The following is a 225,705-nucleotide window of genomic DNA, read 5'->3' on the forward strand; positions in this document are numbered from 1 at the left end:
GGCAAGGACACCGATCAGTAACCAGACCAGCACAACGATCGAAGCGATGCGCGGTGTATTCGTCATGACGTGTCCTTTCCGATGGCAGGCCCAGCTCAGTAGTAGTGCCTGCGACCGGCGACCGGACGCCCGATGCTGCCCGCGATGAGTAGCGCGAGGCCGATGACGAGCACGATCACACCAACGGTGTTGAGAATCGGGATGCCGAAGACGAGGCCGGCGATGAGAAGAATTGCACCGAGAAGAATCATGTGAAGCTCACCTGTTCGGGTAACGATCGGACGCACCGGGTGGCGCGTCTCGTGGGGCGTATGCCCGGTTCGGTGAAGAGGAAACAGCTTCGGTTGCCCCGGAACGGATTCGCAGCGCGATCGGTGCCGTTCCGAGTGCGGCGCGTCACCTCTCCGAGATGACGCGCCGCGTGAATCAGCCTGCGGAGCCCGGCATTACGGCCGAACCCGAGGGCGGGGGCGGAGTGGGCGCGCTCGAGCCGAAGTCGGCGTCGACCGAACCGGTCGGCAGACCGATGTCGACCGAGCCCGCGCTGCCGGTGGGCGGGCCGATCACCACCGAGCCGGACGGGAGCAGATCCCAATCGGCGCTGCCGACGGCGTTGGCGGTGCCGCCCGCGGTGAGCAAGGCGGTGGCGGCCAGCGCGGTCAGCACGCCCGCGCGGGTGAGGGTGGGGGACAGGGACACGGTGATACCTCCGAGCACTTCACTGTGATAGCGCCCATACGGTATCTGAAATACGAGTGTTTCAGGAGCTTCTTCCGACTTCCATCTGCACCCGGTACCGATCGGAGCGATACCAGCTGTGGGTGTGCTCGATCGGCACGTCGGCGCTGAACGACACCCGGTCGAAATGCAGAACGGGTGCGCCCTTGCGGACGCCGAGCAGCGCGGCGATCCCCGTGTCGGCGGCTTGCGCGTCGACCGTCTGCTCGGCGCGTTCGATCGGCCTGTTGTAGCGGTCGGCGGCCAGGCGATACAGCGAGCCGGTGAGATCGTGAGCGATGAGATCGGGCACGAGCTCCGGGTTGAACCACGCGTCGTCGACGCTCACCGCGTCGTCGTCGGCCAGGCGCAACCGGCGCACGTGGTAGGCGCGCGCGCCCTGTGGCAGCCGTAGCGCACGGGCTGTCGGCTCGGGCGCGGTGGCCTCCTCGGCGACCAGCACCAGGGTGCTCGGCTGATGGCCGAGGGCGCGCATCTCCTCGGTGAAAGAGGCCAGATGCAACCGCGACTGCACCGGCCGGTGGGCGACGAAGGTGCCCTTGCCGCGGACCCGGACCAGATAGCCTTCGTTCACCAGCTGACCGACCGCCTCGCGCACGGTGATCCGGCTGACGCCGTAGTCCTGCATCAGGTTTCGCTCGCTGGTGAGCAGATCGCCGGGCTGGAGTTCGCGCGTGCATTTCTGCAGCAGGATCGCGCGCAACTGTTCATGCTTGGGCACTGCGCTGTCTCGCAGCGGTGCTGGCATGGGGCTGGCTCCTCTCGACGAACCGGTCCCTACTGGTCCTGTCCGGTCGTTGTCGAGGATACGCCAGCCGTCAGCGGATGCCGGGAGTGCGCGGGTCGGGGCCGACGCAGCCGAGCACCACGCACCCCGGCGGGGTGTCGGCGAACGGGGCTTTCGGTGTCTCGCCGAGACATTCGACGAAACCGCAGCCCGGATAGGCGTAGGGGCCGAGGCCGAAGGTGCCGAACACCGGATCGGGCCGAGCGATCATCGGATCGGTGACACTCACGTCCGGCTTCTCCCGATACGGTCCCGGATCCGGCACCGCGACATCGCGGAACGACGAGACCAGCCTGCGCATCACGTCATGGGTGTAGGTCGTCGAGATGCCGGGGGTGGCGACGCCGGTCCAGTTCAGCACCAGCCCGAGGCTCGGCACGATGTAACTGTCGTTGCGCAGCATTCCCGACATCTTCACGGCATCGTCGGGCAGGCCGGGAAATTCGAGGCGGCAGGGCGCGCCGTTGACGACGAAGAGGAAGCCGTAACAGGGCATGGCCCGCGACGGCGACAACGCCTCGCGCAGGTAGGCGTCCGAGATCACCTGCTGCTCGTTCCATCGGCCCCGGTTGCCCACGAGCAGACCGAGTTTCGCGAAGTCGTCCGGCGGGAGCAGCAGATGCGCGTGACCGTAGGTGTTTCCGGCGCGATCGCGGGCCCAGTAGTAGTCGGTGCGTTCGATGCCCAACGGGTCGAACAGCTTTCGCTGGGCGAAGTCCTGGAAGTCCTCGCCGACGGCCTGCGCGATGACGTAGACGAGCAGGTCGACAGCGCGCTGGCTGTAGCGGAACTGGGTGCCCTGTGGGCGTTCGATCGGCATCGCGAGCGCCTGGGCGACGACGTTCGGGTCCAGCTGGGCCAGCCCGGTCGCGCCCTCGGCGGCGATCGCCACCTCCATCCCGGAGGATTCGGTGAGCAGATTGCGCACGGTGATCGCCCGGTGCCCCTCGTCGCCGAGTTCCTCGGGCAGGTAGCGGCCGATGGGCGCGTCGACGTCGAGCCTGCCCTCGTCGACCGCCGCGCCCGCGATCAGCGCGACGACGCTCTTGGTCCCGCTCCACAGATTCCACGGCACCCCACCGGATTCGGCGTTGCGTGGGCCTGCGGCCACCAGGCAGTTGTTGCGGTAGAGCTGGATGTTGAAGCGGGTGGGGTCGACGGCCAGGCGCATGGCCTCGGCGACCCGATCGGGGTCGAGGGCGACCTCGGCGGGAGAGGCCGCCTGCGGTGTGCGTCCGGTGCTGACCTCGCAGTGCCGCGCGGCCGGTGGGTCGGCCGCCGCGACGGGCAGCAGTGCCGCCGAGGTCAGCGACAATGCGGTAACCGCAATCGACGCACCGTATTTCAGGAACCCACGCACGCAATCCTCCGATGGCTGGTCTCGGAGTGGCAATCGCGAACGGTGATGTTCCTGTTACGTGCCTAGCGACCGTAGGGCTTGCAGACCTCGATCGCCGCATCCTTGGACGCGTTGAACTGATCGATCACACCGTTGAGTTCGTCGGTGGGCGCCCGGCGCTCGAGGGTGTCGGCGAGCAGGTTGGTCTTGTCGCGGTAGGTGCGCAGCGGGTCGGCCAGCTCGGCGATGACATCCGTTGTGACCTTGCGATCGACGTCCTTGGCATTGTTGCGCAGCACCGGAACCGCCTCGTTGGCCTTGGTGTCGGTGTCGGGGGCCCGGTTGTTGCTCGCCTCGATATAGGCATTGAACGAGGCGACCGAGCTCTTGTTGGCCGCGCGCAGTCCGTCGCAGGCCGAGTCGTTGGCCGCCTTCACCTTCGCGGTGGAGGAGGCCGCGACTTCGGAGGTGTAGGAGGCGAGATCGGTGAGGTTGGCCTCGGCGGTACCGGGTACCTGATTGGTGCAGGCGGCCAGCGTGAGCGCGCCCGCTACGACAACCAGCGCGGTGCCGAGCCCCATTCGTTCCCGTACCAGCACCTGTCTCTCCTCCCTCGCCGGAGCGTCGGTCACCGTCGCGGTGGCCGAACACATCGACCGTACTGGCTTCGGGACGATCAGGTGGCGCCACGCCGGTCCGGCGCGGCGCCACCTCGGGTCAGCCCTGTCCGAGCATGCCGCGCATGGTCGCGATCTCACCCTCCTGATCGGCGACGATCTTGGTGGCGAGCTGCTTTGCCTCCGGGTTGGTTCCCTCTGCCAGCTCGGTCTGGGCCATGGCGACCGCGCCCTGGTGGTGCTCGATCATCATCTGCAGCCACTGCCGGTCGAACTCGGCGCCGTTCGCCGCTTCCAGCGCGCTCATCTGTTCCTCGGTCATCATGCCCGGCATGCCGTGGCCGCCGTGGCCCTCGGCGCTCGGTGCGGGCTTGCCGAAGCTGGTCAGCAGGTCGGTGATCTGGCGCATCTCCGGTGCCTGCGCCTGCTCGATCTGGGCGGCCAGCGCGATGAGCTGCTGGTTCTGGGTCCGGCTCGGCACCATCTTCGACATCTCGACCGCCTGCGCGTGATGCGGGTACATCATCTGCAGGAACGTCACATCGGCGTCGTCGAAGTCGGTGCGGGCCGTGGCGCTCGTCGTGCTCGCCGTCGTCGTCGAGGAGTGCTCGGTGGTGTGCGTGGTCGAGTCGTCGCCGCACCCGGCGGCGACCACCGCGACAGCGGCGAGGGCGAGAACGGTACGGGTGATGGACATGGGTGATCCTCCTGGGATTCGGGTGTGGGGTGTCGGACAGGGGCCGCGTGGGCGGACCTGTCAGATCCGCAGAATCGCCAGTTGGGATAGGGAGAGGACGGTCCAGGGAGGTGGCCGTTCGCGTCTGCCGCGCCAAGTTCTGCGGGCCCGGCGAATGGCGTCGGCGTCCTCGGTGAGCCTGGTCAGCAGCATCCAGCCGAGCACGATGGCCAAGGCGACGAGGATGAACACGCAACCGTGGACGGCCGCGTGTTCGGTGCATCCGCCGCTGCCGCAGCCGTGGTCCTTCGTCGAGTCGCTCTGCGCCGGTACCGCTTCGACAGCCGGACCGACGGCTGTGTGGGCGGCGTTTCCGTGCGCGTGAGCGGAGGTGTCGTGTGCGGAGGTGACGAATACCGCCGAGTGCATGGCGACGATTCCGGCCAGCAGCAGCACGACGGCGAAGGCCCTCGCGAGGCGCGCGTACGACAGCTGGACGGTCACGGCGACGAGTCTAACCAGTGCTCAGGGGCTCCACGCAATACCCGCACGCGGTAGGGGTAGAACTAGTCGTTCGCGACGTCGACGACGAGGCGCGGTGGATCGGAGAGGGTGCTTACGGTGAAACCGGGACGGTCGGCGTCGAGCCCGATGAACGACTGGGTGACGCCTTCATAGACCACCGACTTGTAGACGCCGGTGATGCGCGGCGTACTTGGATCGGTGACCGGGTCGGGCCCGGCGAACGGGGGAACGGGGGAGTCGAACGGGTAGGCCGAACCGAGGATGCGCACTTCCAGGATCGAGCTGCCCGCCACGTTCACGGCCTTGCCGCTGGCATCCTGCACGGCGTTGTCGGTGTAGGCCACCTGCCAGCCGGGGGTACCGGTGCCGCCGAGGGTGTAGACGACGCGGTCGTAGCCGGGGTGGTGGCCGAGGCGCACGTCGGTGACGGTGAGTGCGGCGCCGTCGCTCGCCTCGCCCGACTTCGCGTCGTTGTCGCGCGGACCGGTGGCGTCGGCGAATGTGCTCGCGGTGCTCGTTGTCGTCGTCGGGGGCGTCGCGGCGGGCGCGTCGTCGGAACCGCAGCTCGGCAGGACCAGAGCCGCGGCGGCGATCAGCACGAACACGGGGGCGTTGCGCATGTGACCGATGGTACTCAGGTGAACTCGAGGGGTGCGGGAATCACCCGGGCGCGTGTCCAGGCTGTGAGTTTGCTGGGCGCGTGCACCGCGGGATCAGCGCGGTCGGCCCGCATCGCTGTAACCCGTTCGCCGTCAGTCTTTTCCATGCTCGGTACGCATATGTGGGCGTCGGTTCCGATGTGCGGCAGGGGCGGATGTGACGATGGGGCAACGATCTAGCACACTTGTCGCGTGGACAGTGTCGAGGACGTATTCACCCGGCTGCGCCGGTATCCGGACGTGGAGGCGCCGAACCTCTATGCCGTCGACGCCGCGGATCGGTTGATTCTCGATACCGCCGCCGACGCGCTCGCGGCTGCGGGCAGCGGCGAGGTGGCGGTGATCGGCGACGCCTACGGCGCGCTGACCCTCGGGGCCGCGGTAAGGCACGGACACACCGGCATCCGGGTGCACCAGGACCTGCTCACCGGCGAACTCGCGCTGGCAGGCAACGCCAAGAACCTCGGCCTCGCCGACCGTTTCACCGTGCACGGCCTCGACGCGGACCTGCTCACCGGTGCCCGCGTGGTCGTGATGCGGTTGCCGAAAATGCTCGCCGGGCTCGCCGAGATCGCCGAGGCCATCGCCCGCTACGCCGCCGACGACGTCGTCGTCTACGCCGGTGGCCGCGACAAATACCTCACCCCGACCATGAACGAGGTGTTCGCCGAAACGTTCCGTCAGGTGCGGGCGGGCCGGGGCAGGCAGAAGTCGCGGGTGCTCGTCGTCAGCGAACCGCTACCCGTCGGCGAACCACGATTCCCGGTGCGCGAGAACATCATCGAGATCGACGGTGACGTGGTCGCCTACGGTGCCGCGTTCTCCGGCCCACGCCTCGACATCGGTACCCGGTTCCTGCTCGAACACCTGGACCGGATGAAGCCCGACGCCCGCGAGGCCATCGACCTCGGTTGCGGCACCGGCATTCTCGCGGTGGCCCTGGCCAAGTCGCGCCCACGTATCCGGGTGGTCGGCACCGATCAGTCCTGTGCCGCCGTCGCCTCGGCCCGGGCGACCGCCGCCGCCAACGGGGTCGACGACCGCGTCACGGTGGTGCGCGACGACGCCATGTCCTCGGCCGCCGACAACAGTGCCGATCTGGTGCTGTGCAATCCGCCGTTCCATGTGGGCGCGGCCGTGCACACCGGTTCGGCCATCAAGATGTTCGCCGAGACCGGCCGGGTGCTCCGCCCGGGGGGCGAGCTGTGGACCGTGTACAACTCGCACCTGAACTATCGGGGTGTGGTGGAACGGATGGTCGGGCGGACCGACGTGATCGACCGGAACCAGAAATTCACGGTGACGCGGTCTGTCCGTGGCCTGCGCGACGTACAACGATAGGGGCGCTCCGACGGGGTAGAGTCCGATTTGTCCGAACGGACGGTGGTGCGATCAGTGCTTGCGCCGCCGGGAACTTTGTCCGTTCGCGACACGTTGAACAGGGCAGTTGGAGCTGTACGACGTTTCATCACTCCAGGAAAGGCGCACGGTGCGTACCTCATCGAATCCGGTGTTCAAGAACTTACCTCGCCAAGAGGGAGTCGGCGGTTACGCGAACTTCGGTTCGGGCGTGACCGGCGCAGGCCAGCTGGGCAACCAGTACGGCGAATACGGTCAGCAGTACGGGCAGCAGTACCAGCAGGCGCCCGCCACCCGTGCCATGACCATCGACGACGTGGTCACCAAGACCGGTATCACCCTCGCGGTGCTCACCGTCTCGGCGATCATCTCCTTCGCGCTGTCGTCGGCGAACCCGTCGCTGGCGCCGCTGTTCGTCATCGGCGGCGGCCTGATCGGCTTCGTGCTGGTCATGATCGCCAGCTTTGGCAACAAGATGGACAACCCGGCGCTCGTACTGTCGTACGCGGCGTTCGAGGGTCTGTTCCTCGGCGCGCTGTCGCTGATGTTCACCGATGTCACCTTCGGCGGTGTGGGCGGTAGCGCCCTGATCGGTCAGGCGGTGCTCGGCACGTTCGGCGTGTTCTTCGGCATGCTCGTGGTCTACAAGACCGGCGCGATCCGGGTCACCCCGCGATTCACCCGCATGCTGCTCGGCGCCATGGTCGGTGTGCTGGTCCTGATGCTCGGCAACCTGATCGCCAGCTTCTTCACCGACGGCGGCTTCGGCCTGCGCGACGGCGGCCCGCTGGCCATCGTCTTCAGCCTGGTCTGCATCGCCATCGCCGCGTTCAGCTTCCTGCTGGACTTCGACTCCGCCGACCAGCTGATCCGCGCCCAGGCCCCCGAGAAGGCCGCCTGGGGCGTCGCCCTCGGCCTGACCGTCACCCTGGTCTGGCTCTACGTCGAGATCCTCCGCCTGCTGAGCTACTTCCAGCGGGACTGAGACAAGCGATAGACCCAAAAGCGGCTCCCCACCGATCCGGTGGGGAGCCGCTTTGTCGTGGGGGACCGCTCAGATTGCGTGCACGACAACTCGTGGGTCGACCAACCGCTCGAGATCGTCGACATCGGAGGTGTACACGGTGACCTCTCCCGCCTGAGCGTTGGCCACGACCGCGAGTACCGCGTCGATCGCGTATTTGTGCCCATGCAAACCGGTCGCCGCCAGCAATGTGCGGGCGGCACGCGCCTGGTCTTTGCCGAGCTCGGGGACCGTCATCCGGGACAGCACCCAGTCCCATCGGGAGTCCGAAGTCCGGCCGTCGTGCGCCTCGACCAGTGTCATCGGTGACGTCACAACCGCTGAGGCGAGCTCGGCGGCCACGACTATGCGAGCGATCATCTCTCGGTCACCGCGCACCGCTCTCGACAAGGCCTCCGAGTCGAACGCCTGAACCCGCAGGCGCGTGGCCGGTATTCGCTTCTTGCTCATGCCGAACGACGTTGCGAAGCGCGACGCCGGGTGTGCTCGGCGTCCACTTCCGCTACCTCGGCCATCGCCGCCGCGCGTTCCGCCTCCGTCAGCGGTCCGTGCTCGTCCTGCAGCCACTGCGCCAGCTCGACCAAACGATCCCGCTCGCGTTGGGCACGCAACGCGTCGGCGATATAGGCGGACAGGCTTCGATCGGGCACCTCGGCCCGAATCTCGTCCAGGAGATCTTCGGGAACCGTGACAGTGATCTTCCTGGTGGCCATATAACGAACCATACTCGCAATACTTTCGACACGCCAAGGATGGTGCACCGTGGCCGGCCATGGAACGGCGACGGCCCCGAGCCGAAGCTCGAGGCCGTCGCGCGATGTCAACGGATCAGCTGAGGCGTTCGATGACCATGGCCATGCCCTGGCCACCGCCGACGCACATGGTTTCCACGCCGAACTGCTTGTCGTAGGTCTGCAGGTTGTTCAGCAGGGTGGCGGTGATGCGAGCGCCGGTCATGCCGAACGGGTGGCCGAGGGCGATGGCGCCGCCGGAGACGTTGAGCTTGTCCTCGTCGATCTTCAGCTCACGCGCCGAGCCGAGCACCTGCACGGCGAAGGCCTCGTTGATCTCGAACAGGTCGATGTCGGCGACCGACTTGCCCGCCAAGGCCAGGGCCTTCTTGACGGCCTCGATCGGGCCGAGGCCCATGATCTCCGGGGACAGGCCCGAGACACCGGTGGACACGATGCGCGCCAGCGGGGTGAGACCGAGCTCCTTGGCCTTGGTGTCGCTCATGATGACCAGCGCGGCGGCGCCGTCGTTGAGCGGACAACAGTTGCCCGCGGTGACGGTGCCGTCGGGGCGGAACACCGGCTTGAGCTGGCTGACGGCCTCGTAGGTGACGCCGGCGCGCGGGCCGTCGTCCTTGCTGACGACGGTGCCGTCGGGCAGGGTCACCGGGGTGATCTCACGCTCGAAGAAGCCGTTCTTGATGGCTTCCTCGGCGCGGTTCTGCGAGCGCACGCCCCAGTGGTCCTGGTCCTCGCGGCTGATGCCGGTGAGGGAGGCGACGTTCTCGGCGGTCTGACCCATCGCGATGTAGGCGTCGGGCAGCAGGCCGTCCTCGCGCGGGTCGTGCCACGCGCCCGCGCCGCCCTCGGCGGTCTTGGCGGTGCGGGCCTCGGCCTCGGCGAACTCGGGGTTCTTGGTGTCGGGCGAGCTGTCGGCCGAACCCTTGGCGTAGCGGGAAACGGTCTCCACACCGGCGGAGATGAACACGTCACCCTCGCCTGCCTTGATCGCGTGGAAGGCCATCCGGGTGGTCTGCAGCGACGAGGCGCAGTAGCGGTGCACGGTGGTGCCGGGGACCACGTCGAGGCCGAGCTTCACCGCGACGATGCGCCCCTGGTTGAAGCCACCCTCACCGGCGGGGGAGCCGGTGCCGAGGATGATGTCGTCGACCTGGGTGGGGTCGAGGGCGGGGACCTTGGCCAGCGCGGCCTGGACCATCTGCGCGGTCAGGTCGTCCGGGCGCATCCCGGCCAGGGACCCCTTGACGGCACGGCCGATCGGGGAGCGGGCGATGGAAACGATGACGGCCTCGGGCATGAGGACTCCTTTTCGGAAGGCTGGCGCGAACGGCTGTTGTACATACCGCTCATTCGTGAATGTACGTCTCGCTCTGCGCGACAGGAAGACCAGGGCGGCCACGCACCGCGGAGACGAGCACCGGCAACAACTGGGCGGCCGCGAGTTCGTAACCGGCTGCCGAAGGATGGAAGCCGTCGGTCGCGAAGAGGATCTCGGGAGCCGCCCGGAACTCCGAGGCCACCAGCGGCGAGCCCATCGGCACCGCGATTCCCCCGGCCAGCGTGGTCGCCACCGTCTGCGCCTTGCCGAGCCGCACACTCCAGTTCGCCACCACCGTGCGCAACGGCTGCGGGATGGCGGTGACGGTGCCGAGGTTGGGACACGTGCCGACGACGACCAGCGCGTCGGCCTCGCGCAACCGCGATACCGCCTGCGCGAGCCTGCGAGCCGAGGCACGGATCGAATGCTTCTTGGTGATGTCGTTGGCGCCGACCAGAATCACCGCCGCGTCCGGCGGCGGGCCCGCGACGAACATCGCGTCGACCTGTCCGGCCAGGCCCTTGGAGGTGGCGCCGGAGATCGCCTTGGTGCTCAACCGGATCCGCATGCCGGTGGCCTCGGCCAGCCCGCGGGCCAGACGCACACCCGGCACATCGGCAGCGCCGAGGCAGCCGAGACCGGCGGCGGTGGAGTCGCCGAAGATCATCAGGTGCAGGTCGAACGGCACGTTCTTGCGCCACGGCTCGGGCCGGTTCGCACCGGGGGCGTACACCCCGTCGGCCTCTGGCGGCTTGGAGGTGTCGCGACCGATCACCGCGCGTGCGGCGCCCGCCTGGGTCATCAGCAACCGGTAGGTCGCCCAGGAGACGGTGCCCGCGCCCGACCCGGCGAGGACGGTCGTGGCGCCGGTGACCGCGGCCGTGCGCCAGCTGATTCGAGGTGCGCTCACATCCGAAAATTCTACGGCGGACTATGGTGCGGGAGTGGGGAAGGCGCCCGAGCTGTTGCGACTCGGCCAACCGGCCGGGCGGCGGCTGCTCGCCGCCACCGTGCTCGGCTCGGGGATGGGGTTTCTCGACGGCACCATCGTCAACGTCGCGCTCCCCCGGATCGGCTCCGAACTGCACGCCGATCTGGCCGCGCTGCAATGGGTGATCAACGGCTACACCCTCGCACTCGCCTCGCTGATCCTCGTCGGTGGCGCGTTCGGCGACCGGTTCGGCCGCAAACGGATGTTCGCCTGGGGTGTGGCCGCGTTCGCGGTCACCTCCGCGCTGTGCGCGCTGGCGCCGACGATCGAGACCTTGATCGCGGCGCGACTGCTGCAGGGTGTCGCCGCCGCGCTGCTGACCCCGGGCAGCTTGGCGCTGGTCGAGTCGTCGTTCGTTCGTGACGACCGGATGCGGGCCATCGGCGCCTGGACCGGCATGCTCGGCGTCGCCACGGCGGGCGGTCCGGTGCTCGGTGGCTGGCTGGTCGGGCTGTCGTGGCGGTGGGCGTTCGCGATCAATCTTCCGTTGGCCGTACTCACCCTGCTGCTGTTGCGCGGCGCGCCCGAATCCCGCGACGAGCGCGCCGACGGCAAGCACTTCGACCTCCCCGGTATCGCGCTCGCGCCGGTGGCGCTGGCCGGGGTCACCTGGGCGCTGACCAAGTGGCCCGATACCGGCGCCACCCCCGCGACGGTCGGCGCCGCGGTGACGGGTGTGGTCGCCGCGGCGGCCTTCGTCGTCGTCGAACGGCGGGCGCGGTACCCGATGGTGCCGCCCGAGATGTTCGCCGACCGGGTCTTCACCCTCATCAATGTGGTGACGCTGCTCGTCTACGCCGCCCTGTCCGGGTCGATGGTGTTCATCGCCCTGTTCCTCCAGATCGGCGCCGGCTGGTCGCCGTTGGCGGCCGGGGCGGCGAGCGTGCCGATCAGTGTGCTGATGTTCCTGCTCTCGGCGCGATTCGGTGCCGTCGCCACCCGGTTCGGGCCACGCAGGCCGATGGTGATCGGCGCATTGATCCTGGCCGGTGGGCTGGCGCTGCTGGCGGGTGCGCCGCGCGACCCCGGCTTCGTGACCGACATCCTGCCCGGGATGCTTGCCATGGGCCTCGGTCTCTCGATGCTCGTCGCCCCGCTGACCGGCACCGTCCTCGCCGCCGCACCGGCTGGTCGGGCGGGGGTCGCCAGCGGCATCAACAACGCGGTCTCGCGCACGGCCGGGTTGCTCGCGGTCGCCGCGTTGCCGCTGCTGGTCGGGCTTTCCGGGCACGCCTACGCCGACGCCGACGCCGTCACCGCGGCCTATCGCGGCGCCCTGTGGTGGTGCGTGGGGTTGGTGCTCGCCGGGGCAGCCGTCACCGCTGTCGGCCTGTCGGGGCGCCGCGCGGCCGGGTGATGGACCGGTGTGCTGGCACACACTGTCGGACCAGGTCGCGACCTGCGCGCGAGGTTCTGCAACTATGGAGCTCATGCGCATCGCGGATCATGTCGTCGACCTCATCGGCAACACCCCACTGGTTCGGCTGAACTCGGTGGTCGGCTCGAACGCGGGCCTGGTCGCCGCCAAGATCGAATACCTCAACCCGGGCGGCAGCTCCAAGGACCGCATCGCGGTCAAGATGATCGATGCCGCCGAGGAAGAGGGCCTGCTGAAGCCGGGCGGCACGATCGTCGAGCCCACCTCGGGCAACACCGGTGTCGGCCTGGCCCTGGTCGCCCAGCAGCGCGGCTACAAGTGCGTGTTCGTCTGCCCCGACAAGGTGAGCGAGGACAAGCGCAACGTGCTGCGTGCCTACGGCGCCGAGGTCGTGGTCTGCCCGACCGCCGTGCCGCCGGAGCACCCCGACAGCTACTACAACGTCTCCGATCGCCTGGTCCGCGAGATCGACGGCGCCTGGAAGCCCAACCAGTACTCCAACCCGGGCGGCCCGGAAAGCCACTACGAGACCACCGGCCCCGAGATCTGGGCCGACACCGAAGGCAAGGTCACCCACTTCGTCGCGGGCGTGGGCACCGGCGGCACCATCACCGGCACCGGCCGCTACCTCAAGGAGGTCTCGGGCGGGAAGGTGAAGATCATCGGCGCCGACCCCGAGGGCTCGGTGTACTCCGGTGGCACCGGCCGCCCCTACCTCGTCGAGGGTGTCGGTGAGGACTTCTGGCCCACCGCCTACGACCCGGCCGTGCCCGACGAGATCATCGCCGTCTCCGACGCCGACTCCTTCGAGATGACCCGTCGCCTGGCCCGCGAAGAGGGCCTGCTCGTCGGCGGCTCGTGCGGCATGGCCGTGGTCGCCGCGATCGAGGTCGCCCGGCGCGACCCCGACGCCGTCGTCGTGGTGCTGCTGCCCGACGGTGGCCGCGGCTACCTGTCGAAGATCTTCAACGACAAGTGGATGAGCTCCTACGGCTTCCTCACCACCCCGCTCGAGTCGGGCCCGGAACCGCTGGTCGGTGACGTGCTGCGCGGCAAGTCGGGCGAGCTGCCCGACCTGGTGCACACCCACCCGTCGGAGACCCTGCGCGACGCCATCGAGATCCTGCGCGAATACGGTGTCTCGCAGATGCCGGTCGTCGGCGCGGAACCGCCGGTGATGGCGGGCGAGGTGGCAGGCAGCGTCACCGAACGCGACCTGCTCTCGGCCGTCTTCGAGGGCCGCGCCCAGCTCACCGACTCGGTGGCCCAGCACATGAGCCCGTCCTTCCCCCTGATCGGCTCGGGCGAACCTCTCTCGACCGCCACCAAGGCCCTGTCCGACACCGACGCCCTGATGGTCGTCGAAGACGGCAAGCCCGTCGGCGTAATCACCCGCCACGATCTGCTCGGCTTCCTCAGCACCGGCTCGATCTGAGGTCAGACCGCATGTGAGGCCGTGCGCAGACTTCGGCCAGCTGGAGTGCGTGTCGCCAGCTGGCGGCCCGCTGTCCCGATTCGCTCGACGTCAATCATCCATGCCTACGCCTGCCGCGTAGGTAGCGAGCGCGTTCATGTCCTTGTCGGCCTCTGCCCGCAAGCCTGCCAGGATTTCGGCATCGCGTTCGGCTGCCCGCCGCAGTCGATCCCGTTCCAGGGCCTGCTCGATGACAGCAGCGCGGCTGGGCGCCAGCCCGGCGGAAACCGTGCGGTCGAGGTAACTCACTGTGGCGTCGTCGAGGCGAACCCTGATTTGCCTGCGCATCCCACGGGCGCCGGTTATGTGTACCGACCGTCGCGGAAACGCTGCGTATCAAGGCCTTCCTGATCGTGCGACGGAACCAAACCCGTGACTATCTCGATGTTGCCGCACTGACCGAAGCGATGGGGACCGCCGAGGCGGTCGAGGTGCTTGCGCATATCGATGAGTACTACGCCGACCAGCGGATCGACGGCGTGCCCGTGTCCTCTCAGGTGGTGCGTCAGCTTGCTGATCCACGACCCGCTGATTCGTCGGTCACTCAGCAGCTGACCGCGTACCGCAACCTCGAGCACAAGTGGCACGATTGGAATCGGGTACGGGATCGGTGCAGGGAAGTGGCGATAGCGCTCGCGGAAGGTGGGGATGATGGTCCAGTTTCGTAACCTGAATATCTCGCCGGACGCGCCGGTTTCGGAATGGCCGACCGAGGCGGTGCAGACCGCGTTGGAGCGTGGCGACCTTCGTGATTGGCGGCGGATCGGTGCGGAGTTGCGTCGCGATCCGTGGGGGCGGATCGCGCGTCGGTTGGAAGAGGTCCTTTCGCACAGTCGTCCCTACGGGGTCGCCGAGTTGATGGAGGGCCTACTCGAGCGGGCACGCGAGCGCGCCGAGGCCGACGAGCGAAGAGAAGTTGCCGACGAAGTGCGTCGGGCGGTCGCCGATTCTGGGTTGACCAGCGCCGAATTCGCCGCCAGCGTGGGAACTTCCGGCTCACGACTGTCCACCTACATGAGCGGCAAGGTTGTCCCCTCCTCGACGATGATGGTGCGAATTCGTCGCGTGGCGGACCGCCACCGATCGGTCGCGTGACCCGCTCGGGACGCGGATGGTCGGTTGATGTGGGCGCAACGGGATCGGTTGATCGAGGCGGGGCGTGTGGCGACGATGGCTGAGCCGACGGGAGTGGACGCCGAGCATGCCCGGCGTCGTGCTGCGCAACATCGTCTGGGGTGCGCAGGAAGCGAAACGGCGGCGCGATCAGAGTGACGATGAAGTCCCGCAGGGCGGTCGCTGTGGACAGTCCTGCGGGATGCCGGTCAAGCCAACGCGGAGTGTAGTTCCACCCACTGCTCCGGGTGGACATAGGCGACCACCGTGTCGTGGGCGATGCCTGCGCTGTGCAGGGCCGTGTCCACTCCCTGGTAGCGGGTGTGCAGTGCGGTGCGGACCGAGCCGCCGATTCCGGAGTATGCGGTGCGGACCAGTTCGATGTAGGAGTCGTGGTGGGGGACAAGGGGTGTCGGGCGGCGGTCCAGTCGCAGGATGGCGGCGTCGACCGCCGGGATCGGGCGGAAACTGGTGCGGGGGATGTGGCCGCGTAGTTGCCAGTCGAACCAGGGCCAGGTCAGGGCGGTTGTCAGGCTCCATCTTCCGTAGTCGCCGGTGTGTTTGCGGGCGTATTCGCGTTGGGTGAGCAGGGTCGCCGAGGTGAGGGCCGGTGCGCTCAGGCACCAGTCCACGATCCGTGCGGTGGCCGAGAACGGGATGTTGCCGACCACCGCGAACTCGGTGCGTGGTGCCTTGGCATTGGTGAAATCGCCTCGGATCACCCGGATTCCGTGTTCGCCTCTGGTCTGGGCCGAGAGTTTGGCCGCCAGCAGCGGATCGATCTCGTAGGCGGTGACCTCGGCCCCGCGCCGGGCAAGTGCTCGGGTGAGGACGCCTTCGCCGGCACCGGGTTCGAGCACGGTACCGGCTGGATCGGCGACGGTCATCAGCAGTTCGACCGCGTGTGGATCCACCAGGAAGTTCTGTGACAGCGTCCTTCTGTTCGAGTCACGCGACGTACGGTGGCCCCCACGCGCGGCGATCTTGCGCTGGGTGTGTGAATAGTTCTTGTGTGAATGGTCCTGCGCCACGGCAGTTGCCCCTTCGGGTCATCGAGTCGGAAGAGTCTCGATGGGCCCTGGGCGCGCCGGTGGACGCGAAGAGGAGATCCGCGTCCGCTAGCGGGCCAGAGCCCGGGCGTGGCGGATGCGGATGAATACGGTGCACGACATGCGGATCACGCTAGAAGCCGGTCTGTTCGGTTCGCAACCGAATTTCGGCGGTCACGCCCCGCTGACCGTTCGGGTGCGCAGGGCAGCGACCGCCGACTCGGCGGCGATCAGCGCACTGTTGATGGAGATCTCCCCGCGCATGCCGGGTGCGGCGACCATGTCACCGGCCAGATACACCCCGTTGCCCCGGTCGACGGCCGGACGGTCGCGCCATGTGGTGCCCGGGAGGTCGAGGGCCCCGGTGCGGTTCTTCGCGGTGGCCTTGCGGTGAAAGGTCTTGCGGGAGCGCCAGTCCGGGATGCTGGCATCGGCCAAGGCTTCGAGGCGGTGGTGAGCGGCGTCGCGGGATTCGCCCGGGCGGATGGGCATCTGGAGTTGGTAGAGGGATTCGCCAGCGGGAGCGATGGAGTCGTCCTGCATCGTGTAGGACTCGTGGAAGCCGCCTTCGTCCAGGTCGAAGACGATGCTGCGGTCGCGCCGGTCCCGCGTGACGGCGATGTCGAGCAGGGCTGCGAAACCACCGGTGGCATGAAGGGTTTCGTCGCCGAGCAGCCGTCGAGCCGCTTCGAGTTCGGTGGCGACGATGACGGGGCCGTCGGTGGGCAATGTGTCCACGCGCGTACCGGTTTCGACGGCCACACCGAGTTCGCCCGCGCGCACGACCATCCGGTCGACCGTGCGCTGCCAGCCGCCACGCACCCACCGCACCGCCGGAACCTTGGGTCCGAGGGCGCGCTGGAAGAGATCCCAGACGAAGGCCGCGGAGAGGCGGCCGGTGTCGGCGTCGTAGGTGAGCACGCTGATCGCGTTGGCCAGCTGGGTGGCGGTGTGCTCGCCCCAGCGCTGCGCGGCCCAGGTGTGGAAGTCGACGTCGACCGGTGCCTTCAGCCATTTGCGTGACTGCGCCCGCAGCATCCCTGTCGGTGGCACCCGGCGCAGCTTGCCGTCCGCACGGAAGCCGAGCTTCGCGGCGCTGATCGGCGACGGCCGACCGAGCCCGGTGACGAAGCCGCGCTTCTTCAGCCAGGCGTAATGCGGTCCGTCGGCATAGAAGACGTGTGCCCCGTCGTGCGCGACGTACGGTCCGGCGATGGCGCGGGCGCGGCCGCCGAGCGTGGCATGTGCCTCGTAGAGGCGAACGGTCGCTCCTGCTTCGGCGGCGGAGATCGCCGCGGTGAGTCCGGCGAGTCCGCCGCCGATGACTGTGATGGGTGTGTTCATCCTCGGTCCTGTTCCTCGTGGTCCGCGCGGTCGAGCCGGGCGGCGATCATCTCTGCGGTTGCTCGCAGATAGCGTTCGGGGTCGACATCGGCGGGGTGGGCGCCGTCGAAGATGTCGCGAATGAGCCAGTAGTGGGCGATTGCCCCGGCGACCACGGCGGCCGTGGCCTCCCAATCCTGTTCGCGCCGTGTGGAACCGGCCGCTTCGGTGAGTACGCCGGTGATCACCCGCATCACCGTCGCGTACTCCTGCTGCCGGAACACTTCGAGCAAACCTTCGGGAATCGAGTTGTCCCGCATCAGGATCCGGCTCACGTCGCGGTCGTGGTCCATACGCGCCAAGCCGATCCGGCACAGCGCTGTCAGCTTGTCGACGGTGCTGCCCGACGGCGCGAGGGCCGCCGCGATCGAGGCATTCGGCGCGAGCAGCGGTTCCCACGCTCCACGCTCGGACAGCCGCGCCGACACCGCCTCGACCAGCAGTTCGTCCTTGGACCGGAAGTGCCGGTACAGCCCACCGGCCCCGCTGGACAACCCCGCGGCCTGCTCGATCTGAGCCACCGAGGTCTTGGCGAACCCCTGCTCACCGAACAGCCGCAGCGCCTCGGTCATGATCCGCTCGCGCGTCGACGGCGTCACCGGCACCTCCTGCTGTAAGTAACCACTTACTTACAGACTGGGCCGCGACGGCTCCGAGCGCAAGAGCCGGATCGTGTGGCTCATCCCACGTGCGAGAAAGTAGGCAACTTTCTCGCAACCGACTGGTTCGGACCGATTCAGGGGGGTAAGCCTCCGATGACACTCTCGGCAAATCGGGCGGGAAGAGCGAAAGGAAGTGCTGTGGACAACTCCGTCGTCGCGATCGACTTCCAGCAAGGCTTCAATGACGCTTGGAGTTCGGTAGCGCAATTCGTGCCGAAATTGGTTGCCTTCATCGCCATCCTGCTGATCGGCTGGATCATCGCGAAAGTAGTGGCGAAGGTGGTGAACGCGGTGCTCGAGCGGGTCGGTTTCGACCGGCTGGTCGAGCGCGGCCAGATCAAGAAGATGATGGCCAAGAGCAAGTACGACGCCTCTGATCTGCTGGCCAAGCTGGCCTACTACGCGATCCTGCTGATCGCGCTGCAGATCGGTTTCGGTGTGTTCGGCCCCAACCCGGTCAGTGACCTGCTCACCGGCATCGTGGCCTGGCTGCCCAAGGCGGCGGTGGCGATCGTGATCGTCGTGATCGCGGGTGCGGTCGCGCACGCGGTCGGCGAACTGGTCACCAACGCGCTCGGCGGGCTGTCCTACGGTTCGCTGCTCGGCAAGATCGCCTCGGTCTTCATCTGGGCGATCGGCATCATCGCTGCCCTGAACCAGATCGGTGTCGCCACCACGGTGACCACCCCGATCCTGATCGCCGTGCTCGCCACGATCGGCGGCATCCTCGTCGTCGGCGTGGGCGGTGGCCTGGTTCGTCCCATGGAGCAGCGCTGGAGCAGCTGGCTCGGCAACATCGAATCGGAGATGCCCGCACTCAAGGGTGAGGCGCAGGCCTACCAGCGCGGTCGTGAGGACGTGACGCGTGAGGGTCAGCGGGTGCCGGGTTCGCACACCCAGCAGACCCAGCAGGAATGGGCGACTCCCGGTGCGGGCGGCAGCCCGCAGGCCGGTGGCTACCCGCAGACGGGCCAGCAGCCCGGCTGGGGCGGGGAAACCGCGAGGTAGGAACCAACCGGCGCCGGCGTTCCGTCACCGCATCGGTGGCGGGGCGCCGATTCCGGTTTCAGGCGGCGGCGTGCCGGCAGACGGCGGCCAGCCGGTACTGCAACCAATCGGCGTCGTGCCAGGTCTGCGGTGCCACTCCGGCGAACACCCCGGCCCGCTCGGCGACGACCTGATCGAGCAGCCCGCGCACGTAGCCGGCCAGCAGGATGGCGAGCGGAAGCCGCGCCGCCTCCTCGACCCCGTACTCGAGAATGTCGCGGACGGCGGCGGCGTGCTGGTCCAGCTGCGCCAGCACCCCGGGGTGCTGCGCCGCGGCGGCGGCCGCAGGGACGCCGTATTCGATGTTCAACTGTCGCAGATGTCGCCGTGCCGAAATTTCGAGCAGTGCGGGGCCGAGCGAAAACACCACCAGATGGTAGCGAATCCGGCATAGAGCGGCGAACGCGGCGCAACTTTACGATCCTGTGCACAGACTTGCGTGAAGCGCCGCCCCGATGGATTCTGGGCGGGTATAACCGATTCGGGAGAACTTTCGGCAAACCAGCTCGGCGAGCGAAAGGATCTACGGTGCACGTCACCGATTCGGCGGTTCAGCTGCTGTGGGCGAATCCTGTCGTCGCCGCGGGCGCCGGTTACACGGCTCGCTCCGGTGTTACGGGGTTGCTGCGCCACCGGCCTTATGCGCGGGTGCTCGGCCGATTCGTCGCGGCTTTCATCTGGGGTAGCGGCGGAGTCGCCGCGCTCACGGCCCTCGGGGTTCCGCTGAGCGCCACCCTCCCGCTCGCACTCACGGTGTTCACCGTGGTCGCTCTCACGCTCACCCTCGTCTTCGCCGGCGGAATGATCCGCCCCGCGACCGCTGACTCGACGGACTGATCCGCCCGTCGAGTCCGGCAGATCCGCTACCGGAAAGCGTTCGCGTCGGTGAGCGCCTTGCCCAGCACCAGCTGATGCACCTCGGCCGTGCCCTCGTAGGTCAGCACCGACTCCAGGTTGTTCGCGTGCCGCAGCACCGGGTAGTCGAGGGTGATCCCGTTGGCACCGAGAATCGTGCGGCATTCGCGGGCGATGCGGATCGCCTCACGCGTGCTGTTGAGCTTGCCCGCGCTGATCTGCTCGCTCGTGATCTCGTTCCGGTCCTTCAACCGGCCGAGGTGCAGGGCCAACAGCTGTCCCTTGCCGAGCTCGAGCGCCATATCGGCCAGCTTGGCCTGGGTGAGCTGGTAGCCGGCCAGCGGCTTGTCGAACACCTCGCGGGTGCGGGCGTAGTCGACGGCGGCGGCGAGGCAGTCGCGGGCGGCGCCGAGCGCACCGAAGACGATGCCGAAGCGCGCCTCGCTCAAGCACGCCAGCGGCGAACTCAACCCGCGTGATTCGGGAAGCGCCGCGTCGGCGGGCAGGCGCACGTCATCGAAATCCAGTGCGGCGGTGAGCGATGCGCGCAGCGACAATTTCCGGTGGATCTCCCGGGCGGTGAATCCAGGGGTGCCCGCCGCTACGAGGAACCCACGCACCCGAGGTTTGTCGTCGCCGGGCTCCTCGGCATAGGCCCACACCACGGCGATATCGGCGACCGAGCCGTTGGTGATCCACATCTTCGACCCGTTGAGCACCCAGTCGTCACCGTCGCGCCGCGCGCGGGTGCGCATGCCGCCGGGGTTGGAGCCGTAATCGGGTTCGGTGAGCCCGAAGCAGCCGATCAGCTCACCGGCGGCCATGGCGGGCAGGTACTGCTGCTTCTGCTCCTCGGACCCGAAGAAGTGGATGGCTGTCATGGCGAGTGAGCCCTGCACCGACACCATGCTGCGCACACCGGAGTCCACAGCCTCGAGTTCCTGGCAGGCCAGGCCGTAGGCGGTGGCCGACGCGCCGGCGCAGCCGTACCCCTCGAGGTGCATGCCGAGCAGCCCGAGCTTGCCGAGTTCGGGTGCGATCTCGCGGGCGGGGAAGGTGCCCGCCTCGAACCACTCCGCGATGTGCGGGCGAAGGCGTTTCTCGCCGAATCGGGCGACGGTATCCCGGATCTCGCGCTCCTCCGGGGACAGCAACGCATCGATCGCGAACAACTCTTCCACGGTCACCATGGCGTCAGCTTAACCGCGGCACCGTCACCGAATCGGGCACTTCGTGCAGGCGTGATACCCGTGCGCGAACGGCCGGATCCGGGCATCTAGTCTGAGTCCATGAGTGAGCTGGGATTCTCGACCAGGGCCGTGCACGCCGGATATGAACCCGATCCTCAGACCGGTGCGGTGAACGTCCCCATCTACGCGAGCTCCACCTTTGCCCAGGACGGCGTCGGCGGCATGCGTGGAGGCTACGAGTACGCGCGCACCGGCAACCCGACCCGCACGGCACTGGAAGCCAACCTCGCCGCCCTCGAATCGGGCAGCTACGGTCGCGCCTTCGCCTCGGGCATGGCCGCGACCGACTGTGCGCTGCGCGCGGTGCTCCGTCCCGGCGACCACATCGTCATCCCCGACGACGCCTACGGCGGCACCTTCCGGCTCATCGACAAGGTGTTCAGCCAGTGGGGCATCGAGCACTCGCCCGCCCACATCGCGAACCTCGACGAGGTCCGCGCGGCGATCCGCCCCAACACCAAACTGGTGTGGGTCGAGACGCCGACCAACCCGCTGCTGAGCATCGGTGACATCCCCGCGCTGGCCGACATCGCGCACGCGGCGGGCGCCAAGCTCGTCGTCGACAACACTTTCGCCACCCCGTACCTGCAGCAGCCGCTGCTGCTCGGCGCCGACATCGTCGTGCACTCGACCACCAAGTACCTCGGCGGTCACTCCGATGTCGTCGGCGGTGCGCTCATCACCAACGACCAGGAACTCGACAAGGCCTTCGCGTTCCTGCAGAACGGCGCGGGCGCGGTGCCCGGCCCGTTCGACGCCTTCCTCACCCTGCGCGGCATCAAGACCCTCGCCGTGCGGATGGAGAAGCACTGCGACAACGCCGAGGTGATCGCGGAGTTCCTGTCGAACCACCCGGCCATCTCGAAGGTGATCTACCCGGGCATGCCGACGCATCCCGGCTACGAGGTCGCCCAGAAGCAGATGCGCCGCAGCGGCGGCATGATCTCGGTTCGCCTCGCCGGCGGCCGGGAGGCGGCGCTGAAGTTCTGCTCGCGCACCACGATCTTCACCCTCGCCGAATCGCTGGGCGGCATCGAGTCGCTCATCGAGCACCCGGGCGCCATGACTCACGCCAGCACCGAGGGCTCGGCTCTGGAGGTGCCCGCGGATCTGGTGCGGCTCTCGGTGGGTATCGAGGACATCAGCGACCTGCTCGCCGACATCGAACAAGCGTTGAGCTGAGCGGGGAACAGGAAATGACGAAGCGGCCGCATCCGGTATCCGGGTGCGGCCGCTTGCGTTCGGGTTCTATTTCACGGGGCTCGAGGCGGCCGTGTTCAGCCGTGGTAGGGCTCCGCGCTGACCAGGGTCACCTTCATGGTGTTGCCGTTGGGCAGCGTGTATTCGCGGGTCTCGCCCACCTTGGCGTCGATCAGCGCGCCGCCGAGCGGGGAGTTCGGCGAGTAGGTCTCGAGATCGGTGGCGCCGAGGCCCTCTTCGCGGGTGGCGATCAGGAAGGTCTCGGTATCGCTCTCGTCGCCGTCGTAGTAGACGGTGACAACCGAACCGGGCAGTGCCACACCGGACTTGGTGGGTGCCACGCCGACCTTGGCGTTGTTGAGCAGTTCCTGCAGCTGGCGGATACGCGCCTCCTGCTGGCCCTGCTCCTCACGCGCGGCGTGGTAGCCACCGTTCTCCTTGAGGTCGCCTTCTTCGCGACGCTCGTTGATCTCGGCGGCAATGACCGGACGATTGGCAATGAGCGAGTCCAACTCACTCTTGAGCCTGTCGTGCGACTCCTGGGTAAGCCAGGTCACATTCTCGGTCATCTCGATCACTCCCTAGTAGTTGTTCCCGGCGCACCGGGATTCCCTGAAACCGGTGCCACGCCCCCGGTAGGAGGGCATGCACCAGCCCGACGGCTGGAGCGATCCTGGGGGTGAACCCGTAACCCGGAAACAGCATCGCTGGCCGCCAATGCAGCAAACACGGCTCCGAGCCCCGGAACCGTGTATCAAGCTATTTTAGCATGTCTCACAAAGATGCAGGTCAGGGCCGATCGTGGGGCGTCAGCGCAGCCGCAGGTAGCTGGGCACGTCCTCGGTGCAGCCGTAGATGTCGCCCGCCGAGGGGCGGCTGGATGCCTTGACCGTGGTGCTCACCTGCACGCTGGTCGCCTCCGAGCCGGGCACGAGAATCTCGCGCCTGCCCACTTCGGCGCCGTCACGGTCCATCGCCCGCACGAAGCACACCACGGCGTTGCGCGGCTCGTCGCGGGTCACCTTCACCCGCATCTCCAGCGTCGAGTCGTCGACGACCACGTAACCGAGCTGCTCGGTCTCGATCGCCTTCGGGCCGTATTTCTGGAAACCGAGATAGGCGACGACGAACCCGGCGAGCACCACGCCGACACCGAGCAAAGCGAGCACCCAGGGGCGACGCACCGGCGGTTTTGTGCCATACCGTTCGGCGTGTCGCGCTGCTGAGTCGGCCGGGCTCGCGGCGGAGTGCGGTGCGGGCTCGGTCATCGGTTCTCGCTCCCGGGGGTGGTCGGAACAAAAGCGGGGTCGGATGGAACTATAGGGACTGTAGTTCTGACACCCGCGAGCGAGAGCGATGGTGAACGAGACGTGAGTGGCCTTCGCCTCATGGCGGTGCACGCCCACCCCGACGACGAATCGAGCAAGGGCGCCGCGACCACGGCCAGGTACGCGGCCGAGGGCGTCGACGTCCTGGTCGTCACCCTGACCGGTGGCGAACGCGGCAGCATCCTCAACCCGGCCATGGACACCCCGGGTGTCCTCGACCGGATCGAGGAGGTCCGGCGCGAGGAGATGGCCGCGGCCGCCCATGCGCTCGGCGTGCGCCAGCAGTGGCTCGGTTTCGTCGACTCCGGTCTGCCCGAGGGCGACCCGCTGCCGCCGCTGCCCGAGGGTTGCTTCGCGCTGGTCCCGCTCGAGGAGGCCACCGAGGCGCTGGTCAAGGTGGTGCGCGAGTTCAAACCGCACGTGATCACCACCTACGACGAGACCGGCGGCTACCCGCACCCCGACCACATCCGCTGCCACGAGGTCTCGGTCGCCGCGTTCGACGCGGCGGGCGACCCGGAGGCGTTCCCCGATGCGGGCGAGCCGTGGACCCCGCTGAAGCTGTACTACGACCACGGCTTCAGCCAGAAGCGGCTCGAGACCTTCGCCGCCGAGTTCGAGCGTGAGGGCAAGCCGTTCCCGCTGCAGGAGTGGCTGGACCGGATGCGTCAGTACGCGGCGGCGCGCGGCGACATCATGGCCCGGGTCACCACGCAGATCGAGTGCTCGAAATACTTCCCCCAGCGTGACGACGCCCTGCGCGCGCACGCGACCCAGATCGATCCCAACGGCGCGTTCTTCGCGATCCCGTTGGAGATGCAGCAGCGGCTGTGGCCGACCGAGGAGTTCGAATTGGCCAAGACCAGAGTATCCACCGCCATCCCGGAGACCGACCTGTTCGCCGGTATCGAGGACGCCGACCGGTGATTCTGGCTCTCCTCGCACAAGACCCCGGCACCCCGACCGGCCCGGAGTTCGGCAAGGCCTCCCCGCTCGGCCTGCTGATCGTGTTGATCCTGCTGGCCGGCACCGTCCTGCTGGTTCGTTCGATGAACAAGCACCTCAAGGGCCTGCCGGAGACGTTCGAACCCGAACACCCCGAACCGGATCAGAAGGCCGACGACGGCACCGACCCGGGCGCGATTCCGGACACCGGCGACGGCACCGAACCACCGAAACCGGCGGCGACCTAACGGGCCAGATCGGCCACCAGTTCACCGATCAGATCGCGAGCGGCCTCGGCGTGTTCGGCGACCTGCCGTGGCGCGCCCCTGGCACTGAGTTCGATGGTCTTGTTGATCAAGCCGAACGCGATGATCAGCTGCCGCAGAGCAGCCCGGCGCTCGGACGGTGTCATGTCGGAAGCCGTCGGCTGGGTCATCGTCACAGCTAAGGGATCGCCGCAGGTGGTGGGTTCGTTTCGCCTGAGACGCAATCGTTGCCGCCGCGATCACCAGTCGATGAGGTCGAGTTCGTGCAGGCGGCGGAACACCATCATCGAACCGGGCGCCACCTGGGTCATGCCCGCGTATTCACTGACCGTGAAGTACCGGAATTCGGCGATTTCCCCGGTGGCCTGCGGTTCGCCGGTGAGGTCGGCGAGGAAACACGTCATGTGCAGCGGGGTGTTGCGGCCGTGACCGAACGCCTCGGCCTCGAAGATCCCCAGCTCGGACACACCGTCCAGACCAACGCCGAGCTCCTCCTCGATCTCGCGATGCAGAGCTTGTAAAGGGGTCTCGCCGGGATCGATCTTGCCGCCCGCCATGTAGAAGACATCCTTGCCTTCCGGGCGCGTCTGAATCAGCCTGCGGTCGCGAACATGGGCGAGGGCGGCGGTGCGGATCATGGGTTCACTCTATTGAGCGAACGGCTTCGAATCATGTCGAACGGTCAGGTGTCTGGGTCAGCGACCGTGAGACTGGTCTCGCCGGATCCGATGAGGGCACGTGAGGTGTCCTTGAGGTCGACTCCGGAGCGGCCGAGTGCGCGGGCGCCCGCGACGAGCCCGGCCACCACCCGTGCCGCGTCGGTATAGGCCAGACCGTCCGGCGGGTGGATATTGGACACACAGTTGCGTTCGGCGTCGGCACGGCCGGGGCGCGGCGCGTGGGTGAGATAGATGCCGAGACTGTCGGCCACGGACAGACCGGGCCGTTCCCCGATCACGACGAGCAGGGTTCGCACGCCCATGGCCTCGGCGATGTGGTCGCCCAGCGCCACCCGCGCCTGGGTGGCGATCACAGGTGGGGCGATGGTGTAGCCGCCGAGTTCGCCTGCCAGCGCGGACAGCAGGCCCGCGCCGTGGTCGGTGAGTGCGCGGGGAGACAGGCCGTCAGCGAGGACGATGCCGATATCGAAGTCGCCGTGGGTGATCGGCGACAGGTCGGCGGGGAGCCTGCCGAGATCGGGTCGGCGCAGGTACTCCGAGCGGGAGGCGGCCTTACTCGTCACCGTCACCGGCTTGCCGAGCCCGACTTCCGCTATGCGGTTGACGAATTCGTCGACAGCCAGCGGTTCGTGCACGGCGTCCCGGGCGGCGGCGTGGGCGGCGCGCAGGGCGAGAACCTCGCTGGTCGGCAGGGCGTTGCCGGTGCGGCCGAGTCCGATCCTGGACTGGGTGGTGCTGCGCAACTGAGCCCAGAAGTCTTGGGAAACATCAGTTTCCGAACCATTACTTGTCTCCGGTGCGGCCACCGTATCGCGCACGATCTCGGCTTCGCGTGGCGAGTTCGAGCCGCTCATCGAGTGCCCGCCAGTGCGCGCAGGGGAGAGGACAGCGGTTCCACTTGTCGCAGTCTGCCTTTCGCGTCGAGCATGCCGAGTCCTGACAACCACGCCTCGAATTCCGGTGCGGGGCGCAGGTCCAGGACCTTGCGGGCATAGAGGGCGTCGTGGAAGCTCAGACTCTGGTAGCCGAGCATCACGTCGTCGGCACCGGGCACCGCGATGACGAACGCGCAGCCCGCCGCGCCGAGCAGGGTGAGCAGGGTGTCCATGTCGTCCGCGTCGGCCTCGGCGTGGTTGGTGTAGCAGACATCGACGCCCATCGGCAGGCCGAGCAGCTTCCCGCAGAAGTGGTCCTCGAGCCCGGCGCGGATGATCTGCTTGCCGTCGTAGAGGTACTCGGGCCCGATGAAGCCGACCACCGTGTTGACCAGCAGCGGCTCGAGGTCGCGGGCCACGGCGTAGGCGCGGGCTTCCAGCGTCTGCTGGTCGACCGGTCGATTCCCCACGCCCAGATGGGCATTCGCGCTCAGCGCCGAACCCTGCCCGGTCTCCAGGTACATCACGTTGTCGCCGACCGTGCCGCGCCGCAGCGATCGACCCGCCTCGTTCCCCTCGCGCAACAGCGAGATGTTCACGCCGAAACCGGAATTGGCGCCCTCGGTGCCCGCGATGGACTGGAAGACCAGGTCCACCGGCGCACCCGCCTCGATCAGGCCGATGGTGGTGGTGACGTGGGACAGCACACACGACTGGGTAGGGATGTCGAATCGCAGGCGCACCTCGTCGAGCAGGTGCAGCAGGTCGGCGGTGGCCTGCGGTGAATCGGTGGCCGGGTTGATGCCGATCACCGCGTCACCGCAGCCGAGCAGCAGGCCGTCGAGGGTAGCGGCGGCGATCCCGCGCGGGTCGTCGGTGGGGTGGTTGGGTTGCAGGCGGGTGCTCAACCGGCCGGGTAGGCCGATGGTCGTGCGGAACGCCGATGTCACCGTGGCGGCCCTGGCCACCGCGATCAGGTCCTGGTTGCGCATGATCTTGCTGACCGCGGCGACCATCTCGGGGGTGAGCCCGGGCGAGACGGCGGTCAGGGTCGCGGCCGCGTCGTCGGTCGCGGCGACCGCGAGCAGCCAGTCGCGCAGGCCGCCGACGGTGAGGTGCGCGATCGGCGCGAAGGCCGCGCGATCGTGGCTGTCGATGATCAGCCGGGTGACCTCGTCGGACTCGTAGGGCACGACCACCTCGGTGAGGAAGGTCCGCAGCGGCACCTCCGCCAGCGCCCACTGCGCGGCCGCGCGCTCGGCGTCCGTGTCGGCCGCACAGCCGGCGAGCTGGTCACCGCTGCGCAGCGGGGTGGCCTTGGCCAGCAGGTCGACCAGCCCGTCGAAGGTGTAGGTGGTGACGTCGATGGTGCTGCGGTACTTCGTCATCCGAAGTGCGGCGCCGGTCGGCGCCGTCCTCCTCTCGCGAGTGCGTGGTTGACGCTCGGCAGACACGGCCGAGCGAGGGACAACGGTCAGCGGATCACTCGAGTTCCTCTTCGGCTTTGGCCAGCGCGGCGAATTCCTCGTCGGGCGACTTGGCGACCAAGTGGTGGCGACTGTAGAGGCCGAAGTACGCCATGAAGGCGCAGAACACGCCGAGGGTGAACAGCGCCGCCTTCGGGTCGACCAGGAAGGTCGCCGCCACCGAGGCGGCCGCGATCACCAGCGCGAACGACGTGGTGGCGATGCCGCCGGGGGTCCGGTAAGGGCGGGGCATGTTCGGCTCACGAACGCGAAGCACGATGTGGCTCACCATCATCAGCACGTAGCTCACGGCCGCGCCGAACACGGCCATGTTGAGCAGCATCGCTCCCTCACCGGTGAGCGAGAGGGCGAAGCCGATGATGCCGGGCACGACCAGCGCGAGCACCGGCGCCTTACGGGAGTTGGTCACCGACAGGCTGGTCGGCAGGTACCCGGCGCGGGAGAGCGCGAAGGTCTGGCGCGAGTACGCGTAGACGATGGAGAAGAAGCTGGCAACGAGTCCGGCCAGGCCGATGTAGTTGACGACCTTGGCCGCCGGGCTGTCGCCGAGCGCCTCGACCAGCGGGTTGCCCGAGGCGGAGGCGTCCTGGGCGCCGAGCGCACCGGTCACCAGGAACAACACCACCGCGCCGGTGACCATCAGCATCAGCATCGCCACGATGATGCCCTTCGGCACGTTCTTCTCCGGTTCACGCGCCTCCTCGGCGGCCAGCGGCACGCCTTCGACGGCGAGGAAGAACCAGATGGCGAACGGGATCGCCGCCCAGATGCCCAGGTAGCCGAACGGGAGGAACGCCGAGGAGCCGGTGGCCGCCGCATCTGGCGCGATGTTCGTCAGGTTCGCGGCATCGAACCGGCCGACCGCCGCGATCGCGAACACGACCAGGCCGACCAGCGCGATCGCGGTGATCACGAACATCGCCTTGAGCGCCTCACCCGCGCCACCGAGATGGATGCCGATGAACAACGCGTACACCGCCAGATACACCCACCAGCCGTCGGTGATCCCGAACAGGTTGAGCGATTCCACATAAGCGCCGATGAAGGTGGCGATGGCGGCGGGCGCGATCGCGTACTCGATGAGAACCGCTGTGCCCGTGGCAAATCCGCCCCAGGGCCCGAGAGCGCGCCGGGCGAAGGTGTAGCCACCGCCCGCGGCAGGCAGCGCCGAGGACAGTTCGGCCATGCCGAGGACCATGGCCAGATACATGCCGGCGATGATCACCGAGGCGATCAACAGGCCACCGAATCCGCCTTCGGCCAGGCCGAAATTCCAGCCGGAATAGTCGCCGGAGATCACGTAACTCACGCCGAGACCGGCCAGCAGCACCCAGCCGGCGGTGCCGGAGCGCAGGGTGCGTTTGGCGAGATAGTCGTCGGCGGGTGGTTGGGCGGTGCGTTTGGCGAGGTAACCGTCGGCGGGTGGGTCGGCGGTGGGCGCGGGAACGGCGTCGGTACTCACAGGTAAAGCTCCTCATCAACAAGCAAGCGCGTAGCGACGGCAACGGTGATCGTCGAGGGTTGAAGAATGGTTGACGACTGTTACGGCCGTGGATCCCACAGGTCAGCGGCGCGTATCGCGCGCCGCCGACCTGCGGAAACAGTGTGATAGTTGGTGTTTCACATCACGGTGAAACGGTGTCACCGGTGGGTGGCGGCGGCTGGGAATCCAGCTCGGCCACCTCCTCGTCGGTGAGCAGGCGTGAACGGATCAGGAACCGCACGCCCTCGGGGGCTTCCAGCGAGAAACCACTGCCCCGGCCCGGCACCACGTCGACGGTGAGATGGGTGTGCTTCCAGTATTCGAACTGGTCCGCACTCATCCAGAACGGGATGTCGCCGGGCAGATATCCCAGCAGCACGTCCGAGCGACCCACGCGGAATTCACCGCGTGGATAGCACATGGGGGAGCTGCCGTCGCAGCAGCCGCCGGACTGGTGGAACATGACCGGGCCGTGCAGCCCGGTCAGGTCCCGGAGCAGCGTCGCCGCCTTGTCGGTGAGGTCTACTCGTCGGACCATCAGCGGCGCACCATCAGAAGAAGCCGAGCTTCTGCGGCGAGTAGCTGACCAGCAGGTTCTTGGTCTGCTGGTAGTGCTCGAGCATCATCTTGTGGTTCTCGCGGCCGATGCCGGACTTCTTGTAGCCGCCGAACGCCGCGTGCGCCGGGTAGGCGTGGTAGCAGTTCGTCCACACCCGGCCCGCCTTGATGCCGCGGCCGAGGCGGTAGGCGGTGTTCATGTCCCGCGTCCACACGCCCGCGCCGAGACCGTAGAGGGTGTCGTTGGCGATCTTCAGTGCCTCGTCGGTGGAGTCGAAGGTGGTCACCGCGACGACCGGGCCGAAGATCTCCTCCTGGAACACGCGCATGTCGTTGCTGCCCTTGAAGATCGTCGGCTCGATGTAGAAGCCGCCGTCCAGGCCGTCGACAGCGCGGACCGCGCCGCCCGTGAGTACCTCGGCGCCTTCCTTCTTGCCGATGTCGATGTAGGACAGGATCTTCTCGAACTGGTCGTTGCTGGCCTGTGCGCCGATCATGGTCGCCTCGTCGAGCGGGTTGCCGCTGACGATCGCCTTGGTGCGCTGCACGCAGCGGTCCATGAACTCGTCGTAGATCGACGACGCGATCAGCGCCCGCGACGGACAGGTGCACACCTCGCCCTGGTTCAGCGCGAACATCACGAAACCCTCGACGGCCTTGTCGAGGTAGTCGTCGTCGGCGGCCATCACATCGGGCAGGAAGATGTTGGGGCTCTTGCCGCCCAGCTCCAGGGTGACCGGGATGATGTTCTCGCTGGCGTACTGCATGATGAGCCGGCCGGTGGTGGTCTCACCGGTGAAGGCGACCTTGGCCACGCGCGGGCTGGACGCGAGCGGCTTGCCCGCCTCCACCCCGAACCCGTTGACCACGTTGAGAACTCCCGGCGGGAGCAGATCCGCGATCAGCTCCACGACCTTCATGATCGAGGCCGGTGTCTGCTCGGCGGGCTTCAGCACCACCGCGTTACCGGCGGCCAGCGCTGGCGCCAGCTTCCAGGTGGCCATCAGGATCGGGAAGTTCCACGGAATGATCTGGGCGACAACGCCGAGCGGCTCGTGGAAGTGGTAGGCGATGGTGTCGCCGTCGACCTCGCTGATCCCGCCCTCCTGCGCGCGCAGCGCACCGGCGAAGTAGCGGAAGTGGTCCACCGCCAAGGGCAGGTCGGCGGCGAGGGTTTCGCGAACCGGCTTGCCGTTGTCCCAGGTCTCGGCGACAGCGAGGGCCTCGAGATTCGACTCGATACGGTCGGCGATCTTGTTGAGGATATTGGCGCGCTCGGCGGCGGAGGCGGCGCCCCAGGCGTCGGCGGCGCGGTGCGCGGCATCGAGAGCCAACTCGATGTCGGCTGCGGTGGAACGGGCGATCTCGCAGAACGGCTGACCGTCCACCGGCGAGGTGTTCTCGAAGTACCGGCCTTCGACCGGCGGAACCCACTTGCCGTCGATGAAGTTGTCATACCTGGGGGCGTAGCTGACGATGCTGCCCTCGGCGCCCGGCTTGGCGTAGATCATGTGCGGAAACTCCTCGCTGGTTCCGGTGATGCGTGACGCCCATCACTATCCACCCCGAGGGTTGATGAAACGTTGAGAGCGGATCTCGTGGCGCCCGATATCGGTGATCACGGCCCGGGAAACGGCTCTTGCGCTGCGGCGGCGCCTATGCCCTCTGCGCGCTGTGCAGGCGGGCGGTGGCTACGGCTCGGCGGGGGTCGCGGGCGGGGAGCAGCATGAGGGCGTGTTCGTGGACGGCGATGTCGTCGGGGGTGGCTTCGCCGTAGGTGAGGGCGTGGTGGGGATCGGGGCTGGCCAGGACCGCGTTGCGCATGGCGACGGCGAGATAGTCGCGCCATTCGGTGAGGCCGGGAGTCTCCGAATCCGGAAGCAGGGGACCGTGATACAGCCGGACGGCGGTGTCGAGGTCGCCGGATTCCAGGGCGCGCAGTACGTCGAGCGCGTCACAGGACAGGGGAGTGGTGAAGCGGTAGACGCGGTTGGTGATGTCGCCGCCGGTGGCGCGGCGCAGGTACGACATCTCCGATTTCAGGGTGCTCGCGCCGACCGCGCGGTCACCGTATACGGCGTAGTGCAGGCGTTCGTGGCTGTAGCCGTCGTCGCTGAGGGCGAGCAGGGTGAGGATCTCGAGCTGACGTGGGCGCAACCGGATCGGGGTGCCGTCGCGCATCAACCGGCCGGTGCCGAGGCAGGTCAGTCGCATGCCCGCCGGTGCGGGTGTCGACGTGTGCAGTTTGGCTTCGATGGCACTGGTCATGGTGCGCACCGTGGCCATGGCCAGCGGGTGCGAACGCTTCCAGGTGGTCGACAGGTCGAGCACACCGAGCAGGGTGCCGTCGGCCGCGCGGATCGGCGCGCAATAGCAGACCCAGCCGTGCAGGGCGGCGACGAGATGTTCGGCCGAGAACACGGTGTGTGGTCGATCGGTGCGCAACGCCAGCGACAGCGCGTTCGTCCCCATGTGCGCCTCGTCCCACCGCCCACCCGGCGCGAAGTTCACCTGCTCGGCCCGCCGCCGCATGACCGGCCCGCCGTAGGTCCACAGAATCGTCCCCGAAGCATCGGTCACCGCCGCCACGTACCCCGCGTCGTCGGCCACACTGTGCAACTGGTCCTTCAACTCGCTCACCGGCCCACGCAGCGGCGACTCGGCCCACTTCGGCCCGATATCGGTCTCGCTCTCGGGCGCGCAATCCCGCCCCGGATCAACCGTCCGCAACGACCGCAACCACGACTGCGCCACCTCGGCCCGCACCCCGGAACTCCGCCCGAGCGCCGATTCCCCCGCAGGCACCCACTGCGCCCACTCCCGCTCCAGCGCAGCCCGCTGCGCCGAGAGCGTCAGCTGCGATGCCATGGGGGTTCCTGTCCGGTCGCTATCAGGGACTTCGCCCCCAATGATGCCCCACCTATGCCCCGCCCAACAGCCGTTTCGGTGGTGGGTCCAGGGATCGGCGCAACCGCTGTCCGTCGGTCGCGCCGAGCTTCGGCGGCAGCCGAGTAGGCCGCGCGGCAGCCGAGCGGCAGAATGATCGCGTCAGAATCATCGACCTGCCGGGGGGCATTCACAATGGAACGGACATTCCAGGTAGATCTGCGTGGCATCGTCGATCTGCTCAGCCATCACCTTTATTCGAGTCCTCAGGTGTTCCTACGGGAGGTGCTGCAGAACGGTGTCGATGCGATCGCGGCTCGGCAGGGGCTCCACCCGCAGTGGTCGGGCGGGATCGATATCGAGACGATCGAGCACACCGGCGACGGCACCTTGCGGATCCACGACAACGGCATCGGCCTGACCGAAGACGAGGTGCACACCTTCCTCGCCACCATCGGCAACAGCTCCAAGCGCGACGAGCTCGGGTTCACTCGTCAGGAGTTCCTCGGCCAGTTCGGTATCGGACTGCTGTCGTGCTTCCTGGTCTCCGATCACGTGCGGGTGCTGACCAGGTCGGCACGCGGTGGACCGACGCTCGAATGGCTCGGCCGGTCCTCGGGCCAGTACTCAGTCACCCGCGCGGCGGTCGAACGCCCGGAACCCGGTACCACCGTGGTGCTTTCACCGCGGCCCGACCACAGCCGGTGGTTCGAGTACGCGACGGTGCTGGAGCTCGCGCGGAAATTCGGTGGGCTGCTGCCTGTTCCGGTGTCGGTCGCCGATACGCCGGTGACGGTGGGGACGCTCCCGTGGCAGGTGCCGTACCGGACGGCCGCTGAGCGAACGGCGGCGCTGTACGCCTACGCCGAACAGACCTTCGGCTTCCGGCCGCTGGACTGCCTCGACCTCTCGGTGGCCGAGGCCGGGCTGACCGGCGTCGCGTTCATCCTGCCGGTGCCCGCCAACCCCGCTGTGCGCGGCGGACATCGGGTATACCTGCGCCGGATGCTGCTGGGCGACGAGGTGACCGACCTGCTGCCGGAGTGGGCCTTCTTCGCACGCTGCGTGGTCGACACCACCGAACTCCGCCCGACCGCGAGCCGTGAATCCCTGTACTCCGACGATCTGCTCGTCGCCACCCGCCGCGCGCTCGGCAGCCGTATCCGCGATTGGCTCGTCACGATGTCGGTGACCGATCCGTCGACGCTGCACGCGTTCCTCGCTGTCCACCATCTCGGTGTGAAAGCGCTTGCCCTCCATGATGACGCGATGCTGCGGCTGGTCTTCGACTGGTGGCCGATGGAAACCGGCTGGGGGCCGATGACACTCGCGGAGTTCTGTCGCCGCAGCCCCATCGTCCGCTACACCACCACCGCCGACGAGTTCCGCGAGTTGGCCGCTGTCGCCGCCGCCCAGGGCATCGGCCTGATCAACGGCGGCTACACCTACGACGTGGCGATCATGAACCGCCTGACCACCCTCGACCCCGCCCTCGTCGTCCGCGGACTCGATCCCACCGAACTCGCCACCCGATTCGACGCGGCACCCGAGGACGATCCGCGCGTGGCGTACATCCTCGGCCACGCGCGGCAAACCCTGGCATCGCTGGACTGCGTTCCGGTCGCCAAATCCTTCGATCCGGCGCAGCTACCCGCGCTGTTCCTCGCCGACCGGGATGTCTACCGGTCGCGAGAGCGCAGCGAGACCAAGGCGCGCACCGATGGCCTGTGGGCCGACGTGCTGGCGGCCGTCGAACCGGCCGACCAGCCCGAGGGCACACACCAACTGGTTCTGAACCTGCGCAATCCGATCGTGGTCACCATGCTCGACCTGACGGACCCGCACCTGATCGGCCTGGCGATCGAGTCGTTGTTCGCACAGGCCTTGCTGCAGGGTAGACATCCGCTCGGTGCCACCGAGAGCGCGCTGATGAACCGCTCGTTCAGCGGCCTGCTGCAGTGGGCGATGCGCGGTCAGGACGCGATCCGATGAGCTACAGCGAAGCCGAGCTCCAAACCCGCTATCGCACACTGGATTCCGGTTGGCACGAAGCAGCCTTGGATGAATTGGCGGAGATCATCGCGCACGCCGAAGCGGGTGGTTACCACCGGCTGGCCTTCCGCGCACGACGTGATCTGGCGGATCGGCACTGCGTCTCGGGCCAGTGGGAGAAGGGCTTTCCGCTGTTCGCGCGGTGTCTGGCCGAGTTCGACAGCCGCCCGGAGGATTTCGGTCCGCACGAGGAGTACTCACTGCGCTCGTGGTATGTGCGCACGGTGACGACCATGGCGGAGTATCCCGAGATCAGCGTCGAACAGATCACCGGCCTGCACGCCGATATTCGCCGCCGGTTCGCCGCGCACCGGCACAGCCTCGCCGGATTGCACACGGCCGAGCGCTGGTTGGCGTATGTGCGCGGCGATTGGGCTGCGGAGGAGGTCGCCTATCGGCAATGGCACCTGGCCGGTGGGCCGCGACCGAACTATATGTGGGACTTCGAGAACGAGATCGAGCGCCTGGTTCATCGCGGGGATCGTGCCTCCGTCGATCGCGCCCTCGCACTCGCCGAGCCGGTGCTCGACGGCCGGTTGACCTTCGCCGAGTCGACCGCGCCGATCGAAGCACACATGCTGCCGTTCTGGGCGACCAGACTTCCCCCGGAGCGGGTGGCAGAGGTATTCCAGCGGATGGATCGCGGGTTCGACGACGGTGGCCCGTGGCGTTACGAGTATCCGAGCAAGGTCATCGAATTCCTGGCGCTGACGGGGAACGAAGCCGAAGCATTCGAGCGATACCGGCGACGCATGTGCCACTTCACGACGTTGAGCCGCCCGTACGGCCGCATGGAATTCGCTACGAGCTGCGCTGTCGCCCTCGGACGTCTGGTCCGGCTCGGCCGCGGTCCCGAGGCGGTGCCGTGCCGTGGTTGCTCGGGCAAGCATCCGACGAAGACGCTGTCCGAACGGCACAACGAGTTGCGGGCAGAGGCCCTGGCGCTGGCCGCGACGTTCGACGCGCGCAACGGCACGACCTGGCAGACCGAGCAGGTCACACGCAGATTGTCCGCCGATCCGTTGCTCGAGTTCCTGCCGTTGCGGCCCGGCGCACGACCGGTCCTGCACCGTGTCTCACCGATCGGGTGCACACCCGACGTCGCGGTACACGCCGCGCGCTGGCTGCTCGACCGAGGACTCGGCATCGCGGCGGGTCAGTATCTCGGATTGGTCGGGGAGCCGACAGACCCGGCTGTTGCCGCGGGAGTACTCGAACTGAAGGCTCGCCGCGCCGATGATGACACCACGCTCCCCCGGCTGCGCGAAGCAGCAGCGGCTTTCGCGGCAGCGGGCGAACCCGTGCGCGGGGACCTGTGCCTGGTTGCGGCGGCGGGTTGGTTGCGGTTCGAGAAGCGTTGGGCCGAGGCATTGGAGGAGCTGTCGGCACCGTTGGAAAGGCTTCGCGCCGAAGCGGACCCGGAATCGGTCGGCCACGCGGAGGTGACGTTGGCCGCTCTCCAGTATGCCCTCGAGCGCGATGGCAACGGTTATCCGCTGATCGAGGAAGTCGTTCGCCGCGCGGAGATGATCGGCGACCCACGACTGCTCGGGGAGGCTCGCTATCAATACGGGTGGATGCGGCAAGGGCGCGGTGATGACGTGAAGCTGATCGCCGTCGACTACACCGCCGCGGTCTGCGCGCTGGCCGCAGGCGGTGCTGATTTCCGGGCCAGGCAGGTGCTGAATCAGCTGGGCACACTCTTCGGGAAAACCAAGGACTGGCCCGCCTTGCTCGACAGTCTCGACCGATGCCAGAGCGCGTTGCCGCCGCACACGGGACGCCTGGTGATCGCGGCATTGCGGTGGCTGCGCGGTGAGACGTTGCATAGTGCTGGGCGCAACGAGGAGGCCCTCGTCGAATTGTCCTTTGCCGCACACGAATATGACGCGATCGATATTCTCAACACCTCGAAACGGGCCCACTGGGTGAAGCTTGCCGAAGTGTGCGCCGCGCTGAGCGACTGGGAACAAGCCCTTCGGCACAGCGAATACGCCTGTGCGTGGGCGGATCGTGCCCGCCGAAACGGTGCGCTAGGTGATGCCGTCACGATGGTCACCGGCCGTAGCGTCCTGGCTGATTCGTTGCGCGAACTCGGCCGCCTCGATCGCGCCGTCAGCGAATATCACACCCTCGTCGACGAGGCGCTGGCTGCCGATCGACACCACACCGCCCTGTACGCGCACAGCCAGGCGGGCGACCTCCTCCTGCGGCTCAACCGTCCGGCCGCGGCGGCCACCGACTTCCATGTGGCGGCTGACCTGAGTGCGCAGGCGCCCCAGACACCGCGCGTGCTGCGAACCCTTCGGATGAAGGAGGTGATAGCCCACGTGCGCGCTGGTGCGGTGGACGCGGCGGAGACGGCGCTGGAGCAGGCGCGGGCGATCGAGGCGACCGCCTCCGACCATGCCGCACGTCTGGATCTCGCTATCGCGCACGTGTTGTTCGCGCGTGGGAAAACCGCTGCGGCGCTGGAACATACGGTGCGTGCGCAGGACACGCTGCAGGCCACCGGCTACTACTCCACAGCGGGTATGGCGGCCCTGTTCCTGGCTCAGCAACATCTGGCTGCCGCACGACCGGATCTCGCGGTGACGGTGTTGCGGTCGTCGATCCCCCGTTATCCGAAGGATGAGCCCGTCGTCGACGAGTTGTCCGCATTGCTCGGCAGCCTCGAAGCTCAGCACCACCCGCTACCGAGCCGGCGGTGACCGCCACTACGCCGTAACCGGTGTAGCACGGAGGGCTACGCTTGACGTAGGGGCTGGAGAGCATGCTCGAGGTTGTCCCGCTCTGAGGTGCTGAGCCGCAGTAGGAACTTGTCAATACCGCTGCGGTACAACAACTGAATCGGACTGCGGAGTGATGTGTCGCCGGGTGGGGACCGTCAAGGTGGTCACGTGCGTATCGCCGACATCTCCCCGAGTCCCGCCGATGTGGAGCGAACGGCGGGTGGGGTGAAAATTTGGGGTGCGATCGGTGCCTATGTTGTGACAACCCTTGCCGCTTCGGTGTTTTTCCTTGCGGTGCAGCCTTTTTCGGGGATAGATCCGGCCGTGCTGTCACTGGTTCAATTCGCCCCGGCGGTCGGTGCCCTCACCACATGGCTGGTGTTCCGCAAGACCGTCGCCGCGGTGCTCCCCGCTGCGGTTTCCGGTCGGCGGGCGGCCAGGAATGTCGCGGCAATCGTCGCGGTGTGTGTCGGGTACTGGTTGCTGCTCATGGGGGTGGCGGTTGCGTCGGGGACGGCCACCGTGGGGCCTGCCGCGATCGGGAGTGTGCCCTTCGTCGTGTTTCTCGTGGTGCAACTGGTCGGGGCCGGTGGGGAGGAGATCGGGTGGCGGGGGTTGATGCAGCCGATGCTCGAAGCGCGGATGGCCAGGTTCGGGGCCGTGGCGGTGACCGGGGCGGTGTGGGCGCTGTGGCATGTCCAGGCCTTCACGGCCGGGCCGGTGGTCGCGATGTGCTTCTTCGTGGCGACGACGGCGTTCGCGATGGTGCTCGGCTATCTGGGCACGGGGAGTTTCGGTCAGCGTGTGATCGTCGCCTCGATCGGGCACTGGTTGATCAATATCGCGGGATATCTGCTGGCCGGAGACGCCACGACGGACCGGCCGCAGATCGTTTTCGTCGCGGTGGCCGCCGTGCTGGTCGCCGTGGCCACGATGACGGTTCGCGCGGTGGGAACCCGCCGCTGATGGTTGTCGGCACTGTCTCGGCACGTGTGGCACGCTGGCAGCGTGAACCGGTTGGGTAGCGCGACTTCGCCGTATCTGCGTCAGCACGCCGACAACCCGGTGCATTGGCGGGAGTGGGATGCCGATGCACTGGCCGAGGCGGCCGAGCGGGATGTGCCGATCCTGCTCTCGGTCGGGTACGCGTCGTGTCACTGGTGCCATGTGATGGCGCACGAGTCGTTCGAGGACGTAGCGACGGCCGAGCAGATGAACGCCGACTTCGTGTGCGTGAAGGTCGACCGGGAGGAACGCCCCGACCTGGACGCGGTGTACATGACCGCGACCGTCGCCATGACCGGACAGGGCGGGTGGCCGATGACCTGCTTCCTCACCCCCGACGGTGCGCCGTTCTACTGCGGCACCTACTACCCCAAGCAACCGCGCGGCGGGATGCCCTCGTTCACCCAGCTGCTCACGGCCATCACCGAGACGTGGCGCAACCGCCGCGACGAGGTGGACAAGGCCGCCGACCAGGTCACCGAGGCCCTGCGCGCGCAGGCGACCGGCCTGCCCGACGGTGAGATCGCCCTCACCGCAGAACTTCTCGACAAAGCGGTCCTCGCCGTCGCCGCCGACGAGGACCGGGTACACGGCGGATTCGGTGGGGCACCGAAGTTTCCGCCGTCGGCGATGCTCGAGGGCCTGCTGCGGCATTGGGAACGCACCGGCGACCAGGCCGTGTTCGACCTGGTAGAGCGCGCGGCCGAGGCGATGGCGCGCGGCGGCATCTACGACCAGTTGCGTGGCGGGTTCGCCAGATACGCGGTCGACGCGAATTGGCTTGTGCCGCACTTCGAGAAGATGCTCTACGACAACGCCCTGTTGTTGCGCGCCTACGCTCATCTGGCCAGACGAGCACCGGCGACCCCATTGGAATCGTTGCCGCACAGGGTTTCCCGCGAGACGGTCGAATTCCTGCTCGCGGATCTCGGTACCGCCGAAGGCGGTTTCGCCTCCGCCCTCGACGCCGACACCCACCTCGAGCCGGGCGGTCCGGGTGTGGAGGGCGCCACCTATGTGTGGACGCCCGCCGAGCTGGTCGGCGAACTCGGCCCGCTCGACGGCATGTGGGCCGCCGACGCATTCGGTGTCACCACGGCGGGCAACTTCGAACAGGGCACCTCCGTGCTCACCCGCCACAGCGACCCGGTCGACGCCGAACAGTCGGCCCGGTTCGATCGGTTGCGCGCCGAGCTGTTCCGGATTCGCACCGAGCGCCCGCAACCGGCGCGCGACGACAAAGTGGTCACCGCCTGGAACGGGATGGCCATCACCGCGCTCGCGGAAGCCGGTGCGGCGCTGGAGGAACCGTCCTGGGTGGCTGCTGCCGTGCGGTGCGCGCGTTTCCTGCTCGACGTGCACCTCGTCGACGGACGCCTGCGCCGCGCCTCCCTCGACGGTGTCGCGGGCGCCCCACCCGCCGTGCTCGAGGACTACGCCTGGCTCACCACCGGCCTGCTCGCCCTGTACCAGGCCACCGGCGAACCCGATTGGCTCGCCGCCGCCCAGGTGATCCTCGACGCGGCGATCGAGCATTTCGCCGACCCCGACCGTCCCGGCAGCTGGTTCGACACCGCCGACGACGCCGAAACCCTGGTGACCCGCCCCCGAGACCCCATCGACGGCGCCACCCCCTCGGGCACCTCCGCCCTCGCCGAGGCCCTGCTCACCGCCTCGGCCGTCGCCGACCCCGACCGCGCCGTCCGCTACCGCGAGCTGGCCGATCACACCCTCGCCCGCGGCGCACTCCTGCTCGACCGCGCACCGCGCACCGCGGGCCATTGGCTCGCCGTCGCCGAAGCCGCCGTCCGCGGCCCGTTCCAGGTGGCCATCGCCGCAACCGAAAAGACCTCGGCCACCATGGAACTCCTCGCAGCCGCCCGCACGGCCGCACCGGGCGGCTCGATCGTGCTCGCCGCGCCCCCGGACGCCGCCCCACTGCTCACCGACCGCCCCCTCGTCGACGGCCACCCCGCCGCCTACGTCTGCCGAGGTTCGATCTGCGACCTCCCCGTCACCGACCCCGCGGACCTGACTCTGGCTCTGCGCACCTGACAGAGGGTCTCGGTCGGGGCGGCCTGGTCTTGTCGGCAATTAGGCGCAACCTACGCCCTTGTGGGGCAAGCGGATTCGATTCGGCCGCTCGGCAGGTGCCGCCGATCAGCGGTTCGGTGGGATATCGGTCCAGGTCCGGGTGCGCCCGGGGATGCCGCGCAGGCGAATGTCCTTGTGCCGCTTCCATTTAGCGCGTTCAGCGGGTGCGGACGCCTGCACGACGTCATCGCTGACCAGCACCCGCCGCGTCACTTCTTTGGCGACGGTGGTGAGCCGAGCCGCTTCGTTGACGGCGTCGCCGATGACGGTGAACTCGAGGCGGGTATCGGAGCCGACGTCGCCCGCGAACACCTTGCCCCTTGCCACGCCGATACCGATGTCGAGTTCCCCGGTGGCCACCACTTCGTCGCGGATGCGGCGTGCGGCGCGCAGAGCCGGGGTGGCGTTGTCGCGCAGTGCCGAGGGCGCACCGAAGATGCACAGGGCGGCGTCGCCCTGGAATTTGTTGACCAGCCCGCCGTTGTCCTCGGTGGCCGCGACGACGGTGGCCAGCAGCCGATTGAGCTTGTGTACGAATTCCACCGGCTCCATCTCGGCCGACAGCCGCACCGAACCGGTGACGTCGATGAACAGTGCCGACACCGTGCGCACGTCACCGGTGAGGTCGGCGCTGCCTGCCAGCGCGCGCTCGGCGACCGTCGAGCCGACGTGTTTGCCGAACATGTCCTCCATGTGCGCCTGTTCGCGCAGGGTGGTAGCCAGTTCGTTGACGGAGTGTTCGAGCCGCCCGATCTCACTCGCGCTGCCGACGGGCACCCGCACGTCGAGTTCCCCGCGGGTGATCCGGTCCAGCGCCCGGTACATGGCCCGCATCGGGGTCGCGACCGAGCGCGCGAGCAGCGCGGTGGCCAGCATCCCGACGCCGAGGGCGACGATCGAGAACATCCAGGCCGCGCGCACCCGGTCGCTCGCGGGCGTGGTGCGGTCGCTGAGCACCACGATGACGATGAGCCCCGGGAGCGCACCCGACACCGCCCAGGTGACGAGCACGCGCACCAGCACCGTGGCACTCGGATGCACGGTCGGCCCGAGGACGGCGGCGACGATGGGTACGGTCGGGCGGATCAGCCGGTCCAGGATCAGATAGATCACACCGGCCGATTCGAGGGCGCCGAGAATGAACCCCGCCCCGATCACGATGGTGTTGTGGTAGTCGGTGAACCGGTCGACCAGCCACACGGTGAGGATGATGCCGGGCAGCCAGATCAGCACGGCGCGCACGGTGATCGCGGCGGGCAGCTGGATCAGCTGGCGAGCTTCGTCCGGTGTCGGTTTGCGTCCCTCGTCCAGCCAGCGCAGGTGTTTTCGGCGGTCGTAGATCGCGAGGCCGATGCCGAGGGCGAATCCGAAGGCCGGGTAGATGGCGATGAGCCAGGCCGCGTCGTGCCAGTCGTCGCCCACCCGGCTGAACACGCCACCGGCCCAGGAGATGAGGAAGATGGCGCCGACGCCGACGAAGTTCGCGGTGATGACCACGAGGGCGAGCCCCCAGTGCGACCGCAGTAGCCAGCGGACCAGCCGGTTCACCGCGCACACCCGTCTACCGCACCCCGTGACGGGGCCGGGGCGGGGCGAGCCGCGCGAATGATCGACACAACTGTCCAGCATAGAAGGCGCGGCCGAGGACGCCGCGCACGCACGCCGCTCAGCCGAGCACGACGAGCCAGATCGCGATGTAGTGGCACAGCGCCGCGACGACGGTCGCGGCGTGGAAGAACTCGTGGTGCCCGAAGTCCGGCCACGGGTTGGGCCACTTCGTCGCGTACAGCACGGCCCCCACGCTGTAGATCACCCCGCCGATGGCGAGCAGCACCAGCGGCAGCACCCCCACGTTGTGCAGGAGGGTCGGTGCGACCGGGACCACGGCCCATCCGAGCAGCAGATACAACGGCACGCCGACCCACCTGGGCGCGGTAGGCCACAGCACCTTGAGGGCGACTCCCGCGAGTGCCCCGACCCAGACCACGATCAGCAAGGTGCGCCCGGTGCTGTCGGGAAGGCCGAGCACCGCGAACGGGGTGTAACTGCCCGCGATGAACACGAAGATCATCGAGTGGTCCAGCCGCTTCATCCGCACCCGGGTCCGCACGCTCGCCCAGGTCACCCGGTGGTACACCGCGCTCACGCCGAACAGCCCGCACACCGCGACCCCGTAGACCACGGTCGCCCACCCGGCCGTGGCCGAGCGCGCGAACCCGGCCACCGCGAGCGCCGCCACCGCGACCACGGCCACACCGAACGCCCACGTATGAATCCACCCGCGAAACCGCGGCTTCACCAGCGCGACAGGCACACCCGAATCGCTACCGATCGCCTCCACGACCACCTCCAGTCAAACCTACGGAACCGTAAGTTACGCCCCCAACGGTACGTGAGACCCCCGCCGACTACCGTCGAAGGTGCCGACAACCACACAAACGGAATCCACCCACGGCCCCGCCGGAGAGGCTGTCGGCCTGCAGTCCTCGAAGGGGTGCGGTCAGGCGAAGTGGACCTCGGGAATGGTGGCCATCAGTGCGGCCCACTCCGGGTACATGGCGGCCTTGCGCTCGTGCATGGCCATGATCTCGGCGCCGAGTTCGGGGTTCATGTCGTCGGACAGGTCGGGGCCGATGACGAGTTCGGCGAAGTGTGGCGCGATGAGCGGATCGCCGGCCAGGTGGATCGGATCGTGCATGTAGCGCTCCAAGGCGTCGAGGTCCTCGATGCCGACGCAATAGCCATGGGTGAGGCCTTCGGCGGGATTGCCGAGGTTCTGGCCGACGGTCGCGAAGCTCACCGAATCGATGGCAGCGGTGCGGCGCATGGTGGCGAGCACTTCGGCGCGTTGCTCCTCGGTGGTCTCGTCGCGGAACCGGAATCTGAGCACGTGGACAAGCATGAAATCTCCTCGAATTGAACTGGCGAGTTCAATTTAGAGTACTAACTGGTAAGGCCGCAAGACTGAACCGCCGAGCCAACCAGTGGCGGTAGGCTTGCCGAGTGGCAGCACCGGCGCGGGGTCGTATCGACAAGCGACAGCAGATTCTGGCGGCCGCGTTCGCGGTCTTCGCGCGGCGCGGATACGCGCAGACCTGCGTACAGGAGATCGCCGACGAGGCCGGTGTCGCGAAACCGACCGTGTACAACCACCTCACCGACAAGGGCACCCTGTTCCGGGAAGCCTTGTTGACGGCGGCCGAGGTGGTGAGCGCGGAAACCCTTGCGGCCGTGGACACCCTGCGCGACGTCGGTGACGATCCGCGGCCAGCGTTCCTCGACTCGGCGTACCGGTTGCTGCAGGTGTGCGCCGGTGAGCGCGGCCGATCCCTGCACCGACTGGCCTACGCCCAAGCCGAGGACTTCGCCGACCTGGCCCTGCAGGTGCAGCAGCGCACCTCGGTCCGGCTGCGCGAAGCACTGGCCGACCGACTGGCCCGGCTGGCGCTGGCAGGTCGATTGCGTGCCTGCGACCCGGACACAGCCGCCGAGCAGTACCTGGCCCTGCTCACCGGCCCCCTCGAGGCACGCTCACACCTGGGCGCCCGCAAGATCCCGGCCACCGAACTACGCGCCGTAGCCGAAGCCGCGACCGACACCTTCCTCCGCGCCTACCTCACCCCCGGCTCCGAGAAAGCCACCCCCTGATCTCGCAAGAACATGGGTAACTCCCCAGCCATCCCAAAACCCGAGCACCTCCACAACCGCCGGCCCGGCACGCCCCTCACCCCGTACCCACGACCGGCAAAAGTCACGGGGAGGCGGCCCAGGCGTAGGGTGCGGGCGTGGAGTTTTTCGGTCGGGTGCGAGGGTTGCCGTACCGCGTCTATGAAGCCAGGCTGTCCAAGCAGCTGGCCGACAAGCAGCACCCCCGCCACGTGGCGGTGATGTGCGACGGGAATCGACGCTGGGCGCGTGAGAACGGGTTCACCGATGTCAGCCACGGTCATCGGGTCGGTGCGCTGAAGATCGCCGAGCTGGTCGGCTGGTGTGCCGCCGAGGGCATCGAGATGGTGACCGTCTACCTGCTGTCGACGGAGAACCTGCGCCGCGATCCCGAGGAGCTCGAGACGCTGTTCGAGGTGATCACCGATGTGGTCGAGGAGTTGTCGGCGCCGGAGCAGAACTGGAGTGTGCGGATCGTCGGTTCGCTCGCCGGTTTCCCCGAGTTGATCGCCAAGCGGCTGCGGGTGGCGGCCGAGCGCACGAGCGGGCGCGACGGTGTGCACGTGAATGTGGCTGTGGGGTACGGGGGTCGGCAGGAGATCACCGACGCGGTGCGCTCGCTGGTGCGTCAGGAGATCGCGGCGGGGGAGTCGGGTGAGGATCTGGTGCAGTCGATCACGGTCGACGCGATCGGCCAGCATCTGTACACCTCGGGCCAGCCGGATCCGGATCTGGTGATCAGAACCTCTGGGGAGCAGCGGCTTTCGGGTTTCCTGTTGTGGCAGAGCGCGTATTCGGAGATCTGGTTCACCGAGGCGTACTGGCCGGAGTTCCGGCGGGTCGATTTTCTTCGCGCGCTGCGGGATTACGCGGCGCGGCACCGTCGCTTCGGGGTGTGATGTCGTAGTCCTCGCGTACTGTCGCGTTCGTGGAACCTGATGAGGCGTCTTACATCAGCTATGAGGAGTTCGGCAGGCGTTTTCTCGAGTACGCCGTGTCCGAGCAGCGCATCGCGGACGCGTTCGGTGAGCTCACCGGTGCCGCTTTCGATTTCGGCCCGATCGGGGTGGGGCCGGGCCGGTTGGCGAAGGTCACCGCGCAGGTCGAGCTCGGACAGCCGCGCATTCTGCGTTTCGTCGACGCCTTCATCTCCTTCGAACTGACGATCCCGTTGCATGTGGATCTGGTGGTCGATCTCGCGGTCGACAGGTCGCGGTTCCGGGTGGACGGCACCGTGCACCTGCATCTGACGGCACGCACGGCCGACCCGCTGCGGGTGGTCATCGACGTCGCCGAGCCACGTCCGGGTGATGTGCGGGTGAACGTGGCCAGTTCCACCAAGCGCGGGCAACTGCTGCGGGTGCTCGCCAGTGTCGATCACGAGATCCGCCGGTTCGTGGCCCGGTACATGTCCGAGGAGATCCGCAAGCCCGAGATCGCCGCGGTGCGCAACATCGATGTGGCGACCAGGTTGGACGCGGCCTGGAAGTTGTGACGAGTCGCCCCGGTTCCGGTGGTGCGCGGGCTAGGCTGCTGCCCGGAACGGACCCGTCGACACAGGTAGGGGACAGCGGTGGGAGTTGCGCGTGCTGCAGGTGCGTGGATCGCGGCGCTCGGTGCGGTCGGTCTGGTAGCCGGGTGCGGGGTCGAGGGCACGCCCGCACCGGTCATCACCCCGAACCAGCAGCCGGATCGTTCCGGGGTGTTCGCGTATCGAACCGAAGGTGAGCTGGTTGTCGTTCGCGGCGCCGAAACACTGCGTGCGTCGGGCAATTTCGGCTATTCGGCGGCGCCGGTGAATTTCACCCGCGACGGTGCGTTCGCGTTCGCGGTGGAGACGGCGTCCAAGACGCTCGTCGCGCTGAGCGTGGACAACGGTTCCGTGACGCGCACCGAATGCGACTGCACCGACGCGGTCGCCCTGCGTGACGCGGTGGTCGGCTGGTGGCGTGAGCCCGGCCAGATCATGAGTCAGGACCTGGCGGGCACCACCCCCGCCGAGCCCGAACGCGACATCGTGCTCCCGGATTCGCCGAGTCCGCTCTCGGGTGGCAACTGGGACGGCGCCCGCCTGGTGGCGGCCACCGACGAGTACGTGCTGCTGGCACGGTCGGAGTCGCGCGGGCTGTGGTGGGAGAAGAACCACCTCTACGCGATCGGTTCGGATGCCATCCTGCCGCTGGGCCGGGTGCCCGGCATCGACTCCGAGCTCTCGGCCGCCGCCGGGCCCGACGGGCACACGTTCGTGCTCGCGGGCGCCACCGCGCGCAGTTCCTCCTGCGGCATCGGTTTCGTCGCGACCATCGACGTGCGAAGCAACGCCGTCTCGGACCTGCCCTCGGTCCCCGGCGAGTGCTCGACGGTCTACAACCCGCGCTGGGGCGGCGACAACGTCATCAGCGTCGCGGTGCGCAAGTGGGCCGATGTGGCCGGGGCGACCAGCACGGTCGACCGATTGCGTTCGGCCGCCCAGGGCTGGGCGCCGGTCGCCGAGCAACCGGTGATCGACATGCTCGCCCGCTCCGAGCAGACCGTCATCCAGGTGGTCGGCGGTGAGCCGCTCGCGGCGCGGGACACCCCGCACGGCGTGCTCGTCGTCGAAAAGGGCGGTGCGCGTTCGGAACTGGCGACCGAAGTGGTGTCGCTGGGGTCGCCGATCTAGAGCTTGCGCAGGCGCAGCCGGTTGATGGTGTGGTCGGAGTCCTTGCGCAGCACCAGGGTCGCGCGCGGGCGGGTCGGCAGGATGTTGTCGACGAGGTTGGGCCGGTTGGTGGAGTTCCAGATGTCGCGCGCGGCCGCGGTGGCCTGCTCGTCGCCCAAGCCCGCGTAGTGGTGGAAGTGGGCGTTGGGGTCGGCGAAGCCGGTCTTGCGCAGAGCGAGAAAGCGCTGCACGTACCAGTTCTCGATGTCCTCGATGCGCGCGTCGACGTAGATGGAGAAGTCGAACAGGTCCGACACCATCAGGCGCGGACCTGTCTGCAGCACGTTGAGGCCCTCGACGATGAGGATGTCGGGCTGGCGCACACAGTGCTTCTCGTCGGGCACGATGTCGTAGGAGATGTGCGAATACACCGGCGCGCACACCTCTTCGGCGCCCGATTTCACCTCGGTGACGAAGCGCAGCAGTTTGCGCCGGTCGTAGCTCTCCGGGAAACCCTTGCGGTGCATGATGCCGCGGCGAGTGAGTTCGGCTGTGGGATAGAGGAATCCGTCGGTGGTCACCAGGTCGACGCGCGGGTGGTGATCCCAGCGCGACAGCAGTGCCTGCAGCACGCGCGCGGTGGTCGACTTACCGACCGCCACGCTGCCGGCGACCCCGATCACGAACGGCACCTGCTTGTCGGGGTGCTTCTCGCCGAGGAATGTCGCGGTGGCGGCGAACAGCCGCTGACGTGCGGCGACCTGCAAATGGATCAGGCGGGCGAGCGGCAGGTACACCTCGGCGACTTCCTCGAGGTCGATCTGCTCGCCGAGGCCGCGTAGTCCGGTCAATTCCTCCTCGGTCAAGACCAGGGGAGTCGACTTGCGCAGGGTGCGCCACTGCTTCCGGTCGAACTCCACGTACGGGCTCGGCTCGCTCATCCGTGCCACTTACCCGACGCTCCGTTCGGGCAAACACGCACAGCTGGGCTGCCCGTTCGGTGAGATCCGGGATAACTCTGACCGCATGCGGCGATTGTGCTCCGTGTCGGTCGTCCGTGCGCAACGGGGGGTTTGGCTACCCGTCGGTAACTAGTAACAACCACGAGGTAGGGCCCGCTTTTCGAATTCACCACGTAAGGTCGGGCGCATGGGGTCTCATCCGTTCGTCACCGAATACCTGCGGCTCGGACTGGCTTTCGATCGGCTCGAATCCGGCTTCGTCGACGCCTACACCGGCGATCCGGCGCTGCGCCGTGAGATCGACAACGCCGCCGCGCCCGCACCCGCCGACCTGGTCCGGCGCGCGATCGACCTGCGCGCCGCCCTGCCCGATGCCGGGCTCTCGCCCCAGCGCACCGAGTTCCTCGACGCCCACCTGGTGGCGATGGAATGTTCGGCGCGCAAGTTCGCGGGCGAGGAGATCGGTTTCGTCGACGAGGTCCGCGCGTACTTCGACGTCGACATCACCCCTGGCGACCCCGACGACTACCGCGAGGCGCACCGGCTGATGGACGAGGTGCTCGGCGGCGACGGACCGCTGGCCGAACGGGTCGCCTCCCACCGGCGCGGCGACGAGATCCCGCCCGAACGGCTGCCCGAATGCGTGGAAGCGTTCTCCAGCGCCCTGCGCGAACGGGTCCGCGCGCGGTACCCGCTGCCCGACCACGAACACGTCACCTACGAGGTGGTCGGCGACAAACCGTGGTCCGGTTTCAACTACTACCTCGGCAACTACCGCTCGACGGTGGCCATCAACTCCGACCTCAAACAGCACATGGCGCACCTGCCCGCCCTCATCGCCCACGAGTCCTACCCCGGGCATCACACCGAGCACTGCCGCAAGGAGGCCGGGCTGGTCGCGGCGGGCGAGGACGAGCAGACGCTGTTCCTGGTCAACACACCGCAGTGCCTGATGGCCGAGGGCTTGGCCGACCTCGCCCTGCAGTCGATCGTCGGGCCCGGCTGGGGTGTGTGGGCGCAGGAGATCTACGCCGACCTGGGGCTGCGTTTCGACGGCGAACGCGCCGAACGGTTCTCGGCCGCGTCGGCGAAACTGCTCAGCGTGCGCCAGGACGCGGCGCTGCTGCTGCACGACAAGCACCGCAGTCACGACGAGGTGGCGCAGTTCCTGCAGCGCTGGAGTCTTGCGACGCCGGAGCGGGCCCGTCAATCGCTGCGGTTCCTGTCCTCGCCGCTGTGGCGTGCCTACATCAGCACCTATGTGGAGGGCTACCGCCTGCTGGGCGGCTGGCTCGACGGCGCGGCCGACGCCCAGGACCGCGTCGAACGGTTCGGGCGCTTGCTGGACGAACCACTCACACCGGGGGCGATCCGGCGCCTACTGGATGACGGCGCAACCGCCGGGATTCATCAGTGAGCAGATGAGGTAGCCCAGGTGCACCAGGAGGGCCTCGGCCGGGTTCGACGGCGCGACGGCCGGGGTGACGGGCAGAGTGTTCATGGCTGGCCTCTCTAGGTGTAGATCACGCAGTTCGTGCCGCCGGTCAGGGTGCAGACCAGCTGGTGGACCGCGAGCAGCAGTGCCTCGATCGGGCCTACAGGTGCGAAGTTCATACCTGTGTCATCGGTCACCCGAACCGCGTGCGTTACGGGCGAAAAGCCTGTTCGACGGCTATCGAACCTGGTCAGGACGGTGTGAGCCGCGTCTCCCGGGTGGCGGGCGCGGCGCCGTTGCGCTATCCCCGTGCCGGGACGTCCATACCCGGCCCATAGACTGAGGGTCGTGACGCAGACGACCGCTTCGGTGAATACCCAGTCTCTCGGTGAGCTCGATCCCGAGTTGGCCGCCGCGATGGCGGGCGAGCTCGCCCGCGAACGCGACACCCTCGAGATGATCGCCTCGGAGAACTTCGTGCCGCGCGCGGTCCTGCAGGCGCAGGGTTCCGTGCTCACCAACAAGTACGCCGAGGGCTACCCGGGCCGCCGCTACTACGGTGGCTGCGAGGCCGTCGACGTGGTGGAGACCCTGGCCCGCGACCGTGCCAAGGAACTGTTCGGCGCCGAGTTCGCCAATGTGCAGCCGCATTCCGGCGCGCAGGCCAACGCCGCGGTGCTGATGGCGCTGATGAACCCGGGCGAGACCCTGCTCGGCCTGGACCTCGCGCACGGCGGTCACCTCACCCACGGCATGCGCCTGAACTTCTCGGGCAAGCTCTACGACGTCCACTCCTACGGTGTGTCGAAGGAAGACCACCGCATCGACATGGACGAGGTCCGCGACATCGCCAAGGCCGCCAAGCCGAAGGTGATCGTCGCCGGCTGGTCGGCCTACCCGCGTCACCAGGACTTCGCGAAGTTCCGCGAGATCGCCGACGAGGTCGGCGCCTACCTGTGGGTCGACATGGCGCACTTCGCCGGTCTGGTCGCCGCCGGTCTGCACCCCTCGCCGGTGCCGTACGCCGACGTGGTGTCCTCCACCGTGCACAAGACCCTGGGCGGCCCCCGCTCCGGTCTGATCCTGGCCAAGCAGGAATTCGCCAAGAAGCTGAACTCGGCGGTGTTCCCCGGTCAGCAGGGCGGCCCGCTCATGCACGTGATCGCCGCCAAGGCCGCCGCGTTCAAGATCGCCGCCACCGAGGAGTTCAAGGACCGCCAGGTGCGCACCCTGTCGGGTTCGCGCATCCTGGCCGAGCGTCTGACCGGCGCCGATGTCAAGGACAAGGGCATCTCGGTCCTCACCGGCGGCACCGACGTGCACCTGGTCCTGGTCGACCTGCGCAACTCCGAACTCGACGGCCAGCAGGCCGAGGACCTCCTGCACGAGGTCGGCATCACCGTCAACCGCAACGCGGTCCCCTTCGACCCGCGCCCCCCGATGGTCACCTCCGGCCTGCGCATCGGCACCGCCGCCCTGGCCACCCGCGGCTTCGGCGACACCGAGTTCACCGAGGTAGCCGACATCATCGCGGCCGCCCTCGCCGGCACCTCCGACACCGAGACCCTGCGTGGTCGCGTCTCGAAGCTCGCCCAGAGCGTCCCGCTCTACCAGGGCCTGGAAGACTGGCGCCTCCTCGGCTGATCCTCCGACCAGCCGAAACGCCCTCGCAGACCCCCGGTCTGCGAGGGCGTTCGTCTTTCACGACGAAACGATATGGCTGGCATGGAACCGATGCGACCGGGTGTGCGTCCAATCTGAGTGAGAGGCAACTGGAGACGCCATTGGCAGCGGAGTTTCGAAGGCGTGGAATGCGATCTTCTAACTATCGTAAAGAACCGGATCCATGGGTTTTGTCGGCTGCGCAAGCTCGTCGATCGATCGTGTCGATCATGGGGATGGTCGTTCTCGTGGTGGGTCCCGCAGTGCTCGGTGTGGTGATGTGGCGTAGCGGTGATCCGACAGCGGTGTCCGTGGCGAAATATGTGGTGATTTTCGCCGCTGCCATGTTCTGTCTGCTGATTATGGCATCAGCTCCTTACCTGTCCATTGTGTTCCGGAACAAGCCACAACTGCGGCAGAGTGGTGGCGTGGTGGTAACTGTGCTGCCCGGGTCGAAAATATACTTCTGGGCGTTCCAGGCGACTTGGCTGTGCTTTGCGCTGCTCTTCCTTCCTGCTGCTTATCAGGTGGCGGATGCCGGATTCGGGCAATACTGGCATCTGGTCGTAATTTTCGGCGGAATCGGCGCGTTTGCCACGATCCCTGTCGTGTTGTCCCTCATCGGGGCGATGCGACCTGATGATGTATTGCTGACCCCCGAGGTGATTATTCACGAGGGTTGGAATTCCCGGACACAGTTGCTTTGGGACGACGTCAACAGAGTTCGTACATCTTTTGAGCGGTTGCCTATCATAGATATCGCCGGGATGGTCGGCGCGCGATGGCTGCACAGGTACAGAATTCCCTATTCGACCATTATGGGGCGGTCGAATCCGGCTTGGAACCTGGATCGACCTCCGCACACAGGTTGGATTGTTCTCGAGTGTCCCCGGTTTGCGTTGGAGAAGTCCTCGCTCTATAGATACTTGCAGTTCTATGCCGAGAACCCGGAGTCACGAACCGAGCTCGGTACACCCACCTCGCTGGCTCGTTGGGCGACGCTTGCGGACGACGTATCTGCCTGACTGTCGTCATCACCGCGACCGTGACCAGCGACCGGCCGTGGATCTCAACGGCTGCCAGACGGGCAAGGTCTTGATCATGGCCTAGCGCCGGGCTACCTGCCGGGTGCGCTGATCGGACAACCGGTCGTCGGTTCTGTTGTCACCACTCACAGAAAAAGTTCCGAACGGTACACATTGGGGTGGGGATGGGGCATCGTCGAGTCGTATGGACTGTCGAGCTGAGTTGGCGCGCGAGGTAGGTGGGGTGGTGCCTGCCTTCGAGTTGCTCACGGAGGCCGAGGCCAGGGAGTTGTTGCGGCTGTTTCGGGGGGCTCGGGAGAACGAGCATCGGGCGTTGCATCGGGCTATCGATGCCGCGTTGTCGGCGATGCCCGCGCCGTTGCGTGGGGCTTCGCGGCGGATCATTTTCGGTGAGCGATGATCGAGACCGAGCTCGAAGCGCAGACCCAGTTGGTGGTGCTGGCACGCACTTTGGGGGTATCGCCGCAGCATCTGGCGCCGTTGACGCGGCTCGGTGCGGCGCACCTGTCGGCGATCCAGCAGCAGATGCTGTACGCGTTGCACGCCGAGCACGCGGACACCTTCCGCCGGGTCACCCCGGTGGTGCCGATTTTCCCGGTCGGTCTCGGGGTGGCGCTGTTCGAGCGGGTGGTGCCGCCGGTGCTCGCGGCCAGGTTTCTCGGTGCGGTCGGCATCCACTATCCGGAGAAATGCGCGCAGGCACTGTGCATGGTCGACGCCGTCTACGCGGCCGACGGTGCGCCGTATCTGGATCCGAACGTCTTCGAGCAGTTGATGCGGTACGGCAGGCCGGAGCCGATCACCCTGATCATCAACGAATTGCTGCGCCGCCGTGACTATGTGACCGCCGCCCGGTTCCTGTCCGTGGTGAACGAACCGTTGATCGCGGCGCTGGAGGAGACCGTCCTCGACGACGCGGGCCTGGTCTACACCGCCGCCTACGCCTATCCCGCGCACACGCTCAGCCGGATCGTGCGGCAACTGCTCGCCGGGCCACGCGGCCGGGTGCCCGGCATGCTCCAGACGGTGCTGGCCGGCCCACCCCCGCTGCACCATGCGATGCTCGCGCTGTTCTGCAAGGTCGAGCCCGAGGTCGCGGCGAAGTTGGGTGACATCTTCTTCGGGCGCGGCGCGGCGCACGAGATCGGCCGATTCCTGCTGACCGCGGTCGACCGCAGCGCCTCGATCGCGTTGCTCACCCTGATCGGCCGCCTCAATCCCGTTGCGCTGTGGGCATTGTCGACCAACCCGCAACTGGCCGACCCCGGCGTGCTGACCCGCTTGGTGCGCGCACTCGACGGCCGCACCGAAGCCGACCCGTGGCGCGGGCTGTTCGCGCTGTCGGCCCGGCTCAGCGAACCGGCCCGCCGCCGGATCGCCGCCACGCTGGCCGAACTCAGCCCCGCCTCCATCGCGGCGCTGCCCGCCCACGCCACCGACGCCACCTACTGGCCCGCCCTGCTGCAACTGCTCGCCGAGTCCGAGCCCGCGGCTCAGGCGCGGGTGGCCGGTATCTGGTCTCGCCTGCCACCGGAATGGCAGGCGGGCATCGACCGTCACATCCGCACCAACCGCTACGACACCCGCCTCGGCACCATCACGAACGCCTTGACCGAGTCGAGCGCCGAAGAGGTCTTCTTCCGTCGTCGTCAGCAGATCCGGCAGCGCGGCGAAGGCGAGTTCGCCGCCTGGTGACGGCTCACTTCACCAGCGGAAGCAGGGCGCGACCGACTGCCTCGACCATGCCGGGCTCATGGCCGTTGGCGACCATGTTCACGATGACTCCGTCGATGCCCTGATCGAGCACCCGGTCCTTGATCTGCTCGGCGACATCGTCCGGTGTGCCGACGAACTGGCGGTCGACGACGCCCTCGCGGCGCTCCGCCTCGCTCATCGAGGCGACGTCGATCCCGACGCGCGACATCATGTCGGCCTGGATCTTGCGGGCCCGGTCGCCGTCCTCGTCGGCGATGACGAACGCGAGGAAACTGGTGTCGAGAGTGGCGGGGTCGCGATCGACCTCCGCGCATCGCTGTCGCAACGCGGCCACCTTGCGCGGCAGCTCCGAGGCGTTGCAGATGATGTTGAGGTGGTCGCCGAAGCGCGCGGCCATGCCGAAGGTCTTCTTCTCACCGCCGCCGCCGAGCAGGATCGGCAGGTCGTCGCGCAGGCGTGGCTCGTTGATCGCGTTCTCGGTGCGGTACCACTTGCCGTCGAAGGTGGGTCGCTGCCCGCGCAGCATCGGCGTGATGATCTGCAACGCCTCCTCGAGGCGTTCGAAACGTTCGGTGAACGTGCCGAATTCGAAGCCGTACTGCTGGTGTTCGAGCTCGAACCAGCCCGCCCCGATGCCGAGCACCGCGCGGCCACCGCTGACCACGTCGAGGGTGGTCACCGTCTTGGCGAGCAACGCCGGGTTGCGGTAGGTGTTGCCGGTTACCAAGGCGGACAATTGGATTCGGTCGGTCGCCGTGGCCAGCGCCGAGAGCGCGGAATACGCCTCGAGCATCGGCGCGTCGGGCGGGCCGATCAACGGCAGCTGATAGAAGTGGTCCATCACGAAGGCGGCGTCGAAGCCGGCCGCTTCCGCTTCCCTCGCCTGCGCGACGACCGTCGGGAACAACTCGCGGATCGAGGCGGTGTTGCTGAAATTGGGCATCTGGTAACCGAGACGAATGCTCATGCGCCCGACCCTATGGCTTGGAGTGCACTCCAGGTCAAGCCCTGTTCCGGGCCGCTTGGGGGTAGTCGACGAGGTCGACGTCGTTGGCCGCCTTGTCACCGTATTTCAGCATCAGGCCGAACAAGCGGGAGCCGAGAAACCAGTTGCGGGCCTTGATGCCGACAGCGGTTTTCGGCGCGAGGAACGGGCCGGTGTTGGAATTCCCCGCGATTTTGGCGTACCGCTTCATGATCCGGTTGTAGGCGCGATAGGCAGCGTCGTAATCGCCTGTGCTGGAAGCCAACTCGCCCGCGAGTACGTAGGCGCCGACGAGCGCGAGGCCGGTGCCGAAGCCGGCCAGGGTGTTGCCGTAGGCGGCATCGCCGAGCAGGGCGACGCGGCCACGGGTGTAGGTGCCGTTCATCCGAACCTGGCTGATCGAGTCGAGGTAGACCTCGTCCAGGTCGTCGAGTTCGGTGAGCATGCGTGGGACGTGCCAGCCCACCTCGGCGAAAGCCGACCGGACGATACGACGTTGGGCCGACGTGTCGGTGCGCGAGTAGTCGAGTTCGGGGGAGGCGAACATGTACATCTGCTGCGCTTTGGCACCACCGTCGACGGCCAGCTTCCCGGGCACGTTGTGGGCGTACCCCGTGGCGCGCTCGCGCGGCACCGACTGGTCGGCCCAGCGGCTCGCCCCTGCCACGCAGTAGTAGTAACCGAGGTGGGTGACGAAGTCGGATTCCGGGCCGAACGCCAAACGCCGTACCCGCGAATGGATTCCGTCCGCGCCAACGACGAGATCGAACGTGCGGGCCGCGGCGTTCTCGAACTCGACGTGCACGCCGGACCCGGTGTCGCGCAGCGCGGTGACGGTATCGCCGAAAACGTATTCCACGGTGTCCCTGGTCTGTTCGTGCAGGACAGCGGCCAGGTCGCCGCGCAGGATCTCCACGGCGCCGCCGGTGAAATCGCCTGACATCACGGCCAATTCACGATCGTTCGCGTCGACGAAGACCATGTCGGTGGTGCCGGTGCGGCGCGCACGCACCGCGTCGAGGATGCCCATCCGCTTCAGCACCTCGAGGTGGACACCGTCCTTGAAGTCGACGGCCTGCCCGCCGGGTCGCAACGCGGCGGCGCGCTCCACGACGGTGACATCGAAGCCGTACCGCCGCAGCCAGTAGGCGAGGGCGGGCCCGGCGATGCTCGCCCCGGAGATGAGGACGGTCTGGTTCGGCATGGAAGCTCCTCGGAATCAGTGTCCGCCGTAATCTGTTTCTGGTGGACACGGAATAGAGTACGGCGGACACTGTTTCTGCGTCAAGATCTGTTTCCGGCGGACGCAAATGGCCGGTATCCTGAGCGCGAAAGGAGGGCCGATGCCGTCACCGACCACCGTCGAGCTGCTGTGGGGCACCGCTCAGCGCCCGACCCGGGGGCCTAAACCCGCACTCACCCTCGACCGGATCGTCGGCGAAGCGATCGCGCTGGCCGACGCCGAAGGGCTCGCCGCGCTATCGATGCAGCGCCTGGCCGAACGTCTCGGCTTCACCAAGATGTCGCTCTACCGGTACGTCCCCGGCAAGGAGCAACTGACAGCGCTCATGCTCGATGTGGCCATCGGCGAACCCCCGGATAACCCAGCTGCGCAGCAGGATTGGCGAGCCGCCCTGACGAACTGGACCAAGGCCATCCATGACAGCTACCGCGCCCACCCCTGGACCATCGACCTCGCCCGTGGCATTCGCCCCTTCGGCCCGAACGAAATGGCCTGGACCGAATCGGCGCTGACCGCACTGGCGCACACCGGGCTCAGCGGCCCGGAGCAGCTCGACACCATCGTCCTGCTCAACAGCCACGCTCGCGGCCTTGCCCAGCAGGTCCCGGCAGGCGAGCAGGCGGATCACTTCACCGACCAGTTCACCCAGATGATGACCGCTGCCGCCGAGCGCTACCCGCGGGTTCGCGCCGCCTTCGCCGAGGAAGCGGCCGCCGACGGCCGCGACAACGCCCTCGATTTCGGCATCGATCGCGTCCTCGACGGCATCGCCGCCCTGATCGATCGTCGCGCCGCTCTGGTCCACGAGCCGCCGAAGTCCTAGGCTCACACCATGACCGAGGAACTCCCCGAACCCGCCGTCACCGTGGTGCGCGAATTCTTCGCCGCGCTCGAGATCGATGCGGTCGACGAGGCGCTGGAACTCCTCGATCCGGAGATCGTCTGGAAGAACACCTCGCTGCCGACGATCCGGGGCAAGGACCGGGTCGCCATGGTGTTGCGCGGACTGGACCGTCCGGCGCTCGGCTTCTGGGCCGAGATGCACCACATCGCCGCCGACGGCGACATCGTGCTCACCGACCGCACCGACTATCTGCGGTTCGGGCCGGTGCGCATCGGGTTCTGGGTCACCGGCACCTTCGAGATCCGCGCGGGCCGGATCGTGTTGTGGGACGACCACTTCAGCAAGGGCAATGTGCTGCGCGGCACGATCGTCGGGGTGGCCAAGGCGCTCACCCGCCGCTGACCTACTGGTGTTTGCGTAGATAGTTCAGGTAGGTGGGGCGCAGGACTTCGGCGATCTTGCCGTCGCCCGCGTGGATGTAGTCGTCGAGCATCGGCAGTACGTACTTGATGTCGGCCTCGCTCTCGCCCAGATCGCCCGCCTCGGCCTGGGCCGCGGGAATCGCCTTGAGCAGGTCCCACAGGAACTTCACATCGCCGCGCCGCACGGCCGTTTTCACCGCGCGATCGTGTAGTTCCTTCGACGACAGCTTCTCCAGATCCTGGTCATCGGCCATGCAACGACTGTAGCGCTCGACGCGCCGAACGGCGGCGACCATGCTGGTTAACCTCGAATTCACGGACACGTGGGCCGGACCGGCAGCGCCGTAGCGGGTTCGGCGGTAGCGTCGAAGATGCGGATCGCGTCGGTGTGATTCGTACGGGAGGTCCTGACCGTGACTGAGCTACTCAGTACGAGGGGGCCGGCACCCGGCCCTCGTGGTGGTTGACAAATCACCTACAAGGACGGACCGGTCCAGCGAGATCGTTCGCGCGGGTGCCGTGCGAACACATAAGGAGCCCACCGTGACTGCTGCACGCTCCGTTTCCGCTCACGCGATGCACACGGCCTCGGCCTCGAAGAAAGGGGCTCGCCCCGCGCGTTCCGGTCTGAAGACTTTCGTCGTAGACACCTCTGTCCTGCTGTCCGACCCCTGGGCTGTGACCCGCTTCGGGGAACATCGGGTGGTCCTGCCGCTGGTCGTGATCAGCGAGCTGGAGGCCAAACGGCACCACCACGAGCTCGGCTGGTTCGCCAGGGAAGCGCTGCGCATGCTCGACGACCTGCGCATGCAGCACGGCAGGCTCGATCAGCCGCTGCCCATCGGCACCGACGGCGGCACCTTGCAGGTGGAGCTCAATCACACCGATGCCTCGGTACTGCCCGCCGGATTCCGCTCCGAGACCAACGATTCCCGCATCCTGGCCTGCGCGCTGAACTTCTCCGCCGAGGGCGAGGACGTGGTGCTGGTCTCCAAGGACATCCCGCTACGGGTGAAGGCCAGCGCGGTCGGATTGGCGGCCGACGAATACCACGCCCAGGACGTGGTCACCTCCGGCTGGAGCGGCATGGTGGAACTCGATGTCGCGGGCTCCCAGATCGACCAGCTCTACAGCGAGTCGGTGATCGACCTCGACGAGGCGCGGGAACTGCCCTGCCACACCGGAATCCGGTTGCTCGGCAGCAGCTCCAGCGCGCTCGGACGGGTCACTGCCGACAAGCGGGTGCAGCTGGTGCGCGAACGCGAGGCCTTCGGGTTGCACGGTCGCTCGGCCGAACAGCGCATCGCACTGGACCTGTTGCTCGACGAGAGCATCGGCATCGTGTCGATGGGTGGCCGTGCGGGCACGGGTAAGTCGGCGCTCGCGCTGACCGCCGGGCTCGAGGCGGTGCTCGAGCGGCGCACCCAGCGCAAGGTGGTGGTGTTCCGTCCGCTGTACGCGGTGGGTGGGCAGGAACTCGGCTACCTGCCCGGTTCGGAGAGCGAGAAGATGGGCCCCTGGGCCCAGGCGGTTTTCGACACGCTCGACGGGCTGGCCAGCCGCGAGGTGATGGACGAGGTGCTCAGCCGCGACATGCTCGAGGTGCTGCCGCTGACCCACATCCGTGGCCGGTCGCTGCACGATTCGTTCGTGATCGTCGACGAGGCGCAGTCGCTGGAACGCAATGTGCTGCTCACCGTGTTGAGCCGGCTCGGGACCGGATCGCGGGTGGTGCTCACCCACGATGTGGCCCAGCGTGACAATCTGCGCGTCGGCAGGCACGACGGTGTGGCCGCGGTGATCGAAAAGCTCAAGGGACACCCGCTTTTCGCGCACATCACCCTGACCCGCAGTGAGCGGTCGCCGATCGCGGCGCTCGTCACCGAAATGCTCGAGGAGTACGGTCCCAACGCGTAATCGGGCAATCGGGCCGCGTCACCGGCCCGAATCCGTTTGATATCGGCGAACTGTGGGTATTATCCGCGGCGACACCTTTCCAGCAACGGCTCGGCGAACATTGTTCTGCCGGGCCGTTGCGGATGTCGGCCAGGCTCCATGTCCGGGGCGGTGCCCCCGGGGGGCCACTCGCGAGAGGATGGATATGAACCACTTCGCTCGACGTACCGCCGCCGGAGGCGCCGCCTTGGTCGCCGCGACCGGACTGCTGCTCGCCGCGGGTTGCGGCGACGACGACAAGGACAAGGTCGATTCGGCCGTCTCCAGCGTGATCACCACCCTGCCCGGCGGGGCGGGTTCGGAGACGACCACCGACCACGCCGATCACACCGACGGCTCGGCGACGGCCACCACCGAAGCCGGGGAGGGCACCGGAAGCGCCACCTCCACCGCGACCGCCGCGGGTGAGTCGACCACCATCTCCGGCCCCAACGGCGACATCACCGTCTCCGGTGAGGTCTACAAGAAGTACGTCGCGGCGGGCGCCGCCGCCAGCCCGCTCGGCGCACCGGAAGAAGCGCAGGAATCGGGCCCCAACGGCGGCCAGTACCAGGACTTCGAGGGCGGAACCGTCTACTGGAGCCCCGAGACCGGCGCCCACATCGTGTGGGGCGAGATCCGTGAGGCCTGGGAGGAGAACGGCGGCGCCAACGGCACCCTCGGCTACCCGACCAGCGACGAGAAGGACATCCCCGGCGGCAAGCAGAGCGACTTCACCGGCGGAACCATCACCTGGGTCGGCGGCCAGACCACCGTCACCCCGAAGTAATCGCGCCGCGGCGCGGGGACCGGGTTCACCCCTTGGGTCCCCGCGCCCGACGGTGAAGTACTAGGTTGGCTGCGTGCAGAAAACTTTGACCGACCGCGAACTGCTGGACGCGCTCGCCGATGTGGTGGAAACGAACCTGAACCGGCACATCGACGCGGCCGAGGGTTGGCAACCGCACGACCTCGTGCCGTGGTCGGACGGGCGCAATTTCGCCTTCCTCGGCGGCACCGATTGGGCGCCGGACCAGTCCGATCTCAGTGAGACCGCCAAACTGGCGCTCACGGTGAGCGTGCTCGTCGCCGACAACCTGCCCTCCTACCACCGGGAGCTGGGTAAGTACCTGCGCACCGGGCCGTGGTGGCGCTGGGTCGGCCGCTGGACGGCGGAGGAGAACCGCCACGAGATCATGCTCCGCAACTACCTGATGCTCACCCGCGCGGTCGACCCCGTCGCGCTGGAGCGGGCGCGGATGGCGCACATGACCGCCGGCTTCAACCGGCCGCCGCTGCACCTCATCGACGTGCTCGCCACCTGCGCCTTCGAAGAGGCCGCGGCCGCGATCCGGCACCGCAACACCGCCGCCCTCGGCGAGAACCCGATCGTCACCGCGATGGCCGAGAAGCTGGCCGTCGACGACGAGCTGCAGGCCGAGTTCTTCGCCGAGCTCGTCTCCGCCGCGCTGGACCTGGTCCCCGATCAGGGTGTGCGCGCGATCGCCGACCAGGTGGCGGCCTTCCGGGTGCCGCAGGTCGACCTGCCCGGCGGTGGTTCCAGTGACGAGGCGCTGGCCGAAGCGGGCATCTACGACCCCGCCAAGGAAGGTGAGCTGGTGTTCAAGCCGCTGCTGCAGCGCTGGAACATCTTCACCCGCACCGACCTCGGCGAAGAAGGCGAAAAGGCCCGCGCGGAACTCGCGCACCTGGCCTGATCTGTCATACGACGGCCGCCACCTGCCCAGGTGGCGGCCGTCGTGCTGTCTCAGGACTTCCGGTCGACGTTGGTCATGGCCAGCACGTCGAGCTTCTGGTCGAGTTCCTCGACGCTGAGCTTGTCCGGGGTGAGACCCCGATCGATGACGGTCTGGCGGATCGTCTTCTTCTCCCGCAGCGCCTGTTTGGCGACCGCGGCCGCTTCCTCGTAGCCGATGGCCGAGTTCAGCGGCGTGACGATCGACGGCGACGATTCGGCGAGCGTGCGCAGATGCTCCTCGTTGGCGACCAGCCCGGCCACACACTTGTCGGCGAACAGGCGGGAAACGTTGGCCAGCAAGCGAATCGACTCGAGCAGGTTGCGCGCCATCACCGGTATGTAGACATTGAGCTCGAACGCGCCGCTCGCACCACCGAAGGCGATCGCCGCGTCGTTGCCGACCACCTGCACCGCCACCTGCGTAACCGCTTCGGGCAGCACAGGATTCACCTTGCCCGGCATGATCGAACTGCCCGGCTGCAGGTCGGGGAGCTGGAGTTCGCCGAGGCCGGTGAGCGGCCCCGAACCCATCCAGCGGATGTCGTTGGCGATCTTGGTGAGACTCACCGCGATGGTGCGCAAAGCGCCCGACGCCTCGACGAGTCCGTCGCGGGCGGCCTGGGCCTCGAAGTGATCGCGCGCCTCGCGCAGAGCGTCGATCTCGGTGGCGCGCACCAGTTCCGCGACAACCTTCGCCCCGAATCCGGCGGGCGCGTTGAGGCCGGTGCCGACCGCGGTGCCACCGATGGGCAGCTCACCCAGGCGCGGAAGCGTGGCCATGATGCGCTCGATGCCCGCCTGGATCTGACGGGTGTACCCACCGAACTCCTGGCCGAGCGTCACCGGCACCGCGTCCATCAGGTGGGTGCGGCCCGACTTCACCACCGTGTGCCACTGCTGCGACTTGTCCAGCAGCGCCAGGCGCAGATGTTCCAGTGCGGGAACGAGTTCCGCGATCACGGCCTCGGTGGCGGCCAGATGAGTGGCGGTGGGGAAGGTGTCGTTGGACGACTGCGACATGTTCACGTCGTCGTTGGGGTGCACGGTGACGCCGTTACGCGCCGCGATCGACGCGATCACCTCGTTGGCGTTCATGTTCGAACTGGTGCCCGAACCGGTCTGGAACACATCGATCGGGAACTGGTCGTCGTGGCGGCCGTCGGCGATCTCGTTCGCCGCCGCGATGATCGCCTCGGCCTTCACCGGATCGAGCAGCCCGAGATCCTTGTTCACCTGAGCGCAGGCGGCTTTCAGCAGCCCGAGCGCCCGAATCTGTGCCCGCTCGAGCCCACGCCCACTGATCGGGAAGTTCTCCACCGCCCGCTGCGTCTGCGCCCGCCACAGGGCGTCGACGGGGACGCGAACCTCCCCCATGGTGTCGTGCTCGATGCGGTACTGCGCGTCGTCGTCAGCCATACCTCGACACTAGGACGAGAACCCCGGGAATGGGGCTCCCACACCCGCGCAAAATCCCACACCCGTCGGCAGGAATAGAAAGAGCCCCGGGGATTCCGGGGCTCTCGTCTACGTCACGGCAGTGGGGGGTTGGCGCTGTCGTCGCCGTCGAAGTCGACCGAGGAGTATTCGCGCAGCTTGGTGAGGCGGTGGTAGGCGTCGATCATGCGGACGGTGCCCGACTTCGAGCGCATCACGATCGACTGGGTCGACGCGCCGCCGCCGAAGTAGCGGACACCGCGCAGCAGGTCGCCGTCGGTGACGCCGGTGGCGCAGAAGAAGACGTTCTCGCCGGAGACCAAGTCGGTGGTCGAGAGCACGCGGTCCAGGTCGTGGCCCGCGTCGATCGCCTTCTGGCGTTCCTCGTCGTCCTTGGGGGCGAGCATGCCCTGCAGCTCGCCGCCGAGACAGCGCAGCGCGGCGGCGGCGATGATGCCCTCGGGGGTGCCGCCGATGCCGACCAGGATGTCGACGCCGGACTCGGGACGCGCGGCGGCGATGGCGCCTGCGACGTCACCGTCGGAGATCAGGCGGATACGCGCGCCCGCCGCGCGGGTCTGCTCGATGATCTCGGCGTGCCGGGGGCGGTCCAGGATGCAGACGGTGAGGTCGGAGACCGAGGACTGCTTGGCCTTGGCGACGCGGCGGATGTTCTCGCCGATCGGGGCGGTGATGTCGATCGAACCGGCGGCGTCGGGGCCGACGGCGATCTTGTGCATGTAGAACACGGCCGACGGGTCGAACATGGCGCCGCGCTCGGCGACCGCGAGCACCGAGATGGCGCCGGGCGAGCCCTTCGACATCAGGGTGGTTCCGTCGATCGGGTCGACCGCGAAGTCCACCTCGGGGCCGGTGCCGTCACCGACCGCTTCGCCGTTGTACAGCATCGGCGCTTCGTCCTTCTCGCCCTCGCCGATCACGACGATGCCCTTCATGGACACCGAGCTGACCAGCTGACGCATGGCGTCGACGGCCGCACCGTCGCCGCCTTCCTTGTCTCCGCGGCCGACCCAGCGGCCCGCGGCCATCGCTCCTGCCTCGGTGACACGTACCAGCTCGAGGGCGAGGTTCCGGTCGGGTGCCTCGCGGCGGCTGGGGGCGGGCGAAGATGCCGTCATTGCGGAGTGCCTCCTTGGCGTTGGTGATACGGGGGCAATTGTCGCATTACGAACCTGCACGGTCGTGCACGACCTCCCGGCGCGACCCCTGAGCGGCCAGGTCAGGGGCCGAGTGGATACTGGTAGCCGTGGCCCAGACCAAGCACCGCATCTTCAACGACTACCGCGATCTGTTCTGGTCGCTGATTCCGTTGGTGCTGATCGCGGTCGTGCTGGCGGGTGCGGCCAGCCAGTGCACGGTGGCGACCAACGGCCCGACCCAGGGGCAGATCCCGTTCTTCGACGCGGGCGCCGCGCTGCGCTCGGACGCGAAATCGATGCCGTTCCCGATCCGTCAACCGGCCTTGCCGGAGGGCTGGGTGTCGAACTCCGGCAGCCGGGAGAACATCAGCATCGCCGGTGGCGGGCCGGTGAGCACGGTCGGCTACATCACCCCGCAGGGCACCTACATGCGGTATTCGCAGAGCAACGCCACCGAGGAAGCGCTGTCGCGGCACGTGCTCGGCTCGCGCTATCCCACCGGAACCCAGGACATCGCCGGGCAGAAGTGGGTCGTCTACACCGAGCCCACCGAGGAGTCGGCCTGGATCGCCGACCTCGGCGCGGTACGCATCCTGATCACCGGCGCGGGCAACGAGGCCGCGTTCACCACCCTGGCGCAGGCGGTCACCGCAGCCCAGCCGCTCGCGAAGTAGGCGGTGGGATCAGCCGTCGGTGTCGAGGTCGGCGCGCGACAGGGCGTCCTCCACGCGCTTGCGGGCGCCTGCCAGGTGCTGTTCGCAGCGGTTGGCCAAGGCTTCTCCACGCTCCCACAGGGCCAGCGAGTCGTCTAGGTCGAGGCCGCCCTGTTCGAGCATCTTCACCACGTTGACGAGTTCGTCGCGGGCGCGTTCGTAGCCGAAGGTCGCGATCTCGGCCAGGGTGTCGGTGTTGTCGGAACCGGCGTCGGCCACGGTCACTTCCTCTTCTCGTCGGTGGATTGCGGGGTCAGGCGCGTGGTGCCGAGGGCGGCGGCGGTGATCGCGCCGTCGCCGACGCGGATTCGCAGCTGACTGCCCGCGGGTGCGTCGTCGATCTCCCGGACGACGTGGCGTTCGGGCCCGGCGACACGCTGCACGACAGCGTAGCCACGGGCCAGGGTGGCGGCCGGGCCGACCGCGGTGAGTTTCTCGCGCAGATGCGTGGTCCTGGTCGCCTCGGTGCGCAGCGCGTGGTCGATGCAGCGGCGCGCGGCGGTGCGTAATCGTTCGACCTCGTCGTGGCGGTGACCGAGCTCGCGCAGCGGGTCGGCCAGCACCGGACGCGAGCGCAATTGCTGCAGGGCATGGGCCTCGCGTTGCACCCACCCACGCAGCGCCGCCGCTGAGCGGGCCCGCATCTCGCGCACCCCCGCCAGTTCGGCGGCGGCATCGGGCACGATGCGTTTGGCGGCGTCGGTCGGGGTGGCCGCGCGCAAATCGGCGACCAGATCGAGCAGCGGGTTGTCGGGTTCGTGACCGATCGCGCTCACCACCGGGGTGCGCGCCGCCGCGACGGCCCGGCACAGGGCTTCGTCGGAGAAGGGCAGCAGGTCTTCGGTGCTGCCGCCGCCGCGCGCGATCACGATGACGTCCACTTCGCCGTCGAGCTCGCGCAACGCCTCGAGCATCTGCGGCACCGCGCTCGGGCCCTGCACCGCGGTATTGCGGATGACGAAACGTACTGCGGGCCAACGATTCTGAGCAACACTGAGCACATCGCGCTCGGCCGCGCTCGCCCGCCCGGTGATGAGGCCGACCGAGGCGGGCAGGAACGGCAGCGGCCGCTTGAGCCGCGGATCGAACAGGCCCTCCGCGGTGAGCAGCGCCTTCAGCCGTTCGATCCTGGCCAGCAGTTCACCGATGCCGACCGCACGGATCTCGGTGACCCGCAACGAGATCGTGCCGCGCCCGGTGAAGAACTGCAGCTTGCCGTAGACCACCACCCGGCTGCCCTCGGTGAGCGGAACGGGCAGGCGGCGCAACAGATCCGGGTCGCAGGTGATCGACAGCGACATGTCCACCGAGGTGTCACGCAGGACGAGGAACGCGGTGCGCGTACCGGGGCGCAGATTGATCTGGGTGACCTGACCCTCCACCCAGATGCTGCCGAGACGCTCGATCCACTGGGCGACCTTGATCGCCACCGAACGCACGGGATACGGCTGCTCCGCCGAATTCGCCGGTGCGGCCGCGGTGCCGGTGCCGTCCTGAGTCATATGTCAGTTCTACGGGAGGGCACCGACAAACGAAAAGGCGGCCGCGTCCCGTGGGATCGCGGCCGCCTCGACAGCGGAGTGTCGCTACTTGGCCTGCACGGTGGCGATGCGGTTGGTGAGCATGGTGACGAAGGGCGCGCGGGCGCGGGTCTGCTGCTCGAAGGCCAGCAGCTGGCCGAGCTCCTCGACGCTGAGCATGCGCAGGCGGGCGCGCAGCTGGGCCAGCGTCATCGACGGGTAGTCGTAGCGGATGGCGACCTCGGGTGCCTCGACCTCCTCGGGCGCTTCCTCGGCGGGCTCGACCGTCTCGTTCTCGGTCTCGAGCACCAGCAGCGACGCGGGCACGGCCCGACCATTGGTCTGGGACTCGGAGGCGTCCTCGGCGAACAGATCGAACCGGCTGGCGTGACCGTTGGTCGTGGCGGCGGGCGCGAGATCCTCGTCGAAGGTCGCCCACTCCGGCTGCTCCTGCGCGGGCGAGCCGAGCCGCTCGAACACGGCGTCGCCCTTGAGCGCGAGGCTGGTGACGAACTGCTGCACATGCATGGTCGTCTGCAACACGCGACTGATGGCGGTGATCGGGAATTGGACCGCGGCGACGGGAAGCCGCCGGGTCTCTTCTAAGGCGTATACGGCGGCGCCGGCGGCGACCCGGGCCAGAAAGGGAGGTCGAAACATGGTCCCAGCCTGCCCCAAAGCGGCTGTGATGCAAAGATCCCGACCACCCTGATGTGATCTATGCCCCTTCGGCGGCCCTTGGCCACGCACGTAAGCTGTGCGTTATGACCTCGGCAATCCCCTTGAACGTCGGTATCACGCGCTCGGCGAGCGCGGCGGATGCCGGTGCCAAGCGCGTGCTGCTGGCCGAGCCGCGCGGGTACTGCGCAGGCGTCGATCGTGCTGTCGAGACGGTCGAGAAGGCTCTGGAACAGCACGGCGCGCCGATCTATGTGCGCAAGGAGATCGTGCACAACCGGCACGTGGTCGAGACCTTACGTGAGCGCGGGGTGATCTTCGTCGACGAGACCGACGAGGTGCCCGAGGGTGCGCTCGTGGTGTTCTCCGCGCACGGTGTCGCGCCGACCGTGCACGAGACCGCCGCCGAACGCAACCTGCGCACCATCGACGCCACCTGCCCGCTGGTCACCAAGGTGCACCAGGAGGCCAAGCGCTTCGCCCGCGACGACTACGACATCCTGCTGATCGGGCACGAGGGGCACGAGGAGGTCGAGGGCACCGCCGGTGAGGCACCGCAGCATGTGCAGCTCGTCGACGGACCCGACTCGGTCGACCGGGTGACGGTGCGCGATCCGGCGAAGGTGATCTGGCTGTCGCAGACCACGTTGTCGGTCGACGAGACGATGGAGACCGTCGAGCGGCTGCGTCAGCGGTTCCCGACCCTGCAGGATCCGCCGAGCGACGACATCTGCTACGCCACCTCCAACCGCCAGACCGCGGTGAAGGCGATGGCACCCGAATGCGATCTGGTGATCGTCGTCGGGTCGCGCAACTCCTCGAACTCGGTGCGGTTGGTCGAGGTGGCGCTCGGGGCGGGTGCGCGGGCCGCGTATCTGGTCGACTACGCCCGCGAGATCGGCCCGGCCTGGCTCGACGGGGTGCGGACCGTCGGCGTCACCTCGGGCGCGTCGGTACCGGAGATCCTCGTGACCGGTGTGCTCGACCTGCTCGCCGAGCACGGCTTCGGTGAGGTGCAGCCGGTGACCACGGCCAACGAGACGCTGGTGTTCGCCCTGCCGCGCGAGCTGCGTCCCGCGCGTCGCTGATAAACGAGAAATCCCCGCCGCTTCCGGATCGCGGCGGGGATTTTCTGTGTTCAGAGGCTGTCGGGGCGGCGCCGTTCGGTGCGAGCGGAGTCGGCGCGGTCGCGGTAGCGCACGTTCGGCTGCGGGTGCGGTGGTGCGTCGCCGCGCCTGCGACTCGTGCGGGCCGGTTCGGGTTCGCGGGGGGTCGCTGCCGCGCGGGGCGTACGCGGCTCGCGGGCGCGGCCCGCGGTGGGGGCGCGTTTGGGTTCGGCGCCGCGCGCCGGACGACGTGCCGGGCTCGACAGATCGACCTCGGTATCCGGGTCGTCGAGGACGCCGGTCCGGCGCGGCCGCTTGCGCGCGGCCTCGGCGAGGTTCCGGGCCGCCGGTTCGGGGCGACGGCTCGTGGTCTTGCGGGCGCTTCGACGTTCCGTCGCCGGTCGCGCCGTGGCGGGCGCTCGCTTGGCCATGGCGATGCGGGCGCCACCGATCACGGCGACGAGCAGGGTGGCCAGTGCCATCGTCGGGAAGCGTTCGACCAGCGGGATGACCAGGTTCATCAGCACGTCCTTGATGGACGTGGTGCTACGGCCGCCGAGCAGCTGACAGGCCACCGGAACAGCGACGAACAGCAGCAGCGGCGGCATCACCATGGTGGCGAACAGGCCACGAGCCCGCACCGCGCAGACCGCGAGCACACACCCGAGCACATAGAACACCGAGAACGTGGTGGTCGGGAAGTCTTCGTCGCCCAGAGCGTCGATCAGGAAGCCGAGCGTCGTCGCGCCGACGGCGAGCGCGATCGCTGCCCACGCGGCGATGCCGGGTACCGAGGGCATGATCGAACGTTGCGGCGCGGGCACCCGGGGTCGCGCACGTTGGGAAGCAGCCACCCTATGACACTAACTGCATGACGACCGTGTTGCGGTCGCGGCACGGAGAACTCAGCGGTGATCCTCGGCGTCGGCGAAGGCCACCACCCGGGGCCGGGTCTCGGCGAGCCGGATTGCCGGGAGCTCCTGATCGGCGATGCCGAGATCGTGCATCCGGCGTGCGGTGACCAGCACCCGCGACTCCACCGAGCCGACGGCGGCGTTGAAAGCCGCTACGGCCTTACCGAGATTCACGCCGAGCGAGTCGAGGTGTTCGGCGACCTTGCCGATACGGGTGTAGAGCTCCTTACCCAATTGCTGCACCGTTGCCATATCGCGCGAGAGAGCTTCCTGACGCCAACTGAACGCGACCGTGCGCAGCAGGGCGATGAGCGTGGTCGGCGTCGCGAGGATCACGTTCCGGCCGAACGCGTACTCGAGCAGCTCGGCATCGGTCGTCAGGGCGGCGTCGAGGAACGGGTCGCCGGGAACGAACAGCACGACGAACTCCGGCGCCGGGTCGAAGGCCGCCCAGTACGCCTTGTCGGCCAGCTGGTCGACGTGGGCGCGCAGCTGCTTGGCGTGCCTGGTCAGTAATCGGGTGCGCTCGCTCGGGTCCTCGCTGGTCGCCGCGTCCAGGTAGGCGGTGAAGGGGACTTTCGCGTCGACGACGATGTGCCTGCCGCCCGCCAGTCGCACGACCAGGTCGGGTCGCACCGCGCCGCGGTCGTCGCCGCCCGCCCGGGTGACCTGGGTGTCGAAGTCGCAGTGCCTTGTCATGCCCGCCAGTTCCACGACCCGTTCGAGCTGGATCTCTCCCCAGCGTCCACGTACCTGTGGTGCGCGCAGCGCGGCGACGAGTTGCCCGGTCTGGTCGGAGAGCCGATGCGAGGTGCGCTGCATCCCCGCGACCTGTTCGCGCAGGCCCGAATAGGCGTCGATGCGATGGTGCTCCACCTGCCGGATCTGCCGTTCGAGCGCGCCGACCGCGTCGCGCAGCGGGTCGACCAGCGCGCCGACGGCGGCCGAATGCCTGCGTGCGGCATCCTCGTTCGCCGCACGCAGCGACTGTTGGAGCAACCGCTGGTTGTCCTCGGCGGCGGCGAGCCGGGCTTCGGCGACCGCGGCGCGCTGCCCGCCGCGGGCCGCATGGCCCAACCAGCCGAGACCGAGGCCTGCGGCGAAAACAAGGACGAGCGCGACGAGCATCGAAGCGGTCATGGCGGCGATACTGCCCGAGGGCACCGACAAGTTCGCAATCACCGGGCAACCGTGTCGGCGAAATGACACGGTTGTAGTGCGTCGATTGAATTCTGTCGGTGCACTGGCCTACGGTTCGCGGCATGCGGATCCTGCACACCTCCGATTGGCACATCGGGCGCACCTTCCACGGTGTCGACCTGCTGTCGGATCAGGCGCGCGCACTCACGGCCGTCGCCGACCTGGTCGCCGCCGAATCCGTCGACGTGGTGGTGATTCCCGGCGACATCTACGACCGCTCCATTCCCGGCGCCGACGCCATCGCGGTGTGCAATCGCGGCTTCGAGGCGATTCGCGCCGCGGGCGCGACCATCATCGCGACCTCCGGCAACCACGATTCGCCTGCCCGGCTCGGTGCGGGCGCGAGCTTCGCGGCCGCTGGTGGGCTGCATCTGTGCACGCGGGTGGCCGATGTCGACAAGCCCGTCCGTCTGGCCGACAGCCACGGTGAGGTGGTGTTCTACGGGATTCCGTACCTCGAGCCGGAGATCACCCGCGCCGAACTCGGTGTGCCGCAGGCGCGCTCGCACGAGGAGATCCTGCAGGCGGCGATGGCGCGGATCAATGCCGATCTGAGGGCGCGGCCGGGGGCTCGATCGGTGGTGCTCGCGCATGCGTTCGTCGTCGGCGGGGCGGCCACCGGGTCGGAGCGGTCGATCTCGGTCGGTGGGGTGGAGACGGTGTCGATGGAGGCCTTCGACGGCATCGATTACGTGGCGCTCGGGCATCTGCATTCGCCGCAGACGCTGTCGGAGTCGGTGCGCTACAGCGGTTCTCCGCTGCCGTATTCGTTCGGTGAGAGCTCGCATCGCAAGGCGGTGTGGATCGTCGACTTGAACCAGAACGGGCCGGCCGAGGTCCGCCGTCACGATCTGCCGCTGGTGCGGGGGCTGAGTAGGCTCACCGGGACACTCGAGCAACTGCTCACCGCCGACGAGCATCTCGGTGCGGTGGAGCATTACGTGTCGGCCACGCTCACCGACACCGCGCGCCCGGTCGACCCCATGCGCAAGCTGCGGGAGCGGTTTCCGCATGCCGTGCACGTGGAATGGGTTCGGCCGGAGGGTAATCCGGAGTTGCGGTATCGCGAGCGAGTGCACGGCCGCCGCGACACCGAGGTGGCCGCGAGCTTTCTGTCCGATGTGCGTGGGGAACCGACCGAGGGGGAATTGGCATGGGTGGAACGAGCTCTGGCCGCTGCGGTGAGCGAGCCCGATCCGCCGAGCCAGGAACCACTGGCGGCGGAGCTCACGGCGTGACCGGGGACGCCGCGTGAGACTGCACCGGCTGGAGATGACCGCGTTCGGCCCCTTCGCCGACACCACGGTCGTCGACTTCGACGAGCTCGGCGCCGACGGGCTGTTCCTGCTGCACGGGCACACCGGCGCGGGCAAGACCACGGTTCTCGACGCCATCGCCTTCGCGCTCTACGGCAAGGTGCCCGGTGCGCGCGGTGAGAGCAAACGCCTGCACTCCGACCACGCCGACCGGCTCACCCCACCACAGGTGAGCCTCGAGGCGACCCTCGGCGGTCGCAAGCTGCGACTGACGCGCGTGCCCGAGTTCGAACGACCCAAGCGCGACGGTTCCGGCACCCGGGTCTCCCAGCCCAAGGCCACACTCACCTGGCTCGACGGCAGCGGCGAAAACCTCTCGCGCATCACCGATATCGGTGAGGAGGTGCTGCGGCTGCTCGGCATGAGCGCCGACCAGTTCTTCCAGGTGGTGCTGCTCCCGCAGGGCGATTTCGCCCGGTTTCTGCGGGCGGAGAACGAGGATCGCGAGAAGCTGCTCGAAAAGCTCTTCGACACACAGCGTTTCGGCACGGCCGAGCGCTGGCTGGCCGACCGCAGACGCACCGCCGAAGCCGAACTCGGTGTGCTGCGGCAGGGCATCGACCGGCTCATCACGAAGGTAGGGATGGCGGCCGGGTACGGCGGCGCGGAATCGGTCGGGCTGCCCGACGCGGTGAGCTGGTCGCAGGATCTGCTCTCCACGGCCCGTCGCGAGCTGGCCGAGGCCATCGCGAATACCGAACTGCGCCAGAAGGAGTCCGACGCCGCCCGCGCCGAAGCCGACGAACAGCGCCGCGTCACCGAACTCCATGCCCGGATGCGGGCGGCCAGGTCCGAACTCGAGGCCTACACCGCTGCGGCCCCTCACCGCGCAACCTTGGAACGCGAACTCGAAAAGGCTCGTCGCGCCGAACCGGTCGTCCAGGCCATCGACGAGGCCCGGACAATCGTCCGCGACCTGCGCCGAGCCGAAACCGCCACGCACGCCGCCGCGACCGAACTGGCTACCCAGCTCCGCGCCGAAGCCGCCGCCGACCTACCCGGTATCGACCTGCTGACCGTGGTCACCGACGAGCTCGATGAGGCCCAACGGAACCCGCGGTCGGACGGGGGAGGGCATGCGGGTACGGCTTCCGATCGTCGTCCGCGCTCTGCGGATGCGCGCCCGACGGTCGACGGGTCAGGGCAAGCTGATGGTGTCGCCGGCGCCGCGGCTGGTCCGGTGCGGGATGTCGCGGGAGATCTCGACGGGGCTGTAAGTCGGTGGAACGCGCTGATCGGCGTTCTCGGGGAGGTGCGGGCCGAGGCGGTGACCGCAAGGCAGCTGGCGGGGGACCTCACGGCGCACGAGGCGGAGGCCGAACGGTTGACGCGGCGGGCCGGGGAACTGGCGCGCCGGCGCGAGGAACTGCCCGCGATGATCGCCTCGGCGCAGGAGCAGTTGCGCGAGGCGACGGATGCGGCCGCCGCGTTGCCGGGGTTGCGCAACGAGCTGTCGAAATGGCAGGACTCGGCGGCCGCCGCGGTCGAATTGACCACCAAGCGACCGGCTTTGGACCGCGCGCAAGCCGAGCTCGACGAGGCGCGACGAGCACATCTCGATGCCCGGGAGCGGGTGTTGGATCTTCGCTCCCGGCGCCTGGCCGGGATGGCCGCCGAACTCGCGGGCGCCCTGGTCGATGGTGCGCCGTGTGCGGTGTGTGGTTCTGCCGAGCACCCCGAACCGGCCGAGCCGACCGACGATGCCGTGTCCAAGGACGCCGAGGACACCGCAGTGGCCGCCGAGCAGACCGCCGAGGCCGCACGCGACCGAGTCGCCCAGCGCATCGCCACCCTGGAACGCGAGATCGAAGCGCTCACCGCACGCGGTGGCGCCGCCGACCCCGTCACCCTCGCCGACGCCGTCCGCACCGCCACCCACCGTTTCGAAGACGCCACCGACACCGCGAACCAGGCGACCGCCCTCACCACGCGCCTCGAAACCCTGCGCAGCGAAGAGTCGGCACTGCACGAGCAGTCCCGCGACCTCGACGTCCGCCTCGGCACCGTCACCGCCAATATCACCACCACCCGCACCCGTCTCGACGAACTCACCGCCCGCCTGCGCACCGCAGCGGGCGCCGACACCTCCGTCGACGCCCGCGCGGCCCGCCTCGAATCCCTCATCACCGCCGCCACCACCCTGCGCGAAGCCCGAACCACGGAATCCGCCGCCCGCACAGCTGTCACCCGCATCGCCACTCGGGTCGAAAACCTCGCGGCAGCAGCGGGATTCCTCGCACACGAGGTGCCGCTGTCGCCTGACGAACCTGCTGCACACTCGACCGACAACCCGGAGACACCGGATCGCACGCCACGCAACGCCACGATGCGCTCCCCGTCGGGTGCGCCAAAGCCCAAGGCCGACAATGGGTCCACCGACGAAGGCGCACTCGGTCGCGCTCTCTCCGGTGACGCGGAAGTGTCCGCCGCCGAGGAGCGGAGCGCACGCCGCGCGGGTGTCGGTCACGAGGGGGCACAGGATGGCGATTCTGACCGAGCTGGTCGCGCGTCAGCGAAGCAGACGCAGCGCGTAGATGTCGAGATGCCAACGCTGTTCGATCTTTTCGACACGGAGGCCGACGACGAGGAGCCGGCAGACGAGCCGGTCGCTGCGCGTGACGATATCGCCGTGCTCACGGCCTGCGCACAGGTCGTCGGCGCGGCCGCTCGCACGGCCCGGCAGCAGGCGGAGATCGAGGCCGAACTCACCGCCGCCGATCGGGCGCGGGCGCACGCCGAGGCGGTGTTGGCCGAGCCGGGGATTCAGGCCGTGGCCGAGCGGGTACCTGGTGATCCGGCCGAATGGGAGCAGCGGTTCGCGCTGGCCCAGAATGCCCTGACCTCGGCGGTCGCCGCGCAGTCGGCGGCGACCGAGCGTGTTGCTCAGCTCGAACAGCTGAGTACCCAGCTCTGGGGTGAGGTGGAGCGGATCGCGCCCAAGCAGCGAGAATTCGACGAATTGGCAGGGTTGGCCGAGGTGGTAGCCGGCCGCGGCGAGAACAATCGACGAATGTCGTTGCGGTCCTACGTGCTTGCCGCGCGGCTCGAGGAAGTGGCGGTGGCGGGGTCGGTGCGGTTACGCCGGATGTCGGGTGGCCGGTACGAATTCGTCCACTCGGACAAGGCCGGTCCGCGCGGCAGGCGCGGCGGCCTCGGCCTCGACGTGCGCGACGACTACACCGGCTCCATCCGTTCGGCGAAAACCCTCTCCGGCGGCGAAACCTTCATGGCCTCACTGGCTTTGGCACTCGGCCTGGCCGATGTGGTCGCCGCCGAAGCGGGCGGCGTCACCCTGGACACCCTCTTCATCGACGAGGGCTTCGGCAGCCTCGACGCCGACACCCTCGACGCCGTCATGGGCGTCCTCGACGAACTCCGCGCCGGCGGCCGCGTAGTCGGCGTGGTGAGCCACGTCGACGAAATGCGCCAACGCATCCCCACCCGCCTCCACGTCCTACGCGGCCGCAACGGCTCCCACCTGAAAACCACCGTCGCCTGACCTACCCGACCGCAGCCACCTCCTTCGCGGGCGTCGGTTCGAATCCGGGCAGACGACCGTCGAGGTAAGGGATCATCAGCTGGATCAGTGGTCCGATGCCGAAGGCGTACACGACGGTGCCGATCCCCACGCTGCCACCGAGCAGCCAACCGGTGACGAGCACCGATGTTTCGATGCCGGTGCGGATCGTCCACACCGACCAGCCGGTCCGGGCGACCAGGCCAGTCATCAGTCCATCGCGCGGTCCTGGACCCATTCCGGCGCCGATGTAGAGAACCGTCGCGGCGGCATTCACCACCACCGCGACAACCATGGCGAGCACACGCAGCCACAGCTGTTCCACCGCCGGGATGAGCCACAGGCCGACATCCACCGCCACCCCGATCACCACCACATTGCTGATGGTGCCGAGCCCCGGCCGCTGCCGCAGCGGGATCCAAGCGAGGAGGACAACCACGCCGGTCAGCGCGGTCACCATCCCGAAACTCAACGGTACGTGCCCGGCGACGCCCTGATGGAAGACGTCCCACGGATCGAGCCCGAGCCCGGCGCGGATCATCACCGCCATGGACGTCCCGTACAACCACAGACCCACATACAGGGCGACCAGACGGCGAGTAAGCATGCGCACCATCGTGCGCCCTACTGGACCCTCACGGAAGTGCCAATTGTCGAAAACTGGACTGGTGACATGCGGCGCAGGGTCCGTAGCGCCGTCACGCTTCGTGGGTGAGCAACCACCGCTTGGCCTCGAGCCCCCACCGGAACCCACCGAGCGCCCCGCCGATCCGCAGCACCCGATGACACGGCACGAACAGCGCGGCCGCATTGCGCGCACAGGCATTCGCCGCCGCCCGGGTAGCCGCGGGCCGACCGGCCAGGCCCGCGAACTCGGTGTAGGTGACCGGCTCACCCGCGGGCACCTTGCGCAGGATTTCCCATGCGTGCGATAGGAATTCACCCGACTGCTGACGCACCGGCACCGCGTCGATCACGGTGAGATCGCCCGCGTGATAGTCCAGGACCGCGCGGGTGACCTCGCCCAGCGAATCCCGTTGCCTGAGTTCGGCCGGTCGCAGACTCGCGTGCACGAGGCCGGCCAACCCGGTCGCGTCGGCGGTCCAGCCCGAGGCCAGGACCGCGCCGTCGGCGTCGACGAGGGTGGTGAACGGTCCGATCGGGGTGCCGACCGTGGCGTAGTCGGCGTGCGTGATGGTCATGATGTCTCTTTCCGTCAGGAGTACGTGGGCAGTGGGACGGCGCCGCGCTGCACGAGCGCCGTCTTCCACAGGTGCATGGACAGGTAGGAGCGCCAGGGCGCCCAGCGTTCGGTGTCGGCGAGGTCGATGTCCGCGAGGGCGGCGCCCTGGCGGACGACCAGGTCGGTGTCGAGCAGGATGTCGGGGTCGGCGAGCGAGCGCATGGTCACGTAGTCGGCGGTCCAGGGGCCGACGCCGTCGAGGGCGAGCAGGTCGCAGCGCAGGTCGTCGGCGGTGCGGCCCGAATGCAGCACCAGTTCGCCGTCGGCGATCGCCCGCGCGGCCGACACGATGGCGGCGATCCGGCGGGCGGGCCCGGTCAGCACCTCGGCACCGTGTTCGGCGATGGCCGCGGGCGTGGGGAACAGCAGCGGTACCGGCCCCTCGATCCGTTCACCGAGCGCCTCGACCAGGCGCGCGGTGTGGGTCGCCGCCGCCCGCACCGAGATCTGCTGCCCGATCATGGTGCGCAACAACAGTTCCGGACCGTCGAGACACCCCGGCACGCGGATGCCCGCTGTGAACGGACTGGCGTCGCCGACGTTCGACGTGATCCCCAAGGCCTCGTCGATCCCCAGCGGATCGGCATCGAGATCGAGCAGATGCCGCAACCGGGCGACGGTCGGCGCCAGATCACGCATATCCCGCAGGGCGAGCTCGGCCCGCACATGCCCCGGCCGGAACGACAACCCGATGGTCGCGTGCCCGTGCGGCGTGCGCAGGCTGCGCGTGTACACCCCGTTCTCCCACAGCTCCATCCCCGGCACCGTGTGCGCGGACAGGAACCAGGCCAGCCACCCGGTATCGAGCGGTTCGCGATACGGCAGCCGCAAAGTCAGCAGGCCGGGTGTGGCGGGCGCCTCCACATCGTTGCGTGGCGAGCGGCGCGATTCGGTGCGCATCGTGGTCGGGCTCACCGCGAACACCTCGCGCACGGTGTCGTTGAACTGGCGGATGCTGGCGAAGCCGGCCGCGAACGCGATATCCGACATGGGCATGTCGGTGGTCTGGATCAGCAGCCGCGCGGTGTGTGCGCGGTGTGCCCTGGCCAGCGCGAGCGGTCCAGCGCCGAGCTCGGTGGTCAGCACCCGGGTCAGTTGCCGTTGTGAATAACCAAGTGTCGCAGCCAGTTCGGGAACTCCACCCCGCTCGATCACGCCGTCGCCGATGAGCCGCATGGCGCGGGCGGCCAGGTCGGCGCGCACGTTCCACAGCGGTGAACCGGGGGCGGCATCGGGCAGACAGCGCCTGCACGCCCGGTACCCCGCCTGCTGGGCTGCGGCGGCGGTGGGCAGGAACGACACATTGGTGCGCTTGGGCGTGATCGCCGGGCACGAGGGACGGCAGTAGATGCCGGTGGTGCGGACCGCGGTGAAGAACTGCCCGTCGAAACGGGAGTCGCGGGTCGACACCGCGCGGTAGCAGCGCTCGAAGTCCAAAGCCGTGATGGTCACGTTGTCCACAATGACAGCGCGCCCGGCCCGGTGCTAGCGGAAATCGGCCACCTATTCAGCAGCAGCGGTTGGTGGGGTTCCGCTCGGCTTCGGCATAGCGTTCCCGCCAGTAGTCGCGCTCGGACGGCACCGGACGGTCCGGGTGGTTGCGGCGCAGATGGGCGACATACCGCTGGTAGTCCTGGCCGCCGTTGATCGCGCTGTACCACCGGACCACCGAGCGCGCACCTGTCCAGACATGGTGCGCGAGGGCGCGGGCGGCCGATCCGAAGGACCGCCCGCCCGCATCCCCGGCCGAATTCACGACACGTGCACCGATCCGGGCGCGGTCACCTTGCCCTCGGCGATGAGCACCTCCCACTCCTTCTGCACGTCCTTCTCCGCCTTGGTCGACACGAAACCGCTGGGGGAGAAGATCTTCGACGGCTGCTCCTCGGACTCCGAACTGGTCACCTCACCGGTGCGGATCGCCCGCAGGCACACCAGCGCACCGACGACGGTCACGATGAGCACGAGCACCGCGAACACGATCGACAACGTGCCCTGGATGAAGGTGTTGCGGATCGCGATCTCCACCTGCTCCGGCGTCTTTGCCGTCAGGCAGCCCTTGCCCGCGTCCTTGGCGGCCTGGCACAGGCTGTGCTGCTTCCAGTAACCGAGTTTGGGATCGGCGGAGAAGATCTTCTGCCAGGAGGCGGTCATGGTGACGATGAGGTCCCAGACCAGCGGAATACCGGGGATCCACGCCCACTTCCACTGCCCGCGTTTGACGAGGATGGTGAGCACCACCGTCAGCGCGATCGCGGCCAGCAGCTGGTTGGCGATACCGAACAGCGGGTAGAGCGCGTTGATGCCGCCGAACGGATCGTTGACACCCATCAGCAGCACGCCACCCCAGCCCGCGACCACGAGCAGCGAACACACCCACGCACCGACCCGCCACGACGGATCACGGAACTTCTTGAAGCCGCCGCCGAAGTTGCCCAGCGCGTCCGACACCAGGAACCGCGCGACGCGAGTGCCCGCATCGATGGTGGTGAGGATGAACAGCGCCTCGAACATGATCGCGAAGTGGTACCAGAACGCCTTCATCGATTCGCCGCCGAGGAACTTGTGGAAGACCTCGGAGATGCCGACCGCCAGCGTCGGCGCGCCACCGGTACGCGAGATGATCGTCTGCTCACCGACATCCGAGGCCGCGTCGGCGAACAGTGCGGGCGTCGCTGCCGGGCCGTCGAGACCGAGCTTGTTGGTGTAGGCGGCGGCCGTCTCCGGCGTGCCACCGGTGAGCGAGCCGGGCGCGTTCATGCCGAAGTACAGGTGCTGGTCGATGATCGAGGCCGTGATGATGGCCATCACCGCGACGAACGACTCCATCAGCATGCCGCCGTACCCGATCATGCGGGCATTGGATTCCTTGGCCAGCAACTTCGGCGTGGTCCCCGAGGACACCAGCGCGTGGAAACCCGACAGCGCGCCACAGGCGATGGTGATGAACAGGAACGGGAACAGGCTGCCCGCGAACGCCGGACCAGTGCCGCTGGAAGCGAATTCCGACACCGCGGGCGCCTTCAGCACCGGCATGGTGATGAGAATGCCCGCCGCGAGCAGCACGATCGTGCCGACCTTCATGAACGTCGACAGGTAGTCGCGCGGCGCGAGCAGCAACCACACCGGCAGCACCGAGGCGAAGAAGCCGTAGGCGATCAGGCACCAGGCGATGGTGGTGCGCGACAGGGTGAACCAGTCCGCGCCCCATTCGGTTTCCGACACCCAGCCACCGCCGACGATGGCGGCCAGCAGCAGCACGATGCCGATCGCCGACACCTCGCCGACCTGACCCGGGCGCAGATAACGCAGGTACACGCCCATGAACAGCGCGATCGGGATGGTCATCGCGATCGAGAACACGCCCCACGGGCTCTCGCCGAGAGCGTTCACCACGACCAGCGCCAGCACGGCCAGCAGGATCGTCATGATGGCCAGGATCGCGACGATCGCCGCGACACCACCCACGGCACCGAGCTCGTCGCGCGCCATCTGCCCGAGGCTGCGACCGCGCCTGCGCGTGGAGGCCCACAGCACCAGGTAGTCCTGCACCGCACCGGCGAAAACCACGCCGACAACGATCCAGATGGTGCCCGGCAGATAGCCCATCTGAGCTGCGAGAACCGGACCGACGAGGGGGCCGGCACCGGCGATGGCGGCGAAGTGGTGACCGTAGAGCACCCGCCGGTCCATCGGCATGAAGTCTTTGCCGTTGTCGTAGATCTCGGCCGGGGTGGCCACGTCGTCGCGCGGCTTGGTCACCTTCCATTCGATGAACCGGGCGTAGAACCGGTACGCGATGATGTAGGTACACACCGCCGCGATCACGATCCACACCGCGTTCACGGATTCTCCGCGCGCTATCGCCAGATAGGTCCACGCGCCGGCGCCGAGCACGCCGATCCCCGCGAACACAGCCTTCTTGGCGGGCGTGATCGGCGTGCGATCGACGACACCGACCGGAGGCAAGTCCGGGTCGGTCCGCAGATATTCGATGGTCGTCGCCATTGACTCAACTCCTGTACAACGCGCAGAGCCTCGGGTGAAGCATCGACAACGTAGCCGATGCGCTCTGCGCGCCGGACAGGATCACACACGGTCGCGCCCAAGATGAAATTTTGTTCAGGCAGTCATTCACCTGCGTAGGTGCCGAAGCTCCAGAGGTTGCCCTCGGGGTCTTGGGCACTGAAGCCGCGGGAGCCGTAGTCCTCGTCGCGCAGTTCGCGGATGATGGTGGCGCCCGCTGCGGTGGCGCGGGTGTGGAGGGCGTCGGGGTTGTCGGTGACGAGGTAGATGTTGGCGATGCCGGGTGGTCGGGTGCAGAAGGGGGAGTCGTCGTCGCGGCCGGTGGAGCCGAACATGATGCCGCCGCCTTCGGGCCAGCGCAGTTCGCCGTGTTCGACGATCGATGGGTCGTCGTCGCGGGCGTAGACGGCCCTGGCCTCGAAACCGAAGGCGGTGGTGAGGAATTCGATCATGGCGCGGGCGTCGGTGAAGGCCAGGCACGGCCAGACCGCGCCGCGGGTGTCGGTGGAAGTAGTCATGTCCTCAGCCTCGCGCTTCGGCCGCCCCCGGGTCTTGGACGGATGGAATCTCCTCGGCCAGCCATGCTGTCGGCGCCACGCCTGCCAGTTCGGCGAAGTCGCGATTCAGGTGCGCCTGGTCGTAGTAGCCGCAGGTGGCCGCGATCTGGGCGATCGAGACATACGACGGCGTGTTGGCGAGCATGCGGCGGGCGCGTTCGAATCGGATGATCCGCGCGGCCAGTTTCGGGCTCGCGCCGAATTCGGCGGTGAACTTGCGGGTGAGGTGTTGTCTGCTCCAGCCGATGCGTTCGGCCAAAGGGTTCATCGGACAGGTGCCGCCCGTACCGACGAGAGTGCGCCAGGCCCAGGACAATTCGGGGCCGGGGACCGATTCGGTGCGGGCCGCCGCGGTGAGCGCCCGGTCGCAGGCGGCGAATCTGCTCGGCCAATCATCGTGCGCGTGTACGGCGTCGGCGAGTTGATCGCCCAAAGACCTTCGCGCTTGCGAGCATTCGATCGTCACATCCCACATCTCGCTCGCGGGCATCCCGAACAGCACACGACTGCCGAGCGGGGTGAGCTCGATGGCGACACCCTCCTGGAAACCGGTGTGCGCGATCATCGCCGGGGCGGCTTGTAGTCCGCTCAGGACACAGCGGTAGCTGCCCGGTGATTGACGGCGATCGGTCTGCTCCACGACGTCGATCGGCGGGCCGGCGGCCACGATGAACGTCATGTGCCGCGAAGGCAGACCACGGTGCAACCCCGGTTCGTAACCCGTCATGCGATAGCCCACGTACCGGTCGATGAACGCGGCCAGAACCGGCGCGGGGGCTGCGGTCACCACCTCCGTGGTCGCCTCCATACCCGTCACGCTACGCCGGGGCTGTGGTGGCGGCCAGACCGATCGATGTCGGGATCACACCGGTGGCGCCTGCGCTTCGCCTCGCGGAGTGTGTTGTTGAGCACGCGTCTGAGTGCTCTGCGTGGGGTAACCGAATCGAGAAGGTGCTCTCCGTATCTCGGCGTGTGCGGTGAGATATCGCACTCGGTGATTCCGGGCGTGTGGAAACACGAGGTCAGCCGGTTAATCTTGCGCCTTCGTCCAATTCTGTAGGAGGTGTCATGCGGCGGGTTCAGTACGAGCGCAGCAGTGGTCCGGAGGTGCTCGAGGTCGTCGCGGCCGAGGTGCCGGTGCCCGGTGCCGGTGAGCTGCTGGTCCGGGTGGAGGCGATCGGGGTCACCCTGTCGGCGATCCGGCGGATCAGTGTGGCGCAGCCGTTGCGGGCCGAAGTGGCCGGTGAGGTCGTCGCCGTCGGTGACGGGGTCGACGGGTACAGCGACGGCTACCGCGTGGTCGGCGTCTGTGATGCCGATGCCTACGCCGAATACGTGCTGCTCTCGGTCGACCAGGCCTCCGCGATCCCCGACGGTGCCTCCGCCGTCGACGCCGTCGCCCTGATGCGCAGCGGGCTCGTCGCCCTCGGCGCGCTCGACACCGTCGCCCCGCGTGAAGGTGAGACCGCGCTGGTCACCGCCGCCGCGGGCGGTGTCGGCCACCTCGCGGTGCAGTTGGCCCGTGTGCGCGGCGCGAGCTGGGTGGTCGCCGCGGTTTCCGACGAGAGCAAAGCCGGCTTCGTCCGCGAACTCGGCGCCGACGAGGTGTACACCTACGACCAGCTGCACTGCGGCAAGCAGGCCGACTACGCCCTCGACGGTGTCGGCGGCAACGATCTCGGCAACACCCTCACCGGCCTCGCCGAGGGCGGCCGCGCCGTCACCTATGGCAGCAGCGGTGCGATCGACACCGAGGACCTGCTCGCGGGCGGCAAGACTCTCACCGGTTTCCGCATCGGCCGCCTCGCCCAGCGCGACCCCGCCCGCTACGAGGACCTGCGCCAGGAGGTGTGGCAGCACTACGCGTCCGGTCTGCTGCACCCTGTCGTGCACGCCGAGTTCGCCCTCGACGACGCGGCCGCCGCCCACGCCGTCATCGAGCAGCGCATCAACCTGGGCAAGGTCGTCCTCGTCCCCTGAACTGGTCACCCGATCACCACGCGCCGGCGGCGGCAAAGCCCGGGAGGCTGCCGCCACCACAGCGTGGTGATCGGATGTCCAGCATTCGGCTCGGTCTGCCGAGTGCGCCGGACGCCCGCCTGCTGCCGGGGCGGGGGCCGGTCGTCGTCGCGGACCCGTAGACTCTGATCCTTGTGAGCCTCACCCTCGGAATCGTCGGCCTGCCCAATGTCGGAAAGTCGACCCTGTTCAACGCGCTGACCAAGAACGACGTGCTGGCCGCGAACTACCCGTTCGCGACCATCGAACCCAACGTCGGCGTGGTCCCGTTGCCGGACAAGCGGCTCGACAAGCTCGCCGAGATCTTCGGCTCCGAGCGGATCGTGCCCGCCGTCGTGTCGTTCGTCGACATCGCGGGCATCGTGAAGGGCGCCTCCGAAGGCGCGGGCCTCGGCAACAAGTTCCTCGCCAACATCCGTGAGGCCGACGCCATCTGCCAGGTGGTCCGTGTGTTCGCCGACGACGACGTGATCCACGTCGACGGCCGGGTCGACGCCGCCGCCGACATCGAGGTCATCGAGACCGAGCTCATCCTCGCCGACCTGCAGACCCTCGAGAAGGCCATCCCGCGCCTCGAGAAGGAAGCCCGCGTCAAGAAGGACCGCAAGCCCCTGCTCGACGCCGCCAAGGTGGCCGAGGGTTTCCTCAACGAGGGCACCACGCTGTTCGCGGCGGGCAAGAAGATCGACGCCGAGCTGCTGCGTGAGCTGTCGCTGCTCACCATCAAGCCGTTCCTCTATGTCTTCAACGCCGACGAATCCGTCCTCACCGACGACGCCAAGGTCGCCGAGCTGAAGGCCGCCGTCGCCCCCGCCGACGCCGTCTTCCTCGACGCCAAGGTCGAAGCCGAACTCCTCGAACTCGACGACGAATCCGCCATGGAACTCCTCGAGTCCATCGGCCAAACCGAACCCGGCCTGCACGGCCTGGCCCGCGCCGGCTTCCACACCCTCGGCCTCCAGACCTACCTCACCGCAGGCCCCAAGGAAGCCCGAGCCTGGACCATCCACCAGGGCGACACGGCCCCCAAGGCCGCAGGCGTCATCCACACCGACTTCGAACGCGGCTTCATCAAAGCCGAAATCGTCGCCTTCGACGACCTGGTCGAAGCAGGCTCCATGGCCGCCGCCAAAGCCGCAGGCAAGGTCCGCATGGAAGGCAAGGACTACATCATGGCCGACGGCGACGTCGTGGAATTCCGCTTTAATGTGTAGTCCGTTGCGCCTGGGCTGACTGAAAGAGCCCGGAGCAAGGAGGCCGGCATCGGTCGGCGATGCCGGCCTCGGATAGATGCGCTGAATCAGCGTGCGTTTGCGCGCGTCTTCTCGCTCGGGTTCGCCTGATGCCGACGCTGCGCCACCAGGACCACGGCCACCGCTGCGCTCGTGAAGATCGCGCTGCACAGCCATGCCGTCGTGGGACGGGTGGTGCGGTCGACGACGAGGCCGGCGGTGATCGGGCCGAGGACCGCGCCGACATTGAATGCGGTGGTCGCCAGGGCGCCTGCGATGCGCGGCGCGGTGGGGGCGGCGGTTCGCACGATCGTGGCGATCAGCGTCGATCCCACGCCGAACGCGACCGCGCCGGTCACCACTGCCATGATCATCACGCCGATCAGCAGGTGCGCGGTGAGGGCGGCCAGTAGCCAGACCGCGAGGAGCGCAACGGTTCCGGTGGAGATGATCCGTCGGCGATGGGTGTCGCTGTAGCGGCCAGTGAGTGTGACGCCGGCGAACGAACCGAGGCCGAACAAGGCGAGCGCGAAGGGAACCCACCGGCCGTCCGCGGCGGCGTCGTTCGTGATGGTGCCGAGGTAGGTGAACCCGGCGAAAGTCGCGGCGTTGACAAGGATTCCGGCGACGACAGCCACCCGCACCGCAGGCAGCCGCACGACCGACCATTCATGACGCAACGACAGCGCCTGCGGGTCCTGCCGGTCGTCGCGACCGAGCATGAACCACACCGGAACCAGCGTGGCCGCACTGATCACGGCAACAGCCCAGAACGTCGATCGCCAGCCCCACGCCTGCCCCAGCAGGGTGCCCGCGGGTACACCGGCGATGCAGGCGACCGTCACTCCTGAGATCACCACGGATGTCGCTCGGCCGACCGACGCCGGGCCGACCAAGCGCGGCAACGCGGCCAGGGTGACCGCGAGGAACCCGGCGTTGGCGACGGCGGCGACCACCCGCGTCACCAACAGTACCCCGAACCCGGTCGCGACGGCCCCCACCACGTGGGCGGCACAAAACAGCGCCAGGAACGCGGTGACCGAATACCTGACCGGCAACCGGCCCGCCGCCGTCGCCATCACTGGTGCGCCCAGCACCATGCCTGCCGCGAACAGCGATGTCAGCAGACCCGCGGCGCCGAGGGAGATTCCCACGTCACCCGCTATCTGCTCGAGCAATCCCGACACCATGAATTCGGATGTGCCCTGCGCGAACACCGCGACAGCCAGCACGAAAACCACAACGGGCATAAGAGAAGACTCCCCGGAAACATGGGCGCCACCATCACCACGACGGCACCCGGGATGAGTGCGGAAGCGGGTGATCGGTCACCCGTCCGCAAGAAGCGACATCATCCGGCGTCGCGAGATGGGCGAATACCGCCGGGCGCACAGCGACCAGCGGGGACCGACCTCACAGCGCCGCCCGGCACAGGCCGAGCGGCTACCGTCTTGACGCCTCCGGGGAATTCACGCCGCCACCTTAGCAATCGGCGAGCCGGCCTGCCGAAGACGACGTCGAGGAATTCCGTTTCGACGGCCGGCGTTGACAGGCGCTGTGGAATCCGAACGCTTGCCTCGTTACCGCCTGCTGACCGGCCCCGACGACTCGAGTTTCTGTCGGCGGGTCAGCGAGGCGCTGGATATGGGCTACGAGTTGCACGGTGGGCCGGCCGCGACTCATGACGGGGAGCGCGTCGTCGTGGCTCAGGCTGTCATCTGGACGCGGGACGAGCCGACGCCGGCACTGCGGTCGTAGCGCCGGCTGGCGGGTCGCGATGGCGTGCCGGATCAGCCGACTGCGCCGCCGGGCGGGATCGCCGGGACGATCGTCTTCACCGGGAGTTTGACCCGGGTGGAGCCCTGCCAGTATCCGACGGTCGCATGGCCGGTGGTCGGGTCGAGGAAGGTGCAGTTGACGTTGCCGTAGGCGGTGCTGCCCGCGGGGGCTGAGGTCTGGAAGGAACTGCTGACCCAGCGGCCCTGGTGATTGGCGGAGCCGCCGATGGCGGTGTAGTCGAACTCGCGGTAGGTGCCGGTGGTATTCGCGCTGTTCTCGACGGACATGTCGCAGGCGGCGGTTCTGCCGGAGGGGATGTAGACCTGCCAACTGAGAGTGACGGTGCCCGGGGCGGGGCTGGTGATACCTCCGTCGACGCCGTTGGTGGCGTGCGCGGTGGGGGCGAGGGCGGTGAGGGCGGCCAAGCCGGTGATGAGCAGGGTTGTCGTCGCGAGCTTCTTGATCGGCATCCGGGGGCTCCTACGGGTGGGATCGGGGCGTAGGTCAATCCAACGACGTGGGAGCGATCGGAGATACGGACCCGAGGGTGGTGCGCGCTGTACTCGGGGGTTCGCGTTCACCACCTAGGTGTGACAGCCAAAGCTCCATACGGCCGAGACGCGTCGAAAGCAGGTGGGGTGAGGCGATCGAGTTCGGTGAAGCCCGCGGAGGTGAGTGCTTCGGCGAAGCGGTCGACGGGCCAGCGGTACGCGGTCGTCACCTTGTGCGGAAACGGTTCGACAGCACTTTCGCCGGTGAAGAAGCCGACGACGAGCCGACCGCCGGGGCGGAGAACACGGCGGAATTCGGTGAGGACGGCCGGGATCTCGTGCGGCGGCAGATGAATGAGGGAGAACCAGGAGAGCAGGCCCGCGACGGATTCGTCCGGCGCGTCCACCGCGCGGATCGAACCGACCTCGAACGGAATCCCGGGGTAGGTCGCGCGGGCATGCTCGATGAATTCGGGGACCATGTCGAGGCCCTCGGCCGCGACACCCGCCTCGGTGAGGATGTGCGTGAAATGCCCCGGCCCGCAGCCGAGGTCGAGGACGGGACCCTCGGTGAGGTGACGGAGGACGAAAGCGGAGTCCTCGGGATCGACGGCGGCGGGAAAGCCGCAGACCTCGATGTAGAGCTCGTGCAAGTCGCTGTATGCCGCGCGGACGGTGTCATCAACCACGATGCGACCGTACCAACGCGAAACAGGGCGGTCGGTCTGTTGTTCGTTTGTGCGGGGAGGGACAGGGTAAGGCGGGAAGCGAGGAACCGACAAGCCAGACGAAGGGACCCGACCATGCCGATCAGGCCTGTCCGCCGCATTGCCCGCACACTGCTGGGGACGACGTTCATCGCCACCGGAGTGAACGGTTTGATGAATCCGAAGCCGCGTGCCGAGGCGGCCGCCGCCCTTGCCGACAAGGGGCGCGACAGCCTGCCCGACGCGCTGGCAGCCAAGGTCCCCGACGACCCCGGCAAGATGGTGCAGATCAACGCGATGGTGCAGGTGGCCGGTGGTCTGCTGCTGGCGAGCGGTCGCGCGCCCCGCCCCGCCGCCTTCCTGCTCGCCGCGACCGTCGTCCCGGGCACCGTCACCGAACAGGACTTCTGGTCCGAATCCGACCCCGATCGCAAGGCGGTGAAGCGAGCGGGGTTCCTCAAGGATCTCGGCCTGCTCGGCGGCCTGATGATCGCGGCGGCCGACACCGAGGGCAAACCGTCGCTGGGCTGGCGTGGCCGCCGCGCCGCCCACAAGCTGATGGATCGCAGCCCGAGCCTGGCCGAGCAGGTGCGCGACGAAGGAGTTGTGGTCCTCGACGCCGCCAAGACGCGCGGGTCGCAACTGGCCGAGGTAGCCAAGGAACGTGGCCCCCAGCTCGCGGAACTCGCCCGCGCCCGCAGCGAGCAACTGGCCGAACTGGCCAGGGAACGCGGCCCGCAGATCGCCGAAGCCGCCCGCGAACGCGGCGCGCACATCGCCGAGGTGGCGCGCGACCGTGGGCCGGAGGTTGCCGACGAGGCGCGCGGTCGCAGCTCGCACCTGGTCGAGGTGGCCAAGGAGCGCGGGGCGCAGCTGGCGGAGATCGCCAGGGAGCGTGGTTCGCAGGCGGCCGAGGTTGCGCGGGAACGCGGTTCGGAGGCGGCCGAGGTCGCACGGGAACGTGGCGCGGAGGCGGCCGAAGTTGCGCGGAAACGCGGCGCGCGGGCGGCTGAGGTCGCGCGCGAACGCGGCGAAGAGGCCAAGGTCCGCGGCAAGTACGCTGCCGAGCTCGCTCGCGAACGTGGTGAGGAAGCAAAGATTCGGGGCAAGTACGCCGCCGAGCTGGCCCGCGAGCGCGGTTCGGAACTGACCAACGGCAAGCACCGCCGCCTCCCCGCCGCAGCGGCCGATCTCGCCGACCTCGTCGAAAAGACCACGTCCACAACGGCATCCGCCGTCCGTCAGCGTTCGGCCCGCCGGTAGCCGATAGATCGACGCGCCCGAAAGGCCGACTGCCGGACCACGAATAGCCTCAAACCGCCGCACCGCCACAGCCGGTGCGGCGGTTTGCCGTGTCGGGCTGCTGCCCTTGGGGCTCCCCACAAGGATCTGCCCCGATATCCGTGGTCTGTCGGACCCGCCCCGCATGACGGAGCATGGAACTCGCGCGGGAGATCGGGTAATCCCGGCGAATCGGGTTTGATGCCGCGCTCAGGTGTGAATACTGGGCTTTCGCAGTTGTTTTCGGAGAGTGGGATTCATCAGATGTTGTCCGGTCGTGAAACGTCCAAGCCGTATGCCGTTCGAGTCGCGTTGGTCGCGGCGGCGGTGACGATCGGGGTGCTCGCTTCGGCGGGCCAGGCGGCCGCGCTACCCGGCTCGGGTTCGGCGAGTGGGTCGGCGGATCTGGCGACCGGGTCGGCCACCGGTTCGGCGCAGCTGGCGACGGGTTCGGCGGCGGGCTCCTCGGATACCGGTGCCGCGGGCGGTTACTTCGCCTGGCAGTCGTCGCAGTTCCTGAACAACACCCTGCGGTTCCTGCTGTCGCTGCCGCAGGGAAACCTGCGGTAGGACACCTACTTCCAGGCCTTTTCCCAGCGCTCGGCGGCCCAGTCGCGCACATCGGGACTCACCAGGATCGCGGGTAGCAGCAGCGCGAAACCGATCGCGAGCACCGCGAGCCGCACCCACACGCTGAGTTCGGCGAGCGCGCGCAACAAGGCGGGCAGCACGCACAGGGCCGCGAGGACGACCAGGATGATCGCGGCGAGGTTGCGGCCGGGCCCGGCGATCAGCGCCGCGCACGTACCGAAGCACAGTCCGAGTACGAGCCCGACGACGCCGACGAAGTAGTTGTCCCAGGCCAACCAGCCGGGGCGCGCTGTCCGTTGCGTGGCCACGGCCGCAGCTTAACTCGAGCAGCTACTGGTTTGCGGCGTCTCGGCTGGAGCCGTCGAGAAGCGGGCAGAAGGTGACGAGCGACCATTCCCGCCGGGGCACGATCGAGTCGTGCACCTGCATGGTCATCGCTACGGCGGCGCCGGTCTCCGGGTGCCGGATACGCTGCACGGGCCGGTCGAGGTGGGAGGGCACGTCGGGCTCGGTGGTCCAGAACCGTTCCCATTCCTCGGCGACCGCGCATGCCGCGAAGAGCCGGTCGATCCGCTCCTTGGGCACGACGCCGGGGCTCATCACCCGGAATCCGTAGACGCACAGGTGAACCTGCTTGTCCCAGTCGAGCATCACCTCGCGTGACCGCGGGTCGAGCAGCATCCATTCCAGCAGCGTGGTGCTGGTGTCGAGGCCGGGAAAGTACCGTGTCCAGGCCGAATTCGTGGCGACCACATCGTAGGTCGTGTACATCTGCAGGCTGGCGGGATACGAGATCGAGTTGAGCAGCACGAGATCGGCGGTGGGGATGTCGCTCGGGATGTCGGCCGCCGGGCTGCCGTAGCGGTCGGCCAGCGACAGCGACACCAGGTGATCACGGAAAAGTGCCGGCACGTCGAGTGCGTCGAACAGTGCGGTGAGCGCCTCCAGAGTCGGTGTGCGCGAACCCTGCTCGATCTTCTGGATCAGGGCGGGGGAGATGCCCGCCTGCGCGCTGAGTGCGACGCGGGTGAGGCCTGCCGCCTCGCGACGTTCGCGCAGGTACCTGGCGATCGGTAGGTGCGGGTCTTCCACGTCGCGGTCCTCTTTCGTGCGGTGGGACAAACTGGGACAGTCGTCTAGCTTGACCGACCGTACGGGTGTTCGCGAAAATTCTCGCAGCCGGGCGGGGCAGCGCCGGGCCGACTATCAGTAGTTCCGGAGCGGAACGGTCGCCGGAGGGGACGGCACGCGTGGTTGTCGCGCGCGCCGAGAGCGCCGTCGCCTGTCGAGGCGTCGATACCCGGGTGGCGCAGGGGTCCACCCGGTGATCACGATCCGCGTCCGCTCCGGGACCACGCTGCGAGATTCTTCCGTATCCAGGGAACCGCCGGCCCTCGCGATTCGTCTAATGAAGCAGAGACCGATGAAAGCGGGGGGCGATGACGCAGCTGCAGAGCAAGGGGACCGGGCGCGGTTCCAGATGGATCCTCGGTATTTCCGGCGTGCTCGCGGCCACGGCGGTGCTGGTCGCCGGGCTGGTGTGGTGGCAGCACGACTGGGGTGAGCCGTTCCCGGCCCTCGACAGCGAACACCTCGACGAACAGCAGATCGCGCTGGTCGACGTGTTGCGCCGCGAATACGAGAAGCCCGGTGACGGACCGAAGTACGCCGAGGGCGTGAAGGAGGCGTGGTGCGCCGACTTCGTCAGCTGGACCATGCGCGAGGCGGGCAGGCCCCTGAGCAACCCGAACTCCGGTTCCTGGCGCATCCCCGGGGTGTACACGCTGCAGGAGTACTACGAGACCGTCGGCCGGTTCACCCGTCCCGACGTGGGTTACCGGCCGCGCACCGGCGACGTGGTGCTCTACGGTCCCGACAGCCCGCTCGGTCAGCACACCAACATCGTGTTGAAGGCCGAGGGCGACACGATCACCACCATCGGCGGCAACGAGATGGGCACCATCCGGATCCGCACCATCGAGGTGAGCGAAACGCCCGACCTCGTGGGGTACGGGCGATTCTGAAAGTTACTGTCGCGCAAGGTAACCGACCCCACCGACGCGGCACGACCGGGCCGGTGCACGTACGATGGACCACGCGGCGCCCGGCAGCGCCGCAGCCGACCCCTCCGTCCTGCTTCCCCCTCATCGGCAGGACGGGGGAGTTGCGCCGACACCGGGCCGCGCACTCCGATCACGTACCGTGTTCGATGTGCGTGTGAAGGTGACCGGAGAAGCACCTCGTGACCCGAAGCGGATCGAGTACGCCGATTTCGGCGAGCGATTCGTCAGGTACGCGGTGACCGAGGACCGGATCGCCGCGGCCGTCGCGGGCATGACCGGGCGTGGTGTGCAGATCGGCCCCTTCTCCCTCGGCCCGGCGGGACTGGCCGGCTTCGCCGCCGAAGGCACCCTCGGCACCCCGGTGGTCACCCGCAATCCCGGCGACGCGCTCACCTTCGGCGTGAAGGTCCCCCTCAAACTCGCGGTGAACCTGATTCTCGGCGGCCGCAAACTCGGTGTGGCCGCCGTCGTCGAGATCGCCCTCACCCTGCACGCCCGCACTGCCGCACCGCTGCTCCTCGTCATGGACGTCGGCACAGTGACGGCCAAGGACGTGAGTTTCACGCTGCGTGCCGAGGCCATCGACACCGCCTGGGAAATGCTGCTCGACCCCATCGCGGGCCTCGTTCAGCGCGAGGTCGCGGGCCGGGTCAACGCCATCATCAGCGATCCCAAGGCGCGAGCCGAGCGCGTGTTCGACATCGAGGCGATCCTCGACGGTTATCGCTCCCCGCACCGCAACGACACCGTGTTCGACTGGATCGACCACCGCGAATTCGGTCTGCGCTTCTTCACCCAGATCGTCACCCGCGACCGCGTGCACAGCGTGGTCGCCCAGATGGCGGGCGGTGAGATCGCGATCGGACCACTGTCGGAGGGCCCGCGCGGCGCGGCGACGGTGACCGTACGCGGCGCGATCGAGCAGCCGCGAGTGGTCGAGCGCGGCGCGGCCGTACCCGGCGAGCTGCGGGTGTTCGACATGACCCTGCCGGTCGGCCTCGACATCACCGTCGACGTGCTCAAAGCCAACCACTACCGCGCCGACCTCGAGATCCCCCTCGTCCTCACGGCGCGCGCCGCCGAACCCTTGCAGATCGTGATCGAGGTGCCGCCGCCCGCCATCGAGGACATTTCGATGGAGTTCACCGCCAAGGGTTTGCGCGCGGCGACGCTCGCCCGCCTGGCAGGCATCAAAAAACAGGTGATGGCCCAGGTCGTCGCCGTGGTGAGTACCGAGCTCGCCGATCCGACGGGCCGGACCATCGACGTCGGCGCCGCCATCGACGGCGCCACCTGACCTGTGACCGATGGTGCTGCTGTGATTACTGGGTCTAGCGGTGCCGGTGTGAGCTGTGGTGAAATGAGTCGCACGTTCTAGGCTCCCGGCGCGTACGGGGTTGACGCGCCGGGCTCGCTTGCCGGTTGTGGTCGGGTTGCGCGAAGGAGTCCTGTGATGCGTTCTGGTTCGGTCACCCGGCGTGAGTTCTTCGGATTCGCCGCCGCCGCGACAACTCTCGGCCTCGGACTGGCTGCCACGCCTGCCGCGGCACAGTCCTACGGCACCCTGGTCGACTACGCGGCCGGTGTCCCCTCGGCCGAGGCGATCAAGGCCGCGGGCCACATCGGCGTGATCCGCTACGTCTCCGACCGCAGGCCGGGCGCCGAGTGGATGGAGGGCAAACCGCTGCTGCCCGGCGAAGTGGAAGACCTATGGGCGCACGGGTTGTCGATCGTGTCGAACTACCAGTTCGGCAAGGGCCCGACCGCCGACTGGCGTGGTGGCCTCGAAGCCGGCAAGCAGCACGCCGAACGCGGCTGGGAACTGCACACCGCCGCAGGCGGACCCGACACCGCCCCGATCTACGCCTCCATCGACGACAACCCCTCCGAGCAGGAGTTCGACGAGATGATCGCGCCCTATATCGAGGGCTGGCAGTCGGTGCTCGGCCCCGACCTCGTCGGCATCTACGCCAACACACCGACGATCGACCGCGCCCTCGCCGCGGGCCTCGGTTCCTGGTTCTGGCAGCACAATTGGGGCACCCCGAGAGGTTTCGTGCACGACAACGCCCACCTGCACCAGTTCGAGATCGACAAGCGCGCCATCGACGGCGTCGGCGTCGACGTGAACACCGTGCTGGCCTCGGACTACGGCCAGTGGTGACCCCCTGAAACAACTCGAGCCCGGCACCGTTCGTGAGAACGGGACCGGGCTCGAGTTCTGCCTACCTACACGGTGAAGAATCCGAGGGTCGGCATGAAGTTGCAGGTGCGCGGGGCGGCGCCCTCGGCGGCGGTGGTCAGCGAGCCGGAGATCACCGCGACCACCCGGCCGTGACCGGTGTTGGCGATGGTCGACAGCGTGGCGGGCCCACCGGGGTTGATCTTCGCCTCGTCGGTGAGCGTCTGCACGCCCGACTGACGGGTGTCGAGGTTGAGCCACTGCACCGTCATCGGCGGGTTCTGTTCGGCGGTCGGCGCCTTGGTGCCGAGCGCGGTGAACACGAAACCGGCCTGTCCGGCGGCGGGGCCGGGCGGGGGCAGCTGGGCCGGGCCGGGGACCGCGAGCGCGGTGCCGACCGAGTCGGCGCCGTCACCGATGCACGCCTTGCCGATGGTCGGGTACAGGAACTGCGCGATGACCGGGCCGTTCTCGGGGATGTCGGGGCCACCACCGCCGCTGCCGTCGAGGAAGGTGATGATCCGCTCCAGCGTCGCCTTGATGGCGGGCGGCAGATTCATGGTCGCCAGCAGGACCCGCGCCTGATCGAGCAGGGCGGTCTGCGGGCTCGCGACATCGGCGGGACCGGCGATCAGTCCGGTCACAGCGGGCGCGAAAGCGGCGAGCGCGTCGACCGGGACGCCCTCGGGCACCATCGGCACGCTGACCGGGGCCGCCTGTGCGGCGGGCGCGGCCGTTGTCGACGCGGGCACGGCGAGCATGGCGCCTGCCGCGAGGGCGAGAGCGGTCGTTGCGATCCGCGATGCTCGGCTACGAAGCACTTGTCCAGCCGTCCTTACCTCGGTGTTGCGATGGGCGAGGGTTGTCGGTCCCCATGACGGGGTCACTCTAAGGACAACGCTGCCGTGTTGTACAGCCGCCGGGCCCGTGAAGGCATCCCGGCCGAAAATACTCTGCATCGAAGCTAGCCCTGCAAGGTGTTACCCGTGGGGACGTTGATGCAACTGTGACCAGCAGTGTCGCGCAGCGAAAACTGGATCCTTGGTTTTCGGCCCGCCTCGATTCCGGAGCGACGGAGCGAAGGAGCGAGGCGACTGAGCGGAGGAGTGAAGAATCGAGGCCCGCCAGGGCCGAAAACCCGCGGCGCCAGCCGCCAAACTATTGTGATCTGGCACCGCGTACGCGCCATTTCATACGACCGAAAGCACGGCCTTGAACCGACACCTCCGATGGGCTCTCGCGCTGCTCGGATTGTCCGTGCTCGCCCGGCTGGCCTGGATGCTGTTCGCGCCCAACGGGCTCAACGTCGTCGACCTGCATGTGTACGTCGATGGTTCGGCCTCGCTGCTCACCGATCGTCTCTACGACTTCACCTACGCGGAGAAGACGCCCGACTTCCCGCTGCCGTTCACGTATCCGCCGTTCGCCGCGCTGGTCTTCTTCCCTCTGCACTACCTGCCGTTTTCGGTGGTCGCGGTGGGCTGGATGCTGGCGACCGTCGCCGCGCTCTACGGCGTGATCGCGATCAGTTTCGAACTGTTGCTCGGTAAGAAGACCGCGCGGGAAACGACGTGGGTCACCGCCGCGGTCGGCTGGACCGCGCTGGGTGTGTGGCTCGAGCCGGTGCGCACGACCATCGACTATGGCCAGGTGAATGTGTTCCTGGTGTTCGGGGCGATGCTCGCGGTGCGCAGTTCCCGGTGGTGGGTCTCCGGTGGGCTCGTCGGTGTGATCGCGGGGATCAAATTGACGCCTGCGATCACCGGCCTCTATTTCGTCGCTCGCCGCCGGTGGGCGACCGTGGTGTGGTCGGCGGCGGCGTTCGGGCTGACGGTTGCTGTGAGTTTTCTCATCAATGCCCATGAAGCCGAGCGCTATTTCGGCACGCTGCTCGGTGACGCCGACCGGATCGGCCCGGTGGGTTCGGTCTGGAATCAGTCGTTGCGCGGCGCGCTGAGCCGCATCCTCGGCTACGACGTCGGTTCGGGCCCGTGGTGGATCGCCGGTGTGCTGCTCACCGCCGTGCTGGCGTTCCTGGCCTGGCGCACCCTCGGCCCCGACGACCGGCTCGGCACCCTGGTGCTGGTGCAACTGTTCGGCCTGATGATCTCGCCGATCTCCTGGTCGCACCACTGGGTGTGGCTGATCCCCACTGTGTTGTGGCTGCTCTACGGCCCGCTGAAGGCCGAGCGCATGGCGCGCGTGCTGGCCGCGTTCTGGGTGCTGACGATGCTGGTCGGCGTGCCGTGGGTGCTGTCGTTCGCGCAGCCGACGATCTGGGAGATCCCGCGTCCGTGGGTGCTGGCCTGGCTCGGCGCGGTGGATGTGATCGGGGTGTTCGTGCTGCTCGGCTGGCTGGTGTGGCACGGGCGCGACACGCTCGCCGCGCAGGTGCGTGGCCGTCGCGCGGTGGAGGTTCCGGCGGGCTGACTCAGCCCCCGACCAGGTCGTCGATGACGTGCGCCATCGCCGTGTCCTGCCCGGTGAGCCCGCCCGCGGAATGCGTGCTGAGCGTGAAACGGATTGTGCGCCAACGGATATCGATGTCGGGATGATGATCGGCCTGCTCGGCCGCGGTGGCGACCCTGCGGACCAGTTCGATTCCGTCGAGGAAGCTCGGGGCTTTCACCGTCCGGGTGATGGCGTCGCCGTCGCGCGACCAGTCCGGCAGTGTGGCCAGGGCGATGGTGATCTCGGGGTCGGAGAGCAGCGGAGTACCCATAAGTGCAGTTCTACGCCTCATCGGGGCGCGGCGCATCGCCCGTCGTCGGATGCTCAGGCGGCGCGCGCCTGTTTCAGGGCCTTTTTGAGATCTTTACCGCACACACCGGCGGCTTCGGCCTTCTTCATACGCATGATGACGACGGGGCATTTGAAGCAGCGCGTCTTCTTTCTGCAGCACTTTTTCTTCGGCTTGAGGCTGGAAACCTTCTTCGCCTTTACCTTGCCCACGCGGGTTAGCTTACCCTAAGTACAAAGGCTGACACGTGCCTGCCACTTCGGTACCGGTAGTCTGGAACAGGCCGCGAGCAAGATTCATGCGTGCCAAATACATCAACAGCAGGAGGATCCAGGCGTGTCGTCTACACGCGATTTCCGCAACGTCGCCATCGTGGCCCACGTCGACCACGGCAAGACGACCCTGGTCGACGCCATGCTTCGTCAGTCGGGCGCGTTCGCTGAGCGGGCCGAACTGGTCGACCGAGTCATGGACTCCGGTGACCTCGAGCGCGAGAAGGGCATCACCATTCTCGCGAAGAACACCGCCGTCCACCGGCACCACCCCGACGGTTCCGTCACCGTCATCAATGTCATCGATACCCCGGGCCACGCCGACTTCGGTGGTGAGGTCGAACGTGGCCTTTCCATGGTCGACGGTGTCGTCCTGCTCGTCGACGCGTCCGAGGGCCCGCTCCCGCAGACCCGGTTCGTGCTGCGCAAGGCGCTCGCGGCCAAGCTGCCGGTGATCCTGGTCGTCAACAAGACCGACCGGCCCGACGCCCGTATCGCCGAGGTCGTCGAGGAGTCGCACGATCTGCTGCTCGACCTGGCTTCCGACCTCGACGACGAGGCCGCCGAAGCCGCCGAGCTGGCGCTGGACCTGCCGGTCCTGTACGCCTCGGGCCGTGAGGGCAAGGCGTCCAAGGAGCAGCCGGAGAACGGTTCCGCTCCCGCCGCCGAGAACCTCGACGCCCTGTTCGACGTGCTGCTGGAATACATCCCGGCGCCCAAGAGCAACAAGGACGCGCCGCTGCAGGCGCACGTCACCAACCTCGACGCGTCGGCCTTCCTCGGCCGTCTCGCGCTGGTCCGCATCTACAGCGGTGAGCTGCGTAAGGGCCAGAACGTGGCCTGGATCAACGCCGACGGCGTCAAGACCGTCAAGATCACCGAGCTGCTGCAGACCGTCGGTGTCGAGCGTCAGCCGGGCGAGGTCGCCGAGGCCGGTGACATCGTCGCCATCGCAGGCATCCCCGACATCATGATCGGCGACACCCTCGCCGACGTGGAGAACCCGGTCGCGCTGCCGCGCATCTCGGTCGACGAGCCGGCCATCTCGGTGGTCATCGGCACCAACACCTCGCCGCTGGTCGGCCGGGTGCAGGGCCACAAGCTCACCGCCCGCATGGTGAAGGCGCGCCTGGATCAGGAACTGATCGGCAACGTGTCGCTGCGCGTGCTCGACATCGGCCGTCCCGACGCCTGGGAGGTGCAGGGCCGTGGTGAGCTGGCGCTGGCCATCCTGGTCGAGCAGATGCGCCGCGAGGGCTTCGAGCTCACCGTCGGCAAGCCGCAGGTGGTCACCAAGCAGGTGGACGGCAAGACCCACGAGCCGTTCGAAGAGCTGACCATCGACTGCCCCGACGAGTACCTGGGCGCCATCACCCAGCTGCTGGCCGCCCGCAAGGGCAAGATGGTGCAGATGAGCAACCATGCCGCCGGTTGGGTGCGCATGGAGTTCATCGTCCCCTCGCGTGGCCTGATCGGCTTCCGCACGGTGTTCCTCACCGAGACCCGCGGCACCGGCATCGCCAACGCCGTGTCCCACGGGTACGCCCCGTGGGCCGGTGAGATCCGCGCTCGCCACACCGGTTCGCTGGTGTCGGACCGCGCGGGCACCGTCACCCCGTTCGCGATGATCCAGCTGGCCGATCGTGGTCAGTTCTTCGTCGAGCCGGGTGCGGACACCTATGAGGGCATGGTCGTCGGTATCAACCCGCGTGCCGAGGATCTCGATATCAACGTGACCCGCGAGAAGAAGCTGACCAACATGCGCAGCGCGACCGCGGACACCTTCGAGACCATGGCCAAGCCCCTGCAACTCGACCTCGAGCTGGCGATGGAGTTCTGTGCCGGCGACGAGTGCGTGGAGGTCACCCCCGAGGTTGTCCGCGTGCGCAAGGTCGTGCTCGGCGCCAACGAGCGGGCGCGTGACCTGTCGCGCCGCAAAGCCCGCGACAAGGCCGCCGCAGGATCATAAGCGGCTGGCGCCGCGGGGTTCGGGCCTGAACCCTCACCTCTTCCCTCCCTCCGGGCACTCCTTCGTCGCACCCTCCGGTCAGTCCAGAGGCGAGGGACGGCCCGAACCCAAGGCGGTTGGATGGTACTCAGTACCGTCCAACCGCCTTTTTCGTGCTCGAATCCGGCGGCGCCGACCGAAGCGCAATCCCGTAGAGTGCGGGGCGTGGTGAGTCCGGGGTGGTGCGCAAAGTGGCGCGTGTCGGTGCTGGCGATGATCGCCTCGACGGTGGTCGTGGCCGGGTGCACCGCGAATCCACCGCCACCGATCGAGAGCACCGACTCACCCAAGACCACCCAGGCCAAGCCGGGCAAGAACACCGTTGTCGTCGCGATCGACGACATCGGGATCGGATTCAACCCGCATCTGCGTTCGGACCAGTCGCCCGCGACCAACGCGGTGAGCTCGATGGTGTTGCCGAGCCCGTTCCGGCCGGTGCCCAATCCCGCGCACCCCGGCGTGGTGGATTTCGTGCCCGACTCGGCGCTGATCGTGTCGGCCGATGTGACCTCGCAAGAACCGTTCACCATCACCTATACCCTGCGTAATCAGGCGAATTGGTCCGACGGCGCGCCGATCGCCGCCGAGGACTTCCGGTTCCTGTGGCAGCAGATGATCTCTCAGCCCGGTGTGGTCGATCCGGCGGGGTACCGGCTGATCTCCGACGTGGCGTCCTCCGGTGGGGGCAAAACGGTCACGGTGACGCTGACCCAGCCGTACCCGGCATGGCGTGAGCTGTTCGCGAACCTGCTGCCCTCGCATCTGGTGAAGGACTCCCCGGGCGGATTCACCAGCGGACTCGTCGACCGGATCCCGGTGTCGGGCGGCAACTTCACGATCAAGTCCGTGGATCGCGGGCGCGACGAGATCCTGCTCGAACGCAACGACCGGTTCTGGGGTACTCCGGCCGCACCGGACCAGATCCTGTTGCGCCGCGGCGGATCTCCCTCCCAGCTCGCCGAATCCCTGCGCACCGGTGACGCGCAGATGGCGCTGGTGCACGGCGGTGTCGCCACCCAGGCGCAGCTCGCGGCCATCCCGTCGGTGCGCACGACGATCATGCCGCAGGCGCGGGAACTGCAGCTCACTCTCAACGGCCGCTCCGGCGACCTGGTCGACGTGCGCGTGCGCAAAGCGCTGCTCGCCCTGCTCGATCCTGCCCTGCTCGCCACCGTCGGGGCGCAGAGCGGTGGCTGGGTGGAACCCGCTCGCGCCCAAGTACTTCCACCGTCGAGCCCCGGTTATCTGCCGACCGCCCCGCCCCGGCTCAGCGCCGACGAGGCGTTCGCCCTGTTGGCCGAGGCCGGTTTCGGGCGGGCCCCGGAGACACCGCAGACGAGTTCGCCCACTTCGCCCGCACCGCAACCACGTTCGGTGGCGCGCAACGGCAAGGGTTTGTCGGTGCGCATCGGCGCGGTCGCCGAGGACGAGGCTGCGCTGGCTGTCGCCAATACCGCCGCCGACCAATTGCGCAGTGCCGGAATCGATGCCACCGTGCGCGGGGTCGCCGCCGACGAACTCTACGGTCGAGAACTCACCGAGTCGTCGGTCGACGCGATCGTCGGGTGGGAGCTCGCGGGCGGTGATCCGGCGACCGTGCTCGCCTCCCGGTACGGATGTCCGCCGGTGGAGCCGCCGGGCGCCGACGGCCCGGTGCTCGCGGCGGCCGAGGCCTACCGGCAGGCGCCGAGCAATGTCGGTGGAGTGTGCGATCCGGGCCTGCAGCCGTCGATCGACGAGGCGCTGCGCGGGATCGAGGTGGGTCGGATCGTGGCCGAGGCCGAGCCCAAGCTGTGGGAACTGTCGACGGTGCTGCCGATCGTGCAGGACAACGTCGTCGCGGCGGCGGGCCCGCGCGTGGACGGTGCGTCGCTGTCGGGCGCCATCCAGGTCGGCATCTTCGGTGACACGGCACAGTGGCGGAGGATCCCATGACGCGCGAGACCGGTGGCCTGCTCCTGGTGCACGCCCACCCCGACGACGAAACCCTCACCACCGGTGGCACTATCGCGCACTACCGCCGTCGTGGTGTGCCGGTGACCGTGGTGACCTGCACGCTCGGTGAGGAAGGCGAGGTCATCGGCGAGCGCTGGGCGCGCCTGGTCGCCGACGAGGCCGACCAGCTCGGCGGCTACCGCATCAGCGAACTCACCGCCGCCCTCGCCGCGCTCGACGCGGGTGAACCGCTCTTCCTCGGCGGGCCGGGTCGCTGGCGTGATTCCGGGATGGCGGGCACGCCGTCGGCCGAGCATCCGCGCGCGTTCGTGAACTCCGGTGACGCGGCGGTCGACGAACTCGTGGCGGTGTTGCTGGAACTGCGCCCGCGCGTGGTCGTCACCTACGACCCGCGCGGCGGCTACGGCCATCCCGACCACATCCGGGCACACCACGTCACCACCGCCGCCGTGGCCGCGGCCGCGGAACAGGGCTACGACGTGCCCAAGTTCTACTGGACAGTCACCGACGCCGACCTGCTGCGCCAGCACACCGCCGCTCTCGCCCGCCGCACCGTCGACGGGCTGCCCGGCGCCCTGCCCGAGGGATGGCGGCTGCCCGTGGAGGCGGAGCTGGCGGCGATGTCGACCACCGCCGGGGTGAGCACCGTGGTCGAGGTGTCGGACGTGCTCGCCGCCAAGCGTGCGGCCATGCGCGCGCACGCCACCCAGGTGACCCTCGCGCCGAGCGGCCGGGAGTTCGCGCTGTCGAACAACATCGCCCTGCCGGTGCTGCCGGAGGAACATTTCACCCTGGTGCGTGGTACCCGTGGGCCGGTCGGCGACGACGGGTTCGAGCACGACCTGTTCGCCGGCCTCGAATGAGCCGACCGGCCGAATAGACTCGCCCGCATGGTGACCTCCGACCAGTCCACCGCGCGCCGTGGCGTGCGTCTGCCCGCACCGCCCGATCCCCTCGTCGCCGGGCTCATCGTCGTGTTGCTCATGGTCGACGCGCTCATCACTCTCGCGCTCGAGGTGCTGTTCCTGCCGCTGTACATCGGGTCGGTGCCCTTGCCGATCGCGGCGCTGGTGGCCGGGGTGGTGAATGTCGGTCTGGTGTACGGGATGGCGAGCGTCACCGATCGGCTCGGTTTCATCTTCGCGCCGATCGTGTTGTGGCTCTTCGGTTTCCTGCTGTGCGCCTCGCGCGGTCCGGGCGGTGACGTGATGCTCGGCAACGACGGTCGCACCCTGCTGCTGCTCGCCTGCGGGGTGCTCGCGCCCATGGGTTACCTGTATTTCCGGGCGAATTCGCCCCGCGCCCGCCCAGCGGGCTGATCACCCTCGACGGGTCTCGATCCCGTCGAGGATGAGGTCCAGTTCGCGGGTGAACTTGTCGAAGACGGCCGGGTCGGGCTTGTCCCGCAACCGCGCGAGCTGGTCGGTGTAGCGCTGGTGCAGGCGGGGGAAGGGACGGGCGGCGGCCTCGCTGGCGGCGAGCACCTGGGTGGCCCACTGTTCGCTGGACAGGCCGCTCTGCGCGATCGTCATCAGCATGGCGGCCTCGCCGCCGCAGGAGCCGACGACGAACTGGAAGACGGCGTTGCCTGCGATGTCGACCACGTCGTCGGGCAGGCCCGCGGCATCGAGGATCGCGATCATCGAGTCGGTGAGCCGCATCATGTTGGGGCCGAGGTACATCAGCGCGGCGGTGCTGAGCACCACGGTGATCCACGGGTGCGCGAGCAGGGTCTTGCGCACTCCGGCGGCTTGTTCGTGCATCACCTCGCGCCAGCGGTCGCCGTCGGGGGCGGGGACGGGAACCTCGCCGATCACCTGGTCGACGACCAGTTCCAGTAGCTCGTCCTTGTTGGCGACGTGGGTGTAGAGCGAGGTGGCACCCGCACCGAGCCGGGCGCCGAGTTTGCGCATGCTCAGAGCGTCGAAACCCTCCTCGTCGAGCAGGCGGATCGCCTCCGCCACGATCTGGTCGCGGCTCAGCGCGGGTTGGTCGCGGCGTTCGCGGGGCGGCCTGGTCCACACCGACGGGATCCCGGTCGGGCTCGCTGCCATCGCTGCCTCCTCTGCTGTGTCGGGTCTCGTCCAGCATAGCCGGTTCATGAACAGTGTTCGGTGGCCGTACAACGTTCCCCTTGCGCACGCCGTTCTCTTGACCGTACAGTGTTCGCCATGACCGCACAGTGTGCGGATAGCTTCGGAAAGGGGAGCAAAGATGTCAACGCTCACGAAGGTGCGTGATCCGCGCCGGTGGCTGATCCTGATCGTGCTGTGCCTGAGCAGCCTGGTTCTGGTCGTGGACAACATGGTGCTCACGGTCGCGATCCCACAGATCGCCACCGACCTCGGCGCGAGCGCCCAGCAGATCCAATGGATCATCGACGCCTACCTGCTGGTCTTCGCGGGCCTGCTGCTCACCTCCGGCAGCCTCTCCGACCGGTTCGGCCGCAAGCTGGTGATGATCATCGGGCTGGTGATCTTCGGCGCGGCCTCGCTGTTCGCGGCCTACGCGGCCAGTCCGGAACTGCTGATCGCCGGGCGCGCGCTGATGGGCATCGGCGGGGTGCTCATCATGCCGAGCACGCTGTCGATCCTGATCACCGTCTTCGACGACGACGAACGACCCAAGGCGATCGGCGCCTGGAGTGCCGTGGCGACCCTGGGCCTGGTCGGCGGCCCCGTGGTGGGTGGTGTGCTGCTCGAACACTTCTGGTGGGGTTCGGTTTTCGTCATGAACGCGCCGATCGTGGTGGTCGCTCTCGTCGCCGCGCTCGTGCTCATGCCCGAATCGAAGGGTCCGTGGCGCACGCCCGACTTCCCCGGCATGCTCACCTCCATCGTCGGCATGACCGCGCTGGTCTGGACGATCATCTCGGTGCCGCACGCGGGGTGGACCGATTCCGGGGTGCTCGCCGGCTTCGCCGTGACGGTCGTTGCCCTCGCCGCATTCGTCGTCCGTGAGATGCGCGCCGAGTCCCCGATGGTTCCGCTGCACTTGTTCCGCGACCGCACCTTCACCGGGTCGAGCTTCTCGCTGGTGCTGGTGACCTTCGCCAACGGCGGACTGGTGCTCGTGCTCACCCAGTACCTGCAGTTCGTGCTCGGCTACACCCCGATGCGCACCGCGCTCGCCTTCACGCCGATGGCGGTGACGCTGCTGCTCGCCAACGGGATCGGTGCGGTGCTGGTCGGCAAGCTGGGTGCGCGGATCGTCACCATCGCCGGGCTCGTGGTGGTCGCCGCCGGTTTCGCTGTCCTCGCCACCCTCGACGCGGGCGCGAGCTTCACCCTGCCCGCCGTGGCGATGGCGCTGCTCGGCGCCGGTGGTGGTCTGGCCATGCCCGCCGCGATCGGCGCGCTGATGAGTGCGGTTCCCGAGGACCACGCCGGAGTTGGTTCAGCGCTCAACGACACCATCCAGCAGGCGGGCGCCGCGCTCGGCGTCGCGGTGCTCGGCGCCGTCCTGGCGGGCACCTTCGCGGGTGCCATGCCGGACTCCGCGCCGGACGCGGCGAGGGAGTCCATCGCGGGTGCGCTCGGCACCGGTGACGCCGGGCTGATCGGCCTGGCTCGCGACGCCTTCTGCACCGCCATGCAGGTCACGTTCGGTGTGGGTGCGCTCGCCTCGGTCGCTGCCGCGGTACTCGCGGTGGTGCTGATGCGGGACATGAAAAAGCCTGAGGCCGAGACAGATTCGGCACCGGAGGCGGTGGGCGTCTGACGCCACGGCGCGGCGCGCCGCGAGGATACCGCCGACGTGGCGAGCCCTGATGAGCCAAGGATCCGGCGGCCGGAAGTCCTCCGACTTCCGGCCGCTGCCGGTGTTTCGAGTGTTCAGTGGTGCGTTTGCAGCGAAGCGCTCAGGTTCTCGGCCGCTGCGGTGTCACTGGATTCGGCGGTGCCCTTGCAGACCGGGGGTGACTGCGTCGATCAGGGCGACCGCGTCGGCGTAGGGGATGTCGACCACCGAATACGCCTTCTTGCCCGCGGCCGTCGCGGCGACCACCGTGGCCAGGCCGGCGCGGCGCTGCCAGAAGGTCTGGCGAATGGTCCAGCCGATGATGCCGGGGGCTTCGAGGCAGTCGCGATTGCGGTCGAGGCTGCCGCGGCGGGTAATGAGCCAGGTGGGGCCGGTGTCGGCGGGCAAGACGCGGTGGCCGAGGCTGCGGTATCTGTCCTCGGCGAGCGCCGCCATCAGCGCGGCGAACACCCCGGGAACAGTCCAGACCCACACGGGCAGTGGGTCTTTGGCGACTGCGAGCACGATCATGGCGAGCAGCAAGATGCCGACCGGCCAGGCCGCCCGCACATACCGACGCCGATGCGCCGCGCGACCGTGCGAGATCAAGTCGACAGTTCCCAGCATGGTGCCGGAAATGCCTTGCGACACAGCAAGGTCGGGCTTGGTGAGCTGTGGTCGTCGATGAGTGCGCAGGAGTTCGTCGAGGGTGCGTTCGACGGCCGCGCGCGGCGCCTGGGGGAGCACCTTCTGACGCGGATTCTCCCCGGTCATGATCATTTCCAGCTGGGCGGCTCGGGCCACACGCAGCAGGAGCGGATCGTTGAGCGTGGCGCCACGGAAGCGGGCCAGGTCGAGGGTGATCTGGCGGGTGGTGAACAACCCGTGTCGCAGGTGCAGCGTCGAACCGTTGTCGAGCACACGCAGTCCGTACCACGTGGCCAGGTACTGCCCGCAGGCGGCGAGGCTCACCAGCAGCAGCGTGAGCACGACCATCGCGGCGATCACGAGGGCGACCACGGCGACGCTGTCGCGCCCGATCTCCTGTGCCGGAGCGGATTTCACGATCCACTCGAGCACCCCGTACTGCGCCGCCAACCCGGCGATCGGCGCGACGATGGCCAGCCCCGTCAGCGACAACGGCGCGTACCGAACCCACCCGGGTCGCCAATGCCCGATCTCGACACCGGATTCGTGGACGGGTGCGGCGTCGTCGGCCGGCCGTTCTTCGGATCGACCGGTGTGGGAGAGCAATTCGGTACGCAAGGTGGGAATCCGGCTCGTGTCGAGCGCGTCGAGCTTGAATTCCTCGTCCTTGGCGGTATCGGTCCCGGTGCCGATGGTCAGCACCGCCAGACCCAGAACCCGGTGCAGCAGATCGGCTTCCACGTCCACCGAGCGGATCCGTGGCCGCGGCACCGACAGCGTCCGGCGGCCGACGACACCGGTACGCAACTGCACGTGATCGGCGTCGATGCGGTAGGTCGTGGTGAACCACCGCAGCACACCGAACGCGGCGACGAGCAGCACCGGGATCAGGCTCCACAGCGGATTGCCGCTGGTGGTACCGACGATCACCGAACCGAGCAGGACCGGAATGTATTTCACGATCTCGGTGACCGGATACACCAGCAGCATGCGTGGATCGAGTCGCTGCCATGGTGTCTCGCTCATGTGGCGTCTCCGCGATGCTGGGCGGCGATAGCGGTCAACCGAAGCACCGTCTGCTCGGCGACGGGCAGGTCGAGCGCGCTGATCTTCACCGCCCCGGCCGACGACGCCGTGGTGACCGTGACCGTGGCCAGCCCGAGTATCCGCTCGAGCGGGCCGCGCTCGGTGTCCACCGTCTGCACGCGCGAGATCGGCGCCACCCGGGACTCCTGATCCAGCCACCCCACCCGCGTGTACACGGCCTCGTCGGTGACCTCCCACCGGTGCACCGCGAACCGCCACAGCGGAACCACGACGACCCCGAGCACCGCGAGCGCGACCAGCGCCAGCCCGGCGACCAGCTGCCAGCCGCGCCGGTCGTCGACGAACATCCACACCGCGAGTGCCACCGCGAGCACGACGATGCCGACGGCGTTCTCCAGCGCCCACAGCAGTTTCGCCTTGGAGCTGGGCCGCCAGGCCGGGTCGGCGAGGATGGTTGAACGCGGCAACGACATGCTGACATCGTGGCACGAGGGTGCGACGCGTTCGCCCGGCTCGGGAATATGTGCCCACGCGGCCGAGGTTGTGGCCGAGGAAGACGACCCTCGCGCGCCCGCAACGGGCGGCGTGACCAGCCCACCACACGTTCGGGAGAGAAGTAGCGCATGATCGACGGGGTGAGCGACCTTCCACTGCCGAGCGTTCCGCCGAACCCGCCGAGTGCCTCGGCCATGCGCCGGGCGTTGCGACGGGCCCGCGACGGCGTCACGTTGAACGTCGACGAGGCCACCGTCCTGCTACACGCCACCGGCGACGACCTGGCCGACCTGTGTGCCAGCGCCGCCCGGGTCCGCGACGCCGGGCTCGAGTCCGCGGGCAGACCACGCACCATCACCTACTCGCGCAATGTGTTCATCCCGCTCACCCGCCTGTGTCGCGACAAGTGTCACTACTGCACCTTCGTGACTGTGCCGGGCAAGTTGCGGGCCGAGGGCGAGGGGATGTTCCTCGAACCCGACGAGGTGCTCGAGATCGCCAGGCAAGGTGCGGCGCTTGGCTGCAAGGAAGCCCTGTTCACCCTGGGCGACCGCCCGGAGGACCGCTGGCCCGAGGCCGCGCAGTGGCTCGACGAACGCGGCTACGACTCCACCCTCGACTACCTGCGCGCGGTGTCGATCCTCGTGCTAGAGGAGACCGGGCTGCTGCCGCACCTGAACCCCGGCGTGATGAGCTGGAACGAGATCGCGCGGCTCAAGCCGGTCGCCCAGTCGATGGGCATGATGCTCGAGACCACCGCCACCCGGCTGTTCACCGAGAAGGGCGCCTGCCATTTCGGCAGCCCCGACAAGGACCCGGCGGTGCGGCTGCGCGCCATCACCGACGCGGGCAGGCTCTCGGTGCCCTACACCACCGGCATCCTGGTCGGCATCGGTGAGACGCTCGCCGAACGCGCCGACTCGATCATGGCGATCCGTAAGCTGCACCGCGAGTTCGGGCACATCCAGGAAGTGATCGTGCAGAACTTCCGGGCCAAGTCCGACACCGCCATGCGCGACGCGCCCGATGCCGATGTGGCCGAGTTCCTCGCCACGGTCGCGGTGACCAGGCTGCTGCTCGGCCCGGATGTCCCGGTGCAGGCGCCGCCGAACCTGGTGTCGCACAGCGACTGCCGCGCACTGATCGACGCGGGTATCGACGACTGGGGCGGCGTGTCTCCGTTGACGGTCGACCACGTGAACCCCGAACGTCCGTGGCCCAATCTCGACACGCTGCGCGAGATCACCGAGGCGGCCGGCTTCACCCTCGCCGAACGCACCTCTGCGCATCCGAAGTATGTGCGCGCGGGCCACCCGTGGATCGATCCGCGCATCGGCGCGCACGTCGCGGCGCTCACCGATCCGGCCACCGGGCTGGCCAGGTCCGAGGCGATGCCCGTCGGGCTCGCCTGGCAGGAACCCGACGAGTCGTGGGACTCGGCGGGTCGGGTGGACCTCAACACCGCCATCGACTCCGAGGGACGCATCACCGACAGCCGCAGCGACTCCGGCCTCGGCCAGGAGATGGTCGGTGCGTTCGGCGACTGGGAGACCATTCGCGAACACGCCCGCGACCTGGCCGTCACCGCACCCGAACGGCTCGATTCCGAGGTACTCGACGCACTGCGCGCCGCCGAGAACGACCCGGCGGGCCTGACCGACGACCAGTACCTCGCACTCGCCACCGCCGACGGCGTGGCACTGGATGCCGTTGCGGCCCTTGCCGATCAGTTGCGGCGCGCGGTGTCCGGTGACGAGGTCACCTACGTGGTGAACCGCAATATCAACTTCACCAATATCTGCTATACCGGCTGCCGGTTCTGCGCGTTCGCCCAGCGCAAGGGCGACGCCGACGCCTTCACCCTGAGCACCGACGAGGTGGCCGACCGGGCCTGGGAAGCCCACGTCGACGGCGCCACCGAGATCTGTATGCAGGGCGGCATCGACCCCGAACTGCCCGTCACCGGGTACGCCGACCTGGTGCGCGCCATTAGGGCCCGCGTCCCGTCGATGCACGTGCACGCCTTCAGCCCGATGGAGATCGTCAACGGCGCCTCCCGTGGTGGGCAGAGCATCCGCGACTGGCTCGCGGCGCTGAAAGAGGCCGGTCTCGGCTCGATTCCCGGCACCGCCGCCGAGATCCTCGACGACGAGGTGCGCTGGGTGCTCACCAAGGGCAAACTGCCCACCTCCGCCTGGATCGAGGTGATCACCACCGCCCACGAACTGGGCATCCCGTCGAGTTCGACCATGATGTACGGGCACGTCGACAACCCGAAGCACTGGGTCGGTCACCTGCGGGTGCTGCGCGAAATCCAGGACCGCACCGGCGGTTTCACCGAGTTCGTGCCGCTGCCGTTCGTCCACCAGAGCGCCCCGCTGTACCTGGCGGGCGCCGCGCGTCCCGGCCCGACCAACCGCGACAACCGCGCCGTCCACGCCCTCGCGCGCATCATGCTGCACGGCCGCATCCACAACATCCAGACCAGCTGGGTGAAGCTGGGCACGGTCGGCACCCAGATGATGCTCACCGGCGGCGCCAACGACCTCGGCGGAACGCTGATGGAGGAAACCATCTCCCGCATGGCGGGCTCCCAGCACGGCTCGGCCAAGACCGTCGCCGAACTCACCGAGATCGCCGCGGGCATCGACCGCCCGGTCCGCGAACGAACCACCACCTACGGAGCCGTCGAGCGCACACCTCGCGCCCTACCGCTGACAGTGAGCTGACCCTGGTCAAGGGAGCGCGGCAGGAGTAAGGTCGGCGCTGATGACGACATTGGCGCCAATGACTGCATCCAGGGAGGGTGGCGATGGCGAGACTGACGGTTCGCGATCTGCCGGATGACGTCCGGGAGGCCTTACGGGTCCGTGCGGCGCAGCACGGACGCAGTACCGAGGCCGAAGTGCGGCAGATTCTCATCGACGTGGTATTCCCCGGCACAGCGGTACAGATCGGCTCGCTGCTCGCCGACATCGGCCGCGAAGCGACGTTGACCGACGACGAGGTCGACCAACTCGCCGCGCGTGACCGGACTCCCGCCACCCCGCTGGAACTCGGATGATCATCCTCGACACGAACGTGGTGTCCGAGCCGCTGCGCGCCGCGCCCGATCCGCGGGTCGTCAAATGGCTCGATATCCAGCAGCTGCACACCCTCTATCTCTCGGCGGTAACCGTCGCCGAACTGCGCTTCGGCATCGCGGCCATGCCTGCGGGCCGCCGTCGCGAATTGCTGGCGGAACGGGTGGAGTCGAAGGTGTTGCCGCTGTTCACCGGTCGTGTGCTGCCCTTCGACCTGGCCGCATCGGCGGCGTACGCCGAGCTCATGGCGGCGGCTCGCACACGCGGATGCGCGATCGCGGCGGCCGACGGCTATGTCGCGGCAATCGCCGCCTCGGCGGGAATGTCTGTCGCCACCCGGGACGGCTCTCCGTTCGTCGCGGCCGGAGTGCCGGTGGTGGACCCATGGGCCTGAGCGGGTTCGATGAACTAGTTAGGGCAGGCTGACCTGGGGGTAGCGTGTAGTTCGGGATAGGGTTTGGGGGGCGGAGTTGGCCCCCGCAGCTGTGGACAGACTAGGAGAACGGCAGTGCCGTACATCATCGCTGAACCGTGCGTTGACGTGAAGGACAAGGCGTGCATCGAGGAATGCCCCGTGGACTGCATCTACGAGGGTGGCCGCATGCTCTACATCCAACCCGACGAGTGCGTTGACTGTGGTGCGTGTGAGCCGGTCTGCCCCGTGGAGGCGATCTTCTACGAGGACGACACCCCGGACCAGTGGAGCGGCTACATCAACGCCAATGTCGACTTCTTCGACGAACTCGGGTCGCCCGGCGGCGCGACCAAGGTGGGCAAGGTCGACTACGACCCGGCCTTCATCAAGGCGCTGCCTCCCATGGCTGAAGAATGAGCACAGGGGTGCCGACCCGTGGCCGGGTGAGCAGCCTGCTGCCCGACTTCCCATGGGACACCATTGCCGCGGTCAAACAGAAAGCCGCCGCGCATCCCGGCGGGCTGGTCGACCTGTCCGTGGGCACACCGGTCGACCCGGTGGACCCGCTCATCCAGGCCGCACTCGGCTCCGTCGCGGCCGTCCCCGGGTACCCGACCACGCACGGCACCCCTGAACTGCGCGCCGCGGCCGTCGCCGCGCTGGCGCGCCGGTTCGGGATCACCGGTGTCGACCCGGCGGCCGTGTTGCCGGTGATCGGCACCAAAGAGCTCATCGCCGGACTACCGCGCCTGCTCGGCATCGGCGCCGACGACCTCGTCGTCATCCCCGAGATCGCCTACCCGACTTACGAAGTGGGTGCCCTGCTGGCCGGTGCGAAGCCGTGGCGCGCCGACGGCCTCACCCAGATCGGCCCGCAGAACCCGGCGCTGATCTTCGTGAACTCCCCGTCCAACCCCACCGGCAAGGTGCTGCCCGTCGAGCACCTGCGCAAGGTGGTGGCCTTCGCCCGCGAACGCGGCGCGGTCGTCGCCTCTGACGAGTGCTACCTGGGCCTGGTCTGGGAGGGCGAGGCGGTCTCCATCCTCGACCCGCGGGTCTGCGACGGCGACCACACCGGCCTGCTGGCCATCCATTCCCTGTCGAAGACCTCGAACCTGGCCGGCTACCGCGCTGGTTTCGTCGCGGGCGACCCCGAACTGGTCGCCGAACTGCTCGAGGTGCGCAAACACTCCGGCATGATGCTGCCCTTCCCCATCCAGGCCGCCATGACCGCAGCCCTCGCCGACGACGCCCACGAGGCGACGCAGCGCGAGCGGTACCGCGCCCGCCGCGACACCCTGCGAAAAGCCTTGGAGCAGGCTGGTTTCCGCATCGACTTCTCCGAGGCGGGCCTCTACCTGTGGGCCACCCGTGGCGAAGCGTGCCGGGTCACCCTCGACTGGCTCGCCGACCGCGGCATCCTCGCCGCCCCCGGCGACTTCTACGGGCCCCGCTCCCCGGAGCACGTCCGAATCGCCCTCACCGCCACCGACGAACGCATCGCCGAAGCGGCCGCCCGGCTCTCCTGAGACGGCCGGGTCCGGTTGCCCCGCATCCTGTCTCGCGCGGAATCGGTTAGTGTCCGCACAGTCGACATCGGCGCGAACAGGATCGAAAGGCTCGCAACACATGCACGGGGTGGATTTGGTCGCGGGCACGGTGTTCGCCGGATATCGGATCGAGCGGGTACTCGGACGCGGTGGAATGGGCACCGTATACCTGGCCGCACACCCACGCCTGCCGCGGCGGGTCGCGCTGAAACTGCTGAATCGCGACCTGTATTCGGACCAGGAGGTGCGGGCCCGGTTCGAGCGCGAAGCCGACGTGTCGGCCCGCCTCGACCATCCCGGCATCGTGTCGGTGCTCGATCGCGGTGTCGAAGACGGGCAGATGTGGATTTCCATGCAGTACGTGGACGGCACCGATGCCTCGGTGTTCCGTGGTCGCCCGCTGGACCCCGCCCGCGCGGTCGACATCATCGCCCAGACCGCCGAGGCCCTCGACTACGCCCACGAGCGCGGTGTGCTGCACCGAGACGTGAAACCCGCCAATATCCTGCTCTCCGCGGGCCGAGGCCGGGATCGCGTGCTGCTCACCGATTTCGGGATCGCCCGCCTGCGCGGTGACGCCCGCCAGCTCACCCGCACCGGTGACTTCCTCGCCACCCTCGCCTACGCCTCACCCGAACAATTGTCCGGTGCGACTGTGGATCACCGATCCGACCAATACTCGCTCGGTTGTTCCCTGTACACCTTGCTCACCGGCGAAAGCCCTTTCCCCGCAGACAATCCCGGTGCAGTCGTCGCCGCGCATCTCACCAAGCCGGTGCCGCGCGCTTCGGACCGAGTAGCCGGTCTGGCGCCGGGACTCGACGCGGTGATCGGCCGCGCCATGGCGAAGGACGCGGCTGAGAGGTTCGGTAGCTGCGCCGAATTCGGTCAGGCTGCGGTCGCGGCATCGGCCGGTGTGGCTGCCACCCCGGCACTGACCGGCGCCCCGCAGCGCACCGGACCGGCGCTGTCGCCCGCGGAAACGCGACGCTACCCGGCCATGAGCGCTTCCTCGCCGTCGAGTGCTCCCACCGGAACTTCTACTACTCCAGAGGACCTACGAACGGCTGCCGCGCCCCATCCGGGTGCTCGCGCGGCGGGTCCGCGCGAGACCGAGGTGCCGCGCAAAGCTGTCTCGTCTCGATGGCGGGCGCTCGCGGTGGGTCTGCTCGTACTCGCGATGATCGCCGGTGTCGGCGTTGTCGGTGCGGGCGCGGTCTACTGGAAATTCATTCGGCCGCAGCGTGTTCCGCCTCCGCCGACCTGGGGCGAACACTCTTCGATCGCCGCGGCGTTCCCGAGCTTGATCGCGTCGAATCCGGCCGGTCGTGGCTGGCGCGATGCCGCCTGTTCGCCGACGTCCACGTTCGTGGTCGCTCCCGGCGACCCGGCGCCCGTTCGCCAGATCTCGTGCACCGACGCCGACGGCGTCATCACCTGGTTCACCGCCTACCCGTCCGCCGCCGACGTCGAGAACTATTTCTCCCGGCACACCGTCGTCCACGACGTCCGAACCCACCCAGCGCGAAATTCGGCCGTCGCCGTCGCCCGCCCGAGCGACCCGGGCGCCCCCTTCACCCTCGCGGTGCGGGAACGCGATCACAGCGCCACGGCCGACATTCTCGTCGAGGTCTCCTGGCCCGGCCACACCTTCGACGAGACCTACGCATCCTGGTTCGAACAAGCGCCGCTCTGACTCGGACGTGCGGTCGTACTGGTTGCGTGAGCGCACCGATCAGCCGGTCGGGTACTTCATGGGCGGCTCGTACAACAAGGACATCGACAGGTGCACCGGCGTTCTCGACTCCGAGGACTTCGGCGCGCGCGAATACCGCGCTCGGCGTGAACCACATCGACAAGACGTTGTTCGGTTCGAATCGGCGGAGTGCTATCAATTCGCGCGTACTGAACGAGGGCACCGACAATTACGGCCGCCTGCACGGGTACCGGGCCTCTACGTCATCGACGGTGTCCTGGTCCCCGGCAATACCAGCGTGAATCCGTTCGTCACCATCACCGCGCTCGCCGAACGCAATATCGAACGGATCATCGCCGACGACCTCTGACCGCGAGCTGCCCGGCACCGGGCAGCTCGCGACGCGCTCAGATCAGCGGCTTACCCCGGCGCCGCCTGCGCCGCATGTCGGCGAGGGTGGCGTTGAAGGGGAAGCTGCGGATGGGGCGCGGCATGCGGCCCCAGACCGCGCCGGTGGTGCGCAGCAGGCGGGCGAGGCGGCGTTCGTCGCGTTCTGTCCAGGTGAGTCCGAGTTCGTTGCGCAGGTGCTCGGGGAGCAGGCCGGTGGTGAACCAGCGATGGAAACGGGCGAAGACCACGCGCAGGGGTGGGTAGAGCATCCGCAGGTCGAGCAGGCCGTCGAAATAGGCCTTGATGGTGTCGTCGACGCTGGTCTCGGCCAGGTTCTCGGTCCAGTACGCCTCGAAGGCCGCGCGATCGGCGGGCCACATCTCGCGCGGCACCTGCAGGGTGGTGCCGAAACGGTGGGCGTACTCGTAGAACGAGTCGGCGGTGTCGTCGTCGATGGGGCCGTGCAGGCGCTCCATCAGGTCGACCGAGCCCCAGTACAGGCAGGCGGCGACCCACATCTGCAGGTTCTTGTCGAAGGCGTTGTACTTCACCGGGCTCTCGGGCGTGGAGTGCACGTGCCGGTGCGCGCCGTTGATCGCGGTGCGGTAGGCGGCGCGGTCCTCGTCGGTGCCCATCATCGCCACCGACAGATAGGTGATGGTGGTCCTGGTGCGCTTGAAGGGGTGCAGCATGATGCTTCCGCTGTGCACGCGCGATTCCGCGACGCCGTAGCCGACCGGGGCCAGGCTGAGCTGCATGATCACGTTCGCCGTTGCGCCGAAGAAGACGGCGGCGCCGTCGACGTGATCCCGGATGTCGAAGTCCGCGGGTCCGGTGTGGCTGGACCGCGAATGCGCGAGGCTGGTCATCGTTGACCCCAATTCGTCGGTGAGAGAGTTGTAGCTTGAATGTCTCATTCTGTCGTCGGGGTGTCAACGGGCGGTGGCGCGTGCCGCCGGAACGCGCCGGGCTAGCGTGGACGGATGTCCTACGGTCCGCCGCTGCTGCTCGCCTCGTTGAATCCGCTCGCCGTCGCCGCCGGGGACGACATTCCCGATGCCGTCACCATCGATGATGCCACCGTCTCGCGCGGTGATCTGCTGGGTGCGGCCACCTCGGTCGCGGAACGGATCGGACGCGCCGAACGGGTGGCGGTGCTGGCCGAGCCGACCCTGCGGACCGTGCTCGCCGTGGTCGGTTGCCTGATCGCCGGGGTGACGGTCGTCCCCGTCCCGCCCGACGCGGGAACCGCTGAGCGCGAACACATCCTGCGCGATTCCGGGGCCCAGGCCTGGCTCGGGGCAGCGCCGGCGGGCACCGATCTGCCGGTGGTTCCGGTGCGGTTGCACGCCCGGTCCTGGCACACCTACCCCGAGCCCGACCCGTCGGCCATCGCCTTCATCCTCTACACCTCGGGCACCACCGGCGCCCCCAAGGGTGTGATGCTCAGCCGGGGCGCCATCGCCGCCGGGCTCGACGCGCTCGCCGACGCCTGGAACTGGACGCGCAGAGACACACTCGTGCACGGACTTCCGCTGTTCCACGTGCACGGCCTGATCCTCGGCCTACTCGGACCCCTGCGCATCGGCAGCCGTTTGATCCACACCGGCAAGCCGACCCCGGAGGCCTATGCCGCCGCCGAGGGAACGCTGTACTTCGGGGTGCCGACGGTATGGTCGCGCATCGCCGAAAAGCCGGAAGCGGCCAAGGAATTGAGCCGGGCCCGGCTGCTGGTCTCGGGCAGCGCGCCGCTGCCGGTTCCGGTATTCGAGAAGCTCGCCGAACTCACCGGGCACGCGCCGGTGGAGCGGTACGGCATGAGCGAAACCATGATCACCCTGTCGACCAGGGCCGACGGTGAACGCAGGCCGGGCTGGGTCGGTACACCGGTGCGCGGCGTCGAGACCCGGCTGCGCGACGAAGCGGGCAATCCCGTCCCGCACGACGGCGTGAGCATCGGTGGCCTGCAGGTTCGCGGCCCGATGCTGTTCGACGGCTATCTCGGCCGTCCCGACGCCACGGCCCTCGACTGGACCGAGGACGGCTGGTTCCGCACCGGCGACGTCGCCGTCATCGACGCCGACGGCTTCCACCGCATCGTCGGCCGCGAGTCCATCGACCTGATCAAGTCCGGTGGGTACCGGATCGGCGCGGGGGAGATCGAAACCGCCTTGCTCGGGCATCCGGCGGTCGCCGAGGTCGCGGTGGTCGGGCTGCCCGACGACGATCTCGGACAGCGGATCGTCGCTTTCGTCGTCGCCCGCGACACCGGCTCCGGCGACCTCGCGACCGAACTGATCGCCCATGTGGGCGACCAGCTTTCGGCTCACAAGCGGCCGCGCGAGATCCGCTTCGTGGACGCGCTGCCGCGCAATGCGATGGGCAAGGTGCAGAAGAAGTCGCTGACCTAGCGGTTCGTGCTGCCGCGCGCGCTCAGCCGGCGAATCGGCCCGATCAGGGCGTGATACACCGGACGAACCACGCGTCCGGGCAGGTACCGGTGCCGTTCCTCGGCCCACACCCGTGCCCTGGCGTGTGAGGCCAGCGGCGACCACCTGTCCGGGTCCGGCGGGGCAGCGGTGTGAACTTCGATGCGGCACAGATGTTTTGTGTTGACGAAGCCGTACTGCTTCGGGCTCACCAGCCGGATGGGGGCGCCGTGGTCGCTGTCGAGGGGTTTGCCGTCGAGGCGGTCGGCGAGGAAGACGTCGTCGGCGAGGGCGTCTTCCAGCAGCACGACCGAGCGGAACTTGTCCAGACCCTCGAAGCTGAGGTGAGTGACCGTGACACCCGGGGTAAGCGCGGGCTCGATCACCAGCCGGTAGAAGTCGCGAAACGGCGTGCCCTCCCAGCGCAGGTCGGTCGCCGACCAGCCTGCGACGCAATGGAAGTCGGCCTTCTGCTCGCGTCGCGGCAGCTGTGCCAGTTCGGTGAGCGCGATGCTGACGGGCTCGATCACGGCCCCGCAGATCTCTATCGCGGGATGCTCGGGAACCGGCGGCGGCGGGTGATGCAGATGCGTGCCGAAGCGGGGGAATCCGTCGACGGCGCGTTGGCCCGGGGGAAGAAGTGCCATGCCGATCCTCCTGTTATACGACTCCGTATAACAGAAACTACTCCGTGCCGGTGGCCGCGTCGAGTATCGGCTTCGTCACCCCGGCAACGAAAAAGCCCCGCACTCGGGCGAGTGCGGGGCCTTTCGTTCAGCGGATCAGGGCTGGCCGGTCGCGAACGCGATCACCGCGTCCAGGAATTCCTGACCACCCATCACGTAACCACCGATCAGCATCCCGGCGGGGATGGTGAACAGCCACAGGAACGGGAAGAACGCGCCGATGATGCCACCGATCGCGATGCCCGGCAGGTTCTTGTTGACCTGGGCCATCAGGCGGTCGTAGGAGCTGATGTCCTTCAGTTCGGCCACGTTGCCCAGCTTGGCGGTGTCCTCCGGGGTCATCGAGGCGGCCAGCTTCACGCTACGGCCGTCCTCGGCGATCTGCGGGGTCACCGAGATCGGCAGGCCCGCGACCTCCGAGCGCAGCGCCGTCTGGTCGACGGTGACGCCCTCGGCATTGCGCAGCAGCACGGCCGAACCGTCGGCGGCCAGCTCGAAGCGGCCGTTGTCGACCGCCCAGGTGATGGTCTTGTCGGTGGGCGACACCGCGGTGGTGTAGTCGATCCCGTTGCTCACACCCGAAGTCACGCCCCCCGCAGCCACCACCGCGGGCTGTTCGGTCGCCACGGCGGGCTGACCGTTGGCGGTGGCCGCGGTAATCCCCACCGCGACAACCGACATCACAACAGCAGTAGTGAACTTTCCGAACTTCATTCTTGAATCCCTCCACATTCGAAAGCCCCCCGACCGGGTGGGCGAATTCAAGCTAGCCGACCCGAAAAGCCTTGCCGCAACGGGATACCCGTCGTCAACAAACCGCAATAAATGCGATATTGCCGAATGCGGGATTCAGTCGTTGGCGTGCAGCACCGCATTGAGCTCGATACCGGTGCCCTTGCGCGGCACCACTTCCACCGCACCGGTGGTCGAATTGCGGCGGAACAGCAGATTGTTCTGCCCGGCCAGGGTGGCGGCCTTGACGACAGTGCCGTCGGGCGCGGTGACCTTGGTTCCGGCGGTCAGGTACAGGCCCGCCTCGAGCACGCAGTCGTTGCCGAGCGGAATGCCGAGACCCGCGTTGGCGCCGAGCAGGCTGCGCTCACCGACCGAGATGACGGTGGTTCCGCCGCCCGACAGCGTGCCCATCGTCGACGCGCCACCACCGATATCGGAGCCGTCGCCCACCACGACACCGGCCGAGATACGGCCCTCGACCATCGAGTTGCCGAGGGTGCCCGCGTTGAAGTTCACGAAGCCCTCGTGCATGACGGTGGTGCCCGAGGCCAGGTGGGCGCCGAGGCGGACGCGGTCGGCGTCGCCGATCCGCACACCCGAGGGCACCACGTAGTCGACCATGCGGGGGAACTTGTCGATGCTGTACACGGTCACCGGGCCACGGGCGCGCAGCTTGATGCGGGTCTGCTCGAAACCCTCCACCGCGCACGGGCCGTGGTTGGTCCACACCACATTGCTGAGCAGGCCGAACTGGCCGTCCAGGCTCAGGCCGTGCGGCTGGACCAGGCGGTGCGAGAGCAGGTGCAGGCGCAGGTACACGTCGTGGGCGTCGGTGGGAGCCGCCGACAGGTCGGCGATGGTGGTCCGTACCGCGACCACCTCCACGCCGCGCGCCTTGTCGGGGCCGAGCAGGTCGGCGAACTCCGGTGCGTCGGCCGCGTCGAGGCGCTGGGAGCCGGTCTCGGTGAATTCGCCCAGCTCCGGGCTCGGGTACCAGGTGTCGAGGACGGTGCCGTCCGAGGTGATGGTGGCGATACCGACTGCGCTTGCTCCTTGAGTGCTCACGGGCCACATTTTGCCGCGTCGATCGATGTCGAGGTGGCGCGGGGGCTGTGCGTTGGACCACCCGGTTCGATTCCCGCACCCGGACACGGCGTCGTACCCGCGTACTACTGTCGAGATGTGACTCTCGATTTGCGCGCCGACCCCGTCCAGTTGACCGCCGCTCTGGTCGATGTGCCGAGCGTTTCCCGCGACGAGGCCGCCATCGCGGACCTGGTCGAGCAGGCGCTGCGCGATCAGACCACCGGTTTCGAGATCAAGCGCCACGGCAATGTGGTGCTGGCGCGCACGAACCTCGGCCTGCCGACCCGGGTGATCCTGGCCGGGCACCTGGACACGGTGCCCATCGCCGACAACGTGCCGAGCAGGCCCGCCGAGGTGAACGGGGAGCCGGTGCTGTTCGGCTGCGGCACCGTCGACATGAAGTCCGGTGACGCGGTATTCCTGCACCTGGCCGCCACCATCACCGACCCGGCCCACGACCTCACGCTCATCTTCTACGACGGCGAGGAGATCGCCGCCGAGTTCAACGGCCTCAACCACATCGAACGGGATATGCCCGAGTGGCTCCACGGCGACCTCGCCGTGCTCGGCGAACCCTCCGGTGGCTGGATCGAGGCGGGCTGCCAGGGCACGCTGCGGGTGCGGTTGAGCACCTCGGGTGTGCGTGCGCATTCGGCGCGGGCCTGGTTGGGGGAGAACGCGATTCACGCGCTGGCGCCGGTGCTGGAACGGCTCGCCGCCTACGAGGCGCGTCAGGTGGACATCGACGGCTGCGTGTACCGCGAAGGGCTCTCGGCGGTGCGCGTCTCCGGTGGCGTCGCGGGCAATGTGGTGCCCGACGTGGCCGAGGTGGACGTGAACTTCCGCTACGCCCCCGACCGCACGGTCGAGCAGGCCGTCGCCCACGTGCGCGAGGTCTTCGACGGGCTCGACGTGAGTTTCCGGGTCACCGATTCCTCGCCCGGCGCCCTGCCCGGTCTCACCGCACCGGCCGCGCGCAGCCTCATCGACTCGGTCAACGCCCACGGCGGCGGCGGAGTGCGCGCCAAGTACGGCTGGACCGACGTCTCCCGCTTCGCCGCCCGTGGCATCCCCGCCGTGAACTTCGGCCCCGGCGACCCCAACCTCGCCCACAAGCGCGACGAACACGTCCCGCTCAGCCAGATCACCGCCGTCACCGCCATGCTGCGCACCTACCTCACCGCGGGTGCCCAGTAGCGTGGAGGACATGTCGAGCGAATCCGTGGATGAACAGGTGGGGAAGGCCAAACCGAAGTTCCGGGGGCCGGTGATGTTCCGTCGCGAACGCAAGCCGGGAGCGCGGACCGCGGACCGCAATCTTCTCGACACCCGTCAGGACAGCGAGTGGGTGCACACGGATCCGTGGCGGGTGCTGCGGATCCAGGCCGAGTTCGTCGAGGGCTTCGGCGCGCTGGCCGAGGTGCCGCCCGCCGTCACGGTGTTCGGCTCGGCGCGCACGCCGGTCGACCACCCCGAGTACGCGGCGGCACGGGCGATCGGGTCGGCGCTCACCGACGCCGGTTTCGCGATCATCACCGGCGGCGGTCCCGGGGCGATGGAGGCGGCCAACCGTGGGTCCTCGGAGGCGGGCGGGTACTCGATCGGCCTCGGCATCGAGTTGCCGTTCGAACAGGGCCTCAACGACTGGGTGGACCTGGGGATCAACTTCCGCTACTTCTTCGTCCGCAAGACGATGTTCGTGAAGTACTCGCAGGCCTTCGTCTGCCTGCCCGGCGGTTTCGGCACCCTCGACGAACTGTTCGAGGCGCTCACCCTGGTGCAGACCCGCAAGATCACCCGCTTCCCGATCATCCTGTTCGGCACCGCCTACTGGTCCGGGCTGGTGGAGTGGATGCGCAATTCGCTGGCCGGGTCGGGCAAGATCTCGCCGGAGGATCTGGACCTCATCCAGGTCACCGACAGCGTCGAAGACGTGGTGCGCATCGTCAAGGAGGCGACCGGCGGCGGCAACAGCGACATCGAACGGCTCGGCACAGAGGACCAGTGGTGAGCTACTCGATCTGCGTCTACTGCTCGGCGAGTACAACCGAACCGGAACTGATCGACCTGGCGTCTCAAGTGGGCACCGAAATCGCCCGTCGCGGTTGGCAACTGGTGTCCGGCGGCGGCCGGGTGTCGATGATGGGCGCGGTCGCGGCGGCCGCGCGGGCGGGCGGCGCGCACACCGTCGGGGTGATCCCCAAGCATCTGGTGCACCGCGAGGTCGCCGATACCGCCGCCGACGAACTGCTCGTCACCGACACCATGCGCCAGCGCAAACAGCTGATGGAGGAACGCGCCGACGCCTTCCTCACCCTGCCCGGTGGTGTCGGGACGCTCGAGGAATTCTTCGAAACCTGGACCGGCGGCTACCTGGGCGAACACACCAAACCCGTGGTCGTCCTCGACGCCGACGGCTTCTACCGCGGGCTGTTCGGCTGGTTGGACGAACTGTTCGAGCGCAAGATTGTCACACAGCAGGCGCGCGACCGCATCGTCGTGGCCGCCGACCTGCCAGCCGCGTTCGCCGCGTTGACACCGGCCGCGGCCCGAGGGTAGGAGATCGACGTGAGCAACGATGCCCGCGACACCGTCAGTGTGTTCGACCTGGCCAAGAAGCTGCCTGGCATGGCCATGGACGCACCGCGCATGCTGCGCAACGCACCGGGAATGCTGGTGGGGCCCAAGGACAAAGCCTCCATCGGCAAGTACTTCCAGCGGCTCGCCCACCGGCGGCCCGACCGGGTGTTCCTGCGCTTCGAAGGCCGTTCCTACACCTACCGCGCCGCCAACAGCGAGGTGAACCGGTACGCCGCAGTGCTTTCCGCGCGCGGAGTCGATCGCGGCGACGTGGTCGGCGTGCTGATGACCAACCGTCCCGAGACGCTGTTCACCGTCCTCGCGGTGCTCAAGCTCGGCGCCACCGTCGGGTTGCTCAACTACAACCAGCGCGATCAGGTGCTGGCCCACAGCATCGGTCTGCTCGACAGCGCGCTGGTCGTGGTCGGCGAGGAATGCGTCGAAGCGCTCGAGTCGCTGCCCGAGGCACCGGCGACCGTGCTCATGTCCGAGGAGCTCGCCGAATCCGCGCGTGGCGCAACAGCTTCCGATCCGGTGGTCTGTGAGCAGGTGACGGCGGGCGAACGCGCGTTCCTGATCTTCACCTCCGGTACCACCGGCATGCCCAAGGCCAGCGTGATGACCCACCTGCGCTGGACCAAGAGCATGGCCGGGCTCGGCGGTCTCGGCGTGCGGTTGCGCGGCGACGACGCGCTGTACTGCTGCCTGCCGCTGTACCACAACAACGCGCTCACAGTAGCGCTGTCGGCGGTGCTGGCCGGTGAGTCGACCTATGTGCTCGCGCGCAAGTTCTCCGCCTCCAACTTCTGGGCCGAGATCGCCCGCGAAGGGGCGACGGCGTTCATCTACATCGGTGAGCTGTGCCGCTACCTGCTCAACCAGCCCGTACGGCCCGACGAGGACAACAACCGGGTGCGGCTCGTCGTCGGCAACGGGCTGCGGCCGGAACTGTGGGACGAGTTCCGCCGCCGCTTCGGCATCGACCGCGTGGTGGAGTTCTACGGGTCGAGCGAGGCGCCGCTGGCCTTCGTCAACGCCTTCGGTGTCGACCGCACGGCCGGGCTGTGCCCGCTGCCGTACGCGGTGGTCGAATACGACGACGAGACCGGTAAGCCGCGCCGCGGACGGGACGGGAAGCTGCGCAAGGTGCGCTCCGGTGGTGTCGGACTGCTGCTGGCGAAGGTGAACAACCGTCAGCCCTTCGACGGTTACACCGATGCGAAGGCCTCCGAATCCAAGCTGGTCCGCGACGGTTTCAAGAAGGGCGACTGCTGGTTCGACACCGGCGACCTGGTGCGCGACCAGCACTTCTGGCACATCGCGTTCGTCGACCGGCTCGGTGACACCTTCCGCTGGAAGGGCGAGAACGTCGCCACCACCGAGGTGGAGGGTGCGCTCGACCAGCACCCGAGCGTCGAGCAGGCGGTGGTGTTCGGTGTGGACATCCCCGGCACCGACGGCAAGGCGGGCATGGCCGCGATCACCCTGCACCCCGACGCCGAATTCGACGGCAAGGGGCTGGCCGCCACTGTGTACGAGCGGCTGCCGCTCTACGCGGTCCCGCTGTTCGTCCGGGTGGTCGCCGAACTCGAGCAGACCTCCACCTTCAAGAGCCGCAAGGTGGAACTGCGCAAGCAGGGCTACGCCGCCGATGCCGAGGGGCAGCTGTACGTGCTCAGCGGACCCACCGAGGGCTACGTTCCGGCCTACGACGGCTACGCCGACGACGTCGCCGCGGGTAGAGCTCCGCGATAGCGATGCCTGAACCCACCTTCTGTGGTCGGCCCGTGCCGACCGATCGCGCCCTGGTGATGGCGATCGTGAACCGCACCCCCGACTCGTTCTACGACCGGGGTGCCACCTTCACCGACCGGGCCGCGATGGACCGGGTGACGCGGGCCGTCGACGAAGGCGCCGATCTGGTCGACATCGGCGGGGTGAAGGCCGGGCCGGGCGACACGGTCGACGCGGCCGAGGAAACGCGACGGGTGGTTCCGTTCGTCGCGGCGATCCGGGAGAAATACCCGGAGCTGTTGATCAGTGTGGACACCTGGCGCGGCAAGGTCGCCAGGGACGCCGTGGCGGCCGGTGCCGACCTCGTCAACGACACCTGGGCCGGGGCCGACCCCGAGCTGGTGCACGTGGCCGCCGACCTGGGTGCCGGGATCGTCTGCAGCCACACCGGCGGCGCCGCGCCGCGCACCCGTCCGCACCGGGTCCGCTACGCCGATGTGGTCGCCGAAGTGACCGCCACCGTGGCCGCCGCGGCCGAACGCGCGGCCGCCGCCGGGGTGCGTCGCGACGGAATCGTGATCGATCCCACTCACGATTTCGGAAAAAACACCTATCACGGGCTCGAGTTGTTGCGTGGAATCGACAGTCTCGTAAAAACCGGGTGGCCAGTGCTGATGGCCCTGAGTAACAAGGACTTTATCGGGGAGACTCTAGGTGTCGGTCTGACCGAGAGGGTCGAGGGCACACTGGCGGCAACCGCGTGGTCGGCCGCCGCGGGCGCTCGGGTCTTCCGGGTTCACGAAGTCGCCGAAACCCGGCGGGTCGTGGACATGATCGCCGCGATCCAGGGCATCCGGCCCCCCGCACGAACTTTGCGAGGTCTGGCATGAAAATCCAACACCGCGAGCCCGCCTGGGCCACTACCCACACCTGGGACACCCCTGACTGGACGGTCGGCGACCTGGTCGCCGCCAAAGCGGGCCGCACCGTTTCGGTGGTGCTGCCCGCCCTCAACGAACAGGACACCGTCGCCGACGTGGTGGCCAGTATCCGGCCGCTGCTCGGCACCCTCGTCGACGAACTGATCGTGCTCGACTCCGGATCCACCGATGCCACCGCCGCCCGGGCGCGGCGCGCGGGCGCCGAGGTGGTGACCCGCGAGGAGGCCGTGCCCGAGCTCGAACCGGTCGCGGGCAAGGGTGAGGCGCTGTGGCGGTCGCTGGCCTGCACCTCCGGTGACCTCATCGCCTTCGTCGACTCCGATCTCATCGATCCCGATCCGGCGTTCGTGCCCAAGCTGCTCGGCCCGCTGCTGACCATGCCCGGCACCCACCTGTCCAAGGCCTACTACCGGCGCCCGCTGCGCCAAGGCGAGTCCGTCGACGCCAACGGCGGTGGCCGGGTCACCGAACTGGTCGCCCGCCCCCTGCTGGCGGCGCTGCGCCCCGAACTGGTCCAGGTGCTGCAACCGCTCGGCGGTGAATACGCGGGCACCCGCGAACTGCTCACCGCCGTCCCCTTCGCCCCCGGCTACGGCGTGGAGATCGGCCTGCTGCTCGACACCTACGACCGCCTGGGCCTGGACGCCATCACCCAGGTGAACCTCGGCGTCCGCACCCACCGCAACCGCCCCCTCTCCGACCTCGGCGTGATGAGCCGCCAGATCCTAGGCACCGCCCTGCGCCGCAGCGGCGTCCCCGACTCCGGCGCCCCCCTCACCCAATTCCCCCTCATCGCAGGCGAATTCATCCCCCACACCACCGAGGTCTCCCTCGAAGACCGCCCCCCGATGAAAACCCTCCGCCCCGAACAGGTCGCCGCCTGACACCTGCCCCGACCGCCTCGTCCCGACGAGGCGGTCGTCGGCGTGTGTGCCCTTGCCGCGTGGCTCGACTGTGCGGGGCTGCCCGCCCACTCCGAGCGGCAGTTCGTTGTGTGTATCGATCCACGTAAGCGAGTGGGCGCGGTCGACATTTCCGCGCGACCGACGCCGAACTCGACGACCTGCGTGCACGATTGGCCGCGGCGCGGTTATCGGAAGCGGAGACGGTCTGCGCGGGGATCGGTGGTGGTCGAAGGGCTCAGGGTGTTCGGGGGTGGATCGGGCCGGTCAGAGTGGTGAGGGGGCGGGCCGAGGTGTTGGTTCGGGTGGCGAGGATCTGGGCGAGGATGGAGACGGCGGTTTCCTCGGGGGTGTGGGCGCCGAGGTCGAGGCCGAGGGGGCTGTGGATGCGGGCGATGGTGGTGGGGGAGAGGCCGTGGTCGTGGAGGCGGGTGGTGCGGTCGCGGTGGGCTCGGCGGGAACCGAGGGCGCCGATGAATGCGACTGCCGGCAGGGCGAGGGCGGTGGCCAGCATGGGGACGTCGAATTTGGGGTCGTGGGTGAGGACGCAGACGACCGTGCGGTCGTCGATGCGGTCGGCGGCGGCTTCGGCGGCCAGGTAGCGGTGGGGCCAGTCGACGACCACTTCGTCGGCGGTGGGGAAAAGTGCCGGGGTGGTGAAGGTTTCGCGGGCGTCGACGACGGTGACGCGGTAGCCGAGCTGGGTGGCGGCGGTGGTGAGGGCACGGGTGTAGTCGTTGGCGCCTGCCAGGATCATGCGGGCGGGGGAGCGGAACACCTGGACGAAAGTGCGGGGACGGGTCGCGGCGGCAGGCGTGCAGTCCTGGGCGCCGACCATGCCGTTGTGGCCCGCGGTGAGCAGCGCGGCCGCGTCCTGGTCGAGACCGCGCCACGGCGAGACCCGCCCGGGCCGCAGCAGCCGGCGATCCGGGGTGGATTCGAGAGTCGTGGCGTAGGCGATGGGCTGGTGCGCGGTGAGCGCGGCACGCAGCTCGCGAAGCAGTGGCAGATCGGCGTGGTCGAGCCGTTCGACGAAGACCTCGATCTCCCCGCCACACGGCAGTCCGACGGTGAGCTCGTCGGCTGCCGTGAACCGCTCCACACAGGCCGAGCCGTCGGCGAGCACCTGTTGGGCCGTCACCAGCAGCGCCGCCTCGACGCATCCACCCGAGAGCGAGCCGACGACCCGACCATCCGGGGAGACCACCATGGCGGCCCCGGTATCGCGCGGCCCCGCCCCGATCCGGTCGACGATCCGGGCCAGCGCCACGGGCCCGTCGGCGAGCAGATCGAGTACCTGCCCGAGCAGATCGCGCATCGCCCACCGGCCTCTCCACCGACTGTGACCTTTCAGTCCAGCCTAGCTAACCGCGAGCATCCCGGCGCGGCGAAAGCTCAGTCGAGGATCTCGCGGTGCTGCAGCCCGGCGGGCACGACGCCCTGGTGGAAGAACTCGTGGAAGATCTGCGCCGCGTACTCGGCGGTGAAGACCTCCTCCGGGTAGACGTAGGTGTCGTCGTCGCCGTGTGGCACGTAGACCGTGGGCAGCCCGAGGCGGCTGCCGGGGAACCCGAGGGTGTACCGGCGCGGCAGATGATCGACCGTCGTGCGCAGCTGCAGCGTCATCGCGTCGGCCGAGCCGGTGCAGCGCAGCGCCAGATCGCCGCGGGCCGCGCTCACCGAGGCCGTCACCTCAGTGGCGGGCATGGGTTCGGGCAGCACGGTCAGATCGAGCGCGAAGCGCTGATGACCGTCCATCCGGCGCAGCGGGCGCAGGAAGCTGTCCACGTCCTCGTGCGGGCCGATGAAGACCTTCAAACGGTCGCTGTAGGTCACGCGGTGGGTCGTCACGACCACCTCACCGCCGACGGATTCGGTATCGGACGGGGAAACAGGCCGGGGGCCCGCGACGCCGACCGCGCGCACGGGCAGGACCCGGCAGGCATTGGCCTCGGGAGACGAGAACATGTGAAGCTCACCTACTCACACTCGGTTACTCGCTAGCAATCTAACCATCGGGCTCGGGTTGTGATCTATAACATTACCGTGATGCAGATCACAAAGTGCCCGTTGTTTAGATGCAGTTATGGGCGAGTCCGGTTCGCAGCGGACTTTTGGTCGGTTTCGTGCCGATAAACCGGGGTGAGTAGATCCGCATCGACCGGTTCGCCGGTCGTGCGGTCGTACCGCACGGCGATGAGGACCGAGAACAGATGCGTGCTCGCCCGCTCGTGCAGCGTCGCCAGCCGGGTGGCCAGCAACCGGATCGCACCCAGCGAACCCGGCGGGTGCAGCCCGTCGATGAGCATCACGGTGCCGCGCCGGTCGGGGCGGGGCAGCCGGGCCAGATAGGCGATGTCGTGTGGTTCGGTGCCGCCGGGCCGGTAGACGCGGCGCGCGGCCCGGTCCTCGATGCCGCGCCGGGTGTCGCCCGCGCGGGTGACGGTGCGCCGCAGTCGTGGATCGGCCGCCACCAGCTGACGCAGGCTCGGCGACAGCTCGGGGCCGCCGAGGACCACCAGGCCGTCGCGATTGAGATCGATGGGTCTGCCCGGCAGGAACGTCTCGACCGTCGCCACGAAACCGAGCTGGCGCAGCAGTTCGGCCAGCCGTTGCGCGGCCGCCGGATCGGGTGCGCCGAGCAGCCTGCCCGTGCGTACCTCCGGGGCCAGCACGGTGAGCGTGCCGTGCCCGAAGAACAGTCCTTCGGGTACCGGACCCTGGGTGCTCACCTGGTGGATGCGCGCCCGCGACAAGCCCGCTGCGGCGCCGATGCGGGCGAACGTCCAGCCCTCGGCGTGGAGTTCGCGGATCACGGCGCGGCGGATCCTGGTGAGTTCGTTGATGGTCTGCTGGGCAGCCGCCACCCCGTCGGTGGCTGCTTTGAGTCTCTCGACCTTGTCTTCGATCGCGAAGACTCGTGCCACGTCATCGGCCGACATGTGCGAAGTCTAGACAGCTGGACGGCGATTCGTGTCTATAACGATTGACATCGAATGTCTTGGCGCACAACGCCGATCGAGGTATGCCTGTCGGCAACCACAAAGACGGCGAGGTCGGCGCGGACATCGGCGCTACGCGCGATCGAGTGGCAAATGACGACCGTGTGGTCTGTTCGCCGGTGTCAGGTGGCGTCGGAGTCGATCGGCGGCCGCTCGTTGTGCTCCAACGGCTTCGGCGCCTTCGACAACGAGGGCCCGCTGCCGGGCATTCCGCTGCTCGTGCCGAACAGCTCCTTGCGGTCCGGCACGGCCTTCTCGAGATCGCGCAGCACCGAGTCGTCGCCGCCCAGCAGGTGCTTGGTGACCGCGGCCCGCGGTGTCATCCCGCGCAGCTCGTTGAGTTCGGCGAGCGGTTTGCGCAGCTCGTCGAACTCCGGGCCGAGTTCCTGCTTGAGCGTGGAGGTGGCCCCGCTGGCGTAGTCGCGCACCTGACGCAGCGACGACGTGGTCCAGCGGATCGCCCCGGGCAGGCGCTCCGGGCCGAGGATCACGAGGGCGGCGACGAGCAGGATCATCATCTCGCTCCACCCGATGTTGCTGAACACGATCCCAGGTTACCCGGCGCGCGTCGTCGCAGCTCAGTCGGATTCGAGGGTGACGGGCACGTCCACCTGCCTGCCATCGCGGATCAACTGCACGTTCACCCGCTCGCCGATCTTGTGCGACTGCACCGCGACGACCAGTTCGTCGGGACCCTCGACGACACGGTCGCCGACCTTGACGATCACGTCGCCCTCGACGATGCCCGCCTTGGCCGCAGGTCCGCCCGCCACCACGTCGGCCACGGCGGCGCCGCTGCGCAATTCGTTGGCGACGGCCTTGGTGCGCGCGCTGAGCCCGAGCTGCGGATGGTTGACCTTGCCGTCGCGGATCAGGGTCTGCGCGATGGAGGTGACCACGTCGATCGGGATGGCGAATCCGAGACCGACCGAGTTACCGGTGTTGCTCTTGATAGCGGTATTGACGCCGATCAGCCTGCCGTCCATGTCGACGAGGGCGCCGCCGGAGTTACCGGGGTTGATCGAGGCGTCGGTCTGCACCGCGTCGATCACGGCATTGGTGTCGGTGCCCTCGCCGCCGAGGCTCACCGGGCGGTGCAGCGCGCTGACGATGCCGGAGGTGACAGTCTTCTCCAAGCCGAGCGGCGAACCGATGGCGAGCACGTCGTCGCCCACCTGCACGTCGTCGGAGCGGCCGAGGTTCGCCTCGGTGAGGTTGTCGGCGTCGACCTTGAGCACCGCGAGGTCGGTCTTGGGATCGCGCCCGACGATCTGGGCAGGCACCCGGGTGTTGTCGGAGAATTCGATCTGGATCTTGGCGTTGCCGGACTTGTCGGTGGCCGCCGCCGAGATCACGTGGTTGTTGGTGACGATGTAGCCCTGCTCGGCGTCGAGGACGACCCCCGAGCCGGACGGTCCGCCGTCACCGATGATGACCTGGATCGACACCACCGACGGCAGCACCGCGTCGGCGACAGCCGCGATCTTGCCGTGCGGGGAATCGGAGCTCTCGCTCTGCTGGAGGGTGACCTTGCGCGAGGTGAGGGTGGACGCGGTCTCGGCGGTGATCCGCCCGACCAGGCCGCCGACTACGGCGATACCGAGCGCGATCACGGCGAGCAGAGCCAGCGCTTTCGGCGCGACCCGGGAGCCGAACAGCACCTCGCGGGCCGACAATTTGGGTGCGACAGGCAGCGGGGCGGGTTCGGGTGTCTCGATCGCCGGGGCGCCGAGGCGCGCGCCCGCGGCCGGGTCACGCCAGGGGTCGACCGGACCCGCGACGACGATCTTGCATTCGCCGGAATCGGGTTCGCGCTGCAACAGTTCGTCGGAGCCGTCGGGGCGGGCGAACGCCTCGGCGAGCACACCGTCCGGCGGCCGCCGATCGACCAATTCGCCGTCGTCGGAACGCTTGCCGCCGCGCATCGGGTCGTGCGGGGCGAACGAACCCGTCTGGCCGTTCGGGCGGCGGAACGCGTGCGCGGTATGGCTGTCGATGTGCGGCCGGTACACCGGACGCGGGCCGAGGGTCGGCGCGTCGGAGGGCCGCAGATTCCCCCGTGACGCCGCCGAATCCGAGTTGTCGGTCGATCCGGGATTCGTCGATTCGCCTGTCACGCCCGTGACTCTACTTGCGCCGCCACGTAGTCCACCGGGCTGCGGGGAACGAATCGGTCAGGAATCCGAGAAATGCCTCGTTACGGCGGGGAGGTTCGGGTGCGGCGGCGGGCAGTTCGGCCAGCGGGATGCGGCTGAGGCTGTCGTGCAGGCTGCGTGGAACGGCGATTTCGCCCGCCCGGCGCAGCGCGATCCGCGCCTGCTGCTGGGCCTCGACCTCGGCGGCGCATTCGGGGCACACCGAGAGATGCTGGGCGGCACGCAGATAGGCGTTCATGCGCAGTTCGCCGTCGACGTAGGCCGCGATCGCCTCGCTGGCCAGATGCTCGGTGGGCTGAAAGCGCGGTGTGCGACCTGAGGATGCTGGATCCACGCTCATGCGGAGTTCTTCCTTCCGACCGACATCAACCCGACCAGGCCGGGTGTGGCCGCTCGCGGCGGTCACCCTGCGTAGGCGTCAGCGGAGTATCGCTGCTCAGTTCCATTATGCGCAAGGTAGTCGCGCAGTGCCTGGCGCCCGCGGTGGATGCGGCTGCGCACAGTGCCGAGCTTGACGCCGAGGGTGGCGCCGATCTCCTCGTAGGACAGGCCCTCGATGTCACACAGCACCACGGCCGCGCGGAACTCAGGAGCGAGGGCGTCGAGCGCCTTCTGCAGGTCCGGGTCGAGGCGGGAGTCGTGGTAGGCGTCCTCGGGCGTCGGTCCCTCGGCGGGTACCCGGTCGTAGTCCTCGGGTAAGGCCTCCATGCGGATGCGATTGCGTCTGCGGACCATGTCGAGGAACAGGTTCGTGGTGATGCGGTGCAACCAGCCTTCGAACGTGCCCGGCTGGTAGCTCTGCAGGGAACGGAACACCCGGATGAAGGTTTCCTGGGTGAGGTCTTCGGCGTCCTGGGCGTCGCCGGACAGTCGGTAGGCGAGGCGGTAGACCCGGTCGGCGTGCTCGCGGACCAGTTCGTCCCACGACGGCATCACCGTGCGGTCACCAGTGGCGTCGAAAGCCGCGGTGCCGGTGAGCTCGGCATCGAGATCGTCCTCGACGGACGGCGGAAAGTCGGTGGGAAGGGTCTGGGCGGGCAGTGTGGCGTCGGAACGCGCCGTGTCTACCATCGGGATGGGACACCTCCTACTCGGGACCGCCGGCACGAAACCGAACCGGTCCGGGTCAGCGGACCTTGTCTTGTCAGAAACAACCGCCGGATGTCTGCGGTTGTTCCCGCGTCTCGTACCCGCCGCGATCGGCTGGTGTGGCAACTATTTCCTGTCGCGATATGGGGCACGTATGGAGACCCTGAGTGGCGCCTGAGAATCCTGGCGCACCCCGACACTCACCCCGCGTGGGCGCCTTCGCTGAATACACATACCCGGTCGGTGACATAGCCTCATAGCTGTGGCATCGAACGTGGAGCGGAACCTGGCCTATGTGGAGGAGTCCGTCGTCGAGGACGAAGTCCTCCTCGACGCGCGCGAGCGGGCCACCGAATTGGGCGCCGCGCCCGTGCCCGCCTCGGTCGGCGCGCTGCTGAGCATGTACGCGCAGATGCTCGGCGCCCGCTCGGTCGTCGAGGTGGGCACCGGCGCGGGTGTGAGCGGATTGTGGCTGCTCGACGGCATGCGTGAGGACGGAACCCTCACCACCATCGACTCCGAACCCGAGCATCAGCGGGCCGCCAAGGAGGCCTTCCGCACCGCCGAGATCGCGCCCGCGCGCACCCGGCTCATCAACGGCCGCGCCCTCGATGTGCTGCCGCGGCTGGCCGACGGCGCCTACGACCTGGTGTTCGTCGACGCCTCGCCCATGGAACACCCGCTCTACGTGGAGCAGGGTGTGCGATTACTGCGCGAGGGCGGTGCGTTCATCCTGAACAACGCGCTGCTCGGCGGGCGCGTCCCCGATCAGTCCCAGCGCGACCCGGCCACCCAGGCGGTGCGTGCCGCGACCAGGGCGATCGCGGAGAATCCCGAGCTCACCAGCGTGCTCATCCCCATCGGCGACGGGTTGCTCTGCGCATCGCGTGGGTAGTCACCCCACCCAGATGCCCTTGCCGACGGTGACGACCCCACCGTTGCTCACGGCGAATCGTTCCCGGTCGCGGTCCAGATCCACGCCGATGATCTCACCCTCGCCGACCACCACGTTCTTGTCGAGGATGGCGTGGCGGACCACCGCGCCACGCCCGATGCGCACGCCGGGCATCAGCACGCTGCCCTCCACCGTCGCGCCGTCGTCGATCATCACGTTGGAACTCAGAACCGAATTGCGCACGGTGGCCGCCGACAGGATCGAGCCCGCGCCGACGATCGACTCCTGAGCGAGCCCACCACGCGCGAACTTGGCGGGCGGCAGGTTCTCGGCGGCGCCGCGGATGGGCCAGTGCTTGTTGTAGAGGTTGAACACCGGGTGCACCGAGACCAGGTCCATGTGCGCCTCGTAGAAGGCGTCGATGGTGCCGACATCGCGCCAGTAGCCCCGGTCGCGAGCGGTGGCGCCCGGTACGTCGTTGTCGGCGAAGTCGTAGACGGCGGCCTGCCCCGCCGCGACCAGCGACGGGATGATGTCGCCGCCCATGTCGTGATCGGAATCGGAGTTCTCCGCGTCGGCGCGGATCGCGTCGACGAGCACGCGGGTGGTGAACACGTAGTTGCCCATCGACGCGAAAGTCATGTTCGGGTCGTCCGGTGTGCCGGGCGGATGGGCCGGTTTCTCCAGGAACTGGGTGATGCGGCCGGACTCGTCGGAATCGATGCACCCGAACGCGCTCGCCTCGCTGCGCGGCACCCGGATCCCCGCGACGGTGACGCCCGCGCCCGAGGCGATATGGCTGGCCACCATCTGTTCCGGGTCCATCCGGTACACGTGATCGGCGCCGAAGACCACGATGTAGTCGGGGTCCTCGTCGTAGATCAGGTTGAGCGACTGCATGATCGCGTCGGCGCTGCCGGTGTACCAGCGCGGTCCGAGCCGCTGCTGCGCGGGCACCGGGGTGATGTACTCACCGGTGAAACCCGACAGCCGCCAGGTCTGGGAAATGTGGCGGTCCAGCGAATGCGACTTGTACTGGGTGAGGACGCACAGGCGCAGATATCCCGCGTTGACCAGGTTGCTGAGCACGAAATCGATCAGCCGGTAGGCCCCACCGAACGGAACCGCGGGCTTGGCGCGGTCGGCCGTGAGCGGAAACAGTCGTTTGCCCTCGCCACCGGCGAGCACGATCCCGAGTACGTGCGGCTGGCTCCTCACCCTGTCAAAGTACAGGCCCCGGGCCCACCCGGTGGCCCATGTCGACCCGAGCGTCTAACTTTGGACCCGTGAGTGATGGCACCGACGGGGAATCAGCGATCGCGGATCCGTTGCGGGTGGCCATGCTGACCCGGGAGTATCCGCCCGAGGTGTACGGCGGTGCGGGCGTGCACGTCACCGAGCTCACCGCGCGGCTGCGCGCGCTGTGCGAGGTCACCGTGCACTGCATGGGCGCGCCGCGCACGGGGGCGGTGGTGCACCGGCCCGATCCGGAGCTGTACGCCGCCAACGCCGCCTTGCAGATGATGTCGGCGCAGCTGCGGATGGCCGACGCCGTCGGCGCGGTGGACGTGGTGCATTCGCACACCTGGTACGCGGGCCTGGCCGGCCATCTCGCCGGTGCGCTGTACGGCATTCCGCACGTGCTCACCGCGCATTCGCTCGAACCGCGCAGGCCGTGGAAGGCCGAACAGCTCGGCGGCGGGTACCGCTTGTCGTCGTGGTCGGAACGCAACGCCATGGAACAGGCCGACGCCGTGATCGCGGTGAGCGAGGGCATGGCCCACGACGTCCTCGACGCCTATCCCGCCATCGACCCCGGCCGGGTCCACGTGGTGCACAACGGCATCGACGCGGGCGTGTGGCATCCGGGTGCCCCCACCGGCTCCGAGCAACCGGTGCTCGACCGCCTCGGAGTGCGTGCTGATCTGCCGATCGTCTCGTTCGTCGGCCGTATCACCCGACAAAAGGGTGTCGGCCACCTGCTGGCCGCCGCGGCCGATTTCGACCCCGACATTCAGCTGGTGCTGTGCGCCGGTGCGGCGGACACGGTGGAACTCGAGCAGGAAGTGGCCGCCGCTGTCGACGAGCTGCAAAACCAGCGCGGCAATGTGTTCTGGGTGAAGGAGATGCTCCCCACCGAACAGGTGCGTCAAATCCTCACGGCCTCGACAGTTTTCGTCTGCCCGTCGGTATACGAACCCCTCGGCATCGTGAACCTGGAAGCGATGGCCTGCGCCACCGCCGTCGTCGCCTCGGACGTAGGCGGGATCCCGGAAGTGGTCGCCGACGGTGTCACAGGGCGATTGGTGCACTACGACCCGGTCGCCTCGGATGACTACGAACACGCACTCGCCGACGCGGTGAACGCGGTGGCAGGCGACGCCGAACTGGCGACGCGCTACGGGCAGGCAGGCCGCGCGCGAGCCATCGCGGAGTTCGATTGGGCGAGGATCGCAGAGCAGACTGTGAATGTCTATCGCGAAGTCATCCGCTGAGAGCATCCGCGCCGCATACGCCTCGCCGCATCCCAGCCCACGTGGCCCCACTCGAGTCCGCCACTTACCGCCTCCAGCCCACGCGGCCCCACTCGAGTCCGCCACCTACCGCCTCCAGCCCACGCGGCCCCACTCGAGTCCGTCACCTACCGCCTCCAGCCCACACAGCACTCGGGTCCGCCGCCTACCGCATTGCCAGCCGCACGGCACTACTCGAGTCCGCCACCTACCGGGCTCCCAGCCACACGGCACCACTTAAGTCCGCCATGACCGCATTCCCAGCCCCGCACGACCCGACCTCGAGGAGGGTCCGCCGCGAAGCGGCGCAGCGGCCCGGCCGCGCGAACAGCGCTCGAAGCGCATGCGCGAAGCGCGAGTCTCGAGCGCTGTTCGCGTGGCCCCTCAGGGGCCGCGCTCGAGCGCGCCAGCGCTCCAAAAACACAGCCCAATACCTTTGTGGTGCACAAAACACCGATGTGTTGTCCGCGCTCAGCCGACAGGTGCGTACCGCGCAACGGTGACCGAAGCGGTGACCTCGGTGATGTCGGCGAGGCCGGCGATGCGCGGGTCGTCGGCAGCGGTGGTGTGGAAGGCGGACGGTCCCATGGCGACCACATTGGTGACGTCGCCACGCGACAGCTTCATAGGAAATTCGACCACAGCGTGATCGATGCGAGTGAAGGTGCCCGACAGCGCGTCGTCGAGCCGACGCTCCTTATCGGGGTCGACGCGAACCATCCCCAGCGGCTCGATCAACTCGCCCAGATGCCGCGGGGTAGGCGTGACGACGACGAACCGCCCCCCGGGCGCGAGCACACGCGCGACCTCGCCGGGGTTTCGTGGCGCGAAGACGGATAAAACCCCGGCGAGAGCGTCATCGCGGATCGGCAGACCACGCCAGGCGTCGGCAAGGACCGACGCGAGCCGAGGATGCGCACGAGCCGCGCGACGAGCAGCAGGCTTCGCGACATCAAGCGCGATGCCGTTGAGACCCGGGTGCGCCTCGAGGACCTCGGCCAGGTAGTACCCGGTACCGGCCCCGATCTCCAGCACCGCACCCCCCAGCGGCCCGGTGTCGGCCGACGATGCGGGCCGGTCCGGTGATACGGAGCTGCCGGGCGATGCGGTGCTGCCGGGCGATGCGGTGCTGCCGGGCGATGCGGTGCTGCCGGGCGATGCGGTGCTGCCGGGCGATGCGGAGCTGCCGGGCGATGCGGTGCCGTTCGGCAACGTGGGCGTGCCTTGCGGCCGCGCATTGCCCTGCGTGTCGAACTGACGAGCCGCGGACGGCGTGTATCCGGCCGGGTGCGCGGAGCGGAAAGCTTGGGCAACGGCATCCGCGATCGGCGCGAAGTGTCCCGCACCCTGGAAATCCGCGCGGGCATCGAGCATCGCGGCGGTGTCGCCGGTCATTTTCGTCGAGGCGCCGGTGAGCAGGCCGACGTAACCCTGGCGGGCGATGTCGAAGCTGTGCCGGTTGCCGCACCGCAGTGCGCCTGCGCCGGGCTGCAGGGTGTCGCCGCACTCCGGGCAGGCCAGGAGTGCGGCGACCTCGGTCAGGGCTGTCAGCTGGTGACGCTCTTCAGTTCGTCACCGAGGGCAGCTGCCTCGTCCGGTGTGAGTTCGACGACCAAACGCCCGCCACCCTCGAGTGGAACCCGCATGACGATTCCACGACCTTCCTTGGTTGCCTCGAGGGGACCGTCCCCGGTACGGGGCTTCATGGCCGCCATCCTCTGCTCCCTCCAGATCTGCGCGGTGGAGTGCGCACTACTGTTCTCTGGTCCGCCGGGTGTTCGGCGGGCCACACCGGTCCTATTCTTCCCTATTGCCGACTCGGGCGGACACCTGAGTAGCAAATCTGACTCCGGAGTCGGTTCCTTTCGGTACGGCTTGCACCCAGCAAACGGCCAGGTGATCGTCCACCATGCCGGTCGCCTGCATCAGTGCGTAGGCCGTGGTCGGGCCCACGAAAGCGAAGCCGCGGCGCTTCAATTCCTTTGCCAGAGCAATGGATTCGGGTGTGGTGGCGGGCACATCCGCGATGGTCGCGGGCCTCGGGCGCGGCTCGGGTGCGAACGACCACACCAGCTCGTCGAGGCCTGTCGGCAGGTCGCGAGCAACCCGGGCGTTGGTGATGGCCGCGTCGATTTTCGCGCGGTTGCGGACGATCCCGGCGTCGGCGAGCAGCCGGGCCCGGTCGGTGTCGTCGAATTCGGCGACCTTGGCGATCTCGAAGTCGGCGAAGGCGGCGCGGAAGGCCGGGCGCTTGCGGAGGATGGTGATCCAGGACAGGCCCGATTGGAACGCCTCGAGGCACAGCCGCTCGAACATGGCGTCGTCGCCGTGGAGGGTCTTGCCCCATTCGTGGTCGTGGTAATCGCGGTAGAGCTGGGAGCCGGTCGCCCAGTCGCAGCGGACCAGCCCGTCGTCGACGAACTCGCTCACCGTTGCTCCTGGCCCGCTGCCACCTGCGCCTGCCACTGCCGCATCTGCGCTAATTCGAACTCGAGTTCGTCGATGCGCTCGGCCAACCGCCCCAGCGCCCAGTCGACCTCACCGGCCTTGTAGCCGCGCACCACCTGCTGGAACCGCAACGCCCGCACATCCGCCCCCGTGACGCCCTCGGCGGGCAGCACGGTCGCGGTGGTGCCCTGCGGCAACGGCCCGAGCTCCTCCGACCGGCCGAACACCGCACTGGCGACGAGAAACAACATCGCCGCGACCAACCCGACGATGAGCACATACAGAAGCAGCGTCAGCATGCTCCCAGACTAGGCAAACCCACCGACAAGTCCCGCATCAGCGGGAGCGGTCAGAGGTGGCGGGTGGTGTCGATGCCGAGCGACATCCCCGCCAGGCCGCGCTTGCGGATCGCGAGCTTGTCGGCGACGCCGCGCAGGGCGACGGCAGCCGGATTCTCCGGATCGGAGAGCACGATCGGCGTACCCGCGTCGCCACCTTCGCGCAGGGCCTGCTCGATGGGGATCTGGCCGAGCAGCGGGACGGTCGAGCCGACGGCGCGGGTGAGGCGGTCGGCGACCACCTGGCCGCCACCGGAACCGTAGAGCTCCATGCGTGAACCGTCGGGCAGGTCGAGCCAGGACATGTTCTCGACGACGCCCGCGATCCGCTGACGGGTCTGCAGGGCGATGGCACCCGCGCGTTCGGCCACCTCGGCGGCGGCGATCTGCGGGGTGGTGACGACGAGGATCTCGGCGCTCGGGATCAGCTGGGCGATGGAGATCGCCACGTCGCCGGTGCCGGGCGGCAAGTCGAGCAGCAGCACGTCCAGGTCGCCCCAGAACACGTCGGCGAGGAACTGCTGCAGCGCGCGGTGCAGCATCGGACCGCGCCACACCACGGGCGTGTTGCCCTGGGTGAACTGGGCGATCGAGATCATCTTCACGTCATGGGCGACGGGCGGCATGATCATCCGCTCCACCTGGGTGGGCCGGGCGTCGGTGCCGAGCATGCGCGGGATGGAGTGACCGTAGATGTCGGCGTCGAGCACACCGACCGACAGGCCGCGTTCCGCGAGCGCGACGGCCAGGTTGGCGGTGACGCTGGACTTGCCGACGCCGCCCTTGCCGGAGGCCACCGCGTACACGCGGGTGAGCGAGCCGGGCTGGGCGAAGGGGATCACCGGTTCGGCGGAGTCACCGCGCAGCGACTTGCGCAGTTCGGTGCGCTGTTCGTCGTTCATCACGTCGAGGTCGACGGTCACCGCGCCGGCACCCGGCACGTCGGCGACGGCCTTGGTGACGCGCTGGATGATCTCGGTGCGCAGCGGGCAGCCCGAGGTGGTGAGGTACACCTCGACATGTACGTCACCGCTGTCGGCGATGGCGATGCTCTTGACCATGCCGAGCTCGGTGATCGGCTTGCGGATCTCCGGATCGTCGACCTTCGCGAGCGCCGCCCGCACATCCGCTTCCGTAATCACTGCCATATGTCCGATATTAGGCTGCACCGGTTTCCCGGCCGGGTGTGGGGCGCGTGCTCAGTGGATGCGCGGGAGGTCTTGGGGCTTGGGGGCGAGGCCGCTGGAGTAGGAGCCCGACCATGCCATCACATTGGCGACGTAGGCCATGGAGTTGTTGTAGCGCAGGATCGCCTTGGACTGCTGGGACAGGTCGCGCATGTTCAGGCCGCCGTCGCAGAGGTACTTGCCCGCGGTGAGGGCGGCGTCGTAGAGGTTCTGCGGGTCGGCGATGCCGTCGGCATTGCCGTCGGCGGCGTAGCGCTCCCAGGTTTCGGGGAGGAACTGCATGGGGCCTATGGCGCGGTCGTAGCCGCCGATGCCGTCGAGGGTGCCGCCGTCGCTGTCGTGGATGACGTTGTTGCCCGACAGGCTGCCGTCGAGAACGGGACCGTAGACGGCCTTGATCGGGTTGCCGTCGGCGTCGGCTTTGCCGAAGGCGTGGGTGGATTCGACGCGGCCGATGCCCGCCAGCAGGGACCACGACATGCCGCAGTGCGGATTCTCCACGGCCAGTTGCTGTTCGGCGTTCTGGTAGGCGGCCACCGCGATGCCGGGGATACCGAGCGGCCCGGCGGGCAGATCGGAGGCGGCCCGATCACCGGGCAGCGCAACGGTTTTCACCTCGGGGGTGGCCGACCGCGACTGCTTGGCCTCGGCGTGGACGACCTCGGCGACCTCGGCCTGCGGTGCGGCGGCGAACTCGGGGCCGGTCTCGGTGTCGATCTCGGGCAGATCGTGCTCCACGGCCGCCATTTCGGCGGTGGTCGTGTCGGTGGCGGCGGCGGTGACGGCCACGAGTCCGGCCGGAACCAAGCCGGTGAGCGCGATGATCGAACTACGTCGAACCGTCGTTGCAGGCTGTTTACGATGACGACCCATGAGCCGAGATTACCGCACCCGAGACCTTTTTGTTACCCCTCCGTGATCTGAATTTCGGTTTGATTTCTAGGGGGCCGGCGGAGCGGGCGGCAGCGGGATAACGATGTTGAACGGCAACGTGATTCCGGGCTGCGGCGCCGGTGCCGGAGCGGCGGGCGGCGCGGGCTCCTCGGTGGGGGCGATACCCGGCTCCGGAGTCTTCTCCAGAGTAGGTGCAGGTGCAGGTGCCGGTGTCTCGGCGGGCGCGGGCTGTTCCGCGGGTGTGCACGCCGCCTGGTCGGTGCGCTCACCGGGCTGCGGGGGAGCGGCGGCCGGATCCTGCGGTGCCGGATTCTGTTGCACCTCAGCACCGAACGTCTGCGGTGCGGGCGCGATGGGGTCGGGCATCTGCGCGGGCAGCGGCTCGTTCACACACACCTCGGGCGCGGGTGCGACCGGCGCTGGGCAGAAGATGCCGCAGGGAATCGGTGGCAAGCCGGGCAGCGTGATCATCACCTGGGTCGGCGTGGTGACCTTCGGTGTGTTGGGCGGCAATTGGTTCGTCGTCGACGGTGGCGCCGCCGTGACGGGTGTGTCGGCCGCGAGCACGTTCGGCGCGACGGTCGGCGCGCTGCCCGGCGGCACGATGTCGGGCGAGATCGACACCTGGCTCGGCGCACCGCCGGTGCGGTAGGCCGCCGACCAGCTGAGCACATTGGCCGCGTACGACATCGAGTTGTTGTAGCGCAGGACGGCACGCAGTTCCTGGGCCGCGTCGCGCAGGTTCAGCCCGCCGGAACACAGGTACTTGGCCGCGCCGAGGGCGGCGTCGAAGACATTGTGCGGGTCGGCCGCGCCGTCGCCGTTGCCGTCGGCCGAGTAGTGCGCCCAGGTGCTCGGCAGGAACTGCATGGGTCCGACGGCGCGGACGAAGCCGCCGTCGGCCTCCTTGATGATCTCGTTACCCGGCAGGGTGCCGTCGAGCGCGGGTCCGAAGATGGGGGTGGTCGTGGTGCCCGCGGCGTCGGTGCGACCGCTGCTGGCGTGCCCGGATTCGATGCGCCCGATGCCGGCGAGCAGGTTCCAGGTGAGTCCGCAGCCGGGCTGCGCGGTCTGCATGGCCAGTTCGGCATTGCGGTAGGCGGCGAGCACGATCTCGGGAATGCCGAGCGTGCCGCTGCCGGGTGGTAGTGAAATCGATTGCAGTGGCACGGTTCCGGCGAAGGGGGCGAGGCTGTTGGCCGAGGGGCTCAGGGCGCGGAGTTTGCGTGGCGCCTCCTGGGTCACCGGTAGCAGGCCGACGATTTCGGACGGATCGCTCTCGGGTTTGTGGTCGGTGGTGCTCTTGTTCGCGGCGAGCAGGGCCTCCGGCGCGCTCGGCGCGGTGCTCGGGTTCGACGAGTGCGCGGCCGACCCCGACGCGACGAGTCCCGCGACGACAAGGGCCGACATAGTTATCGGAGCAGAGATTCGCATTGCGGCCACACCAACCCTTTACGTCGAAGCAGCGGCGCCGCAGAGTCCCCCCTCCGGCCCGCCCGGAACAACGTGATCCAGGTTACCCATCGGTCAGGTACTTACAGAGCATTTCCGGTTACTCATCTGGAGCACCAGGCGAAACCGGGGGCGAAGACGGCGTTTGACCGGAGGTTTTCTTGCGGGCGCCTTTTCGCTTCGCCTCCGTCTTCGGCGCGCCGTCGAGCATTTCCTTGATCTCTTCCAATTCGCGCCGGAGGTAGTCGCGGGTGGCGACATCGCCGACGGCCAGGCGAAGCGCCGCCAGCTCACGGGCGAGGAACTCGGTGTCGGCCTTGGTCTGCGCGGCCCGGGTGCGGTCCTCCTCGAGCGAGACCTTGTCGCGATTGTCCTGCCGGTTCTGGGCGAGCAGGATCAGCGGCGCCGCGTAGGCCGCCTGGGTGGAGAAGGCCAGGTTGAGCAGGATGAACGGGTACGGGTCCCAGCGCAGCGCCACCACGAAGACATTGAGCAGGATCCAGACGATGACGATGATGGTCTGGATCGCCAGATAACGCCCGGTGCCGAGGAACCGGGCAACCCGCTCGCTGCTGCGCGCGAACGCCTCGGAGTCCCAGTCGAAACGCAGCCGGGTACCGCCCGGTGTCTCCAGCCGCTGCCGGGCCAGGTTCTTCTCGCTCACGCGTGTCCTTTCGGCTGCTCCGCTGATGCCTCGAGGCGCTGACCTCTCATGCCGGTTTCCCGTCGGTGTCGATCGGTGTCGGCTCGGTCTGTTCGAGCGGTGGAGTCTCCTCTTCGCGCCAGTCCTCGGGCAGCAGATGGTCGAGCACGTCGTCGACGGTGACCGCGCCGAGCAGGTGGTTCTCGTCGTCGATCACCGGCCCGCAGACCAGGTTGTAGGTGGCGAAGTAGCGGGTGACGGCCGAGAGCGGCAGTTCGGGGGTCAGAGCGGCCAGGTCGGTGTCGACCATGCCGCCCACCAGGTGCGCGGGCGGCTCGCGCAACAGGTGCTGGATGTGCACGCAGCCCAGGTAGTTACCGGTCGGGGTGGCCGTGGGCGGCCGGACGACGAAGACCATCGAGGCCAGGGCGGGGGTGAGGTCGGGATCGCGGACGCGGGCCAGCGCCTCGGCGACCGTGGTCGACGGACTGAGGACGACCGGTTTGGTGGTCATCAGGCCACCCGCGGTGTCGGGGGAGTGGGCGAGCAATCTGCGCACCGGTTCGGACTCCTCCGGGTCCATCAGGGCGAGCAGCGATTCGGCTTCGCTCTCGGGCAGTTCGCCGAGCAGGTCGGCCGCGTCGTCGGGGTCCATGGCCTCGAGCACATCGGCGGCCCGCCGGACCTCGAGGTGGCCGAGCAGGTCGACCTGGTCGTCGTCGGGCAGTTCCTGCACCACATCGGCGAGGCGTTCGTCGTCGAGGGCGATCGCCACTTCCACGCGGCGCTTCTCGGGCAGCTCGCGCAACCGGTTGGCCACGTCGGCGGCGCGCAGTCCTTCGAATTGGGCGAGCAGCGCGGTGACATCCTGGCCCGGCCTGCCGACGGCGGCCGGTGTCAGGCCGCTCACCGACGACCAGTCGACCACATGCACCGTCCGCCTGCGCCCGATCCGCCGGTGCCCGCGCACCGCGATCCGGCCGACCACCCAGTCCCGGGTGCGGGTCTGCTCGATGCCCAGATCGGCGACGAACACGTCCACGTCCTCGAGATCGGGTAGGTCCGGGTCGTGCACGTGCACCCGGGTGTCGACGATCTGGGCCAGCGCGAGCAATTCGCCCGCACGCTGGGCGAACCGGCGCAGGCTCACGGTTCCGGTATTGAGCGTCACCACGCCCGGCTCGATCGCGGTGACCCGCAGCATCGGCACGAAAATCCTTCGGCGCGTGGGCAACTCGACGACCAGGCCGTGCACGCGCGGCGGTTGCCGCCCGAACCGGACGGCGACGACCGCGTCCCGGACCCGGCCGATAGACTCCCCGTCCGGACCCAGCACTGTCAGGCCGGCGAGCCGGGCGACGTACACCCTGGTGGTTGCCATGACCTCAGGCTAGTAGTAAGGAGCGTGCTCCCATGAAGCCCCGCCGTTCGGTGCTCGCCGTGCCAGGCAGTAGCCAGAAGATGATCCACAAGGCGATGGGACTGCCGGTCGACGAGGTCTTCCTCGATCTGGAGGACGCGGTGGCGCCCGAGGCGAAGGTGTCGGCGCGCGCCAATATCGTGGCCGCCCTGCACGAACCGGGCTGGGGCGAGCAGCTGCGGGTGGTCCGGGTCAACGACTGGACGACCGAATGGACCTACGCCGACGTCATCACGGTGGTGGAGGGCGCGGGCCGTGAGCTCGACGCGATCCTGCTGCCCAAGGTCACCGACGCGGGCCAGGTGCGGGCGCTGGATCTGCTGCTGACCCAGCTGGAGAAGGTGTGCGGGCTCGAGGTCGGGCGCATCGGCATCGAACCGCAGCTCGAAAACGCCATGGGGTTGCGCAATATCGACGAGATCGCCACCGCCAGCCCCCGTGTGCAGGCCCTGGTCTTCGGTCCCGCCGATTTCATGGCGAGCCTGAATATGCGCACCCTCGTCGTCGGCGAACAGCCGCCCGGCTACGACACCGGCGATGCCTACCACCACGTCCTGATGACCATCCTGCTCACCGCCCGCGCCCACGGCCTGCAGGCCATCGACGGCCCCTACCTGCAGGTTCGCGATGTGGACGGCTTCCGCCGGGCCGCCGCGCGCACCGCCGCGCTCGGCTTCGACGGCAAATGGGTGCTGCACCCGGACCAGATCGACGCCGCCAACGAGATCTTCAGCCCGCGCCAGGAGGACTACGACCGCGCCGAATTGATCCTCGAGGCCTACGCCTTCCACACCTCGACCGCCGGCGGTGCTCGTGGCGCGGTGATGCTCGGCAATGAGATGATCGACGAGGCCTCCGCCAAGATGGCACAGGTCATAGCCGAGAAGGGCCGCGCCGCCGGAATGAGCAGGACCACCCGTTTCACTCCGCCACAACCCGGCCAGGAATAGCAGAATGGGACTATGACGAATCCCTTGGGCAACTCGAACCGCGGGCGGCAGGCGTTGCCGACGCCGCCGTCGGGCTGGCCGGTCGGGTCGTATCCGACCTACGCCGAGGCGCAGCGCGCGGTCGATTACCTGGCCGACAACCAGTTCCCGGTGCAGGACGTGACCATCGTCGGCGTCGACCTGATGCAGGTGGAGCGGGTGCTGTACCGGCTCACCTGGGGCAAGGTCATCGGCGGTGGGGTGGTGTCGGGCGCCTGGCTCGGCCTGTTCCTCGGCCTGCTGCTGAGCCTGTTCACCACCACCGGTGGGGCGCTCGGTCCGTTGGTCGTCGGTCTGCTCGGCGGCATCGTGTTCGGTGTCATCACCACGTCCATTCCCTACGCGGCGACCAAGGGTCAGCGCGATTTCGCGTCGACCATGCAGCTGGTCGCCGGTCGCTACGACGTGCTGTGCGACCCGAAGACCGCCGAACGCGCCCGCGACATGCTGGCCCGATTGGCGCTGTGACGCAATGGATGTGGTGAATTCGGTCCGCACCGCGGTGCTGGACCACTACGAGGTCGAGCGTGCCGGTGTGGACTCCGCGTCGGTGACGTTCCTCGGGCTGGAACCGATCGAGATCCTGCGCATCCCCGGTGACGGTGTGGTGCACTACGCGACGCTCGGCGGCTCGCGTCATCCGATGGGCGACCCGGCCGACCTGCTCGCCGATCCGGTCCGTGGCCCCCGCGCCGAACTCGTGCTCACCCTGCTGGCCGCCGCCGGGCCGCAGGCGGGCCTGGTTCGTTCACTCGGCGTGCTCGTGGCCACGCCGTCGGTGGAAGGCGTTGTGCTGCAAGCCGACGCGCTGCTCGATCTCGGTGAACCGTTGTGGCACAACGGGCCTTTCACCGCGGTGCTGCTCGGCGAGAGCGAGGTGCCCGAGATCGTGCTGCCCGAACCGGCCGAACCGGTGCGCTACCTCAGCGTCACCCCGGTGACCGCCACTGAGGCCGCCTGGGTGCGGGTGCGCGGCGCGCAGGCATTGCGGGACGCGTGGGCCGAGGCGGGTATCGACGTACGCGATCCCGGTCGCGGTGCGGTGAATCTCTAGAGCCACTTGTTGCGGCGGAAACTGCGGAACAGCAACGCGCACAACACGGCCATCAGCGCGACCACCGCCGGATAAGCCCACCGCTGGTGCAGTTCCCACATGTAGTCGAAGTTCATGCCGTACACGCCGGCGATCATGGTCGGCACCGCCGCCATGGCCGCATACGCCGAGATCTTGCGCATATCGGTGTTCTGCTGAACGCTGATCTTGGCCAGCGCCGCGTTCACCAGGCTGCTCAGCGCCTCGTCGAAGTAGGCGATCTGTTCGTTGACGCTGACATGGTGGTCGGCCACGTCGCGCATGTAGCGCCGGAATTCGGTCGGTACCGGCAGGTCCTGGTTGTTCACCAACCGCTCGAGCGGAACGCCCAGCGGTGACACCGCCCGACGCAGCTCGACGACCTCGCGTTTGAGCTGGTAGATCGATTCGATGCCCACCTTGGAGTTCGGCGTGAACACCGCCTCCTCCATCTCGTTGACGTCCTCCTCGATGGATTCGGTTGTCTCCACGTAGGAATCGACCACGTGATCGGCCACGGCGTGCAGCACCGAGGGCGGACCCATCCGCAGCTGATCGGGATGACCCTCGAGTGCCCTTCGCACGCCCGACAGGCCGGTGTGTTCGCCGTGGCGAACGGTGATCGCGAAATGCGGGCCGGTGAAGACCATGATGTCGCCGGTCTCCACGATCTCGCTGATGGCGTGCATATCGTGTTCCACGTAGCTGACCGTGCGCATCACCAGGAACAGCGTGTCGTCGTAGCGTTCCAGCTTGGGGCGCTGACGGCCGACCACGGCGTCCTCGACGGCCAGCGGATGCAGCCCGAAGATCTCGGCGATGTCGTTCATCTGCGTCTCGTCGGGATCGTGCAGGCCGACCCAGACGAAGCCCGAGTCGGTGCCGCGCGCCTCCGCCAGCGCCTGCTGCGGGGTGAAGCGGCCGGGTAACCGCTTGCCGTCGACGTACACACCGCAGTCGACGATGGCACGCGCGGTCGGCACCGGTACCCGTGGCCGCGCGGTCGTCGCGGCACGACCCGTCTTGTGAAAGTTCGGCAGTGACGGGAAGGAAGGCACATCCGGATGTTACGGGCAGGTCGACGACCGCACACCGGCCGACACCGCACTGTAAGACTGAGTGTGTGCGCATCGACCTGCATACCCATTCCACCGCCTCCGACGGCACCGACACACCGGCCGAACTGGTTCGCCACGCCGCCGCGGCCGGGCTCGACGTCGTCGCGATCACCGACCACGACACCACCGGCGGGTGGGCCGAGGCAGAAGCGGCGCGTCCGCCGGGACTCACACTGGTACGCGGGATGGAGATGTCGTGTACGGGCATGGGGGAGGACGGTTTTCCCGTTCCGGTGCACCTGCTGGCCTACCTGTTCGACCCGGCCGACCGCGGCTTCGCCGAGGAACGTGAACGATTGAGGGCCGAGCGCATCGCACGGGTGCGTGCCATGGCGGAGTTGATGGTGGCCGACGGGCTGCCGATCGACCCCGAGGCCGTGCTGGCCGGTGCCGGACCGGCCGCGGGGCGTCCGCATCTGGCGCGGGCACTGGTCGCGGCGGGTGTGGTGGCCAGTGTCGACGCCGCGTTCGTCGACCTGCTCGCCCCGCACGGGCCGTACTACGCGGAGAAGGTGGATACGCCGTTGCCGCGCGCGGTGCAGCTCATCGCCGATGCGGGCGGGGTGAGCGTGCTCGCCCACGTGCGGGCCCGCAAACGGGGCAGGCTGCTCGCGCTCGACGAGATCAGGAACCTGGCCGGGCTCGGTCTCACCGGCCTCGAGATCGACCATCCCGATCACAGCGACGCCGATCGCGCGGTACTCACCGAGCTGTCCGGCGAGCTCGGCCTGGTGCGCACCGGGTCGTCGGACTACCACGGCAGCAACAAGACCATCGAGATCGGCGCCTGCCGCACCGATCCGGAACAGTTCGAGGTATTGATCGGCAAGGCGAGCGGGGTTCCGGTGGTCTCCTCGTGACGGCGGTCCGGGCGCTGAGCGGGGTGGTCGCGGGCGGTGTCGTCGCGCTGCTGTGTGTGGTCGTCGGTGCCGCGCTGATCGGTGCGCGCCGCGACTTTCCCGGGCCGGGCGGCGAATCCCTGACCTGGCATGTGCTGGTTACGGTGGTCGTCGTCGGGGCGCAGATCATCGCGGATCGGCGGCGCGGGGCGGCGGCTCTGGCCGGGTCGGCCGTCGTGTTCGTGACGACCGGCGCCCTGCTGTGGACACAGTGGTGGGGATGACAGTCCGCTAATGGTTGCGGAAGGGTGAACTGTGCCCGAATATCTCTCAGTATGGGCAACCTGGAGACGGATGTTCTGATTCTCGGCGGCGGACCCGCCGGGCTCTGGGCCGCCGTCTCCGCGGCCGCGCACGGGGCGCGGGTGGTGCTGGTCGACAAGAGCCGGAGCGGTTCGAGCGGCCCGGGTGTCTACGGTGCGACCACGGTGTGGGACATACCGCCTGGTCAGGCACGGGCCGAAGCCGTGGAGCGCGCGCTGGTGCGCGGCGGTGGCCTCGGTGATCCGGCCTGGCTGCACCGCGTGATCGACGAGGCGCACGAGCGGTTGCGGAACTGGTCGGGCAGGCAGGTCGCCGACCCGCGACGGATCCGGTTCGACGGTGCGAGTTACCTGCGCCGACTGCGTCGCGGCGCCCTCGAAGCCGGCGTGCGCATCCTCGATCACCACCCCGCACTGCACCTGCTCGTCGATCGCTCGGGCCGGGTGGTCGGTGCATCAGGGGTGCAGCGGCACAACAACTTTCAGCGCTGGACGATTCGTGCCGGTGCGGTGGTCGTCGCCACCGGCGGCTGTGCGTTCGGGTCCGGCGGCGCGGGCACCGAGGTGAACACCGGAGACGGCCTGCTGATGGCGGCGGAGGCCGGTGCCGAGCTGTCGGGCATGGAATTCTCCAGCGCCTACGTCCTGGCCCCGGTGCTCGCCCGAGTGCACCCGCATCGCACGATCGCCAGTGGGCTCGCGGTACGTTTCACCACCTTCTACGACGAATCCGGGTCCGAGCTTCCCGGCCGCACGTCCGCGGCGCTGGCCGCCATCGCCGACGGCAGCCGAGTCTTCGCCGCGCTCGACGACGTGCCCGAGGTGGTCGGGCACTGGCTGCGCAGGCAAGGCGCGGTCGACACGGCGGGCCGGGTGCCGGTGCGCGCGGTGCTCGACGGCACCGTACGCGGCTCCGGCGGGCTGGCACTCACCGGCGCCGACTGCGCGAGCACCGTGCCCGGGCTCTTCGCCGCGGGCGGCGTCGCCGGTCGTGAGGTCGTCGCCGGGGCTGCCGGGTGCTCGGGCGGGTTGCGTGGCGCCTGGGCGCTCGCCTCGGGTAGCTGGGCAGGGGAGGGCGCCGCCCGCGCGGCCACCGCCTTCCGTGACGATGTCGCCCTGCCGCCTGCGCCCGGAGCCGGACTCGGTCCACACGCTCACATCGACCCGCGCTCGGTGATCGGACTCGTCCAGGAACACACCTTGCCGCTACGCCGCAGCTTCCGGCGCAGCGCCGACAGCCTCACCGACAGCATCGCCGAACTCGACGCCATGTGGCCCGGCGCCCGGTTCGAGCTCGGCGGAACCGGTGCCGAGCGATTGCGCGCCCGCGAGGCCGCCGCTCTGCTCGCCGTCGCCCGGTGGGCCGGATACAGCGCCCTCACCCGCACCGAGAGCCGTGGCATCCACCGGCGCATCGACCATCCCGATGTGCTGGCCGAGTGGCGGCTCAGGTTGCGCTGTGGTGGCCTCGACGAGGTCTGGGTGCGCCCGGAGCAGCGGCCCGACCCGCGCGGCGGCGAGCTCACCGCGAACACCACCGTCACGGTGTGACTGTTCACCGGTGACCGCACCGGTGCTGCGAGTTTTCGCTAACTCCACGGCAATTCGACACGGCTACGCTCGACGGATGACGCCCAGCTCGTTGACACGCCGCACCGGTTTGGCAACCGGTCGGCCGAGCTGGCAGAATGGTGCGAATTCCCTTCCCTTGCCACCGCCGGGTTCGGGGATGTTGGAGACCGTCCGCGTCGCGACGCACCGTCGTGGCCGAAGGTCGACCCGTTTGCTCGCCCGGACCACCCGTCCGGCTCCGCTCCGCGGTTCAGTGTCGCGCCCCGCATCCGGTTCCGTCCGGAAACGCGGGCGGCCGCGCACCCGATGAGCGTCATGTATCCCGTATTCCAGATAAACGCGGCTTTCAGAAAAACCCGGCGGTAACCGTCCCCCGGTTGAGCCCGACTCGAGCAGGAGTGAAATCGTGTCACCTGTGACTGACGCACCGAATGCCACCGCGGCGCCCCAGGCCGATGACGCAGCCAGCCTCGCTGCTATCACCAACGAGGAGATCTTCGCCGGTCACCTCGGCGGCAAGCTGTCGGTCGAGCTCAGCGCGCCGCTGGAGACCCAGCGCGACCTGTCGATCGCCTACACCCCCGGCGTCGCCCAGGTGAGCCGCGCGATCGCCGAGGACCCCGCCCTCACCAAGACCTACACCTGGACCGATCGCCTCGTCGTTGTCGTCAGCGACGGCACCGCCGTGCTCGGCCTCGGCGACATCGGCCCGCGCGCCTCGCTGCCCGTGATGGAGGGCAAGGCCGCGCTGTTCAAGAAGTTCGCGGGCCTCAACTCGATCCCGCTGGTGCTCGACACCACCGATCCCGACGAGATCGTCGAGACCCTGATCCGCCTGCGCCCCAGCTTCGGTGCGGTGAACCTGGAAGACATCTCGGCGCCGCGCTGCTTCGAGATCGAGCGCCGCGTCATCGAGGCGCTGGACTGCCCGGTCATGCACGACGACCAGCACGGCACCGCCATCGTGGTGCTCGCCGCGCTCAAGGGTGCCGCCGCGCAGCAGGGCCGCGACATGTCGGCGCTCAAGGTCGTCGTCTCCGGTGCCGGTGCCGCGGGTGTGGCGTGCGCCAACATCCTGCTGGCCGCGGGCGTTCCCGATGTGGTCGTGCTCGACTCCAAGGGCATCGTGAGCATCGGTCGTGACGGCCTCAACGGCGTGAAGGCCGACCTGGCCGCCCGCAGCAATCCGCGTGGCCTGACCGGTGGTCCCGCCGACGCCCTGGCCGGCGCCGATGTCTTCCTCGGCCTGTCCGCGGGCACCATCCCCGAGGAGCTCATCGCCTCGATGGCTCCCGAGTCGATCGTGTTCGCCATGTCGAACCCCGACCCGGAGATCCACCCCGAGGTGGCCGCCAAGTACGCCGCCATCGTGGCCACCGGCCGCAGCGACTTCCCGAACCAGATCAACAACGTCCTCGCCTTCCCCGGCGTCTTCAAGGGCGCACTGGACGCGGGCGCTCGCCGCATCACCGAGGGCATGAAGGTCGCCGCCGCCGACGCCATCTTCAACGTCGTCGCCGACGAACTGGCCGTCGACCGCATCATCCCGAGCCCGCTCGACCCGCGCGTGGCTCCCGCCGTCGCCGAGGCCGTGGCCGAGGCCGCGCGCCGCGAGGGCGTCGCCTGATCGGCAACGCACGACTGACAGCGGCCCCGCTCCCCTAGGAGCGGGGCCGCCGTCGTCCACCTGTGCGCGGTGGGATCATGAGGTGATGAAGACGATCACCGTGCAGCTTCCCGATGAGGTCGAAGCCCAGCTGGCAGGCGCGGCGGAGGCCGACGGTATCTCGGTGAACGTGGCCGTCGTGCAGGCGGTGCAGGACTGGATTCACGCCCAGGCCCAGCGGACTCGTGAACGCGCGAGGATGCGGGATGTGCTCGCCGACGATCCGCATCTGCGTGCGCTGCTCGGCGACGACTGAATCGCCTAGGCGATCGGGGTGTCGAGGCCGCGGGCGGTGAGCCAGGCGAGGGCGGCGGCCTTGGGTTCGATCTTGGCGGCGCCGGAGACGGCGGTGTTGAGGGAAATCAGTTCCGCGGTGGTGAGTTCGGCCGACACCGCGTCGAGGACGGCGACGGCTTTGTCGGTCTTCTTGGCGGCGTGGAAGAGGGGGACCACATTCTGGGCGGCGAAATTGTTCTTGGGGTCGGTGAGGACGACGAGGTCGTTCTGGATGATCGCCGGTGAGGTCGTGTAGATATCGGCGGCGGTGACCCGGCCGTCGATCAGGGCACGGACGGTCTCCGGTTCGTCGGCGATGGCGACGAAATTCTGGGCGTTGATATCGAGGCCGTAGTTCTTGCGTAAACCGGGTAGGCCGCCGGGGCGATCGGCGAATTCGGGTTTGGCGGCAAAGGTCGTCTCGGCCGAATGCGGTGCGAGGTCTGCGATGGTGGTGAGGTTCCAGCGCTGCGCGGTCGCCCGGGTGACGACGACCGCGTCGGAATTCTGACCGGGGGCGGGGGTGGCGATGGCGAGGTCCTCACCGAGCGCGCTGGTCAGCGCGGTGTCCACCTCGGCCGGGGAGGTCGCGGTCGCGTCTTTGTTCAAGTACCGCAGCAGGTTTCCGGTGTATTCGGGGACCAGTGAGACGACGCATCGGCGGACGGCGGGTAGATAGGCCTCGCGATTTCCGAAATCGAATTTCGTCGCCACCTTGAAACCGTTGATCCGCAGCACCTCGGAGTAGATGGTGGCCACGGTCTCGGACTCGGCGAAATCGGCCGAGCCGATGATCAATTCGTCACTGGCGCAATCGCCGCGCGCCAGCTGCTGATCGGAGTCGGCACACGACGCCACCACCATCGCGGCGGCCAGTGCCACCGCGGCGGCCAGAATCCGGCCCATCCGCACCACCATGCGGTGTGCCGGTCGACATTGTCGGTGTGCAGAGGTTCTCACTGGAGTCCTTCCGGCAAAGGCGGGCAGTGCGCTGTGCGTGCGACGCGGACGCCGCAGGTACATTCTGGGTGTTCATATTGCCCCGCGTCGCGGCGAATTGCGGGGGTTGACGGCAAAGACAGGAAGTTGGTGTCGGCGGATGATCTCGGGCGCCCTGCGGCGGAGCGCGGCCGTGTTGGTAGCCGCCACCTGCGTTTTCGCCCTCGCGTCCTGTGCCGGTGACGAACCGGGCCCGGTCGTGACGGTCGGCGCCGACGGTTCGGCGGAAGCGATGGTGCTCGCCGAGATCTACGCCCAGGCACTGGCTCGCACGGGCATGGAAACGTCCGTCGTGAGCGAGTCCGCCGCGCCCGTGGCTGATCTGGATGCCGGGCGGATCGCCGTCCTGCCCGCGCGCAACGGCGCCCTGCTCGATCGATGGAATCCGTCGTCCTCGGCGCGCAAGCCCGAAGACGTCGGCGCGGCCGTGAACGCGGCACTGCCGCAGGGACTGTCGCTGTCGGACGCCGCCGACGGCACCGACCTGCGGGCGCGACTGCTGGTCACTCAGGAGGCCGCCGCCCGCGACAACGTGCGCACTGTCGACGCGTTGACCTGCGAAAACGCCACGGCCGGCTTCGTCGAGGTGCCGGGGCTCGCGCGCACCGAACCCCCAAGCGTCGAGGGTTGCTCCTTCGCCGCGACGGTGCGTTATCCGTCCTCGGCGCAACTCTTCGAAGCCTTGCGCCACGGGGACGTTCAGGTCGCCGTCCTGTCGGGTCCGGTCGCGGCGATCGAGGATTTCGTGGTCCTCGACGACAAGAATTACGACCTGCGCACGCAGAACGTCCTCGCGCTGTTCCGCTCGGGCATCTTCGACCGTGCGCGGCTGAAGAAACTCAATTACGTCGCGGGCGAGCTGACCACCGAGGGGCTGGTCGAGTTGCTCGGGCAGGTCGAGGGCGGGACAGCGCCCGCCGACGCCGCGCGCGGCTGGTTGAACGCGCACGGTCTCTGAGCCGGATCAACTATTGGCACTGAGCCAAAAACGCTAGTGTCGTCACCGACGCGGCAACGAGCGATGCCGTCGTGGGTGAAAGGTGTGCCGTGGCAGATCCCGAGGTGGACCCGCTGATCGAACGGGTACGCGAGGCCTATGCCGCGGTCACCGACGAGGCGCGCGCCGACAAGGTCGCCAAACAGCACGCCCGCGGCAAGCTGACCGCGCGCGAACGGGTCGCGCTGCTCGCCAACGGCGGCTTCTACGAATTCGGCGCGCTCGCCGGACCCGGACCCGCCCAGGCCGGTGCCGCGCCGTTGGTCGCGCCCGGTGACGGTGTGGTCACCGGCATCGCCTACGTCGACGGACGCCCGCTCGCCCTGGCCGCGTTCGACTTCACCGTGCTCGGTGGCAGCAACGGCGCCACCGGCATGGCCAAGCTCGACCGCTGCGTGGAACGCGCACTCCTGGACAAGATTCCGCTCGTCATGCTGATGGACGGCGGTGGGCACCGCATGCAGGAGGCGCTCGATTCGCGACTGGCCGCGCCGGGTTCGCGGCTGCTGATGCGGCTGGCCGATCTGTCGGGGTACGTCCCGATCGTTGCGGCCATGATGGGTCCCGGTTTCGGCGCCCCCGCCAATCTCGCCGCCTGCTGCGACTTCGTCACCATCGTGCGGGGGATCGGCACCATCGGGATGTCGTCTGCGCCGCTCGTGCAGGCCGCGACGGGGGAGACCCTGAGCAACGACGAGATCGGCGGCGCCGACATCCAGGCCGAACGCGGTGTCGTGGACGTGGTCACCGACGACGAGCACGAGGCCATCGACGCCATCCGGCTCTACCTGTCCTACCTTCCGCCGTCGGCCGACGGCGCTCCCGTGCTCGGCACGGCTCCCTTCGAACCCGGCGACCGAGCAGGCGAGATCGACGCACTCGTGCCCGCCTCGTTGCGTGCGGGCTACGACGTGCGCGAGGTGATCGAGGCCCTGGCCGACCGCGACACGCTCTTCGAACTCAAACGCACCAACGCGCCGAATGTGGTGACCGCGTTCGTGCGCCTCGGCGGCCGCCCGGTCGGTGTGGTGGCCAACCAGCCGTTGCACCTGGCGGGTGCGCTCGACAGCGCGGCGTGTGAGAAGGCCGCCCATTTCGTGGCCGTCTGCGACGCGTTCGGCCTGCCGCTGCTGATCCTCATCGACCTGCCCGGTTTCCTGGTGGGTACCGCCGCCGAGGAAACCGGCCTGGTCCGGCGCAGTGCGCGCCTGGGTTACGAACTCGCCAACGCGACGGTGCCGCGCTTCGTCATCGTCACCCGCAAGGCCTACGGCGCCGCCTACATCGTGATGGGCGGTGGGCGAAGCGTCGACGCGGATCTGTCGCTGGCCTGGCCGACCGCCGAGATCTGCGCCATCCCGATCGATAGCGCCGTCGACGTGGCCTTCCGCGCCGACTACGAATCCGCCCCCGACCCCGCCGAGCGCCGCACCCAGCTCATCAAGCTCTTCCAGGCCAATATCGATCCGCTGCTGGCTGCCGACGGGTTCGGCATCGACGACGTGGTCCTGCCGTCGCGTACGCGCGAGCTGCTGCTCGAGGCGCTGGGCCGGGTTCAGCCCCGCCGCCCCGACCGGGTGCCGGGCAAGCGCCGGACGATCTCGCCGATCTAGATCACAGCGGGCCGAGTCCACGCGGCGCGTAACACGATTCGGCCCGCCTCGGACGCCATACTCGAGAGATGCCGATCAGAGCCGCCGCATCGACCTCGACCCCCTCCCGGCGGGACCGGCGACTATGACCGACTCGCCGGCCCGCTCCCTGACCGCCCCGCTGACCCGCGTCCAGAACTGGGTGGAGTCGACACTGGCCCCCGTGGCGACCGACGACGACGATCCCGCCGACGTCTCGCACGGCTGGTGGGAGCGGATCCCCGCCGACCTCGCCGTCCTGTTCAACCACGTCGACCACTTCCCACCCCGCCTCCTCCCCGACCACGACCTGCTCACCCTGTCCGGCGCCCACCGCGTCTGGACGATGTGGCTGGGGATCATCGACGACCAGCGAAACCGGATCCCCGAGTACGCCGCCGCTTACGACCCGGCAACCCTCAGCGCCGAACCCGCGGGTTCACCCAGCGAACTCTTCCTCCCAGAATTCATCCCGTTCGCCGACCTCGACGGCTCCACCCTGTTCCTCGACACCCGCCCCGGCGCCCGCTCCGGCTGCATCGCCGAATACAGCGCCACCGGCGCCTCGGAGGGCGAGTTGTGGCCGTCCCTCACCGACTTGTTCACCACCCTCGCCAACAGCCTGGAATCCGGCACACCATTCGCCGGCCACCATCCCACTGTCACTGCGGCAACCCTGCGCTGGCACAGATGACGCATTCTGGCACTGGGGGAGATATCTCTTTCGTGCGGACGGCTGTGACGGTGTCGATGATGATCATGCCGAGCGAGGGGACTGATCGAACGAAATGAATTGTTGCGTCAGGCGGAAGCGGCGATGCCCGCGTGGCATTATCAACCGGGCTTTAGTCGAAAAGCGTGACACCCATCAGCTCTGCACCGACCTCCGTCAAGAGCCTTTTCATGACTTACGGAAGGCGCCTGGAGTAGGCCGGCGGTGATACAGTCTTGCTCGAGCTCGCTCAGGATCTCGTCGCGCTCCTGGGCTCTTATCCGTGTGAAAAAGTCCTGATGAGCGGGTCACCGGTCCGAACAGATACCACACTGCATCGCAGACCCTGAGACTTTCGAGATCCTGCACTGTATGAGCATGCTCAGACGTGGTGCTTTCTAAAGGTGTTTGTCGTTGGATACGGGCTCGGGATCCCATTCCGCAAGACCGCCGCCAGGCAGGCATACGACACGGAATCCATCGATTCCGACTATCCACCACGATTCATAATCTGGGTCCGGGAGGAAAGTTACATCGACATCGTTGGCTAAGCGCATCGACAGTGAGCCGTCTTGGCCGATGTGGGCACTCGTGATCAAACGATTATCAATAGCCGCTACTAATGCATCTTCAATCTCTGCCGGTTCCTCGCCGGACGCGCTGATAGTAGTGCTGCGCACCGCTACGCCTGATTCTGCCATCAGTTGATATTTTCCAGCGCCCAGATCGACAGACAGCATCGGCTCGACAGTTTTGATTTTGCAGAGCAAACCGATAATGGGGAGACTATTCATGGTTACCAACCTTTTGGAAGGGTGAATGTGCCGTCGGCATTGAGATCAAAGTGTGTTTCCGCTTTTGATCCAGGTTTTCCGTCGAGTTTCAGTGGCTGCCCGTGTGAATTTGTGAATTTGACGTATCCATTTGGATATCTATCAGTGGGCGCCATAACTCTGATTGTATCAGCATCGCCCACGGAACCCGGCTTCTGCCAGATTACACCATCCCCCCTGGCCTGCTTCGAAACCCAGCCTTCAGGAACATTATCGGGCCGTTTGTGCAGTGCATTCCACGGCTTATTCCAGAGTTCATCGAGGCGTTTGGCAAGTAGGTCGGCGATGCGTTGAATTTCTGACTTCTTGGCTTGAGCGTCTTCGGTTACCTTGTCGAGGATTTTTGTGAATTTGGCTAGGCGTTTGGCTTCGAGAACACGGTCGACGTACTTCTTGAGTTTGACGGCGAGTTTGCCGGCTTTGGCTGCAGCGATCGCCGCTGCTCCGAACCCTGCGGTAAGGGCACCGCCGATCACGCTGAGAATAACCGTTTCCGCGATCTCTTCAGCCAGATCGTGGGCAAGGTCAGTGAGGAGTTGGCCCAGATAGGTGCGGAAGTCCAGGATCGCGGTGCGATGTTGGTTACACGCGTTGCCTAGTTCAGTGTAGAGGCCGATGATTCTTTCGGCTGAATCCTTCATATGGCGGATGTCATCGTCCACCGTGGACAATTCGGGTGCGGTTTCACTGTCGAACGACCGCGCAAGATTCTCCAGCAAGGTTGGTAGATTGCCAACGCCGGACGTTCCAGCGAATTTCAACCACACATTCGCGGCGGTCTCCAACTTATGTGGCTCGCCGTCGGGAATGGTACAGCCGAATTGTTCTAATGCGCCAACTGCGAAACCGACATCGTCGAATAGGCCACTATTGGGGCCGCCGGCCGATGGTGGCGGTACTACGCAAGAAAGCCATGTAGGCGCGAAAGGAGTCGGGGTAATCGGTTCGGGTCGACCGGAGCCTTCTTCATAGTCGGCGTACGCGTAGCTGTAACCGAGTTCTTGCAAGATGCTTGCATAGTTTCCCATGGCGGTGATCAACAGCTCGGTCATGTTCATTGCGGTGGAGACATTTGTATCGTAGGATTTCGACCAGTCCAGCGATTCTCCAACGTTGCCGCCCATACCGCCCGTGTCAGACAATGCGGTCATTTGCGCTGAATAGAACTTCTGATATTCTGTCGCCCACGAATATAGCGATGATCCGGCCAGTGAATACACCATGGGGTCAACGACAAGAGTGGTCACCGTGAATACCTCAATATTTATCTCAGTGCGGTCGCGGATTCAATAGATTTCGCGAGCTTCTGATGGTACGAGCCGATTCGACGGAGTCTGCTGCGGCGTGGCCGCCTTCAACCCCCGCGATCGACGACTCGCTAACCGACATGGGCCCGCTGCCAAGGTTTCCTGGTGGGTCTCCTAGCCCTCATCGCAACTGCCGCCGTTGACCAGGGCTCGGACGGGTTTGGTTCTGTTCGGCGACAACTTGCAGACGCCAGTCGGGCCCGAGCAGCGAGATCTGCCCATACATAGGTCAGGCCGTCGGGATGGCGAGGTGTACTGCTCATCAGCGGCCGAGCATTTGTCGGTTGGCCTCGATGGCAGCGGTGTAGCGGGTGTGTGCGGCCCGTACCGCAGCGCGCATCGCGTCGATGCCTTCGACAACTTCGGTGGCACCGAGATGCCACTCACGGAAGGCCGCATCCTGAGCGTCTGCGGCTTGACCATGCCACGTCTGCTGTACAGCGGCAATTCGCTGTTTGAGCCCATCGAGGCTCTCGTTGAGGAAACCGGTGAAGCCGGATACGCGAGTGACGAGTTGGTCAAGCTCGTCCAGATCGACCCGGAATGGCCGGGAATTCTCTACCAATTCAACGTCGGAAGGTCAAGCGAGCTGAGGTTGCTAGCGCCCGAGTTGTCCTCATGGGCGATGGTCTTGCTGGTTACTCCCAACAGCTCGGCGATCACGGCCAACGCGTCAAGTACGTCAGCGCCGCCCTCCTTGGTTTCGGCCCAGCCAGCGGTGAACGCGTCGGCTGATGTCCCACGCCAGTTGCTGAGCACGCCGGCGATCTCGGAATCCAGCGAGCTCAAGCCGTTGATCAGGGACTCGGCGACTTGCTGGACGTACTGCCCAGCGTCCGTGACTTCCTGCGGCACGATCGCGAACGTGGCCCCGCCTGGGCTATCAGTCATGCGATCCTCCTCTTTGATGGCGTTTCGTGTGAGCAACGAGAAATTGCGCTGCTTCACCGATTTGGACGCGACGCACCAGTCCATGGTTCCTTTTGCGCGAGCAATGTGACGCACGTCCTAATTTAGAGGCGTGACGGAGATCAGTGGGATTGGGTGCGGGTGATTTTCAGGACGGTGGTGGACAGGAGGATTCCTGCGGCGATGAAGAGGAGGGTGGCGACCGTGCGTAGGAGGCTGAAGGTGAACAGGGAGTCGACCTCGGCGTCGCGCAGGGTTTGGATGGTGTCGTGGTCCTCGGAGATGCCGGCGGCTGTCAGGACGGAGCCGGTCCAGAAGGTGAGCCAGGCGGTGAGCCAGGCGATCCACCAGAGGGGCACTAGGGGCGTGCCGCGTTGCTGGGGGTTCGATGCTCTCGTGATGTCGTGCAGGAACAGGGGTGGGAACCACAGTGAGACGACGGGGACCACCCAGCCCCAGAACGCCCATGGCGCGGAGAGGTGATGCTGAGCGGGGGAGACCAGTTGGGCGTTGTTTCGGGACCGCAGCATCCACACCACCAGGATGATCCAGGTGACGAACATCAACAGCACCGACAGCAGCCACATGCCGACCTCGAGCGGCATCATGATGTCGCGGGCCGCGTTGTACTCGGCGCTGCTCACGGTGCCCTCGTAGCGTCCGGAGACCGAGCGATAGCCGAGCCAGCGCACCACGACCCCGGCTGTTTCGAGCACAAGTATCACGGCGATCAGCGCCACCACCGCGGTCCCGAGTCCGCGCACGGCACGAAAAGCTATGGGATGACTCATTTTCCACTCCCCCTGTCGAGATTTCCCCACGGTACCGCAGCCTTGACCAGCCAGAAGGGCTTATCCAGGCGCAGCAGATGCTCGCCGGGCTTCGTGTCGGTGCCCGGGCCTAGGCTCGGCAGTGCGACGATCATGAACGGCCGGATCGTCACCCGATCAATCCCTCGATAGGACGTATCGATGACCACCGAACGCAATCCATGGCTGGCGCTGTTCGCGCTGGTGGTCGGGTTCTTCATGATCCTGCTGGACATGACGATCGTCGCCGTCGCCAATCCGGCGATCATGGGCGCGTTCCACACCGACATCACCGATGTCATCTGGGTGACCAGCGCCTATCTGCTCACCTATGCGGTGCCGCTGCTGGTCACTGGGCGATTAGGGGACAGATTCGGGCCGAAGAACATCTACCTGATCGGGTTGGCGGTGTTCACCGGTGCGTCGCTGTGGTGCGGGTTGTCGGGCAGCATCGGGATGCTGATCGCGGCGCGCGCCGCCCAGGGGATCGGTGCCGCGCTGATGACACCGCAGACGATGGCGGTGATCACCAGGACCTTCCCGCCGGACCGGCGCGGTGCGGCGATGGGTCTGTGGGGTGCGGTGGCCGGTCTGGCGACGCTGATCGGCCCGATTCTCGGCGGTGTCCTGGTCGACGGGCTCGGCTGGGAATGGATCTTCTTCGTGAACCTGCCGGTGGGTGTCATCGCGTTCGGTCTGGCGATGTGGCTGGTGCCCGCCCTGCCGACCAGCGACCACAAGTTCGACTTCGTCGGTGTGCTGCTCAGTGGAATCGGCATGCTCGCCCTGGTGTTCGGAATACAGGAGGGCAATGCGCAGGATTGGGCGCCGTGGATCTGGGCGTTGATCGCGTTCGGTGTGGTGATGCTGGTGTTGTTCGTCGTCAATCAGGCGCGAAATACCGGCGAACCGCTTGTGCCGTTGAGTTTGTTCGCCGACCGCAATTTTGCCCTGTCGAATCTGGCGATCGCCGCGATGGGCGCCGCCGTCACATCCATGATGGTGCCCGCCTATTTCTATCTGCAGGGCGTGCGGGAGATGTCACCGACCACATCGGCACTGATGTTCGCGCCGATGGCGATCGTCACCGGTATCGCGGCGCCGTTCATCGGTAAATTCGCCGACCGATTACCGCCTCGCCTGATCCCCACCGCGGGCTTCTCACTGTTCGCCGCCTCCATCGTCGGTTTCGCCGTGCTGATGAAGCCGGATTCCTCGATCGTGGCGTTCATGATCGTGGGCGGTCTCGCCGGTCTGGCCAACGCCTGTATCTGGGCTCCGCTCGCCTCGACCGCCACCCACAACCTGCCGGTCACCCAGGCCGGTGCGGGCGCCGGTGTCTACAACACCACCCGCCAGGTCGGTTCGGTCCTGGGCAGTGCCGCCATCGGCGCCCTCATCGCCGCCCGGCTCAGCGCCAACGGCCTCAGCGGCGATGCCCCGATCGGTGAGGGCGCGAGCACCGGCCCCCTACCACCCCACGTCATCGACGAATTCAGTACGTCGCTGGCCCAGTCCATGCTGCTGCCCGCCGCCATCCTGCTCGTGGGCGTGCTCGCCTCGGCCCTGTTCGTCGGCCACGCGAAGTCGGCGGCGGCGAAACCGGAAGTCGCAACACAGAGCTCCTGATCAAGAAGCCTTTCGGTGGCGGTATTCCTCGGCCGCTGCCAAGAGCACTGAGATCGGGACCGATTCCTCGTCTTCGCGGTTCCGCGAAATCATGGCTTCGATCGCTTCTCGCAGCCACGCACCGGTCGTGATTCCGCGACCTTTCGCGATCTTGCGGGCTTCCTCCAGCACGGCGGCGGGCATGCGCACGCTGTATGACGCCATTGCGCTACCGGGCTCGTTACCCGCGTGTGCTGTCAGGTTCGCCTTTTCGATCTCGTCCGCGATATCGACGTTGTCGTAGTAATCGCGGGCCTTGTCCACATCACCCATTTTTCATCTCGCTTTCCGGGCCGTGGTACGTGCGGCCGAGGAGCAGAGTGGTGCTCTCGCGGCCTGGCATCGTGTGGAACGGGCGCTCGGTAGCCTCCCTGACCCGTGCGGCTCGACTTGGTGTCGGGCGATGTGCGCTTCCGACTCGGGTGTCCACAGGATGGCATCGAACACGACTCAGCGTATCACGATCGTAATGCGACACATTCGGTCGGCGAGTCGGTGTGGAAAGGGGCTGGTCAACGCCGCCGGTAGGTAGTCTGCGCGGCATGACAGCACGTTCTCTTCGTCGATTCGTGTCTGCAGTGTTCCTGGCAGCCGCGATTCCAGTGGTATCGCCCATCCAGTCCGCTTACGCGGCGCCGTGTTCCGATGTGGAGGTGGTGTTCGCGCGGGGAACCGCGGAGCCGGGTGGGGTGGTCGGGGTGACCGGGATGTCCTTTGTCGAGGCGCTACGGGCGAATGCCGGTGGGCGGTCGGTGGGGGTTTATGGGGTCGACTATCCAGCCAGTAGTGATTTCGCGGATCGGCTGGGGTTCGCGCAGTCGGTGGTGCGCGGGATCGACGATGCGCAGCGGCGAGTGGAGTTCGTCGCGGCGAATTGTCCCGGCACGCGGATCGTGCTCGGCGGGTATTCGCAGGGTGCGGCGCTGGCCGGGTTCGCGACGGGTGCCGGTGTGCCCGAGGGGGTTCCGCCGGAATACGAGCGGTACCTGCCCGAACCGATGCGGGGCGAGGTGGTCGAGCACGTCGCCGCCGTCGTGCTGTTCGGCAAGCCCTCCGAGCGGTTCCTGCGTGACGCGGCGGCCCCGGCGCTGTCGATCGGCGCGTCCTACCGGAACAAGACCATCGACCTGTGCATCGACGGCGACAACATCTGCGACGGTTCGCCGCTGGCCTACCCCAATGCCCTGCACACCCTCTACAGCGTCAACGGAATGACCGTCACCGCAGCCCAATTCGCGGCCCAGCGCTTCTGAAACGTACCGAGAACAACGAAAAGGCCGGTTGCACAAAGCAACCGGCCTTTTCTGATCAGCTACGTCAGCTGTAGATCTTGTCGACCTCACCGGCGTACTGCTTCATGACGACGGCGCGCTTGAGCGACATCTTCGGGGTGAGCTCGCCCGTCTCCTGGGTCCAGTCGACCGGGAGGATACGGATCTTCTTGATGGCCTCGGCCTTGGAGACCTTCTTGTTGGTCTCGTCGACGGCGGCCTGGATCTCGGCGACCAGCGCCTCGTTCTCGATCAGCTTCTCGATCGCGGTGTCGGCGGCGACACCGTTGCGGTCCTTCCAGCCCGGCAGGGCCTCGGGATCGAGGGTGATCAGGGCGCCGATGAACGGCTGACCGTCACCGACGACCATCACCTGGCTGATCAGCGGGTGCGCGCGCAGGGAGTCCTCGAGCACGGCGGGGGAGACGTTCTTGCCGCCCGCGGTGACCAGGATTTCCTTCTTGCGGCCCGTGATGGTGATGAAGCCGTCGGCGTCGATGGCACCCAGGTCGCCGGTCTTGAACCAGCCGTCCTCGAACGCTTCGGCGGTGGCTTCGTCGTTCTTCCAGTAGCCGCCGAACACGACCGAACCCTTGAGCAGCAGCTCGCCGTCCTCGGCGATCTTGGCGGCGTGGCCCTGGATCGGGCGACCCACCGAACCGACCCGGATGTGGGTCGGGGTGTTCACGCTGAACGCGGCGGTGGTCTCGGTCAGGCCGTAGCCCTCGTAGATGGTGACGCCGACGCCACGGAAGAAGTGGCCGAGGCGCGCGCCCAGAGGGCCACCACCGGACACGGCCGCCAGGCACTGACCACCGAGAGCGGCACGCAGCTTGCTGTAGACCAGCTTGTCGAAGACGAAGTGCTTGAGCTTGAGCAGCAGGTCGGGGCTGCCCTTCTCGAGCGCCTCGCTGTAGGCGATGGCCGTCTCGGCGGCGGCGTCGAAGATCTTGCCCTTGCCGCCGTCGTGCGCCTTCTGCTTGGCCGAGTTGTAGACCTTCTCGAACACGCGCGGCACCGAGAGGATGAAGTCCGGCTTGAACTCACCGAACTGTTCGACCAGCGTGGTCCAGTCCGAGGAGTGGCGGATGGTCACCTTGGAATCGAAGGCGATCAGCGCCACCGCGCGGGCGAACACGTGCGCCAGCGGCAGGAACAGCAGGGTCTTCTGGCCCTCGGCGACGAACGCGCTGAGCTCGATGCCACCCGAGCGCGACTCGGCCCACAGGTTGGCGTGGGTGAGCTGCACGCCCTTGGGCTTGCCGGTGGTGCCCGAGGTGTAGATCAGGGTGGCGGGCGAGGCCGCGCCGACCTGCTTGCGGCGCTCGTGCACCACGGCATCGTCGAGGTCGGCACCACGCTCGGTCAGGGTGTCGACGGCGCCCTTGTCGATCTGCAGGGTCTCGTCGAGCGCGGGCAGCGACGCGGCGTCGATCTCGTCGATGGTCGCCTTGTGCTTGTCGTTCTCGACGACCAGCAGCTTGGTCTCGGAATCCTGCAGGATCCACTTGGCCTGCTCGGCGGCCGAGCTGTCGTAGATCGCGACGGTCACGCCACCGGCGGCCCAGATCGCGAAGTCGAGCAGCGTCCACTCGTATCGCGTGGCCGCCATGATCGCGACCCGGTCGCCCAGTTCGACGCCGGAGGCGATCAGGCCCTTGGCGACGCCGGTGACGGCTTTCGCGAATTGTGCCGCCGTGACGTCATTCCAGCCGCCGCTGCCGTTCGGAACGTTGAACAACACCGCGTTCGGCGTCTCCTCGCCGAAGCGGAAGACGTTGTCGGAATTGTTCGCATCGTCCGGGATGGTGTAGGAAGCCGGAACTTCGAACTCTCGCATCAGTGCCCTTCCAGTGGGTTCTACTCGCCAGTAATCTACGACACGTTCGGCCCGCTTGCGATATCGCCGCCCGAAATGCCCGTCACCTGGCTTTATCGTAAGTCGTCTATCGATACGGGCTGGATTGCTTCCCGCAGGAAGTCCGCGAGTTCGCGCAGCGCGAGCGCGGCCTCGGCGACCAGCGCGGCCTGCAGTTGCGCGACGTGCCAAAGGCCGCGGGTTTCGGTGAAACGGACGTGCACGCCCGCTCCACGCAGGGCCGAGACGAGCGTGCGGCACTGGTCGTGCAGAAGTTCGCTCACATCGACCTGCACATAGGTGGGTGGCAGGCCGATCAGGTTGCCCGACAGCGGGGCGTAACCCGCTGTGGTGGCGTCGCCGTCGCCGAGGTAGTGGGCGGCGCACAGTCGCGACCACGCCCGGTTGATCACCAGGTCACGGTCGCGGCTCGGCGGGTCGGTGGGGTCGACCCACGGTGCGATGAGCCCGAGCGCGGCCGGGGTCATCTTGTGGCGTTCGATCAGCCGCTGGGCCAGCGCGAGCGCGAGTCCACCGCCCGCCGAATCGCCGGCCAGACAGATCTGATCCGGCTGGTAGCCGACGTTGTTCACCAGATCGAGGAACGCGGCCTCGGCGTCGTCGAGGCCGGCCGGGAAGGGGTGCTCGGGCGCCAGCCGGTAGTCCAGCGAGTACACCGCACAGCAACTCTCCAGCGCCAGCCTGGCGACCAGGGAGCGGTGGGTGGCCAGCGAACCGACCACGTAACCGCCGCCGTGCAGGTACAGGATCGCGCCCGCCGCGCGCTCCGGCGGGACGGCCCGGGTACGCGAACCCGGGATCGCGATCTCGGCGATCACCCGCTCGGCGGGGCGCCCACCCAGCTGCAACTGCTGCACGACGGCGCCGTCGGGCATGAACTGCAGCCGGGAGGACACGTCGAGCAGGGTGCGCTGCACGGCGACGGGCAGTCGCGCGTGCAGCGTCACCCGGAACACCGGATCGAGCAGCGCGCGAACCACCGGCAGCGGAATCTTGAACTCGCGCATGGCGTTTTCCTGGATCTCGAGAGGGTCAGTGCGGCATGAAGCGGCCGTTGACAGCGGCCGAGATCCGGTTGTAGCCCGAAGCCAGGAAGCGCACGCTCACGTCGAGCACCTTGGCCTCCCAGCCGATCAGCACGCGCGCGTGACCCTTGCGCACACCCTCGGTGATGGTCTGCGCGGCCATCTCCGGGCTGTGGATCGCCAGGTACTTGTCGAACAGCGACGCGGTGTTGGCCTTGTCGATGCCCTCGGCGTAGGTGGCGTTGCGGGCGACGGCGGTCTTGATGCCGCCGGGATGCACGCAGGTGACCTGCACGGGCGTCTTCGAGACCTTCATCTCCTGGTACAGCGCCTCGGTGAAGCCGCGCACCGCGAACTTGGCCGAGTTGTAGGCCGCCTGGCCCGGCACGGTGACCAGACCGAACAGGCTCGACACGTTGACCACGTGGCCGTCACCGGACTCGATCAGCATCGGCAGGAACGCCTTGGTGCCGTTGACGACACCCCAGAAGTCCACGTCCATGATGCGTTCGATGTCTTTGAACTCGGTCTTCACCACGTCGCCGTGGTAGGCGATGCCCGCGTTGTTGTACACCTGGTGCACCACGCCGAAGTGCTGCTTCACCGAGTCGGCGTAGACCAGGAAAGCCTCGCGCTCGGCCACGTTGAGCCGGTCGGACTTCACCTGCGCGCCCAGTGCCTCGCACAGCCGGACGGTCTCGGCCAGGCCTTCGGTGTCGATATCGCTCAGTGCCAGCTTGGCGCCGCGCTTGGCCAGGTTCTCGGCCAGCGCGCGCCCGATGCCGGAGCCGGCACCGGTGATCACACATACCTTGTTCGTGAAGTAAGCATCTTTGCTCACTGTGCTGCCACCACTTTCAGATCGGCGCCGGGGGCGTCTGCGGTTGTCGTATTGTAGGCGGAAACGTCGAAATGCTTTGTGATCCTGCGGAATTCGAACGTGAAGTCCGGCCACAGGGTGGTGTTGTTGCCGTGCTTGTCGAGGTACCAGCTGGCGCAGCCGCCGGTATTCCAGACCGACTTGGCGAGCTTGTTCTGCAAGCCGGTGTTGTACTCGCGCAGAATGTCTTCGCGTACCTCGACAGTTTTCAGGCCGAGTTTGTCGATGGTAGCCAGGGCATCGCTGACGTAATTGATCTGCGATTCGATCATGTACACCATCGAGGTGTGCCCCAGGCCCACATTCGGGCCGACCAGGAAGAACATATTCGGGAAGTTCGCGATCGCCGAACCCTTGTAGGCCTGCTGGCCGATCTCGTCGAACACCTCCGACAGGGTGCGCCCGTCGCGGCCGACGATGTTGTTGTAGGTCGGCGAATCGGTGACGTGGAAGCCGGTGGCCACGATCAGGGCGTCGATCTCGCGCTCGGTGCCGTCCTCGGTGACGATCGAGCCCGGCTTCACCTCGGCGATGCCGTCGGTGATCACGTCGACATTGTCGCGATCGAGCGCCGGGTAGTACTCGTTGGAGATCAGCATGCGCTTGCAGCCGATCCGGTAGTTCGGGGTGACCTTCTTGCGCAGTTCGGGGTCGCGGATCTCGAGCTGCAGCTTGGCGCGCGAGAGGGCTTCGAAGCCCTTCATCAGCACCGGGAACTTGGCCAGGCCGACGACCTGGGTCTCGCGCGCGGCGTAGATGGCGGCGCGGCTGAGGCGCTGCACGCCCGGAATGTGCTTGAACGCCAGGCGTTCCGGCAGCAGGTAGGGGCGGTCCATCCGCGGCAGCAGCCAGGGGGCGGTGCGCTGGTAGACGTCGAGGGTGGCGACCTTGTCCGCGATGGCGGGCACGATCTGGATCGCCGAGGCGCCGGTGCCGATCACGGCGACGCGCTTGCCGGTGAGGTCGGCGTCGTGGTTCCACTGCGCGGAGTGGAAGATCTCGCCCTCGAACTCGTTGATGCCCTTGATGTCGGGCAGCGCGGGCTCGCAGAGGGCGCCGACCGCGCTGACGACGGTGTCGGCGGTGAATTCGCCCTGCGTGGAGCTGATCTCCCAGCGGCTGGTCTCGTTGTTCCAGTGCACGCGGCGCACGTCGCAGTCGAAGACGTGCCGGTCGAGCACGTCGTAGCGCTCCGCGACGCTCTTGATGTAGGCCTGGATCTCGCCCTGGCGCGAGAACGAGCGGGTCCAGTCCGGGTTCAGCGCGAAGGAGTACGAGTACAGGTGCGAAGGCACGTCGCAGGCGGCGCCCGGATAGGTGTTGTCACGCCAGGTGCCGCCGACCTCGCTGCCCCGCTCGAGCACGAGGAAGTCCTCGCGACCCTGCTGGGACAGGCGGATGGCCAGGCCGAGACCGGCGAAACCGCTGCCGATGATGATCGTCTTCACGTGGCGGGCGCGGTTGTCGACGGTTCGGGGTTCGACAACGTTGTCTGTAACCTTGCGACTCATGTAATGCAGACTACGTCGCTATTGAGCCGGAGTCAACAGCTATTGAGCATAGTTCAGTAGTGGCTAGGATGGTCGATGTGAGTAGCAGAAGTTCGGGAGCGACCAAGCGTGTCCGGCTCGGCCCGGAGGAGCGGCGACTGCAGCTGATCCACCTCGGCGCCGAGATGCTGGCCGATCGACCGCTCGAGGACATCTCGGTCGACGACATCGCCAAGCAGGCGGGCATCTCACGGGGTCTGCTGTTCCACTACTTCGCCTCCAAGCAGGAGTTCCACGAGGCGATCGCGCGGCACGTGAGCACCGAGTTCTACACCGCCGTGATGCCCGACCGCGAGTTGTCGCTGTTCGACATGCTGCGCGATTCGATCGAACGGTTCGTCGACTACGCCATCGGCCATTCCGCGGCCTACCACTCGGTGTTGCGCGGACCCGCCAGCCGCACCCCCGACATGACCGACTACGTCAACGAGACCCGCGGCGCCATCGCCGATCTCATCGTCAGCGAACTGCCGCTGCCGCCCGACGACCCCGACCTGGCGCGACTCACCCTCGCGATCCGCGGCTGGATCGCGTTCGTGGAGGAGACGATTCTGACCTGGATGGTCGAAAAGCCCATCAGCCGTGAACACTTGGTGGACTTGCTGGTGGAATCCCTCCCGGCGCTGGCCTTGAGTCCCGCGTTGATCACCGCGCTGCGAGGCTGAGTTCTACTGCCCTCGGAACTCGAGGTGGACTATCCGGAGTTCGGCGGTTCGCTCGTCCACTATCACATCGCGGATCATGGAATCGCCCTCCTTCGAGACGAAAAGATCCTGCGCTTTCACCACGTTCGGTGAGGTCTCCAACGATGGTCCCGCGATCACCGCATCGAGATCAGGGTCGATCGAATACCTCTTCTCGAATGGTGCGCTGTACTTCGACTGCTCCAGCATCCAAGCCAAGCCGGTCGGTGAGGTCTCGACAACGAGATTGTATGTGGGGTCGTCGAGGGCTTGTTTCCGTACGAGTAACACCTCGCCCTCCGGGGGCAACGACCAGTCCCCGAATTCCGTGGCTTCTGCTACGAGTTCGGGGCTGGCCGACGAGATGGGAGGCTCCTGTTCCCGAACGACGACCGGTCCGGTGCATCCGGCTACCGACAGTCCGATAATGACAGTCGCGAACATCCGGTTCGAGAGCTTCGCCACGCGGGGCATTACCGCGCTCACCGGCTTGGGTCCGATCGCGTGCCGCCGCGCCCCCCGGCTGGCCCCGGCAGGTCGAGTGTTCCCGTAACGGGCAGCTCGCCCTCGAACTGCTGGGCGGTCGACGTGCCGTACTGATCGAATTCCTTGGCCAGACCCGCCGTGTGCAACGCGCCCATCCGAGCGTCGGTGATTTCGATTCCCAAGATTTCGACGGCCTTTCCGCCATCCCAGTTGTACCGATCAAACAGGTGTACCTGATAACTCATCGAAATGCGAGGTCGGCCGCCGGATTCCGCCGGTGTCGTTGTTACGACGCCGGTTGCGGAGACCTCGACCCCGGCCATCGCGAGGAACCAGTCCTGACTCGCCTCCTGGCTGATGTAGTAGTCCAGCCACTCGGAGGTGAACGCGACGGTCTGGTTATGGTTGGCCGGGTTGTTGGCGACCTGGCTGACCGCGTGTGTGACGACCTTGTCTGCCCAATCCTTCAGTCCGGGTAGATCGTTCATGGCTTCATCCGGGCTGATCGTGAAATCGTCGCCGGAATTGGCGAGGTAGTGGCGCATGCCTGCCGCCGCGTGAGTGAGGCCGGCGGCGTCGGCCGCCAGCTGTGCGCGCAAGGCGACGTTGAAGAAGATGAGATCGTCTGCGCGGCTGTAGATTGGCTGCGAACCGTGGCCGCCCGCCCCGGAGTCGGGCTTCGGCGGGGTCGGCATAGGCGGGATCTGTGGTGACATCGGAGTCCTTCATGCTGCGAGTTCTGGTGGGTCGATGGGCTGATGTCACACGCGGTCGTCGCCGCTCTCCTCCCACCACATCGTGTTCCCGATGCCGTAACGACGCGAACCGGGATCGGCGACCACCTTGTCCGGCAGCTCGAAATCGCCCGGGTTGTAGACCGGCGCTGTTCGCCCTGACGAGTAGTCCAGTGCGGTCGAGAGCTTGTCGAGAATGGTAATAATCGCGTTCTTGCGCGCATCCGCTGCGGTTTTCAATTCGTCTGTGCCCGTGGTGATCTGCGACTTCAGGCCTGTCGGCAGCGGATCGTTCACCTGCGCGGCCCATGCGCCGAGTGGGAAGGAGGCGTCCTGGTAGGCGATGGTCTGCAGGATTCGGCTGGTGAGATCCGTCGTCTGGTTGTAGACGAGACGTTCCAGGCACAGACCGCCGTTCTCGACGATCTTCGAGGTACTTTCCAAGTCGGTGCTGCGCACGCCCATCGTCTGCCCGAGAGTGCTCGAGGTGGCGGTGAACGACTGAGCGGCTACTCCGGTCCAGTCCGACGTCAGCCAGTTCGACCCATTGATGACGTTCTGCGCGGCGACGTAGTCGTTGGTGCCCAGCATGGCGATCCGTCTGCCGATCGTCTCGATCGACTCCCAGTCCGCGAGCAGCGGCGTGAGGTATTCCTCGGTCGGCTTGATGCCCAGCGCGACGCTCAGCGGCTCGTCATAGGGTGACAGTTGCAAGATCGTCGATGTCACCAATTGTTTCAGGGTGAACTGGTCGTCGGTGACCTCAGGGAGGTTGGGCAGTTGGATGCCGCCGAATCGGGTGGTGCCGGTGGTGTCGGGAGCCCCGGCGGCGAAATCGCCGGTAGCCGCGAGCGCTGCTGCGGATCCCTCGTCGGTGGACTGGTACGACGTCGCCGACGTCGACAGATTCGTGCCGAGCGTGTCCATCGTGGTCGTATCGGCTTGCAGCGCGGCGGAATGCGCGCTGCTGAACTTCTCCAGCGGCCCCGTCAGGTTCGCGAGAAGTCCCGACACACCAGTCGGAAGGACGATCGCGGACGTGAAGCGGGCGGCGTTAGACGATGCGTTCGCGCCGATGTCCTGGAGGTCGAGCTGGAATCCCCTGAGTCGGGATGTGTCGACCGTTACGTTGTTCACAGTGCCTCCGAAGCTGGACGGAGACAGGTCTGAACAATGTTGCATCGCAAGGACACTGGGCCCACCCCCCTATAGATCTCGCAGCGATACTAAGCCATGATCGCTCCGTCAGTCGGAGCTCTTGTGGCGGGCGCGGAAGTGGGCGCGTTCGCCCTGTTTGCCGAACAGGCTGAGGAACTCGACGGGCTGGTTGTCGGCCGCGCCGAACCAGTGCGGGACGTGGGTGTCGAATTCGGCTGCCTCGCCGGGGGTGAGGACGATATCGTGGTCGCCGAGGATCAGGCGTAGACGGCCGTTGAGAACGTAGAGCCATTCGTAGCCCTCATGTGTTTGGGGTGTGTCGGGCCGGTCGCGTGCGCCCGGGGGGATGACGATCTTGTAGGCCTGGATACCGCCCGCGCGTTTGGTGAGCGGGAGCATCGTCATGCCGTGCCTGGTCACCGGGCGTAGGTGGATGCGTGGGTCGCCGGTGGGTGGGGCGTCGACTAGTTCGTCGAGGGTCACGCCGTGGGCCTTGGCCAGGGGGAGCAGCAGTTCCAGGGTGGGTTTGCGGTCGCCCGATTCCAGGCGCGACAGGGTGCTCACCGAGATCCCGGTCTCGGTGGACAGGTCGGCGAGGGTGGTCTGGCGCTGTTTGCGCAGGGCGCGCAGACGGGGGCCGACCGAGTCGAGGGTCTGTTCGAGGTCGTCCATGCCAACCAGTTTGCCATAGCGGCAAACATGCTTGCCAGTTTTTCGTCCGTTGGTGCACTGTGAATTCCCGAAGGAGGTCGACATGACAGAGCTGAACGAGTCCTACGACGTGGTGGTGATCGGCGGGGGTGCCGCCGGGCTGAACGGTGCGTTGATGCTTGCGCGGCAGCGGCGATCGGTGCTGGTGATCGATGCCGGTGCGCCGCGCAATGCGCCCGCCGACGGGGTGCACGGGCTGCTGGGGCGGGAGGGGATGCCGCCGCTGGAGCTGGTTGCGCTCGGACGCGAGGAGGTGCGTGGGTACGGGGGCCAAGTGGTGACCGGCGAGGTGGTCGCTGTCGACCGTGTCGGCGACTCCGCCTCCACCGATCCGTCCGGAAACGACGACGCCTCCCACGAATTCCGGGTGGAGTTGGCGGACGGCCGGTCCGTCTTCGCACGGCGGATCCTCGTCACCACCGGGCTCGCCGACGAGTTGCCGCCGATCGCCGGGCTCCGCGAACGCTGGGGGCACGACGTGCTGCACTGCCCGTACTGCCACGGCTGGGAGGTGCGCGATCAGCGGATCGCGGTCCTGGCGACCGGCCCGATGGCTGTCCATCAGGCGCTGCTGTTCACCCAGTTGACCGACGACATCGTGTTCCTGTCGCACACGGCTCCGGCGACTGACGAAGACGCGGAAAAGCTTGCCGCACGGGGTGTTCGCGTGGTCGACGGCGAGGTGGTCGAGGTGCTCGCCGACGGCGGAAAGCTGAGTGGCGTCCGGCTTGCCGACGGCAGCGTGATCGACCGGGACGCCCTGGTCGTCGGCCCCCGCTTCAGCACCCGCGCCACCTTCCTCACCGACTTCGGCCTCACCCCCGAACCCCATCCGAGCGGGGTCGGCGACCACATCCCGGCCGACCCCATGGGCCGCACCTCGGTCCCCGGCGTGTGGATCGCAGGCAACGCCACCGACCCGATGGCTCAGGTCGGCGCCGCCGCGGCGGCTGGTGCGATGGCGGGTGCGCAGATCAACGCGGAGCTGGTGATGGTTGACACCGCCGAGGCTGTCGCGCGGCTCCGGGCTTCGGAAGGCGCCGCTGTCACTGGATGAGTTCCGGCCCCGGCGCATCGAACGGTGCGCCGGGACTGCTGGTCATCGGCCATTGCCGAACGTGCAGCGGGAGCGGGCTCGTCGCCTCTGCTCATCGCCCACGCGAGCGTCGTGCGAGAGCTTCGTCGATGGCGCTGGTCATCAGTGCGCGTGCGTCGTCGGCGGAGATCTGGCCGACGGTGACGTGTAGGGCCAGGCCGTCGAGGAGAGCCAGCAAAGCGCTGGCTGCCTTCGTCGGCTCGGGGTGGTAGGGGAGCAGTGTCGCGATGTGGTCGCGGAAGCCTCGGCCGTTGGTTGCCAGGGTTTCGGCGATGTGGGGGCGGACCGAGGCGAAGGCCAGGTAGCCGATCAGGGTGCGGGTGTCGGCGGTGGATTCGGCGTCGGTGGGGAGGAGGGCGGTGAGGATCTGGTGCAGGCCGGGGTCGGGGCCCGCGGCGGTGATGCGCTCGCCGATTCTGCCCGCGATGCCATCTCGGCCATCCTTTGGGCGTTCGTCGTGGTCAGTGCGGTGGAGATTCCCGCTGTGCACCTGATCATTCCGTGGGCGCCGGTCCGCCTGGCCGCACTGGCACTCGGCATCTGGGGACTGCTGTGGATGCTCGGCCTGCTCGCCGCTCATCACGTGTACCCGCACGTCCTCACCCCCGCCCACCTACGCGTTCGCTACCTGCGCCGCACAGAACTCGCGATCCCCCTCTCCGCCCTGCGCGCTGTGCGCCCCGACATGCGCGGCTACGACGAATCGAAGTCGTTGCACCGCACAGCAAATGGAACCATCGCCCTCCCGGTCGGCAGTTCCACCAACATCCGCCTGGAACTGGCCGCGCCCCACACCTTCTCCACACCGCAGGGCGACCTGACCTCGTCGACCATCGCCTTCTGGGCCGACGACCCACAAACCGCCATCGGCGCCATCAAGGCCGCGATCCCGAAGCAGCACTCCGAACCCTGATCACCCCGGTATCGGCGCATCCTCGGGAAATCGCCGCACCACCTCGATCGCCCCGACGATATTGCGGTTGAACTCGGTGAGATCCTTTGCCGGGATCCAGTATTCGAGGATCTCTCGTCCACCGGCCTGCTGAACCTGGTAGTTGTCGAGGAAGTCCGTGCGGACCTCGAATCGCGTCACGTACCCCGCGCCGGAGGCCGGAACATTCCAGTCCCGCGCGATGAGTACCGCGTACGCCTCGTTGAGCACCGGATAGAAGATCGGCTGATCCGGCAGCCTGGGAGGCCAGCTCCGCCAACCGGATTCGGCGACCAGCGTCAACTCCGCAGGCCCTGTCGGTCGCCACAGCGTCGTTGTCCTCGGCGTGCTCATCGTTGCTCCCTCGTCGGAGCGCGCACCAGCACGCACCCTATCCCGGGTCTCGTCGCCGGAGCACCTCATATTCGGCTCGGTAGATCCCGTTCCTGTCGAATCGACTGCGGCGCAACGACTTTCGCCTATCTCGGGCCGAAGGTTTCGAGGCCGGTCACGCGGAGGAGGTCGAGGGCTGTGGCGGTGGGGGTGTTGGGCGGTGCGGAGTAGATGACGATGGTTTGGTCGGTGTGGGGCACGTGCATGGCGTCGCAGTCGAGGGTGAGGGTGCCCAGGTCGGGGTGGGCGATGGTTTTGGTGAGGCTGTGCATGGTGCTGGAACGACCTGCTTGCCAGTGGGACTCGAATTCCTCGCTGCGCGTGCGTAGTTCGGTGAGCAGGCGGGTGAGGTCGGGGTCGTCGGGGTAGGTGGCCTTGACGGCACGCAGGCAGCCGACGCAGGCGGCGGCGTTGCTGTCGGCCTCCTCCGGTGTCATGACGACGCGGCTCATACCGGTGCCGAGGAAGCGCTGCCACATGATGTTCCGCTGCTCGGGCGGGATGGCGGAGAAGTCGCCCAGCAGCGCGGCCGACAGTGAATTCCAGGCGAGGATGTCGGATTTCGCGGACAGGACGAGCACCGGAAGGTCGGTGAGCCGATCCAGCAGCCGCTGGACGCTCGGCCGGATGACCATCGGAATCCGCCCCGCCTGCGGTGGTTCGGAGCCGGCGAGCCGGTAGACCAGATCCCGGTCGACATCGGTGAGCCGCAGCGCCCTGGTGAGTGCTCCGAGTACCTGATCGGACGGCTTGGGTCCACGCCCTTGTTCGAGGCGAACGATGTAATCGACACTCACGCCGGCCAGGCTCGCCACCTCCTCGCGCCGCAGCCCGCGCACCTGTCGGCAGGCTCCGGCGGGCAGGCCGACATCGACGGGCGAGAGCCGGGAGCGCGCACCGCGCAGTACCGTCGCCAATTCCGCTCTGTCCACGTTTTCCATGGTGCCGCAGGCCGGTGGTGGCGGGGTGGTACCGCGAATCCCACCCGAATTCCTCGCGTGGGCGGTGCTCGGCTGGGGACCTCGAAGCCCGGCGTGTGTGGTGTGCGCCGTCGTCGTGGAGCCGACGCCCGCTCCGGTGGTGGTGATCGCGGCGATCCTGCTGCTGCGCGGCATCCGCGTCGCCGGTGCGCGGGTCGCTTCGCCAGTTCTCGCTCGTTAGGGCGTGGTACCGCGCGTCCTATGCCTCTCCGGCACTGGAGCGTGGCTCGCCGTGGCGTGAATCTGGATGCATGACACAGACAATCGCCCTGGTGACCGGGGCAAACAAGGGACTCGGTCGCGAAACGGTTCGCCGGCTGGCGGGCTCGGGTCGGCAGGTGTTCCTCGCCGCCCGCGACACCGGGCGCGGTACGGCGGCCGCCGCCGAACTCGCCGCGACCGGTGTCGACGTCAGGTTCGTCGCGCTGGACGTGACCTCCGACGACTCCGTCATGGCCGCGGTGGACGCCGTGAAATCCGAAGCGGGCCGCCTCGATGTGCTGATCAACAACGCGGCCATCGGGGGCCCACGCACCGCACCGAGCGAGACCAGGCCCGACGACCTGCGCGAGGTGTTCGAGACCAATGTCTTCGGCCCCATTCGGGTGACCAACGCGTTCCTGCCGCTGCTGCGCCTGTCCGGGCATCCACGCATCGTGATGGTTTCCAGCGGCATCGGCTCGATCGCCACCATCACCGACCCGAAGTGGGCAGGCCTGCTGCCACCGGCCCTCGGCTACCCGAGCACCAAGGCCGCGCTGAACATGCTCACCGTCATGTACGCGAGCGAACTCGACACGATGAAGGTCAACGCCGTAGATCCCGGCTATACGGCGACCGACCTCAACGGGCACAGTGGTTTCCAGACTGTCACCGAGGGCACCGATGCGATCGTGGCCATGGCGACGATCGGCCCCGACGGACCCACCGGCGCATTCGTGGACCGCACCGGCACCGCACCGTGGTGAAGTTCGGCGCCGTGCTCGCTGCGGCGGTGCTGGTAGTAGCCGCCTATCTGATGACAACGGAGGACGCAGTGGCCGACCAGAAATCCGACACCGTGCTCTCGATCGGCCTGCACCCCAGCGCCGTCGACTACAGCCGGTACCCGCAGCTCGACGAAGCGACCCTCACCGCCCGTATCGCGGCAGGCGAGAACGCCTTGCGCGAAGCGGGTTTCGACATCGTCACCTGCCAGGTCCCGGCAGACCCCGACGCCGCCGAGGCGACGCTGCGGGACTGCGCGACGGGCAGGCCGTTCGGGGTCGCGATGATCGGCGCCGGGGTGCGGATGGCACCCGAGCACACCGTGCTGTTCGAACGCCTGATCAATGTGGCGACCGAGATCGCGCCGGGAATTCGGTTCTGCTTCAACACTTCTCCGGAGACCACCATCGACGCGCTGCGCCGCGGATTGCAAGCCCGCTGACCATCGGCAGTCGAGGCGCGCTTGCCGGGAATCGGACCTGCGGACCTCCGGCCTGGGGAAAGCGGTCCTACTTGTGGCCGCCGCCGTGGTCGTGGCCGCCGCAGGTGTCGGTGCGTCGACCGTCCGTGGCCGCCTGCCCGGCGCCGTGACCTTCCAGCGCCGCGAACGGGCCGCATTCGTGCGGGGCGATCCATACGTGCACCATCGGGTTGCCCGCGCCGGGGTTGATCGAGTTCGGCGGGCAGTTGCCCTGCTCGTCGGTCACGCCGGCGACCTGGGGGCCGTTGTCGCCTGCCTTCCAGCACAGGTTGTCGTGCACGTGCCACTGCATCAGCGGGCCCGCGTAATCGGTGAGGGCAGGGTCGTCGATCTTCTTGCCCTTGGCCATGTACATGGCCGACACCAGGGTGCGGTTCTGGCCGTCGACCCGGTAGACCAGCGATTCCGGTCGCGTCGGGTCGAGGAAGCTGTCGTCGCGGATGTAGCCGGTGTTGATCCAGTGCTCGTAGCCGGTGGCGGCATCGCCGATCGAGCGGAAGCCGAGTGCGCCGATGGTGGTGACGTCGGCGAAGGCGGGCAGTTTCGCGAGGGTGTTCTGGATCAGGGCCGTCGCGCGCTGCTCCTGTTCGGCGGTGACGCCCGGGACGCCGGAGATATCGATCGGCTTGCCCGGATCGAACGCCCGAGGCCAGGAGTCACCGTGGTCCTCGCCCGCCGCGTGCGCGTGATCGTCGCTGTCGCCGTGGCTGTGCACATGCCCGACACCGTTGAGCATGGCCGCCAGCGCCAGCACACCGACGGCCGCGGCCGCGAACCCGGACCGCATGGGCGGCAGGGTCGCGCCGGGCCGCACCAGTGCGACGGCCGCACCGAGGACAGCGAGCGCACCCAGCGCCGCGCACACGGTATCGGCGACGGCCGGTGCCTCCGCTGTCAGCCCGGTGACCCACGGGATATCGGCGAAACGGGTGAACGCCCACACCGCAACCGCGAACGCGTTCACGGCGGCCAGCGCGGACACGACGATCTTGCGATCACTCAGCAGCACCGTCAGTCCGACGGCGCATTGCGTCGCGGCGAGCACGACCATCAGCCGCGCCAGTGTGGCGTGTTCGGTGTGCATTCCGGCGGCCAGGAAGTGCACCGCCCCCGCCCCGACCGACGAGATCCCGCCGAGCAGCAGAAATCCGTTGCGTCCGCTCACCTGTTGTCTCCAATCCGGTAGTTCGCTGCGGACACTACTGCGCAACAGTGAGTGCGCAGTGCCGCATGCCTGAGAGAACTCTGTGACCCAGGTCTCCGGCGCTGTTGTCACATCGAGACCATTACGGTGGTTAACGATCTCCGCGCGAGTCGCGAATTTCGGAGCATGAGTCTGAAAAGCAAGCAAGGTCAACGGGTTTCGGTTCAGGTCGGGGTGGCCGCCGCAGCGGCCGTTACCGCGCTCGTCGGGTTCAGTGGTCCGGCGGCGGCATTGCCGTCGGATCAGGTCGTCCGATTCGTACCGACACTCGTCCGGGTGCCGGGAGGATGCTCGGCCATCGTCAACGCGGAAACCGTGCCCCAGCCACAGGCCGGGCACCTCGGTGTTCGCGTGAAAATCATTCAGGACGGACAGCACTGCCAGCCGTACCGGATCTCGGTGCGGTGGAAGAACCTCGACACCGGTCGTGAGAACAGTCAGTCCCACCGGGTCGACGCCAACGGCGTCATCGAACAGGCGCCCGACGGGGTGATCACCGGTTTCGGCATGGGCCCCGGCCCCGGCCGGGTCGAGGCGAAGATCGTCGCCACCTCCGACACCTACCCACAGCACTATGACCTGGAACAGCTTTCGGGCCGGGCCTGGATCACCCTCAACGGATAGAACGGACAGCAGCAGGGGCGGAGCCGACCGGATCCGCCCCTGCTGGGGCGTGTTCCGCCGCAGTGAGACGGTTGCCCGACCGCCCGACTGCCCTTAGATTCATCCGTGATCGGGTGGGCCCTCAGTTCCGCTCAGGGTGCGGCGGGTGAAGCGGAGGTGGGGTCGGGGTGGCGGTGGAGCCCGGGACGGTGTTCGCCGGATATGTGATCGAACGACTGCTCGGCGCGGGTGGCATGGGGTCGGTGTACCTCGCGGAGCACCCTCGCCTGCGGCGGCGGGTCGCACTGAAGGTGCTCGGTGACGGGATATCCACCGACGCCAAGGCGCGCAACGCCTTCGAACGAGAGGCGACGCTGGCCGCTCGACTCGAACACCCCAATATCGTGCCGGTATACGACCGCAGCGGTCCCACGGATCCGGTGTTGTGGCTGTCGATGAAATACGTCGACGGTGGTGACGCGATCGGATTGCTCCAGACCGATCCCGCCGGGATCGCCCCGGACCGTGCTCTGCGGCTGATCCATGGTGCCGCCGCCGGACTGGATTTCGCGCACGCGCACGGGGTGCTGCACCGCGACGTGAAACCGGCCAACCTACTGATCGAACGCGACCACGCAGGACAGGAAACCGCGCTGCTCACCGACTTCGGGATCGCCCGCAGTCTCGATGACACCGTCACGCTGTCGGCGATGGCCGCCACCTTCGCCTACGCGGCACCCGAACGGTTCGCCGGCCACACGGTGGACCATCGCGCCGACATCTACTCCCTCGGCTGCACGCTGTTCCAGTTGCTCACCGGTCGGACGCCGTTTCCGCGTGGCGATCAGGCGGCGGTGATCGCCGCGCATCTGGGCGCGGCACCGCCCCGGCCCACCGAGTTACGACCCGAGCTGCCGCGTGCGATCGACGCGGTCATCGCGACGGCGATGGCGAAACGGCCGGAGGACCGATTCGCCCGCTGCGCCGACCTCGCCGCGGCGGCGATCAGAGCGTTCGACAGCGGTCCGCGGGCCCGCGCGCCGTTCCCGGGCCGGTTGCCGACCGATCCGGTCGCTGCCGGTGCTCCTGGCGCCTCGCCAGGTCGACGGCGGACCCGGATCGCGCGAACGCTCCTGCCCTCGGCGCTCACCGCCGTGCTGACGACCGCCACGGTCGCGTTGCTCGTCGTGATGACGACTACCGACCTGATCCGTGGCGAGCCGACCCGGGTCTACACCACACAGAGTGTCGCGAACGCCTGTGGCCTGCTCGATCTGTCCGCGCTCGAACAGCTCGGTGGGGCGCCGCCCGATTCGCCCATCCATTCCGAATCCGTTGACTCCGAGCCATATTCGTCCCACCACTGCTCGGTCTCCTACCGGGGTTTGGCAGCCACTGTGCTTGCCAAGGTCGTGAACGATGGACACGGCGCCGAGGCCTTCTTCCGCCACGACTCGGAGTTGGTTCGTCTGGGCGGGGCCAGCACGATCCGGGTGGACCACCGGCTCGAGCTCGCTGACGACTCCTACCTCTACGTGCGCCGACTGCCGTACATGTACGGCCCGACCTGCGAGCTCGGCCTCTTCGACGACAACGTGGTCGTCGCCGTGACGTTGAGCACGCCCGCGGAGTCGAAGGTGGACGATTCGGAGATGGTGACGGCCTGTGAGCATCAGGGCCGAATACTCTGGGAGCGCCTCGGATGACACCACGACGGTTCTCGCTGTCATGGACGGCTGCGGCAGTGTCGGCCTGCTCGCTCGTGGTGGTCACCGTGATCGCCGCCGCGATGTGGCTGGGGCGCGAGGACGAAGCGGCGGCGAACGCGCGGTGGACGCCGGGCACACCGATCGACACCCCGACCTCGCGCAAGTACCGCGAGCTCGAGCAAGGCAATCACTGCGAGCTGATGGATCTGGCCGAACTCACGCGTCGCGGCAGCGCCGGGTGGCAGCAGGAAGATCACGAGCCCCTCGGGTCGACCGGCTACTGCTCCGGCACTTTCGGTGACCTCACTGTGTCGCTGGGCTTCTATGTCGCGCGGGCGGGAGGCGACCGGCGAGGAGAGCACGACAGGTTCAAACATCTTGTCGGCGGGCGTGTCTCGGATCCGAATACGAGCTTCGAATACCTGGCCGGGCTCGGCGAGGACGCCTTCGTCCGGGAGAGTGCCCACGAGAACGGGCGCGCGGTGACAGAAGTGCGGATCGGCGTACTCGACGAGAACCTGCGCGTGGACACCACACTGACGATCAACGGCGATCGAATCAGCCGCGCCGAACTGCGACGGTTGGCCGAACACCACGTCCGTGTGGTGATGCGGAACCTGCAGGCCTGACAACGGCGAACGCCGGGCGGATCGTGATGATCCACCCGGCGTTTGCCGTTGTGCGAGAAGGACTTACGCGGTCGGCTCGAAGGCCTCGGCGATGATCTCGGCCTGCTCCACGGCGTGGACCTTGGAGGAACCCGAGGACGGGGCCGACATGGCGCGCCGCGAGATGCGGCGCAGTTTGCCCAGGCGGTCGGGGAGGACCTCGGGGAGGTTGAGGCCGAAGAAGGGCCAGGCGCCCTGGTTGGCCGGTTCCTCCTGGACCCAGGCGATGTCGGTCGCGTTGGGGTACTTGGCCAGGGCCTCGTTGAGGCGGTACGTCGGGATCGGGTAGAGCTGCTCGATCCGGACGATGGCCACGTCTTCGCGCTTGTGCTTGGCCTTCTCCGCGGCGAGCTCGTAGTAGAGCTTGCCCGAGGTCAGCAGGATGCGCTTGACCTTGCCGGTGTCGCCGACGCCCGATTCGTAGGTTGGCTCGTCGAACACCGAACGGAACTTCGACTCGGTGAAGTCCTTGATGTCGGACACCACGGCCTTGTTGCGCAGCATCGACTTCGGGGTGAAGACGATCAGCGGACGGCGGATGCCGTCGAGGGCGTGGCGGCGCAGCAGGTGGAAGTAGTTCGCCGGGGTGGACGGCACCGCGACGGTCATCGAACCCTCGGCGCACAGCTGCAGGAACCGCTCGATACGGCCCGAGGTGTGGTCGGGACCCTGACCCTCGTGGCCGTGCGGCAGCAGCAGCACCACATCGGAGAGCTGACCCCACTTGGCCTCACCGGAGGAGATGAACTCGTCGATGATCGACTGCGCGCCGTTGACGAAGTCACCGAACTGCGCCTCCCACAACACCAGTGCGTTGGGGTTGCCCAGCGAGTAGCCGTATTCGAAACCGACAGCGGCGAATTCGCTCAGCGCCGAGTCGTGCACCGCGAACCAGCCCGGGTTCTCCGAACCGATGTTGTGCAGCGGGGTGTACTCCTGCGCGTTGATCCGGTCGATGATGACCGAGTGGCGCTGGGTGAACGTGCCACGACGCGAGTCCTGACCGGTCAGGCGCACATCGTGACCCTGGTCGATCAGCGAACCGAACGCGAGCAACTCGGCGAAGGCCCAGTCGACCTTGCCCTCGTAGGCCATCTCACGCCGCTTCTCCAGCACCGGCTTCACGCGCGGATGCACGTTGAAACCGTCGGGAGTGTTGAGGAACGCGTCGCCGATGCGCTGCAGCACCGACTTGTCGACCGCGGTCTGCACGGTCGCGGGCACCTTCTGGTCGTCCTCGACGGACTCCGACGGCTCCGGAACGTATTTCTCCAGCTCGCGGACCTCGTTGAACACGCGCTCGAGCTGACCCTGGTAGTCGCGCAGCGCGTCCTCGGCCTCCTTCATGGAGATGTCGCCACGGCCGATCAGCGATTCGGTGTAGGCCTTGCGGACCGAACGCTTGGTGTCGATGACGTCGTACATCTCCGGCTGGGTCATCGAGGGGTCGTCGCCCTCGTTGTGCCCGCGGCGGCGGTAGCAGACGAGGTCGATGACGACGTCCTTGCGGAACTTCTGCCGGAAATCGACCGCCAGGCGCGCGACCCAGTCGCAGGCCTCGGGGTCGTCACCGTTGACGTGGAAGATCGGCGCGCCGATGAACTTCGCGATGTCGGTGGAGTATTCGGTGGAGCGGCTGTTCTCCGGCGCGGTGGTGAAGCCGATCTGGTTGTTCACCACGATGTGGATGGTGCCGCCCACGCGGTAACCGCGCAGACCCGACAGGTTCAGCGTCTCGGCGACCACGCCCTGACCGGCGAACGCGGCGTCACCGTGCAGCATCAGCGGCATCACCGAGAAGCCTTCGGGGCCGTCGCCCTTGTTCAGCAGGTCCTGCTTGGCGCGCACGAGGCCCTCGAGCACGGGGTCGACCGCCTCCAGGTGCGAGGGGTTCGCGGTGAGCGACACCTCGATCTCGTTCTCGCCGAACATCTGCAGGTACTGGCCGTGCGCACCGAGGTGGTACTTCACGTCGCCCGAGCCGTGGGTGGCGGCCGGGTTCATGTTGCCCTCGAACTCGGTGAAGATCTTCGAGTACGGCTTGCCGACGATGTTGGCCAGCACGTTGAGGCGACCGCGGTGCGGCATACCGATGACGACCTCGTCGAGCCCGTGCTCGGCGCACTGGTCGATGGTGGCGTCCATCATCGGGATCACGGCTTCGGCGCCCTCGAGCGAGAACCGCTTCTGACCGACGTACTTGGTCTGCAGGAAGGTCTCGAACGCCTCGGCGGCGTTGAGCCGGTTCAGGATGTACTTCTGCTGGGCGACCGTCGGCTTGACGTGCTTCTGCTCGACCCGGTCCTGGATCCACTTGAGCTGGTCGGTCTCGAGGATGTGGGTGTACTCCACACCGACGTGGCGGCAGTACGCGTCGCGCAGGATCGACAGCACGTCGCGCAGCTTCATCCGCTCCTGGCCGTGGAAACCGCCCACGTCGAAGGTGCGGTCCAGGTCCCACAGGGTGAGGCCGTGCGAGGTGACGTCGAGGTCGGGGTGGCTGCGGAACTTGTCCTTGACCAGGCGCAGCGGGTCGGTGTCGGCCATCAGGTGACCGCGGTTGCGGTAGGCCGCGATCAGCTCGAGTACGCGAGCGCTCTTGTCGACGCCGCGCTCGCTGATGTCCTTGCGCCACCGGATCGGCTCGTACGGCACGCCGAGGCCGTGGAAGATCTCGTCGTAGAACTCGTCGGAGATCAGCAGGTTGTGGATGGTGCGCAGGAAGTCGCCGGACTCGGCGCCCTGGATGATGCGGTGATCGTAGGTGGAGGTCAGCGTCATCAGCTTGCCGACGCCGATCTCGGCCAGGCGCTCGTCGCTCATGCCCTGGAACTCGGCGGGGTACTCCATGGCGCCGGCACCGATGATCGCGCCCTGGCCCGGCATGAGGCGCGGTACCGAGTGGACGGTGCCGATGGTGCCGGGGTTGGTCAGCGAGATGGTGACACCGGAGAAGTCCTCGGCGCCGAGCTTCCCTTCACGGGCGCGGCGGACGATGTCCTCGTAGGCGGCGTGGAACTGGCCGAAGCTCATCTCCTCGGTGCCCTTGATGGCGGCGACGACCAGCGTGCGGTTGCCGTCCTTGCCCACGAGGTCGATGGCCAGGCCGAGGTTGGTGTGGGCGGGGGTGACCGCGTTCGGCTTGCCGTCGATCTCGGCGAAGTGCCGGTTCAGGTTCGGGAACGACTTCACGGCCTGCACGATCGCGTAACCGAGCAGGTGGGTGAAGGAGATCTTGCCGCCGCGGGTGCGCGCCAGGTGGTTGTTGATCACGAGGCGGTTGTCGATCATCAGCTTGGCCGGGATCGCGCGCACCGACGTGGCGGTGGGGATGGTCAGCGAGGCCGACATGTTCTTGGCGATGGCCGCGGCGGGACCGCGCAGCACCTTGGACTCGTCGGTGCCCGTGCTCGTCTTGGCGGGCGCGGTGGCCGGGGCGTTCGACACCGGGGCAGGCGTGGTCTGCGGTGCGCGCACGTCCTCCCGCTTCGGAGCCGGGGCGGGTGCCGGAGCCGGCGCGGGTGCCGGCTTGGGCGCCGTCGCGACGGCGGTCTTGGGGTCCTGCGGTGCGGCCTTCGGAGCCTGCTGCGGCGCCGCTTGCGCGGTGGCGGCGGGAGCCTGCTCGTTAGCGGAGTCGGTGGCCTCGGGGGTGTAGTCGGCGAGGAACTCGTGCCAACTCGCGTCGACCGAGGACGGGTCCTGTTTGAACTTCTGATACATCTCGTCGACTAGCCACTGGTTCTGTCCGAACTGGGAAGTTGAGCTGCTCACAGCTGGTGTTCGCCTCATTTCGTTCTTCGCGCTGCGACGTTTGTGACGTGCCCGGCAGGGGTATCAGCGGATGGCTGCCGATGCGCCCTCACCGAGCATATGCCCCGTGGCATGTCGGCGTAGCTAGTGGCCCGAGACTATTCGCTCCGCGTGCAGTCCCGCCGACCAGAGTCGCGCGTAACTCCCGCCTCGGGCGAGCAGTTCCCGGTGGCTACCGAATTCGACGATACGTCCTTGCTCGACCACGCCGACGAGGTCGGCGCGGGCCGCGGTGGCCAGCCGGTGGGCGACCACGACGGTCGTGCGGCCCCGGGCCAGCGAACGGCTCGCTACCAGCACCGATGCCTCGGTCTCCGGGTCGAGGGTCGAGGTCGCCTCGTCGAGAAGCAGCAGGTCGGGGTCGACGAGGTCGGCGCGGGCGAGGGCGACGAGCTGACGTTGTCCGGCGGATAACCCACGCCCTCTTTCACCGACCGGTTGGTTCATTTTTCGGGGTAATCCGGCGATCATTTCGGCCGCACCGACGTTGCTCGCCGCCTGTGCGATGTCCACCGATGTGGCGAAAGGTTGTCCGAATGCAATGTTGCTGGCGACATCACCGCTGAACAAGTGAGATTCCTGGGGCACAATTCCCAGCCGCGAGCGGTACTCGGTGAGCACAAATTTACGTAAATCGACGCCGTCGACCCGAATCTCGCCTGCCGACGGCTCGCCGGGCAGATCGTAGAGCCGGGCGAGCAGTTTCACGATCGTCGATTTGCCCGCGCCGGTCGGGCCGACGAGCGCAAGGGTGCGCCCGGCCGGGAGGGTGAAGGACACGCCGTCCAGCGCCGGGAAGTTCGCTCCCGGATAGCGGAAGTGGACATCGTCGAAGACGACCTCACCGCGCAACCGCTCGATGTGCACCGCATCGGGTGGGTCGGCCGCGATCGATGACTGGGTGCGCAACAGATCACCGATGCGGCGCAGCCCGACCCGGGCCTGCTGGTAGCCGTCGAACACCTGCGACAGTTCCTGGATCGGGCTGAACAGCAGGCCGAGGTAGAGGACGAAGGCGACGAGCGTGCCGGTGGTCGTGCGTCCGTCGGCCACCGCGTTGGCGCCGAGATAGACGACGACGGCCAGGGCGAGGTCGGCCCAGGCCAGGCCGAAGGAGAAGTAGCAGGCGATCGCGCGCTGGGCGCGGATGCGTGCCTCGCGGTAGCGATGGGAGTACTCGGCGAAGCGGCGCGCGGCCACCGGTTCGTTGCGGGCGGCCTGCACGGCGCGCAGGCCCGCGATGTTCTCCTGGAAGTCGGCGTTCACGGCGGAGACCCGCTCGCGCGAGACGGTGTAGGCCGCGGTCGAGACGCGCCGGAACAGCAGGGTCGCGATGAGCATCGGCGGCACGGTGGCGAGCACGACCAGAGCAAGCCCCGCATCGATGACGACCAGGCCGACAGCCACGCCGACCAGGGTGATGACCGCGACCAGGCCGGTGGCTACACCGGTCTGCAGGAAGGTCGACAGGGCGTCGACATCGGTGGTCATCCGCGTCATGATCCGGCCGGACAGTTCGCGCTCGTAGAAGTCGAGGCCGAGCCGCTGTAACTGGGCGTAGCTGCGCACCCGCAGGCCGAACAGCACCCGTTCGCCGGTGCGTGCCGTGAGCACCGTGACGGCAGCGCCGACGATCAGGCTCGCCAGCACCAGCCCGATCCCGATCACCGCCGACAGCGCGAGCGCCGAGTTCTGCCCGCCGGTGACGCCGGTGTCGATGGCGTAGCGGACCAGCGGCGGGAAGGCGATGCCGATCATGGCGTCGGCGATCAGCAGCAGTACGACCAGCCCGACCAGCTTGCGGACCGGTCGAAGCAGGACGCGCAGACCGAAGTCGGGTTGGGGGGCGCGCAGGTCGCCGGGCAGGTCGGGTTGTTCGATGGCCGGTGGTAGCGCGTCGACGGCCGCGCGCAGTTCCGGGGTTTCGCTGAGGTCGGCGGCCGCCATCGAACGCGGCCGATCACCGACGACGGGCCGCTTGTCGACGCGCACGGTCGGCACGACCGAGCCGGTGGGTGCGGGCAGCCGGATGACCCGATCGGCCTGGGCCAGGGTCGACTCGCGGTGGGCCAGGATCAGCGTGGTGCGCCCGCCCGGGTCGGGCAGCCGCCGGAAGATCTCCGCCTCGGTCACGGCATCGACGGCGGAGGTGGCGTCGTCGAGGACGAGTACGCGCGGCCGGGTGAGCAGTGCGCGGGCCAGCGCGATCCGTTGCCGTTGCCCGCCCGAGAGGGTGAGCCCGCGTTCGCCGATGACGGTGTCGTACCCGTCGGGCAAATCGGCGATGAACTCGTCGGCGACGGCCGCGGTGGCCGCCGCCCGGATCTCGGCGTCGGTGGCCTCCGGGCGGCCGAGGGCGATATTGGCCGCGATGGTGTCGGAGAACAGGAACGGGTCGTCGAACACCACGCCGAGCGCGCCGCGCAGATCCTCGGCGCGTAGGTCGGCCAGGTTCACCCGGGTGCCGTCGGTGCCGACGAGGCTGATGGTGCCCGCGTCGGGCGCGTAGAAGCGAGGCAGCAGCAGCGACAGCGTCGACTTGCCCGACCCGGCCGGGCCGATGATCGCGACCGTTTCACCGGGCCGGATGGTGAGGTCGAGTTCCGAGAGCACCGGCTCGTCCGGGGTGAAACCGAAACCGACACCCTCGAATTCGATGCCGAGCGGGCCGGCGGGCAGGTCGGCGGGCTTGTCGGGGTCGACGAGCACCGGCGCCGCGTCGATCACCTGGAACACCCGGTCGGCGGCGGACTTGGTGAGCTGGCTCATGATGACCACCGAGGTGATCGTGCGCGCCGAGGATGTCATCGTGGCCAGGTAGGCGGTGAAGGCGAGGAAGGTGCCGATGCCGATCGCGCCGCGCGAGGCGAGCAACCCGCCGACGATGATGACGGCGACCAGCCCGGCCTGTGGCAGCGCCGACACGACCGGTGCGAAGCGGGCGTTGATCCGCGCGGCGCGCAGGCGTTCGGCGTAGAGGGCGCGGCCGTGGTCCTCGAGCTGGTCGACCATCCTGGCCTCCTGCCCGAAGCCCTTCACCACGCGCACGCCGGTGACCGTCTGCTCGACGTGTTCGGCCAGCTCGGCGGCCCGCTGCTGCGCCGACCAGGTAGCCGCGTAGAGCCGGGGCCGCATCCGCAGCACCACCACCGCCATCACCGGCGCGACGAGCAGCGCGGCGAGCGCCAGCGGCGGGCTCAGCCACACCATCACCACCGCCGAGGCGACGAACTGCAGTACCGCGAGGCCCGACCACGGCACCATCGCCAGCAAGCCCTGCACCAGTTGCAGGTCGGTGATGGAACGCGACACCACCTGGCCGGTGCGGAGGGCATCTTGTCCCGCGCCGTCGAGGCGCTGCAACGCCGCGAGCAACGAAACCCGCAGGCTGTGTTGCACTTCCAGCGACAGTTGACCAGCCCACAGCCGGCGGGCGAAGGTCACCGCGAACCGGCAGACCGCGAGTACCGCGAGCAGGGCGGCGGCACTGCCGATGACCGAGGTGTCGCCCGCTTCGGCGGCGTCCACGGCCCGCTTGGTGGCCAGCGGCGCCGCGATCGAGACGGCCGCGCCCGCCAGCACCGCCGCCGCGATGACGGCGAGCAGGCGCGGATGCCGCAGGCACAGCCGCCACAGCCTGCGGATCCAGCCGGGCCGGTCAGCGCGCCGCGTCATCACAGCGGGCCGTGTCATCGCAGCGGGCTCGGACACTACAGGTCGCGGTTGCGCAGGTCCCACCACCCGGCGGCGCCCACGGCGATGGTCCACAGGAGCAGGACGACGAGCGCGGCCGGGGTCGGCGCGAACACCTCGGCCTCGTCGAAGGAACCGGCGCTCACCCCGGCCACGGTCGAGGACACCGGCAGCACGGCGGTGAGACCACCGGCGCCGAAACCCTTGGCCACCAACCAGATCAGCGGCTCGAGCACGAATGCCCAGCCGAGCACCAGCCACACCGCCGCACCGGTGGTGCGCAGCAACAGCCCGATGCCCGCGCCGAGCACCGCCCAGCACATCGCGACGAGCAATCCGGCGCCGAGCACTTCCAGTAACGGCCAGCCGAACTCGAACTTGCCACGGCCCGCGGCGGCGAGCACGAGCATCGCGACCACCTCGGCGAAGACGGCGACCACCAGCGCGATACCGGCCACCGCGGCGTATTTCGCGATAACCAGCCGGTCGCGATCCGGGGCGAACAGGGCGGTGAGGGCCATGGTCTTGCGCTTGTATTCGCCACCGGTCACACCGATGCCGAGCAGTGCCGCGGCCACGAACACCGCGACGAGCGCCAGGTACAGGCCGATGGTCGCCGCCCCCGTCACCGGTTGCCCGGTCGGGTCGTAGCGGCCCGACATCAGCGCGGTGATCAGCGTCGCGACCAGTGCCACCGCGATCGGGCCCGCGAGCAGCAATCGGGTGGGCCGCAGCGTGAACACCTTGCGCGTTTCGGCGTCGAGACCGGGGAGCAGATCCTCGGGCAGCACAGTGGTCATCGGGTGATCCCCTCCGAAGTCATGGCCGAAATGGATTCGCGCGCCCGCCCCGGTCGGAGTCCGGAGGCCCGGACATTCCCGCGCAGGCCGGAGCCGCAGGCGGCAGGCCGAGCCGGCGACAACGGGCGACGGCTTCGGCCCGCGGGGCGAACCGGTCGACCTGCGGCCGACGGCGTCATCGGGACACCCCGAACGACGGCGGCGCCGGCGCGAAGGTGGTGTTCGACGGCGTGGGCAGGCGGTGCTGATGCCTGCGGGGTTTGGTCAGGGAGGCCAGGACCCGGTCGGGGTGGATGGGGTCGGCGACGATGCTGCCGATCCGCACCGAGGCCGCCTCGGCGATCGAACGGATTGTCGCCTCGTCGGCCTCGGCGACGGCCAGGCGCCCGTCCGGGCGCATCACCGCATCGGTGAAGCCGCGGGTCGCCAGGGCTGTGGCCAGGGCGATCGACGGGGAGGAGGCGACGACGAGCCGGTCGGGATGGCCGCGCCGCAGCTTGGCGGGAGTGCCCTGCCAGACGACGGCGCCCTCGCTCAGCACCACCAGGTGGTCGGCCGCCGACACCACGTCGGCCAGGCTACCGGCGCTCACCAGCACCGTGCCGCCCCGCCCGACATGACCGCGCAGCACCTCCTGCAACCAGCCGCGTTCCATGCCGTCGGCGTCGGTGAACGGGTCGTCCAGGACGAGCAGCGGGGGATCGGCGAGCAGGGCCGTGGCCAACGCGAGGCGGGTCTGCTGACCCGGATTCAGCTGGGCTACAACGGTATCGGCGAGAGCGCCGAGACCCGTCGTCTCGAGCACCGCCTCGACCCGCCGCCCACCGACGCCCGCGACCGGGGCGTAGCACGACAGCTGATCGCGCACCGTGCGCGCCGGATGCAGACCGCGCGGATGCAGCACCGCGCCGACCGCGGCCGGCCCGTGCCCCACCGTCACCTCCACCCGGCCGGTGCTCGGCCGCTGCAGCCCGAGCACCATCCGCAGCAGGGTGGTCTTGCCCGCCCCGGTGGGCCCGACCAGCGCGGTGACCGCACCGGACGGCACTGCGAAGTCGATGCCGTCGACGGCGCTGACCTGGTCGAAGACTTTTCCGACGCCGCGCACCAGCACGGCGTCGCCCCCGGCTTTCCTCACTGCTTACGGGCCGGGTCGGTACCGATCGCGGGCAGCGGATCGGCGTCGATCACGTTGTGCAGCGGCGTCGGCCACAGTGCGGGCGCGGGCCCGAAGGCCTTGTGCGCGTTCTCGATCGTGGCCTTGCCGAGCGCCCGGTTACCCGCGCCACCGATGGCGGCACCGATACCCGCGGGCAGCACCTTGCCCGCCATCAGCGCGGCCCGCTTGGTGATGAAGCGCTTGACGAACTGTTGCAGCAGTTTGCTGTTGATCGCGCCCATGCCGGTCGCCTTGCCCGCCAGCGTGTTCGCCCAATTCTTCGACTGGGTGCGCAGCCCCTTCTGCACGATGGCGATGCCCGCGTCACCGAGGACGACCGCGAGCACCAGCGCGCGCCGTGCCTCCTGATCATGCGGCTCGATGCCCTGGACGGCGGCCCGGGCCAGCGTGAACAGCGCCGAGGCCTCCATGAAGAACGCCGTCTCCGCGCCGACCGCGCCGAGGGCGGCCACCGTGCCGATGCCGGGCACGGCCGCGGTCGCGCCGACAGCGGCACCGCTGCCGGTCACCGCGAGCAGGTACTGCTTCTCCAGCCGTTCGGCGATCTGGGCCGGGCTCTCGCCGGGATGACGTTCCCGCAGGTACTGGACATAGCGCCGCACGGCAGGGGCCTGCAGCTTGGAACCGGTGTCGAGAACATCGACTACGGCCTTCTCGATCGCACTCTTGAACACGGCGTCGTCCTCCTCTTCGACCGACGAGTCGAACTGTAGGGCACCTGAGGTCCCGACAGCCCATCATGCCAACGACTACCGACACCCCTGTGGTTCCGCGATGTGGGCACGCTCTCCACTCCCACGACCGGTGCCCGGGTTCTACGCTGACCGGATGAGTGAAACGAACCCGACCCGACTGACGCGCGAGTTCACCGAAGCCGGTGCCGAGATCGCCACGATCACCATCGATCATCCGCCGCTCAACCTCTTCGACCGGCCACTGATCGACGCCCTGATCGCCGATCTCGCCGCGCTCACCGCGCAGCCGCCGCGCGCCGTGCTCATCCGCGCCGAGGGCAAGGTGGTCTCCGGCGGTGTCGACGTGCACGTCTTCGAGGGGCGAAGCGCCGAGCAGGGGGCGCAACTGTGGCGCGAGCTGTTCGACCGGATCATCCATCCGCTCGAGGCCCTGCCGTGCCCGGTGGTGTTCGCCGCGCACGGGCTCACCCTCACCGCCGCCTTCGAGATGTCGCTGGCCTGCGACATCATCCTCGCCGCGCCGAAGGCGAAGTTCGGGCTGGTGGAAACGGTGGTCGGGCTGACGCCGTCGATGGGTGGCCCGCAGCGGCTGGCCGAGCGGGCCGGGTCGGGCCGGGCCCGTGAGTTCGTGATGACCGGCGACCTCTACGACGCCGCGACCATGGCCGACTGGGGCGTGGTCAACGCCGTCCACGACGACGTCGACACCGCCGCCCGCGCGCTGGTCACCCGCCTCGCCGACGGACCGACCCGCGCGCACGCCGCGACCAAGCAGATCATCGAGGCGTGGCGTTCCGGCGGTGTGGCACACGCGGATTCGGTGACGCCGGAGGTGTCGGGCGCCCTGTTCGACACCGCCGACCTGCGCGGCGCCGTCCGCAGTTTCCTCGATGTCGGCCCAGGTAAGGCGACCTACAAGGGCGAGTGAACGCCGAGCGGCTGACAGAAATGTGATCCACGTCATATAGTCGAGGCGCAAGCCGGGCGAGTACGTGGAGGTCTTGATGGGTCAGCCGGAACCGGACACGACCGCACGCTCTGAGGGTGGCGCGCCGGAGCGAGGGCCCGGCCCCGAGACTCGGGTGCCGATCACCAGTGGACCCGAGTTCCGGGCGTTCCGGTCGTCCCCGGTCGGCTCCGGTGTGCTGGGCTGCGGACAGCTGCGGCGCGGCCCCGACGGTGTGCTCCGCTACGGCGACCTGCACCCCGCGCTCACCGAACTGCTCGACCTGCGCGTGCACTCCTTCACGAATCGGGAGGCCGTGGTCGAGGTCGGCGGCCCACGCCTGACCTACCGCGAGTTGTGGCACAGCGCTTCCCGCATCGCGGGCGGACTGCAGCGTCACGGCATCGGCTACGGCGACCGGGTCGCGGTGCACATGCCGACGAGCGCGCGCTGGGTACAGGCGTTCCTCGGCGCGCTGCTGTCCGGTGCCGTTCCGGTCCTGATCCCCGACGGGCTCGGCGCCGACCTGACGGCCCGCGTGATCGCCGACAGCCGAGCCGACTTCGTGCTCGGCCCCGACGGGCCACTGCCCGACAGCACGGCCTACATCGATGACGGTGCGGCACTGGGAGATCCGGCCCTGCTCTGCTATACCGGTGCCGCCGCGCGCGGTCCGGTGCCCGCCGGGGTCGAGCTCACCAACGAGAACCTCTTGTCGGCGGTGTCGTCGATGGTCGGCGCGCTCGGCCTGCCCGGCGACGGGGTACGCAATCTGGTGCTGCTGCCGCTGGCCCACGCCAGCGGGTGCGTCGACCAGTTGCTGCCGACCTTCGCCGTCGGCGGGACCGTCGTCCTCGCGCCGGGCGCACGCAGCCTGGCCGACGTGCTGGTCAACGAGCGGATCGACACGGTCTCGGCCACCCCGCGTATCTTCGCCGACCTGCTGCCCGCCTTCGCCGAGCGACGCTCGGGCGCGGGTGTGCGGCGCGTGAGCAAGGCCTGTCACCGCTCCGAACGCGCCGCCGCCCCTGCCTCGGCCCCGCTCACCGCCGCCCTGCGCGCACTGTTCCCCGACGCGCGGCAGTGGTCGGTGTGGGGCGCGACCGAGACCAGCGGCATCGGCCTGCTCGTCGACGACACCGACCGCACCGAGGCGGCGCTCGGGTTCGCCTTCGGTGGAACGGAATTGGCGCTGTCGGGCCCGCAGGCTCGCCAGGGTCGCGGCGAACTGCTGTGTCGCGGACCGAACGTCAGCCGCCGCTACTGGAACAACCCCGACGCGACCGTCGCCCGGTTCAGCGGAACCTGGTTCCACACGGGCGATTTCGTCCGCATCGACACCGACGGCCTGGTCTACGCCGAGCCGACCGGCTGACTCACGCCAGCTTGGCGCGCAACGCCGCGCGCAGGTCGCCCGTGAGGCCGATCTCGGTCAGGTAGCCCTCGGTGTCGCCGTAGCGTTCGCGCACGGTGGCGTCGGCGGTGCGCAGGTACTCCTCGCGCACGCCGAGGATGTCGACCGACAGTGCCTCGCCGCCGCCGATCTTCGGTTCCAGCAGCACGCGCAGGGGTTCCACCGCCGCATTGCTGGCCAGGAAGTCGGTGTAGATGTCGTCCTCGTGCACGCCGACCGCGCGCAGCACGGTCGCCACCGCCCAGCCGGTGCGGTCCTTGCCCGCCGCGCAGTGCACGAGCACGGCGCCCTCGCCGTCGACGATCGAGGCGGCCAGCCGGGTGATGGCCGCGCCCGCCTCGGGCAGCAGCGGGAACTGCCGGTACACCTCGACCATGTGCGCGAACGCGCTGACGGTCGCCGCCTCGTGCGGCGGCGCCTCTTCCATCCGCGAGTCGAACGGGGTGATGTGCAGGCGCACGTCCTCGGGCAGGGTGTCGTGGCCGATGTGATCGATCTCGACCGGGCCGCGCAGATCGTGCACATCGGTGACCCGCAGCTCGCCGAGTGTGGCGAGACCCTGATCGTCGAGGCCGCTGAGCTGTGCCGAGCGCAGGAGCACGCCGGGGCGGACGGTGCCGCCGTCGACGGTGCGCAGCCCGCCCACATCGCGGAAATTGAAGGTGCCGCTGAGGGCGAACTGGTCGGCGCGAGGCGAGAGAGTCACCCGTCCAGGTTATCGGCGGTTCGACCGGGTGTGGACGGAGTCGGCCGATCGGTCACGAAGTGTGTGACGTGCGTTTCCCCGCGCGACACGTGTGTGCTCACCCACAGGAACGTGAGTGCGGCTACCACGACTTGTACCATCGACCAGTAAGCGATTACAGCGGGGGCGTCTATTCGAGCGCGAAAACAAAATCCAGCCGTATGGTCGGTTTTTATCAAGGTCGCATTCGGGTAACAAAACAATCTTTCAGTCTGAAAAGGATGGCTGAACCAGTTCGTGAATCCAGAAAACCTTCTAAGATCGTGCTTGCGGGATGTGGTTAACCTCGATGAGGACCCTTCCCGACCAGCTCGCATCGCCGCGGGCAGCGAAATTTGTTGCCGAGGAGTTGTCGTTGAGCGCCAGTCGTGAACTAACCGAAACATCCTTGCGACCCGTCGTTCGCCGGGCCGTGGAAGCAGCCGCCGCGAGTTCGGATACCGCCGGGCTGCGAGCACTGCGAATCTGCCTCCATGCGGGGCTCAGTGCGTATTGGCCGGTGGTGAAGGCCGCGCCGGCGAAAAGCATCAGGTCCTACGAGACCGCGCTGCGGACCCTGCGGGAGCGGTGGATCGAGCCCGGTGACAACGTGGGCGATCCGTCCGCGATCGTGATGTTCCGTGAGATGGATGCCGAGGCGACCGAGTTCCTCGAGCTGTGTGCCGAGCTCTCGGGTACGCAGTGGCTCGAGCCGGTCGACTCCATCGCCAGCTACCTCGTCTCCGTCTTCCATGGCGCGGTGCTGCGCTGGCTGGCGGACGGCAACGACGAGACCATCCTCGTCGTCACCGACGATCTCGTCGGCTGTCTCACCCTCAAGGCCGTCGAAGCCTGAGATTTACTGGACGAGTGACCAGATAGGTGGTTCAGTAGACGGGTGACCGAGACAACAGCGCTGCACCACCTGCACGACGCCACCGCTGACCTCGACCCGCCGCTGGCGGCACTCGACCTGTCCCGGCTCGACGCCAACGCCGCCGACCTGCGCCGCCGCGCGAACGGCGTCGCCATCCGAGTGGCGAGCAAATCGGTGCGCTGCCGGGCCGTGCTCGAGCGGGTCCTCGGCACCGACCTCACCGCGGCCGACGGCTTCGCGGGCATCATGGCCTACTCCCTGCGCGAAGCGATCTGGCTGGCCCGCCTGGGCGCCCGCGACATCCTGCTCGGCTATCCGACCCTCGACCGTGCCGCGCTGGCCGAACTCGCGGGCGCGCCGACACTGCTGCGCTCGATCACCCTGATGATCGACGACGTAGCCCAGCTCGAGCTGGCCCGCGCCGCCCTCGGCACCGACACCGTCCACCCACGCGTCTGCCTCGACGTCGACGCCTCACTGCGCATCGGCCCGCTGCACCTCGGCGTTCGCCGTTCCCCGATCCGCACCCCCGGCGAGGCCGCCGTACTGGCGACACAGGCACGCACCCGCGGCTTCGAGGTGGTCGGCGTGATGACCTACGAGGCGCAGATCGCTGGCCTGCCCGACAACAATCCGGCCGTGCGCGTGGTCAAGCGTCTCTCGGCCGCCGAGATCGCCCGGCGCCGCACCCAGGTGCTCGACGCGGTGCGCATGGTGACCGGGCCGCTCGAGATCGTCAACAGCGGCGGCACCGGCTCGATCGAGGTCTCGATCAGCGATCCCGATGTCACCGAGGTGACCGCCGGTTCGGGCCTCTACGTACCGACCCTCTTCGACCACTACCGGTCCTTCACCCCGCGTCCGGCCCTGTTCTTCGCCACGCCGGTGCTGCGCAAACCCACCCCGAGCATCGCCACGGTCTTCGCGGGCGGCTACATCGCCTCCGGACCGACCGGTCCCAGCCGGGTGCCGCTGCCGGTCTGGCCCGCGGGCCTGAAGCTGCTCGGCGCCGAGGGCGCGGGCGAGGTGCAGACCCCCCTCGCCGGTGGGTCCGAGCTCGAGATCGGCGACCGCGTCTGGTTCCGGCACGCCAAGGCGGGCGAGCTGTGCGAACGCTTCGCCGAGATCCACCTCGTCGACGATTCGGGAACCCGCACAACAGTTCCCACCTATCGCGGCGAAGGGCAGTGCTTCGGCTGATCAGCGCAGCAGCTCGGTGACCTCGTCGTCGGTGAGCTGGTGGAAGTCGTGGTAGGCGCCGCCGACGCCGCCCAGGTCGTCGGGAGTCCAGAGGCAGACCAGCTCGTCGCACTCCGGGCGGACCCGGCGGGCCGCTTCGGGGGCTGAGACCGGCATCGCCACGATCAAGCGGGCGGGCTGCTGTGCGCGGGCGACGCGGCAGGCGGCGGCCACGGTGGCGCCGGTAGCCATTCCGTCGTCGACGATCACCACCGTCCGGTCGGTCATGGCGACCGGGTCGCCGTCGCGGAGCAGGGTTCGCCTGCGGGCCAGTTCGGCGCGTTCGGCGCGCTCGACCCGCGCGAACGCCGCCTCGCTCACCCGGCCGCGTGCCACCACGTCCTCGTTGAGTACCAGCACGTCGTTCTCGCCGAGCGCACCCATCGCCAGTTCCGGATGCTGCGGTAGCCCGAGTTTGCGCACCAGCAGCACGTCGAGTTCCCCGTCGATCGCGTCGGCCACGGCGGCCGCCACCGGCACGCCGCCGCGCGGCAACCCGAGCACCAGCGGGTACGTGCCCCGCAGATGTTCGAGGGCCGTGCCGAGAGCGCGGCCCGCCGCAGCGCGATCCGGGTACACCATCGCTTCGAACGCTACTCCGCGGCGGCGTCGGCCGACACTGTGAAGCGGCGCAGCGACAGGCTCGGGTTGGCGGTGCGCGCCCTGGCCAGGTGGGCCGGGTCGATCGACGCGGTGAGCACACCCGGCTCGTCGCCGAGTTCGGCGAGCACGGTGCCCGCCGGGTCGACGATCATCGACGCGCCCGCCCCGAGCGGCGCGCACTGGTCGGCCGCCGCCACGTACACGGTGTTCTCGATGGCCCGCGCACGCAGCAGCGTGGTCCACTGATCGACCTTCGCCGGGCCGGGAATCCACTGCGCGGGCAGCAGCAATACGTGCGCTCCCGCCGCCGCGACACGCCGACATCCCTCCGGAAAACGCAGATCGAAGCAGGTCTGCATGCCGAACATCACACCGTCGACGGTGAATGTGGCGGGCGCCACCAGCGGACCGGCCGCGACGACATCGGATTCCAGATGCCCGAAAGCGTCGTAGAGATGCACTTTGCGGTAGAGCGCGAGCCGGGATCCGTCGGGTCCGTGTGCCACGAGCGTATTGCTGATCCGGTCCGCGTCCGGTGTCGGCAATTCGACGACACCGGCCACCAGATGCACCCCGAATTCGACGGCGAGCGCGGCGAGTCCGGTGGTGAACGGCCCGTCGAGCGGCTCGGCGGCGGCCACCACCCGCTCGTCGAGACGGGTCACCGCAAACATCGAGTATTCGGGTGCGACCACGACGCGCGCACCGGATTCGGCAGCGGTTCGCACGTGTTCACGCAAGGCGGCCAGGTTGGCCGACGTGTCGGTCTGCGGGGCGAATTGGACGACCGCGATCGGCACCGTCGTCGCGGCGTGTTCCTGATGCGATGACCCGTTGTGCAGCTGCATAGGTCACACCGTATTCACCCGGTGGCCCGATCAGCTACCGCCAGGCAGTAAACTCGTGGTCAATGAACACAAATGAGGTCGACAGCGTTCCTGCCGACGACGACAGGCACGACAACGGCCCGACTTTCGCCGATCTCGGGATCGATGACCGCGTCCTGGCGGCCATCGCCGACGTGGGCTACGAGTCGCCGTCGCCGATTCAGGCGGCCACGATTCCCCCACTGCTCTCCGGGTCCGACGTCGTCGGCCTGGCCCAGACCGGCACCGGCAAAACCGCGGCATTCGCGATCCCGATCCTGATGAATCTGGACACCGCGCAGAAGAAGCCGAGCGCGCTGGTGCTCGCGCCGACCCGCGAACTCGCGATCCAGGTCGCCGAGGCATTCGGCAAGTACTCCTCGCACATCCCCGGTCTCCACGTGCTGCCGATCTACGGCGGCCAGAGCTACGGCGTGCAGCTGTCGGGTCTGCGCCGCGGCGCGCATGTGGTCGTCGGTACGCCCGGCCGCGTCATCGACCACCTGGAGAAGGGCACGCTCGACCTGACGGAGCTGCGCTACCTGGTGCTCGACGAGGCCGACGAGATGCTCAAGATGGGCTTCCAGGAGGACGTCGAGCGCATCCTGCGCGACACTCCGCGGGACAAGCAGGTCGCCCTGTTCTCGGCCACCATGCCGGGCGCGATCCGCAAGATCTCCAAGCAGTACCTCAACGACCCGGTCGAGATCACGGTCAAGTCCAAGACCACGACCAACACCAACATCACCCAGCGCTATGTGCAGGTGTCGCACCAGCGCAAGCTCGACGCGCTCACCCGTGTCCTCGAGGTCGAGGACTTCGAGGCGATGATCATCTTCGTGCGCACCAAGCAGGCCACCGAGGAGCTGGCCGAGAAGCTGCGCTCGCGCGGTTTCTCCGCCGCCGCGATCAATGGTGACATCGCGCAGAACCAGCGTGAACGCACCATCGGTCAGCTGAAGTCGGGTGCGCTCGACATCCTCGTCGCCACCGATGTGGCCGCGCGTGGTCTCGACGTGGACCGCATTTCGCATGTCGTGAACTACGACATCCCGCACGACACCGAGTCGTATGTGCACCGCATCGGCCGCACCGGTCGCGCGGGCCGCTCGGGTCAGGCGCTGCTGTTCGTCGCGCCGCGTGAACGTCATCTGCTCAAGGCGATCGAGCGGGCCACTCGGCATCCGCTCACCGAGATGCAGTTGCCGAGCGTCGACGACGTGAACGCGACCCGCGCCGCGAAGTTCGGTGACTCCATCACCGAGAACCTGGCCTCGGACAAGATCGAGCTGTTCCGCAAGCTGATCGAGGACTACGAGGCCGAGCACAACACCCCGCTGGTCGATATCGCCGCCGCGCTGGCGGTCGGTGGATACGACGGGGACAACTTCTTCATGTCGCCCGAGCCGGAGCCCGCGCCGCGTCGCGAACGCGACCGGGACCGTGATCGCGAGCGTGCCCCGCGCCAGTTCGACGACGAGGACCGTGGACCGCGTCCGCCGTCGTTCTCCCGCGAGAGCGGTGCGGAGCTGGCCACCTACCGGATCAGCGTCGGCAAGCGGCATCGCGTGGTGCCCGGTGCGATCGTCGGCGCCATCGCCAACGAGGGTGGATTGCGGCGCAGCGACTTCGGGCACATCAGCATCCGGCCCGACTACAGCCTGGTCGAGCTGCCCGCGAACCTGCCGAACGAAACGCTGGAAGCGTTGCGGCGCACCAGGATCAGTGGGGTGCTCATCCAGCTGCAGCCGGATCAGGGCCCGCCGTCGCAGCGGCTCAATTCCCGTGGTCCCCGGCGTGACCGTGAGGCCCGTCCGCGTACCGAACGGCGTAAGCCGCGCACGTAGCGCACCACCGCACGTAGACAAGTCCATGGGTCGCTCCATGGGCTGTCTCGGCGCTGGCTAAGGTGTTGCCGTCGGGTGTGCGTGAACACAGGAGGGCCGCGTTTGTTCGTCTCCGGTGATCGGGTGATCGGTGCTGTCGGCGATCTCGTGCGCGCGGCGGACTGCGAGTTCGCGCTGCTGCGCGCGGTCGACGCCGCCCTCGGCAACCTCCCCGGCACCCGCGACGCCGCCGCGAACCTCGTGCGCGCCGTCGACGTTTCCCCGGAGTTGCTGCGGCACTTCGGTGACCGGCTGATCCACCTCCCCACCCCCGATCCCGTCGACGCCACCACCCTCACCGAAGCCGCCGCACGCACCACCGACGCCTTGCGGACCGGTGCCGAGGCGATCGCCGGTGCGGTCTTCTTCGATGGTCGATTCGTCTGCCAGGCAGACCTTCTCGTGCGCGACGGTGCGCGGTACGTAGTGCACAGTGCCGTCGCACCTGCGCGAGTGGGGGTCCTGGGCGATGGGCCTCGGCATGACGACGGGCCTTCGGGTATCGGCTTGCCCAGGCGTTCACGTGGAAATGACGACGCGCAGGACCGCGACGTGGATGGCGAGTCGCGCGGGGACCGGGGCGCCGAGGCCGACCGTGACGCGGACAGTGGCGTGTCGCCCGTGCTCGCTGAGTCCCGTTCTGGTGCCGCGGGGTTCGTTGATGCCGACGACCACAGGGTGTTGCGGCGTGAACTCGCGGCGGGGCGGACGCCGTTCGAGCGGGTTTCGGCGTCGGTGCGGTCGGTGGGAGTCGATCCGGTTCGGCTGGAGCTGTGTGCTCGGGTCGAAGTGGCTGCGTGCGTCGAGGCATTGGCGGCGGCCGGGGTGGATGTCGACCCGGTGGCGCGAATTTCGACGCCGACCGGTGAACATGGCGTGGTCGCAGCGGAACTCGAGCCGATCTACCGGGCGCGACGGGCGCGGGTGGAACACGTCGTCGAGGAGAAGCTCACCGAATTGCTGCCCGTGCAGTGGGGTGACCCACGCTATCTGGCGTGTGGACAGTGCCCGACGTGCCGTGCGGCGGCCGCGACCGCACGGGACTTGCTGCTGGTAGCGGGGATTCGGCCCACCCAGCGCGCCCGGCTGCGCGAAGCCGGTGTACTCACCATCGACCGCCTCGCCGCCACCACCGTTCCCGTCCCCGGCCTCGCCCCGCGCACGGTCACCGAACTGCGCCGCCAAGCCGACATCCAACTCACCCGCGAACGCACCGCAACGCCCACCTTCGCTCTGCGCGACGCCACCGCCCTCGGCGCCCTCCCCACCCCGCGCCCCGGCGACCTGGCACTACTCATCGACCTGGACCGCCGCGGAACCATCACCTCGGTAGAAATCGCCGACGCGACAACCACTGTCTTCCGCCCGGAACCCTCGCCTATCGCGTCGACCGATCCGCGCTACGCGCAGGCGAGCGACTACGGATCATTCGCCAGGAACGGCGGGCTCGGGTCCGACGAGCGGAACGGTGGCGCTCTCGGAGCTTTCGCGAGGGGCGCCGGAGGGCTCGGAACTTCAGCGACAGGCGGGGGCGAGCTCGGGCCGTCGACACAGGACGGGTACGGCCCGGACGTGCTCGAGGAACTGCTCGACATCATCGGTGAGTATCGGGCCCTGGATCCGGATGTGCGGGTCTATCACTACGGGTCGGCGGTCCGGACGGCGCTGCTCGGCTGGTCGGGACGCTTCGGTGTCGGAGCCGATCAGCTCGACGAACTGCTCGCCGACGGGGCACTGGTCGACCTGGCACCCGTAGTGCGGACCGCATTGCTGATCGGTGAGCAGTCCTACGACGTCGCCGGATTGGCCGCCCTGCTCCCGGGCGCGCACGGCCGCGCGGCCACCGTGCTGGGCATCAGGGACTGGTTGCTGGCGCGGGCGGCCGAGGCGGGGATCGAGGTGCCCGGCCCAAGGTTCGCGGTGGCCGAGACCGACATTCCACCGTCGTTGCGCACGGGTTCGCTGGAGGCCGCGCTGGCCGAATTCGCCGCCGACGCATACGGTGACGCGGCCCGGGCGGCCGCGCTCACGGCCGCGGTGCTCGGGTATCACCGGCGTGAACGGCAGCCCAGGTGGTGGGCGCACATCGACCGGCTCGGGCACCCGGTGGGGGAGTGGGCCGACGCGCCGGGCGTGCTGGTCGCCGAGTGGGGCACCGTCGACACCAAATGGCATCGCACGCCCCAGCTTCCGACGATGCGCCGCTACCTCACCCTCACCGGTCGCCTCGGCACCGGTGCCACGCTGACCCCCGGCACCCAGATGATCACCATCTATGACGGTGCGGCGGCAGCGGGCATGACCCAGACGCTCGGCAGACGCGCCACCGCCACGGCCACCGTCCTCGGCTGTGCGGTGGACGCCGATTTCGACGACACCGTGCGCCTGGAGGAACTGCTCCCGGCGGGCTGCCCGCCCTACGACGACCTACCCGCCGCCATCGCCCCCGGCCCACCCGACGGCGAGGCCGACCTCGAGGCGGCCCTGGAAACCACCGCCCAGGACCTGCTGGTGACGTTGCCGTCCGTGCCCGCGAACGCGGTCTACGACCTGCTGCTGCGGCGCCCGCCCCGCCTGCACGAGGGCGCACCGTTACCGCAGGTCGACGGCGATATCGCACACGCCATCGCCCAGGCGACGGCCGCACTCGACGCCTCCTACCTGGCTGTGCACGGACCGCCCGGCACCGGCAAGACCGGGACGACGGCCCGCGCCATCGAGCGCCTCGTCACCCGCAAGCGGTGGCGGATCGGGGTGGTCGCGCGTTCACACGAGGTGATCGAGCGGATCTTCGACGCGGTCGTGGAGGCCGGGTTGCTGCCCGAACTCGTCGCGAAGAAGGACGTGGCGTCGGTGGGCCGCGAATGGTCGGCGATCGAGGGCAGCCGGTACCCACGATTCCTCGACAACGCGGTGAACGGGTGCGTGATCGGCGGCACCACAGCCGATTTCGTCGACGAAACCCTCATCGCCCCCGGCTCGCTCGATCTGCTGGTGATCGCCGACGCGGGCGAATGCTCGCTCGCCGACACCGTCGCCGTCGCGGTGAGCGCGCGCAACCTGCTGCTCGTGGGTGATCCCGAGCCCGCGCTCGCCCAGGCCGAACACCCTGAGCCGATTCATGTTTCGGCCCTGGAGTGGCTGTGCGACGGCGCGGCCACCTTGCCGCCGGAGTACGGCTACTTCCTCGACCGCACCTGGCGGATGCACCCGGCGGTGTGTGCGCCGGTGTCGGTGAGCTGCTACGACGGCAAGCTCACGGCGGTCGAGGCCGTCACCCGCGCCCGCGATCTCGCCGGGATCGCGCCCGGGGTGAGCACGGTGTTCGTCGAACATCGTGGCAGCGCGACCGAATCCGATGCCGAGGCCCGTGAGGTGGTGCGCCGCGTGCGCGCCCTGCTCGGCGAAACCTGGACCTCCGGTGCGCGCACCCGCAAACTGCACCCGCACGACGTCTTCGTCGTGGCCCCTTACGCAGCGCAGGTGGCGCGCATCCGAACCCTGCTGGCGCGCGCGAAGATCGAGGACGTCCTCGTCGGCACCCCCGACCGTTTCCGGGGCCGGGAAGCCGCCGTCGTCGTCCTGTCGATGACCACCTCCACCCCCGACGACGCCCCCTTCGGTATGCGAGCCCTCCTCTCGCGCACCGTCATCCACGCCACCCTGTGCCGCGCCATGTGGAAAGCGATCATCATCCGCTCGCCGCTGCTCACCGAGTACCTCCCGGACACTCCGGAAGAACTCGCCGCCCTGCGCGGCTTCCTCCAGCTCGGTTGAACACTCGGCGGCACATCAACCGTCGCACGGCGCAGGCGCACGCACTCGATCGGCAATTCGCCCCGCGAGCTGTGACGGTGGGCGCGGTCTACGCCTAGACCCGATACCGCCCACCAACTCCGACCGATTCAACCGACTGCCCCTACGTCGAACCCGGCCGCCGCATGGAGCGCACCGGCGACCTCGTCGTTACCTGTGGCTGCGAGGGCCGCCCGAACCGATCGCCGCGGGTCAAGCGGCGCGCAACAGCCGCCGCAGCCAGTCGGCGGCGGTGTCCGGTGTCGCCGGGGCGACGGACACCTGGTGGCCGGAGTGGACCAGGTAGCGGCCGTCGCCGGTGACGTCGATCCAGGACAGGACGCCCGTGGCCGGTTCGTCGGCACCCGGGGCGACGAGGATCTGGCCGATGCCGGTGCGCGGGCGTTGGAGGAGTTTGCGGATGCGGGCGGCGTCGGAGGGGCCTGCGACGGGGACGGTGACCAGGTCGCGGCTGTCCTCGCGCACGCGCGCCGCCGGTGCGGCGATGCGCGGACCGGTGCCCACGGGTTGGCGCGGCATCCGGGAAAAGACCTGGGGCGCGAAGCGTTTCGTCGCACCGACTTGAACGTGCAGGTCGCCACCTCGGTCGGCCGCGATGCCGGGCGACTGCACGGCGAGCACCGCCACGTCCCCCGCGACGGCACCGAGCATGCGCACCGGCGCGGGCGCGTGTCCGCACACCTCCACCCGGATCTCCGGTTTGGCCAGCACGCGCAGCGCCGCCGAGAGGTCGGGGTCGAGGGTGCGGGCGCACCAGGCGTCGAGTGCCGGTCGGGCGGCCGCCCGCTCGGCGGTGTCGCGGGCGGACGCGCGAACGGCGAGCGGATACGGGATCCGGTCGCCGTCGGTACGCGCCCAGGCCAGCGCGAACTGGTCGGGCGTGAGGTGCCAGTTCACTCCTGCTCGGTCCACTCTCCGAGCACGGCGGGACTGGTCGGTTCCAGCTTCCCGATCAGTGGGTTCACCTCGTCGGCGGGTTCGAGGAAGGTGGGTTCTTCCTCGAGGAAGCGCAGGAATTCGTCGTCTTCGTCCTCGATCTCGGTCTGGGCGGGTGGGCGCGGACCGCCGGGTGCGCGGGTGTGGTCCGCCGCGACCATCGCGCCACCCATGAGTCCACCGATCGCGCCCGCACTCATTCCGGCAGCCGCTTCACCACCGGCCACGGTGGGGTCTTGGCGGACGTCCTCGGACGACGCCGATCGCGTGGCTGGAGAACCGGATTCGCCGAGCGAAGCCGCCTGTGTCGCCGGTGAACCGGATTCCTTCCGCGAGGCGTTCGCGCGTTTCCCGGCCCGCCCGAGCGCGCCGGCGGGAACAGGGCCCACGATGGGCACCCCACTCGCGGCGCCGGACCCCACTGGGGCACCGGACACGGCACTCGGCGTGCCGGCTCCGGCCGCGGCCGCTGCCGGGGCGACCGCGGCGGAACCGCCTGCGAACAGGGAAGTGCTCGCCGTCGAGCTACTCACACTCGCCGGTGAAACCGCAGCACCGGAGCCGTCTGCCGTCGACCCTCCCACCGCATCGGAAACGGCGTTCCCTGCTGCCGCACCGGTAACCGCGACATCGGACCCCTCGCCGGTAACCGCCGTGACCACCGACGAAGGCACCGCACCGAGCGCACCGCCGACCGCTACATCTGTTGTGCCCGAAGCGATCTCGCCGAAGGCTGGTACCCCCGACCCGGTGGGCACGAAAGCCCCCGCGTAGATCGTCTCCATCGCCTGCACCGCATCCAGCCGGGCGTTCTCGGCTTCCCGCGAAATCGTGGCATTGTCCGTGGCCTGCTGCGGATCGAGCAGCGCGCCGTCCGGATCAGGCTGCGCCGCAGCGGGTTCGGCGACAGCGGCGCGAATCGACTCCGCCGCGTCACCCGCCTGGCACAGCCGGACACCGACCGCCGTCAGCACATCCGCGATCTGCCGACCCACCTGCTCGAACGTGCGAAGGGCATCGACGGCGGACTGCGCCGCCGACCCGCGCCACCCGTCGGCGATCGCGGCCCGGATCTCGGCATGCGCGTTGTCGACCTCGTCACCGACTGCGGTGGCCGCGGTGAGATACAACTGCCCGCCACTGCTCAAGGCGGCCGGGTCGAGTTGCTGTACCGCCGTGTGGATTTCGGAATGCGACAGGCTGTCGAACACCTCGACGACGGCCACGTAGTCCGGGTCGGTCCCCGGCGCACCGGAAATGCTACGCATGTCCATCACCCGTCTCGATCGCCCGGACCGCGCTCGCCATCGCCTGATCGCTCTCCTGGTAGGCGGCCCCGGCGGCCCGCAGCACGGCGGCCAGCTGACGAGCCGTCGCGGCGTAGGCACGCAACTGGTCGAGGGCATTGCCGGTCTTGGTCTCGAAGCCGGTGCGCAGCGCGGCACCCGAGGGCAGCCCACCGAAGCCGGGCAGCGTCGCGGCCTGGGTCAAGGCCTGTACCTGCGCGTCGACGGCAGCGGCGAGACGTTCGTAGCGCAGCGCGCACCGTTCGGTCGCGCCGTCGGCGACGAGCACCCCGTCGACCCACAGTCCGCCCTCCTCGACGGCCTGACCGAGCGCCGCCGTATTCGGCAGCCCCGTGCGATTCGATTGCACCGCTTCCCCCTTCGTCGTTCAGTCCGCCGTGGCGAGTACCCACCGCGCGATATCGTCGGCCACGCGGTCCCGCACCGGCTCGTGCAACAGGTCGTGACCGGCGTCGGCGTACTCGCGCAAATCTACCGATCCATACCGCTGTGTCCATAGCCGCATCGCATCGATCGGTGCCCGGCGGTCATCGATTCCGTGCACCGCGAGCGTCGGCAGGCGGGGGTCGGGCGCGGTGTCGGTGGCCCGGCGCGGTGTGCCGCACAGGACGAGTCCGCGCAGGTCGGCGGACTGATCGACGGCGACGGCGAGCGCGGTGACGGCGCCGAGAGAGTGGCCCATGAGCACCGGCGCGGAGGTGGTTTCGGCCCGCACCAACTCGAGCAGGCCCCTGGCATCGGCGACCAGTTCGCCGAGGGTGCCCGGCGCGTGCGGATCGCCCTCGCTCAGGCCCTGTCCCGAGGTGTCGAGGGTCCACAACTCGATGCCGGTGGCGGCCAGCGCGGCACCGAATCGGTGATAGTGCCCGCTGTGCTGACCGGTGCCGGGCAGCAACACGACGGTCGCGGCGACCAGGCCGGTTGACCTGCGCCGGTAGTGCAGACGGCCACGCGCGCTGTCGAAGTAGGGCACCGGCCGATTATCCGCACCTGCCAAAGCATCGCGCCAGCCGTTACACTTCGCCAGTCCACCCGGTTCAGAGTCGAGGTCGTCCATGTTGTCGTTGCGTCGTTGTGTGGCAAGCATTGTCGTCGGTGCGGCAGGCGTGAGCACCGCGGTCACCGGCGTCGCCGGTGCCGACCCGGTCGCCGCCTGTGGGCGGGCCGGTCAGGAGATCGCGATCGACTCGACGGTCCCACTACTGGACTGGTCGGAGAACTTCGGCATCGACGAGCGCGGTGACGTGTGGGTGTCGCGCGTGCTGCGCGGTGAAGTGCAGCGCTACGACGGCGCCGGAAAGCTCACCGCCACGGTGGATATCGCGGCGCCCGGCGCCGTCCGACTCGGTCCCGACGGCCTGCTCTACGTGGTCACCGGCAATTCGCCGCTGTCGGATTCCGGCGGTGTCGTCCGATTCGACCCGACCGCCGCCGACCCGGTGCCCGAACCCTTCGCCACCGGTTTCATCCACCCCAACGGCGCCGCCTTCGACGCCCAGGGCAACCTGTACGTCACCGCCCGCGACGGCGTGCACCGCATCTTCCCCGACGGCACCGAGGACATGACCTGGTGGTCGAACGCCACCGTCGAGGGGCCCAATGGTGTTGTGGTCTCCGGTGATTCGGTATACGTCACGGCGAACTACGTCGACAGCGCGGCCGGTCCGGTCGGCCGGGTGCTGCGCTTGTCGCGCACGAACCCGGCGGTGAGCACAACCATCGCCGACCTGACCTCGTTCGGTTCGCTGCCCGATTTCGTCGACGACCTGGTCCTGCGCGACGGCGCACTGTACGTGACGACCTTGACCGGACAGCTGGTGCGCGTCGACCTGGCCACGGGCGGTGCCTGCACGATCGCCGCCACCCAGCCGCTCACCGCCGTCGTCGCCGACCCGGCCGACTCGTCGGCGCTGCTCGCGGGCACCGAAGAGGGAACCGTCCTGCGCATCCGCCCGCGCGGCTGACCCGAAGCTTTTGCACGAAGTACGGCCGCCGACATCAGTCGACGGCCGTTTTTCGATCCTGGTGCCCGGCGGCCGATCAGCCGCCCACGCTCAGCGCTGACGGCGGAGCCGGGGGAGCGGGCGCGGGAGCCGGCTGCGGTGCCTCCGCGGGGGCGGGGGCCGGAGCGGGCGTTTCGGGGGCGGGTGCCTGCGACTGTGCCGCACCGGCGCCGGGCGCACCCGAACCGGGGGCGGGCGCCTGCGGTTCCGGCGCGGGCGGGGCGGCCGGTGTTTCGGGAGCCGCCACCGGCAGATCCGGAACGACGAACGTGCCGACGGTCGGTGTCATCACGCAGCGTGCACCGGGGTAGTCGATGGTGCCCCACATGGAGGCGACCACGGTGCCCGCGCCGCTGGTGATCGTCTTCGACAGCGACGGCAGCTGGTATTCGGTGAGGTCGTCGAGGGCGGCGATACCGCTCTGCCCGTTGTTCACATTCACCCAGGCCACGCTCAGACCGGAAGCCAGCGGCACACCGGTGTGGGCCGGACTGGCGCTGAACCGGACATCGCCCGGGGTCAGGCTGGTCCCGGTGCGCGGGCCGGGGCCCTCGACGGTCGCGGCGGCGATGATGGTGGTGATGGGTCCGTTGCTGCCGCAGCCGAAGGTGGGGGCGGCGTAGCCCAACGGGATGAACTGGGCCGAGATGTCACGCAGGCGGTCGGCGCCGACCATGCCGGTGAAGTTGGCGATCGCGTCGACACCGGCCTTGGTGCTCACGTCCTCGCCCGCGAGATCGTGCAGGTGGGTGATGGCGTCGTCGAGAGGCGACGCACTCGCGGTCGCCGCGAGCACGACCACAGCCCCGATGCTCGCCGCGGTCACCGCCGCCGCCCTACCTGCGATGGATCTGCCGTTCACCCGTAACTCCCTGCTGCTCGCCCACCGGTTCCCCGGTCCGTGTGGCAACGTACCAGTTCGACGTGCCGGTGGCAGCGTGGCGGTGTCGTGGCGTCGCCGTGCGGGGTAGGTTTCTGAAGACGGCTACTAGAGACGCTGGGAGACCCGTATGAAGCTAGCCCTGTCCCCGGAAGAGGTCGCCTTCCGCGACGAGCTCCGGCACTTCTATCACACCGAGATCCCCGTCGAGATCCGTGACCGTGTGAAATACGGACACGAGCTTTCCCGCGAAGACATCGTCACCGCCAACAAGATCCTCAACGATCACGGGCTCGCCGTGCCGAACTGGCCGGTCGAGTGGGGCGGCAAGGACTGGACGCCGATGCAGCGTCACCTCTGGCTCGACGAGATGCAGCTGGCCTCGGTGCCCGAGCCGCTCACCTTCAACGCCTCCATGGTCGGGCCGGTGATCGCCCAGTTCGGTTCCCAGGAGCTGAAGCAGCGTTTCCTCCCGCCCACCGCCGCCCTCGACATCTGGTGGTGCCAGGGCTTCTCCGAGCCCGACGCCGGTTCCGACCTGGCCTCGCTGCGCACCACCGCCGTCCGCGACGGTGACTCCTACATCGTCAACGGACAGAAGATCTGGACCACACTCGGCCAGTACGCCGACTGGATCTTCTGCCTCGTGCGCACCGACCCGTCGGCACCCAAGAAGCAGGCGGGCATCTCCTTCCTGCTCTTCGACGTGAAATCGCCCGGTGTCACCATGCGCCCGATCAAACTGATCGACGGCAGCTACGAGGTGAACGAGGTGTTCTTCGAAGACGTCCGGGTGCCCGCCGACCAACTGGTCGGCGAGGAGAACCAGGGCTGGACCTACGCCAAGTTCCTGCTCGGCAACGAACGCACCTCCATCACCGGCGTCGGCAAGACCAAGGTCAAGATCGGGCTGGCCAAGGACCACGCGCGCTCGATCCGCACTGGCCACGGCACCCTGCTCGAGGACCCGGTCTTCGCCGCGCGCATCGCCGAACTCGAGAACGAACTGCTCGCCCTGGAACTCACCCAGCTGCGGGTGGTGTCCAATTCGGCCGACGGCAAACCCAACCCGGCCTCCTCGGTGCTGAAACTGCGTGGCACCGAACTGCAGCAGGCGGCCACCGAACTGCTGCTCGACATCGCGGGCGCCGACGCCCTTCCCGTCGACGCCGACGACATCGCCTCACCCGCCTGGGCCCAGCACACCGGCCCCGGCTATCTGAACTACCGCAAGGTGACCATCTACGGAGGTTCGAGCGAGGTCCAGCGCTCGATCATTTCCTCCACGATCCTCGGATTGTGAGGCGCTGACATGGATCTGGCACTGACCGAAGAACAGACGATGCTCCGTGACACCGTGCGCGAACTGCTGCACCGGTTCTACGACAGCGAGGCCCTCACCAAGGCGGGTGACACCGATCCCGGCTGGAGCCGCACGGTCTGGAAGCAACTCGCCGACCTCGGCGTCCTCGGCCTGACCATCCCCGAGGAAGACGGCGGCGTCGGCGCGGGCCCCGTCGAGGCGATGCTCGTGCAGGAGGAACTCGGCCGTGCGCTGGCCCCCGAACCGGTGCTCGACGCCGTGGTCGTTCCGGCCGAGCTGATCCGGCTCACCGGCAGCGCCGACCAACGCCACCGGCTGCTGCCCGCGCTCGCCGAGGGCACCACCCTGCTCGCCTTCGCCCATGCCGAACCGGGACAGCGCTGGCCGTCCACCGAGGTCACCACAACCGCCGACCAGCAGGGTGATTCGTACACCCTGTCCGGTGTGAAGAACCCGGTCCCCCGCGGCGATTGTGCCGATCAGCTGATCGTCAGCGCGGTACTGCCCGGCGGCGGTGTCGGCCTGTTCCTCGTCGACCCCACCGGCCCCGGTGTGCAGCGCCGCACCTACCGCACCTTCGACGGCCGCCGCGGCGCCCAATTCGATTTCGCCTCGGCACCGGGCGAATTGCTCGGCGACACCGTCGACGCGGCCGAACAGATCGCACTCGCCCAGGGCTACGCCCAGGCAGCGCTGTGCGCGGAATCGGTGGGCGCCATGCAGGTAGCACTCACCTCGACCACCGACTACCTGAAGTCGCGCAAACAGTTCGGCGTAACCCTGTCGAAGTTCCAGACCCTCACCCAGCGCGCCGCCGACTGCTACGTCTCCCTCGAACTGGCCCGCAGCATGAACCTCTACATCACCGCCGCCCTCGCCGACGGCGCCAACGACCCGATCGTCGCCTCACGCGCCCGCCTCCAGATCGGCAAATCCGCCGCCCACATCGGCCGCGAGGCCATCCAGATGCACGGCGGAATCGGCGTCACCGCCGAATACCCGGTGAGCCACTACGTCGCCCGCCTCACCGCAATCGGCCAGACCCTCGGCGGAGAACTGGAACACCGGCGCGTGCTCGCCGATCGCGTCGGCAGTTACGACTTGCCGGAGTTGTAGACAGCCCGGGAATGGTGCGTACTCGGTATGGGTGCGCACCATTGCCGAAAATCGTTGGCGGCGCGGCCGAGTCGCAGGCACGATGATCGGAATGAGCGTACCCACTCGTCAGGTTCGTGCACGCTTCGATGCATCGACCGTCACGGTGTACCAGGCGTATCGAGCCGATATCGCTGTACCAGCCGCCGCGACAGGGAGGTTCCCCGACGCCTTCAAGCGGGAGCGGATGACGTGGATCAAACCATCCTTTCTCTGGATGATGTACCGCTCTGGATGGGCATCCAAGCTGGGCCAGGAGTATGTGCTGGCGGTAACCATCACCCGTGAGGGTTTCGAGTGGGCGTTGCGGCACTCCGCGCTCGCCCGCTTCGACCGCACCGCACACACCGATCGCGTCCAGTGGCGAGGCAGCCTCACCGCCCCTGTTCGCATCCAGTGGGATCCCGAGCGCGACATCAGATTGTCGCCTCTCCCATACCGTTCATTGCAGGTCGGTCTCTCCGGGGAGGCCGTTCGCCGCTACTGCGACGAATGGATCGTCGGCATCGAAGATGTCACTGAACTTGCGCATGAAACGCGTAGTCGCATCACCGCTGAAGATGAAAGCGGTGCGCGCGAGATGATTCCTTCCGAGCGGTCATATCCGATACCGGACGATATTTCGCGGACTCTGGGAATGGCGCAATTGCCTCGCGCTGAATCAATCTGACCCGAGAATTCGCGCACGCCCGCTCGAGTCCAGCAGCTCTGCGGGCGCCCGTTTCCGGTCAGCCGTCGGCCTGGGTGGTTGTCGGTGGGGCCGTGGTGGGGGAGGGGGTGCGGGTGGTGTTGTCGTGGGCGTTGGTGGTGGGGAGGTCGGAGTCTTCGAACTCGCCCTCGTAGGTGGGGCGGGTGCGTGGGGGGTTCACCGTGCGGGTGGGGAGTGTGGTGCGGGGTGGGCGGGTGGTGGTGGGGGTGGAGTCCTCGGTGGTGGTCTCGGGGGACTCGGTGGTCGGTTCCGGCGGGCGGGATTCGGTGGTCGCCTCGGTCGGGTGGGGGGCGCTGGACGGATCGTCCGGTGCGGGGGTCTCCGAGGGGGAGGTCTCGGTGGAGCTGAGGCTGAAGGGCTTGCGCGGCGACATGTACGGGGCGATGCGCCAAGTCGGCGACGGTGGGATCGAGACGCGGACCGTGGTGGAGGTCGGGTGGTCGTCGGCGACCTGGCTCGGTGCCGCGGCCAGTCCGGCCTGCAGCGGTGGCGGCGTCACGTAGACGTCCTGCTGTCCGACGCCGCACGCACCGATCACGATCAGTCCGAGCGACACCGCGCCAACAGCGATTGCCGGACCTACGAGCTTGGCCCTGCTGTCTTCCATCGCCTTGTACTCCTCGTCGGCTTCGGGTCGCCTCACAGTAGTGCAGCCCGGGAAAATCGGCTCATTGTAAACATGAATGATTCAGATATCGGATTGGTCTCGTAAGCGTGTCGTGGTGACGTGTCGCGGGCTTTCGTAGCGAGAGGGTCGTAGCGTGTGTGAGCAAAGTTACGCATGAGACGCCCGGACCGAAACCCCTGACGCGCGAGGTTTGCGCGACGCAAGAATCAGATCGGCGTCATCGAGGAGAGTCTGATGGGAGCTTATTCGACACCCCGGCTGGAAACGGCCGAGGCGAACCCCGATCCGGCCACCGAGGCCCCCGAGACACCCGACACCGCAACCCCGCCGGGCAACGGCGCGTTCGCTGTCGTGGCCCGGGTACTCGGCTGGTTGTTCTTCGTCGGCGGACTCGTCGGCGCAGGCCTCGGCATCGCCGGGCTGCACGTGGAGATCACGGTGGCGGGCCTGATCCTGGCCTGCACCGCGGGCCTGATCCTGCTCAAGCTGCGCGCCGATCAGGAGCCGCGCGAAACCGCCTGAGCCACTACGAAATCCGATTCCACCACCGACGGCTGAGCGCTACCGTCGATGTGGTGCGAATCGATATCACCGGTGACGCCGCCCGGTTCCTGCCCGAGGCCGAAACCTTCCTGCGCCGTGATGCCTTGCGCAACACGGTGATCGCGAGCAGCGTCGTCAATCAGATCAACGGCAACTTCTCGGGCACCCGCTTCCTGGCGGTGCGCGACGAGGACGTCGTCGGGCTCGCCCAGTGCACCGACGACGGCCGCGCCTACCTGGGCGACCTGCCCGCCGCGAGCATCCCGTCCGTGGTCGACACCCTCGTCGAGCACATCGAGAACCTGCGCAGCGTCGAGGGTTCCAGCGCTGAAATCGACGCATTCCTCGCCCATTGGTCGGCGGCACACCGCGGCACGCACCGCCTGGACTACACCGCGCGGCTCTACCGGCTCGAAACCCTGCACGCGCCCGAGGTTCCCGGCCGCGCCCGCCAGGCCACCGCGAGCGACGTGGAGCTGTGCCTGGAATGGTTCGCCGACTTCGACCGCGAGATCGGTGCCGTGCGTGCGCTCGACGAAGAACGGGCGCTGCGGCTGATCGGGCGCGGGTGGTGGTGGTTGTGGGAGGTCGACGGCGCACCGCGCAGCTTCGTCGCCCGCCAGACCGGGGTGTTCGGCTGGGCGCGGATCGGGCCGGTCTACACCCCGGTCCCGTTGCGCGGCAACGGGTACGCCAGCGCGCTCACCGCGGCGGTATCGGCGGCGATCCGGGCCGAAGGCGCGGGCGTGTGCCTGTTCACCGACCTGGACAACCCCACCTCGAACAAGATCTACGAGGCAATCGGATTCCGGCCCGTGCGCGACTTCCTGAACTACGAACTCAGCCGCCGAGGGCGGTGAAGATCACCCAGCCGACGGCGACGAGGAGGGCGATCAGCGACAGCCAGCCCATGACCGAGCCCTGCCAGCGCGAGGTCCGCTTCGGACCGAGATAGGCCTCCGCGACGGACTTCTCCGGCTTCTTCCTCGGCGCCTGCCGAGCCGGGGCTTGCCACTGCTGTGGTGGGGGATAGCTGGGCCGATACGCGGCCGGCGGGGGCGCCTGGTGCACCGGAAAACGCGGTGCGGCAACGGGAGCGGTGGTCACTCGGCCGGCGGCAACGGGTGCGGTGAGCGCTTGGGCGGCGGCAGCGGCGAACTCCGCGCAGCTGGCGTACCGGTGTTCGCGGCGCTTGGCCATCGCGCGCGCCAGCACCGCGTCCATCGCCGGTGGCAGATCCGGGCGCAAGGCGCTCGCTCGTGGCGGCGGCTGCTGCAGATGCCCCTGGATCACCGACACCGGATTCGGCGCGTCGAACGGGGTGGCTCCGGTGAGCAGCCGGAACAGGGTGCAGGCCAGCGAATACTGGTCGGCGCGACCGTCGAGCGCGACACCGGTGAGCTGCTCGGGGGAGGCGAAAGCCAGGGTGGCGGTGAAGCTTCCGGTCTGGGTGAGCTTCGCGGCGTTGTCGTCGTGCAGGCGGGCGATGCCGAAATCGGTGAGATACACCCGCTCGGCGCCGTGCACCGATTCGATCAGGATGTTGGCCGGTTTCACATCGCGGTGCAGCACGCCACGGCTGTGCGCGAAGTCCAGCGCCGCAGCGGTTTCGGTGACGATGTGCACCGCCCGCGCCGGGTCGACCGGATCGGGCAGCGACGCGGCGTCGGCGCCGTCGATGTAGCGCATCGAGATCCACAGCTGGTCGTCCTCGACACCCCGGTCGTACACGGTGACGATATTCGGGTGCTCGAGCTGGGCGACCAGGTCGGCCTCCCGTTCGAACCTGGCCCGGATCTCGTTGTCGAAGAACAGCTCCCGGTTCAGCAACTTCATCGCGGTGCGCCGGGGCAGGCGCGGGTGCCTGGCCAGATACACCGAACCCATGCCACCACGGCCGAGCAGCCGTTCGATGGTGTACCCGGCGAAGACGCCCGTCGTCTCCTGCATCAGTTCAGCGGGGCCGAACGCCACCAGCGCAGCACGTCCTCGGGCTCGCCGTAACTGTCGGTGTACATCAGGAACTGGGCGCGGTCCGGGTCGCCGGTGAACACGGTGATGATCTTGTTTCCGTTGTCGGAGTACTTGTAGTTGGTGTACTGCTTACCGCCGTTGGTGTCGGTCGACTTGGTGTTGGCGGGCAGGCCGTCGATCACCGCCTGCACGTCGGCGGCCGAGTTGTACACGTAGAAGCGGTAGAACGGGTCGTTGTCCTGCTCGTCACCGCCGCCGTAGCAGCGCCACTGCCACGCCCACGAACCGAACTGGGGATCGCCGTCGTTGTCCGTCGGGGTGTAGCTGGGATCGGTCTCCCAGCAGGTGGCGCCGTTGTAGCCGGTCTCGCTGTCGGCATCGGGCGGAACCATCCGGCTGAACTCGGCGCTGATCGCGGCGGCGTCGGGGGTGACGTGCTTGGCCGCGGCGGTCGTGGTCGTCGACGTGGTCGCCGTGGTGCTCGAATCGCCGCCGCTCGCCGCGACACCGATGCCGATGAGCAGCGCGAGCACCAGCACGACGGCGATCACGATGCCGACGATCAGCCCGGTGTTGGACTTCGACGGCGGCCGCTGCGGGTACTGGGTGTAGTTGCCGCCCGTGGGCTGACGCGGCGCCGCGAACTGCGGGTGCGACTGCTGGCTGTAGGCGCCGCCGGTATATGGTGCGGGTGTCTGGTTGCGCATCGGCGGGGCTGTCATCGGGCCCTGGGTGTGTGCGGTACCCATCGGACCGGCCGTTATCGCGTTGCCCGTCATCCCGGCGCCCGTCATCGGGCCCTGTGCCGCAAGGGGATACGGCGAACCGGTCTGCGGGATCGCGCCGCCCGTGGTGGGTCGGGGGCCGCCGGTGATCGGCATCCCCGGGCCCGTGCTCGGCCGGGCGAGCGGCAGCGCGGGTGAGCTCGGATTGTTCAGCGCGGCGATCGCGGCGGCGGCGAAATCCGAACAGGAGGCGAACCGGTCGTCGGGACGCTTGGACATCGCCTTGGCAAGTACACCGTCGAGCGCGGGCGGCAGACCCGGACGCACACTGCTCAGCGGCGGCGGGGGTTGCTGCAGATGACCCTGGATCACCGCGGCCGGGTTGGTCGCCGCGAAGGGGCCCGAACCGGTGAACAACCAGAACAGCGTGCAGGCCAGCGAGTACTGGTCGGAGCGGTGATCGAGGGAGGCGCCGGTGAGCTGCTCGGGGGAGGCGTAGGCGAGGGTGGCGGTGAAGGTGCCGGTCTGGGTGAGATGACCGGTGTCGTCACGCAATCGGGCGATACCGAAGTCGGTGAGATACACGCGTTCGCCGCGGCCCGCGCCCGAGCGGGCGAGCAGGATGTTGGCGGGTTTCACGTCGCGGTGCAGCACGCCCATGCCGTGCGCGTAGTCCAGCGCGTCGGCGGTCTCCTTCACGATCTGCAGTGCGCGCGCCGGAGGCAGGGACTGCGGTTCCACCGAGGCGGCATCGATACCGTCGATGTACTGCATGGAGATCCAGAGCTGCTCGTCGTCGAGGCCGCGGTCGTACACGGTGACGATGTTCGGGTGATCCAGGCGCGCGACCAGGTCGGCTTCGCGTTCGAAACGCGCACGCACTTCCTGGTCGAAGAACATCTCGCGGTTGAGCAGTTTCAGCGCGGTGAGCCTCGGTAGGCGCGGGTGCTTGGCGAGATAGACCGAACCCATGCCACCGCGGCCGAGCTGCCGTTCGATGACATAACCGGCGAAGACATCTCCGTTGGCCAGCATGTCTGCTCCACTTCCCGCCGTGCGCCGGGACCCACCAGCGCACGCGCGTACCGAAAATCATCGAAACCATAGCAGTCGGTGACCACACCGACGGGTGCCCGCGAACAGCGGGCACACGATCACGGTGGGCGCCGGTGCTGCGGCGGCACGATGTAGCCGGGATGGTTACGGCCACCGGGGAAGTCGATGGTTCCCGGCCGGGTGGCCGGGCGCCGCGGCGGGACCGGATTCCCACCCGTCGACGGGCGTTGGGTATGCGGCTGCGCGACGTGCGGAAACGGCTGCGCGGGCGTCGACGGTCGTGGCACCGGATAGGGCCGCGGGGTTTCCCTGGCGCGCAGCACCACACCGCTCGAGGCGTACTGCGGCTGGTGATGCCACGGTCCCGGCACGGCGAACAACGCCGCCTTGGCCGCGTCGGCGAACTCGGTGCAACTGGCGTACCTGGCCGCCGGGTGCTTGGCGGTCGCCCTGGCCAGCACGGCGTCCAGCGTCGACGGCAGGTCGGGGCGCAGGCTGCGCAGCGGCGGGACCGGGGTGCTCATGTGCGCCTGGATCACCGCCGCCGGGCTCGGGCCGGGGAACGGCACCGAGCCGGTGAGCATCCAGAACAGGGTGCAGGCCAGCGAGTACTGGTCGGCGCGATGATCCATCGGGCCACCGGCCAGATGTTCGGGCGCGGCGTAGGCGAGGGTGGCGGTGATGGAGCCCGCCGAGGACAGGGTGGTCTCGCTGTCGCGCACGGCCGCGATGCCGAAGTCGGTGAGAACTACCCGCTCCGGGCGGCCGATGGGCGGTTTGGCGAGCAGGATGTTCGCCGGCTTCACGTCGCGGTGCAGGACACCGCTCGCGTGCGCGAAGTCGAGCGCGGTGGCGGTCTCGGCGGCGATCTGCACGGCGCGGCCGGGGGTCAGCACGTTCACATCGGCGGTCGCCACATCGGTACCCGCGACGAACTGCATGGAGATCCACAGCTGGTCGTCGTCGGTGCCGCGGTCGTAGACATTGACGATATTGGGGTGCTCGAGCTGGGCGACCAGGTCGGCCTCGCGTTCGAACCGGCGGCGGATCTCCTCGTCGGACGACAGATCCCGACTGAGCAGCTTCAACGCGGTGAGGCGAGGCAAACGCGGATGCCGGGCCAGATACACCACGCCCATGCCACCGTGGCCGAGCACACGCCGGATCGTGTAGCCGGCGAACACGTCGCCTTTGACCAACACGCGAAGTCACCCCCTCCAGGGCAGAGCACCCGTCGAAATTCTACCGATGTATCTCCTGCCGGCTCCCACACGCAACATCTTCCGACCTTGTCGGTGCCGCGGATTAGGGTGTCAGCTATGCGCATTGGAGCACACGTTCGCGACGAGGGCGATCCGATCGGATTCGGCGAGAAGCTCGGCGCCGAGGTCATCCAGATGTTCGTAGTCGATCCGCAGAGCTGGGACAAACCGCAGCCGCATCCGAAGGCGGCCGAGATCCTGGCCAGCCCGATCGACGTCGTCGTGCACTCGTCCTACCAGATCAATGTGGCCAGCCTGAACAACCGGCTGCGGATGCCCTCGCGCAACGCGGTCGCCCAGCAGGCGAAGGCGGCGGCCGAACTCGGCGCGTTCGGCCTGGTCGTGCACGGCGGGCACGTGCGCTCCGACGCCGAGATCGACACCGGAATCGACAACTGGCGCAAGCTGTTCGAACGCCAACAGGACAAGGGCGGCTTCGCCGTGCCGATCCTGATCGAGAACACCGCGGGCGGCAACCACGCGATGGCACGGCACTTCGACTCGATCGCCCGGCTGTGGGACGCCGTCGGCGACTACGGTGCCGGGTTCTGTCTCGACACCTGTCACGCCTGGGCCGGTGGCGAGGAACTCGTCGGCGTGGTCGAGCGGATCAAGGCCATCACCGGCCGGATCGACCTGGTGCACCTGAACTCCTCGCGCGACGAGTTCGACTCCGGTGCCGACCGGCACGCCAACTTCGCCGACGGCACCATCGACCCGCAGCTGCTCGCCGAGGTCTGCCGCACCGCGGGCGCCCCGGTCATCCTCGAAACCCCCGTCGACGGTGTCGCCGACGACCTGGCCTACCTGCGGGAAACCCTGGGCTGAGGACGTTTCGGATCAGCCGGAGAGAAAACCTGTCTGTCCGGGTGGATTCGCGGTGTGCTTGACGCCTACCCCGAATCCCCACAGACAGAGGTGATCACCCATGACGGTCGACCAGGCCACCCTGACCGTGACCAAGCTCGGCGCCCACATCGGCGCCCAGGTCGACGGTGTCCGCCTCGGCGGTGCGCTGGACGCGGCGACCGTCGACACGATCCGGCGCGCACTCAACGAGCACAAGGTGATCTTCTTCCGTGGCCAGGACCACCTCACCGAAGACGGTCAGCACGAGTTCGCACAACTGCTCGGCAGCCCGACCACCCCGCATCCCACAGTGAAGTCGCAGGGTGTGAAGAGCCTGGCCATCGACTCCGAGAACGGGCGCGCCAATTCGTGGCATACCGACGTGACGTTCGTCGACCGGATCCCGAAGGCGTCGATCCTGCGGGCGGAGTATCTGCCCACCTACGGCGGTTCGACGACCTGGGCGTCGACGGTGGCCGCCTACAACTCGCTGCCCGAGCCGCTGAAGCTGCTCGCCGACAGCCTGCGCGCGGTGCACACCAATGTCTACGACTACGCGGCGAAGAATGTGGAGCCGCTCCGGCCGAAGTCCGAGCAGTACCGGGCCGAGTTCCAGTCGACGTACTTCGAGACCGAGCATCCGGTGGTGCGGGTGCACCCGGAGACCGGGGAGCGTGCCCTGCTGCTGGGGCATTTCGTGAAGAACTTCGTCGGTCTGTCGACCAGTGAGTCCCAGGCACTGTTCCGCTTGTTCCAGGATCGAGTGACCCGGCTCGAGAACACCACCCGCTGGAACTGGGCCGACGGCGATGTCGCCATCTGGGACAACCGCGCCACCCAGCACTACGCGATCGACGACTACGACGACCAGCCGCGCCGCCTCACCCGGATCACCCTGGCCGGCGACATTCCGGTCGGCGTCGACGGCCAGACCAGCAAGCCGCTGCAGGGCAACGCCGAGCACTACTCGATCATCGACACCCCCAACGACCTGACCTACCTGAGCGAAAGTCTCGCCTGATCACGCAAGCACATGGGTAACTCACCGGGCACGGGCCGACTCACCACACGCCCCGAAGCTTGCCGCGTTCCCAGCCTCCCCGCACCTGAGTCTGGCCAGAGTCGCGGGGAGGCGGATGGGCTAGAGTCGCGGGGTGGCGGATAAAGGTATTCGGCCGTTGGACGGTGTTCGTGTCCTGGAACTCGGCAACTACGTGGCCGCTCCCACCGCCGGTCGTATTCTCGGTGATTTCGGTGCCGAGGTCATCAAGGTCGAACGGCCCGGAACCGGCGACGAGCTACGGAATTGGCGGCTCTACGGCGGCGACACCTCGATGCTGTATCGCACGGTGAACCGCAACAAGAAGTCGATCGTTCTCGACCTGCGTACCCAAGCGGGTCGCGACATCGTGCTCGACCTGCTCGCGCACTGTGATGTGCTGCTCGAGAACTTCCGGCCGGGAATGCTGGAGAAATGGGGACTCGGGCCCGATGTGCTCGAGCAGGTCAACCCGAACCTGGTCATCACCCGGATCTCGGCCTACGGGCAGACCGGTCCGATGGCGTCGCGGCCGGGCTTCGCCGCCGTGGCCGAGGCCGTGGGAGGGTTGCGCGAACTCGTCGGCGATCCCGATCGGCCGCCGGTGCGCGTCGGGGTGTCCATCGGTGACTCCATCGCGGGCATCTACGCCGCGTTCGGCACCGTCATGGCCCTGTTCCAGCGCGAACGCATCGGCCGGGTGCCGCAAGCCGAACGCATCATCGACGTGGCGCTCAACGAGTCGATCCTGTCGGTGATGGAGTCGCTGGTGCCCGACCATCTGGCCTACGGCATCAACCGGGAACGGGTCGGCGGCCGCATGGAAGGCATCGCCCCCAGCAACGCCTACCCGACCAGCGACGGATTCAGCATCATCATCGGTGGCAACGGCGATGCGATCTTCCAGCGATACATGCAGGTCATCGACCGTCCCGACCTGGCTGTCGACCCGGAACTGGCCGACAACGCAGGCCGCTGGCGCAATCGTGAGCGCCTCGACGCGGCCATCGCCGAATGGACGGTGCGCCACACCCGTGACGAGGCGCTGAAATTGCTCGACGCCGCGGCCATACCGTGCGGTCCCATCTACACCGCGGCCGATATCGTGGCGGATGAGCAGTATCGAGCAAGAAACATGATCCAGTCGTTCCCGGTCGAGGTGGGCGAGCCCGAACCCAAACAGGTGGGTTTCACCGGCATCGTCCCCGTGATCGGGGGTGAGTCGCTGCCGATCCGCAATGTCGGCCCCGACCTCGGCGAGCACACCAGGGAGGTGCTCGGTGGGCTGCTGGGGATGACCGACGATCAGATCGACGCGCTGGAGGCATCGTGACCAGACGAGTACACGGTCGGCGCCGCCCGCCGGTGCGCAGCAAGTGGGAACCGCGCGGCCCGGGCCATGTGCGTCCGACGGTGCACCCGACCCCGGCCAGTGTCGGTGACAAACCGTGCGGCGGGGTGATGTGCGTGCCCACGCAGGAACCGGAGCACCGGCGATGACGGCGCTGCTGCGCGATGTCACCCTGCGTGACGGGTTGCAGCTCACCGGCAAGGTGCTACCGGTGGAGTACAAGATCGACGTGGTGCGCCGGTTGCAGGCCGCCGGCGTGCCCGCGCTCGAGATCGGTTCGATGGCCCGCCCCGATCTGGTCGCTCCGATGGCCAATTCGCTCGAGCTGATAGCCGCCCTCACCCCGGACGAGCTGGCGAAATGCTGGGTATGGGTGGCCACACCACGGCATGTGGAGAAGGCCGCCGAGGCGGGGGCGCGCAACTTCCAGTACTGCTTCTCGGTGTCGGACGCCCACAACAAGGCCAATATCGGGCGCGACACCGAGACCTCGGTGGCCGCCATGCCCGACGCGATCCGGCTGGCGCAGGAGGCGAACGGCTCGATCCAGCTGTGCCTGGCCACCAGCTTCACCTGCCCGTTCGACGGACCCGTCGATCCCGAACGGGTGCTGGCCATCGCCCGCGACCCACGCACCGAAGGCGCCACCGACATCGTCCTCGCCGACACCCTCGGCCAGGCCGCACCTGGCGAAGTGAGCGCACTGGTCGCAGCCGTCCGCGACACCACTCCGCCGCGCCGCATCGTCTTCCACGGGCACGACACCTGGGGCATGGGCGTGGCCAACACCCTCGCCGCGATCGAGGCGGGCGCGGGGATGGTCGACGGCGCCCTCGGCGGTCTCGGCGGGTGCCCGTTCGCACCGGGGGCCAGTGGCAACACCGCGACCGAGGACATCCTGTTCGCCACCCGCCCGTCCTGGTTCGATCCCGAGAAGCTGGCGCGGTTGGTCGGGCTGACCGAGGAATTGCTCGGCGAACTGGGCGAACCCAACCGCTCGCGCACCGCCGAGGGAGCACGATCGAAGGCCGACGCCTTCGAGTGGGTCATCCGGTAGGTATCGGGGGGATCCCGGATGGCGCCGGTGACGGCGGGCCGCCAGACTGGACACCATGACTTCACACCCCATGGGGACCGAGGCCGTCGAGCCGGCGGCCGCTACCGAGATCGCTGCCGCAGCACAGGACCTGGTGAAGCTGTACGGCTCGGGAGATACCCAGGTCAAGGCCCTCGACGGGGTGTCGGCCGACTTCGCGCGCGGCGAGTTCACGGCCATCATGGGACCCTCCGGTTCGGGCAAATCGACGCTGATGCACTGCCTGGCCGGGCTCGACAGCGCCAGCGGCGGTGAGGTCCGCATCGGTGACACCGCGCTCACCGGTCTGTCCGACAAGCAGATGACCGCGCTGCGCCGCGACCGCATCGGATTCGTCTTCCAGGCGTTCAACCTGGTGCCCACGCTCACCGCGCTGGAGAACATCACCCTCCCGCTCGACATCGCGGGCCGCAAGGCCGACCAGGACTGGCTCGACACCGTGGTGAAGCGGCTGGGCCTGGCCGACCGGCTCACCCATCGGCCGAGCGAACTGTCCGGCGGTCAGCAGCAGCGCGTGGCGTGTGCCCGCGCCCTGGTCGGCAAACCGGAGATCATCTTCGGTGACGAACCGACCGGCAACCTCGACTCGCACTCCTCCGGCGAGGTGCTCTCGATCCTGCGCGCCTCGGTCGACGAGTTCGGCCAGACCGTCGTGATCGTCACCCACGACCCGCGCGCGGCCGCCTATGCCGACCGGGTGGTGTTCCTTGCCGACGGCCGCATCGTCGACGAGCTGCGCGATCCGACGCAGGCCTCGATCCTCGACCGGATGAAGGCGCTGGAGACCAAATGAGCAACCCGATGCGCAGGGTCGCCTTGCGTAATCTCGCCGCGCACAAGGTGCGCTTGGCCTTGACGGTGCTGTCGGTGGTGCTCGGCACCGCGTTCATCTCCGGGTCGTTCGTGTTCACCGACACCCTGCAGCGCACCTTCGACGGGATCTTCGCAGGCCAGGCCCAAGGCGTCGACGTGCGCGTCGGCCCGAAGGACCAGCAGTCGCTCGGCGTGCCGAACAATATCGTCGCCGCGCTGGCCAAGGCCGACGGTGTCGACCGCGTCGCTCCGGCGGTGAACGGCCCGGTCGTGCTGCTGCAACCCGACGGCAAGAAGGCCGTCCAGACCGGTGGCGCACCGAGTTTCGGCCTGTCGTACCTGCCGCCGGACAAGGCCGTCGAGGAACCGGAGAAGTTCGTCGCCGGTGCGCCGCCGGCGCAGACCGGCGAGATCGCGCTCAACACCGGCGGTGCCGAGAAGGCCGGGCTGAAGGTCGGTGACAAGACCAAGGTGCTCGTCCCGTCCAAGGGCGACCCCTTCGAGGTGACGCTCACCGGCATCTACGAGATGCCGGGCGCCGAGGGCGGCGGGGTGGTCGCGGTGATGTTCACCGAACCGCAGGGCCGCAAGCTGTTCACCGACGGCAACTACGTGGCCTACGCCGATATCCGTGCCGCACCGGGTGTTTCGGCCGACGACCTGCGCGATCGGCTCGCCGTCGGCCTGCCGAACCTGAAGGTGCAGAACTCCGACGAGGTCCGCGAGGACATGAAGAAGGAGATCTCCGAGGCGCTCACCTTCATCAACTACTTCCTGCTCGCGTTCGGTGCGATCGCGCTGATCGTCGGCACGTTCATCATCTACAACACCTTCTCGATGATCGTCGCGCAGCGGTTGCGTGAACTCGCATTGCTGCGCGCGATCGGGGCGAGCCGTCAGCAGGTGGGCCGGTCCGTGGTCGCCGAGGCCGTGGTGATCGGGCTGATCGGCAGTGCGATCGGCTTGGCGGCGGGTATCGCGCTGGCGTTCGGGTTGTCGGCGTTGCTCAATGCCTTCGATCTCGGTTTGCCGACCGGTTCGCTGACGGTGTTGCCGCGCACCGCGATCGTCGCGCTGCTCGTCGGGTTGCTGGTTACGGTGGCCAGTGCCTATGCGCCCGCTCGCCGCGCCGCGAAGGTACCGCCGGTGGAGGCGATGCGGTCCGAATTCGCCAGCGCTGGTGAGTCGTTGCGGGTGCGGACCGTCGTCGGTGCGGTGCTCGCCGTGGCAGGCGGTGTACTGGTGTATCTCGGCGCGCAGGGCACAGGCAAGAGCGCGGCGATCACCGTCGGAGTGGGTGCGCTCGGCCTGATCCTGGCCGTCCTGCTCGCCGCGCCCGCGCTGTCGCGGCCCGTGGTGGTGGTGCTCGGTGTGCTCACCCGGCCGTTCGGGCCGATGGGCCGGATGGCGCGCAACAACGCGGTGCGCAATCCGCGCCGCACCGCCGCCACCGCCTTCGCGCTGACGCTGGGTCTGATGCTGGTCTCGGCCATCGGCATCCTCGGTGCGTCGGCGAAAACCAGTGTGGACGTGCTCATCGACAAGGGCGTGAAGGCCGAATACGTGCTGGCGGGTCCGCCGATGATCGGTGCGGCGATCGGCGCGGTCGACGCGGTGCGCCAACAGGTTCCGCAGGTCAGTGATGTCACCGGCATCCGCGCGGTCGGGTTCCGGCTCGGCGACGAACGGGTCGGGGCGACCACGCTCGACGGGCCGATCGACCCGGTGATGGACATCGAGATGCGCGAAGGCTCGAGCACCATCGCCGAGAAGGGCCTGCTGGTCGGCGAAACCGAAGCGGCCGACCGTGGTTGGGAGCTCGGTGAGAAGGTGACCATCACCAGCCTCGACAATGCCCAGCTCGAGTTGACCGTCGGCGGCATCTACGTCGACTCGCCACTGCTCGGTTCGATGGTCGTCGACCCGCGCCTCTACGAGCAGCTGATGCCGCAGAAGTTGCGCACCAACGTGATCGTGCTGGTGAAGGCGGTGCCGGGCGCCGACCTCACCGCCATGCGGGCCAACCTCGAGAAGGCCACCGAGCCGTTCGCCGTGGTGCAGGTGCAGGACCACGAACAGTTCAAGGGCGCACAGGGGCAGCAGATCAATACGCTGCTCGCCATCCTCTACGGACTACTCGCCTTGGCGGTGGTGATCGCCGTGCTCGGCATCATCAACACCCTCGCGCTGTCGGTGGTGGAACGTCGCCGGGAGATCGGCATGCTCCGCGCCGTCGGCACCCAGCGTTCGCAGATACGCCGCACGATCTACCTGGAATCCATGTTGATCGCGATCTTCGGCGCCATCGTCGGACTGCTTCTCGGTGTTGCCCTCGGCGTCGGATTCCTGCGCACCTTGCGCGATATGGGCATCGATCAGATCGATATTCCGTGGTCGCAGCTGGTGGCGATGCTGATCGCCTCGGGTGTGGTCGGTGTGCTTGCGGCGGTGTGGCCGGGTGTGCGGGCCGCGCGGACGCCACCGTTGGCGGCAATCGCGGATCTGTAGGAGCAGCAAGCATTTTCGGGCCTTCGGAGACACTTTCCGGAGGCCCGAATGCTGTGGCTGTGCGCGCTCGGCTGCGGGGCACCGGCTCAGTGGCAGGCAGGTCGGCGACGCATGCTGGCCTGCACTCCGAGCGGCTGCTGGGGCCCGACCACCGCGTCCAGGCCGAGCCGACGCCGGTGCCGTGTCGTCCGCGATCGCTGGCGGTCAGGCCGGGTAGGTGGTGGACCAGTCGCGGGTGGGCTGGCCGTGCTCGTCTCGTGGTGGGGTGAGGCCGAATTCGGTGCAGTAGTCGGTGGCCAGGCGTTCGAGGACCGGGCGGGCGTCTACGGTGCGGGACCAGCGGTGCGGGAGGGCGCCTCGGCCGTAGCGGGCGCCGAGCAGGCTGCCCGCGATCGAGCCGGTGGCGTCGCTGTCGCCGGAGTGGTTCACCGACAGCAGCAGCCCGGTGCGGACGATCACGTGGCCGGGTCCGCCGACCGTCTCCGCCGCCAGCATCGCGTACACAGCGATCGCGAGAGCCTCGGGGCCGATCCAGCCCTCGCCCAGGGTCTCGAGGTCTTCGGGGCGTGGCACGCGCGCGGGCCGTGCGGTGCGGGCGGCCAGGGTGATCGCCGCTTCGAGGGCAGCCGTGGTCTCCTCGTGGTGCGGGTAAGTCGCGAGTTCGGCCAGTGCCCGCTCGAGCGCGGTCTTGGTGCCGATTCCCCGGCTCAACTGGTAGACCAGCGCGGCCAGCACGCCCGCGGGCAGCCAGCCACTGGGGTGTCCGTGGGTGAGGGCGGCTGTGTCGCAGCCCAATTCGAAGATGGCGGTGAGTGCGGCACCGGAACGGTCGGCGGCGTAACCGAATCCGCACGGAGCCGACCGCATCAGCGCGCCGCTGCCCTTGGAATTGTTGATCGGCCGGTCGCGGGTGCCCAGCGGGTTCGTCGGCTCCCGTCGCTCGGCCGCCGCGCGCAGCGAGGTGTACACCGAGTTCGCGACGCCGCGCTGTTCGACCAGCTCGCGATGACCGGCCAGGGAGCTGTGCAGGGCGGTCGGTTGCTCGGGCAACTCACCCACCTGCCCGCGCAACCACACGAGCATCCCCTGCTGCAGCAGACCGAGCGTCGCACCCCCGATGCCCTTGGCCCGCGCCCGCACCGAACCCCGGATGAGGGCCTCCACGGTGAACGCGGTCAGCTGCGTCTCCTCGGAGATCCGGAGCTGGTCGGCTTCGTCGGTCACCCCGAGATACCCGTACTCGTCGCGAATCCTGCGCAGGGACATGGTTTCGACCGGTGCGCCGAGCGCGTCACCGACCGCACCGCCGATCAGGCAACCGTGGACGGCGTTCAGCCATTCCGCCGGGCCCTGCGCCTGAGCTGTACCGGTGCGCTTCGCGTTGCCGCTGTCCGAGTGCGGTTTTTGCTGGGCAGGGGACGCGTGCGGTCGCGATGGCGAACCATCGGCGGAGCCGGTGTGGATCACCGGGATACCTGCCGACGCGGTCGGGTTTGCGGTGGGTGCGGCCGTTCCGGTGGCGAGGTGAGCGGCGGTGCTGTGGTGAACGGGCCGGCTGACGGCGGTGGGGTCGCTGCGGCGATGTGTCTGCGGGTGGTCGCCGGTGTGTGGCCGCACTGCCGGTTGCTGACCGGTGTGCGGTGGCCGGCGGAGCGCCTCGGTGAGCGCGGTCGCGAAGGCGGTGCAGGTGGGGAAGCGGTGAGCCGGGTTCTTCGCGAGGGCTTTGGCCAGGACCGCGTCGACGGCGGCGGGGAGGCTGGTACGCCGCGAACTCGCCGACGGTGGTGGGGCGTTGAGGTGGCCGAGCATGACGGTGGCGGGGTTGGGCGCGTCGTAGGGACCGGCGCCGGTGAGCAGCCGGAAAACGGTGCAGGCCAAGGAGTATTGGTCGCCGCGTCCGTCGAGTGGCTCGCTGCTGAGCTGCTCCGGGGAGGCGTAGGCGATGGTGGCGGTGAACTGGCCGGTGCGGGTCAGGCCGCCGGTGTCGTCGAGGAGCTTGGCGATGCCGAAATCGGTGAGCACCACCCGTTCGTCGAAACCCGCGCCGAC

At 68.3% G+C, this 225,705-nt stretch carries 225 protein-coding genes and 1 pseudogene (2 of these 226 running past the window's edge); 103 read left to right on the forward strand and 123 right to left on the reverse strand.

The features are described from left to right. From LDL21_RS03025 to LDL21_RS03065, 9 genes are all read right to left on the reverse strand, one after another. Nucleotides 1–66 carry the start of a hypothetical protein gene (locus tag LDL21_RS03025; protein WP_181696639.1) on the reverse strand. It extends 144 nt beyond the left edge of the window, so only the first 66 of its 210 coding nucleotides appear in the window; the start codon lies at nucleotides 64–66; the stop codon falls past the left edge of the window. 29 nt (nucleotides 67–95) lie between these two features. Continuing rightward, complete coding sequence (locus tag LDL21_RS03030; RefSeq protein WP_166655728.1) at nucleotides 96–251, reverse strand: DUF6131 family protein; 156 nt, start codon at nucleotides 249–251, stop codon at nucleotides 96–98. A 175-nt stretch (nucleotides 252–426) separates the two neighbouring features. Further along, nucleotides 427–699, reverse strand: coding sequence for a hypothetical protein (locus LDL21_RS03035; protein WP_133733844.1), 273 nt, complete (start codon nucleotides 697–699; stop codon nucleotides 427–429). A gap of 61 nt (nucleotides 700–760) precedes the next feature. Beyond that, nucleotides 761–1,486 carry a GntR family transcriptional regulator gene (locus tag LDL21_RS03040; RefSeq protein WP_225278710.1) on the reverse strand — a complete coding sequence of 242 codons (726 nt, stop codon included), beginning with the start codon at nucleotides 1,484–1,486 and terminating at the stop codon, nucleotides 761–763. A 70-nt stretch (nucleotides 1,487–1,556) separates the two neighbouring features. Continuing rightward, nucleotides 1,557–2,885 (reverse strand): serine hydrolase domain-containing protein, encoded by a 1,329-nt coding sequence (locus LDL21_RS03045; RefSeq protein WP_225278711.1) that lies wholly within the window; start codon nucleotides 2,883–2,885, stop codon nucleotides 1,557–1,559. A 62-nt stretch (nucleotides 2,886–2,947) separates the two neighbouring features. Then, entirely contained in the window at nucleotides 2,948–3,463 is a 516-nt protein-coding gene (locus LDL21_RS03050; RefSeq protein ID WP_067485963.1) for an Rv2240c family protein, read from the reverse strand. A gap of 118 nt (nucleotides 3,464–3,581) precedes the next feature. Next, nucleotides 3,582–4,178 (reverse strand): DUF305 domain-containing protein, encoded by a 597-nt coding sequence (locus tag LDL21_RS03055; protein WP_225278712.1) that lies wholly within the window; start codon nucleotides 4,176–4,178, stop codon nucleotides 3,582–3,584. 60 nt (nucleotides 4,179–4,238) lie between these two features. Further along, a complete protein-coding gene (locus LDL21_RS03060; RefSeq protein WP_225278713.1) occupies nucleotides 4,239–4,661 on the reverse strand; it encodes a DUF6153 family protein in 423 nt (140 codons plus the stop codon). A gap of 62 nt (nucleotides 4,662–4,723) precedes the next feature. After that, the gene (locus LDL21_RS03065) at nucleotides 4,724–5,302 is read right to left on the reverse strand and encodes an AMIN-like domain-containing (lipo)protein (protein ID WP_225278714.1); all 579 of its coding nucleotides are present in this window, start codon (nucleotides 5,300–5,302) and stop codon (nucleotides 4,724–4,726) included. A gap of 231 nt (nucleotides 5,303–5,533) precedes the next feature. Here LDL21_RS03065 and LDL21_RS03070 point away from each other — a divergent pair, with 231 nt between their 5' ends. Both LDL21_RS03070 and LDL21_RS03075 read left to right on the forward strand, forming a co-directional pair. Beyond that, the gene (locus LDL21_RS03070; protein WP_225278715.1) at nucleotides 5,534–6,682 is read left to right on the forward strand and encodes a class I SAM-dependent methyltransferase; all 1,149 of its coding nucleotides are present in this window, start codon (nucleotides 5,534–5,536) and stop codon (nucleotides 6,680–6,682) included. Between the two features lie 148 nt (nucleotides 6,683–6,830). Continuing rightward, nucleotides 6,831–7,685: a Bax inhibitor-1/YccA family protein gene (locus LDL21_RS03075; protein WP_181696633.1), complete on the forward strand. Its 855-nt coding sequence runs from the start codon at nucleotides 6,831–6,833 to the stop codon at nucleotides 7,683–7,685. Nucleotides 7,686–7,754: 69 nt separating this feature from the next. Here LDL21_RS03075 and LDL21_RS03080 read toward each other — a convergent pair whose 3' ends face one another. The 4 genes from LDL21_RS03080 to LDL21_RS03095 all read right to left on the reverse strand — a co-directional run bounded on the left by LDL21_RS03080 (nucleotide 7,755) and on the right by LDL21_RS03095 (nucleotide 10,704). After that, entirely contained in the window at nucleotides 7,755–8,174 is a 420-nt protein-coding gene (locus LDL21_RS03080) for a DNA-binding protein (protein WP_225278716.1), read from the reverse strand. Next, a complete protein-coding gene (locus tag LDL21_RS03085; RefSeq protein ID WP_225278717.1) occupies nucleotides 8,171–8,437 on the reverse strand; it encodes a ribbon-helix-helix domain-containing protein in 267 nt (88 codons plus the stop codon). The genes LDL21_RS03080 and LDL21_RS03085 overlap by 4 nt, the downstream gene beginning before the upstream one ends. Nucleotides 8,438–8,552: 115 nt before the next feature. Next, nucleotides 8,553–9,773: an acetyl-CoA C-acetyltransferase gene (locus LDL21_RS03090; RefSeq protein ID WP_067485604.1), complete on the reverse strand. Its 1,221-nt coding sequence runs from the start codon at nucleotides 9,771–9,773 to the stop codon at nucleotides 8,553–8,555. A 49-nt stretch (nucleotides 9,774–9,822) separates the two neighbouring features. Next, on the reverse strand, nucleotides 9,823–10,704 hold the full coding sequence (locus LDL21_RS03095) for an SGNH/GDSL hydrolase family protein (RefSeq protein ID WP_181696630.1): 882 nt from the start codon (nucleotides 10,702–10,704) through the stop codon (nucleotides 9,823–9,825). 34 nt (nucleotides 10,705–10,738) lie between these two features. Here LDL21_RS03095 and LDL21_RS03100 point away from each other — a divergent pair, with 34 nt between their 5' ends. Both LDL21_RS03100 and LDL21_RS03105 read left to right on the forward strand, forming a co-directional pair. Then, nucleotides 10,739–12,142, forward strand: coding sequence for an MFS transporter (locus tag LDL21_RS03100; protein WP_225278718.1), 1,404 nt, complete (start codon nucleotides 10,739–10,741; stop codon nucleotides 12,140–12,142). Nucleotides 12,143–12,215: 73 nt separating this feature from the next. Then, a complete protein-coding gene (locus LDL21_RS03105; RefSeq protein WP_181696628.1) occupies nucleotides 12,216–13,598 on the forward strand; it encodes a cystathionine beta-synthase in 1,383 nt (460 codons plus the stop codon). A gap of 90 nt (nucleotides 13,599–13,688) precedes the next feature. On the opposite strand, the gene LDL21_RS29940 is transcribed toward LDL21_RS03105, so the two are convergent. Then, the gene (locus LDL21_RS29940) at nucleotides 13,689–13,925 is read right to left on the reverse strand and encodes an antitoxin (protein WP_305082674.1); all 237 of its coding nucleotides are present in this window, start codon (nucleotides 13,923–13,925) and stop codon (nucleotides 13,689–13,691) included. 65 nt (nucleotides 13,926–13,990) lie between these two features. Between LDL21_RS29940 and LDL21_RS03115 the strand changes: the two genes are divergently transcribed. After that, on the forward strand, nucleotides 13,991–14,305 hold the full coding sequence (locus tag LDL21_RS03115) for a hypothetical protein (RefSeq protein ID WP_225278719.1): 315 nt from the start codon (nucleotides 13,991–13,993) through the stop codon (nucleotides 14,303–14,305). Beyond that, entirely contained in the window at nucleotides 14,289–14,732 is a 444-nt protein-coding gene (locus tag LDL21_RS03120) for an XRE family transcriptional regulator (protein ID WP_225278720.1), read from the forward strand. The genes LDL21_RS03115 and LDL21_RS03120 overlap by 17 nt, the downstream gene beginning before the upstream one ends. A gap of 227 nt (nucleotides 14,733–14,959) precedes the next feature. On the opposite strand, the gene erm is transcribed toward LDL21_RS03120, so the two are convergent. The 3 genes from erm to LDL21_RS03135 form a co-directional block, all read right to left on the reverse strand. Beyond that, nucleotides 14,960–15,733: a 23S ribosomal RNA methyltransferase Erm gene (gene erm / locus LDL21_RS03125; protein WP_372462149.1), complete on the reverse strand. Its 774-nt coding sequence runs from the start codon at nucleotides 15,731–15,733 to the stop codon at nucleotides 14,960–14,962. Nucleotides 15,734–15,973: 240 nt separating this feature from the next. Next, nucleotides 15,974–17,143, reverse strand: a complete 1,170-nt coding sequence (locus tag LDL21_RS03130; protein ID WP_225278722.1) for an NAD(P)-binding protein — start codon at nucleotides 17,141–17,143, stop codon at nucleotides 15,974–15,976. Beyond that, entirely contained in the window at nucleotides 17,140–17,781 is a 642-nt protein-coding gene (locus tag LDL21_RS03135) for a TetR/AcrR family transcriptional regulator (RefSeq protein WP_225278723.1), read from the reverse strand. Before LDL21_RS03135 ends, LDL21_RS03130 begins: the two co-directional genes overlap by 4 nt. Before the next feature lie 201 nt (nucleotides 17,782–17,982). Between LDL21_RS03135 and LDL21_RS03140 the strand changes: the two genes are divergently transcribed. Further along, nucleotides 17,983–18,852, forward strand: a complete 870-nt coding sequence (locus LDL21_RS03140) for a mechanosensitive ion channel family protein (protein WP_225278724.1) — start codon at nucleotides 17,983–17,985, stop codon at nucleotides 18,850–18,852. A gap of 58 nt (nucleotides 18,853–18,910) precedes the next feature. Here LDL21_RS03140 and LDL21_RS03145 read toward each other — a convergent pair whose 3' ends face one another. Beyond that, the gene (locus LDL21_RS03145; protein WP_181696620.1) at nucleotides 18,911–19,258 is read right to left on the reverse strand and encodes a DUF6401 family natural product biosynthesis protein; all 348 of its coding nucleotides are present in this window, start codon (nucleotides 19,256–19,258) and stop codon (nucleotides 18,911–18,913) included. A gap of 161 nt (nucleotides 19,259–19,419) precedes the next feature. Between LDL21_RS03145 and LDL21_RS03150 the strand changes: the two genes are divergently transcribed. Continuing rightward, complete coding sequence (locus LDL21_RS03150; protein WP_225278725.1) at nucleotides 19,420–19,728, forward strand: hypothetical protein; 309 nt, start codon at nucleotides 19,420–19,422, stop codon at nucleotides 19,726–19,728. Nucleotides 19,729–19,754: 26 nt separating this feature from the next. Here the strand turns inward: LDL21_RS03150 and LDL21_RS03155 are convergent, their stop codons facing one another. Further along, nucleotides 19,755–20,936 (reverse strand): acyl-CoA dehydrogenase family protein, encoded by a 1,182-nt coding sequence (locus LDL21_RS03155; protein ID WP_225278726.1) that lies wholly within the window; start codon nucleotides 20,934–20,936, stop codon nucleotides 19,755–19,757. 99 nt (nucleotides 20,937–21,035) lie between these two features. On the opposite strand from LDL21_RS03155, the gene LDL21_RS03160 reads away from it, so the two are divergent. Beyond that, a complete protein-coding gene (locus tag LDL21_RS03160; protein WP_225278727.1) occupies nucleotides 21,036–22,178 on the forward strand; it encodes a cystathionine gamma-synthase in 1,143 nt (380 codons plus the stop codon). Nucleotides 22,179–22,273: 95 nt separating this feature from the next. Here the strand turns inward: LDL21_RS03160 and greA are convergent, their stop codons facing one another. Then, nucleotides 22,274–22,765, reverse strand: coding sequence for a transcription elongation factor GreA (greA, locus tag LDL21_RS03165; protein WP_067485978.1), 492 nt, complete (start codon nucleotides 22,763–22,765; stop codon nucleotides 22,274–22,276). 240 nt (nucleotides 22,766–23,005) lie between these two features. Further along, nucleotides 23,006–23,464 carry a DUF4307 domain-containing protein gene (locus tag LDL21_RS03170; protein ID WP_181696616.1) on the reverse strand — a complete coding sequence of 153 codons (459 nt, stop codon included), beginning with the start codon at nucleotides 23,462–23,464 and terminating at the stop codon, nucleotides 23,006–23,008. Nucleotides 23,465–23,584: 120 nt separating this feature from the next. On the opposite strand from LDL21_RS03170, the gene mca reads away from it, so the two are divergent. Further along, nucleotides 23,585–24,451, forward strand: coding sequence for a mycothiol conjugate amidase Mca (gene mca / locus LDL21_RS03175; RefSeq protein ID WP_181696780.1), 867 nt, complete (start codon nucleotides 23,585–23,587; stop codon nucleotides 24,449–24,451). Then, nucleotides 24,448–24,717, forward strand: coding sequence for a hypothetical protein (locus LDL21_RS03180; protein ID WP_181696615.1), 270 nt, complete (start codon nucleotides 24,448–24,450; stop codon nucleotides 24,715–24,717). The genes mca and LDL21_RS03180 overlap by 4 nt, the downstream gene beginning before the upstream one ends. Here the strand turns inward: LDL21_RS03180 and LDL21_RS03185 are convergent. The 8 genes from LDL21_RS03185 to LDL21_RS03220 all read right to left on the reverse strand — a co-directional run bounded on the left by LDL21_RS03185 (nucleotide 24,714) and on the right by LDL21_RS03220 (nucleotide 32,686). Further along, a complete protein-coding gene (locus LDL21_RS03185; protein ID WP_225278728.1) occupies nucleotides 24,714–24,905 on the reverse strand; it encodes a hypothetical protein in 192 nt (63 codons plus the stop codon). The genes LDL21_RS03180 and LDL21_RS03185 overlap by 4 nt on opposite strands. 69 nt (nucleotides 24,906–24,974) lie before the next feature. Next, the gene (locus LDL21_RS03190) at nucleotides 24,975–25,373 is read right to left on the reverse strand and encodes an NUDIX hydrolase (RefSeq protein ID WP_067485630.1); all 399 of its coding nucleotides are present in this window, start codon (nucleotides 25,371–25,373) and stop codon (nucleotides 24,975–24,977) included. 44 nt (nucleotides 25,374–25,417) lie between these two features. Beyond that, nucleotides 25,418–26,269: an ethanolamine ammonia-lyase subunit EutC gene (eutC, locus tag LDL21_RS03195; protein WP_225278729.1), complete on the reverse strand. Its 852-nt coding sequence runs from the start codon at nucleotides 26,267–26,269 to the stop codon at nucleotides 25,418–25,420. Then, complete coding sequence (locus LDL21_RS03200; protein ID WP_225278730.1) at nucleotides 26,266–27,678, reverse strand: ethanolamine ammonia-lyase subunit EutB; 1,413 nt, start codon at nucleotides 27,676–27,678, stop codon at nucleotides 26,266–26,268. The genes eutC and LDL21_RS03200 overlap by 4 nt, the downstream gene beginning before the upstream one ends. A gap of 94 nt (nucleotides 27,679–27,772) precedes the next feature. Next, nucleotides 27,773–29,239, reverse strand: coding sequence for an ethanolamine permease (gene eat / locus LDL21_RS03205; RefSeq protein WP_308017109.1), 1,467 nt, complete (start codon nucleotides 29,237–29,239; stop codon nucleotides 27,773–27,775). 163 nt (nucleotides 29,240–29,402) lie between these two features. Next, the gene (locus LDL21_RS03210) at nucleotides 29,403–29,798 is read right to left on the reverse strand and encodes a DUF779 domain-containing protein (protein WP_067637832.1); all 396 of its coding nucleotides are present in this window, start codon (nucleotides 29,796–29,798) and stop codon (nucleotides 29,403–29,405) included. Nucleotides 29,799–29,811: 13 nt separating this feature from the next. Next, nucleotides 29,812–31,329 (reverse strand): aldehyde dehydrogenase, encoded by a 1,518-nt coding sequence (gene adh, locus LDL21_RS03215; RefSeq protein WP_225278731.1) that lies wholly within the window; start codon nucleotides 31,327–31,329, stop codon nucleotides 29,812–29,814. Between the two features lie 145 nt (nucleotides 31,330–31,474). Then, entirely contained in the window at nucleotides 31,475–32,686 is a 1,212-nt protein-coding gene (locus LDL21_RS03220) for a transcriptional regulator (RefSeq protein ID WP_225278732.1), read from the reverse strand. A 213-nt stretch (nucleotides 32,687–32,899) separates the two neighbouring features. Between LDL21_RS03220 and LDL21_RS03225 the strand changes: the two genes are divergently transcribed. The 4 genes from LDL21_RS03225 (at nucleotide 32,900) to LDL21_RS03240 (ending at nucleotide 40,548) form a co-directional block, all read left to right on the forward strand. Next, a complete protein-coding gene (locus LDL21_RS03225) occupies nucleotides 32,900–34,696 on the forward strand; it encodes an HSP90 family protein (RefSeq protein WP_225278733.1) in 1,797 nt (598 codons plus the stop codon). After that, nucleotides 34,693–37,467: a tetratricopeptide repeat protein gene (locus LDL21_RS03230; RefSeq protein ID WP_225278734.1), complete on the forward strand. Its 2,775-nt coding sequence runs from the start codon at nucleotides 34,693–34,695 to the stop codon at nucleotides 37,465–37,467. Before LDL21_RS03225 ends, LDL21_RS03230 begins: the two co-directional genes overlap by 4 nt. Nucleotides 37,468–37,812: 345 nt before the next feature. Continuing rightward, complete coding sequence (locus tag LDL21_RS03235) at nucleotides 37,813–38,454, forward strand: CPBP family intramembrane glutamic endopeptidase (protein WP_225278735.1); 642 nt, start codon at nucleotides 37,813–37,815, stop codon at nucleotides 38,452–38,454. A 42-nt stretch (nucleotides 38,455–38,496) separates the two neighbouring features. After that, complete coding sequence (locus LDL21_RS03240; protein ID WP_225278736.1) at nucleotides 38,497–40,548, forward strand: thioredoxin domain-containing protein; 2,052 nt, start codon at nucleotides 38,497–38,499, stop codon at nucleotides 40,546–40,548. Nucleotides 40,549–40,653: 105 nt separating this feature from the next. Here LDL21_RS03240 and LDL21_RS03245 read toward each other — a convergent pair whose 3' ends face one another. The 3 genes from LDL21_RS03245 to LDL21_RS03255 form a co-directional block, all read right to left on the reverse strand. Then, nucleotides 40,654–42,135, reverse strand: a complete 1,482-nt coding sequence (locus tag LDL21_RS03245; RefSeq protein WP_225278737.1) for an adenylate/guanylate cyclase domain-containing protein — start codon at nucleotides 42,133–42,135, stop codon at nucleotides 40,654–40,656. A gap of 118 nt (nucleotides 42,136–42,253) precedes the next feature. Further along, nucleotides 42,254–42,928, reverse strand: coding sequence for a PAQR family membrane homeostasis protein TrhA (gene trhA, locus LDL21_RS03250; protein WP_225278738.1), 675 nt, complete (start codon nucleotides 42,926–42,928; stop codon nucleotides 42,254–42,256). Between the two features lie 159 nt (nucleotides 42,929–43,087). Then, the gene (locus LDL21_RS03255; protein ID WP_225278739.1) at nucleotides 43,088–43,489 is read right to left on the reverse strand and encodes a Dabb family protein; all 402 of its coding nucleotides are present in this window, start codon (nucleotides 43,487–43,489) and stop codon (nucleotides 43,088–43,090) included. Between the two features lie 101 nt (nucleotides 43,490–43,590). Between LDL21_RS03255 and LDL21_RS03260 the strand changes: the two genes are divergently transcribed. From LDL21_RS03260 to LDL21_RS03275, 4 genes are all read left to right on the forward strand, one after another. Next, a complete protein-coding gene (locus LDL21_RS03260) occupies nucleotides 43,591–44,235 on the forward strand; it encodes a TetR/AcrR family transcriptional regulator (RefSeq protein ID WP_225278740.1) in 645 nt (214 codons plus the stop codon). A gap of 137 nt (nucleotides 44,236–44,372) precedes the next feature. Next, on the forward strand, nucleotides 44,373–45,152 hold the full coding sequence (locus LDL21_RS03265; RefSeq protein WP_067485647.1) for an isoprenyl transferase: 780 nt from the start codon (nucleotides 44,373–44,375) through the stop codon (nucleotides 45,150–45,152). A gap of 29 nt (nucleotides 45,153–45,181) precedes the next feature. After that, a complete protein-coding gene (locus LDL21_RS03270) occupies nucleotides 45,182–45,748 on the forward strand; it encodes a hypothetical protein (RefSeq protein WP_225278741.1) in 567 nt (188 codons plus the stop codon). A gap of 78 nt (nucleotides 45,749–45,826) precedes the next feature. Next, a complete protein-coding gene (locus LDL21_RS03275; RefSeq protein WP_181696600.1) occupies nucleotides 45,827–46,915 on the forward strand; it encodes a hypothetical protein in 1,089 nt (362 codons plus the stop codon). Here the strand turns inward: LDL21_RS03275 and coaA are convergent. Then, nucleotides 46,912–47,844: a type I pantothenate kinase gene (gene coaA, locus LDL21_RS03280; RefSeq protein ID WP_181696599.1), complete on the reverse strand. Its 933-nt coding sequence runs from the start codon at nucleotides 47,842–47,844 to the stop codon at nucleotides 46,912–46,914. The genes LDL21_RS03275 and coaA overlap by 4 nt on opposite strands. Nucleotides 47,845–48,043: 199 nt before the next feature. Here coaA and LDL21_RS03285 point away from each other — a divergent pair, with 199 nt between their 5' ends. After that, a complete protein-coding gene (locus LDL21_RS03285; protein ID WP_225278742.1) occupies nucleotides 48,044–49,273 on the forward strand; it encodes a DUF885 domain-containing protein in 1,230 nt (409 codons plus the stop codon). Here LDL21_RS03285 and LDL21_RS29715 read toward each other — a convergent pair. Further along, a complete protein-coding gene (locus tag LDL21_RS29715) occupies nucleotides 49,235–49,357 on the reverse strand; it encodes a hypothetical protein (RefSeq protein ID WP_255674273.1) in 123 nt (40 codons plus the stop codon). The two genes, LDL21_RS03285 and LDL21_RS29715, sit on opposite strands and share 39 nt — an antisense overlap. A gap of 282 nt (nucleotides 49,358–49,639) precedes the next feature. Between LDL21_RS29715 and glyA the strand changes: the two genes are divergently transcribed. From glyA to LDL21_RS03305, 4 genes are all read left to right on the forward strand, one after another. Further along, the gene (gene glyA, locus LDL21_RS03290) at nucleotides 49,640–50,935 is read left to right on the forward strand and encodes a serine hydroxymethyltransferase (protein WP_225278743.1); all 1,296 of its coding nucleotides are present in this window, start codon (nucleotides 49,640–49,642) and stop codon (nucleotides 50,933–50,935) included. Nucleotides 50,936–51,102: 167 nt separating this feature from the next. Beyond that, a complete protein-coding gene (locus LDL21_RS03295; protein ID WP_225278744.1) occupies nucleotides 51,103–51,978 on the forward strand; it encodes a hypothetical protein in 876 nt (291 codons plus the stop codon). Nucleotides 51,979–52,183: 205 nt separating this feature from the next. Further along, nucleotides 52,184–52,399, forward strand: coding sequence for a hypothetical protein (locus tag LDL21_RS03300; protein ID WP_225278745.1), 216 nt, complete (start codon nucleotides 52,184–52,186; stop codon nucleotides 52,397–52,399). Further along, nucleotides 52,396–53,694 (forward strand): hypothetical protein, encoded by a 1,299-nt coding sequence (locus LDL21_RS03305; protein WP_181696595.1) that lies wholly within the window; start codon nucleotides 52,396–52,398, stop codon nucleotides 53,692–53,694. Before LDL21_RS03300 ends, LDL21_RS03305 begins: the two co-directional genes overlap by 4 nt. 4 nt (nucleotides 53,695–53,698) lie before the next feature. Here LDL21_RS03305 and LDL21_RS03310 read toward each other — a convergent pair whose 3' ends face one another. Further along, nucleotides 53,699–54,682, reverse strand: a complete 984-nt coding sequence (locus LDL21_RS03310) for an LLM class F420-dependent oxidoreductase (RefSeq protein WP_225278746.1) — start codon at nucleotides 54,680–54,682, stop codon at nucleotides 53,699–53,701. A gap of 34 nt (nucleotides 54,683–54,716) precedes the next feature. Continuing rightward, the gene (locus LDL21_RS03315) at nucleotides 54,717–55,904 is read right to left on the reverse strand and encodes an FAD-dependent monooxygenase (RefSeq protein ID WP_225278747.1); all 1,188 of its coding nucleotides are present in this window, start codon (nucleotides 55,902–55,904) and stop codon (nucleotides 54,717–54,719) included. A 139-nt stretch (nucleotides 55,905–56,043) separates the two neighbouring features. On the opposite strand from LDL21_RS03315, the gene LDL21_RS03320 reads away from it, so the two are divergent. Both LDL21_RS03320 and LDL21_RS03325 read left to right on the forward strand, forming a co-directional pair. After that, on the forward strand, nucleotides 56,044–56,766 hold the full coding sequence (locus LDL21_RS03320; protein ID WP_225278748.1) for a TetR/AcrR family transcriptional regulator: 723 nt from the start codon (nucleotides 56,044–56,046) through the stop codon (nucleotides 56,764–56,766). 9 nt (nucleotides 56,767–56,775) lie between these two features. Then, nucleotides 56,776–57,189 (forward strand): limonene-1,2-epoxide hydrolase family protein, encoded by a 414-nt coding sequence (locus LDL21_RS03325; protein ID WP_067637804.1) that lies wholly within the window; start codon nucleotides 56,776–56,778, stop codon nucleotides 57,187–57,189. A 1-nt stretch (nucleotide 57,190) separates the two neighbouring features. Here LDL21_RS03325 and LDL21_RS03330 read toward each other — a convergent pair whose 3' ends face one another. Further along, on the reverse strand, nucleotides 57,191–57,463 hold the full coding sequence (locus tag LDL21_RS03330; RefSeq protein ID WP_181696590.1) for a hypothetical protein: 273 nt from the start codon (nucleotides 57,461–57,463) through the stop codon (nucleotides 57,191–57,193). Nucleotides 57,464–57,752: 289 nt separating this feature from the next. Between LDL21_RS03330 and phoH2 the strand changes: the two genes are divergently transcribed. The 3 genes from phoH2 to LDL21_RS03345 all read left to right on the forward strand — a co-directional run bounded on the left by phoH2 (nucleotide 57,753) and on the right by LDL21_RS03345 (nucleotide 60,862). Beyond that, a complete protein-coding gene (gene phoH2 / locus LDL21_RS03335; protein WP_067485988.1) occupies nucleotides 57,753–59,126 on the forward strand; it encodes an RNA 5'-3' helicase PhoH2 in 1,374 nt (457 codons plus the stop codon). A gap of 184 nt (nucleotides 59,127–59,310) precedes the next feature. After that, nucleotides 59,311–59,934: an LGFP repeat-containing protein gene (locus tag LDL21_RS03340; RefSeq protein WP_181696589.1), complete on the forward strand. Its 624-nt coding sequence runs from the start codon at nucleotides 59,311–59,313 to the stop codon at nucleotides 59,932–59,934. 73 nt (nucleotides 59,935–60,007) lie between these two features. Continuing rightward, nucleotides 60,008–60,862 (forward strand): acyl-ACP desaturase, encoded by an 855-nt coding sequence (locus LDL21_RS03345; RefSeq protein WP_225278749.1) that lies wholly within the window; start codon nucleotides 60,008–60,010, stop codon nucleotides 60,860–60,862. Between the two features lie 50 nt (nucleotides 60,863–60,912). Here LDL21_RS03345 and LDL21_RS03350 read toward each other — a convergent pair whose 3' ends face one another. After that, nucleotides 60,913–62,319, reverse strand: coding sequence for a class II fumarate hydratase (locus LDL21_RS03350; protein ID WP_181696588.1), 1,407 nt, complete (start codon nucleotides 62,317–62,319; stop codon nucleotides 60,913–60,915). A gap of 113 nt (nucleotides 62,320–62,432) precedes the next feature. Then, nucleotides 62,433–63,476, reverse strand: a complete 1,044-nt coding sequence (gene glpX, locus LDL21_RS03355) for a class II fructose-bisphosphatase (protein ID WP_181696587.1) — start codon at nucleotides 63,474–63,476, stop codon at nucleotides 62,433–62,435. Between the two features lie 128 nt (nucleotides 63,477–63,604). Between glpX and LDL21_RS03360 the strand changes: the two genes are divergently transcribed. Further along, nucleotides 63,605–64,171 carry a DUF4245 domain-containing protein gene (locus tag LDL21_RS03360; protein WP_181696586.1) on the forward strand — a complete coding sequence of 189 codons (567 nt, stop codon included), beginning with the start codon at nucleotides 63,605–63,607 and terminating at the stop codon, nucleotides 64,169–64,171. A gap of 9 nt (nucleotides 64,172–64,180) precedes the next feature. Here LDL21_RS03360 and LDL21_RS03365 read toward each other — a convergent pair whose 3' ends face one another. The 3 genes from LDL21_RS03365 to LDL21_RS03375 form a co-directional block, all read right to left on the reverse strand. After that, nucleotides 64,181–64,429: an exodeoxyribonuclease VII small subunit gene (locus tag LDL21_RS03365; protein WP_225278750.1), complete on the reverse strand. Its 249-nt coding sequence runs from the start codon at nucleotides 64,427–64,429 to the stop codon at nucleotides 64,181–64,183. A 2-nt stretch (nucleotides 64,430–64,431) separates the two neighbouring features. Then, the gene (gene xseA, locus LDL21_RS03370) at nucleotides 64,432–65,712 is read right to left on the reverse strand and encodes an exodeoxyribonuclease VII large subunit (RefSeq protein WP_225278751.1); all 1,281 of its coding nucleotides are present in this window, start codon (nucleotides 65,710–65,712) and stop codon (nucleotides 64,432–64,434) included. Between the two features lie 84 nt (nucleotides 65,713–65,796). Then, entirely contained in the window at nucleotides 65,797–66,390 is a 594-nt protein-coding gene (locus tag LDL21_RS03375; protein WP_225278752.1) for a lipid droplet-associated protein, read from the reverse strand. Between the two features lie 104 nt (nucleotides 66,391–66,494). Between LDL21_RS03375 and LDL21_RS03380 the strand changes: the two genes are divergently transcribed. Next, nucleotides 66,495–67,496: a 4-hydroxy-3-methylbut-2-enyl diphosphate reductase gene (locus LDL21_RS03380; RefSeq protein WP_225278753.1), complete on the forward strand. Its 1,002-nt coding sequence runs from the start codon at nucleotides 66,495–66,497 to the stop codon at nucleotides 67,494–67,496. Between the two features lie 50 nt (nucleotides 67,497–67,546). On the opposite strand, the gene LDL21_RS03385 is transcribed toward LDL21_RS03380, so the two are convergent. Together LDL21_RS03385 and LDL21_RS03390 are read right to left on the reverse strand one after the other, a co-directional pair. Then, nucleotides 67,547–68,314, reverse strand: a complete 768-nt coding sequence (locus LDL21_RS03385) for a DUF6542 domain-containing protein (protein ID WP_225278754.1) — start codon at nucleotides 68,312–68,314, stop codon at nucleotides 67,547–67,549. A gap of 105 nt (nucleotides 68,315–68,419) precedes the next feature. Beyond that, nucleotides 68,420–69,568 carry a DNA recombination protein RmuC gene (locus tag LDL21_RS03390; protein ID WP_225279220.1) on the reverse strand — a complete coding sequence of 383 codons (1,149 nt, stop codon included), beginning with the start codon at nucleotides 69,566–69,568 and terminating at the stop codon, nucleotides 68,420–68,422. A 122-nt stretch (nucleotides 69,569–69,690) separates the two neighbouring features. Here LDL21_RS03390 and LDL21_RS03395 point away from each other — a divergent pair, with 122 nt between their 5' ends. Together LDL21_RS03395 and LDL21_RS03400 are read left to right on the forward strand one after the other, a co-directional pair. Next, entirely contained in the window at nucleotides 69,691–70,866 is a 1,176-nt protein-coding gene (locus LDL21_RS03395; protein ID WP_225278755.1) for an exonuclease SbcCD subunit D, read from the forward strand. 13 nt (nucleotides 70,867–70,879) lie between these two features. Continuing rightward, on the forward strand, nucleotides 70,880–74,443 hold the full coding sequence (locus tag LDL21_RS03400; protein WP_225278756.1) for an AAA family ATPase: 3,564 nt from the start codon (nucleotides 70,880–70,882) through the stop codon (nucleotides 74,441–74,443). A 1-nt stretch (nucleotide 74,444) separates the two neighbouring features. Here the strand turns inward: LDL21_RS03400 and yczE are convergent, their stop codons facing one another. The 7 genes from yczE to LDL21_RS03435 all read right to left on the reverse strand — a co-directional run bounded on the left by yczE (nucleotide 74,445) and on the right by LDL21_RS03435 (nucleotide 81,095). Beyond that, nucleotides 74,445–75,068: a membrane protein YczE gene (yczE, locus tag LDL21_RS03405; protein ID WP_225278757.1), complete on the reverse strand. Its 624-nt coding sequence runs from the start codon at nucleotides 75,066–75,068 to the stop codon at nucleotides 74,445–74,447. Between the two features lie 91 nt (nucleotides 75,069–75,159). Next, nucleotides 75,160–75,663, reverse strand: coding sequence for a methylated-DNA--[protein]-cysteine S-methyltransferase (locus LDL21_RS03410; protein ID WP_181696577.1), 504 nt, complete (start codon nucleotides 75,661–75,663; stop codon nucleotides 75,160–75,162). A gap of 14 nt (nucleotides 75,664–75,677) precedes the next feature. Continuing rightward, nucleotides 75,678–77,165 (reverse strand): AlkA N-terminal domain-containing protein, encoded by a 1,488-nt coding sequence (locus tag LDL21_RS03415; RefSeq protein ID WP_225278758.1) that lies wholly within the window; start codon nucleotides 77,163–77,165, stop codon nucleotides 75,678–75,680. Nucleotides 77,166–77,211: 46 nt separating this feature from the next. After that, nucleotides 77,212–77,517, reverse strand: coding sequence for a YbdD/YjiX family protein (locus LDL21_RS30120; protein ID WP_372462129.1), 306 nt, complete (start codon nucleotides 77,515–77,517; stop codon nucleotides 77,212–77,214). Beyond that, nucleotides 77,457–79,712 carry a carbon starvation CstA family protein gene (locus LDL21_RS03425; protein WP_225278759.1) on the reverse strand — a complete coding sequence of 752 codons (2,256 nt, stop codon included), beginning with the start codon at nucleotides 79,710–79,712 and terminating at the stop codon, nucleotides 77,457–77,459. The genes LDL21_RS30120 and LDL21_RS03425 overlap by 61 nt, the downstream gene beginning before the upstream one ends. Before the next feature lie 122 nt (nucleotides 79,713–79,834). Further along, nucleotides 79,835–80,248 carry a VOC family protein gene (locus tag LDL21_RS03430; protein WP_225278760.1) on the reverse strand — a complete coding sequence of 138 codons (414 nt, stop codon included), beginning with the start codon at nucleotides 80,246–80,248 and terminating at the stop codon, nucleotides 79,835–79,837. A gap of 4 nt (nucleotides 80,249–80,252) precedes the next feature. Further along, nucleotides 80,253–81,095 carry a helix-turn-helix domain-containing protein gene (locus tag LDL21_RS03435; protein ID WP_225278761.1) on the reverse strand — a complete coding sequence of 281 codons (843 nt, stop codon included), beginning with the start codon at nucleotides 81,093–81,095 and terminating at the stop codon, nucleotides 80,253–80,255. Nucleotides 81,096–81,355: 260 nt separating this feature from the next. Here LDL21_RS03435 and LDL21_RS03440 point away from each other — a divergent pair, with 260 nt between their 5' ends. Together LDL21_RS03440 and ychF are read left to right on the forward strand one after the other, a co-directional pair. Then, entirely contained in the window at nucleotides 81,356–82,267 is a 912-nt protein-coding gene (locus tag LDL21_RS03440; RefSeq protein WP_225278762.1) for a quinone oxidoreductase family protein, read from the forward strand. Between the two features lie 173 nt (nucleotides 82,268–82,440). Beyond that, nucleotides 82,441–83,520: a redox-regulated ATPase YchF gene (gene ychF / locus LDL21_RS03445; RefSeq protein ID WP_181696570.1), complete on the forward strand. Its 1,080-nt coding sequence runs from the start codon at nucleotides 82,441–82,443 to the stop codon at nucleotides 83,518–83,520. An 86-nt stretch (nucleotides 83,521–83,606) separates the two neighbouring features. Here the strand turns inward: ychF and LDL21_RS03450 are convergent, their stop codons facing one another. After that, nucleotides 83,607–84,788: a Cmx/CmrA family chloramphenicol efflux MFS transporter gene (locus tag LDL21_RS03450; protein WP_225278763.1), complete on the reverse strand. Its 1,182-nt coding sequence runs from the start codon at nucleotides 84,786–84,788 to the stop codon at nucleotides 83,607–83,609. A 307-nt stretch (nucleotides 84,789–85,095) separates the two neighbouring features. Here LDL21_RS03450 and LDL21_RS03455 point away from each other — a divergent pair, with 307 nt between their 5' ends. Then, on the forward strand, nucleotides 85,096–85,296 hold the full coding sequence (locus LDL21_RS03455) for a DUF1737 domain-containing protein (RefSeq protein WP_225278764.1): 201 nt from the start codon (nucleotides 85,096–85,098) through the stop codon (nucleotides 85,294–85,296). A 32-nt stretch (nucleotides 85,297–85,328) separates the two neighbouring features. On the opposite strand, the gene LDL21_RS03460 is transcribed toward LDL21_RS03455, so the two are convergent. Both LDL21_RS03460 and LDL21_RS03465 read right to left on the reverse strand, forming a co-directional pair. Further along, nucleotides 85,329–85,787, reverse strand: coding sequence for a hypothetical protein (locus LDL21_RS03460; RefSeq protein ID WP_181696568.1), 459 nt, complete (start codon nucleotides 85,785–85,787; stop codon nucleotides 85,329–85,331). Nucleotides 85,788–85,894: 107 nt separating this feature from the next. After that, on the reverse strand, nucleotides 85,895–86,497 hold the full coding sequence (locus LDL21_RS03465) for a class I SAM-dependent methyltransferase (protein ID WP_181696567.1): 603 nt from the start codon (nucleotides 86,495–86,497) through the stop codon (nucleotides 85,895–85,897). Nucleotides 86,498–86,611: 114 nt separating this feature from the next. Here LDL21_RS03465 and LDL21_RS03470 point away from each other — a divergent pair, with 114 nt between their 5' ends. After that, complete coding sequence (locus tag LDL21_RS03470) at nucleotides 86,612–87,778, forward strand: DoxX family membrane protein (protein ID WP_181696566.1); 1,167 nt, start codon at nucleotides 86,612–86,614, stop codon at nucleotides 87,776–87,778. A gap of 282 nt (nucleotides 87,779–88,060) precedes the next feature. Next, nucleotides 88,061–88,366: a hypothetical protein gene (locus LDL21_RS03475; protein WP_225278765.1), complete on the forward strand. Its 306-nt coding sequence runs from the start codon at nucleotides 88,061–88,063 to the stop codon at nucleotides 88,364–88,366. A 5-nt stretch (nucleotides 88,367–88,371) separates the two neighbouring features. On the opposite strand, the gene LDL21_RS03480 is transcribed toward LDL21_RS03475, so the two are convergent. Together LDL21_RS03480 and LDL21_RS03485 are read right to left on the reverse strand one after the other, a co-directional pair. After that, complete coding sequence (locus tag LDL21_RS03480; RefSeq protein ID WP_181696564.1) at nucleotides 88,372–88,695, reverse strand: hypothetical protein; 324 nt, start codon at nucleotides 88,693–88,695, stop codon at nucleotides 88,372–88,374. Nucleotides 88,696–88,717: 22 nt separating this feature from the next. After that, entirely contained in the window at nucleotides 88,718–89,509 is a 792-nt protein-coding gene (locus tag LDL21_RS03485) for a helix-turn-helix domain-containing protein (RefSeq protein WP_220139010.1), read from the reverse strand. A gap of 317 nt (nucleotides 89,510–89,826) precedes the next feature. Between LDL21_RS03485 and LDL21_RS03490 the strand changes: the two genes are divergently transcribed. The 3 genes from LDL21_RS03490 to LDL21_RS03500 all read left to right on the forward strand — a co-directional run bounded on the left by LDL21_RS03490 (nucleotide 89,827) and on the right by LDL21_RS03500 (nucleotide 92,614). Beyond that, on the forward strand, nucleotides 89,827–90,411 hold the full coding sequence (locus tag LDL21_RS03490) for a CHAP domain-containing protein (protein ID WP_225278766.1): 585 nt from the start codon (nucleotides 89,827–89,829) through the stop codon (nucleotides 90,409–90,411). A 187-nt stretch (nucleotides 90,412–90,598) separates the two neighbouring features. Then, nucleotides 90,599–91,747, forward strand: a complete 1,149-nt coding sequence (locus LDL21_RS03495; protein ID WP_225278767.1) for a hypothetical protein — start codon at nucleotides 90,599–90,601, stop codon at nucleotides 91,745–91,747. A gap of 156 nt (nucleotides 91,748–91,903) precedes the next feature. Continuing rightward, nucleotides 91,904–92,614, forward strand: a complete 711-nt coding sequence (locus LDL21_RS03500) for a DUF1906 domain-containing protein (RefSeq protein ID WP_181696562.1) — start codon at nucleotides 91,904–91,906, stop codon at nucleotides 92,612–92,614. 65 nt (nucleotides 92,615–92,679) lie between these two features. Here LDL21_RS03500 and LDL21_RS03505 read toward each other — a convergent pair whose 3' ends face one another. After that, on the reverse strand, nucleotides 92,680–93,453 hold the full coding sequence (locus LDL21_RS03505; protein ID WP_067485726.1) for an Rv1157c family protein: 774 nt from the start codon (nucleotides 93,451–93,453) through the stop codon (nucleotides 92,680–92,682). A 391-nt stretch (nucleotides 93,454–93,844) separates the two neighbouring features. Between LDL21_RS03505 and LDL21_RS03510 the strand changes: the two genes are divergently transcribed. Beyond that, nucleotides 93,845–95,062, forward strand: a complete 1,218-nt coding sequence (locus LDL21_RS03510; RefSeq protein WP_181696561.1) for a mannosyltransferase — start codon at nucleotides 93,845–93,847, stop codon at nucleotides 95,060–95,062. Nucleotide 95,063: 1 nt separating this feature from the next. Here LDL21_RS03510 and LDL21_RS03515 read toward each other — a convergent pair whose 3' ends face one another. Both LDL21_RS03515 and LDL21_RS03520 read right to left on the reverse strand, forming a co-directional pair. Then, a complete protein-coding gene (locus LDL21_RS03515) occupies nucleotides 95,064–95,354 on the reverse strand; it encodes a 4a-hydroxytetrahydrobiopterin dehydratase (protein WP_181696560.1) in 291 nt (96 codons plus the stop codon). A gap of 53 nt (nucleotides 95,355–95,407) precedes the next feature. Beyond that, a complete protein-coding gene (locus LDL21_RS03520; protein ID WP_181696559.1) occupies nucleotides 95,408–95,584 on the reverse strand; it encodes a hypothetical protein in 177 nt (58 codons plus the stop codon). Between the two features lie 124 nt (nucleotides 95,585–95,708). On the opposite strand from LDL21_RS03520, the gene typA reads away from it, so the two are divergent. The 4 genes from typA to LDL21_RS03540 all read left to right on the forward strand — a co-directional run bounded on the left by typA (nucleotide 95,709) and on the right by LDL21_RS03540 (nucleotide 100,927). Continuing rightward, nucleotides 95,709–97,613, forward strand: coding sequence for a translational GTPase TypA (typA, locus tag LDL21_RS03525; protein WP_181696558.1), 1,905 nt, complete (start codon nucleotides 95,709–95,711; stop codon nucleotides 97,611–97,613). Nucleotides 97,614–97,865: 252 nt separating this feature from the next. After that, nucleotides 97,866–99,587: an ABC transporter family substrate-binding protein gene (locus tag LDL21_RS03530; protein WP_181696772.1), complete on the forward strand. Its 1,722-nt coding sequence runs from the start codon at nucleotides 97,866–97,868 to the stop codon at nucleotides 99,585–99,587. After that, on the forward strand, nucleotides 99,584–100,471 hold the full coding sequence (gene mshB / locus LDL21_RS03535; RefSeq protein ID WP_225278768.1) for an N-acetyl-1-D-myo-inositol-2-amino-2-deoxy-alpha-D-glucopyranoside deacetylase: 888 nt from the start codon (nucleotides 99,584–99,586) through the stop codon (nucleotides 100,469–100,471). The genes LDL21_RS03530 and mshB overlap by 4 nt, the downstream gene beginning before the upstream one ends. Nucleotides 100,472–100,498: 27 nt before the next feature. Next, the gene (locus LDL21_RS03540) at nucleotides 100,499–100,927 is read left to right on the forward strand and encodes a hypothetical protein (RefSeq protein ID WP_181696556.1); all 429 of its coding nucleotides are present in this window, start codon (nucleotides 100,499–100,501) and stop codon (nucleotides 100,925–100,927) included. Here LDL21_RS03540 and LDL21_RS03545 read toward each other — a convergent pair whose 3' ends face one another. Next, complete coding sequence (locus tag LDL21_RS03545; protein WP_067637748.1) at nucleotides 100,928–101,662, reverse strand: TetR/AcrR family transcriptional regulator C-terminal domain-containing protein; 735 nt, start codon at nucleotides 101,660–101,662, stop codon at nucleotides 100,928–100,930. A gap of 160 nt (nucleotides 101,663–101,822) precedes the next feature. On the opposite strand from LDL21_RS03545, the gene LDL21_RS03550 reads away from it, so the two are divergent. Continuing rightward, nucleotides 101,823–103,328 carry an MFS transporter gene (locus LDL21_RS03550; RefSeq protein WP_225278769.1) on the forward strand — a complete coding sequence of 502 codons (1,506 nt, stop codon included), beginning with the start codon at nucleotides 101,823–101,825 and terminating at the stop codon, nucleotides 103,326–103,328. A 162-nt stretch (nucleotides 103,329–103,490) separates the two neighbouring features. On the opposite strand, the gene LDL21_RS03555 is transcribed toward LDL21_RS03550, so the two are convergent. Together LDL21_RS03555 and LDL21_RS03560 are read right to left on the reverse strand one after the other, a co-directional pair. Then, the gene (locus LDL21_RS03555; RefSeq protein WP_225278770.1) at nucleotides 103,491–105,020 is read right to left on the reverse strand and encodes a PH domain-containing protein; all 1,530 of its coding nucleotides are present in this window, start codon (nucleotides 105,018–105,020) and stop codon (nucleotides 103,491–103,493) included. Then, a complete protein-coding gene (locus tag LDL21_RS03560; protein ID WP_181696553.1) occupies nucleotides 105,017–105,514 on the reverse strand; it encodes a PH domain-containing protein in 498 nt (165 codons plus the stop codon). Before LDL21_RS03560 ends, LDL21_RS03555 begins: the two co-directional genes overlap by 4 nt. Before the next feature lie 150 nt (nucleotides 105,515–105,664). Here LDL21_RS03560 and LDL21_RS03565 point away from each other — a divergent pair, with 150 nt between their 5' ends. The 7 genes from LDL21_RS03565 (at nucleotide 105,665) to LDL21_RS30275 (ending at nucleotide 112,650) form a co-directional block, all read left to right on the forward strand. Beyond that, complete coding sequence (locus tag LDL21_RS03565; protein WP_225278771.1) at nucleotides 105,665–108,265, forward strand: bifunctional FO biosynthesis protein CofGH; 2,601 nt, start codon at nucleotides 105,665–105,667, stop codon at nucleotides 108,263–108,265. Between the two features lie 83 nt (nucleotides 108,266–108,348). Continuing rightward, nucleotides 108,349–108,600, forward strand: a complete 252-nt coding sequence (locus tag LDL21_RS03570) for a FitA-like ribbon-helix-helix domain-containing protein (RefSeq protein ID WP_225278772.1) — start codon at nucleotides 108,349–108,351, stop codon at nucleotides 108,598–108,600. After that, nucleotides 108,597–109,013, forward strand: coding sequence for a type II toxin-antitoxin system VapC family toxin (locus LDL21_RS03575; RefSeq protein ID WP_225278773.1), 417 nt, complete (start codon nucleotides 108,597–108,599; stop codon nucleotides 109,011–109,013). The genes LDL21_RS03570 and LDL21_RS03575 overlap by 4 nt, the downstream gene beginning before the upstream one ends. Nucleotides 109,014–109,127: 114 nt before the next feature. After that, nucleotides 109,128–109,451, forward strand: coding sequence for a ferredoxin (gene fdxA / locus LDL21_RS03580; protein ID WP_022566345.1), 324 nt, complete (start codon nucleotides 109,128–109,130; stop codon nucleotides 109,449–109,451). Then, complete coding sequence (gene dapC, locus LDL21_RS03585; protein WP_181696550.1) at nucleotides 109,448–110,563, forward strand: succinyldiaminopimelate transaminase; 1,116 nt, start codon at nucleotides 109,448–109,450, stop codon at nucleotides 110,561–110,563. The genes fdxA and dapC overlap by 4 nt, the downstream gene beginning before the upstream one ends. A gap of 100 nt (nucleotides 110,564–110,663) precedes the next feature. Next, entirely contained in the window at nucleotides 110,664–112,280 is a 1,617-nt protein-coding gene (locus LDL21_RS29945) for a serine/threonine-protein kinase (protein WP_305082675.1), read from the forward strand. 7 nt (nucleotides 112,281–112,287) lie between these two features. After that, the gene (locus LDL21_RS30275) at nucleotides 112,288–112,650 is read left to right on the forward strand and encodes a hypothetical protein (protein ID WP_504803732.1); all 363 of its coding nucleotides are present in this window, start codon (nucleotides 112,288–112,290) and stop codon (nucleotides 112,648–112,650) included. A 37-nt stretch (nucleotides 112,651–112,687) separates the two neighbouring features. Here the strand turns inward: LDL21_RS30275 and LDL21_RS03600 are convergent, their stop codons facing one another. After that, complete coding sequence (locus tag LDL21_RS03600; RefSeq protein ID WP_181696771.1) at nucleotides 112,688–113,539, reverse strand: oxygenase MpaB family protein; 852 nt, start codon at nucleotides 113,537–113,539, stop codon at nucleotides 112,688–112,690. 114 nt (nucleotides 113,540–113,653) lie between these two features. On the opposite strand from LDL21_RS03600, the gene LDL21_RS03605 reads away from it, so the two are divergent. Next, nucleotides 113,654–115,081 (forward strand): acyl-CoA synthetase, encoded by a 1,428-nt coding sequence (locus tag LDL21_RS03605; RefSeq protein ID WP_225278774.1) that lies wholly within the window; start codon nucleotides 113,654–113,656, stop codon nucleotides 115,079–115,081. Here the strand turns inward: LDL21_RS03605 and LDL21_RS03610 are convergent. The 3 genes from LDL21_RS03610 to dapD all read right to left on the reverse strand — a co-directional run bounded on the left by LDL21_RS03610 (nucleotide 115,078) and on the right by dapD (nucleotide 117,585). Continuing rightward, nucleotides 115,078–115,746 carry a molybdopterin-dependent oxidoreductase gene (locus LDL21_RS03610; RefSeq protein ID WP_225278775.1) on the reverse strand — a complete coding sequence of 223 codons (669 nt, stop codon included), beginning with the start codon at nucleotides 115,744–115,746 and terminating at the stop codon, nucleotides 115,078–115,080. The two genes, LDL21_RS03605 and LDL21_RS03610, sit on opposite strands and share 4 nt — an antisense overlap. Before the next feature lie 135 nt (nucleotides 115,747–115,881). Next, nucleotides 115,882–116,499, reverse strand: a complete 618-nt coding sequence (locus LDL21_RS03615; RefSeq protein WP_225278776.1) for a DUF8020 domain-containing protein — start codon at nucleotides 116,497–116,499, stop codon at nucleotides 115,882–115,884. 135 nt (nucleotides 116,500–116,634) lie between these two features. Next, on the reverse strand, nucleotides 116,635–117,585 hold the full coding sequence (gene dapD / locus LDL21_RS03620; RefSeq protein ID WP_225278777.1) for a 2,3,4,5-tetrahydropyridine-2,6-dicarboxylate N-succinyltransferase: 951 nt from the start codon (nucleotides 117,583–117,585) through the stop codon (nucleotides 116,635–116,637). A gap of 117 nt (nucleotides 117,586–117,702) precedes the next feature. Between dapD and dapE the strand changes: the two genes are divergently transcribed. From dapE to LDL21_RS03650, 6 genes are read left to right on the forward strand one after another with little or no spacing between them, the layout of a single operon-like run. Then, nucleotides 117,703–118,803, forward strand: coding sequence for a succinyl-diaminopimelate desuccinylase (gene dapE, locus LDL21_RS03625; protein WP_225278778.1), 1,101 nt, complete (start codon nucleotides 117,703–117,705; stop codon nucleotides 118,801–118,803). Between the two features lie 10 nt (nucleotides 118,804–118,813). Beyond that, complete coding sequence (locus LDL21_RS03630; protein ID WP_181696543.1) at nucleotides 118,814–119,617, forward strand: LOG family protein; 804 nt, start codon at nucleotides 118,814–118,816, stop codon at nucleotides 119,615–119,617. Next, nucleotides 119,611–120,165 (forward strand): LOG family protein, encoded by a 555-nt coding sequence (locus tag LDL21_RS03635; RefSeq protein WP_225278779.1) that lies wholly within the window; start codon nucleotides 119,611–119,613, stop codon nucleotides 120,163–120,165. The genes LDL21_RS03630 and LDL21_RS03635 overlap by 7 nt, the downstream gene beginning before the upstream one ends. Before the next feature lie 9 nt (nucleotides 120,166–120,174). Further along, nucleotides 120,175–121,941: a long-chain-acyl-CoA synthetase gene (locus LDL21_RS03640; protein ID WP_225278780.1), complete on the forward strand. Its 1,767-nt coding sequence runs from the start codon at nucleotides 120,175–120,177 to the stop codon at nucleotides 121,939–121,941. Between the two features lie 2 nt (nucleotides 121,942–121,943). After that, complete coding sequence (folP, locus tag LDL21_RS03645; protein WP_181696540.1) at nucleotides 121,944–122,810, forward strand: dihydropteroate synthase; 867 nt, start codon at nucleotides 121,944–121,946, stop codon at nucleotides 122,808–122,810. Continuing rightward, entirely contained in the window at nucleotides 122,807–123,745 is a 939-nt protein-coding gene (locus LDL21_RS03650; RefSeq protein ID WP_181696539.1) for a glucosyl-3-phosphoglycerate synthase, read from the forward strand. The genes folP and LDL21_RS03650 overlap by 4 nt, the downstream gene beginning before the upstream one ends. A 256-nt stretch (nucleotides 123,746–124,001) precedes the next feature. Here the strand turns inward: LDL21_RS03650 and LDL21_RS03655 are convergent, their stop codons facing one another. From LDL21_RS03655 to sigE, 7 genes are all read right to left on the reverse strand, one after another. Then, nucleotides 124,002–125,081: an XdhC family protein gene (locus tag LDL21_RS03655; RefSeq protein WP_225278781.1), complete on the reverse strand. Its 1,080-nt coding sequence runs from the start codon at nucleotides 125,079–125,081 to the stop codon at nucleotides 124,002–124,004. Nucleotides 125,082–125,158: 77 nt separating this feature from the next. After that, a complete protein-coding gene (locus tag LDL21_RS03660; RefSeq protein WP_225278782.1) occupies nucleotides 125,159–125,731 on the reverse strand; it encodes a hypothetical protein in 573 nt (190 codons plus the stop codon). Nucleotides 125,732–125,847: 116 nt separating this feature from the next. Continuing rightward, entirely contained in the window at nucleotides 125,848–126,705 is an 858-nt protein-coding gene (locus LDL21_RS03665) for a hypothetical protein (RefSeq protein ID WP_067485776.1), read from the reverse strand. A 182-nt stretch (nucleotides 126,706–126,887) separates the two neighbouring features. Then, nucleotides 126,888–127,310: a Sec-independent protein translocase protein TatB gene (tatB, locus tag LDL21_RS03670; protein ID WP_067485778.1), complete on the reverse strand. Its 423-nt coding sequence runs from the start codon at nucleotides 127,308–127,310 to the stop codon at nucleotides 126,888–126,890. A gap of 33 nt (nucleotides 127,311–127,343) precedes the next feature. After that, nucleotides 127,344–128,882: a S1C family serine protease gene (locus LDL21_RS03675; RefSeq protein WP_308017110.1), complete on the reverse strand. Its 1,539-nt coding sequence runs from the start codon at nucleotides 128,880–128,882 to the stop codon at nucleotides 127,344–127,346. Between the two features lie 10 nt (nucleotides 128,883–128,892). Next, nucleotides 128,893–129,261 (reverse strand): zf-HC2 domain-containing protein, encoded by a 369-nt coding sequence (locus LDL21_RS03680; protein ID WP_181696535.1) that lies wholly within the window; start codon nucleotides 129,259–129,261, stop codon nucleotides 128,893–128,895. Between the two features lie 62 nt (nucleotides 129,262–129,323). Then, on the reverse strand, nucleotides 129,324–129,992 hold the full coding sequence (gene sigE, locus LDL21_RS03685) for an RNA polymerase sigma factor SigE (protein ID WP_225278783.1): 669 nt from the start codon (nucleotides 129,990–129,992) through the stop codon (nucleotides 129,324–129,326). 280 nt (nucleotides 129,993–130,272) lie between these two features. Between sigE and LDL21_RS03690 the strand changes: the two genes are divergently transcribed. After that, nucleotides 130,273–130,905, forward strand: coding sequence for an O-methyltransferase (locus LDL21_RS03690; protein ID WP_067485784.1), 633 nt, complete (start codon nucleotides 130,273–130,275; stop codon nucleotides 130,903–130,905). On the opposite strand, the gene glgC is transcribed toward LDL21_RS03690, so the two are convergent. Beyond that, entirely contained in the window at nucleotides 130,906–132,123 is a 1,218-nt protein-coding gene (gene glgC, locus LDL21_RS03695) for a glucose-1-phosphate adenylyltransferase (RefSeq protein WP_181696534.1), read from the reverse strand. A gap of 110 nt (nucleotides 132,124–132,233) precedes the next feature. Between glgC and glgA the strand changes: the two genes are divergently transcribed. Then, nucleotides 132,234–133,400, forward strand: a complete 1,167-nt coding sequence (glgA, locus tag LDL21_RS03700; RefSeq protein WP_225279223.1) for a glycogen synthase — start codon at nucleotides 132,234–132,236, stop codon at nucleotides 133,398–133,400. A gap of 489 nt (nucleotides 133,401–133,889) precedes the next feature. Here glgA and LDL21_RS03705 read toward each other — a convergent pair whose 3' ends face one another. From LDL21_RS03705 to LDL21_RS03745, 10 genes and pseudogenes are all read right to left on the reverse strand, one after another. After that, on the reverse strand, nucleotides 133,890–134,813 hold the full coding sequence (locus LDL21_RS03705) for a methyltransferase domain-containing protein (protein ID WP_225278784.1): 924 nt from the start codon (nucleotides 134,811–134,813) through the stop codon (nucleotides 133,890–133,892). 30 nt (nucleotides 134,814–134,843) lie between these two features. Beyond that, a pseudogene (locus tag LDL21_RS30125) lies at nucleotides 134,844–134,969 on the reverse strand (putative RNA methyltransferase); the annotation flags it as partial. Continuing rightward, the gene (locus tag LDL21_RS03710; RefSeq protein WP_011211259.1) at nucleotides 134,966–135,133 is read right to left on the reverse strand and encodes a DUF3117 domain-containing protein; all 168 of its coding nucleotides are present in this window, start codon (nucleotides 135,131–135,133) and stop codon (nucleotides 134,966–134,968) included. The pseudogene LDL21_RS30125 and the gene LDL21_RS03710, both read right to left, overlap by 4 nt. An 82-nt stretch (nucleotides 135,134–135,215) precedes the next feature. After that, a complete protein-coding gene (locus tag LDL21_RS03715; RefSeq protein WP_225278785.1) occupies nucleotides 135,216–135,848 on the reverse strand; it encodes a DNA-3-methyladenine glycosylase I in 633 nt (210 codons plus the stop codon). After that, nucleotides 135,845–136,165, reverse strand: a complete 321-nt coding sequence (locus LDL21_RS03720; RefSeq protein ID WP_181696532.1) for a DivIVA domain-containing protein — start codon at nucleotides 136,163–136,165, stop codon at nucleotides 135,845–135,847. Before LDL21_RS03720 ends, LDL21_RS03715 begins: the two co-directional genes overlap by 4 nt. A 50-nt stretch (nucleotides 136,166–136,215) precedes the next feature. Further along, complete coding sequence (locus tag LDL21_RS03725) at nucleotides 136,216–137,352, reverse strand: Mrp/NBP35 family ATP-binding protein (RefSeq protein WP_225278786.1); 1,137 nt, start codon at nucleotides 137,350–137,352, stop codon at nucleotides 136,216–136,218. Between the two features lie 51 nt (nucleotides 137,353–137,403). Continuing rightward, complete coding sequence (locus tag LDL21_RS03730; protein ID WP_225278787.1) at nucleotides 137,404–138,264, reverse strand: lytic transglycosylase domain-containing protein; 861 nt, start codon at nucleotides 138,262–138,264, stop codon at nucleotides 137,404–137,406. A gap of 66 nt (nucleotides 138,265–138,330) precedes the next feature. Next, complete coding sequence (locus tag LDL21_RS03735; protein WP_225278788.1) at nucleotides 138,331–139,719, reverse strand: lytic transglycosylase domain-containing protein; 1,389 nt, start codon at nucleotides 139,717–139,719, stop codon at nucleotides 138,331–138,333. A gap of 118 nt (nucleotides 139,720–139,837) precedes the next feature. Further along, nucleotides 139,838–140,401 carry a DUF1003 domain-containing protein gene (locus LDL21_RS03740; RefSeq protein ID WP_181696527.1) on the reverse strand — a complete coding sequence of 188 codons (564 nt, stop codon included), beginning with the start codon at nucleotides 140,399–140,401 and terminating at the stop codon, nucleotides 139,838–139,840. A gap of 46 nt (nucleotides 140,402–140,447) precedes the next feature. Continuing rightward, complete coding sequence (locus LDL21_RS03745) at nucleotides 140,448–141,761, reverse strand: magnesium transporter MgtE N-terminal domain-containing protein (RefSeq protein ID WP_181696526.1); 1,314 nt, start codon at nucleotides 141,759–141,761, stop codon at nucleotides 140,448–140,450. Between the two features lie 32 nt (nucleotides 141,762–141,793). Between LDL21_RS03745 and LDL21_RS03750 the strand changes: the two genes are divergently transcribed. From LDL21_RS03750 to LDL21_RS03760, 3 genes are read left to right on the forward strand one after another with little or no spacing between them, the layout of a single operon-like run. Beyond that, nucleotides 141,794–142,750 (forward strand): HpcH/HpaI aldolase/citrate lyase family protein, encoded by a 957-nt coding sequence (locus LDL21_RS03750; RefSeq protein WP_225278789.1) that lies wholly within the window; start codon nucleotides 141,794–141,796, stop codon nucleotides 142,748–142,750. 12 nt (nucleotides 142,751–142,762) lie between these two features. After that, nucleotides 142,763–143,257, forward strand: coding sequence for a YflT domain-containing protein (locus LDL21_RS03755; RefSeq protein ID WP_067486041.1), 495 nt, complete (start codon nucleotides 142,763–142,765; stop codon nucleotides 143,255–143,257). 4 nt (nucleotides 143,258–143,261) lie between these two features. Continuing rightward, nucleotides 143,262–143,843, forward strand: a complete 582-nt coding sequence (locus LDL21_RS03760) for a suppressor of fused domain protein (RefSeq protein ID WP_084456740.1) — start codon at nucleotides 143,262–143,264, stop codon at nucleotides 143,841–143,843. Here LDL21_RS03760 and LDL21_RS03765 read toward each other — a convergent pair. Next, entirely contained in the window at nucleotides 143,840–144,919 is a 1,080-nt protein-coding gene (locus LDL21_RS03765) for a magnesium and cobalt transport protein CorA (protein ID WP_372462130.1), read from the reverse strand. The two genes, LDL21_RS03760 and LDL21_RS03765, sit on opposite strands and share 4 nt — an antisense overlap. A gap of 65 nt (nucleotides 144,920–144,984) precedes the next feature. On the opposite strand from LDL21_RS03765, the gene LDL21_RS03770 reads away from it, so the two are divergent. The 5 genes from LDL21_RS03770 (at nucleotide 144,985) to LDL21_RS03790 (ending at nucleotide 149,635) form a co-directional block, all read left to right on the forward strand. Then, nucleotides 144,985–145,839, forward strand: a complete 855-nt coding sequence (locus tag LDL21_RS03770; RefSeq protein WP_225278790.1) for a PHP domain-containing protein — start codon at nucleotides 144,985–144,987, stop codon at nucleotides 145,837–145,839. Continuing rightward, on the forward strand, nucleotides 145,836–146,102 hold the full coding sequence (locus LDL21_RS03775) for a hypothetical protein (protein WP_225278791.1): 267 nt from the start codon (nucleotides 145,836–145,838) through the stop codon (nucleotides 146,100–146,102). Before LDL21_RS03770 ends, LDL21_RS03775 begins: the two co-directional genes overlap by 4 nt. A gap of 51 nt (nucleotides 146,103–146,153) precedes the next feature. Beyond that, nucleotides 146,154–147,692 carry an FAD-binding protein gene (locus LDL21_RS03780; protein ID WP_225278792.1) on the forward strand — a complete coding sequence of 513 codons (1,539 nt, stop codon included), beginning with the start codon at nucleotides 146,154–146,156 and terminating at the stop codon, nucleotides 147,690–147,692. A gap of 427 nt (nucleotides 147,693–148,119) precedes the next feature. Next, a complete protein-coding gene (locus LDL21_RS03785) occupies nucleotides 148,120–149,340 on the forward strand; it encodes an NAD(P)-dependent malic enzyme (protein ID WP_370465663.1) in 1,221 nt (406 codons plus the stop codon). Between the two features lie 85 nt (nucleotides 149,341–149,425). After that, complete coding sequence (locus LDL21_RS03790; protein WP_225278793.1) at nucleotides 149,426–149,635, forward strand: hypothetical protein; 210 nt, start codon at nucleotides 149,426–149,428, stop codon at nucleotides 149,633–149,635. Between the two features lie 5 nt (nucleotides 149,636–149,640). Here LDL21_RS03790 and LDL21_RS03795 read toward each other — a convergent pair whose 3' ends face one another. After that, on the reverse strand, nucleotides 149,641–150,561 hold the full coding sequence (locus tag LDL21_RS03795; RefSeq protein WP_225278794.1) for an ABC transporter substrate-binding protein: 921 nt from the start codon (nucleotides 150,559–150,561) through the stop codon (nucleotides 149,641–149,643). Between the two features lie 226 nt (nucleotides 150,562–150,787). Between LDL21_RS03795 and LDL21_RS03800 the strand changes: the two genes are divergently transcribed. The 3 genes from LDL21_RS03800 to LDL21_RS03810 all read left to right on the forward strand — a co-directional run bounded on the left by LDL21_RS03800 (nucleotide 150,788) and on the right by LDL21_RS03810 (nucleotide 153,976). Beyond that, a complete protein-coding gene (locus LDL21_RS03800) occupies nucleotides 150,788–151,612 on the forward strand; it encodes a glycine betaine ABC transporter substrate-binding protein (protein ID WP_225278795.1) in 825 nt (274 codons plus the stop codon). A gap of 89 nt (nucleotides 151,613–151,701) precedes the next feature. After that, entirely contained in the window at nucleotides 151,702–153,264 is a 1,563-nt protein-coding gene (locus LDL21_RS03805) for an acyl-CoA carboxylase subunit beta (protein WP_225278796.1), read from the forward strand. Between the two features lie 124 nt (nucleotides 153,265–153,388). Further along, the gene (locus tag LDL21_RS03810) at nucleotides 153,389–153,976 is read left to right on the forward strand and encodes an SMI1/KNR4 family protein (protein ID WP_225278797.1); all 588 of its coding nucleotides are present in this window, start codon (nucleotides 153,389–153,391) and stop codon (nucleotides 153,974–153,976) included. 416 nt (nucleotides 153,977–154,392) lie between these two features. Here the strand turns inward: LDL21_RS03810 and LDL21_RS03815 are convergent, their stop codons facing one another. The 6 genes from LDL21_RS03815 to LDL21_RS03840 form a co-directional block, all read right to left on the reverse strand. Beyond that, a complete protein-coding gene (locus tag LDL21_RS03815; protein ID WP_225278798.1) occupies nucleotides 154,393–154,788 on the reverse strand; it encodes a DUF6188 family protein in 396 nt (131 codons plus the stop codon). Nucleotides 154,789–154,790: 2 nt separating this feature from the next. Next, nucleotides 154,791–156,074, reverse strand: a complete 1,284-nt coding sequence (locus LDL21_RS03820) for a hypothetical protein (RefSeq protein ID WP_225278799.1) — start codon at nucleotides 156,072–156,074, stop codon at nucleotides 154,791–154,793. Between the two features lie 322 nt (nucleotides 156,075–156,396). Further along, nucleotides 156,397–156,699: a WXG100 family type VII secretion target gene (locus LDL21_RS03825; protein ID WP_225278800.1), complete on the reverse strand. Its 303-nt coding sequence runs from the start codon at nucleotides 156,697–156,699 to the stop codon at nucleotides 156,397–156,399. Next, entirely contained in the window at nucleotides 156,693–157,109 is a 417-nt protein-coding gene (locus tag LDL21_RS03830; protein ID WP_225278801.1) for a WXG100 family type VII secretion target, read from the reverse strand. The genes LDL21_RS03825 and LDL21_RS03830 overlap by 7 nt, the downstream gene beginning before the upstream one ends. 56 nt (nucleotides 157,110–157,165) lie before the next feature. Next, the gene (locus tag LDL21_RS03835; protein ID WP_225278802.1) at nucleotides 157,166–157,834 is read right to left on the reverse strand and encodes a DUF4328 domain-containing protein; all 669 of its coding nucleotides are present in this window, start codon (nucleotides 157,832–157,834) and stop codon (nucleotides 157,166–157,168) included. After that, the gene (locus LDL21_RS03840; protein WP_225278803.1) at nucleotides 157,831–158,022 is read right to left on the reverse strand and encodes a hypothetical protein; all 192 of its coding nucleotides are present in this window, start codon (nucleotides 158,020–158,022) and stop codon (nucleotides 157,831–157,833) included. The genes LDL21_RS03835 and LDL21_RS03840 overlap by 4 nt, the downstream gene beginning before the upstream one ends. On the opposite strand from LDL21_RS03840, the gene LDL21_RS03845 reads away from it, so the two are divergent. Beyond that, entirely contained in the window at nucleotides 158,015–159,481 is a 1,467-nt protein-coding gene (locus tag LDL21_RS03845) for a DHA2 family efflux MFS transporter permease subunit (RefSeq protein ID WP_225278804.1), read from the forward strand. The genes LDL21_RS03840 and LDL21_RS03845 overlap by 8 nt on opposite strands. Here LDL21_RS03845 and LDL21_RS03850 read toward each other — a convergent pair whose 3' ends face one another. Then, a complete protein-coding gene (locus LDL21_RS03850) occupies nucleotides 159,482–159,793 on the reverse strand; it encodes a hypothetical protein (protein WP_225278805.1) in 312 nt (103 codons plus the stop codon). A 269-nt stretch (nucleotides 159,794–160,062) separates the two neighbouring features. On the opposite strand from LDL21_RS03850, the gene LDL21_RS03855 reads away from it, so the two are divergent. Beyond that, nucleotides 160,063–160,773 carry a cutinase family protein gene (locus LDL21_RS03855; RefSeq protein WP_225278806.1) on the forward strand — a complete coding sequence of 237 codons (711 nt, stop codon included), beginning with the start codon at nucleotides 160,063–160,065 and terminating at the stop codon, nucleotides 160,771–160,773. A 64-nt stretch (nucleotides 160,774–160,837) separates the two neighbouring features. Here LDL21_RS03855 and LDL21_RS03860 read toward each other — a convergent pair whose 3' ends face one another. The 4 genes from LDL21_RS03860 to LDL21_RS03875 all read right to left on the reverse strand — a co-directional run bounded on the left by LDL21_RS03860 (nucleotide 160,838) and on the right by LDL21_RS03875 (nucleotide 166,086). Next, the gene (locus LDL21_RS03860; protein ID WP_225278807.1) at nucleotides 160,838–162,631 is read right to left on the reverse strand and encodes an AMP-dependent synthetase/ligase; all 1,794 of its coding nucleotides are present in this window, start codon (nucleotides 162,629–162,631) and stop codon (nucleotides 160,838–160,840) included. 92 nt (nucleotides 162,632–162,723) lie between these two features. Continuing rightward, nucleotides 162,724–163,677, reverse strand: a complete 954-nt coding sequence (locus tag LDL21_RS03865) for an alpha/beta hydrolase (protein ID WP_067491255.1) — start codon at nucleotides 163,675–163,677, stop codon at nucleotides 162,724–162,726. 25 nt (nucleotides 163,678–163,702) lie between these two features. Then, nucleotides 163,703–164,536, reverse strand: coding sequence for an SDR family NAD(P)-dependent oxidoreductase (locus LDL21_RS03870; RefSeq protein WP_225278808.1), 834 nt, complete (start codon nucleotides 164,534–164,536; stop codon nucleotides 163,703–163,705). After that, entirely contained in the window at nucleotides 164,533–166,086 is a 1,554-nt protein-coding gene (locus tag LDL21_RS03875; RefSeq protein ID WP_225278809.1) for a flavin-containing monooxygenase, read from the reverse strand. The genes LDL21_RS03870 and LDL21_RS03875 overlap by 4 nt, the downstream gene beginning before the upstream one ends. Nucleotides 166,087–166,154: 68 nt before the next feature. Here LDL21_RS03875 and LDL21_RS03880 point away from each other — a divergent pair, with 68 nt between their 5' ends. Then, the gene (locus LDL21_RS03880; protein WP_225279225.1) at nucleotides 166,155–166,790 is read left to right on the forward strand and encodes a TetR/AcrR family transcriptional regulator; all 636 of its coding nucleotides are present in this window, start codon (nucleotides 166,155–166,157) and stop codon (nucleotides 166,788–166,790) included. A gap of 3 nt (nucleotides 166,791–166,793) precedes the next feature. Here LDL21_RS03880 and LDL21_RS03885 read toward each other — a convergent pair whose 3' ends face one another. The 4 genes from LDL21_RS03885 to LDL21_RS03900 form a co-directional block, all read right to left on the reverse strand. Then, a complete protein-coding gene (locus LDL21_RS03885) occupies nucleotides 166,794–167,273 on the reverse strand; it encodes a hypothetical protein (RefSeq protein WP_225278810.1) in 480 nt (159 codons plus the stop codon). A gap of 17 nt (nucleotides 167,274–167,290) precedes the next feature. After that, nucleotides 167,291–168,010 (reverse strand): hypothetical protein, encoded by a 720-nt coding sequence (locus LDL21_RS03890; RefSeq protein ID WP_225278811.1) that lies wholly within the window; start codon nucleotides 168,008–168,010, stop codon nucleotides 167,291–167,293. Nucleotides 168,011–168,055: 45 nt separating this feature from the next. After that, a complete protein-coding gene (locus tag LDL21_RS03895; protein WP_372462131.1) occupies nucleotides 168,056–169,042 on the reverse strand; it encodes a hypothetical protein in 987 nt (328 codons plus the stop codon). 231 nt (nucleotides 169,043–169,273) lie between these two features. Further along, nucleotides 169,274–169,858 (reverse strand): helix-turn-helix domain-containing protein, encoded by a 585-nt coding sequence (locus LDL21_RS03900; RefSeq protein WP_225278813.1) that lies wholly within the window; start codon nucleotides 169,856–169,858, stop codon nucleotides 169,274–169,276. Between the two features lie 82 nt (nucleotides 169,859–169,940). On the opposite strand from LDL21_RS03900, the gene LDL21_RS03905 reads away from it, so the two are divergent. Continuing rightward, nucleotides 169,941–170,954, forward strand: a complete 1,014-nt coding sequence (locus LDL21_RS03905) for an NAD(P)/FAD-dependent oxidoreductase (protein ID WP_225278814.1) — start codon at nucleotides 169,941–169,943, stop codon at nucleotides 170,952–170,954. Between the two features lie 91 nt (nucleotides 170,955–171,045). On the opposite strand, the gene LDL21_RS03910 is transcribed toward LDL21_RS03905, so the two are convergent. After that, entirely contained in the window at nucleotides 171,046–171,483 is a 438-nt protein-coding gene (locus tag LDL21_RS03910) for a TetR family transcriptional regulator C-terminal domain-containing protein (protein ID WP_225278815.1), read from the reverse strand. Here LDL21_RS03910 and LDL21_RS03915 point away from each other — a divergent pair. Beyond that, nucleotides 171,463–171,906, forward strand: a complete 444-nt coding sequence (locus tag LDL21_RS03915; protein ID WP_225278816.1) for a hypothetical protein — start codon at nucleotides 171,463–171,465, stop codon at nucleotides 171,904–171,906. The genes LDL21_RS03910 and LDL21_RS03915 overlap by 21 nt on opposite strands. Here LDL21_RS03915 and LDL21_RS03920 read toward each other — a convergent pair whose 3' ends face one another. Both LDL21_RS03920 and LDL21_RS03925 read right to left on the reverse strand, forming a co-directional pair. Then, nucleotides 171,907–172,278 carry an ADP-ribosylation/crystallin J1 gene (locus LDL21_RS03920; RefSeq protein WP_225278817.1) on the reverse strand — a complete coding sequence of 124 codons (372 nt, stop codon included), beginning with the start codon at nucleotides 172,276–172,278 and terminating at the stop codon, nucleotides 171,907–171,909. Between the two features lie 125 nt (nucleotides 172,279–172,403). Then, complete coding sequence (locus LDL21_RS03925; RefSeq protein ID WP_225278818.1) at nucleotides 172,404–173,258, reverse strand: helix-turn-helix transcriptional regulator; 855 nt, start codon at nucleotides 173,256–173,258, stop codon at nucleotides 172,404–172,406. Nucleotides 173,259–173,283: 25 nt separating this feature from the next. On the opposite strand from LDL21_RS03925, the gene LDL21_RS03930 reads away from it, so the two are divergent. The 3 genes from LDL21_RS03930 to LDL21_RS03940 all read left to right on the forward strand — a co-directional run bounded on the left by LDL21_RS03930 (nucleotide 173,284) and on the right by LDL21_RS03940 (nucleotide 174,726). Further along, nucleotides 173,284–173,478: a hypothetical protein gene (locus LDL21_RS03930; protein WP_225278819.1), complete on the forward strand. Its 195-nt coding sequence runs from the start codon at nucleotides 173,284–173,286 to the stop codon at nucleotides 173,476–173,478. A gap of 70 nt (nucleotides 173,479–173,548) precedes the next feature. Next, nucleotides 173,549–174,265: an SDR family oxidoreductase gene (locus LDL21_RS03935; protein WP_225278820.1), complete on the forward strand. Its 717-nt coding sequence runs from the start codon at nucleotides 173,549–173,551 to the stop codon at nucleotides 174,263–174,265. Next, nucleotides 174,262–174,726 (forward strand): hypothetical protein, encoded by a 465-nt coding sequence (locus LDL21_RS03940; RefSeq protein WP_225278821.1) that lies wholly within the window; start codon nucleotides 174,262–174,264, stop codon nucleotides 174,724–174,726. The genes LDL21_RS03935 and LDL21_RS03940 overlap by 4 nt, the downstream gene beginning before the upstream one ends. 67 nt (nucleotides 174,727–174,793) lie before the next feature. Here the strand turns inward: LDL21_RS03940 and LDL21_RS03945 are convergent, their stop codons facing one another. Next, complete coding sequence (locus LDL21_RS03945) at nucleotides 174,794–175,930, reverse strand: hypothetical protein (protein ID WP_225278822.1); 1,137 nt, start codon at nucleotides 175,928–175,930, stop codon at nucleotides 174,794–174,796. Nucleotides 175,931–176,095: 165 nt separating this feature from the next. Here LDL21_RS03945 and LDL21_RS03950 point away from each other — a divergent pair, with 165 nt between their 5' ends. The 3 genes from LDL21_RS03950 (at nucleotide 176,096) to LDL21_RS03960 (ending at nucleotide 178,910) form a co-directional block, all read left to right on the forward strand. Further along, nucleotides 176,096–176,593, forward strand: a complete 498-nt coding sequence (locus LDL21_RS03950; protein WP_225278823.1) for a hypothetical protein — start codon at nucleotides 176,096–176,098, stop codon at nucleotides 176,591–176,593. A 167-nt stretch (nucleotides 176,594–176,760) separates the two neighbouring features. Then, complete coding sequence (locus LDL21_RS03955; protein ID WP_225278824.1) at nucleotides 176,761–178,278, forward strand: serine/threonine-protein kinase; 1,518 nt, start codon at nucleotides 176,761–176,763, stop codon at nucleotides 178,276–178,278. Then, nucleotides 178,275–178,910, forward strand: coding sequence for a hypothetical protein (locus tag LDL21_RS03960; RefSeq protein WP_225278825.1), 636 nt, complete (start codon nucleotides 178,275–178,277; stop codon nucleotides 178,908–178,910). Before LDL21_RS03955 ends, LDL21_RS03960 begins: the two co-directional genes overlap by 4 nt. 63 nt (nucleotides 178,911–178,973) lie before the next feature. Here the strand turns inward: LDL21_RS03960 and LDL21_RS03965 are convergent, their stop codons facing one another. From LDL21_RS03965 to LDL21_RS03985, 5 genes are all read right to left on the reverse strand, one after another. Further along, nucleotides 178,974–182,738: a multifunctional oxoglutarate decarboxylase/oxoglutarate dehydrogenase thiamine pyrophosphate-binding subunit/dihydrolipoyllysine-residue succinyltransferase subunit gene (locus tag LDL21_RS03965; RefSeq protein ID WP_225278826.1), complete on the reverse strand. Its 3,765-nt coding sequence runs from the start codon at nucleotides 182,736–182,738 to the stop codon at nucleotides 178,974–178,976. A gap of 105 nt (nucleotides 182,739–182,843) precedes the next feature. After that, entirely contained in the window at nucleotides 182,844–186,452 is a 3,609-nt protein-coding gene (locus LDL21_RS03970; RefSeq protein ID WP_225278827.1) for an ABC transporter ATP-binding protein, read from the reverse strand. 17 nt (nucleotides 186,453–186,469) lie between these two features. After that, nucleotides 186,470–187,252, reverse strand: a complete 783-nt coding sequence (locus LDL21_RS03975; protein ID WP_225278828.1) for an ABC transporter permease — start codon at nucleotides 187,250–187,252, stop codon at nucleotides 186,470–186,472. Between the two features lie 175 nt (nucleotides 187,253–187,427). Continuing rightward, complete coding sequence (locus LDL21_RS03980) at nucleotides 187,428–188,390, reverse strand: ATP-binding cassette domain-containing protein (protein ID WP_225278829.1); 963 nt, start codon at nucleotides 188,388–188,390, stop codon at nucleotides 187,428–187,430. Then, on the reverse strand, nucleotides 188,387–189,106 hold the full coding sequence (locus LDL21_RS03985) for a hypothetical protein (protein WP_225278830.1): 720 nt from the start codon (nucleotides 189,104–189,106) through the stop codon (nucleotides 188,387–188,389). Before LDL21_RS03985 ends, LDL21_RS03980 begins: the two co-directional genes overlap by 4 nt. A 154-nt stretch (nucleotides 189,107–189,260) precedes the next feature. Between LDL21_RS03985 and LDL21_RS03990 the strand changes: the two genes are divergently transcribed. Together LDL21_RS03990 and LDL21_RS03995 are read left to right on the forward strand one after the other, a co-directional pair. After that, entirely contained in the window at nucleotides 189,261–190,055 is a 795-nt protein-coding gene (locus tag LDL21_RS03990; protein WP_225278831.1) for an enoyl-CoA hydratase/isomerase family protein, read from the forward strand. A 154-nt stretch (nucleotides 190,056–190,209) separates the two neighbouring features. Further along, nucleotides 190,210–191,448, forward strand: a complete 1,239-nt coding sequence (locus LDL21_RS03995) for a class I adenylate-forming enzyme family protein (protein ID WP_225278832.1) — start codon at nucleotides 190,210–190,212, stop codon at nucleotides 191,446–191,448. Between the two features lies 1 nt (nucleotide 191,449). Here the strand turns inward: LDL21_RS03995 and LDL21_RS04000 are convergent, their stop codons facing one another. Then, on the reverse strand, nucleotides 191,450–192,193 hold the full coding sequence (locus tag LDL21_RS04000; protein ID WP_225278833.1) for a tyrosine-protein phosphatase: 744 nt from the start codon (nucleotides 192,191–192,193) through the stop codon (nucleotides 191,450–191,452). 394 nt (nucleotides 192,194–192,587) lie between these two features. On the opposite strand from LDL21_RS04000, the gene LDL21_RS04005 reads away from it, so the two are divergent. Then, the gene (locus LDL21_RS04005) at nucleotides 192,588–193,067 is read left to right on the forward strand and encodes a TetR family transcriptional regulator (RefSeq protein WP_225278834.1); all 480 of its coding nucleotides are present in this window, start codon (nucleotides 192,588–192,590) and stop codon (nucleotides 193,065–193,067) included. 42 nt (nucleotides 193,068–193,109) lie between these two features. Next, a complete protein-coding gene (locus LDL21_RS04010) occupies nucleotides 193,110–194,288 on the forward strand; it encodes an amino acid deaminase/aldolase (protein WP_225278835.1) in 1,179 nt (392 codons plus the stop codon). Here LDL21_RS04010 and LDL21_RS04015 read toward each other — a convergent pair whose 3' ends face one another. Continuing rightward, on the reverse strand, nucleotides 194,289–194,909 hold the full coding sequence (locus tag LDL21_RS04015) for a phosphoribosyltransferase (RefSeq protein ID WP_225278836.1): 621 nt from the start codon (nucleotides 194,907–194,909) through the stop codon (nucleotides 194,289–194,291). A gap of 11 nt (nucleotides 194,910–194,920) precedes the next feature. Next, a complete protein-coding gene (locus LDL21_RS04020) occupies nucleotides 194,921–195,778 on the reverse strand; it encodes a carbon-nitrogen hydrolase family protein (protein WP_225278837.1) in 858 nt (285 codons plus the stop codon). 62 nt (nucleotides 195,779–195,840) lie between these two features. Here LDL21_RS04020 and LDL21_RS04025 point away from each other — a divergent pair, with 62 nt between their 5' ends. After that, on the forward strand, nucleotides 195,841–197,643 hold the full coding sequence (locus LDL21_RS04025; protein ID WP_181700988.1) for a DEAD/DEAH box helicase: 1,803 nt from the start codon (nucleotides 195,841–195,843) through the stop codon (nucleotides 197,641–197,643). A gap of 81 nt (nucleotides 197,644–197,724) precedes the next feature. Then, nucleotides 197,725–201,459: a bifunctional RecB family nuclease/DEAD/DEAH box helicase gene (locus LDL21_RS04030; RefSeq protein WP_225278838.1), complete on the forward strand. Its 3,735-nt coding sequence runs from the start codon at nucleotides 197,725–197,727 to the stop codon at nucleotides 201,457–201,459. Between the two features lie 231 nt (nucleotides 201,460–201,690). On the opposite strand, the gene LDL21_RS04035 is transcribed toward LDL21_RS04030, so the two are convergent. Genes LDL21_RS04035 through LDL21_RS04050 form a run of 4 tightly spaced genes read right to left on the reverse strand, consistent with a single transcriptional unit; the run spans nucleotide 201,691 to nucleotide 204,714 of the window. Beyond that, a complete protein-coding gene (locus tag LDL21_RS04035) occupies nucleotides 201,691–202,395 on the reverse strand; it encodes an ESX secretion-associated protein EspG (RefSeq protein ID WP_225278839.1) in 705 nt (234 codons plus the stop codon). After that, nucleotides 202,392–203,702 carry a hypothetical protein gene (locus tag LDL21_RS04040; protein ID WP_225278840.1) on the reverse strand — a complete coding sequence of 437 codons (1,311 nt, stop codon included), beginning with the start codon at nucleotides 203,700–203,702 and terminating at the stop codon, nucleotides 202,392–202,394. Before LDL21_RS04040 ends, LDL21_RS04035 begins: the two co-directional genes overlap by 4 nt. After that, nucleotides 203,695–204,090, reverse strand: a complete 396-nt coding sequence (locus LDL21_RS04045; RefSeq protein WP_067491310.1) for a hypothetical protein — start codon at nucleotides 204,088–204,090, stop codon at nucleotides 203,695–203,697. Before LDL21_RS04045 ends, LDL21_RS04040 begins: the two co-directional genes overlap by 8 nt. An 18-nt stretch (nucleotides 204,091–204,108) precedes the next feature. After that, nucleotides 204,109–204,714, reverse strand: coding sequence for an alpha/beta hydrolase (locus LDL21_RS04050; RefSeq protein ID WP_225278841.1), 606 nt, complete (start codon nucleotides 204,712–204,714; stop codon nucleotides 204,109–204,111). Nucleotides 204,715–204,817: 103 nt separating this feature from the next. Here LDL21_RS04050 and LDL21_RS04055 point away from each other — a divergent pair, with 103 nt between their 5' ends. Further along, a complete protein-coding gene (locus LDL21_RS04055) occupies nucleotides 204,818–205,705 on the forward strand; it encodes an SMP-30/gluconolactonase/LRE family protein (RefSeq protein ID WP_225278842.1) in 888 nt (295 codons plus the stop codon). A gap of 76 nt (nucleotides 205,706–205,781) precedes the next feature. On the opposite strand, the gene LDL21_RS04060 is transcribed toward LDL21_RS04055, so the two are convergent. Next, complete coding sequence (locus LDL21_RS04060; protein ID WP_225278843.1) at nucleotides 205,782–206,606, reverse strand: hypothetical protein; 825 nt, start codon at nucleotides 206,604–206,606, stop codon at nucleotides 205,782–205,784. A 148-nt stretch (nucleotides 206,607–206,754) separates the two neighbouring features. On the opposite strand from LDL21_RS04060, the gene LDL21_RS04065 reads away from it, so the two are divergent. The 3 genes from LDL21_RS04065 to LDL21_RS04075 are packed head-to-tail and all read left to right on the forward strand — an operon-like array spanning nucleotide 206,755 to nucleotide 209,773. Beyond that, nucleotides 206,755–207,927: an acyl-CoA dehydrogenase family protein gene (locus tag LDL21_RS04065; RefSeq protein ID WP_225278844.1), complete on the forward strand. Its 1,173-nt coding sequence runs from the start codon at nucleotides 206,755–206,757 to the stop codon at nucleotides 207,925–207,927. A 9-nt stretch (nucleotides 207,928–207,936) separates the two neighbouring features. Continuing rightward, nucleotides 207,937–209,064, forward strand: coding sequence for an acyl-CoA dehydrogenase family protein (locus LDL21_RS04070; RefSeq protein ID WP_225278845.1), 1,128 nt, complete (start codon nucleotides 207,937–207,939; stop codon nucleotides 209,062–209,064). 31 nt (nucleotides 209,065–209,095) lie between these two features. Next, nucleotides 209,096–209,773, forward strand: a complete 678-nt coding sequence (locus tag LDL21_RS04075) for a DUF4291 domain-containing protein (RefSeq protein WP_225278846.1) — start codon at nucleotides 209,096–209,098, stop codon at nucleotides 209,771–209,773. Nucleotides 209,774–209,831: 58 nt separating this feature from the next. On the opposite strand, the gene LDL21_RS04080 is transcribed toward LDL21_RS04075, so the two are convergent. After that, complete coding sequence (locus LDL21_RS04080) at nucleotides 209,832–210,419, reverse strand: hypothetical protein (protein ID WP_225278847.1); 588 nt, start codon at nucleotides 210,417–210,419, stop codon at nucleotides 209,832–209,834. 255 nt (nucleotides 210,420–210,674) lie between these two features. Here LDL21_RS04080 and LDL21_RS04085 point away from each other — a divergent pair, with 255 nt between their 5' ends. Further along, nucleotides 210,675–210,962 (forward strand): hypothetical protein, encoded by a 288-nt coding sequence (locus LDL21_RS04085; protein ID WP_067637588.1) that lies wholly within the window; start codon nucleotides 210,675–210,677, stop codon nucleotides 210,960–210,962. A gap of 53 nt (nucleotides 210,963–211,015) precedes the next feature. Beyond that, nucleotides 211,016–211,843, forward strand: a complete 828-nt coding sequence (locus LDL21_RS04090) for a GNAT family N-acetyltransferase (protein ID WP_225278848.1) — start codon at nucleotides 211,016–211,018, stop codon at nucleotides 211,841–211,843. Here LDL21_RS04090 and LDL21_RS04095 read toward each other — a convergent pair. The 3 genes from LDL21_RS04095 to LDL21_RS04105 all read right to left on the reverse strand — a co-directional run bounded on the left by LDL21_RS04095 (nucleotide 211,824) and on the right by LDL21_RS04105 (nucleotide 215,940). After that, nucleotides 211,824–212,933: a serine/threonine-protein kinase gene (locus LDL21_RS04095; RefSeq protein WP_372462132.1), complete on the reverse strand. Its 1,110-nt coding sequence runs from the start codon at nucleotides 212,931–212,933 to the stop codon at nucleotides 211,824–211,826. The genes LDL21_RS04090 and LDL21_RS04095 overlap by 20 nt on opposite strands. After that, a complete protein-coding gene (locus LDL21_RS04100) occupies nucleotides 212,933–214,717 on the reverse strand; it encodes a serine/threonine-protein kinase (RefSeq protein ID WP_225278849.1) in 1,785 nt (594 codons plus the stop codon). The genes LDL21_RS04095 and LDL21_RS04100 overlap by 1 nt, the downstream gene beginning before the upstream one ends. Nucleotides 214,718–214,836: 119 nt before the next feature. Further along, complete coding sequence (locus LDL21_RS04105; RefSeq protein WP_308017112.1) at nucleotides 214,837–215,940, reverse strand: protein kinase domain-containing protein; 1,104 nt, start codon at nucleotides 215,938–215,940, stop codon at nucleotides 214,837–214,839. A gap of 117 nt (nucleotides 215,941–216,057) precedes the next feature. Here LDL21_RS04105 and LDL21_RS04110 point away from each other — a divergent pair, with 117 nt between their 5' ends. The 6 genes from LDL21_RS04110 to LDL21_RS04135 all read left to right on the forward strand — a co-directional run bounded on the left by LDL21_RS04110 (nucleotide 216,058) and on the right by LDL21_RS04135 (nucleotide 223,656). After that, nucleotides 216,058–216,828 carry a deoxyribonuclease IV gene (locus LDL21_RS04110; protein ID WP_067491328.1) on the forward strand — a complete coding sequence of 257 codons (771 nt, stop codon included), beginning with the start codon at nucleotides 216,058–216,060 and terminating at the stop codon, nucleotides 216,826–216,828. Nucleotides 216,829–216,928: 100 nt separating this feature from the next. Then, nucleotides 216,929–217,870, forward strand: coding sequence for a TauD/TfdA dioxygenase family protein (locus LDL21_RS04115; protein WP_225278850.1), 942 nt, complete (start codon nucleotides 216,929–216,931; stop codon nucleotides 217,868–217,870). 148 nt (nucleotides 217,871–218,018) lie between these two features. Beyond that, nucleotides 218,019–219,221: a CaiB/BaiF CoA transferase family protein gene (locus LDL21_RS04120; protein ID WP_225279226.1), complete on the forward strand. Its 1,203-nt coding sequence runs from the start codon at nucleotides 218,019–218,021 to the stop codon at nucleotides 219,219–219,221. A 163-nt stretch (nucleotides 219,222–219,384) separates the two neighbouring features. Next, nucleotides 219,385–220,296 (forward strand): hydroxymethylglutaryl-CoA lyase-like TIM-barrel protein, encoded by a 912-nt coding sequence (locus LDL21_RS04125; RefSeq protein ID WP_225278851.1) that lies wholly within the window; start codon nucleotides 219,385–219,387, stop codon nucleotides 220,294–220,296. Between the two features lie 55 nt (nucleotides 220,297–220,351). After that, nucleotides 220,352–221,128 (forward strand): ABC transporter ATP-binding protein, encoded by a 777-nt coding sequence (locus tag LDL21_RS04130; RefSeq protein ID WP_225278852.1) that lies wholly within the window; start codon nucleotides 220,352–220,354, stop codon nucleotides 221,126–221,128. Continuing rightward, nucleotides 221,125–223,656, forward strand: a complete 2,532-nt coding sequence (locus LDL21_RS04135) for an ABC transporter permease (protein ID WP_225278853.1) — start codon at nucleotides 221,125–221,127, stop codon at nucleotides 223,654–223,656. The genes LDL21_RS04130 and LDL21_RS04135 overlap by 4 nt, the downstream gene beginning before the upstream one ends. A 204-nt stretch (nucleotides 223,657–223,860) precedes the next feature. On the opposite strand, the gene LDL21_RS04140 is transcribed toward LDL21_RS04135, so the two are convergent. Then, on the reverse strand, nucleotides 223,861–225,705 hold the 3' portion of the coding sequence (locus LDL21_RS04140) for an ADP-ribosylglycohydrolase family protein (RefSeq protein WP_225278854.1). The gene runs 435 nt beyond the window's last position; 1,845 of the gene's 2,280 nt are visible here — the last part of the coding sequence; its start codon lies off the right edge, out of view; it ends in the stop codon at nucleotides 223,861–223,863.

The sequence above is a fragment of the Nocardia rosealba genome (assembly GCF_020216065.1).
Lineage (GTDB): Bacteria > Actinomycetota > Actinomycetes > Mycobacteriales > Mycobacteriaceae > Nocardia > Nocardia rosealba.

What these genes read in the sequence shown, in the direction of transcription:
- LDL21_RS03220 (WP_225278732.1), bottom strand. Translation starts at nt 32,686, where the DNA reads ATGGCATCGCAGCTGACGCTCTCGGCGCAGCGGGCTGCGCTGGAGCGG.
- LDL21_RS03500 (WP_181696562.1), top strand. Translation starts at nt 91,904, where the DNA reads ATGCGTTCTGGTTCGGTCACCCGGCGTGAGTTCTTCGGATTCGCCGCC.
- LDL21_RS04110 (WP_067491328.1), top strand. Translation starts at nt 216,058, where the DNA reads ATGCGCATTGGAGCACACGTTCGCGACGAGGGCGATCCGATCGGATTC.
- LDL21_RS03975 (WP_225278828.1), bottom strand. Translation starts at nt 187,252, where the DNA reads ATGACCACTGTGCTGCCCGAGGATCTGCTCCCCGGTCTCGACGCCGAA.
- LDL21_RS03395 (WP_225278755.1), top strand. Translation starts at nt 69,691, where the DNA reads ATGCGGATCCTGCACACCTCCGATTGGCACATCGGGCGCACCTTCCAC.
- LDL21_RS03475 (WP_225278765.1), top strand. Translation starts at nt 88,061, where the DNA reads ATGTTGTCCGGTCGTGAAACGTCCAAGCCGTATGCCGTTCGAGTCGCG.
- LDL21_RS03815 (WP_225278798.1), bottom strand. Translation starts at nt 154,788, where the DNA reads ATGAATAGTCTCCCCATTATCGGTTTGCTCTGCAAAATCAAAACTGTC.
- LDL21_RS03615 (WP_225278776.1), bottom strand. Translation starts at nt 116,499, where the DNA reads ATGAAGTTCGGAAAGTTCACTACTGCTGTTGTGATGTCGGTTGTCGCG.
- LDL21_RS03850 (WP_225278805.1), bottom strand. Translation starts at nt 159,793, where the DNA reads ATGGGTGATGTGGACAAGGCCCGCGATTACTACGACAACGTCGATATC.
- LDL21_RS03795 (WP_225278794.1), bottom strand. Translation starts at nt 150,561, where the DNA reads ATGGGCCGGATTCTGGCCGCCGCGGTGGCACTGGCCGCCGCGATGGTG.
- LDL21_RS03410 (WP_181696577.1), bottom strand. Translation starts at nt 75,663, where the DNA reads ATGACCATCACGCACGCCGACTACGCCACGGTCGGCACCCCGATCGGA.
- LDL21_RS03375 (WP_225278752.1), bottom strand. Translation starts at nt 66,390, where the DNA reads ATGTTTCGACCTCCCTTTCTGGCCCGGGTCGCCGCCGGCGCCGCCGTA.
- LDL21_RS03090 (WP_067485604.1), bottom strand. Translation starts at nt 9,773, where the DNA reads ATGCCCGAGGCCGTCATCGTTTCCATCGCCCGCTCCCCGATCGGCCGT.
- LDL21_RS03310 (WP_225278746.1), bottom strand. Translation starts at nt 54,682, where the DNA reads ATGAGCATTCGTCTCGGTTACCAGATGCCCAATTTCAGCAACACCGCC.
- LDL21_RS03130 (WP_225278722.1), bottom strand. Translation starts at nt 17,143, where the DNA reads ATGAACACACCCATCACAGTCATCGGCGGCGGACTCGCCGGACTCACC.
- LDL21_RS03630 (WP_181696543.1), top strand. Translation starts at nt 118,814, where the DNA reads ATGTCGAGCGAATCCGTGGATGAACAGGTGGGGAAGGCCAAACCGAAG.
- dapC (WP_181696550.1), top strand. Translation starts at nt 109,448, where the DNA reads ATGAGCACAGGGGTGCCGACCCGTGGCCGGGTGAGCAGCCTGCTGCCC.
- LDL21_RS03300 (WP_225278745.1), top strand. Translation starts at nt 52,184, where the DNA reads ATGGACTGTCGAGCTGAGTTGGCGCGCGAGGTAGGTGGGGTGGTGCCT.
- LDL21_RS03990 (WP_225278831.1), top strand. Translation starts at nt 189,261, where the DNA reads ATGAGTGAAACGAACCCGACCCGACTGACGCGCGAGTTCACCGAAGCC.
- LDL21_RS04100 (WP_225278849.1), bottom strand. Translation starts at nt 214,717, where the DNA reads ATGCTGGCCAACGGAGATGTCTTCGCCGGTTATGTCATCGAACGGCAG.
- LDL21_RS03425 (WP_225278759.1), bottom strand. Translation starts at nt 79,712, where the DNA reads ATGGCGACGACCATCGAATATCTGCGGACCGACCCGGACTTGCCTCCG.
- LDL21_RS03660 (WP_225278782.1), bottom strand. Translation starts at nt 125,731, where the DNA reads ATGTTCTCGTCTCCCGAGGCCAATGCCTGCCGGGTCCTGCCCGTGCGC.
- glpX (WP_181696587.1), bottom strand. Translation starts at nt 63,476, where the DNA reads ATGACGGCATCTTCGCCCGCCCCCAGCCGCCGCGAGGCACCCGACCGG.
- LDL21_RS03380 (WP_225278753.1), top strand. Translation starts at nt 66,495, where the DNA reads ATGACCTCGGCAATCCCCTTGAACGTCGGTATCACGCGCTCGGCGAGC.
- LDL21_RS03040 (WP_225278710.1), bottom strand. Translation starts at nt 1,486, where the DNA reads ATGCCAGCACCGCTGCGAGACAGCGCAGTGCCCAAGCATGAACAGTTG.
- LDL21_RS03570 (WP_225278772.1), top strand. Translation starts at nt 108,349, where the DNA reads ATGGCGAGACTGACGGTTCGCGATCTGCCGGATGACGTCCGGGAGGCC.
- LDL21_RS03925 (WP_225278818.1), bottom strand. Translation starts at nt 173,258, where the DNA reads ATGGAAAACGTGGACAGAGCGGAATTGGCGACGGTACTGCGCGGTGCG.
- LDL21_RS03600 (WP_181696771.1), bottom strand. Translation starts at nt 113,539, where the DNA reads ATGACCAGCCTCGCGCATTCGCGGTCCAGCCACACCGGACCCGCGGAC.
- LDL21_RS03330 (WP_181696590.1), bottom strand. Translation starts at nt 57,463, where the DNA reads ATGGCCGATGACCAGGATCTGGAGAAGCTGTCGTCGAAGGAACTACAC.
- mca (WP_181696780.1), top strand. Translation starts at nt 23,585, where the DNA reads ATGGCGGTGCACGCCCACCCCGACGACGAATCGAGCAAGGGCGCCGCG.
- LDL21_RS03855 (WP_225278806.1), top strand. Translation starts at nt 160,063, where the DNA reads ATGACAGCACGTTCTCTTCGTCGATTCGTGTCTGCAGTGTTCCTGGCA.
- LDL21_RS03435 (WP_225278761.1), bottom strand. Translation starts at nt 81,095, where the DNA reads ATGGAGGCGACCACGGAGGTGGTGACCGCAGCCCCCGCGCCGGTTCTG.
- folP (WP_181696540.1), top strand. Translation starts at nt 121,944, where the DNA reads ATGCCTGAACCCACCTTCTGTGGTCGGCCCGTGCCGACCGATCGCGCC.
- LDL21_RS03210 (WP_067637832.1), bottom strand. Translation starts at nt 29,798, where the DNA reads ATGGTCCGACGAGTAGACCTCACCGACAAGGCGGCGACGCTGCTCCGG.
- LDL21_RS04130 (WP_225278852.1), top strand. Translation starts at nt 220,352, where the DNA reads ATGACTTCACACCCCATGGGGACCGAGGCCGTCGAGCCGGCGGCCGCT.
- LDL21_RS03720 (WP_181696532.1), bottom strand. Translation starts at nt 136,165, where the DNA reads ATGCTGACGCTGCTTCTGTATGTGCTCATCGTCGGGTTGGTCGCGGCG.
- LDL21_RS03030 (WP_166655728.1), bottom strand. Translation starts at nt 251, where the DNA reads ATGATTCTTCTCGGTGCAATTCTTCTCATCGCCGGCCTCGTCTTCGGC.
- LDL21_RS03295 (WP_225278744.1), top strand. Translation starts at nt 51,103, where the DNA reads ATGCGATCTTCTAACTATCGTAAAGAACCGGATCCATGGGTTTTGTCG.
- LDL21_RS04080 (WP_225278847.1), bottom strand. Translation starts at nt 210,419, where the DNA reads ATGGAAGACAGCAGGGCCAAGCTCGTAGGTCCGGCAATCGCTGTTGGC.
- yczE (WP_225278757.1), bottom strand. Translation starts at nt 75,068, where the DNA reads ATGCTTACTCGCCGTCTGGTCGCCCTGTATGTGGGTCTGTGGTTGTAC.
- LDL21_RS03065 (WP_225278714.1), bottom strand. Translation starts at nt 5,302, where the DNA reads ATGCGCAACGCCCCCGTGTTCGTGCTGATCGCCGCCGCGGCTCTGGTC.
- LDL21_RS03905 (WP_225278814.1), top strand. Translation starts at nt 169,941, where the DNA reads ATGACAGAGCTGAACGAGTCCTACGACGTGGTGGTGATCGGCGGGGGT.
- LDL21_RS03540 (WP_181696556.1), top strand. Translation starts at nt 100,499, where the DNA reads ATGGTGACCTCCGACCAGTCCACCGCGCGCCGTGGCGTGCGTCTGCCC.
- LDL21_RS03085 (WP_225278717.1), bottom strand. Translation starts at nt 8,437, where the DNA reads ATGGCCACCAGGAAGATCACTGTCACGGTTCCCGAAGATCTCCTGGAC.
- mshB (WP_225278768.1), top strand. Translation starts at nt 99,584, where the DNA reads ATGACGCGCGAGACCGGTGGCCTGCTCCTGGTGCACGCCCACCCCGAC.
- xseA (WP_225278751.1), bottom strand. Translation starts at nt 65,712, where the DNA reads ATGACTCAGGACGGCACCGGCACCGCGGCCGCACCGGCGAATTCGGCG.
- LDL21_RS03170 (WP_181696616.1), bottom strand. Translation starts at nt 23,464, where the DNA reads ATGACCGAGCCCGCACCGCACTCCGCCGCGAGCCCGGCCGACTCAGCA.
- LDL21_RS03755 (WP_067486041.1), top strand. Translation starts at nt 142,763, where the DNA reads ATGACGAATCCCTTGGGCAACTCGAACCGCGGGCGGCAGGCGTTGCCG.
- LDL21_RS03865 (WP_067491255.1), bottom strand. Translation starts at nt 163,677, where the DNA reads ATGCGCGAGTTCAAGATTCCGCTGCCGGTGGTTCGCGCGCTGCTCGAT.
- LDL21_RS03320 (WP_225278748.1), top strand. Translation starts at nt 56,044, where the DNA reads ATGCCGTCACCGACCACCGTCGAGCTGCTGTGGGGCACCGCTCAGCGC.
- LDL21_RS03950 (WP_225278823.1), top strand. Translation starts at nt 176,096, where the DNA reads ATGAGTCTGAAAAGCAAGCAAGGTCAACGGGTTTCGGTTCAGGTCGGG.
- LDL21_RS04065 (WP_225278844.1), top strand. Translation starts at nt 206,755, where the DNA reads ATGAAGCTAGCCCTGTCCCCGGAAGAGGTCGCCTTCCGCGACGAGCTC.
- LDL21_RS03860 (WP_225278807.1), bottom strand. Translation starts at nt 162,631, where the DNA reads ATGCGAGAGTTCGAAGTTCCGGCTTCCTACACCATCCCGGACGATGCG.
- LDL21_RS03960 (WP_225278825.1), top strand. Translation starts at nt 178,275, where the DNA reads ATGACACCACGACGGTTCTCGCTGTCATGGACGGCTGCGGCAGTGTCG.
- LDL21_RS03730 (WP_225278787.1), bottom strand. Translation starts at nt 138,264, where the DNA reads ATGGGTCGTCATCGTAAACAGCCTGCAACGACGGTTCGACGTAGTTCG.
- LDL21_RS03185 (WP_225278728.1), bottom strand. Translation starts at nt 24,905, where the DNA reads ATGACCCAGCCGACGGCTTCCGACATGACACCGTCCGAGCGCCGGGCT.
- LDL21_RS03440 (WP_225278762.1), top strand. Translation starts at nt 81,356, where the DNA reads ATGCGGCGGGTTCAGTACGAGCGCAGCAGTGGTCCGGAGGTGCTCGAG.
- LDL21_RS03055 (WP_225278712.1), bottom strand. Translation starts at nt 4,178, where the DNA reads ATGTCCATCACCCGTACCGTTCTCGCCCTCGCCGCTGTCGCGGTGGTC.
- LDL21_RS03880 (WP_225279225.1), top strand. Translation starts at nt 166,155, where the DNA reads ATGGTCGATGTGAGTAGCAGAAGTTCGGGAGCGACCAAGCGTGTCCGG.
- LDL21_RS03155 (WP_225278726.1), bottom strand. Translation starts at nt 20,936, where the DNA reads ATGGTGACCGTGGAAGAGTTGTTCGCGATCGATGCGTTGCTGTCCCCG.
- LDL21_RS03575 (WP_225278773.1), top strand. Translation starts at nt 108,597, where the DNA reads ATGATCATCCTCGACACGAACGTGGTGTCCGAGCCGCTGCGCGCCGCG.
- LDL21_RS03450 (WP_225278763.1), bottom strand. Translation starts at nt 84,788, where the DNA reads ATGCCCGTTGTGGTTTTCGTGCTGGCTGTCGCGGTGTTCGCGCAGGGC.
- LDL21_RS03255 (WP_225278739.1), bottom strand. Translation starts at nt 43,489, where the DNA reads ATGCTTGTCCACGTGCTCAGATTCCGGTTCCGCGACGAGACCACCGAG.
- LDL21_RS29940 (WP_305082674.1), bottom strand. Translation starts at nt 13,925, where the DNA reads ATGCGCAGGCAAATCAGGGTTCGCCTCGACGACGCCACAGTGAGTTAC.
- LDL21_RS03605 (WP_225278774.1), top strand. Translation starts at nt 113,654, where the DNA reads ATGTCCTACGGTCCGCCGCTGCTGCTCGCCTCGTTGAATCCGCTCGCC.
- LDL21_RS03745 (WP_181696526.1), bottom strand. Translation starts at nt 141,761, where the DNA reads ATGGCAACCACCAGGGTGTACGTCGCCCGGCTCGCCGGCCTGACAGTG.
- LDL21_RS03490 (WP_225278766.1), top strand. Translation starts at nt 89,827, where the DNA reads ATGACGCAGCTGCAGAGCAAGGGGACCGGGCGCGGTTCCAGATGGATC.
- adh (WP_225278731.1), bottom strand. Translation starts at nt 31,329, where the DNA reads ATGATCTACGCCAAGCCGGGCGCCGAGGGCAGCATCGTCAGCTACGCC.
- LDL21_RS03935 (WP_225278820.1), top strand. Translation starts at nt 173,549, where the DNA reads ATGACACAGACAATCGCCCTGGTGACCGGGGCAAACAAGGGACTCGGT.
- LDL21_RS03545 (WP_067637748.1), bottom strand. Translation starts at nt 101,662, where the DNA reads ATGGCAGCGAGCCCGACCGGGATCCCGTCGGTGTGGACCAGGCCGCCC.
- LDL21_RS03760 (WP_084456740.1), top strand. Translation starts at nt 143,262, where the DNA reads ATGGATGTGGTGAATTCGGTCCGCACCGCGGTGCTGGACCACTACGAG.
- LDL21_RS03650 (WP_181696539.1), top strand. Translation starts at nt 122,807, where the DNA reads ATGAAAATCCAACACCGCGAGCCCGCCTGGGCCACTACCCACACCTGG.
- LDL21_RS04040 (WP_225278840.1), bottom strand. Translation starts at nt 203,702, where the DNA reads ATGCGTAGCATTTCCGGTGCGCCGGGGACCGACCCGGACTACGTGGCC.
- LDL21_RS04115 (WP_225278850.1), top strand. Translation starts at nt 216,929, where the DNA reads ATGACGGTCGACCAGGCCACCCTGACCGTGACCAAGCTCGGCGCCCAC.
- LDL21_RS04025 (WP_181700988.1), top strand. Translation starts at nt 195,841, where the DNA reads ATGAACACAAATGAGGTCGACAGCGTTCCTGCCGACGACGACAGGCAC.
- LDL21_RS03105 (WP_181696628.1), top strand. Translation starts at nt 12,216, where the DNA reads ATGCGCATCGCGGATCATGTCGTCGACCTCATCGGCAACACCCCACTG.
- LDL21_RS03900 (WP_225278813.1), bottom strand. Translation starts at nt 169,858, where the DNA reads ATGGACGACCTCGAACAGACCCTCGACTCGGTCGGCCCCCGTCTGCGC.
- LDL21_RS03835 (WP_225278802.1), bottom strand. Translation starts at nt 157,834, where the DNA reads ATGAGTCATCCCATAGCTTTTCGTGCCGTGCGCGGACTCGGGACCGCG.
- LDL21_RS04015 (WP_225278836.1), bottom strand. Translation starts at nt 194,909, where the DNA reads ATGGTGTACCCGGATCGCGCTGCGGCGGGCCGCGCTCTCGGCACGGCC.
- LDL21_RS03325 (WP_067637804.1), top strand. Translation starts at nt 56,776, where the DNA reads ATGACCGAGGAACTCCCCGAACCCGCCGTCACCGTGGTGCGCGAATTC.
- LDL21_RS03705 (WP_225278784.1), bottom strand. Translation starts at nt 134,813, where the DNA reads ATGACCGGCGACACCGCCGCGATGCTCGATGCCCGCGCGGATTTCCAG.
- LDL21_RS03080 (WP_225278716.1), bottom strand. Translation starts at nt 8,174, where the DNA reads ATGAGCAAGAAGCGAATACCGGCCACGCGCCTGCGGGTTCAGGCGTTC.
- LDL21_RS04135 (WP_225278853.1), top strand. Translation starts at nt 221,125, where the DNA reads ATGAGCAACCCGATGCGCAGGGTCGCCTTGCGTAATCTCGCCGCGCAC.
- LDL21_RS03560 (WP_181696553.1), bottom strand. Translation starts at nt 105,514, where the DNA reads ATGTCGTTGCCGCGTTCAACCATCCTCGCCGACCCGGCCTGGCGGCCC.
- LDL21_RS03780 (WP_225278792.1), top strand. Translation starts at nt 146,154, where the DNA reads ATGGGCAACCTGGAGACGGATGTTCTGATTCTCGGCGGCGGACCCGCC.
- LDL21_RS03735 (WP_225278788.1), bottom strand. Translation starts at nt 139,719, where the DNA reads ATGCGAATCTCTGCTCCGATAACTATGTCGGCCCTTGTCGTCGCGGGA.
- greA (WP_067485978.1), bottom strand. Translation starts at nt 22,765, where the DNA reads ATGACCGAGAATGTGACCTGGCTTACCCAGGAGTCGCACGACAGGCTC.
- LDL21_RS03790 (WP_225278793.1), top strand. Translation starts at nt 149,426, where the DNA reads ATGAAGACGATCACCGTGCAGCTTCCCGATGAGGTCGAAGCCCAGCTG.
- LDL21_RS03160 (WP_225278727.1), top strand. Translation starts at nt 21,036, where the DNA reads ATGAGTGAGCTGGGATTCTCGACCAGGGCCGTGCACGCCGGATATGAA.
- LDL21_RS03555 (WP_225278770.1), bottom strand. Translation starts at nt 105,020, where the DNA reads ATGAGCGAGACACCATGGCAGCGACTCGATCCACGCATGCTGCTGGTG.
- LDL21_RS03875 (WP_225278809.1), bottom strand. Translation starts at nt 166,086, where the DNA reads ATGAGTCGCAAGGTTACAGACAACGTTGTCGAACCCCGAACCGTCGAC.
- LDL21_RS03285 (WP_225278742.1), top strand. Translation starts at nt 48,044, where the DNA reads ATGGGGTCTCATCCGTTCGTCACCGAATACCTGCGGCTCGGACTGGCT.
- LDL21_RS03610 (WP_225278775.1), bottom strand. Translation starts at nt 115,746, where the DNA reads ATGGCACTTCTTCCCCCGGGCCAACGCGCCGTCGACGGATTCCCCCGC.
- LDL21_RS03530 (WP_181696772.1), top strand. Translation starts at nt 97,866, where the DNA reads ATGATCGCCTCGACGGTGGTCGTGGCCGGGTGCACCGCGAATCCACCG.
- LDL21_RS03315 (WP_225278747.1), bottom strand. Translation starts at nt 55,904, where the DNA reads ATGCCGAACCAGACCGTCCTCATCTCCGGGGCGAGCATCGCCGGGCCC.
- LDL21_RS03550 (WP_225278769.1), top strand. Translation starts at nt 101,823, where the DNA reads ATGTCAACGCTCACGAAGGTGCGTGATCCGCGCCGGTGGCTGATCCTG.
- LDL21_RS03390 (WP_225279220.1), bottom strand. Translation starts at nt 69,568, where the DNA reads ATGACCGCTTCGATGCTCGTCGCGCTCGTCCTTGTTTTCGCCGCAGGC.
- LDL21_RS04070 (WP_225278845.1), top strand. Translation starts at nt 207,937, where the DNA reads ATGGATCTGGCACTGACCGAAGAACAGACGATGCTCCGTGACACCGTG.
- LDL21_RS03965 (WP_225278826.1), bottom strand. Translation starts at nt 182,738, where the DNA reads ATGAGGCGAACACCAGCTGTGAGCAGCTCAACTTCCCAGTTCGGACAG.
- LDL21_RS03970 (WP_225278827.1), bottom strand. Translation starts at nt 186,452, where the DNA reads ATGACACGGCCCGCTGTGATGACGCGGCGCGCTGACCGGCCCGGCTGG.
- LDL21_RS04095 (WP_372462132.1), bottom strand. Translation starts at nt 212,933, where the DNA reads ATGCAGGAGACGACGGGCGTCTTCGCCGGGTACACCATCGAACGGCTG.
- LDL21_RS04125 (WP_225278851.1), top strand. Translation starts at nt 219,385, where the DNA reads ATGACGGCGCTGCTGCGCGATGTCACCCTGCGTGACGGGTTGCAGCTC.
- LDL21_RS03120 (WP_225278720.1), top strand. Translation starts at nt 14,289, where the DNA reads ATGGTCCAGTTTCGTAACCTGAATATCTCGCCGGACGCGCCGGTTTCG.
- LDL21_RS03305 (WP_181696595.1), top strand. Translation starts at nt 52,396, where the DNA reads ATGATCGAGACCGAGCTCGAAGCGCAGACCCAGTTGGTGGTGCTGGCA.
- LDL21_RS29945 (WP_305082675.1), top strand. Translation starts at nt 110,664, where the DNA reads ATGCACGGGGTGGATTTGGTCGCGGGCACGGTGTTCGCCGGATATCGG.
- LDL21_RS04085 (WP_067637588.1), top strand. Translation starts at nt 210,675, where the DNA reads ATGGGAGCTTATTCGACACCCCGGCTGGAAACGGCCGAGGCGAACCCC.
- LDL21_RS03725 (WP_225278786.1), bottom strand. Translation starts at nt 137,352, where the DNA reads ATGGCAGTGATTACGGAAGCGGATGTGCGGGCGGCGCTCGCGAAGGTC.
- LDL21_RS03750 (WP_225278789.1), top strand. Translation starts at nt 141,794, where the DNA reads ATGAAGCCCCGCCGTTCGGTGCTCGCCGTGCCAGGCAGTAGCCAGAAG.
- LDL21_RS03350 (WP_181696588.1), bottom strand. Translation starts at nt 62,319, where the DNA reads ATGGCTGACGACGACGCGCAGTACCGCATCGAGCACGACACCATGGGG.
- LDL21_RS03430 (WP_225278760.1), bottom strand. Translation starts at nt 80,248, where the DNA reads ATGACTACTTCCACCGACACCCGCGGCGCGGTCTGGCCGTGCCTGGCC.
- LDL21_RS03470 (WP_181696566.1), top strand. Translation starts at nt 86,612, where the DNA reads ATGCCGATCAGGCCTGTCCGCCGCATTGCCCGCACACTGCTGGGGACG.
- LDL21_RS03230 (WP_225278734.1), top strand. Translation starts at nt 34,693, where the DNA reads ATGAGCTACAGCGAAGCCGAGCTCCAAACCCGCTATCGCACACTGGAT.
- LDL21_RS03830 (WP_225278801.1), bottom strand. Translation starts at nt 157,109, where the DNA reads ATGGACTGGTGCGTCGCGTCCAAATCGGTGAAGCAGCGCAATTTCTCG.
- LDL21_RS03565 (WP_225278771.1), top strand. Translation starts at nt 105,665, where the DNA reads ATGATCGACGGGGTGAGCGACCTTCCACTGCCGAGCGTTCCGCCGAAC.
- LDL21_RS04020 (WP_225278837.1), bottom strand. Translation starts at nt 195,778, where the DNA reads ATGCAGCTGCACAACGGGTCATCGCATCAGGAACACGCCGCGACGACG.
- LDL21_RS03225 (WP_225278733.1), top strand. Translation starts at nt 32,900, where the DNA reads ATGGAACGGACATTCCAGGTAGATCTGCGTGGCATCGTCGATCTGCTC.
- LDL21_RS03655 (WP_225278781.1), bottom strand. Translation starts at nt 125,081, where the DNA reads ATGCGCGATCTGCTCGGGCAGGTACTCGATCTGCTCGCCGACGGGCCC.
- LDL21_RS03340 (WP_181696589.1), top strand. Translation starts at nt 59,311, where the DNA reads ATGAACCACTTCGCTCGACGTACCGCCGCCGGAGGCGCCGCCTTGGTC.
- LDL21_RS03665 (WP_067485776.1), bottom strand. Translation starts at nt 126,705, where the DNA reads ATGTCGGCCGATGACGTGGCACGAGTCTTCGCGATCGAAGACAAGGTC.
- LDL21_RS03200 (WP_225278730.1), bottom strand. Translation starts at nt 27,678, where the DNA reads ATGACGAAGTACCGCAGCACCATCGACGTCACCACCTACACCTTCGAC.
- LDL21_RS03385 (WP_225278754.1), bottom strand. Translation starts at nt 68,314, where the DNA reads ATGCCCTCGGTACCCGGCATCGCCGCGTGGGCAGCGATCGCGCTCGCC.
- LDL21_RS03680 (WP_181696535.1), bottom strand. Translation starts at nt 129,261, where the DNA reads ATGAGCGTGGATCCAGCATCCTCAGGTCGCACACCGCGCTTTCAGCCC.
- LDL21_RS29715 (WP_255674273.1), bottom strand. Translation starts at nt 49,357, where the DNA reads ATGAACACTCTGCCCGTCACCCCGGCCGTCGCGCCGTCGAACCCGGCC.
- LDL21_RS03190 (WP_067485630.1), bottom strand. Translation starts at nt 25,373, where the DNA reads ATGATCCGCACCGCCGCCCTCGCCCATGTTCGCGACCGCAGGCTGATT.
- LDL21_RS03710 (WP_011211259.1), bottom strand. Translation starts at nt 135,133, where the DNA reads ATGGCGGCCATGAAGCCCCGTACCGGGGACGGTCCCCTCGAGGCAACC.
- eutC (WP_225278729.1), bottom strand. Translation starts at nt 26,269, where the DNA reads ATGAGCGGCTCGAACTCGCCACGCGAAGCCGAGATCGTGCGCGATACG.
- sigE (WP_225278783.1), bottom strand. Translation starts at nt 129,992, where the DNA reads ATGGTAGACACGGCGCGTTCCGACGCCACACTGCCCGCCCAGACCCTT.
- LDL21_RS03920 (WP_225278817.1), bottom strand. Translation starts at nt 172,278, where the DNA reads ATGAGCACGCCGAGGACAACGACGCTGTGGCGACCGACAGGGCCTGCG.
- LDL21_RS03845 (WP_225278804.1), top strand. Translation starts at nt 158,015, where the DNA reads ATGACCACCGAACGCAATCCATGGCTGGCGCTGTTCGCGCTGGTGGTC.
- LDL21_RS03890 (WP_225278811.1), bottom strand. Translation starts at nt 168,010, where the DNA reads ATGTCACCACAGATCCCGCCTATGCCGACCCCGCCGAAGCCCGACTCC.
- LDL21_RS03515 (WP_181696560.1), bottom strand. Translation starts at nt 95,354, where the DNA reads ATGGGTACTCCGCTGCTCTCCGACCCCGAGATCACCATCGCCCTGGCC.
- LDL21_RS03810 (WP_225278797.1), top strand. Translation starts at nt 153,389, where the DNA reads ATGACCGACTCGCCGGCCCGCTCCCTGACCGCCCCGCTGACCCGCGTC.
- LDL21_RS03460 (WP_181696568.1), bottom strand. Translation starts at nt 85,787, where the DNA reads ATGCCGATCAAGAAGCTCGCGACGACAACCCTGCTCATCACCGGCTTG.